Annotated in this window: 214 protein-coding genes, 1 tRNA gene and 1 riboswitch (1 of these 216 cut by a window edge); of the genes, 114 read left to right on the forward strand and 101 right to left on the reverse strand. The window is 66.6% G+C overall.

What is annotated here, in order from left to right; genetic code table 11:
* Positions 1 to 51: 51 nt before the first annotated feature.
* From ffh to xerD, 8 genes are all read left to right on the forward strand, one after another.
* Positions 52 to 1,395 carry a signal recognition particle protein gene (gene ffh, locus VA613_RS12630; RefSeq protein WP_324779369.1) on the forward strand — a complete coding sequence of 448 codons (1,344 nt, stop codon included), beginning with the start codon at positions 52 to 54 and terminating at the stop codon, positions 1,393 to 1,395.
* A gap of 142 nt (positions 1,396 to 1,537) precedes the next feature.
* Entirely contained in the window at positions 1,538 to 1,792 is a 255-nt protein-coding gene (rpsP, locus tag VA613_RS12635) for a 30S ribosomal protein S16 (RefSeq protein ID WP_324779370.1), read from the forward strand.
* Positions 1,793 to 1,828: 36 nt separating this feature from the next.
* Complete coding sequence (rimM, locus tag VA613_RS12640) at positions 1,829 to 2,329, forward strand: ribosome maturation factor RimM (protein WP_324779371.1); 501 nt, start codon at positions 1,829 to 1,831, stop codon at positions 2,327 to 2,329.
* Positions 2,329 to 3,033, forward strand: a complete 705-nt coding sequence (gene trmD / locus VA613_RS12645) for a tRNA (guanosine(37)-N1)-methyltransferase TrmD (RefSeq protein WP_324779372.1) — start codon at positions 2,329 to 2,331, stop codon at positions 3,031 to 3,033. The genes rimM and trmD overlap by 1 nt, the downstream gene beginning before the upstream one ends.
* Before the next feature lie 127 nt (positions 3,034 to 3,160).
* A complete protein-coding gene (rplS, locus tag VA613_RS12650; protein ID WP_324779373.1) occupies positions 3,161 to 3,544 on the forward strand; it encodes a 50S ribosomal protein L19 in 384 nt (127 codons plus the stop codon).
* 102 nt (positions 3,545 to 3,646) lie between these two features.
* Complete coding sequence (locus VA613_RS12655; RefSeq protein WP_324779374.1) at positions 3,647 to 3,880, forward strand: hypothetical protein; 234 nt, start codon at positions 3,647 to 3,649, stop codon at positions 3,878 to 3,880.
* A gap of 10 nt (positions 3,881 to 3,890) precedes the next feature.
* Entirely contained in the window at positions 3,891 to 4,403 is a 513-nt protein-coding gene (locus VA613_RS12660) for a methylated-DNA--[protein]-cysteine S-methyltransferase (protein ID WP_324779375.1), read from the forward strand.
* A gap of 13 nt (positions 4,404 to 4,416) precedes the next feature.
* Positions 4,417 to 5,316: a site-specific tyrosine recombinase XerD gene (xerD, locus tag VA613_RS12665; RefSeq protein ID WP_324779376.1), complete on the forward strand. Its 900-nt coding sequence runs from the start codon at positions 4,417 to 4,419 to the stop codon at positions 5,314 to 5,316.
* A 3-nt stretch (positions 5,317 to 5,319) separates the two neighbouring features.
* Here xerD and VA613_RS12670 read toward each other — a convergent pair whose 3' ends face one another.
* From VA613_RS12670 to VA613_RS12680, 3 genes are read right to left on the reverse strand one after another with little or no spacing between them, the layout of a single operon-like run.
* Positions 5,320 to 6,276 (reverse strand): succinylglutamate desuccinylase/aspartoacylase family protein, encoded by a 957-nt coding sequence (locus VA613_RS12670; protein ID WP_324779377.1) that lies wholly within the window; start codon positions 6,274 to 6,276, stop codon positions 5,320 to 5,322.
* The gene (locus tag VA613_RS12675; RefSeq protein WP_324779378.1) at positions 6,273 to 7,025 is read right to left on the reverse strand and encodes a sulfite exporter TauE/SafE family protein; all 753 of its coding nucleotides are present in this window, start codon (positions 7,023 to 7,025) and stop codon (positions 6,273 to 6,275) included. Before VA613_RS12675 ends, VA613_RS12670 begins: the two co-directional genes overlap by 4 nt.
* Positions 7,022 to 7,384: a dihydroneopterin aldolase gene (locus VA613_RS12680; RefSeq protein ID WP_324779379.1), complete on the reverse strand. Its 363-nt coding sequence runs from the start codon at positions 7,382 to 7,384 to the stop codon at positions 7,022 to 7,024. Before VA613_RS12680 ends, VA613_RS12675 begins: the two co-directional genes overlap by 4 nt.
* 65 nt (positions 7,385 to 7,449) lie before the next feature.
* Here VA613_RS12680 and plsY point away from each other — a divergent pair, with 65 nt between their 5' ends.
* On the forward strand, positions 7,450 to 8,052 hold the full coding sequence (gene plsY, locus VA613_RS12685; RefSeq protein WP_324779380.1) for a glycerol-3-phosphate 1-O-acyltransferase PlsY: 603 nt from the start codon (positions 7,450 to 7,452) through the stop codon (positions 8,050 to 8,052).
* Positions 8,053 to 8,060: 8 nt separating this feature from the next.
* Positions 8,061 to 8,861, forward strand: coding sequence for a hypothetical protein (locus VA613_RS12690; RefSeq protein WP_324779381.1), 801 nt, complete (start codon positions 8,061 to 8,063; stop codon positions 8,859 to 8,861).
* 9 nt (positions 8,862 to 8,870) lie between these two features.
* On the opposite strand, the gene tsaD is transcribed toward VA613_RS12690, so the two are convergent.
* On the reverse strand, positions 8,871 to 9,875 hold the full coding sequence (gene tsaD, locus VA613_RS12695; RefSeq protein WP_324779382.1) for a tRNA (adenosine(37)-N6)-threonylcarbamoyltransferase complex transferase subunit TsaD: 1,005 nt from the start codon (positions 9,873 to 9,875) through the stop codon (positions 8,871 to 8,873).
* An 87-nt stretch (positions 9,876 to 9,962) separates the two neighbouring features.
* Here tsaD and rpsU point away from each other — a divergent pair, with 87 nt between their 5' ends.
* From rpsU to slmA, 6 genes are all read left to right on the forward strand, one after another.
* Positions 9,963 to 10,175, forward strand: a complete 213-nt coding sequence (rpsU, locus tag VA613_RS12700) for a 30S ribosomal protein S21 (RefSeq protein ID WP_324779383.1) — start codon at positions 9,963 to 9,965, stop codon at positions 10,173 to 10,175.
* Positions 10,176 to 10,208: 33 nt separating this feature from the next.
* A complete protein-coding gene (locus VA613_RS12705) occupies positions 10,209 to 10,655 on the forward strand; it encodes a GatB/YqeY domain-containing protein (protein ID WP_324779384.1) in 447 nt (148 codons plus the stop codon).
* Between the two features lie 46 nt (positions 10,656 to 10,701).
* Positions 10,702 to 12,399 carry a DNA primase gene (gene dnaG / locus VA613_RS12710; protein ID WP_324779385.1) on the forward strand — a complete coding sequence of 566 codons (1,698 nt, stop codon included), beginning with the start codon at positions 10,702 to 10,704 and terminating at the stop codon, positions 12,397 to 12,399.
* A 157-nt stretch (positions 12,400 to 12,556) separates the two neighbouring features.
* Positions 12,557 to 14,419 carry an RNA polymerase sigma factor RpoD gene (gene rpoD / locus VA613_RS12715; RefSeq protein ID WP_324781253.1) on the forward strand — a complete coding sequence of 621 codons (1,863 nt, stop codon included), beginning with the start codon at positions 12,557 to 12,559 and terminating at the stop codon, positions 14,417 to 14,419.
* 40 nt (positions 14,420 to 14,459) lie between these two features.
* Positions 14,460 to 14,536: transfer RNA gene (locus VA613_RS12720), tRNA-Ile, on the forward strand.
* A gap of 52 nt (positions 14,537 to 14,588) precedes the next feature.
* Positions 14,589 to 15,173 (forward strand): nucleoid occlusion factor SlmA, encoded by a 585-nt coding sequence (slmA, locus tag VA613_RS12725; RefSeq protein ID WP_324779386.1) that lies wholly within the window; start codon positions 14,589 to 14,591, stop codon positions 15,171 to 15,173.
* Here the strand turns inward: slmA and VA613_RS12730 are convergent.
* The 5 genes from VA613_RS12730 to gpmI all read right to left on the reverse strand — a co-directional run bounded on the left by VA613_RS12730 (position 15,161) and on the right by gpmI (position 20,651).
* Positions 15,161 to 15,931, reverse strand: coding sequence for a HesA/MoeB/ThiF family protein (locus tag VA613_RS12730; RefSeq protein WP_324779387.1), 771 nt, complete (start codon positions 15,929 to 15,931; stop codon positions 15,161 to 15,163). The two genes, slmA and VA613_RS12730, sit on opposite strands and share 13 nt — an antisense overlap.
* 12 nt (positions 15,932 to 15,943) lie before the next feature.
* Positions 15,944 to 16,339: a hypothetical protein gene (locus VA613_RS12735; protein WP_324779388.1), complete on the reverse strand. Its 396-nt coding sequence runs from the start codon at positions 16,337 to 16,339 to the stop codon at positions 15,944 to 15,946.
* A 73-nt stretch (positions 16,340 to 16,412) separates the two neighbouring features.
* On the reverse strand, positions 16,413 to 17,828 hold the full coding sequence (locus VA613_RS12740) for a S41 family peptidase (RefSeq protein WP_324779389.1): 1,416 nt from the start codon (positions 17,826 to 17,828) through the stop codon (positions 16,413 to 16,415).
* Position 17,829: 1 nt separating this feature from the next.
* Positions 17,830 to 19,080, reverse strand: coding sequence for a murein hydrolase activator EnvC family protein (locus VA613_RS12745; protein ID WP_324779390.1), 1,251 nt, complete (start codon positions 19,078 to 19,080; stop codon positions 17,830 to 17,832).
* A gap of 29 nt (positions 19,081 to 19,109) precedes the next feature.
* On the reverse strand, positions 19,110 to 20,651 hold the full coding sequence (gpmI, locus tag VA613_RS12750) for a 2,3-bisphosphoglycerate-independent phosphoglycerate mutase (RefSeq protein WP_324779391.1): 1,542 nt from the start codon (positions 20,649 to 20,651) through the stop codon (positions 19,110 to 19,112).
* Between the two features lie 163 nt (positions 20,652 to 20,814).
* Between gpmI and VA613_RS12755 the strand changes: the two genes are divergently transcribed.
* The 11 genes from VA613_RS12755 to VA613_RS12805 all read left to right on the forward strand — a co-directional run bounded on the left by VA613_RS12755 (position 20,815) and on the right by VA613_RS12805 (position 30,706).
* Complete coding sequence (locus tag VA613_RS12755; protein WP_324779392.1) at positions 20,815 to 21,141, forward strand: ArsR/SmtB family transcription factor; 327 nt, start codon at positions 20,815 to 20,817, stop codon at positions 21,139 to 21,141.
* 352 nt (positions 21,142 to 21,493) lie between these two features.
* The gene (locus VA613_RS12760; RefSeq protein ID WP_324779393.1) at positions 21,494 to 22,855 is read left to right on the forward strand and encodes a TolC family protein; all 1,362 of its coding nucleotides are present in this window, start codon (positions 21,494 to 21,496) and stop codon (positions 22,853 to 22,855) included.
* A 19-nt stretch (positions 22,856 to 22,874) separates the two neighbouring features.
* On the forward strand, positions 22,875 to 23,969 hold the full coding sequence (locus tag VA613_RS12765; protein WP_324779394.1) for an efflux RND transporter periplasmic adaptor subunit: 1,095 nt from the start codon (positions 22,875 to 22,877) through the stop codon (positions 23,967 to 23,969).
* A complete protein-coding gene (locus VA613_RS12770; protein ID WP_324779395.1) occupies positions 23,962 to 27,246 on the forward strand; it encodes an efflux RND transporter permease subunit in 3,285 nt (1,094 codons plus the stop codon). The genes VA613_RS12765 and VA613_RS12770 overlap by 8 nt, the downstream gene beginning before the upstream one ends.
* Positions 27,247 to 27,297: 51 nt before the next feature.
* Complete coding sequence (locus VA613_RS12775; RefSeq protein ID WP_324779396.1) at positions 27,298 to 27,516, forward strand: YgaP family membrane protein; 219 nt, start codon at positions 27,298 to 27,300, stop codon at positions 27,514 to 27,516.
* A gap of 13 nt (positions 27,517 to 27,529) precedes the next feature.
* A complete protein-coding gene (locus VA613_RS12780) occupies positions 27,530 to 27,946 on the forward strand; it encodes a rhodanese-like domain-containing protein (protein ID WP_324779397.1) in 417 nt (138 codons plus the stop codon).
* A 17-nt stretch (positions 27,947 to 27,963) separates the two neighbouring features.
* Positions 27,964 to 28,227 (forward strand): glutaredoxin 3, encoded by a 264-nt coding sequence (gene grxC, locus VA613_RS12785; protein WP_324779398.1) that lies wholly within the window; start codon positions 27,964 to 27,966, stop codon positions 28,225 to 28,227.
* 75 nt (positions 28,228 to 28,302) lie between these two features.
* Positions 28,303 to 28,731 (forward strand): thioredoxin TrxC, encoded by a 429-nt coding sequence (trxC, locus tag VA613_RS12790; protein ID WP_324779399.1) that lies wholly within the window; start codon positions 28,303 to 28,305, stop codon positions 28,729 to 28,731.
* Positions 28,732 to 28,795: 64 nt separating this feature from the next.
* Positions 28,796 to 29,254 (forward strand): protein-export chaperone SecB, encoded by a 459-nt coding sequence (gene secB / locus VA613_RS12795; protein WP_324779400.1) that lies wholly within the window; start codon positions 28,796 to 28,798, stop codon positions 29,252 to 29,254.
* A 7-nt stretch (positions 29,255 to 29,261) separates the two neighbouring features.
* Positions 29,262 to 29,723, forward strand: coding sequence for an SH3 domain-containing protein (locus tag VA613_RS12800; protein ID WP_324779401.1), 462 nt, complete (start codon positions 29,262 to 29,264; stop codon positions 29,721 to 29,723).
* The gene (locus VA613_RS12805) at positions 29,720 to 30,706 is read left to right on the forward strand and encodes an NAD(P)H-dependent glycerol-3-phosphate dehydrogenase (RefSeq protein WP_324779402.1); all 987 of its coding nucleotides are present in this window, start codon (positions 29,720 to 29,722) and stop codon (positions 30,704 to 30,706) included. Before VA613_RS12800 ends, VA613_RS12805 begins: the two co-directional genes overlap by 4 nt.
* Before the next feature lie 30 nt (positions 30,707 to 30,736).
* Here VA613_RS12805 and VA613_RS12810 read toward each other — a convergent pair whose 3' ends face one another.
* Positions 30,737 to 31,744 carry a GGDEF domain-containing protein gene (locus tag VA613_RS12810; protein ID WP_324779403.1) on the reverse strand — a complete coding sequence of 336 codons (1,008 nt, stop codon included), beginning with the start codon at positions 31,742 to 31,744 and terminating at the stop codon, positions 30,737 to 30,739.
* 148 nt (positions 31,745 to 31,892) lie between these two features.
* A complete protein-coding gene (locus tag VA613_RS12815) occupies positions 31,893 to 32,357 on the reverse strand; it encodes a tRNA (cytidine(34)-2'-O)-methyltransferase (protein WP_324779404.1) in 465 nt (154 codons plus the stop codon).
* Between the two features lie 44 nt (positions 32,358 to 32,401).
* Here VA613_RS12815 and gshA point away from each other — a divergent pair, with 44 nt between their 5' ends.
* From gshA to ptsP, 6 genes are all read left to right on the forward strand, one after another.
* On the forward strand, positions 32,402 to 33,697 hold the full coding sequence (gene gshA / locus VA613_RS12820; protein WP_324779405.1) for a glutamate--cysteine ligase: 1,296 nt from the start codon (positions 32,402 to 32,404) through the stop codon (positions 33,695 to 33,697).
* Positions 33,694 to 34,626: a glutathione synthase gene (gene gshB, locus VA613_RS12825; RefSeq protein ID WP_324779406.1), complete on the forward strand. Its 933-nt coding sequence runs from the start codon at positions 33,694 to 33,696 to the stop codon at positions 34,624 to 34,626. The genes gshA and gshB overlap by 4 nt, the downstream gene beginning before the upstream one ends.
* Entirely contained in the window at positions 34,623 to 35,621 is a 999-nt protein-coding gene (locus tag VA613_RS12830; RefSeq protein WP_324779407.1) for an FAD:protein FMN transferase, read from the forward strand. Before gshB ends, VA613_RS12830 begins: the two co-directional genes overlap by 4 nt.
* A gap of 111 nt (positions 35,622 to 35,732) precedes the next feature.
* The gene (locus VA613_RS12835; RefSeq protein ID WP_324779408.1) at positions 35,733 to 36,149 is read left to right on the forward strand and encodes a PTS sugar transporter subunit IIA; all 417 of its coding nucleotides are present in this window, start codon (positions 35,733 to 35,735) and stop codon (positions 36,147 to 36,149) included.
* Positions 36,130 to 36,399: an HPr family phosphocarrier protein gene (locus tag VA613_RS12840; protein ID WP_324779409.1), complete on the forward strand. Its 270-nt coding sequence runs from the start codon at positions 36,130 to 36,132 to the stop codon at positions 36,397 to 36,399. The genes VA613_RS12835 and VA613_RS12840 overlap by 20 nt, the downstream gene beginning before the upstream one ends.
* A complete protein-coding gene (gene ptsP, locus VA613_RS12845; RefSeq protein WP_324779410.1) occupies positions 36,396 to 38,123 on the forward strand; it encodes a phosphoenolpyruvate--protein phosphotransferase in 1,728 nt (575 codons plus the stop codon). Before VA613_RS12840 ends, ptsP begins: the two co-directional genes overlap by 4 nt.
* A 25-nt stretch (positions 38,124 to 38,148) precedes the next feature.
* Here ptsP and VA613_RS12850 read toward each other — a convergent pair whose 3' ends face one another.
* The 5 genes from VA613_RS12850 to VA613_RS12870 are packed head-to-tail and all read right to left on the reverse strand — an operon-like array spanning position 38,149 to position 42,504.
* Positions 38,149 to 40,053, reverse strand: coding sequence for a dynamin family protein (locus VA613_RS12850; protein WP_324779411.1), 1,905 nt, complete (start codon positions 40,051 to 40,053; stop codon positions 38,149 to 38,151).
* Positions 40,050 to 40,361 (reverse strand): DUF167 domain-containing protein, encoded by a 312-nt coding sequence (locus tag VA613_RS12855; RefSeq protein ID WP_324779412.1) that lies wholly within the window; start codon positions 40,359 to 40,361, stop codon positions 40,050 to 40,052. Before VA613_RS12855 ends, VA613_RS12850 begins: the two co-directional genes overlap by 4 nt.
* Before the next feature lie 37 nt (positions 40,362 to 40,398).
* Positions 40,399 to 40,974 (reverse strand): YggT family protein, encoded by a 576-nt coding sequence (locus VA613_RS12860; RefSeq protein WP_324779413.1) that lies wholly within the window; start codon positions 40,972 to 40,974, stop codon positions 40,399 to 40,401.
* The gene (proC, locus tag VA613_RS12865) at positions 40,971 to 41,786 is read right to left on the reverse strand and encodes a pyrroline-5-carboxylate reductase (protein ID WP_324779414.1); all 816 of its coding nucleotides are present in this window, start codon (positions 41,784 to 41,786) and stop codon (positions 40,971 to 40,973) included. Before proC ends, VA613_RS12860 begins: the two co-directional genes overlap by 4 nt.
* Complete coding sequence (locus tag VA613_RS12870; protein WP_324779415.1) at positions 41,779 to 42,504, reverse strand: YggS family pyridoxal phosphate-dependent enzyme; 726 nt, start codon at positions 42,502 to 42,504, stop codon at positions 41,779 to 41,781. The genes proC and VA613_RS12870 overlap by 8 nt, the downstream gene beginning before the upstream one ends.
* A 66-nt stretch (positions 42,505 to 42,570) precedes the next feature.
* On the opposite strand from VA613_RS12870, the gene VA613_RS12875 reads away from it, so the two are divergent.
* Positions 42,571 to 43,614, forward strand: coding sequence for a type IV pilus twitching motility protein PilT (locus tag VA613_RS12875; RefSeq protein WP_324779416.1), 1,044 nt, complete (start codon positions 42,571 to 42,573; stop codon positions 43,612 to 43,614).
* 10 nt (positions 43,615 to 43,624) lie between these two features.
* Positions 43,625 to 44,752 carry a PilT/PilU family type 4a pilus ATPase gene (locus VA613_RS12880; RefSeq protein ID WP_324779417.1) on the forward strand — a complete coding sequence of 376 codons (1,128 nt, stop codon included), beginning with the start codon at positions 43,625 to 43,627 and terminating at the stop codon, positions 44,750 to 44,752.
* Between the two features lie 91 nt (positions 44,753 to 44,843).
* Here the strand turns inward: VA613_RS12880 and VA613_RS12885 are convergent, their stop codons facing one another.
* The 3 genes from VA613_RS12885 to VA613_RS12895 all read right to left on the reverse strand — a co-directional run bounded on the left by VA613_RS12885 (position 44,844) and on the right by VA613_RS12895 (position 46,995).
* Positions 44,844 to 45,227, reverse strand: a complete 384-nt coding sequence (locus VA613_RS12885) for a hypothetical protein (protein WP_324779418.1) — start codon at positions 45,225 to 45,227, stop codon at positions 44,844 to 44,846.
* An 84-nt stretch (positions 45,228 to 45,311) separates the two neighbouring features.
* A complete protein-coding gene (locus tag VA613_RS12890; RefSeq protein ID WP_324779419.1) occupies positions 45,312 to 46,562 on the reverse strand; it encodes a THUMP domain-containing class I SAM-dependent RNA methyltransferase in 1,251 nt (416 codons plus the stop codon).
* Positions 46,563 to 46,581: 19 nt separating this feature from the next.
* Entirely contained in the window at positions 46,582 to 46,995 is a 414-nt protein-coding gene (locus tag VA613_RS12895) for a CopD family protein (RefSeq protein WP_324779420.1), read from the reverse strand.
* On the opposite strand from VA613_RS12895, the gene VA613_RS12900 reads away from it, so the two are divergent.
* Entirely contained in the window at positions 46,994 to 47,530 is a 537-nt protein-coding gene (locus tag VA613_RS12900; RefSeq protein ID WP_324779421.1) for a TlpA family protein disulfide reductase, read from the forward strand. The two genes, VA613_RS12895 and VA613_RS12900, sit on opposite strands and share 2 nt — an antisense overlap.
* Positions 47,527 to 47,730, forward strand: coding sequence for a SlyX family protein (locus tag VA613_RS12905; RefSeq protein WP_324779422.1), 204 nt, complete (start codon positions 47,527 to 47,529; stop codon positions 47,728 to 47,730). Before VA613_RS12900 ends, VA613_RS12905 begins: the two co-directional genes overlap by 4 nt.
* On the opposite strand, the gene VA613_RS12910 is transcribed toward VA613_RS12905, so the two are convergent.
* The 6 genes from VA613_RS12910 to VA613_RS12935 all read right to left on the reverse strand — a co-directional run bounded on the left by VA613_RS12910 (position 47,724) and on the right by VA613_RS12935 (position 54,093).
* On the reverse strand, positions 47,724 to 50,567 hold the full coding sequence (locus VA613_RS12910) for an EAL domain-containing protein (RefSeq protein WP_324779423.1): 2,844 nt from the start codon (positions 50,565 to 50,567) through the stop codon (positions 47,724 to 47,726). The two genes, VA613_RS12905 and VA613_RS12910, sit on opposite strands and share 7 nt — an antisense overlap.
* Positions 50,568 to 50,644: 77 nt before the next feature.
* Positions 50,645 to 51,103, reverse strand: coding sequence for a YhcH/YjgK/YiaL family protein (locus VA613_RS12915; protein WP_324779424.1), 459 nt, complete (start codon positions 51,101 to 51,103; stop codon positions 50,645 to 50,647).
* A 7-nt stretch (positions 51,104 to 51,110) separates the two neighbouring features.
* Positions 51,111 to 52,775, reverse strand: a complete 1,665-nt coding sequence (gene ettA, locus VA613_RS12920; protein WP_324779425.1) for an energy-dependent translational throttle protein EttA — start codon at positions 52,773 to 52,775, stop codon at positions 51,111 to 51,113.
* Between the two features lie 22 nt (positions 52,776 to 52,797).
* A complete protein-coding gene (locus VA613_RS12925) occupies positions 52,798 to 53,043 on the reverse strand; it encodes a hypothetical protein (RefSeq protein ID WP_324779426.1) in 246 nt (81 codons plus the stop codon).
* Positions 53,040 to 53,534, reverse strand: a complete 495-nt coding sequence (locus tag VA613_RS12930) for a peroxiredoxin family protein (RefSeq protein ID WP_324779427.1) — start codon at positions 53,532 to 53,534, stop codon at positions 53,040 to 53,042. Before VA613_RS12930 ends, VA613_RS12925 begins: the two co-directional genes overlap by 4 nt.
* 22 nt (positions 53,535 to 53,556) lie before the next feature.
* The gene (locus VA613_RS12935) at positions 53,557 to 54,093 is read right to left on the reverse strand and encodes a gamma carbonic anhydrase family protein (RefSeq protein ID WP_324779428.1); all 537 of its coding nucleotides are present in this window, start codon (positions 54,091 to 54,093) and stop codon (positions 53,557 to 53,559) included.
* A 101-nt stretch (positions 54,094 to 54,194) separates the two neighbouring features.
* Here VA613_RS12935 and VA613_RS12940 point away from each other — a divergent pair, with 101 nt between their 5' ends.
* The 10 genes from VA613_RS12940 (at position 54,195) to VA613_RS12985 (ending at position 65,305) form a co-directional block, all read left to right on the forward strand.
* Positions 54,195 to 56,252, forward strand: coding sequence for a M3 family metallopeptidase (locus VA613_RS12940; protein ID WP_324779429.1), 2,058 nt, complete (start codon positions 54,195 to 54,197; stop codon positions 56,250 to 56,252).
* Positions 56,253 to 56,307: 55 nt separating this feature from the next.
* On the forward strand, positions 56,308 to 56,814 hold the full coding sequence (locus tag VA613_RS12945) for a glutaredoxin family protein (protein WP_324779430.1): 507 nt from the start codon (positions 56,308 to 56,310) through the stop codon (positions 56,812 to 56,814).
* 90 nt (positions 56,815 to 56,904) lie between these two features.
* A complete protein-coding gene (gene xth / locus VA613_RS12950; protein WP_324779431.1) occupies positions 56,905 to 57,678 on the forward strand; it encodes an exodeoxyribonuclease III in 774 nt (257 codons plus the stop codon).
* Between the two features lie 210 nt (positions 57,679 to 57,888).
* Positions 57,889 to 59,112: an ABC transporter substrate-binding protein gene (locus VA613_RS12955; RefSeq protein ID WP_324779432.1), complete on the forward strand. Its 1,224-nt coding sequence runs from the start codon at positions 57,889 to 57,891 to the stop codon at positions 59,110 to 59,112.
* 58 nt (positions 59,113 to 59,170) lie between these two features.
* Positions 59,171 to 60,049, forward strand: coding sequence for a branched-chain amino acid ABC transporter permease (locus VA613_RS12960; RefSeq protein WP_324779433.1), 879 nt, complete (start codon positions 59,171 to 59,173; stop codon positions 60,047 to 60,049).
* 17 nt (positions 60,050 to 60,066) lie between these two features.
* The gene (locus VA613_RS12965) at positions 60,067 to 62,010 is read left to right on the forward strand and encodes a branched-chain amino acid ABC transporter ATP-binding protein/permease (protein ID WP_324779434.1); all 1,944 of its coding nucleotides are present in this window, start codon (positions 60,067 to 60,069) and stop codon (positions 62,008 to 62,010) included.
* 15 nt (positions 62,011 to 62,025) lie between these two features.
* Positions 62,026 to 62,742: an ABC transporter ATP-binding protein gene (locus VA613_RS12970; protein ID WP_324779435.1), complete on the forward strand. Its 717-nt coding sequence runs from the start codon at positions 62,026 to 62,028 to the stop codon at positions 62,740 to 62,742.
* Positions 62,743 to 62,770: 28 nt separating this feature from the next.
* A complete protein-coding gene (locus VA613_RS12975; protein WP_324779436.1) occupies positions 62,771 to 63,535 on the forward strand; it encodes a sulfite exporter TauE/SafE family protein in 765 nt (254 codons plus the stop codon).
* A 186-nt stretch (positions 63,536 to 63,721) separates the two neighbouring features.
* A complete protein-coding gene (locus tag VA613_RS12980) occupies positions 63,722 to 63,874 on the forward strand; it encodes a PEP-CTERM sorting domain-containing protein (protein ID WP_324779437.1) in 153 nt (50 codons plus the stop codon).
* Positions 63,875 to 64,138: 264 nt separating this feature from the next.
* On the forward strand, positions 64,139 to 65,305 hold the full coding sequence (locus VA613_RS12985) for a hypothetical protein (RefSeq protein WP_324779438.1): 1,167 nt from the start codon (positions 64,139 to 64,141) through the stop codon (positions 65,303 to 65,305).
* A gap of 19 nt (positions 65,306 to 65,324) precedes the next feature.
* Here the strand turns inward: VA613_RS12985 and VA613_RS12990 are convergent, their stop codons facing one another.
* From VA613_RS12990 to leuS, 10 genes are all read right to left on the reverse strand, one after another.
* Positions 65,325 to 65,951 (reverse strand): DNA-3-methyladenine glycosylase family protein, encoded by a 627-nt coding sequence (locus VA613_RS12990; RefSeq protein WP_324779439.1) that lies wholly within the window; start codon positions 65,949 to 65,951, stop codon positions 65,325 to 65,327.
* Between the two features lie 196 nt (positions 65,952 to 66,147).
* A complete protein-coding gene (rng, locus tag VA613_RS12995; RefSeq protein WP_324779440.1) occupies positions 66,148 to 67,599 on the reverse strand; it encodes a ribonuclease G in 1,452 nt (483 codons plus the stop codon).
* Positions 67,600 to 67,606: 7 nt separating this feature from the next.
* The gene (locus VA613_RS13000; RefSeq protein ID WP_324779441.1) at positions 67,607 to 68,218 is read right to left on the reverse strand and encodes a Maf family protein; all 612 of its coding nucleotides are present in this window, start codon (positions 68,216 to 68,218) and stop codon (positions 67,607 to 67,609) included.
* Between the two features lie 16 nt (positions 68,219 to 68,234).
* Complete coding sequence (rlmH, locus tag VA613_RS13005) at positions 68,235 to 68,705, reverse strand: 23S rRNA (pseudouridine(1915)-N(3))-methyltransferase RlmH (protein WP_324779442.1); 471 nt, start codon at positions 68,703 to 68,705, stop codon at positions 68,235 to 68,237.
* Complete coding sequence (rsfS, locus tag VA613_RS13010) at positions 68,706 to 69,059, reverse strand: ribosome silencing factor (protein WP_324779443.1); 354 nt, start codon at positions 69,057 to 69,059, stop codon at positions 68,706 to 68,708.
* Positions 69,056 to 69,685 (reverse strand): nicotinate-nucleotide adenylyltransferase, encoded by a 630-nt coding sequence (nadD, locus tag VA613_RS13015; protein ID WP_407702888.1) that lies wholly within the window; start codon positions 69,683 to 69,685, stop codon positions 69,056 to 69,058. Before nadD ends, rsfS begins: the two co-directional genes overlap by 4 nt.
* Before the next feature lie 100 nt (positions 69,686 to 69,785).
* On the reverse strand, positions 69,786 to 71,063 hold the full coding sequence (locus VA613_RS13020; protein ID WP_324779445.1) for a glutamate-5-semialdehyde dehydrogenase: 1,278 nt from the start codon (positions 71,061 to 71,063) through the stop codon (positions 69,786 to 69,788).
* Positions 71,063 to 72,103: a DNA polymerase III subunit delta gene (holA, locus tag VA613_RS13025; RefSeq protein ID WP_324779446.1), complete on the reverse strand. Its 1,041-nt coding sequence runs from the start codon at positions 72,101 to 72,103 to the stop codon at positions 71,063 to 71,065. Before holA ends, VA613_RS13020 begins: the two co-directional genes overlap by 1 nt.
* Positions 72,100 to 72,597 carry an LPS-assembly lipoprotein LptE gene (locus tag VA613_RS13030; RefSeq protein WP_324779447.1) on the reverse strand — a complete coding sequence of 166 codons (498 nt, stop codon included), beginning with the start codon at positions 72,595 to 72,597 and terminating at the stop codon, positions 72,100 to 72,102. The genes holA and VA613_RS13030 overlap by 4 nt, the downstream gene beginning before the upstream one ends.
* Positions 72,594 to 75,161: a leucine--tRNA ligase gene (leuS, locus tag VA613_RS13035; RefSeq protein WP_324779448.1), complete on the reverse strand. Its 2,568-nt coding sequence runs from the start codon at positions 75,159 to 75,161 to the stop codon at positions 72,594 to 72,596. Before leuS ends, VA613_RS13030 begins: the two co-directional genes overlap by 4 nt.
* Positions 75,162 to 75,275: 114 nt before the next feature.
* Here leuS and VA613_RS13040 point away from each other — a divergent pair, with 114 nt between their 5' ends.
* Both VA613_RS13040 and VA613_RS13045 read left to right on the forward strand, forming a co-directional pair.
* Entirely contained in the window at positions 75,276 to 75,767 is a 492-nt protein-coding gene (locus VA613_RS13040) for a GlcG/HbpS family heme-binding protein (RefSeq protein WP_324779449.1), read from the forward strand.
* Between the two features lie 165 nt (positions 75,768 to 75,932).
* On the forward strand, positions 75,933 to 76,820 hold the full coding sequence (locus VA613_RS13045; RefSeq protein WP_324779450.1) for a phosphoribulokinase: 888 nt from the start codon (positions 75,933 to 75,935) through the stop codon (positions 76,818 to 76,820).
* 67 nt (positions 76,821 to 76,887) lie between these two features.
* Here the strand turns inward: VA613_RS13045 and VA613_RS13050 are convergent, their stop codons facing one another.
* The gene (locus tag VA613_RS13050; protein WP_324779451.1) at positions 76,888 to 77,139 is read right to left on the reverse strand and encodes a MoaD/ThiS family protein; all 252 of its coding nucleotides are present in this window, start codon (positions 77,137 to 77,139) and stop codon (positions 76,888 to 76,890) included.
* A gap of 47 nt (positions 77,140 to 77,186) precedes the next feature.
* Here VA613_RS13050 and VA613_RS13055 point away from each other — a divergent pair, with 47 nt between their 5' ends.
* A complete protein-coding gene (locus tag VA613_RS13055; protein ID WP_324779452.1) occupies positions 77,187 to 79,319 on the forward strand; it encodes a UvrD-helicase domain-containing protein in 2,133 nt (710 codons plus the stop codon).
* Here the strand turns inward: VA613_RS13055 and VA613_RS13060 are convergent.
* Genes VA613_RS13060 through VA613_RS13070 form a run of 3 tightly spaced genes read right to left on the reverse strand, consistent with a single transcriptional unit; the run spans position 79,295 to position 81,231 of the window.
* Positions 79,295 to 80,077: a BPSS1780 family membrane protein gene (locus VA613_RS13060; RefSeq protein WP_324779453.1), complete on the reverse strand. Its 783-nt coding sequence runs from the start codon at positions 80,075 to 80,077 to the stop codon at positions 79,295 to 79,297. The genes VA613_RS13055 and VA613_RS13060 overlap by 25 nt on opposite strands.
* A 47-nt stretch (positions 80,078 to 80,124) precedes the next feature.
* Positions 80,125 to 80,448, reverse strand: a complete 324-nt coding sequence (locus VA613_RS13065; RefSeq protein ID WP_324779454.1) for a DUF2782 domain-containing protein — start codon at positions 80,446 to 80,448, stop codon at positions 80,125 to 80,127.
* A gap of 54 nt (positions 80,449 to 80,502) precedes the next feature.
* Positions 80,503 to 81,231 (reverse strand): LOG family protein, encoded by a 729-nt coding sequence (locus tag VA613_RS13070; protein WP_324779455.1) that lies wholly within the window; start codon positions 81,229 to 81,231, stop codon positions 80,503 to 80,505.
* Between the two features lie 13 nt (positions 81,232 to 81,244).
* Between VA613_RS13070 and polA the strand changes: the two genes are divergently transcribed.
* On the forward strand, positions 81,245 to 83,971 hold the full coding sequence (gene polA, locus VA613_RS13075) for a DNA polymerase I (RefSeq protein WP_324779456.1): 2,727 nt from the start codon (positions 81,245 to 81,247) through the stop codon (positions 83,969 to 83,971).
* Positions 83,972 to 84,041: 70 nt separating this feature from the next.
* On the opposite strand, the gene mscL is transcribed toward polA, so the two are convergent.
* On the reverse strand, positions 84,042 to 84,464 hold the full coding sequence (gene mscL / locus VA613_RS13080) for a large conductance mechanosensitive channel protein MscL (RefSeq protein ID WP_324779457.1): 423 nt from the start codon (positions 84,462 to 84,464) through the stop codon (positions 84,042 to 84,044).
* Positions 84,465 to 84,598: 134 nt separating this feature from the next.
* On the opposite strand from mscL, the gene dusB reads away from it, so the two are divergent.
* From dusB to VA613_RS13125, 9 genes are all read left to right on the forward strand, one after another.
* Positions 84,599 to 85,651, forward strand: coding sequence for a tRNA dihydrouridine synthase DusB (gene dusB, locus VA613_RS13085; RefSeq protein WP_324779458.1), 1,053 nt, complete (start codon positions 84,599 to 84,601; stop codon positions 85,649 to 85,651).
* A 14-nt stretch (positions 85,652 to 85,665) separates the two neighbouring features.
* Entirely contained in the window at positions 85,666 to 85,905 is a 240-nt protein-coding gene (locus tag VA613_RS13090; RefSeq protein WP_324779459.1) for a helix-turn-helix domain-containing protein, read from the forward strand.
* Between the two features lie 20 nt (positions 85,906 to 85,925).
* Positions 85,926 to 87,485: a bifunctional phosphoribosylaminoimidazolecarboxamide formyltransferase/IMP cyclohydrolase gene (purH, locus tag VA613_RS13095; protein WP_324779460.1), complete on the forward strand. Its 1,560-nt coding sequence runs from the start codon at positions 85,926 to 85,928 to the stop codon at positions 87,483 to 87,485.
* A 97-nt stretch (positions 87,486 to 87,582) separates the two neighbouring features.
* The gene (purD, locus tag VA613_RS13100) at positions 87,583 to 88,860 is read left to right on the forward strand and encodes a phosphoribosylamine--glycine ligase (protein WP_324779461.1); all 1,278 of its coding nucleotides are present in this window, start codon (positions 87,583 to 87,585) and stop codon (positions 88,858 to 88,860) included.
* Between the two features lie 3 nt (positions 88,861 to 88,863).
* Complete coding sequence (locus VA613_RS13105; protein WP_324779462.1) at positions 88,864 to 89,433, forward strand: L-threonylcarbamoyladenylate synthase; 570 nt, start codon at positions 88,864 to 88,866, stop codon at positions 89,431 to 89,433.
* Positions 89,433 to 90,506 (forward strand): oxygen-dependent coproporphyrinogen oxidase, encoded by a 1,074-nt coding sequence (hemF, locus tag VA613_RS13110; RefSeq protein WP_324779463.1) that lies wholly within the window; start codon positions 89,433 to 89,435, stop codon positions 90,504 to 90,506. Before VA613_RS13105 ends, hemF begins: the two co-directional genes overlap by 1 nt.
* Before the next feature lies 1 nt (position 90,507).
* Positions 90,508 to 93,723 (forward strand): transglycosylase domain-containing protein, encoded by a 3,216-nt coding sequence (locus tag VA613_RS13115; RefSeq protein ID WP_324779464.1) that lies wholly within the window; start codon positions 90,508 to 90,510, stop codon positions 93,721 to 93,723.
* A 63-nt stretch (positions 93,724 to 93,786) separates the two neighbouring features.
* Complete coding sequence (locus VA613_RS13120; RefSeq protein ID WP_324779465.1) at positions 93,787 to 95,004, forward strand: GAF domain-containing sensor histidine kinase; 1,218 nt, start codon at positions 93,787 to 93,789, stop codon at positions 95,002 to 95,004.
* Entirely contained in the window at positions 95,001 to 95,663 is a 663-nt protein-coding gene (locus tag VA613_RS13125; RefSeq protein ID WP_324779466.1) for a response regulator transcription factor, read from the forward strand. Before VA613_RS13120 ends, VA613_RS13125 begins: the two co-directional genes overlap by 4 nt.
* A 43-nt stretch (positions 95,664 to 95,706) precedes the next feature.
* Here VA613_RS13125 and VA613_RS13130 read toward each other — a convergent pair whose 3' ends face one another.
* Entirely contained in the window at positions 95,707 to 97,938 is a 2,232-nt protein-coding gene (locus VA613_RS13130; RefSeq protein WP_324779467.1) for a sensor domain-containing protein, read from the reverse strand.
* Positions 97,939 to 98,297: 359 nt separating this feature from the next.
* Between VA613_RS13130 and VA613_RS13135 the strand changes: the two genes are divergently transcribed.
* Positions 98,298 to 98,864: a peroxiredoxin gene (locus tag VA613_RS13135; protein WP_324779468.1), complete on the forward strand. Its 567-nt coding sequence runs from the start codon at positions 98,298 to 98,300 to the stop codon at positions 98,862 to 98,864.
* Between the two features lie 12 nt (positions 98,865 to 98,876).
* Here VA613_RS13135 and VA613_RS13140 read toward each other — a convergent pair whose 3' ends face one another.
* The 5 genes from VA613_RS13140 to VA613_RS13160 are packed head-to-tail and all read right to left on the reverse strand — an operon-like array spanning position 98,877 to position 105,715.
* A complete protein-coding gene (locus VA613_RS13140) occupies positions 98,877 to 99,968 on the reverse strand; it encodes a class I SAM-dependent methyltransferase (protein ID WP_324779469.1) in 1,092 nt (363 codons plus the stop codon).
* Positions 99,965 to 100,990, reverse strand: a complete 1,026-nt coding sequence (locus VA613_RS13145) for a sulfotransferase (protein WP_324779470.1) — start codon at positions 100,988 to 100,990, stop codon at positions 99,965 to 99,967. Before VA613_RS13145 ends, VA613_RS13140 begins: the two co-directional genes overlap by 4 nt.
* On the reverse strand, positions 100,987 to 101,697 hold the full coding sequence (locus VA613_RS13150) for a WbqC family protein (protein WP_324779471.1): 711 nt from the start codon (positions 101,695 to 101,697) through the stop codon (positions 100,987 to 100,989). The genes VA613_RS13145 and VA613_RS13150 overlap by 4 nt, the downstream gene beginning before the upstream one ends.
* Positions 101,694 to 102,821 (reverse strand): DegT/DnrJ/EryC1/StrS family aminotransferase, encoded by a 1,128-nt coding sequence (locus VA613_RS13155; protein ID WP_324779472.1) that lies wholly within the window; start codon positions 102,819 to 102,821, stop codon positions 101,694 to 101,696. Before VA613_RS13155 ends, VA613_RS13150 begins: the two co-directional genes overlap by 4 nt.
* Positions 102,818 to 105,715 carry a tetratricopeptide repeat protein gene (locus VA613_RS13160; protein ID WP_324779473.1) on the reverse strand — a complete coding sequence of 966 codons (2,898 nt, stop codon included), beginning with the start codon at positions 105,713 to 105,715 and terminating at the stop codon, positions 102,818 to 102,820. The genes VA613_RS13155 and VA613_RS13160 overlap by 4 nt, the downstream gene beginning before the upstream one ends.
* Before the next feature lie 180 nt (positions 105,716 to 105,895).
* On the opposite strand from VA613_RS13160, the gene VA613_RS13165 reads away from it, so the two are divergent.
* Both VA613_RS13165 and VA613_RS13170 read left to right on the forward strand, forming a co-directional pair.
* A complete protein-coding gene (locus VA613_RS13165) occupies positions 105,896 to 106,540 on the forward strand; it encodes a hypothetical protein (RefSeq protein WP_324779474.1) in 645 nt (214 codons plus the stop codon).
* A gap of 155 nt (positions 106,541 to 106,695) precedes the next feature.
* Positions 106,696 to 107,199 carry a potassium channel family protein gene (locus VA613_RS13170; RefSeq protein WP_324779475.1) on the forward strand — a complete coding sequence of 168 codons (504 nt, stop codon included), beginning with the start codon at positions 106,696 to 106,698 and terminating at the stop codon, positions 107,197 to 107,199.
* Positions 107,200 to 107,206: 7 nt separating this feature from the next.
* Here VA613_RS13170 and VA613_RS13175 read toward each other — a convergent pair whose 3' ends face one another.
* From VA613_RS13175 to dsrA, 18 genes are all read right to left on the reverse strand, one after another.
* On the reverse strand, positions 107,207 to 108,220 hold the full coding sequence (locus VA613_RS13175) for a dihydroorotate dehydrogenase-like protein (RefSeq protein ID WP_324779476.1): 1,014 nt from the start codon (positions 108,218 to 108,220) through the stop codon (positions 107,207 to 107,209).
* A gap of 1 nt (position 108,221) precedes the next feature.
* Positions 108,222 to 111,797, reverse strand: a complete 3,576-nt coding sequence (gene nifJ, locus VA613_RS13180) for a pyruvate:ferredoxin (flavodoxin) oxidoreductase (protein ID WP_324779477.1) — start codon at positions 111,795 to 111,797, stop codon at positions 108,222 to 108,224.
* A 93-nt stretch (positions 111,798 to 111,890) separates the two neighbouring features.
* Positions 111,891 to 112,142, reverse strand: coding sequence for a DUF2798 domain-containing protein (locus VA613_RS13185; protein ID WP_324779478.1), 252 nt, complete (start codon positions 112,140 to 112,142; stop codon positions 111,891 to 111,893).
* Between the two features lie 16 nt (positions 112,143 to 112,158).
* The gene (cysG, locus tag VA613_RS13190) at positions 112,159 to 113,598 is read right to left on the reverse strand and encodes a siroheme synthase CysG (RefSeq protein ID WP_324779479.1); all 1,440 of its coding nucleotides are present in this window, start codon (positions 113,596 to 113,598) and stop codon (positions 112,159 to 112,161) included.
* 4 nt (positions 113,599 to 113,602) lie between these two features.
* Positions 113,603 to 113,923: a HesB/IscA family protein gene (locus VA613_RS13195; RefSeq protein ID WP_324779480.1), complete on the reverse strand. Its 321-nt coding sequence runs from the start codon at positions 113,921 to 113,923 to the stop codon at positions 113,603 to 113,605.
* 17 nt (positions 113,924 to 113,940) lie between these two features.
* Positions 113,941 to 115,347: a cobyrinate a,c-diamide synthase gene (locus VA613_RS13200; protein ID WP_324779481.1), complete on the reverse strand. Its 1,407-nt coding sequence runs from the start codon at positions 115,345 to 115,347 to the stop codon at positions 113,941 to 113,943.
* Positions 115,348 to 115,406: 59 nt separating this feature from the next.
* The gene (nrfD, locus tag VA613_RS13205) at positions 115,407 to 116,609 is read right to left on the reverse strand and encodes an NrfD/PsrC family molybdoenzyme membrane anchor subunit (protein ID WP_324779482.1); all 1,203 of its coding nucleotides are present in this window, start codon (positions 116,607 to 116,609) and stop codon (positions 115,407 to 115,409) included.
* Positions 116,610 to 116,615: 6 nt separating this feature from the next.
* Positions 116,616 to 117,383, reverse strand: a complete 768-nt coding sequence (dsrO, locus tag VA613_RS13210) for a sulfate reduction electron transfer complex DsrMKJOP subunit DsrO (RefSeq protein ID WP_324779483.1) — start codon at positions 117,381 to 117,383, stop codon at positions 116,616 to 116,618.
* A 5-nt stretch (positions 117,384 to 117,388) separates the two neighbouring features.
* Positions 117,389 to 117,886, reverse strand: coding sequence for a hypothetical protein (locus VA613_RS13215; protein WP_324779484.1), 498 nt, complete (start codon positions 117,884 to 117,886; stop codon positions 117,389 to 117,391).
* A gap of 2 nt (positions 117,887 to 117,888) precedes the next feature.
* The gene (locus VA613_RS13220; protein WP_324779485.1) at positions 117,889 to 119,850 is read right to left on the reverse strand and encodes an NAD(P)-binding protein; all 1,962 of its coding nucleotides are present in this window, start codon (positions 119,848 to 119,850) and stop codon (positions 117,889 to 117,891) included.
* 50 nt (positions 119,851 to 119,900) lie between these two features.
* On the reverse strand, positions 119,901 to 121,424 hold the full coding sequence (gene dsrK, locus VA613_RS13225) for a sulfate reduction electron transfer complex DsrMKJOP subunit DsrK (RefSeq protein WP_324779486.1): 1,524 nt from the start codon (positions 121,422 to 121,424) through the stop codon (positions 119,901 to 119,903).
* 49 nt (positions 121,425 to 121,473) lie between these two features.
* Complete coding sequence (locus tag VA613_RS13230; protein WP_324781254.1) at positions 121,474 to 122,193, reverse strand: respiratory nitrate reductase subunit gamma; 720 nt, start codon at positions 122,191 to 122,193, stop codon at positions 121,474 to 121,476.
* 190 nt (positions 122,194 to 122,383) lie between these two features.
* Entirely contained in the window at positions 122,384 to 122,719 is a 336-nt protein-coding gene (locus VA613_RS13235; protein WP_324779487.1) for a TusE/DsrC/DsvC family sulfur relay protein, read from the reverse strand.
* 22 nt (positions 122,720 to 122,741) lie between these two features.
* On the reverse strand, positions 122,742 to 123,041 hold the full coding sequence (tusB, locus tag VA613_RS13240; protein WP_324779488.1) for a sulfurtransferase complex subunit TusB: 300 nt from the start codon (positions 123,039 to 123,041) through the stop codon (positions 122,742 to 122,744).
* A 10-nt stretch (positions 123,042 to 123,051) separates the two neighbouring features.
* Entirely contained in the window at positions 123,052 to 123,447 is a 396-nt protein-coding gene (gene tusC, locus VA613_RS13245) for a sulfurtransferase complex subunit TusC (protein WP_324779489.1), read from the reverse strand.
* 11 nt (positions 123,448 to 123,458) lie between these two features.
* A complete protein-coding gene (gene tusD / locus VA613_RS13250) occupies positions 123,459 to 123,818 on the reverse strand; it encodes a sulfurtransferase complex subunit TusD (RefSeq protein ID WP_324779490.1) in 360 nt (119 codons plus the stop codon).
* Between the two features lie 92 nt (positions 123,819 to 123,910).
* Positions 123,911 to 124,981 (reverse strand): dissimilatory-type sulfite reductase subunit beta, encoded by a 1,071-nt coding sequence (gene dsrB, locus VA613_RS13255; RefSeq protein ID WP_324779491.1) that lies wholly within the window; start codon positions 124,979 to 124,981, stop codon positions 123,911 to 123,913.
* Between the two features lie 65 nt (positions 124,982 to 125,046).
* Complete coding sequence (dsrA, locus tag VA613_RS13260) at positions 125,047 to 126,351, reverse strand: dissimilatory-type sulfite reductase subunit alpha (RefSeq protein WP_324779492.1); 1,305 nt, start codon at positions 126,349 to 126,351, stop codon at positions 125,047 to 125,049.
* Between the two features lie 382 nt (positions 126,352 to 126,733).
* Here dsrA and VA613_RS13265 point away from each other — a divergent pair, with 382 nt between their 5' ends.
* From VA613_RS13265 to grxD, 14 genes are all read left to right on the forward strand, one after another.
* Positions 126,734 to 126,955: a DUF6967 family protein gene (locus VA613_RS13265; RefSeq protein ID WP_324779493.1), complete on the forward strand. Its 222-nt coding sequence runs from the start codon at positions 126,734 to 126,736 to the stop codon at positions 126,953 to 126,955.
* The gene (gene cas6, locus VA613_RS13270) at positions 126,952 to 127,608 is read left to right on the forward strand and encodes a type I-MYXAN CRISPR-associated protein Cas6/Cmx6 (RefSeq protein ID WP_324779494.1); all 657 of its coding nucleotides are present in this window, start codon (positions 126,952 to 126,954) and stop codon (positions 127,606 to 127,608) included. The genes VA613_RS13265 and cas6 overlap by 4 nt, the downstream gene beginning before the upstream one ends.
* Before the next feature lie 51 nt (positions 127,609 to 127,659).
* Positions 127,660 to 127,992, forward strand: a complete 333-nt coding sequence (locus tag VA613_RS13275; RefSeq protein WP_324779495.1) for a TusE/DsrC/DsvC family sulfur relay protein — start codon at positions 127,660 to 127,662, stop codon at positions 127,990 to 127,992.
* A 100-nt stretch (positions 127,993 to 128,092) separates the two neighbouring features.
* The gene (locus VA613_RS13280; RefSeq protein WP_324779496.1) at positions 128,093 to 128,941 is read left to right on the forward strand and encodes a sulfurtransferase; all 849 of its coding nucleotides are present in this window, start codon (positions 128,093 to 128,095) and stop codon (positions 128,939 to 128,941) included.
* Positions 128,942 to 128,943: 2 nt separating this feature from the next.
* A complete protein-coding gene (locus VA613_RS13285; RefSeq protein ID WP_324779497.1) occupies positions 128,944 to 129,564 on the forward strand; it encodes a hypothetical protein in 621 nt (206 codons plus the stop codon).
* Between the two features lie 4 nt (positions 129,565 to 129,568).
* A complete protein-coding gene (locus VA613_RS13290) occupies positions 129,569 to 130,468 on the forward strand; it encodes a TauD/TfdA family dioxygenase (RefSeq protein WP_324779498.1) in 900 nt (299 codons plus the stop codon).
* Positions 130,469 to 130,518: 50 nt separating this feature from the next.
* Complete coding sequence (gene hemA, locus VA613_RS13295) at positions 130,519 to 131,769, forward strand: glutamyl-tRNA reductase (protein WP_324779499.1); 1,251 nt, start codon at positions 130,519 to 130,521, stop codon at positions 131,767 to 131,769.
* Positions 131,766 to 132,848, forward strand: coding sequence for a peptide chain release factor 1 (gene prfA, locus VA613_RS13300; protein WP_324779500.1), 1,083 nt, complete (start codon positions 131,766 to 131,768; stop codon positions 132,846 to 132,848). The genes hemA and prfA overlap by 4 nt, the downstream gene beginning before the upstream one ends.
* Before the next feature lie 3 nt (positions 132,849 to 132,851).
* Positions 132,852 to 133,715 carry a peptide chain release factor N(5)-glutamine methyltransferase gene (gene prmC, locus VA613_RS13305; RefSeq protein WP_324779501.1) on the forward strand — a complete coding sequence of 288 codons (864 nt, stop codon included), beginning with the start codon at positions 132,852 to 132,854 and terminating at the stop codon, positions 133,713 to 133,715.
* A 137-nt stretch (positions 133,716 to 133,852) separates the two neighbouring features.
* A complete protein-coding gene (locus tag VA613_RS13310; protein ID WP_324779502.1) occupies positions 133,853 to 134,506 on the forward strand; it encodes a hypothetical protein in 654 nt (217 codons plus the stop codon).
* 4 nt (positions 134,507 to 134,510) lie between these two features.
* Positions 134,511 to 134,783, forward strand: a complete 273-nt coding sequence (locus tag VA613_RS13315) for an HPr-rel-A system PqqD family peptide chaperone (RefSeq protein WP_324779503.1) — start codon at positions 134,511 to 134,513, stop codon at positions 134,781 to 134,783.
* On the forward strand, positions 134,780 to 135,700 hold the full coding sequence (locus VA613_RS13320) for an HprK-related kinase A (protein WP_324779504.1): 921 nt from the start codon (positions 134,780 to 134,782) through the stop codon (positions 135,698 to 135,700). Before VA613_RS13315 ends, VA613_RS13320 begins: the two co-directional genes overlap by 4 nt.
* A 3-nt stretch (positions 135,701 to 135,703) precedes the next feature.
* Positions 135,704 to 136,801: a nucleotidyltransferase domain-containing protein gene (locus tag VA613_RS13325; protein ID WP_324779505.1), complete on the forward strand. Its 1,098-nt coding sequence runs from the start codon at positions 135,704 to 135,706 to the stop codon at positions 136,799 to 136,801.
* A 63-nt stretch (positions 136,802 to 136,864) separates the two neighbouring features.
* A complete protein-coding gene (grxD, locus tag VA613_RS13330) occupies positions 136,865 to 137,185 on the forward strand; it encodes a Grx4 family monothiol glutaredoxin (RefSeq protein ID WP_324779506.1) in 321 nt (106 codons plus the stop codon).
* Between the two features lie 73 nt (positions 137,186 to 137,258).
* Here the strand turns inward: grxD and ntrC are convergent, their stop codons facing one another.
* From ntrC to glnA, 4 genes are all read right to left on the reverse strand, one after another.
* The gene (ntrC, locus tag VA613_RS13335; protein WP_324779507.1) at positions 137,259 to 138,677 is read right to left on the reverse strand and encodes a nitrogen regulation protein NR(I); all 1,419 of its coding nucleotides are present in this window, start codon (positions 138,675 to 138,677) and stop codon (positions 137,259 to 137,261) included.
* 5 nt (positions 138,678 to 138,682) lie between these two features.
* Complete coding sequence (gene glnL, locus VA613_RS13340; RefSeq protein ID WP_324779508.1) at positions 138,683 to 139,768, reverse strand: nitrogen regulation protein NR(II); 1,086 nt, start codon at positions 139,766 to 139,768, stop codon at positions 138,683 to 138,685.
* 73 nt (positions 139,769 to 139,841) lie between these two features.
* Positions 139,842 to 140,312: a DUF4124 domain-containing protein gene (locus VA613_RS13345; RefSeq protein ID WP_324779509.1), complete on the reverse strand. Its 471-nt coding sequence runs from the start codon at positions 140,310 to 140,312 to the stop codon at positions 139,842 to 139,844.
* A 146-nt stretch (positions 140,313 to 140,458) separates the two neighbouring features.
* Entirely contained in the window at positions 140,459 to 141,868 is a 1,410-nt protein-coding gene (gene glnA / locus VA613_RS13350; protein ID WP_324779510.1) for a type I glutamate--ammonia ligase, read from the reverse strand.
* 264 nt (positions 141,869 to 142,132) lie between these two features.
* On the opposite strand from glnA, the gene VA613_RS13355 reads away from it, so the two are divergent.
* The 3 genes from VA613_RS13355 to mtgA are packed head-to-tail and all read left to right on the forward strand — an operon-like array spanning position 142,133 to position 144,140.
* Positions 142,133 to 142,588, forward strand: a complete 456-nt coding sequence (locus VA613_RS13355; RefSeq protein WP_324779511.1) for a rhodanese-like domain-containing protein — start codon at positions 142,133 to 142,135, stop codon at positions 142,586 to 142,588.
* A 56-nt stretch (positions 142,589 to 142,644) separates the two neighbouring features.
* A complete protein-coding gene (gene aroE, locus VA613_RS13360) occupies positions 142,645 to 143,445 on the forward strand; it encodes a shikimate dehydrogenase (RefSeq protein WP_324779512.1) in 801 nt (266 codons plus the stop codon).
* Positions 143,442 to 144,140 (forward strand): monofunctional biosynthetic peptidoglycan transglycosylase, encoded by a 699-nt coding sequence (mtgA, locus tag VA613_RS13365; protein ID WP_324779513.1) that lies wholly within the window; start codon positions 143,442 to 143,444, stop codon positions 144,138 to 144,140. The genes aroE and mtgA overlap by 4 nt, the downstream gene beginning before the upstream one ends.
* Before the next feature lie 18 nt (positions 144,141 to 144,158).
* Here mtgA and VA613_RS13370 read toward each other — a convergent pair whose 3' ends face one another.
* From VA613_RS13370 to VA613_RS13405, 8 genes are all read right to left on the reverse strand, one after another.
* A complete protein-coding gene (locus tag VA613_RS13370) occupies positions 144,159 to 145,589 on the reverse strand; it encodes an HlyD family type I secretion periplasmic adaptor subunit (protein ID WP_324779514.1) in 1,431 nt (476 codons plus the stop codon).
* Between the two features lie 9 nt (positions 145,590 to 145,598).
* The gene (locus tag VA613_RS13375; RefSeq protein WP_324779515.1) at positions 145,599 to 147,731 is read right to left on the reverse strand and encodes a type I secretion system permease/ATPase; all 2,133 of its coding nucleotides are present in this window, start codon (positions 147,729 to 147,731) and stop codon (positions 145,599 to 145,601) included.
* An 88-nt stretch (positions 147,732 to 147,819) separates the two neighbouring features.
* Positions 147,820 to 156,213 (reverse strand): calcium-binding protein, encoded by an 8,394-nt coding sequence (locus tag VA613_RS13380; RefSeq protein ID WP_324779516.1) that lies wholly within the window; start codon positions 156,211 to 156,213, stop codon positions 147,820 to 147,822.
* Between the two features lie 41 nt (positions 156,214 to 156,254).
* Complete coding sequence (locus VA613_RS13385) at positions 156,255 to 156,950, reverse strand: hypothetical protein (RefSeq protein WP_324779517.1); 696 nt, start codon at positions 156,948 to 156,950, stop codon at positions 156,255 to 156,257.
* A gap of 14 nt (positions 156,951 to 156,964) precedes the next feature.
* On the reverse strand, positions 156,965 to 158,485 hold the full coding sequence (locus VA613_RS13390; protein ID WP_324779518.1) for a lipase family protein: 1,521 nt from the start codon (positions 158,483 to 158,485) through the stop codon (positions 156,965 to 156,967).
* A 2-nt stretch (positions 158,486 to 158,487) separates the two neighbouring features.
* Positions 158,488 to 159,258, reverse strand: a complete 771-nt coding sequence (locus tag VA613_RS13395) for a hypothetical protein (protein WP_324779519.1) — start codon at positions 159,256 to 159,258, stop codon at positions 158,488 to 158,490.
* Positions 159,259 to 159,395: 137 nt separating this feature from the next.
* Entirely contained in the window at positions 159,396 to 160,010 is a 615-nt protein-coding gene (locus tag VA613_RS13400; RefSeq protein ID WP_324779520.1) for a hypothetical protein, read from the reverse strand.
* A gap of 437 nt (positions 160,011 to 160,447) precedes the next feature.
* Positions 160,448 to 161,812: a magnesium and cobalt transport protein CorA gene (locus VA613_RS13405; RefSeq protein ID WP_324779521.1), complete on the reverse strand. Its 1,365-nt coding sequence runs from the start codon at positions 161,810 to 161,812 to the stop codon at positions 160,448 to 160,450.
* A 166-nt stretch (positions 161,813 to 161,978) separates the two neighbouring features.
* On the opposite strand from VA613_RS13405, the gene msbA reads away from it, so the two are divergent.
* From msbA to VA613_RS13420, 3 genes are all read left to right on the forward strand, one after another.
* On the forward strand, positions 161,979 to 163,721 hold the full coding sequence (gene msbA / locus VA613_RS13410) for a lipid A export permease/ATP-binding protein MsbA (RefSeq protein ID WP_324779522.1): 1,743 nt from the start codon (positions 161,979 to 161,981) through the stop codon (positions 163,719 to 163,721).
* Positions 163,718 to 164,521 carry an ATP-binding protein gene (locus VA613_RS13415; RefSeq protein WP_324779523.1) on the forward strand — a complete coding sequence of 268 codons (804 nt, stop codon included), beginning with the start codon at positions 163,718 to 163,720 and terminating at the stop codon, positions 164,519 to 164,521. Before msbA ends, VA613_RS13415 begins: the two co-directional genes overlap by 4 nt.
* Before the next feature lie 74 nt (positions 164,522 to 164,595).
* Entirely contained in the window at positions 164,596 to 165,711 is a 1,116-nt protein-coding gene (locus tag VA613_RS13420; protein WP_324779524.1) for a pyridoxal-phosphate-dependent aminotransferase family protein, read from the forward strand.
* Between the two features lie 71 nt (positions 165,712 to 165,782).
* On the opposite strand, the gene metF is transcribed toward VA613_RS13420, so the two are convergent.
* The 4 genes from metF to metK all read right to left on the reverse strand — a co-directional run bounded on the left by metF (position 165,783) and on the right by metK (position 169,765).
* Positions 165,783 to 166,616 carry a methylenetetrahydrofolate reductase [NAD(P)H] gene (gene metF, locus VA613_RS13425; protein ID WP_324779525.1) on the reverse strand — a complete coding sequence of 278 codons (834 nt, stop codon included), beginning with the start codon at positions 166,614 to 166,616 and terminating at the stop codon, positions 165,783 to 165,785.
* 3 nt (positions 166,617 to 166,619) lie between these two features.
* On the reverse strand, positions 166,620 to 166,967 hold the full coding sequence (locus tag VA613_RS13430; RefSeq protein ID WP_324779526.1) for a phage holin family protein: 348 nt from the start codon (positions 166,965 to 166,967) through the stop codon (positions 166,620 to 166,622).
* Between the two features lie 26 nt (positions 166,968 to 166,993).
* Positions 166,994 to 168,412: an adenosylhomocysteinase gene (gene ahcY, locus VA613_RS13435; protein WP_324779527.1), complete on the reverse strand. Its 1,419-nt coding sequence runs from the start codon at positions 168,410 to 168,412 to the stop codon at positions 166,994 to 166,996.
* A gap of 26 nt (positions 168,413 to 168,438) precedes the next feature.
* Positions 168,439 to 168,509: riboswitch (S-adenosyl-L-homocysteine riboswitch) on the reverse strand.
* An 89-nt stretch (positions 168,510 to 168,598) separates the two neighbouring features.
* Positions 168,599 to 169,765, reverse strand: coding sequence for a methionine adenosyltransferase (gene metK, locus VA613_RS13440; protein WP_324779528.1), 1,167 nt, complete (start codon positions 169,763 to 169,765; stop codon positions 168,599 to 168,601).
* A gap of 231 nt (positions 169,766 to 169,996) precedes the next feature.
* Here metK and VA613_RS13445 point away from each other — a divergent pair, with 231 nt between their 5' ends.
* The 8 genes from VA613_RS13445 (at position 169,997) to VA613_RS13480 (ending at position 178,060) form a co-directional block, all read left to right on the forward strand.
* Positions 169,997 to 170,869: a lysophospholipid acyltransferase family protein gene (locus VA613_RS13445; protein ID WP_324779529.1), complete on the forward strand. Its 873-nt coding sequence runs from the start codon at positions 169,997 to 169,999 to the stop codon at positions 170,867 to 170,869.
* A complete protein-coding gene (locus tag VA613_RS13450; RefSeq protein WP_324779530.1) occupies positions 170,866 to 171,783 on the forward strand; it encodes an LpxL/LpxP family acyltransferase in 918 nt (305 codons plus the stop codon). Before VA613_RS13445 ends, VA613_RS13450 begins: the two co-directional genes overlap by 4 nt.
* Entirely contained in the window at positions 171,773 to 172,273 is a 501-nt protein-coding gene (locus tag VA613_RS13455; protein WP_324779531.1) for a GNAT family N-acetyltransferase, read from the forward strand. Before VA613_RS13450 ends, VA613_RS13455 begins: the two co-directional genes overlap by 11 nt.
* On the forward strand, positions 172,270 to 172,689 hold the full coding sequence (locus VA613_RS13460) for a CoA-binding protein (RefSeq protein WP_324779532.1): 420 nt from the start codon (positions 172,270 to 172,272) through the stop codon (positions 172,687 to 172,689). Before VA613_RS13455 ends, VA613_RS13460 begins: the two co-directional genes overlap by 4 nt.
* Before the next feature lie 14 nt (positions 172,690 to 172,703).
* On the forward strand, positions 172,704 to 173,537 hold the full coding sequence (dapF, locus tag VA613_RS13465) for a diaminopimelate epimerase (protein ID WP_324781255.1): 834 nt from the start codon (positions 172,704 to 172,706) through the stop codon (positions 173,535 to 173,537).
* Positions 173,534 to 174,208, forward strand: coding sequence for a DUF484 family protein (locus tag VA613_RS13470; protein WP_324779533.1), 675 nt, complete (start codon positions 173,534 to 173,536; stop codon positions 174,206 to 174,208). The genes dapF and VA613_RS13470 overlap by 4 nt, the downstream gene beginning before the upstream one ends.
* Positions 174,209 to 174,267: 59 nt before the next feature.
* Positions 174,268 to 175,161: a tyrosine recombinase XerC gene (gene xerC / locus VA613_RS13475; protein WP_324779534.1), complete on the forward strand. Its 894-nt coding sequence runs from the start codon at positions 174,268 to 174,270 to the stop codon at positions 175,159 to 175,161.
* A 91-nt stretch (positions 175,162 to 175,252) separates the two neighbouring features.
* A complete protein-coding gene (locus VA613_RS13480; RefSeq protein ID WP_324779535.1) occupies positions 175,253 to 178,060 on the forward strand; it encodes an EAL domain-containing protein in 2,808 nt (935 codons plus the stop codon).
* Between the two features lie 2 nt (positions 178,061 to 178,062).
* Here the strand turns inward: VA613_RS13480 and VA613_RS13485 are convergent, their stop codons facing one another.
* Genes VA613_RS13485 through VA613_RS13500 form a run of 4 tightly spaced genes read right to left on the reverse strand, consistent with a single transcriptional unit; the run spans position 178,063 to position 183,595 of the window.
* Positions 178,063 to 178,872: a polyphosphate kinase 2 family protein gene (locus VA613_RS13485; RefSeq protein WP_324779536.1), complete on the reverse strand. Its 810-nt coding sequence runs from the start codon at positions 178,870 to 178,872 to the stop codon at positions 178,063 to 178,065.
* Positions 178,869 to 179,426, reverse strand: coding sequence for a hypothetical protein (locus tag VA613_RS13490; protein ID WP_324779537.1), 558 nt, complete (start codon positions 179,424 to 179,426; stop codon positions 178,869 to 178,871). The genes VA613_RS13485 and VA613_RS13490 overlap by 4 nt, the downstream gene beginning before the upstream one ends.
* Positions 179,427 to 179,453: 27 nt before the next feature.
* Entirely contained in the window at positions 179,454 to 182,522 is a 3,069-nt protein-coding gene (locus tag VA613_RS13495) for an efflux RND transporter permease subunit (protein WP_324779538.1), read from the reverse strand.
* The gene (locus tag VA613_RS13500; protein ID WP_324779539.1) at positions 182,519 to 183,595 is read right to left on the reverse strand and encodes an efflux RND transporter periplasmic adaptor subunit; all 1,077 of its coding nucleotides are present in this window, start codon (positions 183,593 to 183,595) and stop codon (positions 182,519 to 182,521) included. Before VA613_RS13500 ends, VA613_RS13495 begins: the two co-directional genes overlap by 4 nt.
* Positions 183,596 to 183,781: 186 nt before the next feature.
* Between VA613_RS13500 and dksA the strand changes: the two genes are divergently transcribed.
* From dksA to VA613_RS13565, 13 genes are all read left to right on the forward strand, one after another.
* Positions 183,782 to 184,201, forward strand: a complete 420-nt coding sequence (gene dksA, locus VA613_RS13505; RefSeq protein WP_324779540.1) for an RNA polymerase-binding protein DksA — start codon at positions 183,782 to 183,784, stop codon at positions 184,199 to 184,201.
* A gap of 322 nt (positions 184,202 to 184,523) precedes the next feature.
* On the forward strand, positions 184,524 to 185,579 hold the full coding sequence (locus VA613_RS13510; protein WP_324779541.1) for a CobW family GTP-binding protein: 1,056 nt from the start codon (positions 184,524 to 184,526) through the stop codon (positions 185,577 to 185,579).
* Entirely contained in the window at positions 185,576 to 185,815 is a 240-nt protein-coding gene (gene yidD, locus VA613_RS13515; RefSeq protein WP_324779542.1) for a membrane protein insertion efficiency factor YidD, read from the forward strand. The genes VA613_RS13510 and yidD overlap by 4 nt, the downstream gene beginning before the upstream one ends.
* Positions 185,816 to 185,825: 10 nt before the next feature.
* Entirely contained in the window at positions 185,826 to 186,122 is a 297-nt protein-coding gene (locus VA613_RS13520; RefSeq protein ID WP_324779543.1) for a hypothetical protein, read from the forward strand.
* A gap of 62 nt (positions 186,123 to 186,184) precedes the next feature.
* Complete coding sequence (locus VA613_RS13525; RefSeq protein ID WP_324779544.1) at positions 186,185 to 187,543, forward strand: TonB-dependent receptor; 1,359 nt, start codon at positions 186,185 to 186,187, stop codon at positions 187,541 to 187,543.
* Positions 187,544 to 187,553: 10 nt separating this feature from the next.
* Positions 187,554 to 188,453: a metal ABC transporter substrate-binding protein gene (locus VA613_RS13530; RefSeq protein ID WP_324779545.1), complete on the forward strand. Its 900-nt coding sequence runs from the start codon at positions 187,554 to 187,556 to the stop codon at positions 188,451 to 188,453.
* A complete protein-coding gene (locus VA613_RS13535) occupies positions 188,450 to 189,292 on the forward strand; it encodes a metal ABC transporter permease (RefSeq protein ID WP_324779546.1) in 843 nt (280 codons plus the stop codon). Before VA613_RS13530 ends, VA613_RS13535 begins: the two co-directional genes overlap by 4 nt.
* Complete coding sequence (locus VA613_RS13540) at positions 189,258 to 190,367, forward strand: STAS domain-containing protein (protein WP_324779547.1); 1,110 nt, start codon at positions 189,258 to 189,260, stop codon at positions 190,365 to 190,367. Before VA613_RS13535 ends, VA613_RS13540 begins: the two co-directional genes overlap by 35 nt.
* Positions 190,368 to 190,480: 113 nt before the next feature.
* Positions 190,481 to 191,014, forward strand: a complete 534-nt coding sequence (gene hslV / locus VA613_RS13545; protein WP_324779548.1) for an ATP-dependent protease subunit HslV — start codon at positions 190,481 to 190,483, stop codon at positions 191,012 to 191,014.
* A gap of 44 nt (positions 191,015 to 191,058) precedes the next feature.
* A complete protein-coding gene (hslU, locus tag VA613_RS13550; protein ID WP_324779549.1) occupies positions 191,059 to 192,381 on the forward strand; it encodes an ATP-dependent protease ATPase subunit HslU in 1,323 nt (440 codons plus the stop codon).
* A 37-nt stretch (positions 192,382 to 192,418) separates the two neighbouring features.
* The gene (locus tag VA613_RS13555) at positions 192,419 to 192,952 is read left to right on the forward strand and encodes a TIGR00645 family protein (RefSeq protein WP_324779550.1); all 534 of its coding nucleotides are present in this window, start codon (positions 192,419 to 192,421) and stop codon (positions 192,950 to 192,952) included.
* A 133-nt stretch (positions 192,953 to 193,085) separates the two neighbouring features.
* Positions 193,086 to 194,912 carry a hypothetical protein gene (locus tag VA613_RS13560; RefSeq protein ID WP_324779551.1) on the forward strand — a complete coding sequence of 609 codons (1,827 nt, stop codon included), beginning with the start codon at positions 193,086 to 193,088 and terminating at the stop codon, positions 194,910 to 194,912.
* 162 nt (positions 194,913 to 195,074) lie between these two features.
* A complete protein-coding gene (locus VA613_RS13565) occupies positions 195,075 to 196,130 on the forward strand; it encodes an Sfum_1244 family protein (protein ID WP_324779552.1) in 1,056 nt (351 codons plus the stop codon).
* Between the two features lie 53 nt (positions 196,131 to 196,183).
* On the opposite strand, the gene VA613_RS13570 is transcribed toward VA613_RS13565, so the two are convergent.
* The 7 genes from VA613_RS13570 to VA613_RS13600 all read right to left on the reverse strand — a co-directional run bounded on the left by VA613_RS13570 (position 196,184) and on the right by VA613_RS13600 (position 207,161).
* Positions 196,184 to 202,249, reverse strand: coding sequence for a hybrid sensor histidine kinase/response regulator (locus tag VA613_RS13570; protein ID WP_324779553.1), 6,066 nt, complete (start codon positions 202,247 to 202,249; stop codon positions 196,184 to 196,186).
* Positions 202,250 to 202,293: 44 nt separating this feature from the next.
* Positions 202,294 to 204,399 carry a methyl-accepting chemotaxis protein gene (locus tag VA613_RS13575; protein ID WP_407702850.1) on the reverse strand — a complete coding sequence of 702 codons (2,106 nt, stop codon included), beginning with the start codon at positions 204,397 to 204,399 and terminating at the stop codon, positions 202,294 to 202,296.
* Between the two features lie 52 nt (positions 204,400 to 204,451).
* Positions 204,452 to 204,973, reverse strand: coding sequence for a chemotaxis protein CheW (locus tag VA613_RS13580; RefSeq protein WP_324779555.1), 522 nt, complete (start codon positions 204,971 to 204,973; stop codon positions 204,452 to 204,454).
* A gap of 10 nt (positions 204,974 to 204,983) precedes the next feature.
* Positions 204,984 to 205,349 carry a response regulator transcription factor gene (locus tag VA613_RS13585; protein ID WP_324779556.1) on the reverse strand — a complete coding sequence of 122 codons (366 nt, stop codon included), beginning with the start codon at positions 205,347 to 205,349 and terminating at the stop codon, positions 204,984 to 204,986.
* Positions 205,350 to 205,376: 27 nt separating this feature from the next.
* A complete protein-coding gene (locus VA613_RS13590; protein WP_324781256.1) occupies positions 205,377 to 205,736 on the reverse strand; it encodes a response regulator in 360 nt (119 codons plus the stop codon).
* A gap of 200 nt (positions 205,737 to 205,936) precedes the next feature.
* Positions 205,937 to 206,845 (reverse strand): hypothetical protein, encoded by a 909-nt coding sequence (locus tag VA613_RS13595; protein ID WP_324779557.1) that lies wholly within the window; start codon positions 206,843 to 206,845, stop codon positions 205,937 to 205,939.
* A gap of 133 nt (positions 206,846 to 206,978) precedes the next feature.
* Positions 206,979 to 207,161, reverse strand: a complete 183-nt coding sequence (locus VA613_RS13600) for a rubredoxin (protein WP_324779558.1) — start codon at positions 207,159 to 207,161, stop codon at positions 206,979 to 206,981.
* A gap of 53 nt (positions 207,162 to 207,214) precedes the next feature.
* Here VA613_RS13600 and thiD point away from each other — a divergent pair, with 53 nt between their 5' ends.
* From thiD to VA613_RS13620, 4 genes are read left to right on the forward strand one after another with little or no spacing between them, the layout of a single operon-like run.
* The gene (thiD, locus tag VA613_RS13605; RefSeq protein ID WP_324779559.1) at positions 207,215 to 208,057 is read left to right on the forward strand and encodes a bifunctional hydroxymethylpyrimidine kinase/phosphomethylpyrimidine kinase; all 843 of its coding nucleotides are present in this window, start codon (positions 207,215 to 207,217) and stop codon (positions 208,055 to 208,057) included.
* Between the two features lie 19 nt (positions 208,058 to 208,076).
* Entirely contained in the window at positions 208,077 to 208,712 is a 636-nt protein-coding gene (thiE, locus tag VA613_RS13610) for a thiamine phosphate synthase (protein WP_324779560.1), read from the forward strand.
* A complete protein-coding gene (gene hemL, locus VA613_RS13615; RefSeq protein ID WP_324779561.1) occupies positions 208,709 to 209,986 on the forward strand; it encodes a glutamate-1-semialdehyde 2,1-aminomutase in 1,278 nt (425 codons plus the stop codon). The genes thiE and hemL overlap by 4 nt, the downstream gene beginning before the upstream one ends.
* Positions 209,983 to 211,047 (forward strand): hypothetical protein, encoded by a 1,065-nt coding sequence (locus VA613_RS13620; RefSeq protein WP_324779562.1) that lies wholly within the window; start codon positions 209,983 to 209,985, stop codon positions 211,045 to 211,047. Before hemL ends, VA613_RS13620 begins: the two co-directional genes overlap by 4 nt.
* Before the next feature lie 13 nt (positions 211,048 to 211,060).
* Here VA613_RS13620 and VA613_RS13625 read toward each other — a convergent pair whose 3' ends face one another.
* The 4 genes from VA613_RS13625 to cutA are packed head-to-tail and all read right to left on the reverse strand — an operon-like array spanning position 211,061 to position 214,950.
* A complete protein-coding gene (locus VA613_RS13625) occupies positions 211,061 to 211,732 on the reverse strand; it encodes a DUF1345 domain-containing protein (RefSeq protein WP_324779563.1) in 672 nt (223 codons plus the stop codon).
* The gene (locus VA613_RS13630) at positions 211,729 to 212,298 is read right to left on the reverse strand and encodes a DedA family protein (protein ID WP_324779564.1); all 570 of its coding nucleotides are present in this window, start codon (positions 212,296 to 212,298) and stop codon (positions 211,729 to 211,731) included. The genes VA613_RS13625 and VA613_RS13630 overlap by 4 nt, the downstream gene beginning before the upstream one ends.
* Positions 212,299 to 212,345: 47 nt before the next feature.
* Entirely contained in the window at positions 212,346 to 214,634 is a 2,289-nt protein-coding gene (gene dsbD, locus VA613_RS13635; protein ID WP_324779565.1) for a protein-disulfide reductase DsbD, read from the reverse strand.
* Positions 214,627 to 214,950 (reverse strand): divalent-cation tolerance protein CutA, encoded by a 324-nt coding sequence (gene cutA / locus VA613_RS13640; protein ID WP_324779566.1) that lies wholly within the window; start codon positions 214,948 to 214,950, stop codon positions 214,627 to 214,629. The genes dsbD and cutA overlap by 8 nt, the downstream gene beginning before the upstream one ends.
* A 21-nt stretch (positions 214,951 to 214,971) precedes the next feature.
* Here cutA and VA613_RS13645 point away from each other — a divergent pair, with 21 nt between their 5' ends.
* Positions 214,972 to 215,418 (forward strand): FxsA family protein, encoded by a 447-nt coding sequence (locus VA613_RS13645; protein ID WP_324779567.1) that lies wholly within the window; start codon positions 214,972 to 214,974, stop codon positions 215,416 to 215,418.
* A 5-nt stretch (positions 215,419 to 215,423) separates the two neighbouring features.
* On the opposite strand, the gene VA613_RS13650 is transcribed toward VA613_RS13645, so the two are convergent.
* Positions 215,424 to 216,329 carry an SDR family oxidoreductase gene (locus VA613_RS13650; protein ID WP_324779568.1) on the reverse strand — a complete coding sequence of 302 codons (906 nt, stop codon included), beginning with the start codon at positions 216,327 to 216,329 and terminating at the stop codon, positions 215,424 to 215,426.
* A gap of 110 nt (positions 216,330 to 216,439) precedes the next feature.
* Here VA613_RS13650 and VA613_RS13655 point away from each other — a divergent pair, with 110 nt between their 5' ends.
* Positions 216,440 to 217,471 (forward strand): CDP-6-deoxy-delta-3,4-glucoseen reductase, encoded by a 1,032-nt coding sequence (locus VA613_RS13655; protein ID WP_324779569.1) that lies wholly within the window; start codon positions 216,440 to 216,442, stop codon positions 217,469 to 217,471.
* Positions 217,472 to 217,536: 65 nt separating this feature from the next.
* Here the strand turns inward: VA613_RS13655 and VA613_RS13660 are convergent, their stop codons facing one another.
* From VA613_RS13660 to hemC, 5 genes are all read right to left on the reverse strand, one after another.
* A complete protein-coding gene (locus tag VA613_RS13660) occupies positions 217,537 to 218,055 on the reverse strand; it encodes a DUF302 domain-containing protein (protein WP_324779570.1) in 519 nt (172 codons plus the stop codon).
* A 133-nt stretch (positions 218,056 to 218,188) separates the two neighbouring features.
* Entirely contained in the window at positions 218,189 to 219,361 is a 1,173-nt protein-coding gene (locus VA613_RS13665) for a heme biosynthesis protein HemY (protein ID WP_324779571.1), read from the reverse strand.
* A 1-nt stretch (position 219,362) separates the two neighbouring features.
* On the reverse strand, positions 219,363 to 220,337 hold the full coding sequence (locus VA613_RS13670; protein WP_324779572.1) for a uroporphyrinogen-III C-methyltransferase: 975 nt from the start codon (positions 220,335 to 220,337) through the stop codon (positions 219,363 to 219,365).
* A 46-nt stretch (positions 220,338 to 220,383) separates the two neighbouring features.
* The gene (locus VA613_RS13675; protein WP_324779573.1) at positions 220,384 to 221,166 is read right to left on the reverse strand and encodes a uroporphyrinogen-III synthase; all 783 of its coding nucleotides are present in this window, start codon (positions 221,164 to 221,166) and stop codon (positions 220,384 to 220,386) included.
* Positions 221,163 to 222,083, reverse strand: coding sequence for a hydroxymethylbilane synthase (hemC, locus tag VA613_RS13680; protein WP_324779574.1), 921 nt, complete (start codon positions 222,081 to 222,083; stop codon positions 221,163 to 221,165). The genes VA613_RS13675 and hemC overlap by 4 nt, the downstream gene beginning before the upstream one ends.
* Before the next feature lie 54 nt (positions 222,084 to 222,137).
* Between hemC and VA613_RS13685 the strand changes: the two genes are divergently transcribed.
* The 4 genes from VA613_RS13685 to mpl form a co-directional block, all read left to right on the forward strand.
* A complete protein-coding gene (locus VA613_RS13685) occupies positions 222,138 to 222,656 on the forward strand; it encodes a SoxW family protein (RefSeq protein WP_324779575.1) in 519 nt (172 codons plus the stop codon).
* 49 nt (positions 222,657 to 222,705) lie between these two features.
* Entirely contained in the window at positions 222,706 to 223,347 is a 642-nt protein-coding gene (locus VA613_RS13690; RefSeq protein ID WP_324779576.1) for a response regulator transcription factor, read from the forward strand.
* A 59-nt stretch (positions 223,348 to 223,406) separates the two neighbouring features.
* Entirely contained in the window at positions 223,407 to 225,260 is a 1,854-nt protein-coding gene (locus VA613_RS13695; RefSeq protein ID WP_324779577.1) for an ATP-binding response regulator, read from the forward strand.
* A 114-nt stretch (positions 225,261 to 225,374) separates the two neighbouring features.
* Positions 225,375 to 226,579 carry the 5' portion of a UDP-N-acetylmuramate:L-alanyl-gamma-D-glutamyl-meso-diaminopimelate ligase gene (mpl, locus tag VA613_RS13700; RefSeq protein ID WP_324779578.1) on the forward strand. The gene runs 196 nt beyond the window's last position, so the window shows 1,205 of its 1,401 coding nt (coding positions 1–1,205); it begins with the start codon at positions 225,375 to 225,377; its stop codon lies off the right edge, out of view.

Below are 226,579 nucleotides of genomic sequence, written 5' to 3' on the forward strand. Positions count from 1 at the left end.
GATTCAGCCAGCCTCATTATCCATGCCGCTCCTGACGGCAACAAGGAAGCCATGTTAGAAAATCTGAGCGGACGCCTCGCCGGCGTCGTCAAGACCCTGCGCGGGCAGGCCCGCATCACGGAAGCGAATGTCCAGGACACCTTGCGGCAGGTGCGCCTCGCGCTGCTCGAGGCCGACGTCGCCCTGCCGGTGGTGAAGGACTTCATCGAGGCCGTCAAGACGCGCGCGCTGGGCCAGGAGGTGCTGGCCAGCCTGTCGCCGGGCCAGGCGCTGATCGGCATCGTCCACGAGGAGCTGACGCGCCTGATGGGCGGGACCAACGCGGAACTCGATCTCGCGGCCATCCCGCCCGCCATCATCCTCATGGCCGGCCTGCAGGGCTCCGGCAAGACGACGACCAGCGGCAAGCTCGCGCTGCTGCTGAAGAACCGCAAGAAGAAGGTCCTGCTCTGTTCGGCCGACGTCTACCGTCCCGCGGCGATCGACCAGCTGCGCCAGCTGGGCAAGCAGCTCGACGTCGCCTTCTTCGAGGCCGGCGACGAGCGCGACCCGCTGAAGATCGCCCTGGCCGCGCAGGATCACGCGCGCCGCCAGTTCTACGACGTGCTCGTCGTCGACACGGCCGGCCGGCTGGCCATCGACGAGGTCATGATGAATGAGATCAAGGCCCTGCATGCCGCGATGAAGCCGGTCGAGACCCTGTTCGTGGTCGACGCCATGCAGGGCCAGGACGCCGTCAACGTCGCCCGCGCGTTCAACGAGGCCTTGCCGCTCACCGGCGTGGTGCTCACCAAGCTCGACGGCGACGCCCGCGGCGGCGCGGCGCTGTCGGTGCGCCACGTCACCGGCAAGCCGCTCAAGTTCATCGGCGTCAGCGAGAAGCCGACCGGGCTCGAGCCCTTCCACCCCGAGCGCATGGCGCAGCGCATTCTCGGCATGGGCGACGTGCTGTCGCTGATCGAGCAGGCCCAGGCCTCGGTCGACCTGGCCCAGGCGAAGAAACTCGCGGAGAAGGTCAAGAAGGGCAAGGACTTCGACCTCGAAGACTTCAAGCTGCAGATTCAGCAGATGCGCAAGATGGGCGGACTGTCTGCATTGATGGACAAGCTGCCGGGTGCCGGCCAGATGCCGGTCCCGGCCGGCGCCGACGAGAAGGCGATCAACCGCGTCGAGGGCATCATCAACAGCATGACCCCGCTCGAGCGCCGCAAGCCCGAGATCATCAAGGCAAGCCGCAAGCGTCGCATCGCGGCCGGTGCCGGGGTTCAGGTGCAGGAAGTCAACAAGCTGCTGAACCAGTTCGAGCAGGCGCAGAAGATGATGAAGATGATGGGCAAGGGCGGGCTCGGCAAGATGATGCGCGGCATGAAGGGCATGCTGCCCGGCATGCGCTGAGCCTGCACCGCAGCACGGCGTCGCGTTTGCCCTCCCCGCGCGCGGGGAAACGGTTCGGCGGGAGGGGCTGCCCAACCCACTGGCGGACTTGGGTTTTTCGAGTATAATTCGCGGTTTTCTCCGTTTACCGGTAGGTTGAACCATGGTCGTTATTCGTCTTTCGCGCGGCGGCGCCAAAAACCGTCCTTTCTACAACGTGGTCGTGGCCGATTCGCGCTGCCGTCGTGACGGTCGCTTCATCGAGCGCGTCGGCTTCTACAATCCGGTCGCTCCCGAAGGCGCCGAGGCCGTGCGCCTGGACCAGGAACGCATCGGCTACTGGGTGCAGAACGGCGCGCAACTGTCCGACACCGTCGCGCGCCTGGTCAAGCAGAACAAGCCCGCTGCCGCTGCCTGATTTGGCTGAAGCCGAAGACTGGGTCGGCCACTTGAATTGAATAACGACTGGGTCGTTATGGGGCGCATCGCCGCCCCGTTCGGTGTCAAGGGCTGGGTCAAGGTCCAGCCCTTCAGCGAGGACCCGGGCGCGCTGATGGATTTCGAATCCTGGCGCGTCGGCCGCGGCGAGCAGCAGGCGCACTACACAGTCGACGCCATCCAGGACCACGGCAAGGCCCTGGTCGCCAAACTGGCCGGCATCGACGGCCGCGACGCGGCGTATGCCCTGCGCGGACAGGAAATCTCGGTGGCGAAGAGCGATCTGCCGCCGCCGGAAGAAAACGAGTATTACTGGTCGGACCTGATCGGCCTGAAGGTGGTCAACCGCGAAGGCATCGAACTGGGTACCGTCGACAGCCTGATGGAAAGCGGCGCGAACGACTTGCTGGTGGTCAAAGGCTCGCGCGAGCACCTGATTCCGTTCGTCGCGGCCTTTGTCGGCAAGGTGGACCTGCCAGGCGGAACGATCGAGGTCGACTGGGGCGAAGACTACTGATGCGCTTCGACGCCATCACGCTCTTCCCCGAGATGTTCGATGCCGTACTGGATTACGGCATCACGCGGCGGGCGCTGGATCGCGGGCTGTACCGATTCAGGGCCTGGAATCCGCGCGATTTCACCGACGATCCGCACCGCACGGTGGACGACCGGCCCTACGGCGGCGGCCCCGGGATGCTGATGCTGGCCGAGCCGCTGGACCGCGCGCTGAACGCGGTGCAGCAGGACTTGGCGAGCGAGAATTTGACGCCGTGGGTGGTGCACTTTTCGCCGCGCGGCCGCCCGCTGAAGCAGCGGCGGGTGATGGAGTTGAAGGAAAGGCCTGCGCTGGTGCTGCTGTGCGGGCGCTACGAAGGCATCGACGAGCGCCTGTTGCAGCGCCGGGTCGACGAGGAAATCTCGCTCGGAGACTTCGTATTGTCGGGTGGCGAGCTACCGGCGCTGGCGCTGATGGACGCGATCATCCGGCAGCTGCCGGGCGCGCTGAACGACGCGGAATCGGCAGCGCAGGACTCGTTCAGCCAGGGGCTGCTCGACTGCCCGCACTACACCCGGCCCGAGGTGTGGCAGGGTATGGCGGTGCCGGAAGTGCTGAAAGGCGGCAACCATGCCGCGATCGCCAAGTGGCGACAGGAAGAAAGCCTGCGGCTCACCGCGGCACTGCGACCCGACCTGCTGGAACAGGCGCAGAAGAAGGATTGACCGGCTGGCTTCGGCAAGCCGGAAATGAGCGGCGCAGGGGTTGAATCCCCCTGGGCCAATGTGAAACGGCGTGACGTCCGTCCTGAACGGGGCGCACCTCTCCCGCCAGATGTAAGGAAACATCGTCATGAACATCATCGAGCAACTCGAACAGGAAGAAATCGCCCGTCTGGGCAAGACCGTCCCCGACTTCGCCCCGGGCGACACCGTCATCGTCCAGGTGAAGGTGAAGGAAGGCAACCGCGAGCGTCTGCAGGCCTACGAAGGCGTCGTCATCGCCAAGCGCAATCGCGGCCTCAACTCCGGCTTCACCGTGCGCAAGATCTCCGCCGGCGAAGGCGTCGAGCGCACCTTCCAGACCTACTCGCCGCTGGTCGCCAGCATCGAAGTCAAGCGTCGCGGTGACGTCCGCCGCGCCAAGCTGTACTACCTGCGCGAGCGCTCCGGCAAGTCCGCGCGCATCAAGGAAAAGCTGCCCGCCCGCAAGGGCGCAGCCGCGGCCGCCGAGTAATCGGATTTCCGCGCCAAAACAGAACGCCCGCTGCACGCGGGCGTTTTGTTTTGGCGCATGCGGATTTACACTGCTCCGACACACCGCAGTGAAAAGGCCATCATGTCCGATGCTCTCGACTCGAACGCCGCCGAGTACTGCTTCGGCTGCGTCTACTACCCGCCGAACCTGCCGCGGCATGCCTATGCGGAAGACGACTGGGCCATGCTGCAGGCGCGCAGCTGCTCGTTCGAGTACGCGCCCGGGACCCCGGAGTGCCTCGCCAGCCGCAAGACCAGCTGCAGCCTGGTCGACCTCGAGGCCATGCAAAAGTCGCGCGGCGCAGCACACGACTGAGTCCCTCCCGATGATTACCTACGACGCCGTCCTCGCCGCCCCGCCCTGCCGCCTCGGTGCCGTGTTCACCGGCGACGTGCTGACGCGGCTCGACTTCCTAGCCGTCGACACACTGGCCGCGACGTGCCTCGACAGCCGTGCCCGGCATCTGGCGCGCGAACTCGACGCCTATTGGGAAAACCCCGCCCACACCTTCGACCTGCCGTTCGCCCCGCACGGCACGCCGTTCCAGCTGCGCGTCTGGCACGCGCTGATGCGGATCCCGCCCGGCCGGCCAATGACCTACGGCGCCCTGGCAAAGCAGCTCGGCACCGCAGCGCGTGCGGTCGGCCAAGCCTGCGGTTCGAACCCGCTGCCCATTCTTATCCCCTGCCACCGCGTCCTTGCGGCGAACGGTCTCGGCGGTTTCATGCATGCGGCGTCCGGCGTCCCGCTCGACGTCAAGGCCTGGCTGCTGGCACACGAAGCGCCTCCCGCCGCCAATCCCGCTCCCGCGGGCGGGAGCACGCCCCGAAGGAAATGACGGGGCGAGCGTGATGCCCAAGACGATTGACGCGCTGATCGACCGCTTCTGCGACCACCTGTGGCTCGAAGACGGATTGGCGGAGCTGACGCTCGCCGCCTATCGCCGCGATCTCAAGGCGTTTGCCGCCTGGCTGGAGCGGGAACGCGGCAGCGAGTTGGATGCGGCCGCGCCGGGTGACATCACGGCCTATCTGGCCTGGCGCTTTGCGCAGCGCGCCCAGCCGCGCAGTGCGGCGCGCTACACGTCGACCCTGAAGCGCTTCTTCCGCTACCTGCTGCGCGAGAGGCTGATCACCGCCGACCCGACCGTGAATCTCGACAGCCCCAAGCTGCCGCGCGCATTGCCCAAGTCCCTCACCGAGGGCGACGTCGAGCGCCTGCTCGCCAGCGCCGACGCCGCCACGCCGCTCGGCCTGCGCGACCGTGCGATGCTCGAGACGCTTTACGCCACCGGCTTGCGCGTCTCGGAACTCGTCGGCCTGAAGCTCACCGCGCTGAACCTCAACGACGGCGTGCTGCGCGTGACCGGAAAGGGCAACAAGGACCGCCTGGTGCCGCTGGGCGAGGAGGCGGTGCGCTGGCTGCGGCGCTACCTGACGGACGCCCGGCCGCAACTCCTCGGCCAGCGCCTATCCGAGGTCGCGTTCGTGACGCCGCGCGGAAGCGGCATGACGCGCCAGGCGTTCTGGTATCTCATCAAACGCCGGGCGCTCGCCGCCGGGATCACGCGCACGCTGTCGCCGCATACGCTGCGCCACGCCTTCGCGACCCACCTGCTGAACCACGGCGCGGACCTGCGGGTCGTGCAGATGCTGCTCGGCCACAGCGACATTTCCACCACGCAGATCTATACGCACGTCGCGCGCGAGCGGCTGAAGCAGCTGCACGCGCAGCATCATCCGCGCGGATAGACGTCACACCCGCGTGCTCGGCCTCGCGAGATAAAACCATTCCTGCCCCGCCAGCGCGGCCGGGTTGGGGAAGACGATGTAGCCGTCGCGATCCGCCACGACCGGCGTGCCGTCGTGGCGCGTGCCGATGCACTCGCCGGCCGTCACCCGGTCGAAGCTGGCCCACTCGCGCGCGAAGCGGTCGCCCGGATCCGCACGATCGATCACCTGATACAGGCGCAGCGCCTCGGTACGGCCGACCGGGGCGGGCGCGGGTGCGCCGCTCAGGCCGAGATGCGCCAGTGCGTTGTGGATCGCGCGGTAGGCCACGTCGGGTGCCGCGGGATCGTCGTGCTGACCGCATTCGAGGGTCAATGCGATGCCGCCCTGTGCCCGCATGTATTCGGTCGTGCCGACACCGTAATGCACGTCGGCCTCGCGCGCGGAGGCTCCGCCGGCCAGACGGCGGGCCACGCCGGCGGCGTAGGTGTCGAGCCACCCGTCGACGAATCGGCGCACGCCGAGGCTGAGCGCGAGCGCCGTCTCCTCCGCTGCGCGCGCGAACGGCTCCAGTTGGCCGCTGTTGTCCTCCGGCCCCAGCATCACGAAGGGCTCGCCCGCCGTATGGAACGAGTGCAGGTCGAGCAGCGCATCGTGCCGGGCCAGCAGCGGGCACAGCCAGTTCGCCACATGATCCTCGAACTCGGCCGGCGCGTCGCTCGGCGCGAGGTTGCGGTTCAGGTTGCGGTCGCCCATGCGCTGGTGGCGCGCGTAGGCCAGCGGATTGGCCACCGGGACGAAGGTAACCTCCCCTGCCGCAACGCCGAGCGTCCCCGCTTCGACTTCGGCGATCACGCGGCGGATCGCCTGCGTTCCGCAGGTCTCGTTGCCATGGACCGCCCCCAGCACGATCAGCCGCGCACCGGGCGCTAGGCCCGCGAACGACACGCTCTGGAAATGCAGGGGTCGGTGCTGGCTCATGTATGCAGCGCCTTGACGAGCAGCGACCCGCTGGAGCCGAGCAGCAGCACGCCGACCAGACGCGTCATCTGCGCGTGGGACAGCCCGACGTGCACGCGCCCGCCGAGATAGAGCGCCCCCAGCATGAGCGGAAGCGCGACCAGGTAGGCGACCCACACCTTGGCACTCATCAGCAGCCCCGCCACCAGAAAACTGACGATGCGCGCCAGCCCGTCGCTGAAGAACAGCGCGGAGAACGTCGCGCGCAACGCGCCCTTGTCGTGGATCCGGTGGGTGAGATAGATCACGTACGGCGGCCCGCCGGTCCCGAACAGGGCCCCCACCGTGCCTCCAGTAAGCGCCGCGGGCACCGCCCAGCCGCGCGAGATCGGCTTGTCGCCGCGAATGTTGAAGAGACTGCGCACGGCAAAAATGAGCACGAACACCGCCAGTGCCGCCAGCATGGGCGCGGCGGGCAACCTGACCAAGAGGCTGGTGCCGATCACGACGCCGGCAATGCCGAGCGGAATCAGCACGCCGATCTCGCCCCACTGCACGCGCTTCAGATTGAAGCCCCCCATCACCATCGACGCGGTGAAGTCGAGCAAGAGGATGACCGGCACGACGAACTTGAGCGGCAGCAAGAGCGCCAGCAAGGGGACGGCGATCAGCCCGGAGCCGAAGCCGGTGATGCCGCGGATGAAATACGCGGTCAGCAGAATGGCCGCCGCGCTTGCGACAGGGACGGCGGCGATCTGGTCGACGCTCACGCGCGCGCGCCCCGCTCGATCGTGATCCCCAGTTCCTTGATCCCGGGCACGATGGCGAATTTGGTGACCGACACCTTCACCCAGGGCGCGCCGAACTCGTCGCGCACGATCGCCGCGACGTGCTCGGCGACCGACTCGACCAGCGTGATCGGCTGCGGGGCATTGTGCAGGAAATCCTTCACGCGCTTGGCCACGGCGCCATAGTCGATGGTGTCCGCCACGTCGTCCGTGGCCCCTGCCTTGGAGTCAGGCAGGCCGATCTCGAGGTCGAGCCGCACCGGCTGCGGCACTTTGCGTTCCCACTCGTATATGCCGATAATCAGCTCGAGCCGGAAGTCCCGCAAAAATAGAATATCCATTGCATCCTTGCCCTTGGCGCAAGCCGCCAGCGGGGTCCGCCCAAAACCCGCCATTTTACTGACTTATGACCACCCTGTTGCTGATTGCCGCCGCCTACCTGCTCGGCTCCCTCTCGTTCGCCGTGATCGTCAGCCGTGCCATGGGGTTGCCCGACCCGCGCAGCTTCGGCTCGGGCAACCCCGGCGCGACCAATGTCCTGCGCACGGGGCGCAAGGCGGCGGCCGCGCTGACGCTGCTGGGAGACGCCCTGAAGGGCTGGGTCGCGGTCGTGCTGGCACGCGCGCTGGCCCCCCAGCTTGGCCTGGCCGAAGAGGTCGTGCTCTTGTGCGCGCTGGCGGTCTTCATCGGCCATCTGTTTCCCGTATTCTTCCGCTTCCAGGGAGGCAAGGGCGTCGCCACGGCACTCGGCGTGCTGGTCGGCCTCGATCCCTGGCTCGGCCTGGCCTGTCTCGCCACCTGGCTCGCGATGGCGGGGGTGTTCCGCATCTCCTCGCTCGCCGCGCTCACCGCCGCCGTCCTCGCGCCGCTCTACTCGGGCCTCCTGACCGGCTGGGGCAACCCGACCGTCGCCGTGCTGGTGATCGCGCTGCTGCTGGTCTATCGTCACAAGAGCAATCTCGTCAAGCTGGCGACCGGCCAGGAAGCGCGCATCGGCAAACGGACCTGATCTCCTCTATGGCCCTGTTCGACAAGACCATCGACCACGCGAAGGAAAGCCTTGCCGAGGTATCGCGCGAGGCGATCGACCACGCCGGCGTGCGCCTGGCCGAAGTGGTGAAGACCGGCGTTTCGCAGGCCGGCACCGAACTGAAGGACGTGATCTGGCAGGCAAGCCAGGAAATCGACGCCAAGCTGGACAAGATTTCCGAGGAACTGCACGAACAGCGGCAGTTCACCAAGGACGACGTGCGTGAGCTGGTCGACTATGCGGCGGCGCGACTGGGCACGTTGCTCGACGAGCGGATCGTCCACGCCAAGGCGGAATTTTCGTCGCTGGTGCAGGACAAGGTCGAATATTTCAAGCGCGAGGTCGACGGCTTCTTCATCGAACGGCAGCGCGACCTCGCGCGCGAGCGGCGGCGCCTCTTCATCAACGTCGCCATTGCCGTGCTGGCGTCACTGTCGCTCGGCTTCGTGTCCTGGCTCTACCACCAGTACCTCGGCGGCGGGCTCGACATGTTCGCCGTCTTCCGCATCGTGTTTGCCTCGCTGGCAGGCGGCTACGGCGCCTACCTTGCCGTCAAGCTGCTGCGTCGCTGGCTGTCGATGTCGGAGCACAAGAAGGACACGCTTTTCCTCGTCAGCCGCTACTGGGGCGTGCTGCGCCCGGAAAGCATCTTCGGCACGTTGATCCTGGTGTGCCTGATCGCGGTGCTGGTGGGTTTCCTGCTGTTTCCCGAGCAGATTGCGCAGCTGACCGGCAGCGAAAAATGGCTCGACGCCTTGCGCAAGGCCTACCCGATGTTCGGGCGATAAGCGGGCCGCCTACACCGCCTCGAGCGCGGCAAGATCCCAGCGCGGCCGCACCGCGAAGGTCAGATCCGTCTGCGCATGCAGCATACGCTGCGCGCCCGCATAAGCGATCATCGCGCCGTTGTCGGTGCAGAATTCGAGCCGTGGATAGAAAACCGCCACGCCGGCAGCCCCCGCCTGGCGGGTGAGGCGCTCGCGCAAATGCGCATTGGCCCCCACGCCGCCGGCGACGACCAGCCGCGTTGCACCGCTGTGCGCGCAGGCCGCGAGCGCCTTGGTGACCAGCACCTCCACCGCCGCCGCCTGGAAGGCCGCCGCGATGTCCGCCGCCGCGCCGGGTCCGGCTTTTCGCACGAGCGTCAGCACCGCGGTCTTGAGGCCGGAAAAACTGAAATCGAAATCACCCGAGTTGAGCATCGGCCGCGGCAGGGTAAGGCGCACCGGATCCCCCGTCGCGGCAAGCTTCGACAGCGCGGGCCCGCCCGGGTAGCCCAGTCCCAGGAGCTGGGCCGTCTTGTCGAAGGCCTCGCCCGCGGCGTCGTCGAGCGTTTCGCCCAGCAGGGTGTAGCGCCCGACGCCGGAAACGAGCATCAGCTGGGTATGCCCGCCGGAAACCAGGAGGGCAACGAAAGGGAACGCCGGCGGCACGTCGGAAATCAGCGGCGACAGCAGGTGGCCTTCGAGGTGGTGCACCCCCACCGCCGGGACGTCGAGCGCGTAAGCCAGCGCCCGCGCCATGCCGGCGCCGACCAGCAGGGCGCCGGCCAGGCCGGGCCCCTGCGTATAGGCGATGCCGTCGATGGCCGAGAGGTCACGCCTGCTGGCGGCCAGGACCTGGCGCGTCAGCGGCAGCACCCGCCGGATGTGGTCGCGCGATGCCAGCTCGGGCACCACCCCCCCGTACGCATCGTGCATCGCGATCTGGGAATGCAGGGCATGCCCCAGCAAGCCGTGGTCGGTGTCGTACAAGGCCACACCGGTTTCATCGCAGGAGGATTCGACGCCAAGGACCAGCATAATAGGGGGAAATCAGGCAGGACTGGAAAATTGCGCGGGGGCTTGTTATTATTCTCGTTTTTCCAGTCCTCAGGAAGCCATCTTCAAATGCCCCACGTCAAAGTCAAAGAAAACGAGCCGTTTGATGTCGCCCTCCGCCGTTTCAAGCGCTCCATCGAAAAAGTCGGCCTCTTGACCGAACTGCGCGCCCGCGAGTTCTACGAGAAGCCCACCGCCGAGCGCAAGCGCAAGCTCGCCGCCGCGATCAAGCGCCAGAGCAAGCGCCTGCGCAGCCAGCAACTCCCCCCCAAGCTGTACTGATCCTGCCGCCCGTCACGATCCCGTCCGTCTCTCATGTCGCTCAAGGCCCGCATTAGCGAGGACATGAAGAGCGCCATGCGCGCCAGGGACACGGCGCGCCTCGGCACGATCCGCCTGCTGCTTGCCGCGATCAAGCAGAAGGAAGTCGACGAGCGTGCCGAGCTGGACGATGCCGCGGTCAGCGGCATCGTCGAAAAACTCATCAAGCAGCGCAAGGATTCGATCAGCCAGTTCCAGGCTGCCGGCCGCGACGACCTCGTTGCCGCGGAGCAGGCCGAACTCGCCGTGCTGCAAGCCTACCTGCCCGAGCAGTTCTCCGCCGCCGAAGTCGAGGCGGCCGTTGCCGCGGCGATCGCCGAATCCGGCGCCGCGTCGGCCCGCGACATGGGCAAGGTCATGGGCCTGCTGAAGCCCCGCCTGGCCGGCCGCGCCGACATGGCGCAGGTTTCCGCGCTGATCAAGGCCCGCCTCGCCGGCTGATCCGCCCCTGCCCGGCCGGCCGGCCCGGGTCTATGATGCAGTCATCATGATTCCGCGCGATTTCATCGACACCCTGCTCGTCCGCGTCGACATCGTCGACGTCATCGACCGCCGCGTACCGCTGAAGAAGGCCGGCCAGAACTACCAGGCCTGCTGCCCCTTCCACAGCGAGAAGACCCCCTCCTTCACCGTCAGTCCGACCAAGCAGTTCTATCACTGCTTCGGCTGCGGCGCCCATGGCACCGCGCTCGGCTTTCTGATGGAATACGAGCACATGAGCTTCCCCGACGCGGTGGCGGCACTGGCGCAGGACGTCGGGCTGGCGGTGCCGGAATCCGCGCAGGAGCCCGGGCGCCCCAAGCCGCCGCCGGCGCTGTGGGATGCGCTGGAACAGGCCGCGCAGTTCTACAAGAAGCAGCTCAAGGCGTCGCCGCGCGCGATCGACTATCTCAAGCGGCGCGGGCTGACCGGCGCCATCGCCGCGCGCTACGGCATCGGCTACGCGCCGGACGGCTCCCCGCTCAAGCAGGTGTTCAAGGACTATCAGGGCGACGCCCTGGTCGCGTGCGGCCTGGTCGTCGAGAACGAAGGCCGCCGCTACGACCGTTTCCGCGACCGCATCATGTTCCCGATCCGCAACGTCAAGGGACAGATCATCGGCTTCGGGGGCCGCGTGCTCGACAAGGGCGAGCCGAAGTACCTGAATTCGCCCGAAACGCCGCTGTTCCACAAGGGATCGGAAATCTACGGCCTGTTCGAGGCGCGTGCCGCGATCAAGGATGCCGGCCGCGCCATCGTCGTCGAAGGCTACATGGACGTGGTGGCGCTCGCCCAGCATGGCGTGGAATTCGCCGTGGCCACGCTCGGCACCGCAACGACGCCGATCCATGCACGCACCCTGTTGCGCCACACCGACCGTCTCGTCTACGCGTTCGACGGCGACAACGCCGGCCGCAAGGCGGCCTGGCGCGCACTGGAAAACTCGCTGGAAGCGCTGCAGGACGGCAAGGAGGTGAGCTTCCTGTTTCTGCCGGAAGGCGAAGACCCCGACAGCTACATCCGCACCCACGGGCGGGACGCCTTCCTGCGCCTGCTCGACGCCGAGGCCCTGCCGCTCTCGGCGTTCCTGGTACGGGAGCTCGCACGCGATCGCAAGCTCGACACCCAGGAGGGGCAGGCGGGCCTGATCAAGGAGGCGAAGCCGCTGCTCGACAGGATCGCGGCCCCGTTGCTGGCCCGCCTGATCCAGCGCCAGATCGCGGAGCTTGCCCATCTGCAGCCGGACGAGCTGGGGCGCATGGGCGTTCGTCCGGCGCCGGCAAGGCCCGTGGCGGCTCGACCGCAGCGCAGGCCGGCACCCTCGCGCCTGCGTGGTCTGGCACGTACGCTGCTGATGAACCCCGAGCGCGTTTCGGAGATCGATGCGTGCTGGATCGACGCGCGTGATCCGCTGGGCGGACGCCTGGGGGAGCTGATGTCCTGGCTTGCGAATCTCGGTCCGCGCACGCTGCCCGCACTGGCGGAAGCGGCCCGCGGCAGCTCGCTGGAGGCGCTGGTCGATGAACTGATGACTGATTTGCTCGACAAAGACGAAAGCTGGGACTGGAACGCCGAGTTCGACGGTGCGGTCAGACAGTTGCGCGACGACTGGAGGCGACGACGGCAGCAGGAGCTGGCGGCACGCCCGCTCGGCAGCCTGAGCCCAGGCGAGCGGCAGGAATTGACCGAACTGGCACGGTCCTAGCTTGCCAGATGCGACAAGACAACGCCCCTGTTTGGGGTATAATTGCCGGTTTTTGAACGATTTTTTCCTCCGCCCAAGCGGGGGAAGCCTGAGCGGAGAATAGCCTGTGGCTGTACGTGGAAGAAAACCGGGCGGCAACGCCAAGAAACCCGAGGCGCTGATCCCCCTGAAAGAGCTGACGCCGGTCGAAGCCGAAGCCCGCCGCACCCAGCTGAAGAACCTCATCATTCTCGGCAAGGAGCGGGGCTTCCTGACCTACGCCGAGATCAACGACCACCTGCCCGACGAGGTGCTGGACGCCGACCAGATCGAAGGCGTGATCAGCATGATCAACGACATGGGCATCCAGGTCTACGACGAGGCGCCGGATGCCGAAACCCTGCTGATGCAGGACTCGACCCCCGCCGTCGCCGACGAGGACGTCGTCGCCGAGGCCGAGCAGGCGCTCACCACGGTCGATTCCGAATTCGGCCGCACCACCGACCCGGTACGCATGTACATGCGCGAGATGGGCTCGGTCGACCTGCTCACCCGCGAAGGCGAAATCGAGATCGCCAAGCGCATCGAGGAAGGCCTGCGCCACATGGTGCAGGCCATTTCGTCGTGTCCGCTGACGATTCAGCAGATCCTCGACATGGCAACCCAGGTCGAGAAGGACGAACTGCGCATCGACGAATTGATCGATGGCTTCGTCGAGGTCGAGCCGGAAGCCTCCGCGGAGGAGGAGGAAGCCGAAGCCGCGGAGGAAGAAGCGGAAGAAGAGGACGAGGACGCCAGCGCCGCGGTCGCAGCAGCGAACCTCGCCCAGTTGAAGGCGGAGGCGCTCGCGCAGTTCGACTACATCCGCAAGGCGTACAAGAAGGCCCAGAATGCCCAGTCGAAGTACGGCCTCGGCAGCCCGCAGCACCTGAAGGCGCAGGCCGAGGTCACCGAGCTCCTGATGGCGATCCGCTTCTCGGTGCGTCAGGTCGACAACCTGTGCGACCAGATCCGCAACGCGGTCGAGGAAGTCCGCTCGCACGAGCGCAAGATCATGGACTTCTGCGTGACGCGTTCGGGCATGCCGCGCCCCCACTTCATCAAGGCCTTCCCCGGCAACGAAACCAACCTCGCGTGGCTCGACAAGGAGATCGCCGCCAAGAAGGCCTACTGCTCGACGCTGGCGAAGGTGCAGTACGAGGTCAAGGCGCACCAGGAGGCGCTGATTGCGCTGCAGGACCGTGTCGGCCTGCCGATCAAGAACCTGAAGGACATCAACAAGCAGATGTCCACCGGCGAGGCGAAGGCGCGCCGCGCCAAGCGCGAGATGATCGAGGCCAACCTGCGCCTGGTGATCTCGATCGCCAAGAAGTACACCAACCGCGGCCTGCAGTTCCTCGACCTGATCCAGGAAGGCAACATCGGCCTGATGAAGGCGGTCGACAAGTTCGAATACCGCCGCGGCTACAAGTTCTCGACCTACGCGACCTGGTGGATCCGCCAGGCGATCACCCGCTCGATCGCCGACCAGGCGCGCACCATCCGCATCCCGGTGCACATGATCGAGACGATCAACAAGATGAACCGGATCAGCCGCCAGATCCTGCAGGAAACCGGCATCGAGCCCGATCCCGCGACGCTGGCGATCAAGATGGAAATGCCGGAAGACAAGATCCGAAAGATCATGAAGATCGCCAAGGAGCCGATCTCCATGGAAACGCCGATCGGCGACGACGAGGACTCGCACCTGGGCGATTTCATCGAGGATGCCAGCACGCTCTCGCCCGACGATTCCGCGATCTACGCCAACCTGCGCGACGCCACCCGCGAAGTGCTGGACAGCCTGACCTCGCGCGAGGCCAAGGTGCTGCGCATGCGCTTCGGCATCGAAATGAACACCGACCACACGCTTGAAGAAGTCGGCAAGCAGTTCGACGTGACGCGCGAACGGATTCGCCAGATCGAGGCCAAGGCCCTGCGCAAGCTGCGCCATCCGACCCGCTCCGAGAAGCTGAAGAGCTTCGTCGGCGGCGGCGAGTAACGCACCCCCCGCCCCGCCTCGCGCGGGGCATTTCGCTTTCGGGCCTGTAGCTCAGCTGGTTAGAGCAGGGGACTCATAATCCCTTGGTCCACGGTTCAAGTCCGTGCAGGCCCACCAGTCCCCCCCGACATCAGCGATAATCCCGCCAACAAGACAGGGGGGGAGATCCATGGAAGGGGAAGCCAGGAAACCCGGCGAGCGCCGGCTGCAGATTCTGCAGACGCTCGCCGCGATGCTGCAGGAGCCGCAACCGGAAAAGATCACGACCGCCGCCCTGGCGGCCCGCATCGGCGTCTCGGAGGCGGCGCTCTACCGCCATTTTTCGAGCAAGGCGCAGATGTACGAAGGGCTGATCGAGTTCATCGAACAGACCCTGTTCGGGCTGATCGCGCGCATCATGGCCGACACCCCTTCGCCCACCGCGCAGGTGGAGGCCATCGTCGTCATGCTGCTGAACTTTGCTGCGAAGAATCCCGGCATGACCCGCGTGCTCATCGGCGACGCCCTGGTCCACGAGAACGAACGCCTGCAGAAGCGCATCAACCAGCTGCACGACCGCATCGAGGCACAGATGCGTCAATGCCTGCGGCTGGCGGGGGGAAAGCCGGCGGAACTGAGCGGGCCGTTGGCCAACCTGCTGCAGTGCGCGGTGGTGGGTCGCTGGCACCAGTTTGCCAAGAGCGGCTTTGCCCGCCCGCCGGGAACCGACATCGAACTCCTGCTCGCGCGCCTGCTCGAGGCTCACCCGGCCTGACGCGCCGCGGACCCGCATACCGGGCAGCCCGGATCGCGCGCCACTTTCAGCATGCGCGCCTCGCTGCGCAGGCCATCCCACAGCAGCAGCCGGCCCACGAGCGCCTCGCCTACCGCGGCCAGGCATTTCAGCGCCTCGGCCGCCTGCATCGCCCCGACCACGCCGACCAGCGGCGCGAACACGCCGTTCTCGGCGCAGCGCGCCTCCGCCTCGTGAGCCTCGTCAGGAAACAGGCAGTGATAGCAGGGGCTGTCGGCACGGCGCGAATCGAAGACAGCCAGCTGGCCGGAGAAGCCGATCGCGGCACCCGACACGAGCGGCTTGCCGGCCGCGACGCAAGCCCGGTTGACCGCATGGCGGGTGGCGAAATTGTCCGACGCGTCGACCACCAGGTCGGCCGCCGCCACGGCCTCGCGCAGGGCCGCGCCGGCGAGTGCCTCGCGCAGCGGCTGTACCGTGATTTCCGGATTGATGGCACGCACCGTGCGCGCGAGCGAGTCCGCCTTGTTCTCGCCGATCGCCGCCGTGGCGTGGCCGATCTGCCGCTGCAGGTTGGTCAGGTCGACCGTGTCGCCGTCGGCCAGATGCAGTCGCCCGACCCCGGCCGCCCCCAGGTAGAGCGCGACCGGGCAGCCCAGTCCGCCGGCGCCCACCACCAGCACCGACGCTTCAGCGATGCGCGTCTGGCCGGCAATGCCGACGTCGGGGAGGAGAATGTGCCGGCTGTAGCGCAAGAGCTGCGCGTCGTTCAACTCCATCGGGGAAGCGGCTTACTTGTAGCTCCGCCACTCTTCGGGCGTCTCGTCGCAATCGCCATGGAGGCGGCGCTCGTAGACCTTCATGAAGGCCTCCTGCGACTTGATGTCCGGCTCGTTCGCCGCGAGGTTGCGGCGCTGCACGCCTTCGCAGAAATATGCGAGCGCGCGTCTGAGCTTCGTAAGGAGGCTGTTGTCGAGGTGGAACCCCTGGTTCGCGAGCGCCGTTTCCAGGCCTTCCAGCGTGTACTCGCAGACATGGTAGGTCACCAGCAGCCTGCAATCGTCTGCGCCACGACCGACGCACAGGCCCTCGAGCCCCTCCAGCAAGGCGAGGGCACGCTCGGCCTGGCCGAGCGGCAACGCGTGAAAGACGATTTCGCGGCTTTTCTCGAGATCACACGGTCGCATGGCATCCCCGGGCGGCTAGGTTCTAGTCAGTATAACTCGCCGCGCCGCCGTCGCCAGCGCCGCCGTGCCGCCCTCAGCGCGCCTGCAGAATCTGCAGGCCCTTCAGCAGATTGAGCGCCTGGTTCACCTGGAAATCCTTCTTCGACACGACCTCGCCCGGTTCCAGCGGCGCCGGCTTCTTCTCCTTGCCGTCGGGCGGCGCGCGGTCGGCCGGCGGCGCCTTGATGACCTCGCTCGGCTTGTCCTGCGGCGCCGCGTCCCCGCCGTTCGGGTTGGCGAGATGGTGCTGGAGGTCCGCCTCGCGGATGCCCATGCCATCCTCCTCAGACGGCATGGAGGGATCCTCGACCACGATATCCGGCTCGATGCCCTTGGCCTGGATCGAACGCCCGCTCGGCGTGAAATAGCGCGCGGTCGTGAGCTTGATCGCCGTGCCGTTGCCGAGCGGCAGGATGGTCTGCACCGAGCCCTTGCCGAAGGTGCGGGTACCCATGAGGACGGCCCGCTTCTGATCCTGCAGCGCACCCGCCACGATTTCCGAGGCCGAAGCGGAACCGCCGTTGACCAGCACGACCATCGGCACCTGCTTGACGCCCTCCGGCAGGCTCTTCAGGAAGTCGCTCTGCATCGGGCGCAGATAGTTCTCGGGACTCGCGGTCAGGCGCATCTTGGCGTCCTCGGTGCGGCCGTCCGTGTAGACCACGAGGCTGTCCGGCTTGAGGAAGGCGGCGGCCACGGCGACGGCACCGTTGAGCAGGCCGCCCGGGTCGTTGCGCAGGTCGAGGATCAGGCCCTTGAGCGGCGCCTTGTTTTCCTTGTAGAGCTTGTCGAGCGCGTCGGCCAGCAATTCGCCCGTATGCTCCTGGAACTGCGTCACGCGCACATAACCGTAGCCGCTCTCGAGGAGCTTGAACTTGACGCTGCGAATCTTGATCACGGCGCGGGTCAGCGTCAGCACGATGGGCTTGTCGACGCCCTTGCGCGCGATCGTGAGCCTGATCGTCGATCCCGGCTTGCCGCGCATGCGCTTGACCGCATCGTTGAGGCTCATGCCCTTCACCGGCGTGTCGTCGAGCTTGACGATCAGGTCGCCAGGCTTGACCCCGGCCTTGAAGGCGGGCGTATCCTCGATCGGCGACACCACCTTGACGAAGCCGTCCTCCATGCCGACCTCGATGCCGAGGCCGCCGAACTCGCCCTGCGTGCCGACCTGGAGATCCTTGAAGCCTTCCGTGTCGAGGTAGGCCGAGTGCGGATCCAGCCCCGAAAGCATCCCGTTGATGGCGGAGTCGATCAGCTTCTTGTCGCCGACCGGTTCGACGTAATCGCTCTTGATGCGCGCGAACACGTCGGTGAACGCGCGCAATTCCTCGACCGGCAACGCCGTCGCCGCGTCCTTGTCGGCGATCGCCGAGAGATTGAGCGTCATCGCCGCGCCGGCCAGAACGCCAGCCAGACCGACGAGCACGAATTTAGCCTTGTGTGTCATCTCACTTCACCCAATCGAGGGGGTTTACGGGGCGGCTCTGGTGCCGCATTTCAAAGTACAGGCCCGGCTCGGGCTGGCCGCCGCTGTTGCCGACCGCGGCGATGGCGTCACCGCCCTGGACGCGGTCGCCCACCTGCTTATACAGACTTTCATTATTGCTGTATAGGCTCATGTAGCCGTCGCCATGGTCGATGATGATGAGGTTGCCGAAGCCGCGCAGCCACTCGGCAAACACCACCTGGCCGGCCGCGATCGCCTTCACCGCCGTACCCTGGGCCGCGCGGATGAACAGACCCTTCCAGTTCAGCCCGCCGCCCTCTCTCGGAGCGCCAAAGCGGTTCATCAGTTCCCCGGCGACGGGCAGATGCAGCAGACCTTTCAGGCGGGCGAAGGGCTGGTTCGAGCGGAACGGAACGGGCGTCTCGCTGTTCACCGCGACCGGGCGCCGCGCCGACGCCGACTGGCCGCGCGCGCTTTCCTGCTTCTGCTGCGCCTGCTGGGCCGCCCGGGCACGCGCGGCCTCGCGCGCCGCCTGCTGCGCCATGAGCCGGTTGAGCCGTTCGACCAGGTCGGTCAGGCTGCGCTCGTCCCGCCTGAGCGTGGCAATCTCGCGTCGCTGCCGCTGGATCTTCACCGACAGCTTCTGCAGCACGGCTTCGCGGGCCCGCTTGTCCGCCAGCAGCTTCGCCTGCTCCGCCTCGTGCGCCGCGCGCAGCCGGGCCAGTTCGCCGTTCTTCTGGCTGGCCTCCTCCTCGAGGTGCGCGAGTTGCGCGAGATCTGCGCGCAGGCTGTCGATCATCGCCTGCTGGGCGTGCGACAGGCGTGACAGGTAGCGCAGGTCGCGCGCGGTCTGGTTGGGATCGCCGCCATTGAGAATGAGCTTGAGCGCCTCGCCCTGCCCCCGGGTATAGGCGCCCCGCAGCGCCTGCGCCAGGTGGGCCTGCTGCTGGCGCACGCGCGCCGACGTCGCGTCGGCTTGTTCGCGCAGGCCCTGCAGTTCGCCCGCGGTGCGCTCGCGTTCGCCGTCCAGCTGGCGCATCTGCCGCACGCTGCTGCTGATCGCCCGCTCCGATTCCCGCAGGTCGTCGGCCGCCTCCTGGCGATGCGCCTGGGTGGCGTTGAAATCCTGCTGCAAGGTCTGCAGCCGCTGCTTGAGGGCGTCGAGTTCCGATCGCTTGCGATCGACCTGGCTGGCGCCCACGCAGAGGGGCACGCAGAGCCCGAGCAGGACGAATAGGGAGTTGGCCTTCACCCTGTCGAGCTTACCCGAAGCGGGCGGCCTTACTCAAACCGAACCAGCGCCTCGCCAGTCATCTCCGGGGGTTGTCCCACCCCCATCAGTTTCAGCAAGGTCGGGCTGATGTCCTCGAGCGCGCCGGTTTCCGCGAGGGTGATCCGGCGCGGGCCGATGCAAATCAGCGGCACCAGGTTCATGGTGTGCGCCGTGTGCGGCTGGCCGGTCTCGGCGTCGCGCATCAGCTCGGCGTTGCCATGGTCCGCAGTGACGAGCACCTCGCCGCCGCGCGCGAGCTGGGCCTCGACCACGCGGCCGAGACAGGTGTCGACGGTCTCGATTGCCTTGATCGCGGCCTGCAGGTCGCCGGTATGCCCGACCATGTCCGGGTTGGCATAGTTGCAGATGATGAGGTCGTACTGCTTGCCGTTGATCGCGGCGAGCAGCTTCTCGGTGACCTCGAACGCGCTCATTTCCGGCTTGAGGTCGTAGGTCGCCACGTCGGGCGACGGTACCAGCACGCGATCCTCGCCCGGGAACGAGATTTCCTCGCCGCCGTTGAAGAAGAAGGTGACGTGCGGGTATTTCTCCGTCTCGGCGATGCGCAGTTGGCGCATGCCCAGATTCGCGACGTATTCGCCGAGGCCGTTCTTGATCCGTTCGGGCGGAAAGGCCACCGCGACGTCGAAATCGTCGCTGTATCCGGTCAGCGTGCAATACGTCGACAGGCGAGGAGTGATTTCGCGCTCGAATTCGCTGAAGTCCGCCTCGATGAACGGACGCGACAGCTGGCGCGCGCGGTCGGAACGGAAATTCATGAACACGACGGCGTCGCCGTCTTCCATCCTCACCGGCTTGCCGTCGGCCGGCAGGATCGCCGTCGCCTTGACGAACTCGTCGGTCTCGCCGCGCGCATAGGCGGCCTCCAGCCCGGCCACCGCGTCCGGCGCCTGGAACTCCGCGCGCCCCTGGGTCAGCAGGTCGTAGGCGGCCTTGACCCGCTGCCAGCGGCGGTCGCGGTCCATCGCGTAATAGCGCCCGATCATCGACGCGACGTGGCCGACGCCGATCTCCGCGATCTTGTCGTTGAGGCGGCGCAGATAGACGTCGGCGCTCTTGGGGGGCGTGTCGCGCCCATCCAGAAACACGTGCAGGCAGACCTTGTGCAGGCCTTCGCGCCGGGCCAGTTCGAGGAGTGCGTGGAAATGCGATTCATGACTGTGCACGCCGCCGTCCGACAGCAGGCCGAGCACATGCAGCGTCTTGCCGTTGTCGCGTGCCAGATGCACCGCATTGAGAAGGGCGGGGTTGGTATAGAAATAGCCGGATTCGATGGCGCGGTCGATGCGCGTGAACTCCTGGTACACGACCCTTCCCGCGCCGATGTTGAGGTGACCCACCTCGGAATTGCCCATCTGCCCCTTGGGCAGCCCCACTTCCGATTCGGATGCATGAATCAGCGTGTGCGGATACTGCTTCCACAGCCGGTCCCAGTTCGGCTTGTTGGCCTGCGCGATCGCATTGTCCGCGCGCTCACTGCGGCAACCAAATCCGTCGAGGATGATGAGCAAAACCGGCACGGTCTTCATGAAAAAGTTTCGATAAGTTGGCTTGTTTTCGTGGAAATATTTTAATATATGCGTGATTGCTTATCTATACGCAATCTGCATTGTTTGGACGAAACGCGGCGCGTGGCGGTACCGGTGTGACACGGCGGCCACGGGCGCGGCGCTAAGGATCGAGGAACGAAATATGTCTGCAACTGACTGGGACGAAGTGGACCTGATGGACAAGGACGAGCACATCGAGCAGGCCTCGCGTGCCATGAAGGCCATGTCGCACCCGCTTCGGCTGAAGATACTCTGTGTCCTCGGCGACAAGGAAGTGAGCGTGCAGGACATCGTCGACCATGTCGGTACCTCGCAGAGCAACATCTCGCAGCACCTCGCCATCCTGCGCGACAAGGGCGTGCTGCGCACCCGCAAGGACGCCAACCGCGTCTTCTATCGCGTGGGCGACACCCGGACCCTGAAGCTGCTCGGCATGATGCGCGACGTGTTCTGCGGATTCACCAAATAGGCCACCCCCCTCCCCTGCACAGGCCCGGCGCGCGAAAGCGTGCCGGGCCTGTTCGCTTTCCACGGTCCCGGAAATGACCGAAGCACGGGCGCCCGCCCCTGGCGCGGCGGAATGCGCGACGCGTCCGTCCGCCTTTTCGTCCTATATATTCAACCAGAGCGGTCGGGTACGCTGACATGATGTTTCCACCCGAAGCCTGCGAGCGCCTGCGCCGGTGTGATCGACGCGTGGCCGGTGGAAAGTGGAATAGACATTAATATATAATTAATTGCTAATATTTATCGCGCGCGCCTATTGCGAACCCATACAACGAGGGGCATTCATGCGGCTCACAAAAACGAATCCAGGTCGGGTGAAAGCGCTGGCTCTGCTATGTCTATCGGTATTTTCCGCCGGGGCGGCAGCGGAAACGCTGGACTTCGCCCAGGCCGTGCAGCGCGCACTGGACCGGAATCCGGACATCCTCGTCGCGGGCGCACAAGTCGCGCAGGCGCAAGCGGCCGTCAGGCAGAGTGAAGGGGCGCGTCTGCCGAAGGTGACGGCTTCGTTCAACGTCACCCGCACCGACGATGCCCTTAACGCCTTCGGCCTCAAGCTGTCGCAGCGCAACGCCACGTTCAACGACTTCGGCGCGGCGGAATTCACGGGCCCGACGGCGCTGAACGTCGCGCCGCACAATCTCAACTACCCCGACCCCGTCAACAATTTCAACGCGCGCCTGGAAGCCCAGCTGCCGATCTACACCGGCGGCATGATCACCGGCTACAACGAGCAGGCCAACGCCTATCTGCGCGCAGCCCGCCAGGGCGACGCGATGGCGCGCCAGAAGGTGATTTTCGACGTGCTGCGCGCCTACGAAGGCGTGCACACCGCGCGCGCCTACGAGGATGTCGCCAGGCTGGCGCGCAGCGCCGCCGAGTCCTACGTCAAGACCATCGGCAACCTGCTCAAGGGCGGCGTGGTCGTCAAGAGCGACCTGCTCTCGGCGCAGGTCCATCTGGAGGACGTCAAGGTCCAGCAGGCCCAGGCCGAAAACGCCGTCGGGCAGGCGCTGGACCAGCTCCACCTGCTGCTCGGCACGCCGCTGACGGCACCGCTCGACGTGGCGGGCACCGTGGAAGTCAGGCCGCTTGCCGGCACGCTCGCCGACTACCAGAGCGAGGCGCTCAAGTCCAATCCCGGCCTCGCCGCATTGCGCAACCAGGTCGACGCCGCGCAGGCCGCCGTCAAGGTCGCGCGCGCCGGCCGGTATCCCCAGGCCGGCCTGCTCGCGCGTTTCGACACCAACGACAAGAACGCCGGGTTCGATGCGCACTCCTACACGCTGGGCGGCCAGGTGTCGTGGCAGCTGTTCGACGGCGGCGTGACCAGCGGCGCCATCCAGCGGGCCCAAGCCAGCCGCGAAGAGCTCGCCGCCAAGCTCCAGCAGGCCGAGAACGGCATCGCATACCAGGTGGCGGAGGCGTGGCGGCGCGCCGACGAGGCGCAACGCCGGGTCACGGCACGCGAGCTCGCGGTGAGCCAGGCCGAGGAAGCCCAGCGCCTGGTGCAGAAGCGCTACGCCAGCGGTGTCACGACCATCACCGAGCTGCTGGGCGCCCAGGCCCAGCTCGACAAGGCGCGGGCGGACCTGGTCGCCGCCCGCTACGACCTCAAGGTGCAACGCGCCAATGCCCGCCTGGTGACAGGCCGCCTGCAACCGGACCACATGTGAGCGATCCGATATGAATTCCATGGCTAACATTCCCTTCCTGCGCGTTGCCCTGCTTGGCATGGCACTGGGCTTGATCAACGGTTGCGGCAAGCACGAGGCCCCCGAAGGACGGGCCGCGGTCGCCGGCCGCACGGTCCAGGCCGAGGTGCAGACCGTGCAGAAGACGCCCCTGGCCGTCCCTATCGAAGTTCCCGGCACCGTCGTTTCGGAAGACCAGGTGCAGGTCGCCTCCCGGCTGATGGGCTACATCCGCGAGATCAAGGTCGCGGAGGGGCAAGCCGTCAAGGCCGGCCAGCTGCTTTTCGTCGTCGATCCCGCCGATGTCCAGGGGCAGGTCAGCCAGGCGCGCGCCGGTGTCGCGCAGGCCGAAGCCGCGCTCGCCGACGCCAGGCTCGACTACGAGCGCTTCGGCGCGCTGTACAAGGAAGAAGCCATCCCGAAACTGCAGTGGGACAAGGTTCGCCTGCAATACCAGGTGGCCGAGCAGCAGGCCGCAGCGGCACGCGCCGGCCTCGCCCTGGCGTCGAACCAGATGCGCTATGCGTCGGTCACGGCGCCGATCAGCGGCGTCGTCACGCAGAAGCTGGCCAATGCCGGCGACCTTGCCGCACCCGGACGGCCGGTGCTGGTTCTCGAAGGCCTGAAGAAGCTCCAGGTGCGCGCCCAGGTCAGCGGCGACGTCTACGCCAGCATCAAGACCGGCGACAAGGTCACGCTCGTGCGCGATGGCGATGCGGCGCAGGCATCGCTCGAAGGTACGATCGCGCAGCTGGTGCCCGCCGCCGATCCGGTGAGCCATACCCACCTCGTGAAGATCGACCTGCCCGCGAACAGCGGCCTCACCAGCGGTAACTTCGTGCGCGCGGGATTCGCGGTCGGCAGCCACGCCGGCATCCGCGTCCCCGCCGGCGCGGTCGCCGAACGCGCCGGCATCACCGGCGTGTTCACCGTCGACGCCCAGGGGCTCGCACGCTACCGCATGGTGCGAACCGGCGCGACCGCCCAAGGCATGACGGAAATCGTGTCCGGCCTGGTTCCCGGCGACAAGGTGGTCGTCTCGAACGTGGCGCAACTGGAGAACGGCGACAAGGTGAGCGGGGGTGCGCATGAGTGAGCGCGCCGCCCCGCTCAACATCGCCGGCAAGCTCGCCGGCATCTTCATCGAATCGAAGATCACCGCCATGATCATGCTGGCGGTGGCGCTGGCGGGCCTGATGGCGCTGTTCGTCACCCCGCGCGAATACAACCCGCAGATCGTCGTGCCGGCGGCCAACATCATCGTCGCCAAGCCCGGGGCGTCGCCCGAGGAAATCCAGAACCTGGTGGTCAAGCCGCTGGAAGCCATCATGAACGCCCAGTCCGGCGTCGATCACACCTTCGGCTACGCCGCGCCGGACTTCGGTCTGGTGACGGTGCAGTTCAAGGTCGGCGAGGACCAGGAGAAAAGCCTGGTCAAGCTCTACAACCAGCTGATGCAGAACATGGACCGCATGCCGCCCGGCGCCATGCAGCCCATGGTCAAGCCGGTCAACGTCGACGACGTGCCGATCATGACGTTGACGCTGTCCTCCGCGCGCCTCGACGACATGCAGATCCGTCAGGTCGCGAGCCGCATCCTGGAACAGCTGCGCAACGTGCCGGGGGTCTCGTTCACCCAGCTCGTCGGCGGCTCGCCGCGCGCGGTCAACGTCTGGATCTCGCCCGCCAGGCTCGCGGCGGCCGGCATCGCCCTCGACCAGGTCGACAAGATGCTGCAGGGACAGAACGTCGCGGTGCCGGCCGGCAAAGTGGTGGGCGACAACCGGGTCTCGCCGCTCCAGTTGCAGGGCTTCCTCGGCAGCGCGCGGGAAGTCGGCGACATCGTCATCGGCGCCCCCAACGGGCGGCCCGTGTTCCTGAAGGACGTGGCCACCATCGTCGACGGGCCGCAGGAAACCGACGAAAGCACCCGCTTCGCCTACGGCCCCGCGGCCGGCCAAGGTGCCGCGCGCGGCGAGGCGCCCGCGGTGACGCTGGCGATCGCCAAGAAGGCCGGCACCAACGCGGTGGTGGTCGCGGACGCCGTGCTGAAGAAGCTCGATCAGCTCAAGCGCCAGGCCATTCCCGCCGACATCCAGGTCGCCGTGACCCGCGATGACGGCGCACGCGCCAACGATGCGGTCAATACGCTCGTCGAGCATCTCGGCATCGCGATCGGCTCGGTGATCGTCATCCTGGTCTTCTTCCTCGGCTGGCGCGAGGCCGGCATCGTCACGCTGACCGTGCCGCTGATCCTGTTCGTGGTGCTGACGATCGGCCTGTTCGCCGGCCAGACCATCAACCGCATCACGCTGTTCGCGCTGATCCTGTCGCTGGGCCTGCTGGTCGACGCCGCGATCGTGGTAGTGGAGAACATCCACCGCCATCTGCATCACGGCATCGGCGACCGCGACTTCAAGGACGTCGTCATCCAGGCCACCAACGAGATCGGCAACCCGACCAACATCGCGACCATCGCGGTGATCCTGGCCTTCATTCCGATGGCCTTCGTCACCGGCATGATGGGGCCGTTCATGCGCCCCATCCCCTTCAACGTGCCGGTGGCGATGATCGCGTCGCTGCTGATCGCCTACATCGTGGTGCCGTGGGCGACCAACCTGTGGCTCAGGAAGAAGGCCGCGCAAAGCGAGCTCGCGCGCAAGGAAAGCCTGGAGGAGGCCGGCGCGCACAAGACCGACCGCCTGCATCGCGCCTACGTCAAGGTCATCACCCCCTTCATCGAACACCGCGGCCGCCGCAACCTGATGTTCCTCGCGGTGCTGGTCCTGCTGCTGCTGGCCATGCTGATGCCGGCGTGGCAGTTCATCCGTCCGGCGGGAATCAACGGCCCGCTGTCGGCGCTGGGGGTGGAACTCAAGATGCTGCCGAACGACAACACCAACACCTTCCTGGTGGAAGTCGACACGCCGGCCGGCTCCACGCTCGAGGACACCGACCGCGCCGCGCGCGCGGTGGGCGGCGTGCTGGCGCAGAACCGCTACGTCACCGATTACCAGACCTTCCTCGGCATGACCGCGCCGATCGACTTCGCCGCGCTTGTACGCGGCGACCTCATCAAGCGCGGCGACAACCTCGCGCAGATCCGCGTCAATCTGGTCGACAAGCACGATCGCTCGGTGACGTCCCACCAGATCGTCCAGGCGCTCAACGACAGCCTCAAGCCCGTGCGCGAGGCGTTTCCGCAAACCCGCGTCAAGCTCTACGAGACCCCGCCCGGCCCGCCGGTGCAGGCGCAGGTCCTGGCGGAGCTGTACGGCCCCGACTACCAGAAGATTCGCGACGCGTCTCCCGACGTGCGCCGTGCGTTCGAGTCCGTCTACGGCATGATCAACACCGACGACTCCGTTACGGCAACCATGCAATCCTTCTCGGTCCAGGTGGACCGCGAGAAGGCCGCGCTGTCCGGCGTCGTCCCCGGCCAGGTCGGCAAGCTCCTGCGCGATTACGTCTCGGGCCTGTCGATCGGCTCGGTGCACGTGGATTCGGCACGCGAGCCGATCAACATCGTGGTGCGCCTGCCGCGCGCCGAGCGCCAGTCGCCGGCGTCGCTGATGGCGATCCGGGTGACGAACATGATGGGCCAGCAGGTTCCGCTGGGCGCGATCGCCAAGGTGGCGGAGGTGCCCTACGGCAAGCCGATCTATGACCGCGACCAGCACGCCATGGTGATGGTGGGCGGCGAAATGGTGACCTCCAGCCCGGTCTACGCGGTGCTGGCGCTCGACAAGATGCTGGACAGCACGCTGCTCTCGGACGGCGTGCGCTTCAGGACCGGCAACCTGGGCTTCACCCAGGCCACGCCGGACGACGTCACCGGCTACCATCTCTTGTGGGGCGGCGAAATGCGCCTGACGCTCGACGTCTTCCGCGACCTCGGCTCGGCGTTCATCGTCGCGCTGGTGTTCATCTACCTGCTGCTGGTGGGCTACTACAAGTCCTTCGTCATGCCGATGATCGTGATGGGCGCGATCCCGCTGACGCTGGTGGGCGTCTTCCCCGGCCACTGGGCCACCAGCCAGGCGTTCACCGCGACCTCGATGATCGGCGTCATCGCGCTGGCCGGCATCGTGGTGCGCAACTCGCTGCTGCTGATCGATTTCATCGTCGACTACCGCGCGCAGGGCTACGGCCTCAAGGAGGCCGTGATCGAAGCCGGCGCGGTGCGGCTGCGGCCGATCCTGCTGACCGCGCTCGCCATCATCCTCGGATCGGCGATCATGATCACCGACCCGGTGTTCGGCGGCCTCGCGGTATCGCTGATCTTCGGCACCTTCGCCTCGACCGCGCTCACCCTGATCGTCATCCCGCTGCTCTACTACATCTGGCAGAAGCGGAGCGGGGCACCGACTTGATATTCAGCAGTACGCCCTTATCATCCGCTTTCCATTTCCTAGGAATTCATCATGACCGTTGAACGTCTGGTCCGCATCATCGCGGGGTTTTTCATCATGCTGTCGCTCGCGCTCGCGCATTTTTCGGGCAGCGCCGACATGACGCACGTATCGTGGCTGTGGTTCACCGCCTTCGTCGGCTTCAACCTGTTCCAGTCGGGCATCACGCGGTTCTGCCCGATGGACCTCATGCTGAAGAAGGCCGGGGTCAAGACCGGCTGCGGCCTCTGAGCAGGGGCAAGGCATGGACGTTCAATTCCTGCTGCACAACTGGGTGCTGGTGAGCGTGGCCGCGGTGTCGGGCGCGCTGCTCGTGTGGTCGTTCATCGGCGGCAAGCTGTCCGGCATCGACGAAGCCGACACGCTCAAGGCCACCCGCCTCTACAACGACGACGCGCTCGTGCTCGACGTGCGCGAAGACAAGGAATACGCCGCCGGTCACATCCCCCGGGCCCGGCACATTCCGCTCGGCCAGCTGGGCGGACGCCTTGCCGAACTCGACAAGTTCAAGGACAAGCCCATCCTGGTCACCTGCCGCAGCGGCAACCGCTCGGCACACGCCTGCCGGATCCTGAAGAAGGCCGGCTTCGCGAACGTCTACAACCAGGCGGGCGGCATCCTGGCGTGGGAACGCGCCAACCTGCCCGTCACGACCAAATGAACCAAGGAGCCCGTGAAATGGCCAAAGTCGTCATGTATTGCACCGCCGTGTGCCCCTATTGCGTCGCCGCCGAGCGCCTGCTGAAAAGCCGCGGCGTCACCGAGATCGAGAAGATCCGCGTCGACCTCGAACCCGCCCGGATGGACGAAATGATCGCCCGCTCCGGCGGCCGCCGCACCGTGCCGCAGGTGTTCATCGGCGACACCCACGTCGGCGGCTTCGACGACACCTCGGCGCTCGATGCCGCCGGCGAACTCGTTCCGCTGCTCAACCGCGCCTGACCGCCGCTGCGCGCTTGAATTTCCACGGCGCGCCTCCACCTTGAAGCGAGATCATCCGCTTCAAGGACGCTTCCCATGGAACTCGCCTGCCCCCACTGCCTCGCCGTCAACCGCGTGCCCGATGAGCGGCTCGCCGACCACCCCAAGTGCGGCAAGTGCGGCGCGCCGCTCCTGCCCGGCAAGCCGGTCGACCTCACCGCCGCCAGCTTCGACCGCTTCGTCGCGAAGGCCGGCCTGCCGGTGCTGGTCGACTTCTGGGCCGGCTGGTGCGGCCCCTGCAAGATGATGGCCCCGGTGTTCCAGCAGGTCGCGGCCGAGATGGCCAACCGCGTGCGCTTCGCCAAGGTCGACACCGAGGCCGAGCCGCAGGTCTCGATGCGCCATCACATCAAGGGCATCCCGAGCCTGATCCTGTTCCGCGACGGCGCCGAGGCGGCGCGCATTTCGGGCGCGATGGAAGCCCATGCCCTGAAGCGCTGGCTGGCGTCGCAAGGCGTTCAATAAAGCGCGTTAGAATATCCCCCGTTCCCGGAGCGCAGGCTCCGGTTTTCTTATTCAGGGAGACATCATGAGCGACGCGCAGCAACCCGTGTTCAACATCGAAAAGCTTTACGTCAAGGACCTGTCGGTCGAGGTGCCGAACGCCCCTGCCGTCTACCTGGAGCGCGAGGCGCCGCAGATCGACGTCAACATGTCGACCGAGAGCCGCGGGCTGGGCGAGAACCTCTACCTGTCGAGCATCACCGTCACCGCCACCGCCAAGATCGGCGACAAGACGATGTTCCTGGTCGAATGCACGCAGGCCGGCATCTTCCGCATCGAGAACGTGCCGCAGGAGCAGATCCCGATGGTGCTCGGCATTGGCTGCCCCAACATCGTCTTCCCCTACCTGCGCGAGACCGTGTCGGACGTGATCATCCGTGCCGGCTTCCCGCCCTTGCTGCTGAACCCGGTCAACTTCGAGACGCTCTATCTGCAGCAACAGCAGGGCCAGGTGCAGCAGGCTGCCGCCGCGCAAACGCATTGATTCTCGCGTGCTGACGTCGCATCGCTCCCGCACCCGCCTGCTCGCGGCCGCCGGCCTGCTGCTCGCGGCCGCGTCGCCCGCCTGGGCGCTCGACTACCGCAGCACCGCCCGCCCCGCCCTGCTGTACGACGCGCCCTCGACCGCGGCGAACAAGGTCGCCGCGGCAGGCGGCGACGTTCCGTTCGAAGTCGTGATCGACACCGAAAACTGGGTCAAGGTACGCGATTACACGGGCCGCCTCGCGTGGATCGAGAAAGCCGCCCTCGGCGGTCCGCACAGCGTGATCGTCAAGGCCGAGTCCGCGACCGTTCGCAAGCAGCCGCGCGCCGACGCCGACGCCGTGTTCCGCGCCGCGCGCGGGGTGCTCCTCGTGGTGACTGCCCCCCCGGATGCGTCCGGCTGGCTCCCGGTGAAGCACGCCGACGGCCTCGCGGGCTGGATCGCCGCGGGCGACGTATGGGGTCGATGAAGCTCGCGGTGCTCGGCGCCGGCGCGTGGGGCACGGCGCTCGCGGCCCACTGGGCGCCCCACCACGCCGTCACGCTGTGGGCACGCAACGCGGCCGACGTCGAGGCCATGCGGCGCGAACGCGTCAATGCGCGCTATCTCCCCGGATGCCTCCTGCCGGACCCCTTGCAGCTCACGACAGATTTTCAGGCCGCCGTTGCGGCCGCCGACCTGATCGTCGTCGCCGTTCCGAGCGGCGCCCTGCGCCCGACGCTGGCCGCGCTGGCGGCGCATCCCGGGCTGCCGCCCGTGCTCTGGGTATGCAAGGGCTTCGAGCCGGGCAGCCGCAAGCTGCCGCACCAACTGGTCGCCGAACTGCTGCCGAACCCGAACCACACCGGCGTGCTGTCCGGACCCAGCTTCGCCCAGGAAGTCGCGCACGGCTATCCGACGGCACTGACCCTCGCCGCCGAGGACGGCGCGCTCGCGCGCCGACTGGCGGAGGCCCTGTCGAGCCCGCGCCTGCGCATCTACGCCCACGACGACGTCATCGGCGTCGAGCTCGGCGGCGCACTGAAGAACGTGATGGCGATCGCCGCCGGCGTCTGCGACGGCCTGGCGCTCGGCCACAATGCGCGTGCCGCCCTGATCACGCGCGGGCTCGCCGAGATGACCCGTCTCGGCGTCCGCCTGGGCGGGCACTTCGAAACCTTCATGGGACTCTCGGGACTCGGCGATCTCATTCTCACCACCACCGGCGACCTGTCGCGCAACCGGCAAGTCGGCCTGCGCCTCGCGCGCGGCCAGCCGCTCGACACGATTCTCGCCGAGCTCGGCCACGTCGCCGAGGGCGTCACCACCGCGCGCGAGGTCGCCGGGCTCGCCGCCGAACTCGGCGTCGACATGCCCATCACGCGTGCCGTCTGCCAGATGCTGTTCGAGGGGCTGCCCGCCGCGCGGGCGGTCGATGCGCTGCTGAACCGGGAAATCAAGGCCGAATTCTGAGCCGGGGCGCGCGGCGCCGAAGGCCGCGCTTCAGAACAGTTCGACCGAGCCGCTGTGGCGCTCTTCCGGTTCGAGCTTGCCGCTGGACACCAAGTCGCCGTAGTCGCACACCTGGTTGCGGCCATTCTCCTTGGCGTAATACAGGGCCCTGTCCGCCTCCTCGAATACGTAGGGCGGCAACTCCTGGTCGCCGATCGCCGTATAGCCGATGCTCACCGTCACCTGGCCGACCTGGGGGAAGGCATGGTTCTGGATCCGGGTCCGGATGCGATCGAGAATCGCGACGATGGTTGCGGGCGAGACGTCCTTGATCAGCACGACGAATTCCTCGCCGCCGTAGCGGAACACCCAGTCCATGTCGCGCAGGGCATTGCGCACCAGGCCCGCGAAGACAAGCAGCACCTCGTCTCCGATCAGGTGACCGTAGTTGTCGTTGATGCGTTTGAAATGGTCGAGATCGAGCACGGCCAGATAGTCATCCGTCTCCTGGTCGCGCTTGCGGTTGCGCCCCTTGATCCGACCCGCAAGCAATTCGCCCAGCTTCTGCTCCAGCTTCTTGCGGTTGTACAGGCCGGTCAGCGTATCGCGCTCGCTGTCGAACAGCATCCGCGCGAAGTTGACGTAGATCTTGAGCATGCCCTGGGCGATACGCAGGTCCGCCGGCGCCCATTCCGCCTGCCGGAGCACGATCGCCTTGCGCCGCCCCTCCGCCAGGTCCAGTCCGCTGACCAGATAATTCCATCCGCCGTGACTGACCTGCCTGGCGGGCACGTCGGGATCCAGGCCGGCCGCCTCGGCGACCAGGCTGTCGGAAACCGGGAACATGGGTTCGGGCAGCGTGCAAGCCGCATCGAGGATCCAGTGGCCACCTTGCGGGCCCGGGACGAGGCAGACCATGCACACCTGCACGCTGGGGAGCATTTCCAGGATCGACGCCTGCAGCTTGCGCAAGAGGGTCAGTTCGTCACGCTGCTCGGTCAGTTGCGCGACCGACTCGATCACTTCATGGGTGATTTCAGACTGCCGAGGCGATTGCATGGCAACGGGGCATCGAATGCGTCAGAGCAGGATTTTCCGACATATTACTCTTCACGCGGCATTTCGGGCCGATTCTCGCCCGCGGCCGCGCGTCGTGCCGCGATCGGGCGCCGATTCGGCAGCTCCGGCCGCGACGCCGCGTGCCCGTTCACACCCCGCCGGCGAACCCGTTCTGCCGCCAGGCCTCGAACACGGTGACGCTGACCGCGTTCGACAGATTCATGCTGCGCGAGCCGGGCAGCATCGGCAGACGCAGGCGATGATCCGCGTCGAAGCCGTCGAGAATCCCCGCCGGCAGGCCGCGCGACTCCGGGCCGAACAGCAGCACGTCGCCCGCACGATAGTCGATCGTCGCGTAGCTGCGGCTGCCCTTGGTCGTCAGCGCGAACCAGCGCCGTTCCGGCAAGGCCGCCCGGACCGCCTGCCAGTCCGGATGCACGCGCACGCAGGCCATGTCGTGATAGTCGAGCCCCGCGCGCGCCACCTGCTTGTCCGACAGGTCGAATCCCAGCGGCTCGACGAGATGCAGGCGGCAGCCGGTATTGGCCGCGAGGCGGATGAGATTGCCGGTGTTGGGCGGAATCTCGGGCTGAAACAAAACGATGTCAAACATCCGGCTTGGCCTAAAATGAAACCTTCTCCGAAAGTCCCTATTCTATGGTTCCTTACCTCACCACCGCACTCACCGGCCCGCTGCTGGAACTGGAGAAGCGACTGCTCGACGCGCAACCGACGATCGAGCACTGGTTCCGCCAGCAATGGAAGGAACAGGCCGCCCCGTTCTACACCTCGGTCGACATCCGCAACGCCGGCTTCAAGCTGGCGCCGGTCGACACCAACCTGTTTCCCGGCGGCTTCAACAATCTCAATCCCGCGTTCATGTCCTTGTCGATCCACGCAGCGATGGGCGCGGTCGAGAAGATCTGCCCCGACGCGCAGCGCCTGCTGCTGATCCCCGAGAACCACACGCGCAACACCTTCTACCTGCAGAACGTCGCGGTGCTGGCGCACATCCTGCGCCAGACCGGCCTCATCGTGCGGATCGGCACGTTGATTCCCGAGATCACCCAGCCGACCACGCTCGAATTGCCGGCCGGCGGCCGCCTCACGCTGGAGCCGTTGATCCGCAAGGGAGACCGCATCGGGCTGGAAGGCTTCGACCCCTGCGCGGTGCTGCTCAACAACGACCTCTCGGCCGGCGTGCCGGAGATCCTCAAGGGCATCGAGCAGACCATCATGCCGCCGCTGCACGCAGGCTGGGCGACGCGCCGCAAGTCGCGCCATTTCGCGGCGTACCAGAACGTCGCCATCGAGTTTGCACGCCTGGTCGGCATCGACCCCTGGCTGATCGACCCCTACTTCAACCACTGCGGCAAGATCGACTTCCAGGCGCGCCAGGGCGAGGACTGCCTGGCCGAGAAGGTCGACGAGATGCTGAAGAAGATCCGCGTGAAATACGACGAGTACGGCATCGACCAGCCGCCCTTCGTCATCGTCAAGGCCGACGCCGGCACCTACGGCATGGGCATCATGACCGTGAAGTCGCCCGACGACGTACGCGAGCTCAACCGCAAGCAGCGCAACAAGATGGCGGTGGTGAAGGAGGGCCTCGAAGTGAGCGAGGTGCTGATCCAGGAAGGCGTCTACACTTTCGAGAGCATCAACGATGCGGTCGCCGAGCCGGTCGTCTACATGCTCGATCACTTCGTCGTCGGCGGCTTCTACCGCGTTCACACCGGGCGCGGGGCCGACGAGAATCTCAACAGCCCCGGCATGCACTTCGTGCCGCTGGCGTTCGACGAGACCTGCCTCACGCCCGATCGCAGCGCCAATCCCGACGCCACCCCGAACCGCTTCTACGCCTACGGCGTGATCGCGCGCCTGGCGATGCTCGCCGCCAGCATCGAACTCGACGAGTCGCTCAACGAAGCCGAAGCGGCAGCCGCCGCATGAAGCTGCTGTTCGTGGTCGACCCGCTGGCGGGACTCAAGCCCTACAAGGACAGTTCGGTGGCGATGATGCGCGCCGCGGCCGCGCGCGGCGACGCCGTGTTCGCCACCGAGGCGCGCCAGATGGGCGTGTGCGACGGCGTCGCGCGCGCAGCGTGCAGCGCGCTCGAGGTGCGCAGCCACGACGACTGGTTTCGCGTGACCGCGAACGAGACCTTGCCGCTCCGTGACTTCGATGCCGTGCTGATGCGCACCGACCCGCCCGTCGACACCGACTACCTGCTCGCCACCCACCTGCTCGGCGTCGCCGAAGCCAAGGGCGCACGGGTGCTGAACCGGCCGGCGGCGCTGCGCGACTACAACGAAAAGCTCGCGATCCTCAATTTCCCGCAGTTCGTCGCACCGACCCTCGTCGCGGCCGATGCCGACGACATCGCGCGCTTCCTCGGCGAGCACGGCGACATCATCGTCAAGCCTCTCACGGAAATGGGCGGCGCCGGCGTTTTTCGGCTGACGCAGGCCGACCCCAACCGCAACGCCATCCTCGAAACACTGACACGGCGCGGCACACGCGCCATCATGGCGCAACGCTACCTGCCCGCGATCGCCGAGGGCGACAAGCGCATCCTGCTGATCGACGGCGACGTGGTGCCGTGGGCGCTGGCGCGCATCCCGCTGGCCGGGGAGACGCGCGGCAACCTCGCGGCTGGCGGCACCGCGCGGGCGCAAGCCCTGTCCGCGCGCGACCGCGAGATCGCCGAGGCGGTCGCGCCGTGGGCGCGCGAACGCGGCATCTTCCTCGCCGGCCTCGACGTCATCGGTGACTGCCTCACCGAGATCAACGTCACCAGTCCGACGGGATTCCAGGAAATCCACGCCCAGACCGGACACGACGTCGCCGCGCAGTTCATCGCGGCGCTGGCGCGCGCATGAGGACGGCGCGGAACGCCATCGGCTTGCTGCTGCTGTGGCTGCTTGCGGCCTGCAGCGCGCCGCCGCTGGTCCAGCAGCAGTCCTACGTGTTCGGCACCCTCGTCGAAGTCAGCGTCTACGGCGCGCCCGAAGTACAGGCGCAGAAGGCAATTGCTGCCGTGCTGCAGCACTTCGACGAACTGCACCGCCGGCTGCATGCCTGGCAGCCCAGCGAACTCTCGCGGCTGAACGCCTCCTTCGCGAAGGGCGAGCATGCAGCGGTCGCGCCCGACCTCGCGGCGATGCTGCTCGACGCACAGGCGCTGGCCGCCCGCTCCGACGACCTCTTCAACCCCGCCATCGGCGGACTCATCGCGCTGTGGGGCTTCCATTCCGACGCGCCGCGGGGAACCGTGCCGGACGATGCGGCGATCGCGCGCTGGGTGCGCGCCGATCCGCGCCTGCGCGACATCCACGTCGCGAACGGCATGGCATGGAGCGACAACCCGGCCGTGCAGCTCGACCTCGGCGGCTACGCCAAGGGCCGCGCGCTCGACGACGCGGCCGCGATCCTCAAGGCGCACGGCATCGCCAACGCGCTGGTCAACATCGGCGGCAACGTGATCGCGCTCGGCCGCCACGGCGACCGCCCGTGGCGGGTGGGCATCCAGCACCCGCGCCGGGCCGGCACGCTGGCGACGCTGGACCTGCGCGACGGCGAGGCGATCGGCACCTCGGGCGACTACCAGCGCTTCTTCGAGGCGGGCGGTCGCCGCTACTGCCACCTGATCGACCCGCGCACCGGGCGGCCGGCCGCGGACATGCAGTCGGTCACGATCCTGGTGTCGGGCCCGCACGCCGGTACGCGCTCGGATGCCTTGTCCAAGCCGCTCTTCATCGATGGCCCCGCGCATCTCGCGGAGCACGCGTCCCGCCTCGGCGTCGCCGATTATCTTGCGGTCGACGCCGCCGGCAAGATGCACGTCTCCGCCGCCATGAAGGCGCGGCTGCGTTGATCGTTTTGGGCATCACGTTGCCCCCCTCCCTCGCTCGCGGGGGAGGATTGGGGAGGGGGAAAGCGCAGGTCTTGCGCGCTAGAATGCTGTTTTTGGCATGACGCATTCCCCATGATTGGCATTCTCATCGTCGCCCATGGTTCGCTCGCCGACAGCCTGGTCGAGTGCGCCACCCACGTGCTGGGGCAGCGGCCGCGCGGGCTGGCCACGCTCGACTTCATCGGCCATGCCGACCCCGACGAGCGCCAGAAGGCCCTGCAGTCGCGCCTGGCCGAACTGGACGAAGGCGACGGCATCCTGGTCCTGACCGACGTCTATGGCGCCACGCCCAGCAACACGCTGTGCCGCCTGCTGGAGCCCGCGCACATCGAAGGCGTGTCCGGCGTCAACCTGCCGATGCTGCTGAAGGCATTGAACTATCGTGACACGCTCAAGCTTGCGCAGCTCGTCGAGCGCATCGTCGAAGGCGGGCGCAACAGCATCAACCATATCTCCGAGACCATGTGCCATGCAGCAACGGGACGTTGAAGTCGTCAACAAGCTGGGCCTCCACGCGCGCCCCTCGGCCCGTCTGACGCAGCTGGCGTCCAGTTTCAAGAGCGCCGTGTTCATGTCGCGCAACGGCCGGCGCGTCAACGCCAAGAGCATCATGGGCGTGATGATGCTGGCCGCCGCCAAGGGCAGCACCATCACGCTCGAGACCGACGGCGACGACGAAGTCGAGGCCATCGACGCGCTGGCCGCGCTCATTTCGAGCGGATTCGGGGAGGAACGGTGAGCTTCTCGCTGCACGGCATCGGCGTCTCCGGCGGCATCGCCATCGGCTACGCGCACCTCACCTCCAATGCGCGCATCGAAGTGCCGCAATACATGCTCGAAAGCCGCTACATCCAGGACGAGCTGGCGCGCTTCGACGAAGCCATCCTCGCCACGCGCGCCGAGCTGGAGGTCCTGCGCAGCCACATCCCGCCCAATGCGCCCGCCGAGCTGTCGGCCTTCCTCGACATGCACCTCATGTTCCTCGGCGACTCGATGATCGCCGAGGCGCCCAAGCGGCTGATCCAGGAAACCCAGTGCAACGCCGAATGGGCGCTCGCCCAGCAGATGGAAGCCCTGGTGGCGCGCTTCGACGAGATCGACGACGCCTACCTCAGGAGCCGCCAGGAAGACGTCGTGCAGGTGGTGCAGCGCGTCCTCAAGGCGCTGATGGGCCATCCCAGCCACCTGCCGCTCGACGTCAATTTCGACGTCGAGCGCATCCTCGTCGCGCACGAGCTGTCGCCGGCCGACATGGTGATCTTCAAGAACGTGCACTTCGCCGCGTTCGTGACCGACCTCGGCGGCACCACCTCGCACACCGCGATCCTGGCGCGCAGCATGGGCATGCCGTCGGTGATGGCGCTGCACAACGCGCGCGGGCTGATCCGCGACCATGACCTGCTGATCGTCGACGGTCGCGACGGCGTGGTGATCGTCAACCCCGACGAGTCGGTGCTCGCCGAATACCGCCTGCGGCAGAACCAGTGGCGCATCGACACCGACAAGCTGAAGCGCCTGAAGACCAGCAAATCGGCCACCCTCGACGGCACGCCGGTCGAGCTGATGGCGAACATCGAACTGCTGTCGGACATCGACGCGGTGAAGGCCGCCGGCGCGCACGGCATCGGCCTGTTCCGCAGCGAATTCCTGTTCCTCAACCGCTCGGACCTGCCGACCGAGGACGAGCAGTACGCGGCCTACAAGGCGGTGGCGGAGGCGCTCGACGGCAAGCCGGTCACGATCCGCACGCTCGACCTCGGCGCCGACAAGCAGGCGCCCTGGGGCCACACGGTCGCCGACAACCCGGCACTGGGGCTGCGCGCGATCCGCCTGTGCCTCGCCGAGCCCGGCCTGTTCCACACCCAGCTGCGCGCCATCCTGCGGGCGTCGGCGCACGGCCGGGTACGCATCCTCATCCCGATGCTGGCGAGCTTCGTGGAGCTGCGGCAGACCCTGCAGCGCATCGACGAAGCCAAGGCGTCGCTGCGCAAGGACGGCCTCGCCTTCGACGAGGCCATCCCGATCGGCGGGATGATCGAGGTTCCGGCGGCTGCGCTGTCGGCGGCCTTCTTCGCCGATCAGCTCGACTTCCTGTCGATCGGCACCAACGACCTGATCCAGTACACGCTGGCGATCGACCGCGCCGACGACAGCGTCGCGCACCTCTACGACCCGCTGCACCCGGCGGTGCTGAGCCTGATCCAGCAGACGATCCGCGCCGGCGCCAAGGCCGGCAAGCCGGTCGCGGTGTGCGGGGAGATGGCGGGCGACCCGCTGCTGACGCGCCTGTTGCTGGGCCTCGGGCTGCGCACCTTCTCGATGCAGCCGGCCAGCCTGCTGCAGGTCAAGCAGCAGGTGCTGAAGTCCCACCTGGAAGAACTGGCGCCGCCGACGCAGCGGCTGCTGAAGAACACCGACCCGGACAAGACGACCGCGCTGCTGAATCGACTGAACGGCAGCTGAGGTCCGTGGGGCGCCGCGCGATCGCCTAGGCGGCGAGTTGCTCCGCGATGCGCGCGAGTTCCGCCTTGTCCTGGCGCAGCGCGTTGATTTCGTCCTTGATCTGCGCCATGCGGCTGTGCAGCATGGCCATGTTCTCGAGGATGCGCTGCAGGTTGGCCAGCCGCGTGTCGAGATACTGCTTGTGCTCGCGAATCCGGGTCATCACCGGATCGAGCGCGATGCGCAGCCAGCGCTCGGCTTCCATGCGCGCGAGGTTGAAGGCCTTGCGCGCCTCCTCGGCCAGCCCGGCGTAGAAGCGGCGGATCATGAAGCGCTTCTCCAGCATCAGGTTGGCGGGGTCCCGGCAGAAGGCCTCGGTCTCGCGCGTCAGGGCCTCGAGCCGGTTGCGATAGGCGCCGAGGTCGAGGCGCGGCACCTGCATCTTCGGCAGATGGTGCTGGCGGTGGAAGCGGATGTAGGCCTGCTCCAGCGCGTCGAGCATGTTGTCGGCCAGTTTAGTCGCCTGCACGATGCGTTCGCCCATCTGCACGCTCAGCTGACGGATGCCGCTCGTCAGGCCACGCGTCGTGAGGCTCGACTCCATCGCCTCGCGCCCGGCCTTGCAGATTTCGCCCAGCGTTTCCTCCGAGAGGAAGGACAGCAGGTGGGCGCCCTGCGCCTGCACCGCCTTGCGCGTCGACCGGAACTGGCTGGCCGTCGCGTCGTAGCTGTCCTTTTCCTTCTGCAGGCTCGCCCGCGTCTGCTCGATGATGTCGCGGTTCTTGCCCGACAGCTGGGTCAGCTGGATCAGTTCGTCGCTGCTGCGCTTGAGCCGCGCGGCGAGGTCGACGCGGCTCTCGTCGAGCATGCTGCTGACCTCACGGCTCACCGCGTGATAGAGCATGTCGCGCCGCGCGGGGATCACCTGGTGCGCCAGCAGATACTCCAGCGCCTCGATGCCGGACCGCACGCGCAGCGCCGCATCGCCCCGGATCGTCGCGGCCAGCGCCTTCTGCGCCGATACGGTGAACACGCGGCTGCGCGGCAGCTTCAGCACGCGGGCGGCCTCCTCCGCCTGGCGCTCGATGCTCGCCAGGACTTCGGCGTCGCTCTTCAGCTCGTCCCACAGCATGTCGATCTTGTTGAGCACCGCCACGTGGTAGTTGGCGTGGCGATGGACGTGCTTCTGCCAGATCTCGAGGTCCGAGCGCGTGACGCCGGTATCGGTCGCCAGCAGATACATCACCGCATGCGCGCTGGGGATGACCGACAGCGTCAGCTCCGGCTCGGTGCCCAGCGCGTTGAGCCCGGGCGTGTCGAGGATCGTCAGGCCGGCCTGCAGCAGCGGATGCGGATAGTTCACCATGGCATAGCGCCAGGCGGGCACCTCGACCGTGCCGTCGGCGCGCAGATGGTGGCGCTCGGTATCGTCCTCGCCATTCCACAAGCCGAGCTCGATGGCCTCCACCGCCGGCATCAGCTTGGTCTCGGTCAGCTTCTTCAGGCTTTCCTGCAGCTGCTTCGAATCGGTCGGATCGAGCAGTACGCGGCACCACTCGATCGGCATGTGCTTCAGTCGCGCCAGGGATTCTTCGCGCCGTCGCGTCTCGATCGGCAGCAGGCTGAGGCAGGGGGCCTCATCCGCGTTGAAGAAGAGCTCGGTCGGACACATCGTGGTGCGCCCGGCATCGGAAGGCAGCAGCCGCTGCCCGTGGTCGGCGAAGAACAGCGCATTGATGAGCTCGGTCTTGCCGCGCGAGAATTCGGCCACGAATGCCACCACCAGCTTGTCCTGGCGCAGGCTCGACGCCGTGTCCGCCAGGCGCAGGGTGCGTTCCGCATCGATGCCGTGCTGGCGGTCGAGCCAGTCCGCATAATCGGTGATCGCCGTCGCCAGCCGCATGCGCCGCGCGCTGAAGTCGGAGACTTCCTGTTCCAGATGGATGCTCATGTCTTGCTGCTGTTCTCGATATCAAGCCAGGGCGTCGCCACCCCCGAAACCGCCACGGTCTTCTGCCGCGACGTCTCCCCCCGCACCAGACGCACCGCTGCCTTCGGAATCCCCAGCCGGGCCGCCAGCCAGGACACCAGATGCGCATTCGCTTTGTTATCGACCGGCGGCGCGGCAATCTTTAGCTTGAGCCGTCCACCGTGTTCGCCGGCGGCGGCGGTCACTTTCGCCCCCGGCTGCACGTGCAGGTCGAGCAGCCAGTCGTTGCCGTCGCGGCGCGCCCAGGACGGCGGAGACGGTTCGCTCATGCCGGACCGGAAAACGGGACCAGAACGCCGGCCCGGCTCAGAGCGACCCGAGCAGCGCGCGCTCCAGCGCCAGCACCGGCAGCATCAGGACCAGCTGGCAGAGGATGAACAGCACCAGCGGGGTCAGGTCGACCTGGCCGACCATCGGCACGATGCGCCGCAAGGGGCGCAGGAAAGGCTCGGTCAGCTCGTAGACCACGGGGGTCAGCGGGGTATTCGAATGCACCCAGGACAGCACCGCGCGCACCAGCGTGAGCCCGATGACCATGTAGACGGCCAGGCTGATCAGGCGCACCACCGCCAGCCCCAGCATGACCGGCCAGACCTTGCCGCCCGCCAGGGCGAAGGGAAAACCGTCGAGCCAGTAGCTCGCCGTCACGACGGCGAACTCGACCAGCCAGGCGAGCACCACGCAGGCCCAGTCGAGTCCGAAAAATCCCGGCACGACCCGGCGCAGCGGCCTGACCGCAAAGTCGGTGACGGCGACGACGAATTGCGCGAAGGGATTGCGGAACGGCACGCGGAACAGCTGCATCAGGAAGCGCAGCAGCACCGCGACGGCAAACAGGTTGCCCAGCGTCTGGATCAGGAAGATCAGCGCACCGGCAATCATGCCAGCCGCCCCAGTTCGTCGCCCAGTTCGGCGCTGCGGCGGCTCGCCGCCTCCACCGCCTGCCCGATGCCAGCCCTGACGCCGGCCGCGTCCAGCGCCGCCAGGCCGCGTTCGGTCGTGCCGCCCTTCGAGGTGACGCGCTGGCGCAGCACGGCCGGCTCCTCACCCGACTCGAGCGCCAGCTTGGCCGCGCCGAAGAAGGTCTGCAGCGCGAGCTGGCGGGCCGTCTCGGCCGGCAGCCCCTGGGCGACGCCGGCGGCCTCGAGCGATTCGATGAAATAGAAGACGTAGGCCGGCCCGCTGCCCGACACCGCGGTCACCGCGTCGAGGCGCGTCTCGTCGTCCACCCACACGACGCCGCCGACGGCGCGCAGGATCGCCTCGGCCTGCGAGCGCGCGTCCGCGTCGACGCCGGGCGACGCGTAGAGGCCGCTGATGCCCGCCCGCACCAGCGCCGGCGTGTTGGGCATGGTACGGACGATGCGCGCGTGGCCGCCGAGCCAGCGGGCGAGGTCGGCGACCCGGATGCCGGCGGCGATCGAAACCACCAGATGGCCGGCCAGGCGGGTCGCCAGCGCCGCCGCCACCTCGGGCAGGGACTGCGGCTTCACCGCCAGCACGAGCAGCGGATGCAGGCGCGCCTGCGACAGGTCCGTGTGCGTCACCACGCCGAAGCGGGCCGAAAGCTGCGCCCGGGCGTCGGCATTGACCTCGACCACCTCGATGTCGGTCGGCTGCGTGCCGCTGGCGATCAGCCCGCCGATGATGGCCGCGGCCATGTTGCCGCCGCCGATGAAGCTTACCTTATGCATTCCTGATCCTTTTTCCAAACAGGGCCGTCCCGATCCGCACGATCGTCGCCCCTTCCTGTATCGCCGCCTCGAGATCGGCCGACATGCCCATCGACAGCGTGTCGAGGCCATGGCCACGCGCGCGCAGATCGTCGAACAGCTCGCGCACCTGCCGGAACGCCTCGCGCTGGGCGGCGGCATCCGCCGTCGGCGCCGGGATCGCCATCAAGCCGCGCAAATGCAGCCCCGGCAACTTGGCCACGGCCCCGGCCAGCGCCGGCAAGGCTGCCGGCGCCACCCCGCCCTTGCTCGCCTCGCCGCTGACGTTGACCTCGATGCAGACCTGCAGGGGCGGCAAGCCCGGCGGCCGCTGGGCCGACAGGCGCTCGGCGATCTTGAGGCGGTCGACGCTGTGCACCCAGGCGAAATTTTCCGCAATCGGCCGCGTCTTGTTGCTCTGGATCGGGCCGATGAAGTGCCATGCCAGCGGCAGATCGGCCAGTGCCGCCTGCTTGGCCTGCGCCTCCTGCAGGTAGTTCTCGCCGAACGCGAGCTGGCCGCACGCCGCCAGCTCGCGCACCGCGGCCGCGCCGAAGGTCTTGCTGACCGCCAGCAGCGTGACCCCTGCCGGATCGCGCATCGCCGCCGCCGCGGCCGCGGCGATGCGGGCCCGCACCGCCTGCAGCCGCCCCGCCGCAGCCCCGCCACAGGCCGGCCCGCGAGGCTCAAGTTCGGGCATTCCAGAACCGTTATCCATTGCGATTATTATCTGTCAAAACCCCACCCAAAACTGTACGAGGCACGCGTGGATATTTCTGAACTGCTGGCATTCGCCGTCAAGAACAAGGCATCGGACTTGCACCTCTCGGCGGGCCTGCCGCCGATGATCCGGGTCAACGGCGACATCCGCCGCATCAACCTGCCGCCGATGGACCACAAGGACGTGCACCGCATGGTGTACGACATCATGAACGACAGCCAGCGCAAGGTGTACGAGGAGACGCTGGAAATCGACTTCTCGTTCGAGATTCCCTCGCTGGCGCGCTTCCGCGTCAACGCGTTCAACCAGCAGTACGGCGCCGGCGCCGTGTTCCGGACCATTCCCTCCAAGGTGCTGACGCTCGAGGAGCTCAACGCGCCGCCCATCTTCAAGGAGATCTCGGACCAGCCGCGCGGCATCGTGCTGGTCACCGGCCCGACCGGCTCCGGCAAGTCGACCACGCTGGCGGCGATGATGGACTACGTCAACGAGAACCAGTACGCCCACATCCTCACCGTCGAGGACCCGATCGAATTCGTGCACCAGAGCAAGAAGTGCCTGATCAACCAGCGCGAGGTCGGGCCGCATACGCTGTCGTTCAACAACGCGCTGCGCTCGGCGCTGCGTGAGGACCCGGACGTCATCCTGGTCGGCGAATTGCGCGACCTCGAAACGATCCGCCTGGCGCTCACCGCCGCCGAGACCGGCCACCTCGTGTTCGGCACCCTGCACACCTCGTCGGCCGCCAAGACGATCGACCGCGTGGTCGACGTGTTCCCCGCGGCGGAAAAGGAAATGGTGCGCTCGATGCTGTCGGAATCGCTGCGCGCGGTGATCTCGCAGACGCTGTTGAAGACCAAGGACGGCGCCGGCCGCGTCGCCGCGCACGAGATCATGATCGGCACCCCGGCCATCCGCAACCTGATCCGCGAGAACAAGGTCGCGCAGATGTACTCGGCGATCCAGACCGGCGGCAACCTGGGCATGCAGACGCTCGACCAGAACCTGCAGGACCTGGTGCGGCGCAACATCGTCGCTCCGGGCGTGGCGCGCGCCGCGGCGCAGAACAAAGAAGCCTTCACGGGCTGAGGACCGAACGATGAACGCCGAAAAAACCGTCCACGACCTGCTGCGCCTGATGCTGGCGAAGAACGCCTCCGACCTCTTCATCACCGCGGGCTTCCCGCCCGCGATCAAGGTCGACGGCAAGATCACCCCGGTGTCGAACCAGAGCCTGACGCCTGCCCACACCAGCGAGCTCGCACGTTCGATCATGAACGAGCGGCAATGGAAGGATTTCGAGGCCACCAACGAATCCAACTTCGCGATCAGCCCGCCCGAGATCGGCCGCTTCCGCGTCAACGTCTTCGTGCAGCAGGGCCGCGTCGGCATCGTGATGCGGACGATCAACACCAAGATCCCGAAGATGGAGGAGCTGAACCTGCCGCCCATCCTCAAGGACGTCGCGATGATCAAGCGCGGACTGGTGATCTTCGTCGGCGGCACCGGCACCGGTAAATCGACCTCGCTGGCGGCGATGGTGGGCTACCGCAACGAGAACGACGCCGGGCACATCATCACCGTCGAGGACCCGATCGAATACGTCCACGAGCACCGGAAATCGATCATCACCCAGCGCGAGGTCGGCATCGACACCGACAACTGGTTCTCGGCGCTGAAGAACACCCTGCGCCAGGCGCCCGACGTCATCCTCATCGGCGAAATCCGCGACCGCGACACCATGGAATACGCCATCGCCTTCGCCGAAACCGGCCACCTGTGCCTGTCGACGCTGCACGCCAACAGCGCCAACCAGGCGCTCGACCGCATCATCAACTTCTTCCCCGAGGAAAAGCGCGACCAGCTGCTGATGGACCTGTCGCTCAACCTCAAGGCCTTCATCTCGCAGCGCCTCGTGCCGCGCAAGGGCACCAACGGCCGCGTCGCCGCGGTCGAGATCCTGCTCAACTCGCCGCTGATCGCCGACCTGATCTTCAAGGGCCACGTGCACGAGATCAAGGAGATCATGGCGAAGTCGCGCGAGCTCGGCATGCAGACCTTCGACCAGGCGCTATTCGACCTCTACGAGGCCGGCATGATTTCCTACGAGGACGCGCTACGCAACGCCGACAGCCTCAACGACCTGCGCCTGCAGATCAAGCTGCACGGCCAGGAAGCCAAGGGGCGCGACATGATGGCGGGACTGGATCACCTCGATATCGTGTAAGTAATTACGCGTGCAAAAAGAAACAGGGTGCGATGCACCCTGTTTCTTTTTGCTGGATTCGAATTGAACGGCTCGCCGCAATACATCAAGTCTACTTCCCATCAAGTCGTTTCAGGAACTGTTGGTCGTTTATTTTGCCGCTTCTGAAATTATCAAAATCTTCTCTCTTAAATGAGAAAATCCTGTTGTCGACAGATACTGAGACGTTTTTCCAGTTGCTGATATTGTTGTTCACTCTATTTAACGCTACAGCGGTATCTATGACGATGTCTCTTTCGTCACCAATGCCACCCTTGCTTGCAACGACCTTAATATCGCTTGCTTTTAGCTCAACCGACTTTAGGACGCCTTTGGAGCTTTGGCCGAATTTGGTTGCAATGGCGTTCTGAATGGTTTGAACGTCAGAACCAAAAGACACCGACACACAACAAAACATTAATAGTGCTCCAACAAAGTGGCCCACAGAAATTCTCATTTCGAATTCTCCATTTCATTTCTCCCCAGGGGATTTAAACAGTACCCATTAACATCTTTGTACATAAAACAGGGTCAGAAACCATTATTGATGGCCGGCAACGGTGTCTGACCTTTTCGCCTTCATCGACCCCGCAATCAGCTTGTACTGCAAAAACCGCGTCTCGATCTGCCCGTTGAACAGGGGAATGCGGCGGCTCGCCTTCAGCCCGATCGCCTTCGGCAGCAGCGGGTCGCCCGAAATGATCCACGCCTCCCAGCCGGCGAAGTTCTGCTTCAGCCAGTCGCCCAGCAGCGGGTACCACTCGGCCAGGTCCTCGGCCTCGCCGATGCGCTCGCCGTAGGGCGGGTTGGTGACGAGGGTGCCGACCGGCGTCGGGGCCTTGAGGTCGAGGACGTCGGAGACCTTGAGTTCGATGGAATCGGCGTAGCCCGCGGCGGCGAGGTTGTTGCGCGCCTTGTCGAGCACCCAGCGGTCGCGGTCCGCGCCGAAGATCGGCAGCCGCGTCAGCGGCTTTTCCTTCGCCTTCGCCTCGTTCTTGATGCGCTGCCACAGCGCCGCGTCGAAGTCGCGGTAGTGCTCGAAGGCGAAATGGCGGCTGCGCCCGGGCGCGCGGTTCAGCGCCATGTCGGCGGCTTCGAGCAGGATGGTGCCAGCGCCGCACATGGGGTCGAGGAGCGGCGTACCGGGTTCCCAGCCGGACAGCAGCAAGAGGCCGGCGGCGAGGTTTTCCTTGATCGACGCCGCGCTCGCCTCGCGCTTGAAGCCGCGCTTGAACAGCGGCTCACCCGAGGTGTCGAGGTAGAACGTCGCGGCGTCCGGCGTGAGGAAGGCATAGATCGGCACGTCGGGCGACTCGGTGTCGACGCTGGGGCGCGCGCGGGTCTCCTCGCGGAAGCGGTCGCAGATCGCGTCCTTGATTTTCAGCGTGATGAAGTTGAGGCTCTTCAGCGGCGCGTTCTGCGCACCCACTTTCACGGCAATGGTCTTGCTGACGTCGAACCAGTCCGGCCAGGGCAGGTCGAGCGCGGCGCGGTAGATGTGCTCTTCCTTGCGGTAGCGCGTGTAGCCGACCTTGCGCAGGATGCGGGTGGCGGTGCGCGAGGTGAGGTTGGCGCGCATCTCGGCGGCAGCGTCGGCGGTGAACAGCACGCCGGCGGGCAACTGGCGCACGACCCGCGCGCCGGCCGCGTTCAGCTCGGCGACCAGCAGTTCCTCCAGCCCGCGCGGGCAGGTGGCGAAATGGCTGGCGGGCGGCAGGGCCTCGCGCTCGGGGCGGATGGGGTGCGGCGCGGGTTTACGGCCGGGCTGGGATTTTTCGGGGTGGGGCTTCAAAAAATGCTTTCAGGAATGCTCAAAACGGTTTCAACACCACCAGCAGCACCACGACGAGCAGCACGATCACCGGGATTTCGTTGAACCAGCGGAACCAGACGTGCGACTTGGTGTTCTGACGGGCCTCGAAGTCGCGCAGCAGGCGCTTGCAGACATGGTGATAGCCGACCAGGCCGGCGACCAGTGCCAGTTTCAGCCACAGCCAGCCCATGGTCGGCCGCCAGTACGCGAGCCACAGCCAGGTGCCGGTGACGAGCGTGAGCAGCATGATGGGCGTGACGAACCGATACAATTTGTTCGCCATCAGCAGCAGCCGGTCGTAGGCGGCGTCGTTCGTCTCCATCGCCAGGTTGACGAAGATGCGCGGCAGGTAGAACAGGCCGGCGAACCAGCTGACCACCATCACGATATGAAACGATTTCAGCCACAGCATGGATAGACGCGCCTTCGTAAAAAAATGGACACCGAGTCCGCTGACCCTGATTTTACTGGGTTTGATCGCCTGGCTGTGGTTCCGCCCGCCCGCCGACGTCAGCGACGAGGACCGTGCGGCGGCGCCGTGGCAGGCCGTCGCGACCGACGGCCGCACGGTGGGCAGCGCGTCGCTCGAGGGCCGGGTCGTGCTGGTGAACTTCTGGGCGACGTGGTGCCCGTATTGCCGCAAGGAAATGCCGGCGATCGACCGCTTCTGGCGCGACTACCGCGACAAGGGCTTCGAGGTCGTGGCAATCAGCGTCGACGATCCGCCGGAGAAGATCGCAGCCTGGATGAAGGACAAGGGCTACACCTTCACGGCCGCGCCGACCAATGCCTCGGTCGCCGCCGCGTTCGGCGACATCCGCACGGTACCGACCTCGTTCATCGTCGACGCGGACGGCCGCATCCGCCACAAGATCAGCGGCCAGGTCTACTACGGCCGCCTCGAAGAACTCATCGCCCCCCTGCTTCCCCGGTCCCGCACGCCATGAACGAAGCCCGCCTCGTCGAACTCGAAACCAAGCTCGCCTTCGCCGAAGACCTGCTCGACACGCTGAACCAGACCGTGGTCCGCCAGCAGGCGCAGATCGACCTGCTGCAGGAGCAGCTCCGCCTGCTGCACCGGCAGCTGCAGGACATGCGGCCGGACGACGCGCGCACGCTGCGCGACGAGATTCCGCCGCACTACTGAGCCGGCGCCAGCTGCGTGCCCAGCAGGGCCAGCAGCGCGCTTTCCGGCAGCGGACGGGCGTAGTAGAACCCCTGCGCGCGCAGGCAGCCGTGCCGCAGCAGGAAGGCTTCCTGCCCGGCGTGCTCGACGCCTTCGGCAATCACGCGCAGGCCCAGCTTGGCCGACAGCGCGAGGATGGCCTGGACGATGGCGGCGTCGTCTGAATCCTCGGCGACGTCGCGGATGAAGCTGCGGTCGATCTTGAGCTCGCCGATCGGCAGCAGCTTCAGCCGGCTGAGCGAGGAATGCCCGGTGCCGAAGTCGTCGATGGCGATGCCGACGCCCAGCCGGCGCAGCGCCGCCATGCTGTCGACGCCGATCGACTCGCTCTCCAGGATGCTGCTCTCGGTCAGCTCCAGCACCAGGCGGGCGGGCGCCGCGCCGGTCTCGGCGAACACCGCGGCCAGCCGCTGCGGCAGGTCCTTCTGCAGCAGCTGCTTGCCCGACAGGTTGACGTGCAGGACGAAGTCGTCCGGCAGCATGCCCTGTGCCTCCCAGCGCTTCAGCGCACGGCAGGCCTCGCGCACGACCCACTCGCCGATCGGCACGATGAGCCCGGTGTCTTCGGCAAGCGGGATGAAATGATCGGGCGAAATCGTGCCTTCCTGTTCGTCGTGCCAGCGCAGCAGCGCCTCGACCCCGCACACGCGCCGGCTGTCGAGGCAGACCAGCGGCTGGTAGTGCAGTTCGAACGCCTGCCGCTCGACTGCGCAGCGCAGCCGCGCTTCCAGCTTGATGCGCCGCATCGCACGCTCGGTGATGCCCTGCTCGTAGAAGTGGAAGGTGTTGCGGCCGCACTCCTTCGACCGGTACATCGCGGCATCGGCGTGCTTCAGCAGCGTCTCCGCATCGCGGCCGTCCTCGGGATAGACGCTGATGCCGATGCTGGCGGAAATGTGCAGCGGATAGTTGCCGATCTGCAGCACCTTCTCCAGGGCACGGATGATCTTCTCCGCCACCGTCGCGGCGTCCCGGCCGTCGCGCACGCTCTCGAGCAGCACGACGAACTCGTCGCCGCCGAGGCGCGCCAGCGTATCCTCCTCGCGCACCAGCGACCGCAGCCGGCCGGCGGCGGCCTGCAGCACGGCGTCGCCGACCGCGTGGCCGAGGCTGTCGTTGATGGTCTTGAAGCGGTCGAGATCGATGAACAGCACGGCCATGCGGGCATCGGCGCGGTCGGCCCGGGTGGCGGCATGGCGCAGGCGATCGCGCAGCAGCGTGCGGTTCGGCAGGCCGGTCAGGGCGTCGTGGTAGGCGACGTATTCGAGATGCGCGTCCCTGTCGCGCAGCGCCTGCTCGGCCAGCCGCCAGTCGGTGACGTCCTGCACCGTGCCGATCATGCGCACCGGCGTGCCCCGCTCGTCCAGCATGATCTCGGCGCTTTCGTGCACGATCCGCACCGCGCCATCCGGCCGTACGATGCGATGGTCGAGTGCATACGGCGTACCGGTTTCGCGCGCACGGCGCACCGCCGCCTCCACCGTTGCCCGGTCGTCCGGGTGCACGCGTGCCAGGAAGGCCTCGTAGCTCGCATCGAAATCCGCGTGTGCGACGCCGAACAGGCGGTAGATGCCCTCCGACCAGAACAGCCGGTTGTCCGCGATCTGCCAGTCCCAGTTGCCCATCTGGGCGATGCGCTGGGCGCGGTCGAGGCTGTCCTTGGTTTCGCCGAGCTGCTGCGAAGTGCGCGCGATCTGCCGGTTCTTGCGCATGAACAGCAGCAGCGACGAGGCCAGGCTGACCAGCAGCAGGGCCAGGAGGCCGTACAGCGTGCCCAGGATGATCGGGCGGTTGGTCTCGTAGAAAGTCGGCACGCGATGGACCAGCCTGACCTCTCCCGCGATGTCATCGGGAAGGGAAAACCCCGCTTTCCGCAGTTCGGTCTCGTCGATGACGTACGCGTTGGGGCTGCGTTCGACCGGCGCCAGCTCGCGCACCGGGGTGCCTGCCAGATAGCGCACGAGCAACTCGCCCGCGGCGCGCCCCTGGCGCGGCCCGCTGGTGACGTAGCCCCCGAGCACGCCGGGATAGAGGTAGGCGTCCTCCATGCTGAAGACGACGAAACGGCCGGCGCCGACGATGGCGGCGATCGTCTCCGGCAGGGGCAGCGTACGCCCGTCGCGGTCGGCCATACTGCCCAGCGTGGTCAGGAACACGAAGCGCGCCTTGCGCGCCCGCAGCTGCGCGACCAGGTCGTCGACATGGCTGGCGGAAATGAAGCTGGCCCGGATCTCCGGGTGGCGCCGCAGCGTCTGCGCGATCTCGCTCTCGATCGCACGGTAGGTCTCGCTGGCGTCGCCGACGATGACGATCTCGCGGATCGCCGGATCGATCTCGCGCATCAGGTGCAGATTGGGGCCGATTTCCTTCTTCTCGAACACGCCGGTGATGCGTGCGGGGTCGATCTGCGTGCGTACCGCCATGTCGTTGACGCCGGAGAAGAACACCGGCACGCCCGGAAAGATCGTGCCGAGGTGGCTGCGCGCGAACGACAGCGCGTTGTCGTCGGTGACGTAGATCGCCGCCGGCCGGTAGCCGCGGTATTTCTGCCGCAGGTAGCCGGCCATCAGGTCCGCATATGCCGGGCCGTAGCCGACGCGCTTGGTGTCGAGGTATTCCACGCTGACCGAGTAGGCCCGCGCGCTGTTTGCCTCCAGCGCCGCGACGAAGCCCTGGTGCTGGCCGCGCGTCCACGGGTATTCCTGGCTGTAGGCGTGAAGCACGAAGACCGGTGTCGGCACGGCCGCCCACGCATGCGCGCCGCATACGATCAGGAGGAACAGCAGGACAAGGCGCATGGAAGGAACACGAACGGAAAACAAGGACTTAACGGCCACGATGGGCCGCAACTGAAGATCGTCCTCGTTGCCGTCGCTCAGGGCGTGGCCGCCAGCGCGACCTTCACCGCCACCTTGCGGATGTGCCCGTCGCCGACCAGCGGCGCGTGCGCGTCGTCGGGAAAGAACACGCAGAACGATCCGGCCGGCGTGGCGACCCAGCTGGCCGGTGCGTCGCGGAAGAAGCGGATGTCGCGCGCCGCGTCGTAGTCGGTTGCCGGATCGGCGCAGTCGGCGAGCGGACGCCAGCCCATTTCATCGACACCCTCGAGCACGAGCTGGATGTCGATGTAGCGGCGATGGCATTCCAGCTTCGCATCGTCACGATGGCGCGCCTCGCAGTGCTCGACGATCGCGAACAGCGCGTCGCCGTCGATCACATGCCGCCCGGGCGTGAGCGCGTTAAGGTCGGTGCTGCGCAGGAACGCGAAGGCGCGTGCGAACCCCGGATGCAGGGTAGCGTAGCGGTCGGCCTGGGTCAGCGTCGCGAAGATCATCGCACGCTCAGCGGCTGATCGGCTTGTAGCGGATGCGCTTCGGCTTGGCGCCTTCCTCGCCCAGGCGCTTCTTCTTGTCGGCCTCGTATTCCTGGTAGTTGCCGGGGAAGAACACCACCTGCGAGTCGCCCTCGAAGGCGAGGATGTGGGTGGCGATGCGGTCGAGGAACCAGCGGTCGTGCGAGATCACCAGCACGCAGCCGGCGAATTCGAGCAGCGCGTCCTCCAGCGCGCGCAGCGTCTCGACGTCGAGGTCGTTCGACGGTTCGTCGAGCAGCAGCACGTTGCCGCCCGCGATCAGCGTCTTCGCCAGGTGCAGCCGCCCGCGCTCGCCGCCTGAGAGCTTGCCGACGAGTTTCTGCTGGTCGGCGCCCTTGAAGTTGAAGCGGCCGAGGTAGGCGCGCGACGGCGTCTCGTAGCGGCCGACGGTGAGGATGTCGCGGCCCTCGGCGATCTCGTCGAACACGGTCTTGTCGGCGGCGAGCGCGTCGCGGCTCTGGTCGACGTAGGCGAGCTTCACCGTCTGGCCGATCTCGACTTCGCCGGAGTCGGGCTTTTCCTGGCCGGTGATCATCTTGAAGAAGGTCGACTTGCCGGCGCCGTTGGGGCCGATGATGCCGACGATGGCGCCGGGCGGCACGCTGAAGCTGAGGTTGTCGATCAGCAGGCGGTCGCCGAACGACTTCGACACGCTGTGGAAGTCGATCACCTTGTCGCCGAGGCGCTCGCCGACCGGGATGAAGATTTCCTGCGTCTCGTTGCGCTTCTGGTATTCGGCCGAGTTCAGTTCCTCGAAACGCGCCAGGCGCGCCTTCGACTTGGCCTGGCGCGCCTTGGGATTCTGCCGCACCCATTCGAGCTCGTGCTTCATCGTCTTGATGCGCGCGGCTTCCTGCTTGGCCTCAGTCTCCAGCCGCGCTTCCTTCTGCTCGAGCCAGCTGGTGTAGTTGCCTTTCCACGGGATGCCGTGGCCGCGGTCGAGCTCGAGGATCCATTCGGCGGCGTTGTCGAGGAAGTAGCGGTCGTGCGTCACCGCGACGACCGTTCCCGGGTAGCGGACAAGAAATTGTTCGAGCCAGTCGACCGACTCGGCGTCGAGGTGGTTGGTCGGCTCGTCGAGCAGCAGCATGTCGGGGTTCGAGAGCAGCAGCTGACACAGCGCGACGCGGCGCTTCTCGCCGCCCGACAGGTTGCCGATCACGGCGTCCCACGGCGGCAGCCGCAACGCATCTGCGGCGATTTCCATCTGCGTGTCGAGGTCGGCGCCGGCCGTGGCGAGGATGGCCTCGCACTTCGCCTGCTCCTCGGCCAGCTTGTCGAAGTCGGCATCGGGCTCGGCGTAGGCAGCATAGATCTCGTCGAGCCGCGCCTTGGCGGCGACGATCTCGCCGAGGCCTGCCTCGACCGCCTGACGCACCGTGTGCGTGGGATCGAGCTGCGGCTCCTGCGGCAGGTAGCCGATGCGGATGCCCGGCATCGGGATCGCCTCGCCCTCGATGTCCTTGTCCACGCCGGCCATGATCCGGATGAGCGAGGACTTGCCGGAACCGTTCAGGCCCAGGAGGCCGATCTTCGCGCCGGGAAAGAAGCTGAGGGAGATGTCCTTGAGGATCTGCCGCTTCGGCGGGACGATCTTGCCGACACGGTTGAGGGAATAAACGTATTGCGCCATGGATTGAATGAAACAAGCAGGGTTAACGGGTGGGAGTGGGGGCGGCCGCGCACGGGTCGAACTCGCATTCGTTCGCCGGATTGCGGCCGACCGAATGCCCATCGGGACACAGCCGGGTCTCGCTCGGGCAGACCAGCGGGATGTCGGGCATCGGCGGTGGGGGCGGGCCTGGCGGGGCGGGCTTCCTGTGCCCGGCCGACGGAGCCGGCGTGACGGCGCACGCCGACAGCGTCAGCAGCAGCGCGGCCGCGGCGAGTGCGCGGATCAAGACAGTTCCTTGTCGAGCAGGGTCTTCAGCTTGGCGAAGTCGAGGTCGCCCAGTTTCTGTTCCAGGATGCGGCCATCCTTGCCGATGATGAAGCTGGTCGGCGTCAGCTGGACGTTGCCGAAGGCGCGGGCGTGCTCGCCGTTGACGTCGAGCGCGACCGGAAACGGCAATTGGCGCGTCTTGGCGAAGTTGGCGACGTAGTTGGGCGGGTCGTAGCTCATCGCGACGGCGACCACCTCGAAGCCGCGGCCCTTGTACTGCTTGTAGGTGTCGACGAGGCCGGGCATTTCCTTGACGCAGCCCGGGCACGAAGTCGCCCAGAAGTTGACCAGGACCACCTTGCCGCGCAGATCCTTGAGCGCGATGGCCTTGCCCTGCAGCGTGGTGAACGTGGCCTCGGGGGCTTTCGGCTTGTCCATCAGGGCAAAGAACAGTGCGCCTGCGACGGCGAGGACGGCAACGACGGCGAGAAGCGGCTTGGCGAGTTTCATGGCGGTTCCGGAGGGAAAAGGGTTAGCGGTATGACCGCGCAAGCTTCACATAGTGCTCGGCGGAATAGGCAAAGTAGGCGATTTCCTCGTCGGTGAGCCGGCGCACCGGCTTGGCCGGGCGCCCGAGGTAGAGGTGGCCGGATTCGAGCACCTTGCCTTCGGGCACCAGCGACCCGGCGCCCAGCAGCACGTGTTTCTGCACCACGGCACGGTCGAGGATGATCGACCCCATGCCGATCAGGCATTCGTCCTCGATGGTGCAGGCGTGCAGGATCACGGCATGGCCGACGGTCACGCGCGCACCGATCACCAGCGGGCCGCCGGCCGGGTTCTCCGGCGTCCTGTGCGAGACGTGCAGCACGCTGTTGTCCTGGATGTTGGTCGTCTCGCCGACGGAAATCGAGTTGACGTCACCGCGAATCACCGCGCCCGGCCACACCGAGGCATCGCGGCCGAGGCTCACCTCGCCGATGACGGTCGCGCGCGGGTGCACCCAGGCGCCGGGCGCGCACTGCGGAGCATGCCCCTGGTAGGGTGCGAGGGAATCGTTCAAGGCCATGTCGGGTCCGGGGTTGAAAGACGACTGAACCGGGCACAAATTATAATCGTTCTGATTCACGGCATTTCCTGCGCGCCGTCGCCTCCTACGAAAGAACGTCCATGACTACCCTGAAGGAAATCAATCCCCTGCTCGACTTCTCCGGCCTGCCCCGCTTCGCCGATTTCAAGCCCGAACATGTCACCCCCGCGATCGACCAGCTGCTGGCCGATTGCCGCGCCGCGGTGAAGCGGGCCGAGGCCCCCGAGACCGCAGCCGAGTGGGACGCCTTCGTCGCCCCGCTGGAGGACGCCAACGAGCGCCTCGGCCGCGCCTGGGGCCAGGTGTCGCACCTGCACTCGGTGATGGATTCGCCCGAACTGCGCGAGGTCTACAACGCCAACCTGCCGAAGATCACCGTCTACTACGCGGAACTCGGCCAGAACGAGGCGCTGTTCGCCAAGTACAGGACGCTTGCGGCGAGCCCCGCTTTCGCCGCGCTGTCCCCCGCGCGCAAGAAGATCGTCGACAACGAACTGCGCGATTTTCGTTTGGGCGGCGCCGAGCTGCCGGCCGACAGGAAGGCGCGCTTCATGCAGGTGCAGGAGGAACTGGCGCAGCTGTCGTCCAAGTTCGAGGAGAACCTGCTCGACGCGACCAACGACTATGCCCTGATCATCGGCGACAAGGGCGAGCTCGCCGGCATTCCCGAGGACGTGCTGGAGACGGCGCGCGCCGCGGCCGAGGCCGCCGGCACCACCGGCTGGAAGTTCACCCTGCACATGCCGTCCTACCTGCCGGTGATGCAGTACGCCGACAGCCGCGAGCTGCGGCAAATCCTCTACCGCGCCTACGTCACCCGCGCGTCCGAGTTCGGCGACGCCAGGCTCGACAACACGCCGCTGATCGCGCGCATCCTGAAATTGCGCCGCGAGGCCGCCGAACTGCTGGGGTTCAGGAGCTACGCCGAGATCTCGCTCGAAGCCAAGATGGCCGAATCGCCGCGCGAGGTGCTCGACTTCCTCGACGAACTCGGCGCGCGCGCGCGCCCCTACGCTGAGAAGGACTACGCGGAAATGACGGCCTTCGCCCGCGACGAGCTGGGGTTCGACGAGCTCGAGGCCTGGGACACCGCCTACGTCTCGGAGAAGTTGCGCGTGGCCCGCTACAGCTTCTCCGACCAGGAGGTGAAGCAGTACTTCCCCGAACCGCGCGTGCTCGCCGGCCTGTTCAAGCTGGTCGAGACGCTCTACGGCCTGCAGGTGCGCGAGGACACGGCCCCCACCTGGCACCCCGACGTGAAGTTCTACACGCTGACCGACCACGCCGGACAACGCATCGGCCAGTTCTACCTCGACCTCTACGCACGCGCCTCCAAGCGCGGCGGGGCGTGGATGGACGATGTCATCACGCGCCGCCGCAAGGCCGAGGGCATCCAGACGCCCGTGGCCTATCTCAACTGCAATTTCTCTGCACCAGTCGGGGGCAAGCCCGCCCTCTTCACCCACGACGAGGTCATCACGCTGTTCCACGAAGCAGGCCACGGCCTGCACCACCTGCTGACGCAGATCGAGGAGCTGGGCGTCTCCGGCATCAACGGCGTGGAGTGGGACGCGGTCGAACTGCCGAGCCAGTTCATGGAGAACTTCTGCTGGGAATGGGACGTGCTGAAGCACATGACCGCCCACGTCGACACTGGCGCGCCGCTGCCGCGCGAACTCTTCGACAAGATGCTCGCGGCGAAGAACTTCCAGGCCGGCCTGCAGACGCTGCGCCAGATCGAATTCGCCAGCTTCGACATGCACCTGCACGACGACTTCGACCCCAACGGCGACCGCACCGCGCAGGACCTGATCGACGACATCCGCAAAAAAGTCGCGGTCATCGTCCCGCCGGCGTACAACCGCTTCCCGAACAACTTCTCGCACATCTTCGCCGGCGGCTACGCGGCAGGCTATTACAGCTACAAGTGGGCGGAAGTGCTCTCCGCCGACGCCTACGCGCTGTTCGAGGACGAGGCCGAGGGCTACGGCGGCGTGCTGAATCCGGAAGTCGGCCACCGCTTCTGGAGCGAAATCCTCGCCCAGGGCGGCGCGCGCCCGGCGATCGAATCGTTCAAGGCCTTCCGCGGCCGCGAGCCGACGATCGACGCCCTGCTGCGCCACAACGGCATGGCTTAAAGCCGGAAGCGGACCTGGCCGTTAAGCAAGGGAATTACGTCTTTCGGAGCATGGCATGAAGGCACGACGACTCTTGATGGCCGCATGGCTGGCCGCGGCGACCTTTCCCGTCGGCGCTGCCCAGCTTTACCAGTGGAAGGACGCGCAGGGGCGCACGGTATACAGCGACCAGCCCCCGCCCGCGAACGTCCGCAACGCCCAGCAAAAATCGTTCAACGCCAGCGTCATCGAAACCGGCGAATCCTATGCCACGAAGTCGGCGCGCGAGCGCTACCCGGTCACGCTCTATGCCAGCGCGTGCGGGATCCCGTGCGACCAGGCCCGGAAACTCCTGGCCGAGCGCGGCATTCCCTTCAGCAGCAAGGACCCGCAGGCCAGCCCCGAGGCGGAAGCCGACCTCAAGAAGCTGACCGGGCACAGGAGCGTGCCGGTGCTCGTCGTCGGCAGCGACAAGATCGACGGCTTCGAGGCGGAGCAGTGGCAGGCCATGCTCGATCGCGCGGGCTACCCGAAGACCGCCCCTCCGGGCGGCAAGCCGGCTGCCGCGCCGCCACGGCCCTGACGGCTCGCCTGAAGGACTCCGATCCACCGCGCGCGTCTGTTCCACAAGGGCAGCGGCCCACGTGGAATCGCATGCGCTACACTCCGCGGCATGAAACTCGCCGCCTGGAACGTCAATTCCCTCAAGGTCCGCCTGCCGCAATTGCTGGATTTCCTCGCCACCCGCCAGCCCGACGCGGTGTGCCTGCAGGAGACCAAGCTCACCGACGATGCCTTCCCCGTCGCCGAACTTGAAGCGGCCGGCTATCGCGCCGCGTTCGCCGGACAGAAGACCTACAACGGCGTCGCCATCCTCAGCCGCAGCGAACCGGCCGAGGTGCAGGTCGGCATCCCCGGCTTCGACGACGTGCAGAAGCGCGTCATCGCCGCCACCGTCGACGGCGTGCGCCTGGTGTGCCTCTACTGCCCCAACGGCCAGAGCCTCGATTCCGACAAGTATCCCTACAAGCTCGGCTGGTTCGATGCGCTGGCGGCCTGGCTGAAGGACGAGCTCGTCCGCCACCCGAAGCTCGCGGTGCTGGGCGACTACAACGTCGCGCCCGAGGACCGCGACGTCCACGACCCCAAGGCCTGGGAAGGCTCGGTCCTGGTATCGGAGCCGGAGCGCGAGAAATTCCGCGCCCTCCTGGCGCTCGGCCTCAAGGACAGCTTCCGCCTGTTCGAACAGCCTGAAAAGAGCTTTTCCTGGTGGGACTACCGCATGATGGGCTTCCGCCGCAACCATGGCCTCCGGATCGACCACATCCTCCTGTCCGAGCCGCTTGCCGCGGCCTGCACCGCCGCCGGCATCGATCGCGAGATGCGCAAGCTCGAACGCCCCTCCGATCATGCTCCGGTGCTGGCTGAGTTCGGCGCGAACAACTGAAGCCGGCACGCTGCGGGATGGCGGGGCGCCGCGATGCCGCATCTCCAGCCAGGCATTCGCCGTGCATCGCGCCATGGCCCGCCGTGCATGGCGCATCCCGCGGGGTTTCTCCGGGTTTTCTTTTTCGTTCGACTTATAATTCAGACTTCCGCAGCCCGCGGAACGGGGATTCTGTTGCATGTGTGCCACTTTGAACGGAGAAACGAGATCATGAAAAAGACGATGCTGGCCGCTCTCACGATGGGGGTGTTCTCTCTCCATGCCTACGCCGCGGACACGGTCAAGATTGCGCTGACCGGTCCCTTCACCGGCGGATCGGCGCCCATGGGCGTGTCCATGCGCGACGGTGCCAAACTGGCGATCGACGAAATCAATCGTGCCGGCGGCATCCAGGTCGGCGGTCAGAAGATGAAGATCGAGGTGATCGAGCGCGACGACGAGGCGAAGAACGAACGCGGCGCGCTGATCGCGCAGGAACTCGCCTCGATGAACGATCTCGCGGGCGTGATCGGCACCGTCAACACCGGCGTCGTGCTGGCCGGCGACAAGTACTTCCAGGAAAAGGGCATCACCAAGATCATCACGCCGGCGGCCGGCTCGGCGTCGATGACGCAGTGGAGCAAGGCGGGCGTGAAGGACCTCTCGATCTTCCGCTTCTCTGCCGACGACGGTATCCAGGCCTCGATGGTCGTCGAGGAGGCCATCAACCGCAAGCTCAAGAAGGTGGCGATCATCCACGACTCGACCAACTACGGCGTCTCCGGCCGCGACGACCTGCTGAACCAGATCAAGCTGCAGGGCAACAAGCTGCAGGTGGTGGCGACCGAGAAGTTCAACATCGGCGACAAGGACATGACCGCCCAGCTGCTGAAGTCCAAGGTCGCGGGCGCGCAGGGCATCCTGATCTGGGGCATCGGCCCCGAAATGGCCGCCGTCTCCAACGGCATGGCCAAGCTCGGCATGAAGATGCCGCTGATCGGCGGCTGGACGCTCTCGATGTCGAACTACATCGACAATGCCGGCAAGAACGGCAACGGCACGCTGATGCCGCAGACCTTCATCGAGGATCCCATCACGCCCAAGGCCAGGAGCTTCATCGACAGCTACCACAAGGCCTACGGCGTGACCCGGATCCCCTCGCCGATGTCGGCCGCCCAGGGCTACGATGCCGTGTACGTCTTCGCCGCCGCGGTCAAGCAGGCGAAGAGCACCGACACCCACAAGATCAAGGAGGCCCTCGAGGATCTCAAGGAGCCGGTGAAAGGCGTCATCGCGACCTGGAAGCACCCCTACGCCAAGTGGGATCCGGCCAACGAGCAGACGCATGAAGCCTTCCGCCGTGCGCAGGTCGTGATGGGGATGGTGCAGGACGGCCGCGTGGTGTTTGCCAACCAGGCCGACCGGCTGCGTCTGATGAAGAACGCAGGCAAGTAACTAGGCAGTGGGGAGGGCGAGCCCTCCCCCTTTACATTTCAGCCTGGGCAAACGCGCCATGTACACCCTATTGATTGTCCAGATGGCCGTCAGCGGTGCGCTGATGGGCCTCGTCTACGCGCTCATCGCGTACGGCTTCCAGCTCACCTTCGCCACCAGCAAAAGCATCAACTTCGGCCAGGGCGAACTCGTGATGCTGTCGGCGTTCTTCAGCCTGACCCTGATCGATGTCGGGCTGCCCTACTGGCTGGTCGTGCCGGGCGGCATGCTGTTCGGCGTCGCGCTGGGGCTGTTCGTCGAGCGTGCCGGCGTGCGCCTCGCGCTGGAGCAGAAGAGCGAAGGCTGGATTCTGCTCACCATCATTCTCGGGCTGCTGGGCTTCTCCGCGGCCGAAAACATCTGGGGCCGGGACGACCGCCCCTTCCCCACCCCGATCCCCTCCGATCCGCTGCACTTCTTCGGCATCGACGTGACCCCGCTCGAACTGTCGGTCGCGATCGGCGTGCTGACGGTGATGAGCCTGGTGGAGCTGTTCAAGCGCAAGACCCTGCTGGGCAAGGCCTTCGAGGCGGTCTCCGCGGACCGCGACGCCGCCCAGCTGATGGGCATCTCGGCCACCCGCACGATCCAGCTGTCCTACGGCCTGTCGGGCCTGGTCGCGGCGCTGGCCGGCATCCTGGTCGCGCCGATCACGACGGTGGGCCCGACGATGGCGTCGGCGCTGATTCTCAAGGCCTTCTCGGTGGCCGTCGTCGCGGGCCTCGACTCGGGGTTCGGGATCGTGCTGATCGGCCTGTTCCTCGGCGCGCTGGAGAGCCTCACCAGCTTCTATCTCGGCAGCGGCTGGCGCGAAGCGCCGGGCCTCATCCTGCTCATTCTCGCTTTGGCGGTGCGTCCCAACGGGGTGTTCGGCAAGGCCAGCATCCGAAAGGTGTGACCGACATGTGGAAACGCATGCTACTGATTCGCGGCGCCGAGCTGGCGGTACTGGCCGCGCTCGCCGCGATCCCGCTGCTGGTGGACAACAGCTATGTGCTGGGCCTGCTGACGCTGCTGGCGATCTACGGCATCCTGCTGATCGGCCTCGACGTCACCGTGGGCTACCTCGGGCAGGTGAACCTGGCCCAGGCCGCGTTCCTCGGCCTCGGCGCCTACGCGGCGGCACTCGGCGTCGCCCATTTCGAACTGGGCATGCTGCCGGCGCTGGGCCTCGCCCTCGTGGTCGGCTGGTTCTTCGGCACCCTGCTCGCGTTCCCGGCGCTGCGGCTGGAAGGTCCGCAGTTCGCGCTGGCGACCTTGAGCTTCTCCGCCCTCAGCGCGACCACGCTGAACGAATGGGAAAGCCTGACCGCCGGCGCGCAAGGACTGCAGGTCAGCCGCCCGCCGGTGCTCGGCATCGAACTCGACGCGCCGGGCTTCTTCTGGCTGTGCCTCGTGTTGCTGGCCCTGGTCTGGCTCGGCATGCGCAACCTGCTGTCCTCGCAGTGGGGGCGCGCGTTCGAGGCGCTGCGCGACAGCCCGATCGCCACCGACGCCATGGGCATCGGCACCTATCGCCACAAGGTCGCGGGCTTCGCGCTGGCGTCGGCGCTGGGCGGCCTGGCAGGCGGGCTGTATGCCTTCAACTTCCAGTATCTCCAGCCGCAGAGCTTCGGCTGGGACCTGATGGTGATCCTGCTGCTCGGCGTCGTGCTCGGCGGGCGCAAGAGCCTGTGGGGCGCACTCGTGGGCGCCGCGCTGATCGCCCTGCTGCCGAACCTGCTGTCCAGTCGCGGACTGTTCGAGACGATTTCCGCCGTCGGTCTCGTCATCGCCGTCGCCGCGGGAACGCGCGGCCTGCTGAAGAAGACCGCCCGGCCCTTCCAGGCGCTGGCGCCCATCGTCGCGATGGCCATCCTGACGGCGGGGAGCCTGATCGTCGAGAACACCGAGGATTGGCGCAAGGCGATCTTCGCCCTGATGCTGTTTGCGGTGGTGGTCGGGCTGCCGGAAGGGCTGATGGGCTTCGCCGCGCACTTCCTGGCGCAGCTCTTCCGCGTCGCACCGCCGCCGCTGCCCGCGCCGGCCCCGCTGGACGAGGTGCTGCCGAAGCAGAACGCCGACGGCAGCGCGCTGCTGGAACTGCGTGACGTCAAGCGCTACTTCGGCGGCGTCAAGGCCGTCGACGGCGTGTCGCTGACGGTCCGCGCAGGCGAGATCCATGGCCTGATCGGCCCCAACGGCTCGGGCAAGAGCACCGCCGTCAACGTGATTTCCGGCCTCTACGTGCCGACCGACGGCAAGCTGCTGCTGCGCAACAAGGCGCTCCCCGCGGGGAGCCTGTTCAAGGTGGCCCGCACGGGCGTGGCGCGCACCTTCCAGAACCTCCAGCTGTTCAGCGAACTGACCACGCTGGACAACGTCATGGTGGCGCTCAAGGGCCAATACCGCGCGCCCCTGCCGCTGGTGCTGCTGGGTTTCGCGCACGGCGAGGAACGCCGCGCGCAGGCGGTCGCGCTCGCCCTGCTCCAACTCGTCGGCCTGCAGGACCAGGCGCGCACCCGGGCCAAGGACCTGACCTACGGCGACCAGCGCTTCCTGGAAATCGCCCGCGCGCTTGCGCGCCGCCCCGACCTGCTGATCCTCGACGAGCCCGCCGCCGGCCTCGCGCACCCGGACGTCAACCGGCTGGTCGAAATCATCAAGCGCATCCACGAGCGCGGCGTCAGCATCATCCTGATCGAGCACCACATGGACGTGATCAGCGAACTGTGCAGCGTCGTCACGGTGCTGGACGGCGGCAGGATCATCGCCGCCGGCACGGCGGATCAGGTCAAGCGCGACCCCAAGGTGATCGAAGCGTATCTGGGCATGGCCGACGATTCGGCGGGCGCCGCGGCACCCGTCCAGGCCGGTTAAGGGAAGGATGAAGCGGTGCTGACGGTCGACAATCTGCACGCGGGATACGGCACGAGCGAAGTGCTCGTCGGCGTCTCCCTGGAAGTGAAGGCGGGCTCGGTGGTGGCCCTGATCGGTGCGAACGGCGCCGGCAAGACCACCACGATGCGCGCCATTTCGGGCATGCTGAAGCCCAGCCGCGGCCAGGTCTTGCTGGACGGCAAGCCGGTCCAGGAATACGACGCCTCGCGCATCGCGCGCCTCGGGCTCGCGCATTCGCCGGAAGGACGCAAGGTGTTCGGCCCCCTGACGGTGGAGGACAACCTGCTGCTCGGCGCCTACAGCCGCCTGCCGCGCTTCTTCGGCTTCCGCGGGCGCGCCGCCGGCGATCTCAAGGGCGTCTACGAACTGTTTCCCCGCCTCGAGGAGCGGCGCCTGCAGGCTGCCGGCACCCTGTCGGGCGGCGAACAGCAGATGCTGGCCATCGGCCGCGCGCTGATGTCGAAGCCCAAGGTCATGCTGCTGGACGAGCCCTCGATGGGCCTCGCGCCCATCATCGTGCAGGAGGTCTTCCACACCATCCGCCGCCTCAAGGAGGCGGGCATCACCCTGCTACTGGTGGAGCAGTTCGCCAAGAGCGCCCTCGAAGTCGCGGATTACGCCTACGTCATGGATCGCGGCCGCATCGCCATCGAAGGCACGCCAGCCGAACTGCACCGGGACGAACGGGTGCTCGCCGCCTACCTGGGCTGAGCGCCCGGCCAGCGCGGCCTGCCGCCTGATGGATCTCCCACACATACTGCTGCTCGCGGGCGCGGGCGTGCTCGGCGGCGCCGCGAATGCCATCGCCGGCGGCGGCACCTTTTTCACCTTCCCCGCGCTGCTGGCGGTCGGCGTGCCGCCGGTCGCCGCGAACGCCTCCAACTCCCTTGCCATCTGGCCCGGCCACGCCCTGGCGCTGTTCAGCTATGGCGAGGAGCTCGGGCGCCATCGCGCCAACCTGCCGCGCCTGATGGCCGCGGCGGTGGCGGGCGGCGCGACCGGCGGCTGGCTGATGGTCCACAGCAGCGACCGCTATTTCATGCAGGCCGTTCCGTGGCTGCTGCTGTTCGCCACGCTCGCCTTCGCCTTCAAGGACGCGATGCTGTCATGGAGCCGCCGGCGCTTCGCCGCATCGCACGGGCGCGCAGGCATGCCCGCCGTGCTGCTCACCTTCGTGCTCGGCGTCTACGGCGGCTACTTCAACGCCGGCCTCGGCATCATGCTGCTGGCCACGCTGACGCTGGCCGGCATCGACGACATCCATGAACTGAACGGCGTGAAGAATCTCCTCGCCACCGGCATCACCACGGTGTCGCTGTTCCTGCTGGTGGCCAGCGGCGTCATCGCCTGGGGCCCGGCGCTGGCCACGCTGGCCGGTGCGGTGATCGGCGGCCTTCTGGGCGGGCGCCTGGCACGCCGGATTCCGAAGCGCTGGCTGGAAGGCGTCGTGATCGGCCTCGGCGGGCTCCTCACCGCGGTCTACGCGTTCAAGGTCTATGGCTGACGCACGCGCCCGGCGGTCGCGGCGCAAGACCGTCGGTTTCCTTTACACACAGCGCCCGGCCGGAAATATTTGTTCATCCATATCAGAAGGTTGCAATCATGGAACAGGGATTGCTTGAGCCCTTCCAGGCCCTTGGCGACTCGCATCGACCGAGGCCTGCGTAGAACCCACCCCGCGGAGGTTGTCATGCGTACCCTGCTCAGCGTCACCCTGCTTTCCCTGGTCGCCACCCCGTCCTTTGCCATTGCCGTCGATGCCGTCAGCGTTCCCGAACCCGGCATCCTGGGGCTGATCGGCATCGGCGCGGCCGCCCTGCTGGTCGGCCGCCGCAAGAAATAAACCCGCCTGTTCGCCCCTCGAGCAATCGAGCGCGATGTCTGGCGCCCCGCCCTCGCCATGGCGGGGTGGCTTGCATGTGGCGCTCGCCTTGCCTCATGCGTTGAGCTGAGGCCGGGGGCCGCGGCTCCCGTTCTGGCGCAGCGTCGCCCTAAGCCGGCGGTTCAGGAGCACCGGGCCTCGCCGCGATGGCAGACGGTCGCCATCGCGCTCGCCCTGCTCATTCCTGGAACGCAGGTCAGGGCTCAGACACCCTCCTACGCAAATTTGATTCTTCCGGCCGTCGGCCAGTGGCTGTCGACCCAGAGACCCGACGGGTTTCTGCCCTACGGCTACGACTTTCTGGCAAACGAGGCGCGCGAACCGGACACGCTATCGGCCGCCAACCTCACCCGCCAGGCGGCTACGGCAGCGGCACTGGCGGACTACTTCGCGCTCACCAAAGATCCCCGGGCCCGCCCCGCCATTCAGCGATTCTTGCGGGCTTTCGGCCGCCACGCCCTGCCGATCGGCAAGAGTCGCGGACAGGTGCTTCTGGAAGCCACACGCATCCTGTCCCTGCCGGTGGGACGCTACAAGCTGCGGGCGGCGCTGGCGCGCCTCGGCCTCCTGTATGAAACGAAGGGGCCGGGCGCGATTCCGGCGCCGGGCGCGGACTACGGCAAGGCATACGCGGGTGCCGCCGCCCTCGCGCTGCTGACCGAACTGCGCTACACGCAGGCCAGCCGGGACAACCAGTTCGCGCCGCTGCGGCAAGCCTGGCTGCAAGGCCTGATTGCGCTCCGGATTCCCGGCGACGGCTTCCGCCAGTTTCCGACATCGATCGATACCAACGCCTACATGGACGGACAGGGCTGGCTGGCCCTTGCGCAGTATCACCACAGCTTTCCGAACGACCACGGCGTGACTGCGCTGCTGGCCGATCTCGACATGGCGCTGATGCGCAAGTACGGGACGGCGTTCCGCGCCGAGTTCTACCACTGGGGAACGATGGCCGCGGCCGCGCGCTACGCCGACACCCGCGACCCCCGGCTGCTCGCATTCATCGAGCAGCAGACGCGGACGTTCCTCAGCCGCGTCGCCGGTCGGCCGAGCGCCGACAACACCTGTGCGTCCGTCGAGGGCGTCGCCGACGCGCTGGGCGCGCTGCAGCGCGCGCGCGAGGATCACGGCGCGCTCGCACAAAAGGCCATGGAATGGGTCATGATCGAGATGCACAAGAACACGGCGCTCCAGATCCAGCCGGGCCAGGGCGAACTGGTGTTTGCTGGCGCGCGGATCATCGCGCCCCGGATGGCCGCCTACGCCGGCGCCTTCCGCAGCGGCGTCTACGCCGCCGACACCCAGATCGACCTCACCGCGCATTGCGTGTCGGCGATGGTGAAGCTGCGTCGCAACGGCCTTGTCCCCCGGCGGACGGACGGCGTCCGGTGAACCGCGCGCGGCGACTTTCTCAGTACTGCACGACGACCGGATCGAGGCTGCGCCACAGGTACCAGGTCGCAACGGTGCGCCAGGGCGCATGGCGCGCCCCATGCTGCCGCAGCAACGTGGGCGTCGGGCGCTCCCCCTTCAGGTAGTGCAGCGCGACCGCCTTCTGCAGGCCGATGTCGTCGACCGGCCACACGTCCGGCCGGCGCAGGTTGAAGATCAGGAACATCTCCGCGGTCCAGCGGCCGACGCCGCGCACGTCGACCAGCGCCCGGATGACGTCCTCGTCGTCCATCGTCTTCCAGCGCTCCGGGTCGAGGCGGCGATCGGCGAAATGCCCGGCGAGATCGACCAGGTACTCGGCCTTGCGGCGCGACAGGCCGCCTGCCGCAAGATTCGCCGGATCGAGCGCGGCGACCCGTTCGGGCGACACGGTGCCGGCCAGGGCGGCGAAGCGCGCCCAGATGCTGTCGGCTGCCTTGACCGAGATCTGCTGGCCGACGATGGCGCGCGCCAGCGTCTGGAACGGGTCGCCGCGGTCACCGAGCACGCAGTCGGGGTAGCGCGCGATCAGCGCTGCCATCACCGGGTCGGCGGCGGCGAGTTCGGTGCAGGCGGTACGCCAGTAGGCGGGAGCGCGGGGTTTCATGGCGCATATCTTATCCGGGGTCGACGCGTAGGAAGGCGACGCGGAAGAGATTCAAACACGCCGGCGTGGCGCGATCGCGCCAATCGGGCCCTCTCCCCCGACCCCTCCCCGCTCCCCGCTCCCCGCTCCCCGCTCCCCGCTCCCCGCTCCCCGCTCCCCGCTCCCCGCTCCCCGCTCCCCGCTCCCCGCTCCCCGCTCACAGCAGAATGATGTCGTACTGCTCCTGCGGGTAAGTCGTCTCGACCTGCAGCGACACCGGTTTGCCGATGAAATCGATGAGCTGGGCGAGGCTGCCGGACTCCTCGTCGAGGAACAGGTCGATCACGCTCTGCGCGGCGACGATGCGGTATTCGCGGGCATCGAACTGGCGTGCCTCGCGCAGGATTTCCCGCAGCACGTCGTAGCAGACGGTCTGGGCGGTCTTGATCTCGCCGCGCCCGGCGCAGGTGGGGCACGGCTCGCACAGCACGTGCGCGAGCGACTCCCGCGTCCGCTTGCGCGTCATCTCGACCAGGCCCAGCGCCGAGAAGCCGGAGACGGTGGTGCGGGTCGGATCGCGCGCCAGCGCCTTCCTCAACTCCATGAGCACCGCTTCCTGGTGCTCGGGATTGTCCATGTCGATGAAGTCGATGATGATGATGCCGCCGAGGTTGCGCAGGCGCAGCTGGCGTGCGATGGCCTGCGCGGCCTCGAGGTTGGTCTTGAAGATGGTGTCGTCGAAGTTGCGCGCGCCGACGAAGCCGCCGGTGTTGACGTCGACGGTGGTGAGCGCCTCGGTCTGGTCGATGATGAGGTAGCCGCCGGACTTGAGGTCGACGCGCCGCCCCAGCGCCTTGGCGATCTCGTCCTCGATCGCGTGCAGGTCGAACAGCGGGCGGTCGGCGCCGTAATGCTGCAGCTTGTCGAGCACGGCATGCGTGTAGTTCTGCGCGAACTCGGCCATGCGCTGGTAGGTCTCGCGCGAATCGATGAGGATGCGGCTCGTTTCGGTGTTGACGAAGTCGCGCAGCACGCGCAGCGACAGGTCGAGGTCCTGGTACATCAGACAGGGGACGACGCAGTTGCCGCGCGACTGGATGCTCTTCCACAGCCGCCGCAGGTACTCGATGTCGGCCAGCATTTCCGCATCCTCGGCGGTCTCCGCCATGGTGCGCACGATGAAGCCGCCGGTGGCATCGGCGGGCATCAGCTGGTGCAGCTTCTGGCGCAGGTGCTCGCGCTCCTCCTCGCCCTCGATCTTCTGCGAGATGCCGATGTGGGTTTCCTGCGGCAGATAGACCAGATAGCGCCCGGCAAAGCTGATCTGGGTCGACAGCCGCGCACCCTTGGTGCCGATCGGATCCTTGATCACCTGCACCATCAGCGTCTGGCCCTCGTGCAGGATCTGCTCGATCGGCCGCTCCGGGTCGCCGTTGTGGCGTTCCTCCCAGATGTCGGCGACGTGCAGGAAAGCCGCACGCTCCAGCCCGATGTCGATGAAGGCCGACTGCATTCCCGGCAGGACGCGCACCACGCGCCCCATGTAGATGTTGCTGACCAGCCCCCGGCACTTGGCCCGCTCGATATGCAGCTCCTGCACCGCGCCCAGATGCAGCACGGCGACGCGGGTTTCCTGCGGGGTGACGTTGACGAGGATTTCTTCGCTCATGGGGAAATCAGACGGCCAGTCCGAACGCTCTCAGCAACACGGCAGTGTCATATAACGGCAAGCCCATGATGCCGCTGTAGCTCCCTTCGATGTGCTCCACGAAAGCGCCGGCGCGCCCCTGGATGCCATACGCACCGGCCTTGCCGAGCTGCTCGCCCGTTTCCAGGTAGCGCCCGATGGTGGCCGCATCGAGCACGGCGAAGCGGACGCGGCTCGCCGACAATCGCTGCTCGATCCGCCCTTCGTGCTGCACGGCAACCGCGGTGAACACGTGATGCTCGCGTCCGGACAGGCGCTCGAGCATGGCCTCGGCTTCGCTGCGGTCCGCCGGCTTGCCAAGGATGTCCCCATCGATCTCGACCACCGTGTCGGCGCCGAGCACCGGAAACCGCAGCAGGCGGCGCGCGTCCACCGCCCGCCAGCCGCAGGCGGCCTTCTCGACCGCCATGCGCTGCGCGAAGTCCGGCGCCGCCTCGCCGGCGTGCGGGAGCTCGACGACATCCATGCGCCCCGGCACGGCACGCAGCGGCAGGACGTCGAATGCCACGCCGATCTGCTTCAGCAGTTCGCGACGCCGCGGCGACTGCGAGGCCAGGTAGATTCGTTTGTCGACCAGCATTTTTCTTGTCTCCCCCTCAATCCCGATGGTAGGGATGCCCCTTGATGATGCATACGGCACGATACAACTGCTCGGCCAGCATCACACGTGCCAGCGCATGCGGCAGCGTCAGCTTCGACAGCCCCATCAACCTGCCGGCACGCGCCTTGACGCCATCGTCGAGGCCGTCCGCACCGCCGATGACGAATGCCGGCGATACCCCCTCGGCCATCCAGCCGGACAGCCACGCCGCCAGCTCGCGCGTCGTCACCTGGGTGCCGCGCTCGTCGAGCACCACGGGCACGCACCCGGCCGGCAGCGCCGCCAGGATGCGCTCGGCCTCGACCTGCCGCGCCCGCGCCCCGTCCTCCCCCGCGACACGGTGCCCCGGCCTGATCTCGGCCAGCACCAGCGGCAGGTCGGGCGGCATGCGGCGCGCGTAGTCGTCGTAACCGGCCGTGATCCAGCCGGGCATCTTGTGGCCGACGGCGATCAGGTGCAGCTTCACTCAGGGCGCGGCCTTGCGCGCGCGGGCCGCGGCGCCCGCGCCCCACAGCTCTTCGAGATTGTAATGCGCGCGCACCGCCGGCAGCATCACGTGGACCACGACGTCGCCGAGATCGAGCAGCACCCAGTCGCCGCTGTCCTCGCCCTCGGTGTTGCCGACATACTCGCCCGCCTCCTTGACCTTCTCGCGCACGTTGTCGGCCAGTGCGCGGGTCTGGCGGTTGGAGTCGCCGCTGGCGATCACCATGCGCTCGAACAGCGAGGTGAGCTTGCTGGTGTCGAGCACGGTGATATCACGGCCCTTGATGTCCTCGAGCGCGGCGACGATCAGTTTGATCTTGTCTTCAATGTTCATGGCGATGCATAAAGTTGGTGTTCGTGAATATAGCCGAGCACGGCGTCGGGCAGCAGATAGCGCGCGCTGCTGCGCCCGCCGAGCGTGGCGCGGATCGCGGTGGCCGAAATGTCGAGCGGCGTCATCCGGTGCAGCCGAACCGCGCCGGCCGGGCCGACGGTGTCCCCGGTTTTCGTCAGCCGCGGCAGCACCTCGGTCTTCAGCGGCTCGGCGAGTGCGTCGGGTTGCAGCGCCCGCGCGCCCGGCCGGGTCGCGACGGCGATGTTCGACAGGCTGAAAAGCTGGCGCCATTCGTGCCAGGTCGGCAGGTCGAGAAACGCATCGGCGCCCAGCAGCAGCCAGAGCGGCTGGGCATCGCCCAGTTCGACGCGCAGGTCGCTCAGGGTATCGACGGTATAGCTCGGGCGCGAATGCGTCACTTCGCGATCATCGGCGAGGAAGCGCGGGTTGCCGGCGACCGCGCGGCGCACCATCTCCAGGCGGTGGCCGGCTGCCGTGCGCGGCGCGCCGCGGTGCGGCGGCTGCCCGGCCGGGATGAACAGCACGCGCGCGAGACCGAGCGCCTCCGCCATTTCTTCGGCCAGCCGCAGGTGACCATAGTGGATCGGGTCGAAGGTGCCCCCCAGGACGCCGACCGGCTGGTCAGCGGCAAGCGGTGAGCGGTGAGGGGAGCGCGGCTCAGCGGCGGTCTTTCCGCTCACTGTTCACTGCTCCCTGCTCACCGGTTCACCCCCGCACATGCCCGTCGCCGAGCACCACCCACTTCTGGCTGGTGAGGCCTTCCAGGCCGACCGGGCCACGCGCATGGATCTTGTCGGTTGAGATGCCGATCTCGGCGCCGAGGCCATATTCGAAGCCGTCCGCGAAGCGGGTCGAGGCATTGACCATCACGCTCGCCGAATCGACCTCGCGCAGGAAGCGGCGCGCACGGCCGTAGTCCTCGGTGACGATGGCGTCGGTGTGCTGCGAACCATGGGTGTTGATGTGCTCGATCGCGGCGTCGAGCCCGTCGACGACCTTAACCGCGATGATGGGACCGAGGTACTCCTCGTACCAGTCGGCCTCGACCGCTGCCTTCAGCTTGTTTTCGGCGACGGCCGCTCCCTTGAGGATCGCCAGCGCCTCCGGGCAGCCGCGCATCTCGACGCCCTTGCCCGCGAGCATCCTGCCGATCTCGGGCAGCACCGTCGCCGCGACGGCGCGCGCGACCAGCAGCGACTCGGTCGTGTTGCAGGTGCCGTAGCGCTGCGTCTTGGCGTTCTCGACGATCTTCACCGCCTTGGCGAGGTCGGCGCGGTCGTCGACGTAGACATGGCAGTTGCCGTGCAGGTGCTTGATCACCGGCACCCGCGCCTCGCCGGTGATGCGCTCGATCAGGCCCTTGCCGCCCCGCGGCACGATGACGTCGACGTAGTCCTTCATGGTGATGAGTTCGCCCACCGCGGCGCGGTCGGTCGTCTCGACCACCTGCACCACCGCAGCCGGAAGTCCGGCAGCCTCCAGCCCCTCGCGCACGCAGGCGGCGACGGCCTGGTTGGAATGCAGCGCCTCGGAGCCGCCGCGCAGGATCGCCGCGTTGCCCGATTTCAGGCACAGGCCGGCGGCGTCCGCGGTCACGTTGGGGCGCGCCTCGTAGATGATGCCGATGACCCCGAGCGGCACGCGCATCTTGCCGACCTGGATGCCGGACGGGCGGAACTTGAGGTCGGTCATCTCGCCGATCGGGTCGGGCAGCGCGGCGATCTGCTCCAGGCCCTCGGCCATGCCCACAACGGTCTTCTCCGTGAGCTGCAGGCGATCCAGCAGTGCGCTGTCGTAGCCGGCATTGCGTGCATGCTCCATGTCGCGCGCATTGGCTTCGAGCAGCTTCGCCGCGTCGCGGCGGATCGCCGCCGCCATCGCGAGAAGCGCACGGTTCTTCTGGTTGGTTTCCGCGCGGGCGATCGCGCGCGAGGCCTCGCGCGCCTGCTTGCCCAGCGTCTGCATGTACCGTTTCACGTCCATCATCTTGTCCTGTCTGGCGGCCGCCCCGCAGCGGACGCGGCCAGCGTCATACCCACGCGCAGGAGCGTGTCCCAGGGGTCGCCCGTACGCTCCAGCCCCTTCGCCTGGCGGTCGATCAAGGCCAGGTCGGTCAATGCCGATTCGACCTGCGCGAGGCTCAGGCGTTTCAGCGCCCGCTCGATCTGCGGGCCGCGCTGCTTGTCGCGCCCCCACAGCGTGCGCATCAGGCCGGGCAGACTGTCGCCCTGCGCCAGCGCCAATTTTAGCCTGAGCAGCAGCGCCACCGCCGAGCTGACCTGCCACTGGATCGCCGGCACCGCCTCGCCGCTATCCTTGAGATCGATCACCACCTGGGCGAAGCGCGCGCCATCGCCGGCGTAGAGGGCGTCGGCCAGCGCATCGGCCTCCAGCCGGCTGACGTCGACCACGGCGTGCTCGACATCGGCCAGCGTGACGCTGCCCGATGGCAGCAGCAGCGCGAGCTTGTCGATTTCCTGCTGGGCCGCCAGCAGATTCCCTTCGACCCGGTCGGCGAGAAACTCCAGCGCCGCGCGGTCTGCGGCGAGGCCTTGCTTTGCCAGGCGGCGTTCGATCCAGCCGGGCAGCGCCGCGCGGTCGACCGGCCTGGCCTCGACCACCACGCCGGCCGCGGCCAGCGCGGCGAACCAGCGGCTCTGCATGGTCTTCCAGTCGAGTCCCGGCAGGCTGACGAGCGTCAGCGTATCGGGAGGCAGCTTGGCGGCGTAGGTCTCCAGCGCCTTGGCGCCGTCGATGCCGGGCTTGCCGGAGGGGATGCGGATCTCCGTCAGGCGACGCTCGGCGAACAGCGAGAAATTGTCGCCGCTGGCGAAGATGCCCTGCCAGTTGTAGCGGCCCTGGACCGTGAAGACGGTGCGCTCGGTGTGGCCCGCCGCGCGCGCGGCGGCGCGAATCGCATCGCCGGCCTCCTGCGCGGCGAGCGGCTCGTCGCCGACCACCAGGTACAGCGGCGCGAGGCCGCGTGCAAGCTGGTCAGGCAGGCGATCGGCAGAAACGTTCAAGGGCTGCCCGGGCGCTTGAGCGCCTGCAGGCGGCGCACGATCTGCAGCGCGGCGTTCTCTTCCATGTCGCGGTACAGCAGCTGCTCTTCCGCCGCCTTGGCGAGGATGCGCGTATCGTCGTAGGTCATGTCGCGATACAGTTCGATCAGCGCGGGCTCCGCCAGGGTCTGCCGCGCCTGTCCAAGCACCGAATAGCTCAGCTTGATGCCGAGCCGGTACTCGGTGACGCGGCCCGCGCCGGAGAGCGAGAGGATGGATTTGCTCCGCTCCTCTCGGCCCAGCTTGAGCACGGCTTCGGCCTCATCGGGTCGCGGCGCGATCGCCGTCCTGTGGTTGGTCGCCAGCATCGCGCGCACCCGCTGCCCCACCGCATTGTCGTCCGGCGCATCGATGTACAGGCTCCCGAACGGGACGCCGTCGAATCGGCGCAGCTGGAAGCCGCAGCCGGCGGCGAGGAGCGCCGGAATGGCCGCCAGGAAGAGTCGTCGTTTCATAACACGATATTAACCAAACGCCCCGGCACCACCACGACTTTTTTCGGTGCCCTGCCTTCGAGATATTTCTGCGCGGCCTCGCTGGCCAACGCGGCCGCCTCGACCGCGGTCTTGTCGGCCGCGGCGGGCACGCGGATCTGGCCGCGCAGCTTGCCGTTGACCTGCAGCATCAGTTCGATCGCGTCCTGCACCAGCGCGGCCTCGTCGACCGACGGCCACGCCAGCGCCGCGCCCGGCCTGAGTTCGCCGTACAGCGTCTCGCAGATGTGCGGCACGATCGGCGCCAGCAGCGCCACCACGGCCTCCAGCACCTCCTGGCGCACGCTGCGCGCGACGGCGTCGTCACCCTCCAGCTTGCCGAGCGCGTTCATCAGTTCCATCACTGCGGCGATCGCGGTGTTGAACTGCTTGCGGCGCTCGATGTCGTCGCCGACCTTCTGGATCGTCTGGTGCAGCTGGCGCCGCAAACCCTTCGCCGCATCGTCCAGCTCGCCGCCCTCGAACGCCGCCACCGGGCCGCCCTGCACGTGCTCGTACGCGGTCTTCCACAGCCGCTTGAGGAAGCGATGCGCGCCCTCGACGCCGGCATCCGACCATTCCAGGCTCTGCTCGGGCGGCGCAGCGAACATGGTGAAGAGGCGCGCGGTGTCGGCACCGTACGCATCGATCAGGGCCTGCGGATCGACGCCGTTGTTCTTGGACTTGGACATCTTCTCGGTGCCGCCGACGATCACCGGCTGGCCGTCGGATTTCAGCATCGCCGCACCGTCGCGCAGCTCGACGTCGGCCGGGTTGAACCAGGTCTTCTTGCCGTCGGCCGCCTCGCGGTAATAGGTGTCGGCGATCACCATGCCCTGGGTCAGCAGATTGGCGAAAGGCTCGTCGCTGGAGACCAGCCCCTCGTCGCGCATCAGCTTGTGGAAGAAGCGCGCGTACAGGAGATGGAGGATCGCGTGCTCGATGCCGCCGATGTACTGGTCGACCGGCAGCCACCGGTCGGCGCGCTGATCCAGCATGCCGCCGGCGAAATCCGGGCAGGCGTAGCGCGCGTAGTACCAGGACGACTCGACGAAGGTGTCCATGGTGTCGGTCTCGCGGCGCGCCGGTGCGCCGCACTTCGGGCACGTGCAATTCACGAAGTCGGCACGCTTGTTGAGCGGATTGCCGGAGCCGTCGGGCACGACGTCCTCAGGCAGCACGACCGGCAATTGATCGGCGGGCACCGGCACGTCGCCGCAGCTGTCGCAGTGAATGATCGGAATCGGGCAGCCCCAGTAGCGCTGCCGCGAGATGCCCCAGTCGCGCAGACGGAACTGGGTCTTCTTTTCCCCAAGCCCCTTGGCGGCGAGGTCGGCGGCGATGGCGTCGACCGCGGCTTCGTAGCCGAGGCCGTCGTACTTGCCGGAATTCACGCAGCGGCCGCGCGTCTTGTCGCCGTACCATTCAGCCCAGGTGTCGAGCGAGAAGGTCTCGCCTTCAACCCCGATCACCTGCTTGATCGGCAGGCCGTATTTCTGCGCGAAGCCGAAGTCGCGTTCGTCGTGCGCCGGCACCGCCATCACCGCACCCTCACCGTAGCTCATCAGCACGTAGTTGCCGACCCACACCGGGACTTCTTCGCCGGTCAACGGATGGATTACCTGGAGGCCGGTGCCCATGCCCTTCTTTTCCATCGTCGCCATGTCGGCCTCCGCGACCGAGCCCTGTTTGCATTCGGCGATGAACGCGGCGAGTTCCGGGTTGTCTTCCGCCGCGCGCGCAGCGAGCGGATGCTCGGCGGCCACGGCGACGAAGGTCACGCCCATCAGGGTGTCGGCGCGGGTGGTGAACACCCACAGCAGCTCATCGCTGCCCGGAACCTTGAACGCCAGACGCACGCCGGTGCTCTTGCCGATCCAGTTGGTCTGCATGGTCTTCACGCGCTCCGGCCAGCCCGGCAGGGTGTCGAGACCGGACAGCAATTCGTCGGCGTACTGCGTGATGCGGAAGAAGTACATCGGGATGTCGCGCTTCTCGACCAGCGCACCGGAGCGCCAGCCACGGCCGTCGATGACCTGCTCGTTGGCCAGAACCGTCTGGTCGACCGGGTCCCAGTTGACGGTGGCCATCTTCTTGTAGATCACGCCCTTCTCGAACAGGCGGGTGAACAGCCACTGCTCCCAGCGGTAGTAGTCTGGCTTGCAGGTGGCGAGCTCGCGCGACCAGTCGATCGCGAAGCCGAGCGACTGCAGCTGCGTGCGCATGTGGTCGATGTTGGCGTAGGTCCATTGCGCGGGTGGCACGCCGTTGGCGATGGCGGCGTTCTCCGCCGGCAGGCCGAAGGCGTCCCAGCCCATCGGCTGCATCACGTTGAAGCCGCGCATGGCGTGGTAGCGCGCCAGCACGTCGCCGATGGTGTAGTTGCGCACGTGGCCCATGTGCAGTTTGCCCGACGGGTAGGGGAACATCGACAGGCAGTAGTACTTCGGGCGCTCCGAATCGTCGCTCGCGCGATGGGCCTGACCGGCCGACCATTTCTGCTGGACGGCGCGTTCGATATCCGCGGGGAGGTATTTTTCTTGCATTGCAGCAACCGCTTAGAATCAAGGCGGCCGATTATACCGCCCGCGCCCGGGCGCCTGCCGGGAGGCCGGGCGGGTGAGGCGGCCGACCGTTTTCCCCCGCCACAAGGAGACATCATGAAACGTCTGCTGCCGCTCGTCCTCTTTGCCGCCAGCCTGCCCGCCCACGCCGCGCCGCCCGACCTGATTCCGGTCCGGCAGATCGGCCTCGAACTCGCGCGCGACATCGCGATGGCCGCGGTCGAGGCCTGCCGCCACGACGGCTACAACGTCTCCGCCGTGGTGCTCGATCGCGCCGGCAACGTGCAGGCCGCGCTGCGCGACACCCTGGCCACCCGCCATACGCTCGAGATCGCCGAGCGCAAGGCCGGCATGAGCGTCATGTCGGGCATCGACTCGGGCGAATTCCGTGCCGCGCGCGCCGACATCCGCCCCGAACTCAACCACATCGACGGGCTCATCGTGATGGACGGCGGCCTGCCGATCCGCGCCGCCGGCAGCCTGATCGGCGCCGTCGGCGTCTCGGGCGCGCCCGGCGGCGACAAGGACCGCGCCTGCGCCGCCGCCGCGCTGAAGCAGGTCGAGGAAAGGCTCGAGTTCGCGATGTAAGCGTCCACTCCCCAAGGCCGCCGCGCCGTAAAGGACGCCCCGCCAGTCGGCGCGCAGGGGACGGACGCCCGCCGCATCCGGCGCTCCCCTACCACGCCCCCCCCCTTGCGGGTAAAATGCGGCGGTTTCGCTTTCGTTTCCAGTCATCCTTCAGGGAGTCCCAGCATGTCCAAGAAGCACCCCGTCATCGCGGTCACGGGCTCGTCCGGCGCCGGCACCACCACGGTCAAGCGCGCCTTCGAGCACATCTTCTTCCGCGAAAAGATCAACGCCGCCGTGATCGAGGGCGACAGCTTCCACAGCCTGTCGCGCGTCGAGTTCAAGGAGGCGGTGAAGAAGGCCGAAGCCGAAGGCAATTTCTCGTTCAGCCACTTCGGCCCGCAGGCCAACCATTTCGACAAGCTGGCCGAACTGTTCAAGACCTACGGCGAGACCGGCGGCGGCAAGAAGCGCTACTACATCCACAGCGACGAGGAAGCCGAGCACCACAACAAGCGCCTCAACACCAGCCTCAACCCGGGCGAGTTCACCCCCTGGGAAGACGTGCCGGCCGGCTCCGACGTGCTCTTCTATGAAGGCCTGCACGGCCTGGTGAAGACCGACGCCGTCGACGTCGCCAAGCACGTCGACCTCGGCATCGGCGTCGTGCCCATCGTCAACCTCGAGTGGATCCAGAAGATCCACCGCGACGGCGCCGAGCGCGGCTATTCGGCCGACGTCATCGTCGACACCATCCTGCGCCGCATGCCGGACTATGTGAACTACGTCACCCCGCAGTTCTCGCGCACCGACATCAACTTCCAGCGCGTGTCGACGGTCGATACCTCCAATCCCTTCATCTCGCGTGACATTCCCACGCCGGACGAGAGCTTCATCGTGATCCGCTTCCGCGATCCGAAGGGCGTCGACTTCCCGTACCTCCTGAACATGATCTCGAACTCCTTCATGTCGCGCCCCAACACCATCGTGGTGCCCGGCGGCAAGATGGGCTTCGCCATGGAACTGATCCTGGCGCCGATCATCCAGGACATGATCGCGAAGAAGGGCAAGTAATCCGCCCCGGCCGCCAAGAAAAAACGGAGCCCGATGGCTCCGTTTTTCTTTGGCCGGCGATCTCGCGTCACACGACGGCAAACCCGACGAGCGCGATCTCGTCGCCGTCCTTCACCGGCGAGGATTTCTCGGCGAACTGCTTGTTGACCGTGACGTTGAGCTTGGGATTGCCGAGCAGCATCTTCTTCCACATCTCGCCGCGCTTCGCCAGCACGAACAGCAGGCGCTCGACGTCGGTGACGTCGGCCGGCAGGGCGATCTCGTCCGACGCCATGCCCAGCGTCTCGACCAGGTCGCCGAAGAACAGGATTTTCACCATCGCTAGCCCCTTATAATTCGTCATTGATCGCCGGATTCTACCCTCGCATGTCCACCCTGCTCGATACCCTCAACCCCGAACAGCGCGCCGCGGTGACGTTGCCGCACGAGTCCGCGCTGATCCTGGCGGGGGCAGGATCGGGCAAGACGCGCGTGCTGACCACCCGCATCGCCTGGCTGATCCAGACCGGCCAGGTGTCGCCGCACGGCATCCTCGCGGTGACCTTCACCAACAAGGCGGCCAAGGAGATGCTGACGCGCATCTCGGCGATGCTGCCCCCTTCGACATCGCTCAGGGCAGGGGCCAACCCGCGCGGCATGTGGGTCGGCACCTTCCACGGGCTGGCCAACCGGCTGCTGCGCACGCACTGGCGCGAGGCCGGCCTGCCGCAGTCGTTCCAGATCCTCGATTCGGCCGACCAGTTGTCGGCGATCAAGCGCCTGATGAAGGCGCTGAACGTCGACACCGAGAAATACGAGCCGAAGAAGCTGCAGTGGTTCATCAACGGCAACAAGGAGGCCGGACGCCGTGCGCGCGACGCCGACGCCTACGACGACTACTCGATGCGGCTGGCCGAACTCTACGAGGCCTACGACGCGCAGTGCCAGCGCGAGGGCGTGGCGGATTTTCCCGAGCTGCTGCTGCGCTCCTACGAGCTCCTGTACCGCAACGAGCCGCTGCGCCAGCACTACCAGGACCGCTTCAAGCACATCCTGATCGACGAGTTCCAGGACACCAACACGCTGCAGTATCGCTGGCTCAAGCTCTTCGCCGGCCCGCACACGGTGCTGTTCGCGGTCGGCGACGACGACCAGTCGATCTACGCCTTCCGCGGCGCCAACACAGCCAACATGGCCGAGTTCGAGCGCGAATTCGCCCATGGCAACGTGATCAAGCTGGAGCAGAACTACCGCAGCCACGGCAATATCCTGACCGCCGCCAACACGCTCATTTCCCAGAACGCGCACCGCCTCGGCAAGAACCTGTGGACCGCGGAAGGCGAAGGCGAACCGATCCGCGTGTTCGAAGCCTATTCGGACCAGGACGAGGCGAGCTTCGTCGTCGACGAGGCCAAGGCGCTGAATCGCGAGGGCGTGTCGTTCTCCGACATGGCGCTACTGTACCGCTCCAACGCGCAATCCCGGGTCCTGGAGCACGCCCTGTTCTCGGCCGGCGTCGCCTACCGCGTCTACGGTGGCCTGCGCTTCTTCGAGCGCCAGGAGATCAAGCACGCGCTCGCCTACCTGCGCCTGATGACGCACCCGGAGGACGACGGCGCCTTCCTGCGCGTGGTGAACTTCCCTGCACGCGGCATCGGCGCGCGCACCCTCGAGCAGCTCGCCGACACGGCCGCGCGTTCCGGATCGAGCCTGTGGCAGGCGGCCTGCACGGGCAGTGGCAAGGTCGCCGGCTTCGCCAAGCTGATCGAGGACATCAAGCAGGCGACCACCGGCCTCACGCTCGCCGAGACGATCGACCACGCGATCGAGGCCTCCGGCCTGGCCGACTATTACCGCGCGGACAAGGACGGCGCCGACCGCCTGGAGAACCTCAACGAACTCGTCAACGCGGCGACGCTGTTCTCGGAGGAATCGGAAGACAACACGCTGGATGCCTTCCTGGCGCATGCCGCGCTGGAAGCCGGCGAGCACCAGGCCGGTGCCGGCCAGGACGCGCTGCAGCTGATGACCGTGCACGCCGCCAAAGGCCTCGAATTCCACACCGTGTTCATCACCGGGCTGGAGGAAAGCCTGTTTCCGCACGAGCAGAGCGCGCACGAGGAGAACGGACTGGAGGAAGAACGCCGCCTGATGTACGTGGCGATCACGCGCGCGCGGCGCCGCCTGTACCTGACCCACGCGCAGTCGCGCATGCTGCATGGCCAGGTGCGCTACGGCATCCCGTCGCGCTTCCTCGCGGAACTGCCGGAGCAGGTGCTGCTGCACCTCAACCGCCGCGCCGAGCCGAGCTACCGTTCGGTCAGCGAACCGGCGCCGCGCGCAACACCTGCGAACGACACCGGCTACCGCGTCGGGCAGAGCGTCGCCCACGCCAAGTTCGGCACCGGCATCATCATCGATTTCGAAGGGCGCGGCGCCGACGCGCGGGTGCAGGTGAAATTCCGCGACGCCGGCACCAAGTGGCTGGCGCTCGCCTACGCCAAGCTGTCGCCGGCCTGATCCGGCGCCGGCACCTCGTCCGACCACACCGCGAAGATCGCCTGGTATGACGCGTACAGCGAGCCGAACAGGACCGGCATCGCCACCAGCAGACCCAGCAGCAGCGGCACCAGTGCGGCGACGAGCAGGAGCAGGCCGAGCGCGATGCTGTTGGTCAGCATCGGCGCCCAGTTCCTGGCGACCGCCTTCAGGCTCACGCCCAGCGCCGTGGCGGGCCGCGCGCCGCCGAACAGGACGAGCGCCGGCGCAAACCAGGTCGCCATCAGGAGCGGCGTGAGCAGGGCCAGGCCGGTGAGTAGTGCCGGCGTGGCCTGGTTCATCATGGCCTGCATTTCCGCCTGGCTTGCCTCGCCGCCCCGGGCGGCGGCCATGACCGCCTGGGGGTCGAATCCCATCGCGAGCATGATCCGGCTGATGACCAGCATGCCCAGCAGCTGCACCGCACCGAGCGTCATCAGCGGAATGATCGGCCCGCGTACCCCCGCCAGGAAATCCGGCAGTTCGAGCTCGCGCCCCTCGTCGAGCGCCCGGTAGGCCGCCATGAAGCCCGCCACCATCAGCGGCGAGGCCAGCTCGGACAGCGAATCGCCGACCATCGGGACCAGGCCGAGTGCCATCACGACGCCGAACAGCAGGCCGAAGGCGGCGGACAGCAGCAGCGGATTCTTGCGGTAGAGGCGAAAACCGGTCGCGACCCAGCGGAAGCCCTGGCTTGCCGCGACCTTGCGGGGAATGTCTTGGTTGGAAGGCGTGTTCATGCGGGCGATTCTAACCGACGCGCACGCCAGCATTCAGGGTAGCCGGCTTACCATTCCTTGATCACCCACATCGGCGGCCGCATGCCCGAGTCGAGGCTGTCCTGGCGGGCGAACTGGCCGTCGCCCTTCTGGTCTATGAGGTAGTAGGGCTTGCCGACCTTGGGAATGACCTTGAGCATGTAGAGCTTGCCGTTGGCGCGATATTCGACGACGCGCCCCTGCCCGCTCGGCTTGATGGTCACGGCCGGCGCGTCACCCGGCCCCGGCGGGCCGTCCGGGACGGGGGCCAGTCCGGCCGGACGCTCCGAGGGGCCGGCGGCGACGGCCGCACCGCAGAGCAGCAGGGTCAACAACAGGGCGGGATAGCGCATGACGGGCTCCAGAATGCGAATGGTGCTAGCTTAAACGAGGAAGGCGCCGGCCGCTTACAGGCTGAACTGGATTTCGCGCTCGGCCGGCGAGGGAACGAATCCTCGTTTCTCGTAATGGCTGAAGATCGCATCGACGACCTCGGTGGGGTCGTCGATGATGTGCATCAGCTCGACATCCTCGGGCGCGATCATGCCCTCCTCGACGAGCCGCCCCCGGACCCAGTCCGCCAGCCCCGCCCAGAATTTCGACCCGACGAGGATGATCGGAATGCGCGCGATCTTGCCCGTCTGCACTAGCGTAAGCGCCTCGGTCAGCTCGTCGAGCGTGCCGAAGCCGCCCGGCATGACGACGTAGGCGGCGGCGAACTTGACGAACATGACCTTGCGCGCGAAGAAGTGCTGGAAGGTCTGGCTGATGTCCTGGTAGGTATTGGCACTTTGCTCGTGCGGCAACTGGATGTTGAGGCCGATGCTGGGCGACTTGCCGAAATACGCGCCCTTGTTGGCGGCTTCCATGATGCCGGGGCCGCCGCCAGAGATGACCGAGAAACCCGCGTCGGAGAGCTTGCGCGCGATGTCCTCGGTGAGCATGTAGTAGGCATGGTCGGGGGGCGTGCGCGCACTGCCGAAGATCGAGACCGCCGGACGGATCGACGCGAGGCGCTCCGTCGCCTCGACGAACTCTGCCATAATCCCCAGCATCCGCCACGACTCGCGCGCCGAGTAATTGATCTCGGCGGTACGTCCCGGATCGGCGATGGCGGGCAATTTATCCAAGTGCATTTTCGAGCGCCTCGTGAACGAATCTAATGTAAGCCAGCCCGGCAGGGTGCTGCTGCTGGTGGACGGCTCGTCCTATCTGTATCGCGCCTTTCACGCGCTCCCCGACCTGCGCAACTCGGCGGGCGAGCCGACCAGTGCGATCAAGGGCGTACTCTCGATGCTGCACCGGCTGCGCAAGGACTACGCGGCGGATTATATCGCCTGCGTGTTCGACGCGAAGGGCAAGACCTTCCGCGACGAACTCTATCCTGCGTACAAGGAACACCGGCCGCCGATGCCGGACGATCTCGCCCGCCAGATCGAGCCCCTGCATGCGGCGATCCGTGCCGAAGGCTGGCCGCTCGTCATCGTCGACGGCGTCGAGGCGGACGACGTCATCGGTACGCTGGTGCGCCATGCGACCCGGCGCAATGTGCGCAGCATCGTGTCGACCGGCGACAAGGACATGGCGCAGCTGGTGGACGGCCACGTCACGCTGGTCAACACGATGAGCCAGGAGATCCTCGACGCGGCCGGCGTCGCCGCCAAGTTCGGGGTGCCACCCGAGCGCATCGTCGACTACCTCACGCTGGTCGGCGATGCCGTCGACAACGTCCCCGGCGTCGCCAAGTGCGGCCCGAAGACCGCCGCCAAATGGCTTGCCGAATATGGTTCGCTCGACACCCTGATGGCACGTGCCAGCGAGATAAAGGGCGTGGTCGGCGACAACCTGCGCGCCGCGCGGGACTGGCTGCCTCAGGCACGCGTGCTGGTCACCATCAAGACCGACGTCGACCTGCCCTTCGATTTCGACGACCTCGTGCTGAAGCCGCGCGACACCGATGCGCTGCGCAGCCTGTTCGAGCGCTACGAATTCCGCACCTGGCTGCGCGAGCTCGATGCCGCCGGCAGCCCGGCGCCGGACGCCCCGGAAGAGGATGCGAGCGGCGCGCATCGCCATCGCTACGAGACGATCCTCAGCGAATCGCAGCTCGACGCCTGGATCGCCAAACTTCAGGCGGCGCCGGCATTCGCGCTCGACACCGAGACCACCAGCCTCAACGCGATGCAGGCCGAACTGGTCGGCATCTCCTTCGCCACGTCCCACGGCGAGGCCGCCTACCTGCCGCTGGCCCACCATTACGCCGGCGCCCCGCAGCAGCTCGACCGCGATGCCGCGCTGGCGAAGCTGAAGCCGCTGCTGGAGGCGGGCGCGGCCCGGATCGTCGGCCAGCACCTGAAGTACGACCGGCATGTCTTCGCCAACTACGGCATCCGACTCGGCGGCGTCGTCGACGACACCCTGCTGCAGTCCTACGTGCTCGAGGCACACCAGCCACACGAACTGGGCAACCTCGCATCCCGCCACCTCGGCCTCGCGACGATCAGCTACGACGACGTCACCGGCAAGGGTGCATCCCGCATCGGCTTCGAGCAGGTGGCGATCGAGCGCGCCAGCGAGTACGCGGCGGAAGATGCCGACGTCACGCTCAGGGTGCGCGATGCAATGGCGCCGCGCATAGACGCCTCGGACAAGCTGACCTTCGTCTACCGCGAGATCGAACTGCCGGTCGCGGACATCCTGTTCCGCATGGAGCGCGCCGGTGTGCTGCTCGACCGCACGCTGCTCGCCACGCAGAGCGGCGAGCTTGGCCGCAAGATGCTGGAGCTGGAACAGCGCGCCTACCAGGAGGCGGGACAGCCGTTCAACATGAGTTCGCCCAAGCAGATCGGCGACATTCTCTTTACGCAAAAGGGACTGCCGGTCGTCAAGAAGACGCCCAGCGGCGCGCCGTCCACCGACGAGGAAACGCTGGAACAGCTCGCGCTCGACCATCCGATCGCGCGGGCGATCCTCGACTACCGGGGTCTCGCCAAGCTGAAGTCGACCTACACCGACAAGCTGCCGCAGATGGTCGACGCGCGCACCGGCCGCGTCCACACCAGCTATTCGCAGGCGACCGCGGTGACCGGCCGGCTGGCGAGCGCGGACCCCAACCTGCAGAACATTCCGGCGCGCACCGCCGAGGGGCGCCGCATCCGCGAGGCCTTCATCGCGCCGCCCGGGCACGTGCTGCTCTCCGCCGACTATTCGCAGATCGAGTTGCGGATCATGGCGCACCTGTCCGGCGACGCCGGCCTCCTGAAGGCCTTCGCCGAGGACCGCGACATCCACACGGCCACCGCCGCCGAGGTGTTCGGCGTCGGCCTCGACGCAGTCAGCGCCGACCAGCGGCGCATGGCCAAGGTGATCAACTTCGGGCTGATCTACGGCATGTCGGCGTTCGGCCTGGCGAGCCAGCTCAACCTCGAGCGCGCCGCCGCGCAGGCCTACATCGACCGCTACTTCGCGCGCTACCCCGGTGTCGCCGACTACATGCAGCGCACCCGCGACGCGGCGCGCCGCCAGGGCTACGTCGAGACCGTGTTCGGCCGCCGCCTGTATCTGCCGGAGATCAACGCGAAAAACCCGGCGCGCCGCCAGGGAGCCGAGCGGGCGGCGATCAACGCACCCATGCAGGGCACGGCCGCGGATCTGATCAAGCTGGCGATGATCGCCGTGCAGCGCTGGCTCGACGAGGAAAAGCTGGGCAGCCGACTGCTGCTGCAGGTGCACGACGAACTGGTGCTGGAAGTGCCGGAGCACGAGCTCGACCGCGTGCGCGCAGAACTGCCGGCCCACATGTGCAACGTCGCCGAACTCAAGGTGCCGCTGCGTGTCGGCCTCGGGGCGGGCCGCAACTGGGAAGCGGCCCACTGACCGCGGCGCACCCGTAACAAGAAGGGCAACCCGCCGCCCGGACTGCCCTGTCGGCGCCGGACGCGGCGCCCTATTTCTTCAGGCTGTCGCGGATTTCGCGCAGCAGCACGATGTCTTCGGGCGGGGCGGCCGGCGCAGCGGGCGGCGGCGCCTTCTTCAGTCGGTTGAGCTGCTTCACCAGAACGAAGACGATAAACGCGAGAATGATGAAATTCAGCAGGATGGTGAGGAAGCTGCCGTAGGCGAACACCGGCACGCCCGCTTTCTTGACTTCGGCCAGCGTCATCGCCACGCCTTCCGGAACGGCCTTGAGCGCGATGAACTTGTTGGAAAAATCGAAGCCGCCGAATATCGCCCCGACGATCGGCATGATGAGGTCGTTGACGATCGAATCGACGATCTTGCCGAACGCGGCACCGATGATGACGCCGACGGCCAGATCCATCGCGTTGCCCTTGACTGCGAACTCCTTGAACTCCGACATGAAACTCATGTTTCCTCCTTTTGCTTATGAATGAGGCGCTGCCCAATAAAATGGTAGACGCTACGCGAGCATGCCACCAGTGCCTCAAGTAATTTCTAGCCGGCTTGGTGGGGACCCGCGGCAAGGGTAAAATGCCCCCCCTTATGCGCATCGGTCCCCACACCCTCAAGAACCGCCTCGTCGTCGCCCCCATGGCCGGGGTGACCGACCGGCCGTTCCGCCAGCTTTGCAAGAAGCTGGGCGCTGGCATGGCGGTATCGGAGATGGTGACGTCGAATTCGCTGCTGTACGGCTCGGCGAAGACGGCGCGGCGCGCCAACCACGAGGGCGAGGTCGACCCGATCAGCGTGCAGATCGCCGGTGCCGATCCGAAGATGATGGCAGACGCCGCGCGCCACAACGTCGACCGCGGCGCGCAGATCATCGACATCAACATGGGCTGCCCGGCCAAGAAGGTCTGCAACGTGATGGCGGGCTCGGCGCTGCTGCAGGACGAGGCGCTGGTCGGCCGCATCCTCGACGCCGTGGTCAAGGCCGTCCCCGACGTGCCCGTCACGCTGAAGATCCGCACCGGCTGGGACCGCGAGCATCGCAACGCGCTCAGCATCCTGAAGATCGCCGAGAACGCCGGCGTGCAGGCGCTGGCGATGCACGGCCGCACCCGCGCCTGCGGCTATACCGGCGAGGCCGAGTACGACACCATCAAGGCCGTCAAGGCCGAGGCGAAGATCCCGGTAATCGCCAACGGCGACATCACGACTCCCGAAAAGGCGAAGTACGTGCTCGACTACACGGGCGCCGACGCCGTCATGATCGGGCGCGCCGCCCAGGGCCGCCCCTGGATCTTCCGCGAGATCGAACACTTTCTGAATACCGGCGCGCATCTCCCCCAGCCTGAGGTTGCCGAGATCCACGCCGTGCTGCTCGGGCACATCCACGACCTGTACGCGTTCTACGGCGACGTCACCGGCGTGCGCGTCGCGCGCAAGCACATTTCCTGGTACACGAAGGGACTGGTCGGCAGCAGCGCTTTCCGCCACACCATGAATCAATTCGACACCGTGGCGGAGCAGCTGGCCGTGGTGGACGAGTATTTTGCCCAGGCGGCACGCGCCGACAGCCGGCTGCGGTACGACGCCGGCGACGAAGACAAGAACACGCGAGATATGGCGCCCGTGTCCCGCCTCGCGGCATAAAGGGGAACTCAAAAATGATAGAAGAAAACGAAATCGCCGCGTGCATGCGGCGGTCGCTCAACCGCTATTTCAAGGACCTCGACGGCGAAGCGCCGAGCGAGATCTACGGCATGGTGCTGAGCGCGGTCGAAAAGCCGCTGCTTGCCTACATTCTCGACCGCGCCGAGGGCAACCAGACCCGCGCGGCCGACATGCTCGGCATCAACCGCAATACGCTGCGCAAGAAGATGCGCGAATACGGCCTCTCCGACTGACCCTTCCCTACGACTGCCCCATGAAGATCCAGCGCGCCCTGCTCTCCGTCTCCGACAAGACCGGCCTCGTCGATTTCGCCCGTGCGCTTGCCGGCGCCGGCGTCGAACTGCTCTCCACCGGGGGCACCGCCAAGGCCCTGCGCGACGCCGGCCTCGCGGTGATCGACGTCAGCGAATACACCGGCTTCCCGGAGATGCTCGACGGCCGGGTCAAGACGCTGCATCCGAAAGTGCACGGCGGCATCCTCGGCCGGCGCGACCTGTCGGAGCACGTGGCGACGATGCAGCAGCACGGCATTCCCAACATCGACCTGGTGTGCGTGAACCTCTACCCCTTCCGCGAAACCGTCGCCAGGCCGCACACGCTCGACGACGCCATCGAGAACATCGATATCGGCGGCCCGGCGATGGTGCGCTCCTCGGCCAAGAACTACCGCTTCGTCGCCATCGTCACCGACCCGGCCGACTACCCTCGGCTTACCGCCGAGATGCAGGCCCACGGCGGCGCGCTGACCGACGCGACCCGCTTCGGCCTCGCGAAGAAGGCCTTCAGCCACACCGCCGAATACGACAGTGCGATCTCCAACTACCTCACCGCGCTGAACGACGCCGGCGAGAAGGAGCCATTCGGCGAACGCCTCAACCTGAACTTCAGCCGCGCGCAGACCTGCCGCTACGGCGAGAACCCGCACCAGGCCGGCGCCTTCTACGTGGAAGCGAACGCGCCCGCAGGCACGATTGCGACAGCGCGCCAGATCCAGGGCAAGGAACTCAGCTACAACAACATCGCCGACACCGACGCCGCGCTCGAATGCGTCAAGCAGTTCGACGCCGCACCCGCCTGCGTGATCGTCAAGCACGCCAACCCCTGCGGCGTCGCCTACGGCGCGAGCCTCATGGAAGCCTACGACCGCGCCTACAAGACCGATCCCGAATCGGCCTTCGGCGGCATCATCGCCTTCAACGGCCGGCTCGACGGTGCGACCGCTGCGGCCATCGTCGAGCGCCAGTTCGTCGAGGTCATCATCGCGCCGGAAGTCAGCCCGGAAGCTTCCGCGGCCGTCGCCGCGAAGAAGAACGTGCGCCTGCTCGAATGCGGCCACTGGAGCGGCGCCGCCGCCCAGCTCGACATGAAGCGCGTGGCGGGCGGCCTGCTGGTGCAGGACGCCGACGTGCTGCTCAACGCCGAGCTGAAGGTGGTGACGCAGCGCGCGCCCACTGATAAGGAGATGGACGACCTGCTGTTCGCCTGGCGCGTCGCCAAGTTCGTCAAGTCCAACGCCATCGTCTACGCCCGCGACCGCATGACCGTCGGCGTCGGCGCGGGGCAGATGAGCCGCGTCAACTCTGCGCGCATCGCCGCCATCAAGGCCGAGCACGCCGGCCTCGTCGTCCCCGGTTCGGTGATGGCCTCGGACGCCTTCTTCCCCTTCCGCGACGGCATCGACCAGGCCGCCGCCGCCGGCATCCAGGCGGTGATCCAGCCGGGCGGCTCGATGCGCGACGACGAGGTGATCGCCGCCGCCAACGAGCATGGCCTCGCGATGGTGTTCACCGGCACGCGGCATTTCCGGCATTGATTGTGGGTGAGCGGCAAGCGGTGAGCAGTGAGCGGGAACCCCCGAACTCACGTCACCCCTTCCGCTCACCGCTTACTCCTTACCGCTCACCACCCCTATGAAACTCCTCGTCATCGGATCCGGCGGACGCGAACACGCACTGGCATGGAAACTCGCGCAGTCGCCCAAGGTGTCCCACGTCTACGTCGCGCCCGGCAATGGCGGCACCGCCGTTGAAAGCGGTCTCGTCAACCTGCCGCTTTCGGAGATTGCGTCGCTGGTCGAATTCGCCCGCCGCGAGGACATCGCACTGACCGTGGTCGGCCCGGAAGCCCCGCTCGCCGCGGGCGTCGTCGACGCCTTCCGCGCCGCCGGCCTGAAGATCTTCGGGCCGACGCAGGCCGCCGCGCAGCTCGAAAGCTCCAAGGATTTCGCCAAGCAGTTCATGGCGCGGCACGGCATCCCCACGGCGGCCTTCGGCACCTTCACCGACCCCGCGGCGGCGCACGCGTATATCGATGACAAGGGCGCGCCCATCGTCGTCAAGGCGGACGGGCTGGCCGCCGGCAAGGGCGTCGTGGTCGCATCGACCGCGACCGAGGCCCACGCCGCGGTCGATGCCATGCTTGCCGGCAACAGCATGGGCGAGGCCGGCCACCGCGTCGTGATCGAGGAATGCCTCCTGGGCGAGGAAGCGAGCTTCATCGTCATGGTCGACGGCGAGCACGTGCTGCCGCTCGCCTCGAGCCAGGACCACAAGCGCCTGCTGGACAACGACCAGGGCCCCAACACCGGTGGCATGGGCGCCTATTCGCCGGCGCCGGTCGTCACCCCGGAGCTGCACGCGCGCATCATGCGCGAGGTGATCCATCCCACGGTCGAAGGCATGGCCGCCGACGGCATCCGCTACACCGGCTTCCTCTACGCCGGCATCATGGTGTCTGCGGACGGCGCGCCCAAGGTGCTGGAATTCAACTGCCGCATGGGCGACCCCGAGACGCAGCCGATCATGATGCGGCTGAAATCCGATCTCGTGGCCCTGGTCGACGCCGCCGTCGCTGGCAAGCTCGACCAGGTCGAGGCGGAATGGGACCGCCGCACCGCGCTGGCCGTGGTGCTCGCCGCCGAAGGCTATCCCGATGCACCCAGGAAAGGGGCCGTCATCGGGGCATTGCCGGCCGCGGCCGAGGACCTCCACGTCTTCCATGCCGGCACCGCGACGCAGGACGGCCGGACCGTCGTCAGCGGCGGCCGCGTGCTCGCGGTAACGGCGCTCGGCGACAGCGTGCGCATGGCGCAGAAGCGCGCCTACGAAGCCGTCGCCGCGATCCGCTTCGACGGCATGCAGTACCGCCGCGACATCGGCTGGCGGGCGCTGGATCGGAACAAGAAGTGAGTGGTGAGCGGTGAGCGGGAAACGGTGAGGGGGGATGCCGTCGCGCTACGCGCGCACCTTGCCCGCGGCGGGCTGATCGCCTACCCGACCGAGTCCTGCTACGGGCTCGGCTGCGACCCGCGCAACCTGCAGGCCCTCCGGCGCCTCATCGCCCTCAAGGGGCGCAGCGCCGCCAAGGGCATGCTGCTGATCGCCGACCGCTACCGCCGGCTCGCCCCCTACGTCGGCAGGCTTGCCGCCGCCGACCGCGCGCACATGCAGCGCAGTTGGCCCGGCCCGGTCACCTGGGTCGTGCCGGCGTCCCGCGCCTGCCCCGCGCTCCTGACCGGGGGCCGTCCGACCATCGCGGTGCGCGTCACCGCCCACCCCGGCGCCGCACGCCTGTGCCGCGAGCTCGGCATGGCGCTGGTTTCCACCAGCGCCAACAAAACCGGCAGGAAACCCGCCAAAACCGCCGCCGAATGCCGCAAAATATTCGGCGCGCGCGTACGGGTCGTTCCCGGCCGCATCGGTACGCGCAAACGCCCTTCCACCCTGATCGACCTCGCAACCGGAACCGTCCTTCGCCCCTGATGTCCGCCACCACCGCTGCCACGTTCGACACCGCCGCCGTCAAGACCTACCTGCTCGATCTGCAGGCACGCATCGTCGCCGCACTGGAAGCCGCCGACGGGCTGCCCTTCCGCACCGACGCGTGGGAGCGCTCCCCCGCCCCCGGAGCGGAAGCGGGAGACAAAGCCGGGGCGGCCACCGTCTCCCCGCCCTCTCCCCAAGGTGGAGAGGGGGACAAGGCTGGGCCGAGCGCCCTCTCCCCGCCCTCTCCCCACACGGGAGAGGGGGACAAGGCTGGGGCTGCCTTCAATGGCGGCGGCGGCATCTCGCGCCTGATCGAGGAAGGGCGCGTCCTCGAGCGCGGCGGGGTGAACTTCTCGCACGTCACGGGCAGCCGGCTGCCGCCTTCGGCAAGCGCGCACCGGCCCGAACTCGCCGGCCGGCGCTGGGAAGCGATGGGCGTCTCGCTGGTGCTGCATCCGCGCAACCCCTATGTGCCGACGGTGCACATGAACGTGCGCTGCTTCGTCGCCCTGAAGGATGGCGAGGCGCCGGTGTTCTGGTTCGGCGGCGGCATGGATCTCACGCCCTACTATGGCTTCGAGGACGATGCGCGCCATTTCCACGCCACCTGCAAGGCCGCGCTCGAGCCGTTCGGGGCCGATCTGCATCCGCGCTTCAAGGACTGGTGCGACCGCTACTTCTTCCTCAAGCACCGCAACGAGCCGCGCGGCATCGGCGGCATCTTCTACGACGACTTCGCCGAAGGCGGCTTCGAGCCTGCCTTCGCCATGACGCGCGCGGTCGGTGACGCTTTCCTCTCCGCCTACCTGCCCATCCTCGAACGCCGCCGCGACATCCCCTACGGCGAGCGCGAGCGCGATTTCCAGGCCTACCGGCGCGGCCGCTACGTCGAATTCAACCTGGTCTACGACCGCGGTACGCTGTTCGGCCTGCAGTCGGGCGGACGCACCGAATCGATCCTGATGTCGCTGCCGCCGATCGTGAAATGGCGCTACGACTGGCATCCGGAACCCGGGACCCCGGAGGCGGCGCTGTACACCGATTTCCTCGTCGCCAAAGACTGGGCCTGACATGCGCAAGCTTCCGCGCCGCATCCTCATCGGCCTCGGCCTGCTTCTGCTGCTGGTGGCCCTCGTCGGCGTCGTCGCCTACGAACTGGTGTCGTCGGCGCTCGAAGCGAAGTACCTCGTCAAGACCGCGCAGAAGATGACCTGGCAGGTCCGGCCCGGCCCCTCGACGCGCATCCGCTTTCCCGGCCCGGGGCCCTACGACGTGCGCCTCGGCTACCACGCGCTGCCCGATTTCCTGACGCGGCTCGACCAGGCCGGCTGGCAGATCGACGAGCAGGCCCGGATCAGCATCCAGATGGCCCGCGCGCACGACCTCGGCCTGTTCCTCCCCTATCGCGAGAAGGACCAGGCCGGCCTCACGCTCCTCGACAGCGACGGCAAGACGCTCTACCGGAGCGCCCATCCGATGCGCGTCTACCAGCGGTTCCAGGACATTCCGCCGGTGCTCGTGAACGCACTCCTCTACATCGAGAACCGCGAGCTGCTGGCCGAACAGTTTCCCACCCGCAACCCGGCGGTCGAGTGGGACCGCCTGGCGCAGGCGCTGATGGAAAAAGGCATCAGCCTCGTCGACACCAGCCGCAACGTGCCGGGCGGCAGCACGCTGCCGACGCAGATCGAGAAGTACCGCCACTCGACCGAAGGGCTCACCACCAGCATGAGCGAAAAGCTCCGCCAGATGGCCACCGCGAGCCTGCGGGCCTACCTCGACGGCCCCAACACCCTGCCGATGCGCCGCAACACCGTGATGGCCTATCTGAATACCGTGCCGCTTGCCGCGGCACCGCGCTTCGGCGAGGTCAACGGGATCGGCGACGGCCTGTGGGCCTGGTACGGCCTCGACTTCGCCGAGATCAACAAGACGCTGGCGAAGGAGCCGCACGCGCATGACGCCGCCTACGCCAGCGCGCTGAAGCACGCGCTCTCGCTGGTCGTCGCCGAGCGCCGGCCGTCCTACTACCTGTCGGCCAACCGCAAGGCACTGGACGCGCTGACCGACGACCACCTCGACCTCCTCGCCAGCGCCGGCGTGATATCGCGCCCCCTGGCCGAGCTCGCCAAGCGCGTCGAGCTGCGCGGCCCGCACCACCGCATCGATCCGCCCGCGCCGCGCTTCGTCGACCAGAAGGCAACCAACGCCCAGCGCATCCGGCTGGCTCAGCTGCTCGGCGAGCACCGCCTGTACGACCTCGACCGGCTGGATCTGCAGGCGCGCACCACGATCAACCAGCCGGCGCAGAAAATCGTCAGCCGTTACCTGCAGAGCCTCGCCTCGCCGGATGCCGTGGCCGCGTCGGGGCTGTTCGGCTTCCGCCTGCTGCAGCCGCAGAACACGCTCAGCCACGTCATCTACAGCTTCACGCTGTACGAAAAGACGCCGCAGGGCAACGCGCTGCGCGTGCAGGCGGACAATCTCAACCAGCCCTTCGACATCAACAGCCAGGCGCGCCTCGACCTCGGTTCCACCGCGAAGCTGCGCACGCTGGTCACCTACCTGCAGATCATCTCGCGCCTGTACGACGAGGACCGCACGCTCGATCCCGCCGCGCTGCGGCAGAAGGCGCAGCCGCAGCGCGATGTGCTGGCGCAGTGGGTCGCGGCGACGCTGCTGGCGCACCCCGACATCACGCGCAGCGCGCTGCTCGACGCGGCGATGGGACGCCAGTATTCGGCCGCGCGCGAAATGTTCTTCACCGGCGGCGGCCTGCACGACTTCGTCAACTTCGACGCCAAGGACAACACGCGCGTGATGGACGTGTGGGAGGCCACCAAGAACTCGGTGAACCTCGTCTACATCCGCATCATGCGCGACATCGTCCGCCACTACGCCACCGCTTCGCCGGGCGCCGCCGCCCGCATCCTCGACGATGCGAGCAACCCGCTGCGCCAGACCTATCTGATGCGCTTCGTCGATCAGGAAGGACGCGTCTTCACCAGCCGCTTCTACCAGCGCCACAAGGGCCAGACGGCGAACCAGATGGCAGAGGACCTGTACGCCCGGGTGCACGCCAATCCACGCCGCTTCACGTCCGTATACCGCTACCTCGAGCCGCAGGCCGGCTTCGAGGCCTATGTGCAGGCGCTGCACGCCCACGTGCCGGAGAGCGCCACGCTCAGCCCGAAGACGCTGGAAGCGCTCTACAAGACGCACGGCCCCGACGCCTACAATCTCACCGACCGCGGCTACGTGACGCAGATCCATCCGCTCGAACTGTGGGTGGTGAAGACGCTGCGCAACGCACCGCTGACCGACCTCAAGACGCTCGACACCCAGGGAGCGGACGTGCGCCGCGAGGTCTACAACTGGCTGTTCAAGACGAGCCGCAAGAACGCGCAGGACATCCGCATCCAGTCGCTCCTCGAGGTCGAGGCCTTCGACGGCCTGCTCCGCGACTGGAAGCGGCTCGGCTATCCGTTCGACAACATCACGCCTTCGTATGCAACCGCGATCGGCGCATCGGGCGACCGTCCCGCGGCGCTGGCCGAGCTGATGGGCATCCTCGTCAACGACGGCGTGCGGGCGCCGACGGCCAGCCTGACCGGACTGCACTTCGCGGCCGACACGCCTTACGACACGCGCCTGTCGCTTAAGCCGACGCAGGGCCAGCGCCTGCTGCCGATCGAAGTGGCGCAGACGGTGCGCCGCGCGCTGGCACGGGTCGTCGAGGGCGGTACCGCCGGACGCCTCGCCGGCGCGCTCAAGGACGCCGCCGGGCAGCCCATCGTCATGGGCGGCAAGACCGGCACCGGCGACCACCGCTTCGAAACCTACGGCAAGGGCGGTCAGCTGATCGAATCGCGCGTGGTCAGCCGCTCCGCCACGTTCGTGTTCTACCTCGGCGACCGCTACTTCGGCACGATGACCGCCGTGGTCGAGGGCGAAGAGGCCGGGCAGTTCGGCTTCACCAGTTCGCTCACCGCGCAGATGCTGAAAATCCTGCTGCCGCAGCTGCAGCCCCACCTGCATCTGCAGGGTGCGCCGATCCACCAGCCCGCGCCGGCAGCCGCCGCGAAACCGGCTGTCGCACCGCCGCCCGCACCGGTGAAGGAGACACCCGACGACACCACCAGCCGCGCCGACCCGGCCCTCAAGGAGCAGCCGAGCCCGGGCGGCTTCCCGGAGAAGCTCGAACCGGGCGTCGTGATACCGGTCCCCCCCGCCCCTGCCCAGGCGCCTGCCGGGCCCCCGGTGAACACCGCGCCGCCGGCCCCCTGATAAGCGGCTTGGGAACATCCGCAAATCGGAATATGCTGGTAAGTGCTCTTCCCTGATCGCACCATGAACGACAACGTCCACCCCCTGCTCCAGCACACGCCGAGCGACCCCGGAAACGTCAGCGTGCCGGCGCTCCGCGTGCTGTCGGAGATCACCACCAGCCTGTCGACCGATGCCAACGTCGAACAGCTGCTGGGGCGCTTTCTCTCGACCATGATCCGCCTGGCCGGCGCCCAGGCCGGCGCGGTGCGCGTCATCACCGACGACCGCACCCATCTGCGCCTGATCGGCTCGGTGGGCCTGCCGCCCGAACTGGTCGAACACGAGCACATCGTCAGCGTCGACTGCGGCGTATGCGGCAAGGCCGCGCGCGAAGTCACCGTGAGCAGCTGGAACAACGTCGCCTTCTGCAAGCGCCAGGCCAACGATCCCTATTTCACGAGCACCTGCAACAGCGTCGTCGCCGTGCCGCTGATGCACAAGAACCAGGTGATGGGCGTCTACAACCTGTTCATGGAAGAAGGCAAGAGCGTCCCCGAGGACGTGCGCCTGCTGTTCCGCTCGATCAGCGAGCACCTCGGCATCGCCCTGGAGAACGCGCGGCTCACCCGCGAGAACATGCGCATCTCGCTGATGAACGAGCGCCAGATGCTCGCCAACCAGATCCACGACTCGCTCGCGCAGACGCTCGCCTACGCCAAGATGCGGCTCACCGTGCTGAACGACGCGATGCGCCACGAGGACTACCCCAAGGCCAACCGCTACCTCGGCGACGTCGAGGAGGCGGTCGATCTCGCCTATGCCGACCTGCGCGACCTCATCACCCAGTACCGCGACCGCATCAACCCGCGCGGGCTGGTGCCGGCGATCCAGGAGCTCGCCAAGAGCTTCCGCAAGAAGGCCAACGCCGACGTCGACTTCCTCAACCTGGTGCAGGACGTCAACCTCTCGCCCGACGAGGAAATCCAGGTCTTCCACATCATCCAGGAATCGCTGTACAACATCGCCAAGCACGCCCGCGCGCGCCACGTCGTCATCACCTTCGACCTCGAGAACGGGCAGTACATCGTCAACGTCGCCGACGACGGCGTCGGCGTGCAGAAGAAGCACGACGAGTCGTCGACCATGGGCAAGAGCTTCGGCCTGACCATCATGCGCGAGCGCGCCGCGAAGTTGAACGGCCGGCTCAGCGTGGAATCGCGCCCGGCCGGCGGCACGGTCATCCGCCTGGTCTTCCCGCAGCGCGCCGCGTCCCACCAACACAGCGAACACCCCGCATGAGCCTCACCCGCATCATCCTCGTCGATGACCACACGCTGTTCCGCAAGGGCCTGGCGGAGCTGCTGGAGCAGAGCGGCCACATCGAGGTCACCGCCTTCACCGGGAACCCGGACGACGTCGCCATGCTGCTGCGCGCGCATCGCCCCGACGTGCTGATCCTCGACCTCAACATGCCGGGCACCGACGGAATCACGCTGATGCAGCAGCTGCGCGCCGATGATTTCGACCTGCCCATCCTCATCCTCACGCTGTCGGAGGCGGAGGACGACCTCGCGCGCGCGCTGCGCGCCGGCGCCAACGGCTATCTGCTGAAAAGCATGGAACCCGACGAGGTGGTCGACGCGATCCTGCGCGCGCAGCGCGGCGAAACCGTCGTCGCCCCGGCGATGACCGCCAAGCTCGTCAAGCTCTACGACCAGAAGGGCCAGGATGCGAGTTCCCTGCTCGACGCGCTGACGCCGCGCGAGCGCGAAATCCTCTCCCACCTGTCGCGCGGCGAATCCAACAAGGCCATCGCGCGCACCCTCGACATCAGCCACGACACCGTCAAGCTGCACGTCCGTCACATCCTCGCCAAGCTCAACCTGTCGTCGCGCGTCGAGGCGGCGGTGTTCGCGGTGGAGCACAAGGTCGCGCCGGGCGGGCGCGAGGGACGGTAGCGAATTCGCGTCCCCCTGCATCAAACGCACCGCCGCCGCTATTTCACCGCCTGCTCATCGAACGAATTGGCTCTGGTTCGTGGATGCCATAGCCTTGGCCATAGTCCACGCCGATTTCTTCCAGCAGCTTCCTGACCGTGTCGTTCTCCACATACTCTGCGACCGTCTGTATGCCCATGACACTGGCTACTCTGGCGATCGCCTCCACCATGGCCGCGTCCACCTTGTCTTCAAGTATGTGCTTGATGAAAACGCCGTCGATCTTGAGGAAATCCACCGGCAGGTATTTGAGATAACCGAAGGACGACATTCCGCTTCCAAAGTCGTCCAGTGCGAAGCGGAAGCCGTGCTGCTTGATTTCCCCGATCAGGCTGGCGGTATGCGTCAGGTTGGCGACGGCAGCCGTCTCCGTGATTTCGAAGCAGATTTGCGCAGGGTTCACGCCCGACGCCTGCGCCGTCTTGCTGATGAAGGACGCGATGTGTTCATCGTTGAGCGTGTTGCCGGAGAGATTGATCGACAGGAGCAGGGGGCGTCCGCCCGGCTTGTTCTCGTCCGCAAGATAGGCAAACGCCTTTTCGATGACGTAGCGATCGATGCTGGGCATCAGGCCGTAGCGTTCGGCAGCGGGAATGAAGGCCATGGGGGGCACCATTTCCCCTTCATCGTCCCTGAGCCTGATCAGGATTTCATGGTGCGCCACCTTCTCCGCATCGCTGGACAAGGCTTCGATCCTTTGCGCATACAGTTCGATCCGTTCTTCCTTCAGTGCGGTCCTTAGGCGTCCTACCCAGTCCATCTCGCGCCAGCGGGCGACGAGTTCGTTGTCCTCTTGCCGGTAAACCTGTACGCGATTGCGGCCTTTTTCCTTCGCCAGGAAACACGCCGAGTCGGCCGCGCTCAGCGCGTCGGCGGGGCTCGTTGCGGGGTCGCTGAAGGAAAGCAAGCCGATGCTGACGCTGCCGCCGAAGACGCGGTTCTGCCAGATGAATTCCACATCCTTGATCGCTTGTCGCAATTCCTCGGCAATATGGCATGCCGTCTCGATCGGGCAGTTCTCAAGCAGAAGGCCGAATTCGTCTCCTCCCAGACGCGCCAGAATATCGGTCGACTTTATCTTCGAATTCAAAACCATGCTGATCAGACGCAGGAACTCGTCGCCGGCCCGATGTCCGCACGTATCGTTGACCAGCTTGAATTGATCAAGGTCCAGATACATCAACGAGTGCCCGTCATGCTTGCCCGACAGGTTCTTGATTGCCCGTTCCACCTGCAACCCGAACTCACGACGGTTGAACAGCCCGGTCAGGGAATCGTGCGCAGCCTGGTGACTCAGCTTCTGCGACAGCTCATGCGCTTCGGTGACATCGTGTCCCTGTACGAAAATGCCGGAAACCGTACCATCCTGCTCGAATATCGGCTGATAGACGAAGTCGATATAGCGCTCGACCAGCGGCGAGCCGGGCTCCTGCTGAAACAGGATCGGCATGGCGCGCCCGATGAAGGGCTTGCCTGACTGGTACACCTGATCAAGAAGCTCGTAGAACCCCTGGCCTTCGAGCTCCGGCAAGGCTTCGCGCACGGGTTTGCCAAGCAGTTCACGGTGGCCGACCAGTTGGTAATAGGCTTTGTTGGCAAGCTCGAAGGTGTGCCGGTTCCCTCTCCCGACGGCCACGAAACCCGGGGCCTGCTCCATCAAGGCGCGCAGCCTTTTGCGCTCGCTGTCCATCGCGCTCAGTTCCAGCGCGAGGTTCGCGCGGCGAATATCCTGCAAATTGCTGAATCGGTTGCGCTCCGCGCCATCCTGTTGGAAGAAATGGCTTATGTCGGTGACATAGTTGAGAATCAGCGAAACCTCGCCATCCTCATCGAATAGCGGCGTATTCACCACCGTCCAGTACCTGTCCTCCCAAACCTCGCCAGTCCCGGTCCGATGCACGATCGGATAATGCAGGTGATGGATCGTGTCTTCGACTTCGTTGGCCACCACGCGGGCAAAGGACGCACGCAATTGCTGCAACTGCGCCTCTCCCGGAACCGGAAAGACATCGAACAGGTGCCTGCCGAGGACCTCTTGACGCTCGAAACCCGTCAGGCGCAGATGCGCGGCGTTGATGTCGACCAGAATCAGGTCGGGCGTAAGCAGGATATAAGCATTGGGCGAAGCGTGAAAAAGCGACTCGTAGTAATTCTTGAAGGTTCTAAGCATTCTTCTTCGCGCCCCCTTGCCCGCCGGTTGCCGGATGACCGGCCCTACCGTCATACGGTTCTGCATCCGCGGAATTTACCCTTTATAGGTCATGGAATTCGTGCCTGGGGGCGTACGCGAATCCAAGCCGATTGAACCAATATGGGGCTTCCGATGTGCACTCCGTCGAATGCCATACCCGCGGATACGGCATTGCCTCGCGCCACCGTGACAATTGAAGGGGCCAGGTTCGAATACCCTTCCAGAAGCAGGGGGCACGGGTATTTGCCGTCGCCGTCGTCGTCATCGCCTGGCAAGACCACCGTTCCATCTGTCCAATCGCTTGAGCGGGACCGGGCCGTGTCATACGCCTTGGCCGGTTCTTCACATACCGTGTTCAGATGGCTGCATCATGCAGGGCAACATGCGAACAAAATGGAAACCAAATGAATTCAAGGAATCTGCTCGTTCTACCCGACGATTTGCCTGTCCCTGAAGATGACGGCGCGTGCGCCCACCTAGAAGGGATGAACATGCCTGTCATCGCCCTGGCAGGCACTTCAGGCACCAAGGTCAATCCTGGGCTCGAAAGAGGAATATCCGTTGTTTACTTCTATCCCATGACGGGGAGACCGGACGCGCCTCCGATGGTCGGCTGGAACGAGATTCCTGGCGCACGGGGTTGCACGCCTCAATCCTGTTCATTTCGTGACCACCATGCCGACTTGCTCGATTTGGGCGCGAGGACTTATGGTGTGAGTTCGCAGACCTCGGAAGACCAGAGAGAAGCCGTCCAGCGCCTCCATTTGCCTTTCGAGTTGTTGAGCGACAGCCATTTCGAGTTGGCGACCGCATTGCGGCTGCCTACGTTCGAATACAACGGACTTCGCCTCATCAAAAGGCTCACGCTCATCATTGAAGACGGCGCAATACGCAAAGTCTTCTATCCGGTCTTCCCACCGACCGAAAACGCCGCCAATGTCATTGGCTGGCTCCAGGAAAACGCGGCCTGACTTGGCAATACACTAAGTTTCCTCAAGCCTCACGAACAGGGTATCCGCCGCCACGAAGGCGGCGCTGACCGCACGGCTTGCGAGCAACTCGTCGCCGGCTCGCCTGGGGCCGTCGCCGAAGGCCCACACGTAGTCGTCGAGCAGCACCCAGCCGCCCTCGCCGACCAGCGGCAGCCACGTTTCGAGATCGCGCTTGACCGCCTCGTAGCGGTGGTTGCCGTCGATGTGCAGCAAGGCGATCCGGCCGTCGACCGTCGTGCGGCCGAACTCCTTCGAGCTCACGCCACCCGCGGCGGCGGCCTCGCGGTAGAGGCCGACGGCATGATCGGATGGTGCGCGCAGGTAGTTCACATTGTCGAAGCCGGCGAGCGAGGCGCAGAACCCGAGAAATGCCTGCTGCCAGTCGCGGTTGCCGACGGCGCGGTTGATGAGCCGCGCGGACTCGCCCTGGTTGCGGATCGAGGCGATTTCCCACGGATCGACGCAGAGCACGCTGCCCACGCGGTGGAATCTGGCGAGCCAGGCGAGCGCGAAGGCCGACTTTCCGTACAGCGCGCCGATCTCGACGACGTCGCCGCGAGCAAGCTGGCGCGCGATCTGCGCCAGGGCGAGGAGCTTGGTGTTGTCGCTCTGGCCCGGGATCAGGTTGTAGCTTCGGTAAAGCCCGGCATAGTTCGACACGGGCAAGGCGGGGGCGGCCTCACCCGGCGCCAGCGGTTCGGCGGCATGGCACGCCTCGGCCCAGCGGTAGGCCTCGCCGTAGGGCTGCCAGTCCATCTCGTACGGCGACTCGTTGCAAAGACGGAACGCGTGCGGGAAGTCGCCGCGCTCGGCGAGCGCGCGCAGATGCCACCAGATCGCCGGGTGCGACGCGAAGACGGCGTCGATCCGCTGCCGTGCGAGCAGGTCGGCCAGCGCGACGTCGAAGGCCGCGTCGGTGACGTAGGGCAGGTACGCCGTCGCGCAGTCGGGAAACTGCGCCGGATCGAGCGGCTCGGACGACGCCGCCACCACGCGGAAGCCCAGCTGGCGGGCGGTGCGGACGAACGCCTGCGACTGCGGCAGGTCGATCGGGAACACCAGCAGCGACCGTTGGGGGTTCACCGTGCGGTGGCCTCGCTGCCGGACCAGGCGGTCAGCGCGGCTTCGATCGCGGCACGCTCGCCGATCTCGCCGCGCCGGATGTCGAAATGCGCGGGGCCGTCGTAGTGCGCCGCGGGCCGTCCGAGCTTCTCGGCGAGCCGGCGGAACACCGCCTCGGGCTGCCCGCAGAAATCCTCGTACTGCACGACGAGCTTGCGCGATTCGGCAACCCCGGCCATGCCGCGGTCGACCGCGCGGTTGATGCAATGCAGCTGCCCCGCGGCCTGGGCGATCGGCTCCAGTTCGCTGAGCTGCGGATACTCGGGAATCCTGAACGAGTACCACGCGGCGCGGCTGCCCAGCTGCCGCTCGCGCGCCTCCAGGATGGAGGCGACGTTGGCGACGGGATCGCGCCGTATCTGGACGAACACCGCCTGCTCGAACAGTGCATCGAGGAAGGGAATGTTGTAGTTGAGGATCATCGCCTTGAGCGCGAACGGCTTGTCGAACACCTGCGTCAGCGCGGTCAGCTCCGACACCAGCGTGGCGCGGTCGACGGCGCGCGACAATTCGTCGTCGGGCAGCCAGTCGAGTTCGCCGAATGGCAGGAAGCGGCGCCAGAAATACCAGAACTCGTTGGGCGCCAGCGCGCCGCGGGTCTTGCCGTTCTCCGACTCGAACGCGATGGGCGCGCCGAAATCCAGGATCTCGTCGCGGAAGTTGTAGCGCGGGTCGGTCAGCAGCAGCTGGATGTGGGCGCCGACGACCGGGGCGCCGTAGAAACGCGAAAGCAGGTTGGTCGGATAGGCGACGAGGCCCGTCTGCGCCAGCCATTGCATGAACAGCGTCGTGCCGCTTCGCAGCGGCCCCATCACGAACACCAGCGGATGAACAGGGGCGGTCCGCCGTGCCGCGCCGTCGAGCGCGGCCTGCTCGGAACACGCCAGCAGGCCGTTCAGCGACTGCAGGAGCGCTTCCAGGCGCAGGTTGCGGCGGAAGGGATCGGTGCGTTCCGCGTCGTCGCCCGGCACGCCCGCGCTCATGCGGCCTCCCTCAGGTCGTATGCCTCGAGATGCGGCCGGATGCCCGCCGCCCCGAGCGCCATGAGCGCATCGATGATCGACAGGGAGGGAACGAAGGCCGCGCTTCGTTGCGCGTAGGGAATCGGTCGCATGGCAATGAAGCGCAGATCGATGCCGGCGCCGCGGAAGGTCCCGGCGTCGTAAAGCGCCTGCCCGCCGGAGGCGTTGACGTAGGTATCCGCGCCTTCCCGCCGGCAGATGTCGACGACGCGCGCCTGGGCCGCGAGCGCGGCATTGCCGTAGGCGCGGCTGGACGGCACGAACTCGGTCCGGATCCCCAGGAAGGCCGCGATCGTCCGCAATTGATGGACCAGGTACTCGGACAGGCTGTCGGTTTCATGGCGCACGAGGTCCGCGACGAACGGATACACCTCGTCGAAGCAGGGTGCCCTGCGGTAGGCCAGTTCGATCGTCCTGACGAGTTTCTCGCGCCACGGCCGCGCCGGCGCGAGGCGCGTGTCGCAGATGCGGCGGAAGGGCGACGCGTGATCCAAAGGCACGGTGAGATAGACGACCTCGCCGTTGACGAGCACCCGGTTGCGGTTCACCCATCCTCCCTTGATGTAGTTGACGTCGTCGTAGATCACGAACCGGTCCACTGCACGGATCAGTTGCCAGTATCCGATATAGGGGAAGAAATAGGGCTGCATGATCGCCAGCCGGGTCATGCGCCCGGTCCCGCGACCAGCCCGATGACGTGGTCGATCTCTTCGTCGGCGAGCCCCGGATAGATCGGCAGGCAGATCACCCGGTCGGCCGCCCGGCGCGCCACCGGCAGGTTGGCGTGCGCGGCGGAAGGCATCCCGCGGTACATCGGGAAGTCGCTGATCAGGGGATAGAAGTAGCGCCGCGCATGCACGCCGTTGTCGCGCAGCTTCTGGTAGAGCGCGTCGCGCGCGAGCGGATAGTCGGGGCCCACCATGATCGGGAAATACGCGTAGTTCCGCGCGCCATCGGCTTTGTCGCTGAGGCAGTCGATGCCGGCGACGCCCGCCAGGCCGGCGCGGTAGCGGGCGTCGATGGCGCGCCGCTGGCGCAGCGCCGCGTCGATCCCCTTGAGCTGCAGCAGGCCGAAGGCCGCGTTGATCTCGCTCATCTTGCCGTTGATGCCGGAGGCCACGACGGTCACCTCGTTGACGAAGCCGAAGTTCTTCAGATGGTCGATGTGGCGCTTGGTCTTGGCGTCCTGGCAGACGATCGCGCCGCCTTCGAAGGTGTTGAAGACCTTGGTCGCATGGAAGCTGAGCACGGACAGATCGCCGTGGTTGAGGACGCTTTCGCCCTGCGACTGCACGCCGAAGGCGTGGGCGGCATCGTAGATGACCTTGAGGCCGTAGTTGTCGGCGATCTCCTGGATGCGCGCCACGTCGCAGGGGCGGCCGTAGCAGTGGACCGGCATGATGGCGGTGGTCTGCGGCGTGATCGCCGCCTCGATCCGTTCGGGGTCGAGGTTGAGCGTGACCGGATCGACGTCGACGAACACCGGCCTGATGCCGTTCCACAGCAGCGAATGCGCGGTCGCCACGAAGGAATACGGCGTGGTGATGACCTCGCCGGTGATGCGCAGCGACTGCAGCGCCGTCACCAGCGCGAGCGTGCCGTTGGCGAACAGCGAGATGTGCCTGACGCCGAGGTAGTCGCACAGCGCCTGTTCGAACTCCTGGTGAAAGGGGCCGTTGTTGGTCAGCCACTTGTTGTCCCAGATCTGCTGCAGATAGGGAATGAAGTCCTCCAGCGGTGGCAGCAGTGGCCGCGTGACGTAAACCGTCGACGTTTTCTCAGGTGTCGTCATGGCTTCGTTTCCCCCATCGTCGCATCCAGCTTATCCAGCGACACTTCGAAGGTGTCGGCAGGCAATCCCGCGCACCAGCGCCGCCACATTTCCCGCAAGGCAAGGTCGAGTCCGGCGGCAAGCAGTTCCGGCCTGCGCAGCGGCGACTGCGCGAGATGCTCGCGCATGCCGGCGCGCAACTCGGCCAGCCGCGGCAGGTGGTTCGCCCAGTGGACGCCGCGCGCCACGAACGCGTCGGCGTCCTCGACCACGAAATCCTGCAGCCCGACACGCGACAGGATCGCCGTCCCGACCCTGCCGGGCATGCTGTCACCCTCGATGACGAGGGTCGGCACGCCCATCCAGAGCGAATGGTGCGTGGTCGTGCCGCCGTTGTAGGGAAACGTGTCGAGGCAGATGTCGACCCCTTGGTAAAGCTTCAGATAGTCCTCCATGCCGCTGCGCGGATGGAAGTCGAGCCGCTCCGGCACGATCCCTTCCTCGGCAAACCAGCCGAGCAGCGTGTCGGAGTGCCCCCGCTCCGGCATGCCGCCGAGCAGCAGCCGGGAATCGGGCAGCGCGCGCAGCAGCCGCGACCACACGGCGATCACCGCACGGCTCAGCTTGTTCGGCCGGTTGAAGCTGCCGAAGGTGAGATGGCCGTTCTGCAGCGCGGGCAGGTCGCTCACCGCAGGCGCCGCCGCGTGCGGGAGGAACGGCGCATTGGCCGGCAGGCGGACGATCTTCTCGGTGAACTGGTCGTCGAACCGCCCCGGCGGCAGCAGGAAGCGATCGGCCAGATAGTAGTCCACCGCGCGCAGCCCCGTCGTCCCCGGGTAGCCCAGCCAGCTTGCCTGCACCGGCGCCGGCTTGCGCGCGAATGCGAGCAGGCGATTGCTGGCGGTGTGGCCGGTGAGGTCGATCAGGATGTCGATGCCGTCCGCCTGGATCGCGTCCGCCAGTTCCGCATCCGACAGGTCGGCAACCGGATGCCAGTGCGCGAAATGCCCCCGCAGGCGACGGGTGACGTCGTCATGGATGAAGCTGTTGTAGAAGGCGTGCAGCGTCAGGTGCGGATAGCCGGACAAATGGATCAGCACCGGCTCGATGAACGATGCGACCGCATGGTTATGGAAATCGGGCGAAACGAAGCCCACCCGCAGGCCGCGCTCCGGATCGCGCGTGTTCGCATGTGCCGGCCAGTGCGGCCTCAGCCCGGTCTCGAACCGCTCGCCGAAGCCGCGATGCTCGGCGGACACCGCCTGCGGATCGGCCGAGGCGCTGAGCGTCAGATAGTAGAGGAAGTTGCTGTACAGCGCCCCGTGGTCCGGGCTCGTTTGCAGCGCCTGCCGGAAGCACTCGTCCGCCTCATTCAGCCGTCCCTGGTCCAGCAGAACCTGAGCAAGGTTGCTGAGCACGCCCGCATTGTCCGGCCAGCGTTGCGAAATCGCCCGATAGCACGCCTCGGCTTCACCGAGCCGCCCAAGCGTCTGAAGCGCAAGCGCCAATCCCGTATGGGCATCGGCATGATCCGGGAGAATATCCAGCGCACGCCTGAAACTGGTCTCAGCCGCACTGGCGTGCCCCAGTTTCCGCAGCACATTTCCAAGTTTGACATGCGTGTCGACGTCCTCGGGATTTCGCTCCAACGCACGTCGGAAATTGGCTTCTGCTTCCGGCAACCGCCCCATGTGGCGAAGTAGATTGCCCCGGTTGGCCAGCGTCCGGGCATCGTCCGGGCGTATGTGCAGCGCGATCTGGAAATGCGCGTCCGCCTCCTCCAGACGGCCTTGCCGTTGATTCAGTACCGCCAGATCATTATGAATATCGGCGTCGTCTGGATTGATCTGCAATGCCTGTCGGTAACTCGCAGCGGCTTCCTCCAGATGCCCCATCTGCTGGAGACATTTGCCGAGGTTTCCCTGATACACGGCGTCGTCCGGTCTCGCTCGAAGCGCCTGCCGCAGGCTCGCCTCGGCCTCGTCGAGCCGCCCCTGTTCCCGCAGGATGCTGCCGAGATTGCCGTGCGCCTCGGCGTAGTCCGGTCTGACCTGCAATGCCTGCCGCAGGCTCGCCTCGGCCTCGTCCAGGCGGCCGAGGCGCTGGAGCGCGACGCCCAGGTTGAGATGTGCATCGGCATAGAGCGGATCGATCTGCAGCGCCTGCCGGTAGCTCGCCTCCGCTTCGTCGAGGCGTCCCAGCTCCTGCAGGGTGACGCCCAGGTTGTAGTGCGATTCGACGTCTGCCGGCGAGAGCCGCGCCGCCCGCCGCATCGGCTCGAGCGCCTCCTGGCCGCGGCCCAGCAGCTTGAGCGCGACCCCGAGGATCTTCCAGCCGAAGACATGCTGCGGGAATCGCTCGGCCAGCCGCTGCGCGCCGGCGACGACCTCGCCGTAACGGCCTGCAGCGAACAGCGTCACGAGCGCATCCATGTCCTGGCGGCCGGGGACGCCCTCGCCTGAGTGAGATGCCGCGCGCGCCCACCCGCCCTCGTCGTGCGGCCCGTCCGGCTCCGCCTGCGCGGTCGGCGCCAGCCCGATGCGCGTCGCCAGCGCATCGGTCTCGTCGCCCCCCAGCCCCTGCTGCCGCGCCAGTTCGAGCACCGCGCGCGCATCCTCCGCCTGCCCGGCCTGGAACAGGGCGTCGATATAGTGGAGCCAGTACGCGGCGCGTGTCGGGTCGGCATCGAGTGCGGCCGCGAAATACGGCAGGCCGGCGACCGGCTGCCCCGCCTCGACCGCAATCATCGCGAGATTGTGGTTCGCCTCGGGATGCACCGGCTCGCGTTGCAGGATGGCCTGGTAGAGCTGCCCCGCCTCCAGCAGCCGGCCCGAGCGATGGTGCGCGATGGCCTGCTGCAGCAGCAGGTCGATCGCTTGCGGCGCGGCATGGTCGGAGCTGGAATGGGCGCTCAATTGGGCTGATCCTGGTCGGTTGGTGGATTTTCGGGTTGCTTGCATTATGTGGTGCCCGTCGCCATGGCAAAACGCGGAAAAGCGCCGCTTTTCCCGGGCTATTCGCCCCGCGGAGCTGCGCCGCGCCCCATTTCTGTATATAACGACAGATCAATGCCCCGATTTCAGGTGAGGAACGCCATGCCCTCCGCCCTCGACACCAGAAAAGTGCGCTGCCTGGACGGCCTGTACTACTCATTCCAGATGCTCCGGCACCATTACGCGGGCCTGTGGGAGAGCTGCTGCGAGATCCCGAGCCACGAGTCGAAGCTGATCGCGGCGCTGGGGTCGGCCTGGGGCTTCATCGACGCCCTGCACCGCATCCGGGAAATCGCCCAGGCGGTGCCGGGCCTGAGCATCAAGCACCCTGAAATGCAGGCTTTCCTGCCCGCCTCGAGCCTGGCCGACGAGTATCGGCATTACATCCATCATTTGCGCAGCGAACTGGCCAACGATGCGCCCGGCAACGCCTTCCCGGTCTGGGGGACGCTGTCGTGGGTCGATCCCGTCAACCCGGTGCGGTCCCACATGGCGGTGCTCGGCACCCAGGTCGAGGGGACGCACTACGCCGGGTGCCACTTCGACCCCGTCGCCAGGCGCTGGACGAGCAAGGTCTGCCTCGGCCTGAACGGAAAATCCTTCAACTTCGACCCCGCCTTCGAGGCAGCCGCCCGATTTGAAACCTTCGTTTTGCCTTTTCTCGACGGCAGGCCCGCCGCGCCGGAAGCCGCCAAGCCCTCCCCTCCCCTCATCTCGGTCGACTTCATTCGCGGGACGCGCACCTAGAATTGCGCGAGGCACAACACGTCGGCTGCCCGCCATGAGGGGCAGGCCCGAGCGGGGAACCGCCGCGCAGGAAGACGTGGTGCGACTGAATTTCCCGCCCCCGCGACGGTCATATGCGCGTCGGGCCGCCGTGGCCCGGCGTGCCGGATGCCCAGATGATCATCGTTGCCACCTTCTGCGTCGCGCTGCTCGTCGCGACGACCCTGATTCACTATGAAGTGCTGCGTGCGCTGACGCTCAGCCTCCCCGTGCTAACGATCCCGCCGCGCAGCAAGCTCATCGCCGTCATCTTCGGCGCGTTCTTCGCGCACACGGCGGAAATCATCCTGTACGCGCTGACGACCTATGTGCTCGTCCGCTATCTGGGGCTGGGGAAGCTGGGCGAGATCCGCCATCTCAGCATGAGCGCGGCGATGTATTTCTCGGCCGAGACGTATACCTCGCTCGGCTACGGCGACGTGATTCCGAGCGGTGACCTGCGCATGCTCGCCGGCGCCGAAGCGCTCAATGGCCTGCTGCTGATCGGCTGGTCCGCGTCCTACACCTACATCGCGATGGAACGCTTCTGGAGCGGCGACGAGGGCGAAGCCGCGAAGGTACGTCGTGCGCCCGGCGCGCACCGGCGTACCCGACGCCATCCGGACGTGTTCCGACGCTGACCGGTACTCAGCACCACACGCCGGGGCGCGGCGTGTAGCTGTCGAGCACGCGCAGGTAGCTGGCGCGTGCGACCACGGAGGGATCGGGAAGATTGCGCTGGCTCATGCTGCCCTTCAGCTGCGCGATGGACGCGTACTCCTTCTCCTCCATCCAGTTCAGCATCGCTGCGAGGATCTCGGTGAGCTTGTCCGGGCCGTGCTGCAGCAGGCAGGAGGCGAGATGCACCACGTCGGCGCCGGCGAGCAATAGCTTCAGCGCCTCGCTCTCGCTGTGGACGCCGCCCGTCGCGGCAAGCGTCAGCCGCGTCCGGCCGTGCAGGATCGCGATCCAGCGGATGCGCAGCAGGGCCTCCTCGGCCGTCGACAGATGCAGCTGGTCGGTCATGCGCAGTTCGTCGAGGTCGATGTCCGGCTGGTAGAAGCGGTTGAACAGCGCGACGCCCTGCGCCCCGGCGGCTTCCAGCCGCTGCACGAGATGCGGCAGCGAGGAGAAGAACGGCGACAGCTTCATGACGATCGGCAGACTCACCACGCGACGCAGCTCGGTGAGCAGCTCGACGTAGCGCGCCTCGACCGCCGCGCCGTCCGCGTGCATGTCGGCGGCGACATGATAGACATTGAGCTCCAGCGCATCGGCCCCGGCCTGTTCGAGCGCGCGCCCAAGCTCGACCCAGCCCGACGGGGAGATGCCGTTGAGGCTCGCCACCACCGGAATCTCGAGCCGCCGCTTGAGCTGGTGCAGCTGCGACAGATAGCGGTCGAGGCCGCCATGGAAGGCGCCGGCGCCGGGCAGATAATTCTCCGCCTCGGCGTGCCCGAGTTCGCCGTGCAGCAGGAAGCGGTCGAGCATCGCGTCTTCGGCGTGCAGTTCCTCCTCGAACAGGGAATACATCACCAGCGCCGCGGCGCCGGCGTCTTCCAGCCGCAAGGCCGTATCCAGATTGCGCGACAGCGGCGAGGCGGAGGGCACCAGGGGGTTCTTCAGCCGCAGCCCGAGATAGTCGGTCGAAAGATCGGTCATGTCAGGCTCCGGGTTTGGATACGTCGGCAGGCGCCTGCGCCAGGGCCTGATAGGTCTTGAAGCGCCGCTCGGCCTCCTGCTGCGCCTGCTCCAGGAAACGCTTCGCGGCTTCCGGATGGCTGCGCGCGAGCATCGCGAAGCGGGTTTCCGATTCCATGAAGGCCTTGACCGGCTGCGACGGGGGCGCCGAGTCGAGCCGGAACGGATTGCCGCCGGTCTCCGCCACGCGCGGGTCGAAACGGAACAGCGGCCAGTGCCCGCTCTTCACCGCGAGCTCCTGCTGGCGCTGGTTGTAGAGCATGTCGTAGCCGTGGGCGATGCAGGGACTGTAGGCGACGATCAGCGAGGGCCCGGGATAGGCCTCGGCCTCGTGGAAGACGCGCAGGGTCTGCACGTCCTTCGCGCCGTATGCGACCGTCGCGACGTAGACGTGGCCATAGTCGCTGGCGAGCCTGGCGAGATCCTTCTTCGCCGTCGCCTTGCCGCCGGCGGAAAACTTGGCGACCGCGCCGATCGGCGTGGCCTTGGAGGTCTGCCCCCCGGTGTTCGAGTACACCTCGGTGTCGAGCACCAGGATGTTCACGTCGTAGGGCAAGGCCAGCACATGATCGAGGCCGCCGTAGCCGATGTCGTAGGCCCAGCCGTCGCCGCCGATGATCCATACCGAGCGCCGGACCAGCCATTCGGCGACCGCGACGAGTTCCTGCGCGCGCGCATGCCGCGACGCCGCGAGCCGATCGCGCAACAGCGCCACGCGTTCGCGCTGGGCGACGATGCCCGCCTCGTCGCGCTGGTCGGCGCTGACGAGCGCCTCGGCGAGGTCGCCGCCGATGTCCGAAGCGAGCTCGCGCACCAGCTGCTTTGCGTAGTCCATCAGGTGATCCGCAGCCAGGCGCATGCCGAGCCCGAACTCGGCGTTGTCCTCGAACAGCGAATTGCTCCACGCCGGGCCACGCCCCGCCGCGTTGACCGTGTAGGGCGTGCTCGGCAGGTTGCCGCCGTATATCGAGGAGCAGCCGGTCGCGTTGGCGATCAGCATGCGGTCGCCGAACAACTGGGTGGCGAGCCGGATGTACGGCGTCTCGCCGCAGCCGGCACAGGCACCGGAAAACTCGAACAGCGGATCGAGCAGCATCGAGCCCGGGATGGTGCCCTGCTTCAGCAGGCTGCGGTCGAACTCGGGCAGGCGCAGGAAGAAGGCGAAGTTCTCGCGCTCCTGCTCGCGCAGCGGGCCGATCGGCGCCATGTTGACGGCGCGTCGCGAGACGTTGGATTTGTCGTGGATCGGACAGGCCTCGACGCAATCGCCGCAGCCGGTGCAATCCTCCGGCGCCACCTGGTAGCTGATGTGCGTGCCGGCCGGCAGGTCCTTGCTCTTGATCGCCACGTGCTTGAATGTCGGCGGTGCGGCGACCGCCGCCTCGGCGGCGAAGGCGCGAGCGCGGATCGCGCTGTGCGGGCAGACGAACACGCACTTGCCGCACTGGGTGCACAGATCGGGATCCCACACCGGGATTTCCAGCGCGATGTTGCGCTTCTCGTACTGCGCGGTGCCGAGCGGATAAGTGCCGTCGGCCGGCATCATCGAGACCGGCAGGGCATCGCCGTGGCCGTGATAGAGCGGCAGGGTCAGGTCGCGCACGAAATCAGGCAGCTCGGCAACGGCTTCGTGCACGGCCGCCCTCGCATCGGCGCCGGCTTCGGCTGGGACAGCCGCCTGGTGCAGCGCCGCCAGCGCCATGTCGATCGCCTGGTAGTTCAGCTCGACCAGCCGCCGGCTCTTGCGCCCGTAGGTCTTGTCGACCGCGTGCTTGATCGCGACGATGGCCGCGTCCTTTTTCAGGACGCCGGATATCGCGAAGAAGCAGGTCTGCATGATCGTGTTGATGCGGCGTCCCATGCCGGCCGCGGCGGCGACGGCGTAGGCGTCGATCACCCACAGCTGCAGACGCTTGTCGACGATCTGCGCGCGCAGTCTCGCCGGCAGGGTCTCCCATACCGCATCGGGTGATGCCGGCGTGTTGAGCAGGAAGACCCCGCCCGGCGCGGCGTGCTCGAGCAGCTCGTAGCGGTCGACGAACATCGGCTGGTGGCAGGCGACGAAGCCTGCCATCCCCGGCTCGACGAGGTAGGACGACCGGATCGGCGCGGGGCCGAAGCGCAGGTGCGACACCGTCACCGCACCGGATTTCTTGGAGTCGTAGACGAAGTAGCCCTGCGCCTGCAGGGCGGTCGCCTCGCCGAGGATCTTGATCGAGTTCTTGTTGGCCGACACGGTACCGTCCGAGCCCAGTCCCCAGAACACCGCATGCTGCAGGCGGCGCGAGGCATCCGTGCGAAATGCCGCGTCCCACGGCAGCGACAGATGCGTCAGGTCGTCGTGGATGCCGATGCTGAACTGGCGCCTGGGCGCCGCGGCGGCGAGTTCGTCGAACACCGCCTTGACCATGCCCGGGGTGAACTCCTTGCTCGCCAGGCCATAGCGGCCGCCGATCACGCGCGGCATGGCGCGCACGCCATCGGCCGCCGCCTGCGCCAAGGCCGTCACGACGTCCTTGTAGAGCGGCTCGCCGTCGGCACCCGGCTCCTTGCAGCGGTCGAGCACGGCGATCGCGCGGGCGGTGGCGGGCAGGGCCGCGAGCAGCGCGTCGGCGGCGAATGGCCGGTACAGGCGCACCTTCAGCACGCCCACCCTGGCGCCGCGCGCGTTCAGATGCTCGACCGTCTCGTGCGCGGTTTCCGCGCCCGAGCCCATCAGCACGATGACGCGTTCGGCGTCGGCGTCGCCGACGTATTCGAACAGCCGGTAGGACCGGCCGGTGCGTTCGCCGAAACGGTCCATCGCCGCCTGCAGCACCCCGGGAAACGCGTCGTAGTAGGGATTGGCGCGCTCGCGCGACTGGAAGAACACGTCCGGGTTCTGCGAGGTGCCGCGCAGCACCGGGTGCTCGGGCGACAAGGCGCGCGCGCGATGCGCCGCGATGAGGTCGGCGTCGAGCATCGCGCGGACCGTCGCCTCGTCGACCGCTTCGATCTTGACGACCTCATGCGAGGTACGGAAGCCGTCGAAGAAGTGGACCACCGGCAGGCGGCCGGCGAGCGTCGCGGCGTGCGCAATCACCGCAAGGTCCTGCGCCTCCTGCGGCGAGCCGGAGGCAAGCAGCGCGCAGCCGGTCGCCCGCACCGCCATCACGTCGGACTGGTCGCCGAAGATCGACAGCGCGTGCGTGGCGATTGCGCGCGCCGCGACGTGAAGCACGAAGGGGGTCAGCTCGCCGGCGATCTTGTAGAGGTTGGGGATCATCAGGAGCAGGCCCTGGCTGGCGGTGAAGCTCGTCGCCAGTGCACCCGAGGTCAGCGCGCCATGCAGCGCGCCCGCCGCGCCGCCCTCAGACTGCATCTCGATGATTTTCGGAACCGCCCCCCACAGGTTGGTGCGCCCCTGGGAGGCCCATTCGTCGGCCCATTCGCCCATGCTGGAGGCGGGGGTGATGGGGTAGATCGCAATCACCTCGCTCGCGAGGTAGGCCATGCGGGCAACGGCTTCGTTGCCGTCGATGGTGTGCGTGCGCGTCATGATGCGGCCTTCGGACAATTCTGTCCTTTATTCTAGCCGCACGAGGGAAATGGGCCAGCCCGGCGACATGCGCTCAGGGCGGCGAAGCGGATGTCAGGTGCGGGGATGCACGCAGCTCGCGACCACCCGGCGGACCAGCGGCGCCATCACCATGACCGAGGGAAACGCCACGGCCCAGGAGCCGAGCCAGGCCGACAGCCACTTGCCGGCGAAGCCGGCGATCAGGCCGATCGTCTGCCAGGTGGCCACGCCGGATACCAGCAGCGACATCAGCCCGGACAGCAGCAGGGAAAACAGCGGGTGCGCGAAACGGGCAGGCAGCTTCATGACGCGTCGACGATGCATGAGGCGGCGCCGCGCTTCAACCCAGCTGGTCGGGTGCCTCGAGCGGCGTCCGATGGCCCTGCTCGCCGTGCAGCTGGGGCTGGTACCACCCCAGCTTCTCGCGCAGCCTGACGACATTGCCGACGATGATGAGCGTCGGCGGCTTCAGCCGGGCCTCTTCCGCCAGCGTCGGCAGGCTCCGCAGGTCGCCGGTGATCACACGCTGGGTCGGCAGCGTGCCGTGCTGGACGATCGCCGCCGGGGTGTCGGGCGTGAGCCCGTGCTTGATCAGCGCCTCGCACAACAGCGGCAATCCCTTCAGGCCCATGTAGATGACGATCGTCTGATCCTGACGGGCGATGCCTTCCCAGTTGAGATTGAAGGTGTTTTCCTTCAGGTGGCCGGTGACGAAGGCGACCGACTGCGCATAGTCGCGGTGGGTGAGCGGAATGCCCGCATACGACGCCACGCCGGCGGCGGCCGTGATGCCTGGCACGACCTGGAACGGCACGCCGTGCTCGACCAGGGTTTCGATCTCCTCGCCGCCGCGGCCGAAGATGAACGGATCACCGCCCTTCAGCCGCAGCGTGCGCTTGCCCTCCTTGGCCAGCCGCACCAGCATGAGGTTGATTTCCTCCTGCGGCACCGCGTGGTCGTCGCGCTCCTTGCCGACATAGATGCGCTCCGCGTCGCGCCGGCACATGTCGAGAATCGGTGGCGAGACGAGACGGTCATAGACGATGACGTCGGCCTGCTGCATCAGGCGCAGCGCGCGGAAGGTGAGCAGGTCCGGATTGCCCGGCCCTGCGCCGACGAGGTAGACCTCGCCGCGGCTGATGTCGTGCTGCGCTCCCTCCCGGATCATCGCGTCGAGCTGGGTCTCGGCCTCGGCGTCGCGGCCGGAGAACACCATTTCGGCCACCGGCGAGAGGAAGACCTTTTCCCAGAACGCGCGCCGCTGCTCCGGCTTGATCGCGTCCCGCACGCGGTCCTTGTAGCGCGACGCCAGCGCCGACAGCCGCCCGTAGGCGGCAGGAATCAGCGTCTCCAGGCGTGCCCGCAGCATGCGCGCGAGTACCGGCGATTCGCCGCCGCTGGACACCGCCACCATGATCGGCGAGCGGTCGATGATCGACGGCAGGATGAAGCTGCACAGCGCGGGCTTGTCGGCCACGTTCACCGGGATGTGCCGTGTGCGCGCGGCGTCGGCAACCAGTTTCGCCGCGGTGGCGTCCTCCTCGACGACGATTACGGCGTCCTTGCCTTCGAGCAGTTCGGGGCGGAAGGCGTCGGCCACGCGGGCCACGCGTTCGGCGTGCGGAAGCCGCGCGAAGCCTTCATGCAAGTCAGGGGCGGCGACATCGACGCGCGCGCCGGCGCGCAACAACAGCTCCGTCTTGCGCGCCGCGGTTTCGGAGCCGCCCACCACCAGGCAGTGACGGTCGCGCAGATCGAGGAAAATCGGCAGGTAGTTCATCGGGTCACTCGGCAGGCGCGGCTTGGTCGGCCTCCTCGGCCGAATACGGGGGGATGAAGATGAAGCGCATGTCGCCCGGGCTCATCTCGACGAAATCGAGCGTCACGCCCTGCAGGTAGGGCGTGCTTTGCGGCGCGATCAGCAGCTGAATGCCGTTGACGATCAGATGCTCGTCGGCCTCGCGTTCGGTGTCGAAGCCCATGCCGTAATTCACGCTGCCGTCTTCTTCCTGGTAGGCGGCGACCCGCAGGATCATCTCGAATACGTCGGGGTTGTTGTTGGCGACACGAATCTGCGCGGCGGCAGCGTCGGTGATCTTGATCATGGGCCTTCCCTCGAAAATTAAGCGGCGGCACGCGCCTTGTGCGTGCGCACCTGATTCAAAAACGGTCCGATCCAGCCGCGGGGGCCGGACCCGCGGCGGTGGACGTAGCCGGCGAGCAGGTTGCGATGCTGGTATCCGTCGTGCCGGCCGTCGATGCCGTGACCCCGCGTGACCTCGTAGGCGAATATGGCGTCGGCGGGGAGGTTTTCCAAGCTCGAATAGTGAAATTCATGCGCCGGAATCTCAGCCGTCTCCTGCCAGTGGTCCGCGCCCGTCGGCTGCAGCCTCGCATAGCCGCGGCCGACCGGCCGGTCGTGCATCACGGTATTTCCCGGCACTGCACCGACCATCCGGCAGGTCCTGCCCTGCCAGCTGAGCTCGCGCGACAGGTACATCAGCCCGCCGCACTCGGCGTAGGTCGGCAGGCCGGCATCGATCGCATCGCGGATCTGCCCGCGCAGCGTCGCATTTGCCTCGAGTTCGTTCATGAACATCTCGGGGAAGCCGCCGCCGATGAGCAGCCCGTCGACGTCCGGCAGCACGCGGTCGCGCAAGGTGTCGATCGCGACCAGCTCGACGCCGGCCCCGCGCAGGGTGTCGAGATCTTCGCTGTAGTAGAAGCCGAAGGCCGGATCCTGGGCGATGCCGATGCGCAGTCGCTCGGCGGACGTCGCCTGCAGGGGCGCCTGCGGCATAGGAAAGTCCGGAGCACTGTCCGCGATCGCAACGACCCGGTCGAGATCCACCTGCGCCGCGACGCGCTCGCCAACCCGCTGAATGCGCACGCGCGCGGCGTCCTGCTCGTTGGCCGGCACCAGGCCGAGATGCCGCTCGGTGATCTGCATGCCGGCATCGTGCTGGACGGCGCCGAGGACCTCGACATCGGTGTAATGCTCGATCACCGCGCGCAGCTTCGATTCGTGGCGGCTTCCGCCGAGGTTGTTCAGGATCACGCCGGCGATCCGGATGTCGCGGTCGAAGGCCTGGTAGCCGAGGATCAGGGGCGCGACGCCGCGGGTCATGCCGCGCGCGTCGATGACCAGCACGACCGGTGCACCCAGCAACTTGGCGAGGGCGGCGTTGGAGTTGCTGCCGTCGAGATCGAGGCCGTCGTAGAGTCCCTTGTTGCCCTCGATCAGGCTGACGCGGGCGCCGGCGCCCGCGCGCCCGAACAGCCCCGTGATCTCGGCGTGCTGCATCATGTGGAAATCGAGGTTGTAGCAGGGCCGCCCGGCAGCCATGCCGAGCCAGAGCGGATCGATGTAATCGGGTCCCTTCTTGAAGGGCTGCACCGCCTGGCCGCGCGCGTGCAGCGCCGCGCATAACCCCAGGGTCAGGGTCGTCTTCCCGGACGATTTGTGCGCCGCAGAAATGAAGACGCGGGGCCTGGAAGCCCCGCGCGCGTTCGAATCGTTCGTCATCATGTTGGCCGATTCATGCCTGACGCCCGCCTGCCGGCCTTCGTCCGGCAGGTCGCCGCACGTCAGTGTTCCAGCTTGGCGACGGTGGCGTCGTCCAGGCTGACCGGCAGCAGACGGAGCACCTTGACCGCGAAGGTCGTGATGAGCAGCGCGATCGCCACCCCGCCGAGCCCGAGGAACCATTCAGGCGTACTGGGCGAGTAGTCATGCACGACGCCGTCATAGAACGTGCTCTTCATCGTCATGCCCGGGAACATTTCCAGGGGATAGGCCTGGGCGCCGATGATGGTCACGTACTCCTGCGCGATGCCGCCGAGGATCACGAGCACGCAGGCCACGAGGACCCAGCTGCGCTGCTTGCCAAGGCCGGTCAGCAGGATCACGAGCGGAAGCACGCAGCCGACGACGATCTGGCCCACCCAGAACAGGGTGGTGATGTCCCCCCCATCGCGCAGGATGAAGGCTTCCGCCCCGTGCATTTTCGCGAAGTAGAGGTTGGTCAGGTGGTAGACCACCACGAAGTAGAGCACGGCGGCGACGAATACGGCCAGCAGGTAGCGCAGGCGGTTCATCACGACGTCGCCGAGCGGGCGACCGGTCCATGCGTACGACGCGGCCAGCACGAGCAGATAGATCGCGAGGCCGTAGGCAAACGACATGATGATGAACATCGGCGCCAGCATCGCACTGCCGTACAGGGCACGCGCGATCAGGAAACCGAACAGCGAACCGGTACCGGTCGTGAGAATCAGCCGCCACAGGAAGGCGGCGGTGCCGGCGACCTTCGTATACGCCTTCACGCTGCTGTCGAGCATGGTCCAGAGGTAGATCCCGACCAGCACGAAGAAACCCGAATAGAGGAACACGTTCCACGTGAACATCGACGTGAAGTTGAAGTGGGTCATCGCGACGATCAGGCGGTCCGAGCGGCCGAGATCGAGGACGAGCACCAGCAGGCCACCCGCCAGCAGGGCCAGCGCGAGAATCGCCGAAAGCGGCGCCAGCGGCTTGTACATGGGTTTGTTGAACACCGACGCGATCGACGCGACGTTCAGCGCGCCCGAGGCCGCCACGATCAGGAACACCGCAAACACGTGCGGCAGGCCCCAGACGACCTGGTTGTCCATGCCCGTCACGACGTGGCCGTGATGGTGCATGTACAGGTAGGACAGAAAGCCGAACAGCACGAAAAGGCCGATGCCGCCGAACAGCATCCAGTACTTCAGGCTGCTGCCTTCAACTTCGCGGAAAGTAATGCTTGCCATGTTGTTTTAGATTCCGTGGTAGCGGACGCCGACATTGAGATTGAGGTCGGCGCGGACCTGCTTGGTCGGCAGTTCGCGCAGCCGCTTCGAAATCTCGCTTTCGGGGTCGTTCATGTCGCCGAACACCAGGGCGTTATGACCGGCCTTGGTACAGGCCTCGACGCAGGCGGTGGTGCCGTCGCCGCGGTCGACCTTCTGCACGCAGAACGTACAGGCCTCGACACATCCAACGCCGCGGGGAACATCCGGCTTCTGCGTGTCGTTCAGCGGCTCGTGAACCAGCGAGCGAGCCTTGTACGGGCAGGCCATCATGCAGTAACGGCAACCGATGCAGGTGTGGCGGTTCACCAGGACAATGCCGTCGGCACGCTTGAACGACGCGCCCGTCGGGCAGACGTCGACGCACGGCGGCTCGGCGCAGTGCTGGCACAGCATCGGCAGGTTGGTCTCCTGCTGCGTCAGCGGATCCTGGAGTTCCAGCTTGCGGATCCACTGCGGCGCCTGCTTGGGGTGCTTGCTCTCGGCAACCGGCGTCCAGCCGTTCTCGGTGCTGCACGCGCTGACGCACTCGTCGCAGCCGCTCGCGCACTTGGTGGCGTCGACCAGCATGCCCCAGCGCACCGCGCCGCTGGCCGCCTGGTCTTCGGGGCGGCCGTGCGCCACTTCGACCAGCATCACGCCTGGAGCGAGCGTGACGCCTGCGGCGACCGTAGCGGCCCCGAGAAACCGGCGCCGCTCGGGCGACGCGGGCGAATTGTCAGTCATCGATTTCATCTCGGTCATTTGGCAACCCCGGCCATGTCTTCGGGGCTGATCTTGCGATCGGCCTGTGCCGCCAGCTGATGGGCGTAATGGGCCGACTCCGCGTTGAGCGGATGCATGGCCATCGAGCCCTGCGGCTTGGTGGAGTGGCAGTCGAAACAGTCGATCTTCACCGCGGCATAGGTGTGGCAGCTGACGCAGAAGTCGTCCTTCGAGGCCGCAACGCTGCCAGTCTTTTCGCTGGCGTGGCAGTTGATGCATTCCTTCAGGCTGTACTTCTTGGTACGAATCCCTTCGAGCACCGTCTCGTCACGATGGTGCAGCAGCACCTTCATGTGGTTGCGGCGCATGAACTCGTTGGGTTCGACGCAGTGCTCGCCCTTGGCGGCCTTCGTGATCACCGGCTTCGGGGCCCCCCCGGCCTTGGGCTGGTCTTCCGACCCGGCCCAGGCCAGGGCCGCGGTCGTCAGGACGACCGCCCCCAGAGCCAGAAGGCGTTTGAACTTGCGGGCCACGCTTAGTCACCCATGCCCATGACGATGTAGCCGGTCGGGCAGACGTCCGCACAGATGTGGCAGCCGATGCACTTGCCGTAGTCGGTGTCGACGTAACGACCCACGGTCGGGTTGTCCTTCTTCTTCACCTTGAACACCGCGGTCTGCGGGCAGTAGACGACGCAGTTGTCGCACTCGAAGCACTGGCCGCAGGACATGCAGCGCTTGGCCTCTTCCACGACCTGCTTCTCGGACAGCGCGTGCAGGCGTTCTTCGAAGTTGCCCAGGGCCTGTTCCTTGTCGAGCACGGTCACGTCACGGATGTGGCGCGCAACGTTGGGGAAATGGCCGAGGAACAGCTCGTTGTGCGGGATGATGTGACGCTGCGACCGATCTTCGAAGTTGTGCAGGATGTCCTTGCGCGCAGAAGTACCCCAGTCCTGGCCATGCACTTCGTTGTACTCGTGGCCGGATTCGAGCCACTTGCGGATCTCGTCGAAGTGGTGCACGTCGACCTTCGGACGCTTGTCGAGCTCCTTGCCGGCGAGGAAGGCGTCGATGCCGTCGACGGCGATCGAGGCGTGGCCGATCGCGGTAGTCAGCAGGTGCGGACGGATCACGTCGCCGCCGACGAAGACCTTGTCGTTGCCGGGGAAACGGTAGTTCTTGTCGGCCTTGATCAGGCCGTTGTTGTTGTTGAACTGTTCGAGGCCCGTGAAATCGACGCCCTGGCCGATCGCGGAAACGATCAGGTCGGCCGGCAGGTCACGCTCGGTGCCTTCGACAATCTTGGTTTCCTTGCCTTCCATCACGAAGTCCGCCACGCGCAGGGCGGTGGCACGGCCGTTGGCGTCAACGACCACCGCCACCGGGGTCACGCCGCCGATGATCTCGATGCCTTCCTGCTGCGCATGCTCGACTTCATGCTTGTTGGCGGCCATCTTGTCGACGGTGGCGCGGGAAACCAGCACCACGTCGGCGCCTTCGCGGGCGGAAATGGCGGCAACGTCGGACGCCATGTGCCCGGAGATCACGGCTTCCGGACGATCGTCATGGCTGCCGGACTTGGTCACATTGCCGAGACGGCGAGCAACGGTCGCGACGTCGATCGAGGTATCGCCGCCGCCGATGACGACGACGCGGTTGCCGACGTGCTGCAGGCGGCCCTCGTTGAAGGCACGCAGGAAGGCGACGGCGGTCACGCAGTTGGGCGCCTCGGCGCCGGGAACCGGGAGCGGACGGCCAGCCTGGGCACCCATGGCCATGAAGATGGCATCGTAGTTCTTGTCCAGTTCGTCGAAGCTGATGTCGCTGCCGACGCGGGTCTTGAGACGGGTCTCGACGCCCATGGCGATGATGCGGTTGATTTCGGCGTCGAGCATTTCGCGCGGGGTGCGGAAACCCGGGATGCCGTAGCGCATCATGCCGCCAAGCTCCTCGTGCTCGTCGAAGATGGTGACGGCGTGGCCGCGCAGGCGCAGCTGGTAGGCGGCGGCCAGGCCCGCCGGGCCGGCGCCGATGACGGCGACCTTCTTGCCGGTTTCGGTCGCGGCGGAGGTGAACGCCATGTTGTTGGCAATGCCCCAGTCGCCGATGAAGTGCTCGACGGAGTTGATGCCGACGTGGTCTTCGACCATGTTGCGGTTACAGCCGGATTCGCACGGCGCCGGGCAGACACGGCCCATCACGCCCGGGAAGGGGTTGGCTTCGGTGAGGCGGCGGAAGGCGTACTCCTGCCAGGTCACGCCTGCAGGCGGCTTCTCGATGCCGCGCGCGATGTTCAGATAGCCGCGAATGTCTTCACCCGCCGGGCACGAGCCCTGGCAGGGAGGCGTGGAGAGCATGTACTCGGGACACTTGTGGGTCCAGCTCGACTGGAAGATGCGATCCTGCGAAGAACGATAGTTCTTGTCGGACTCGCCATCCTTGAAGCGACGCCATGTCATGCCTTCGGTCTTTGCTGCTTTGTTCGTCGTGACAGCCATGTTGGTTCTCCTAACGCCTACACAAAATGAATGTTTGTTGAATATTTGGATCAGTCGAGCTTGACCGCCCGGCCGACCAGCTGATGCACACCGCCCACCATGCTCATGTCGAAGCCGTACTTGGGCAAGACCTTGGTGAATTGCGCCTTGCAGATGGCGCAGATCAGGGCCAGGAAGTTGACCTGGTGTTCCTTGACCACGTTGTTGAGTGCGGTCGCGCGGGGCAGCGCACCCTTGACCCGCACCTCCATGAGATCGTCCGTCAGCAGGCCGCCGCCACCGCCGCAGCAGAACGTGGCCTCACGGATCGTGCCGTCCGCCATGTCGTGGTAGTTGTTCACGACCGCCTTGATCAACTCGCGCGGAATTTCGAACTGGCCGCCCGGCTCCGTGCCCATGCGCGAAGCGCGGGCGACGTTGCACGAGTCGTGGTAGGTCACGACGAACTCGTCGTTGACCGACGGGTCGACCTGGATCTTGCCCTGCTTGATCAGGTCGTTGGTCAGTTCGCAAATGTGCTGGGGCTGCGGGTAGCTCGGGTCGAGCTGTTTCTGCAGTTCGATCGAGAACGGGTCATCGCCGCCGTAGCCGATACCGGTCAGCGTGTTCCAGAAGCTGTAGGCGACGCGCCAGGCATGGCCGCACTCGCCCACCACGATGCGCTTGGCGCCCAGTTCCAGAGCCGCGTCGCGGATGCGCATGGCGACATTGCGCATCGTCTCGTAATTGCCGTTGAAGAGGCCAAAGTTGCCGGCTTCCGACGCGTAGGACGACAGCGTCCAGCTGATGCCCGCGGCATGGAAGACCTTGGCATAGCCGATCAGCGACTCGACGTGCGGCTCCGAGAAGAAGTCGGCGGAGGGCGTGATCAGCAGCACTTCGGCACCTTTCACGTCCATCGGCAGCTTGACCGGCACGCCGGTGTCGGCTTCGATGTCCTCCTCGAGGCCGGCGAGCGTGTCTTCCAGCGCCGGTCCCGGCAGGCCGAGGTTGTTGCCGATCTTTTGCACCTTGCCGAGAATCTCGTTGGAGTACTTCTGCCCGATGCCGACGTGGTTGAGGATCTCGCGACCGGCCATCGTGATCTCGGCGGTGTCGATGCCGTATGGGCAGAAGACCGAGCAGCGACGGCATTCGGAACACTGGTGGTAATAGCTGTACCACTCGTCGAGGATGTCCTTGGTCAGGTCCTTTGCGCCGACGAGTTTGGGGAACAGCTTGCCGGCGGGGGTGAAGTAGCGACGGTAAACCTGGCGCATCAGGTCCTGCCGCGCGACCGGCATGTTCTTGGGGTCGGACGTGCCGAGGTAGTAGTGGCACTTGTCGGTACAGGCGCCGCAATGCACGCAGGCGTCGAGAAAGACCTTGAGCGAGCGGTACTTGCCCAGCAGGTCGCCCATCTTCTCGATGGCACGCTCCTTCCAGTCTTCGACGAGCTCGTGCGGATAACCCATGAAGTCCTGCACCGCCTTCGGCGCGGGGAACGTCTTGACGTGCGCCATCACGCCTTCCCGCAGCTTGGGAACCTCGATGTCGTCCTTCAGTTCTGGAATATCAAAATCTGCAGCAGCCACTTGAAAGTCCTCTGTCCGTACGTATGTGTCCGTCGTCGCTACCGACGGATCAGTTGTTCCGTTCCAGGCGCGCCGCCCAGGCCGCGACGTGGCGATGCTCACGCGGGTTGTCGACCTGGTTGCGGGTCGGGCTGAAGAACACGCCCGGAGCATGCAACAGCTTGCTGATCGGGAAAATGACCATCAGCGTCGCGACCAGCGCCAGGTGCACCAGCAGGGGAGGATCCTGGGGGAGCGGCTGGATGTCGAAATACATCAGGCCCATGAAAAATTCTTTCAGCGAGATGATGTCGGTATGGGCGACGAAGGTCATCACCATGCCCGACGCGCCGATGGCGAGAAGCAGGACCAGGATGAGGTAGTCGGAGGGCGTCGAGATGTAGCGCACGCGGTCGACAAGGAAGCGCCGCGCCAGAAGGCCCGCGAGGCCGATCACCATCATGATGCTCGCGTACTTGCCGAACGGCTGGACGATATCGACCCAGAACCAGACGGGTTGGGTGAAATAGCGGAGATGACGTGCGAGGACTAGGAACAGGCCGAAGTGGAACAGCCAGCCGAAGACCCAGATCCACTTGTTCGACTTGAAGAGCGACTCGAAGACCACGACCTCCTTGGCCATGCGGTAGACGACGCCCGGCTTCGTGGTCGGGGCGGGAGTCGTCGGGATGAGCAGCGGAGCGGGCGTCCGGCTGTAATCAAAAATCTTGTAGATCAAGCCCACCACCAGCAGCACGGTGGCGATGTAGAACAGCCCGGCGTAAATCATCGTCACAGTAGACAAATTCCATCTCCCATTGGGTCCGGACCCGTTTCACGCGAGCGCGTGGACGAATCGTTTTCCGCAGCACGTTGTGTTTACGAATCGAACGCGGTCCGAAATCTGGACGCATTCGATCGGGAAACACGACCGGGACGGACTCGCGCCGCGATGCGGGGCGAGCCGCCGGTCTTGCAGCTTAGATACAGCCAGTCGGCTTGGGCAGGCCGGCGATCTTACAGGCCTGCTTGGCGGGGCCGTAGGGGAACAACTCGTACAGGTACTTGTTGTTGCCCTTCTCGGGGCCGAGCTTCTTGCCGATCGCCTTGGTCAGAACGCGGACAGCGGGGGCGATCTGGTATTCGGCGTAGTACTCGCGCAGGAAGTTGACGACTTCCCAGTGCGCTTCGGTCAGGTCAACCTTTTCTTCGACGGCCATGTACTTGGCAATGTCTTCGTTCCACTGCGACAGATCGACCAGATAGCCTTCCTCGTCGACTTCGACTTCCTTACCGGCGATGTTCACCATAGGCATAGCAATACTCCTTTGTTAAAAGTTACAGCCAAGACTGACAGTTGCTGTGTTCTGCGACCAGATCCACAAAACCGCCGTAATCCACGACATTGACACCGTCCAGCACGCGCCCGGCCATGCCACGCGCCGCCAGATCGGGACCGAGTGCGTAAATCTTGAGGTCAGCTTGTGCTGCCTGGATTTTCGCCGCCACCGGATTGCCCTTGGTCGCAGCGTAGACCGCGTCCTCGATCAGCAAAACGGCGGAACCTTTGGTGGCCAACTTCAGGCAGCTGTCCAGCGAGCTGCGCTCAGAGGCCGATTTGTTCACGATATGCAGCATGTGTATCCCCTTAGAAGCTGATCACGACGTCTTGCTCGGCCATGAGATTCTTCATCTCGTCGTCCGATAGAACGGTCACGTCGACAATCAGGTCATCCTCGGTCAGGCCGCGCGCGTCCATCGAGGAACGGTCGACATAGAGTTTCTCGATGTCGTAGCCTTCCAGCGCACGGTAGGTCTTGGAAAAGTCCTTGACCTCGACACCCTTGGTGTCGATGCCCTTCATCAGCTGGTACACGCCGTCGTCGGTGAACACCAGGCTCACGTCCTGATCGAAAGCAGCGGTAATCAACACCACCTCCAGGCCTTCCAGCGCGTACACGGTACCGTGCGGCGCCTTGCGGTTCAGGAACATGAATTTCTTGACGATGCCGGAGCCGTCGTCTTCCATATCCATATCGCTCATCTCGTTATTCCTCAATCACCGAACGTCACGAGACGATCGTACTGAATACCCATTTCCACCAACTGACCCAGACCGGAAATGCGGAATCCCGGGGCCAGCAGTTCGTCCTTGATGCCGCGACGGAGCGCGGCGGCCACGCACACGACGAGATCGATGCCGTGATCTTCGGCCAGCTTGGACCAGCGCGCGGTGACGTTGCGGTCATCCTGCGGCGGCTCGGCCATGCGCGTCGAGTTGTTCACGCCGTCATGGTAGAAAAAGACACGGGGAATCTTGTGACCCTTCTCGATCGCCGTGCGGGCGAAGAGATAAGCGGAGTCACTGGCCTGATGGTTGTAAGGCCCCTCGTTAATCAGAATGCCGAATTGCATGGCTACTCAAACTCCGAAAAATCCAGTCATTGTTATCAAGCGACCGCCGCAGCCTGGTCGGCCGCGGCGGCGCTGACTACTCCCCGAACCGCTCAGAAGCGGATGTGCGCGGAGGCGTTCAGGTTGTAACGGCCACCACGCCAGTTATCGATGTGATACTTGGTGAAGGGCAGACCGGTCTTCTCGAAGAACGCGGGCCAACCGATACGGTCGATCCAGTCGATCATGCGCTCCCAAGGCTTGCCGTCTTCCTTGTAGGTCGCGAGGATCTTCTTGACCACTTCGGCAACTTCCGGCCAGCGCGGCGCCCTGTTCGGCAGTCCGTTCGCAACCAGCTTGTGGAAGGTCGGCTTGGAACGGGCGTTCGAGTTCTTGCCGCCCACCCAGATCGCGATCTTGGAGTGCTCGGGATCGTTGATCTGCATCGGCGGGCAGGGAGGATAGCAGGCGCCGCAGCAGATACATTTCTTCTCGTCCACTTCCAGCGAGGGCTTGCCGTTCACCAGGGCGGGACGGATCGCAGCCACCGGGCAGCGCGCCACGACGGAAGGACGCTCACACACGTTGGCCACCAGATCGTGGTTGATCTTGGGCGGCTTGGTGTGCTGGACGATGATGGCGATGTCCGCCTGGCCGCCGCAGTTGATCTCGCAGCACGAGGTCGACAGCTTGACGCGGTTAGGCATCTCGCACTTGACAAAGTCGTCGTACAGCTCGTCCATCAGCGCCTTCACCACGCCGGAGGCATCGGTACCAGGGATGTCGCAATGCAGGAAGCCCTGGGTGTGCGCAATCATGGACACCGAGTTCGCGGTGCCACCGATGGGGTAGCCCTTCTCGCTCAGCGCCTTGATCAGCGGCTCGACCTTGGAACCGTCGGCCACCATGTATTCGATGTTGGAACGCGCAGTGAAACGCACGTAACCGTCAGCGTATTGGTCGGCGATGTCAGCCAGCTCGCGGATGGTGTAATGGTCCATCTGGCGTGCCGTGCCGGCCTTGACGGTCCAGATTTCGTCGCCGGACTCGGCGCGGTGGTACAGGACACCCGGCTTCGGGTGGCTGTGGAAAGCCCACTTGCCGTAGTTCTTCACCATCACGGGGTGCATGTAGGGCATCGGATCCGGTGCGCCGGACTCGATAGGCGGACGTAGTTCTGCCATGTTTTATCTCCAACGGATTTAATGCACGGACCCCAGCTCTCGCCGAGGCCCGCGGTAAACGAAACTTAAGCGGCGGACGACTGCTTGTACTCGTTCCACTTCTCGACCTGCTCGTCCCAGTCGTCGGAACGGAAGTAGGGGTTGGAACGCGGCGCATTGATCATGTTGGGATCGACCGGGAGATCCATGCCTTCGAGGAAGTTGGCCAGACCGATGCGGTCGATCATCTCGCCGGTGCGCTCGTGCTCCAGCGCGTTCTCGGCGAAGAAGTCGATGATGTTGCGCGACAGCTCGTTCAGCCGTTCGAAATCCTCGTCCGACTCGAGCTTCATGAACGGGATCACGACCGTACCCATGGTGGCGCCGATCTTCAGCACGCCCTTGCCGCCGACCAGGATGGTCACACCCTTGTCGAGGCCAACACGCAGGCCGCCGGGGATGACGTTCAGGCAATGCATGCAACGGACGCAGTTCTTGTTGTCGATGCACATCGTGTTGCCGTCGCCCAGGTTGGCGGCAGAAATCTTATCACCACCCTTGAATTCGGCGCTGGCAACCAGGGTGATCGCCTTGGTCGGGCACTTGCTGATCACGTCGTTGACCAGACCCTTCATGCCGTGGTCCTTGTAGTAGGCCTGGACCTGCGCCTCATCGACACGGATGTTGTCGCGCCAGGTGCCGATGGTAGCCATGTCGGAGCGCTGGATGGCGTTGACGCAGTCGTTCGGGCAGCCGGAGAACTTGAACTTGAACTTGTAGGGCAGCGACGGACGGTGCATGTCGTCGATGTTGTTGTTGATGACGGTGCGCAGCGCCTTGGCTTCGTCGAAGCAGGAATGCTCGCAGCGCGCAGCGCCGACGCAGGACATCGACGTACGCAGCGCGGGGCCTGCACCACCCAGGTCAAAGCCCATTTCGTTCAGCTCGTCGAACGCCTTCTGGACGTTTTCGGTCTTGACGCCCTGGAACATGATGTCGCCGGACTGGCCATGGAACGCAATCAGGCCCGAACCGCCGGTGGCAGTCCAGACGTCGCACATCTTGCGCAGCAGGTCGGACGTGTAGTGCATGCCGGCGGGCGGCTGGATGCGGAGGGTGTGGAATTCGGCAGCCTCGGGGAACAGCGGCTGATGATTTTCGTCCTTCAGTTCGGTGAAACGGGGAATCACGCCACCACCGTAACCGAACACGCCGACCGTACCGCCCTTCCAGTAACCCTTCATGTCCTTGTAGGACGTTTCCAGCTGACCCATCAGGTCAACCATCATGTCGTTCTCCTTGGCCAGGCGCTTCAGACCCGTCACGAAGCTAGGCCACGGACCGCTCTCGAGCTCGTCCAGATTGGGCGTATCAATCATCTTCTTTGCCATAGTTTTCTCTCCTAGAACATTTCGAAATGCCCGCTCAGCCGATAGCTCAACGGTATTCGACCATCGTATTCGGTTGATGACGGCCGGGCCATCATTCTCATGGGTAAAACGGCTAGCCCATCCCGGTAGGTTCCAACCTACCCATATGGAGTAGGTCGTTTTCCCCAACGCGGTAATGCCTCAACCAGGCAAAGGGTGAGAAATTACGGGCCCGCGACAGGAATAGATAAGCGTATTAAAATATTGTTGCGAACGCAAGCCCATGTTTTTAGCATGGTTGAAATGCGGCGCGACGCCCCAATTCGATCACCACCTGGCTCACGCACGGGCCGGGAATGTTTATATACCTTTAAGACGCCGCTTCGATCAGGTTCAAGACTCCATGCCCGAGATTACCCTCCTAGACAAGATGCGCCTGCCCTTCGGCGGTCAGGAAGTCGAATTCCAGCACCTGACCCACGAAGCAGGCGGCGTTCCGTTCCTGCGCATCCGCATCCGCGAGAACAAGCGCTTCACGATCTTCGACGTCGACCCGGCCAGCGCGCAGCAATGGGCCGAGCTGATGGCGGCGTGGGCCCGCGAGCACGCCGGAGACAAGCCATGACCTGGAGCTTCCCCGAGCACAAGCCCGAGGAATACACGCCGCGCATGGTGGACCTGCAGTTCGATCTGGTGGGCACCACGATCCCCGCGGAAAACGCCCAGCTGCTGGCCGACGCCCTGCTCGGTCTGCTCCCCTGGCTGGGCGAGGATCCCGGCACGGGCATTCAGCATCTCAAGGGTGCCGAGACGAACCAGGGCGACGCCGCGCTCAACATCAACCGGCGGACCAAGCTTTTCATCCGGACGCCGAAGACTCGCGTCGCGGACATGCAGCAGGTCGTCGGCAAGACGCTCCAGCTCGGCGGGCACACGCTGACGCTCGGCGGCTTCAAGACCCGGGAATTCAGTCCGTTCGCCAATATCTACGCCCACTTCGTTGACACTGGCAGCGCCACTGAAGAACAATTCGTACAGGATGTGATGCGCGAACTGGATGGACGCTTCCAGTTGCGCTGCGGCTTCATCTGCGGCAAGCGGCAAAGCCTGCAAAGCGCATCCGGCCCCCTTTACGGCTATAGCCTGATGCTGCACGACGTGCCTCGGCACAAGTCGCTGCAATTGCAGGACGAAGGCATCGGGCGAAACCGTATGCTCGGTTGCGGGATATTCATTCCGCACAAATCCATCGCGCCGGTCGTACCGGACATTTTTTAAACCTGCCGCCGGCATGCCGGCGCATTTAATCAACCCCGAAAGGAGTATGTCATGTCCTATGTTGTGAACGGCCAAGAACTGGAAAGCGGTGAAGAGGACTTCCTGCTGGAAGCCAACTTCAGCGACGAGGTTCCGCCCGTCATCGCCGCCAACGAGAAGATCACGCTGACCGACGAGCACTGGCTGGTCATCCACTGGCTGCGCGAGAAGTACAAGGAAGACGGTCAGACCCCGAACTTCCGCAACATGGTGTCGATGCTCGAGGACGACCATCCCGGCACCGACTGGAAGAAGAAGCTGTACGACCTCTTCCCCAACCAGCCGGCCCGCCAAGGCCCGCGCATCGCCGGCCTGACCAAGCCCTACGGCAAGGGCGGTTACTGATCCAGGGATCAGGATTCAGGGGCCGGGATTCAAGCGCGGCCCCGTGCCGCCCGTCTCCGGACCCCCTGATTCGTGATTCCTGCCCTGCAATTTCGAGCCTATGTTCTCCAATACCCTCGTAACCACTGAAGACCTGGCCGCGCACCTCGACGACCCCAACTGGGTGGTCCTCGATTGCCGCTTCACCCTCACCGACACCGGGGCGGGTCGTCAGGCCTACGAGAAGGCTCACGTCCCGGGTGCACGCTACGTGCATCTGGACAACGACCTGTCGGCGCCGGTCGGAGACAAGACCGGTCGCCATCCGCTGCCCGACCCGCAGGTGCTGAACGAGAAGCTCTGCCAGTGGGGCGTCGGCGTCAACAAGCAGGTCGTCGTCTACGACGACAGCTTCGGCTCGATGGCCGTACGCCTCTGGTGGCTGATGCGCTGGCTCGGCCATCCCGGCGTGGCGCTGCTCGACGGTGGCTATCCCAAGTGGACGCGCGAGAAGCGTCCGGTGACGGCCGAAACCCCGACCGTCCACAAGGCCGCCTGCGCCTGCCTGCCGGAACCCAGCCAGGTCGTCACCGCGGAAGAAATCCTGCGCGCCTCGCAGACCGGCGAGCAGTTGATTCTCGACGCCCGCCCCGACCGCCGTTTCAGCGGCGAATTCGAGCCGCTCGACCCGGTCGCGGGCCACGTGCCCGGCGCGATCAACCGCCCGTTCGAGGACAACCTCGACCTCGACGGCACCTTCCAGCCGCCCGAGGCGCTGCGCGAGGAGTACCAGGCCCTGCTGCAGGGCCGCGCGCCCTGGCAGGTCCTGCACATGTGCGGCTCGGGCGTCACCGCCTGCCACAACGTGCTGGCGATGGAAATCGCCGGTCTTCCCGGTTCCCGCCTCTATCCCGGTTCGTGGAGCGAGTGGATCACCGATCCGTCGCACCCCGTCGCTACAGGAGAATAAGCATGGTCAAACCCGTACGTGTCCGCACCGTCTGGTTCAAGAAGGACGGCGAGCGCAGCGCCGAGGAGATCGCCACCGCGGTCGCTTCGACCGTCTGGCGCGTCGCCGACAAGGCGATCGACAACCTCGGCCGCGAGAACTACGACATCATCACGCCGGCGCGCGGCTTCAAGCTGATCGCCGAGTTCGTCGCGTTCCTGGTGCACTACTGCGACCGCATGGCCTACGCCTCGCTCACGCCTGAGCGCCGCGGCGCGGTGCTGCAGGCGATGGCGAACCGCCTCGGCGAAGTGATGGAAGAGAACATCATCAGCGTCGTCGGCCCGGACCCCAGCCGCAACTTCAAGGCGGAGTTCATCGACTTCCTCAACCGCCGCTTCGCCGACTACGCGGAGTTCGAGTTCCCCGACGACGAGAAGGCCAGCTTCCCGGCGCTGCGTTTCCTCGGCCTGCAGATCCGCGAAGAGATGGGGGACAGCGACAAGACCTGGATCATGGACCAGATCATGGAGATCGAGATGCCCGAGATGATGGGCACCGTGCGGAAGAGCTTCAAGGGCCTGCTCTCCGACGCGCCGGTCCAGCGCGGCTTCGGTTCCCCCGACATGCTGCCTCCGGAATGAATCCTTGACGGCGTCCCCCTTCGATCTCGCCAACGAATCGGGCTACCGCGCCTGGCGCGACGCCCGGCTAGCTGCCTATCCGCGCAGCGCCGATGAACTCGTCGTGCCGCTCGCCGATCCGCGCCAGCTGACCGCGGCCGAGTTCGCCGCGCTCGAAGACCGCTGCGCCCGCGCCAACATGGCGATCTACAGCGCACCGCACCTGCCGGCCGCGGACAAGTCGATCCCCAAGGAGCTCGGGCGCCAGCTCGGCCTCGTACGCCTCGAAGGCAATTACCTCGCCGACGAGGACGGCCTGTCGTCGATCACCCCGGCCGACGATGCCGGCAGCGGCGTGCGCGGCGATTTCATCCCCTACACCCACAAGCCGATCAACTGGCATACCGACGGCTACTACAACGCGCTCGACCGCCGCATCCTCGGCATGACGCTGCACTGTGCGCAGGACGCCGAATCCGGCGGCGAGAACGACCTGCTGGATCACGAGATCGCCTACATCCAGCTGCGCGACGTCAACCCCGACTATGTCGCGGCATTGATGGAGCCTGATGCGATGACGATTCCGGCACGCATGGACGAGGACAACGTCGCGCGCCCCGAACAGTCCGGCCCGGTATTCGCGGTCGACCCGGCCGAGGGCTTCCTCGTCATGCGCTACACCGCGCGCACGCGCTCGATCGTCTGGAAAGCCGACGCCGTCACCCAGGCGGCAGTCAAGACGCTCGCCGACATCCTGGCGAGCTCCGAATACCTCCTGACCGCGCGGCTCGCGCCCGGCATGGGCCTCGTCTGCAACAACGTCCTGCACACCCGCAGCGGATTCACCGATTCCCCCGGCCACCGCCGCCTGCTCTATCGCGGGCGCTACTACGACCGCCTCCGCTTTCCCGCACGCGCAGCTTAGGCGGCGGGTAAAGTAAAATAGCGGTCTTCGTTTTTCGGCCACCTGCCGTCATGCAGCTTCTTACCCTCGGGGTCAATCATCACACTGCACCGCTTGCGATCCGCGAGCGGGTGGCGTTCGGCCCCGACAAACTGGTCGAGGCGCTGCACGACCTCACCGGCAGCCAGCGCGCCTCCGAGGTCGCGATCCTGTCGACCTGCAACCGCACCGAACTCTACGTCAACACGCCTTCGCCCGACGCCGTCGCGCAATGGCTGGCCGACTTCCACCACATCGAGCGGCGCGACCTCGCCCCCTACCTCTACACGCTGCCGCGCGAGAAGGCAGCGCAGCACGCCTTCCGCGTTGCCGCCGGCCTCGACTCGATGGTGCTCGGCGAAACCCAGATCCTCGGCCAGATGAAGCAGGCGGTGCAGGCGGCGGAGGAAGCCGGCACGCTCGGCCTCCTGCTGCACAAGCTGTTCCAGCGCACCTTCTCGGTCGCCAAGGAAGTCCGCACCAGCACCGAGATCGGCGCCAACTCGGTGTCGATGGCCGCCGCCGCGGTGCGGCTCGCCGCGCGCATCTTCCCCGGCATCAAGGAGCAGGCCTGCCTGTTCATCGGCGCCGGCGAGATGATCGAGCTGTGCATGACGCACTTCGCGGCGCAGCACCCGCGGCGCATGACCGTCGCCAACCGCACGGCCGAGCGCGCCCGTCCGCTGGCCGAGCGCTTCGGCGCCGGCGTCATTCCCCTCACCGCGTTGCCGGACGAGGTCGCCTCCTACGACATCATCATCACGTCGACCGCGAGTCCGCTGCCTATCCTCGGCAAGGGCATGCTCGAACGCGCCATCAAGCAACGCCGCCATCGGCCGATCTTCATCGTCGACCTCGCCGTTCCGCGCGACGTCGAGGCCGAGGTCGCCGATATGGACGACATCTTCCTCTACAGCGTCGACGACCTCGGCCAGGTCGTGCGCGAAGGCCTCGACAACCGCGTCGCCCAGGTCGCGCAGGCCGAGGCGATCATCGAGACCAGCGTCGAAACCTTCGTGCACTGGATGGAAGGCCGTGAACTGGTGCCGATCATCCGTGGCCTGCGCGACGCAGCCGAGCGTCACCGCCGCCACGAGATCGAAAAGGCCGAGAAGGCGCTCGCGCGCGGCGACGATCCGCGCGCCGTGCTCGATGCGATGAGCCACGCGCTGTCCAACAAGCTGCTTCACGCGCCGACGCACGCGCTAAACAGCGCCACGCGCGAGGACCGCGAGCAGATCGTCCGCCTCATCAGCCAGCTGTACGGGCTGCATCAGGAATGAAGGCGTCGCTCGCCGGCAAGCTCGCTCGCGCCGACGAGCGGCTGGAGGAACTCGACGCGCTCCTGGCGCAGCCCGAGATCGCCGGGGACATGGACAGCTACCGCAAGCTGTCGCGCGAGCGCGCCGACCTCGATCCGGTGGTCACGCTGTATCGCCAGTACAAGCAGGTCGAGGCCGATCAGAAGACCGCCCGCGACCTGCTCGCCGACCCCGACATGCGCGAGCTCGCCGAAGCCGAGCTCGCCGACGGCGAGGCGAAGATCGCCCGGCTGGAAACCGAACTGCAAACGGCGCTGCTGCCCCGCGACCCCAACGACGAGCGCAACATCTTTCTCGAGATCCGCGCCGGAACGGGCGGCGACGAGTCGGCGCTGTTCGCCGGCAACCTCCTCAGGATGTACACGCGCTACGCCGAGCGCCAGGACTGGAAGGTCGAGATCGTCTCGGAAAACCCGGGCGAGGTCGGCGGCTACAAGGAGATCATCGTCCGCATCGTCGGTCACGGCGCCTACTCGCGCCTCAAGTTCGAGTCCGGCGGCCACCGTGTGCAGCGCGTCCCGGAGACGGAGTCGCAAGGCCGCATCCATACCTCGGCCTGCACCGTCGCGGTGATGCCGGAAGCCGACGAAGTCGGTGAAGTCGACATCAACCCGGCCGACCTCCGGATCGACACCTTCCGTGCCTCCGGCGCCGGCGGCCAGCACATCAACAAGACCGACTCCGCGGTGCGCATCACCCACCTGCCGACGGGCCTCGTAGTCGAGTGCCAGGACGACCGCTCGCAGCACCGCAACCGCGCGCAGGCGATGAGCGTGCTGGCGGCGCGCCTCAAGAACCGCCAGCTGCAGCAGCAGCAGGCAGCGGAAGCGAGCACGCGCAAGAGCCTGATCGGCAGCGGCGACCGCTCCGACCGCATCCGCACCTACAATTTTCCCCAGGGGCGCGTCACCGACCATCGCATCAACCTGACGCTGTACAAGATCGACGCCATGATGGACGGCGACCTCGCCGAACTGCTCGACGCGCTCGCCGCCGAGCACCAGGCCGAGCAGCTTGCAACGCTCGCCGGAGAAAGCTGAACCGTGAGGGACGGGAGTGCCACCGTCGCCCGCCTGCTCGAAGACGCCACGGCCCGCATCGGCACGACGCTTGGACTGGACAGGCGCGAAGCGCGGCTCGAGGCGCGCGTGCTTGCCGCGTTCGCCTGGGACGTGGCGCCGGCCTGGCTCGTCGCCCACGATACCGACATCGTCGAAGACGGCCCGGCTGCGCAGTTCGCCGGCCTGCTCGCGCGCCGGCTGGCCGGCGAACCCGTCGCCTACCTGACCGGCACCCGCGAATTCTTCGGGCGACCGTTCCTGGTCACGCCGGACGTGCTGATCCCCCGCCCCGACACCGAGCTGATCGTCGAGCTCGCGCTCGCGCGCATGCCACCGGAAAGGCCGGTCGACGTGCTCGATCTCGGCACCGGCAGCGGCTGCATCGCGATCACGCTCGCGCTCGAGCGCCCGCTCGCCCGGATCGCCGCGGTCGATCGCTCGCCCGCCGCGCTGACCATCGCGCGACGAAATGCGGAGAAGCTCGACGCCCCCGTCGAATTCATCAACAGCGACTGGTACGAGACGCTCGGCGACCGGCGCTTCGACCTGATCGTCAGCAACCCGCCCTACATTGCCCCGAACGACCCCCATCTTGTCCGGGGCGACGTCCGCTTCGAGCCGCGCTCCGCGCTGACGGCCGATCACGCGGGCCTGGCGGACCTGCGCCGCCTGATCGTCGGCGCGCGGAGGCACCTTCGTCCGCACGGCGCCCTGCTGCTCGAACATGGGCACGATCACGCTGCCGCCGTCCGCCGTCTATTGAGTGCAGCCGGCTTCGACCGTCCGCAAAGCTGGCGGGATCTCGCCGGAATCGAGCGCGTGAGCGGCGGCGGCGTGTCGGAATAATTTACACATCTTCTTCCCTTCGCCCCCCGGCGGTGGCGCCATCCTGCGTCAGACGGGCGTTCGGCGCGGGCACGGTGTATATTGGTGCGATTCTTGCTGCTTTTCCGGACGAATCCCAATAATGACCGAGGCACGCCATGTCTGACCGTACCCCCGATACTCCGGAGACCCCGACCGCTCCCGAACCGGACGCGATCGACCAGTCGCGCCGCAAGCTGACGGGCGCCGCGCTCGGTGCGTCGGCCATCTTCACCCTGGCGAGCCGCCCCGTCTGGGCAAACCAGTGCAGCATTTCCGGCATGGCGTCCGGCAACCTGTCCGCCCCCAAGGTCACCTGCGAAGGCTGCACGCCCGGCTACTGGAAGGTCTGCAACCACTTCGATTCGTGGGGCCCGACCGGCTTCAAGCTCACCGACACCTTCAATTCGGTTTTCGGGGTCACCCAGTACGTCGACTGCAAGGGCACGCCCTACACGCTGCTGGACGTGCTGTACCTGAACGGCAATTCCTATTCGTGCGGCCCGAACGGCAACAAGGACGCCAATCCGAGCGGCCCGCCCCCCGGCTGCACCAACGGCAGTTGCTTTCCCAAGCTCGGTGGCGACCCGATCTCGACCAACCTCGGCTTCCATGCGGTCGCCGCGCTGCTGAACTCGGCCTACCCCAACATGAATTTTGGCTACACGTCCGGCGAACTGATCGCGTTCTTCAAGGCACACTACCTGACCGACCCGGCGGGCCTGAAGAATTCTCTCGCGATGCTCAACGAGCGCCACTGCCCGCTGAACTGAGCCGATGACCCTGCCGCCGCTCTCGCCCTCCCGCCTGCTGAAAGTCTGGGGAGACGAGGCTGTCGTCTACGACACGGAGTCGGGCGATACGCACTACCTGAATCCGCTCACGCTCGCGCTCTACCGCATCTGCGGCGAGCGGGCCAGTTGCCGCGCAACCGACCTTGGCGCCGCCCTGGCGGCGCATTTCGAGGTCGAGGAAACGCCACAACTCGAGGAGCGGGCTGTCGAAGCCTTCGACAGCCTGTGCAGAATCGGCCTCCTCGCAGCGGCATGAAGTTGCTGCAGCTTCCTCGTGCCGACCTGCGTCGGCAGCTCGCCGGTGCCGGCGTGTGGCTCCGCACCGGCCCGTTCTCGCTGCGGGTGCAGTCGCGCGTACCCGCGGTAGCGGAAGGCCTGGCCGAACTCTACGGGCAGTTCGAGATACGCGGCGTGAACGAGGCGTTCGCCGATTTCCACGTGTCGGTCAACCCGCCCGCCAGCCTGCGCCGCTGGCTGCGCCCGCAGGTTCGCTTCTCCTTCGACGGCGTGCACCCGTTCAAGCCGCTGCCGCGCGACCAGGCATTTCCGATGCTCGAATGGGGATTGAACTGGTGCGTCTCGACCCAGGCGCACCATTACCTCGTCATCCACGCAGCGGTCGTCGAAAAGAACGGGCTGGCAGCCATCCTCCCCGCCCCGCCCGGCTCAGGCAAGAGCACGCTCACCGCCGGCCTGGTGCTGTCGGGCTGGCGCCTGCTGTCGGACGAATTGACCCTGATCGACCGCAGAACCGGCCTGATCCAGCCGCTGCCGCGCCCCGTCAGCCTGAAGAACCGCTCGATCGACGTGATCCGCGCCTTCGACCCGGACGCCTACATCAACCGCCCGTCGCATGACACCGTCAAGGGGACGGTCGCCCACATGCGCCCCCCGCGCGAAAGCGTGCTGCGCCAGCACGAGCCCGCGCGCCCCGGCTGGGTGATCTTCCCCAGGTGGGATGCCGGCGCGCCGACCACCCTGGCGCCCCGCTCGCAGGCGCAGACCTTCATGTTCCTGGCACAGAATGCCTTCAACTACAGCCACCTCGGCGCCGACGGCTTCCGCGTCGGCGCCGCCCTGATCGACGAGGTCCACTGCTATGATTTTCATTACAGCGACCTCGACGACGCCATTGCGACCTTCGACCGCCTCGCCGCGCGTCGCCCGTCCTGATACATGCAGCCGCTTTCGCCGATCCTGCTCGCCCGCACGCTTCGCTCGCCGGAACTGGTGAGCCGCTTCTCGCTGGGCGACTGGGATCTGCTGGTGCGGCAGGCGCGTGCCGCCGGACTGCTCGCCCGGCTGGGACACCGGCTGCGCCAGCAGGGTCAGGCGGCGGCCATTCCAGCGGCGGTCCGGTGGCATTTCGACGCTGCCGAGACGCTCGCGAACAAGCAGCGTACCGCGGTGCGCTGGGAGTTGCGGCAGATCCGCAAGGCGCTCGCCAGCGTCGACGGTCCGCTGATCGTCCTCAAGGGTGCGGCCTACGTGGCCGCCGGCCTTCCTGCCGCGGAAGGCCGGCTGTTCAGCGACATCGACATCCTGGTGCCGCGTGAATCCCTGCCGCGGGTGGAAGGCGCGCTGCGCCTGGCCGGCTGGCACGCCACCGGCCTCTCCGAATACGACCAGCGCTACTACCGGCGCTGGATGCATGAAATTCCGCCCCTGCAGCACGCCCAGCGCGACACCGTGATCGATGTGCACCACGCGATCCTGCCCGACACGGCACGCTACCACCCCGACTCCGCCCGGCTGCGCAGCCGCGCCGTCGCGGTGGAGGATTTGCCGGGCATCCTGGTGCTGGCGCCGGAAGACCGCATCCTGCATTCCGCCGCGCACCTGTTCCACGACGGCGAATTGCCGCACGGCTTGCGCGACCTCACCGACCTCGACCTGCTGCTGCGCGAAGCGGCGGCCGCACCGGAATTCTGGCCGCGTCTCGTCGCGCGCGCCGAGGAACTGCAGCTGAGCCGCTCGCTGTTCTACGCCCTGCGCTACCTGCGGCATTTTCTCGATACACCGGTGCCCGACGGCATCGCGGCGAGCCTGGCGCCGTGGGCGCCGGGCCGCCTCACGCTCGCCCTGATGGACCCGATCTTCACTCGCGCCCTGCGACCCGACCATGCGAGCTGCGCCGACACCCTCGCCCCTGCGGCCCGCCTTGCCGCCTTCGTGCGCGCGCACTGGCTGCGCATGCCCGTTCACCTGTTGATCCCGCACCTGTTCCACAAGGCATTCATCAGCCCCTGGCAACGGTCGTTGAAGCCCGCTTGACGACCGATTCTTCGTGCGTATAATTCCCGACTATTCCAGTCAGGTATTACCCAGGAGCCGACCATGACCCCTCTCGACCGCATCCGCGACCAAGTCACCAACAACGCCATCGTGCTGTACATGAAAGGCACGCCCCAGTTTCCGCAGTGCGGCTTCTCGGCGCGCGCCGCCCAGGTGCTGCAGGCCTGCGGCGTCAAGGATTTCCTGGCGGTGAACGTGCTGATGGATCCGGAAATCTTCGAAAACCTGAAGTACTACGCCAACTGGCCGACCTTCCCGCAGTTGTACGTGAAGGGCGAGCTGATCGGCGGCTCCGACATCATGATCGAGATGTACCAGAAGGGCGAAATCCAGAAGCTGCTGGAAGAGGCCCAGACGGCCTGAAGCAGGCTGCGCGCTGACAAGGAAAGCCGACCACGGGTCGGCTTTCTTGTTGGGGCGTCGCTGAAGCAGCCTGCTATTTCGTTTCGTCGCCGTCCGGCGCCGCATCCATCCCGAGCTCGTGGATCTTGCGCGTCAGCGTATTGCGCCCCCAGCCCAGAAGATGCGCGGCCTCGATGCGGCGCCCGCCGGTGTGGCGCAGCGCCACTTCGATCAATGTCTTTTCGTAGGCCTGGGTGAGTTCGTCGAGGATCGCCGCCTCCCCGCGCGCCAGGCGCGCGCCCGCCTCGGCTGCAAGCCGCTGCAGCCAGTCGCCTCCCGCCCTCCCCGCAGCGCCCTGCATCAGGTCGGCCGGCAGATCGCCGACCTCGACCACCTGTCCTGGCGCCATCACGGTCAGGTAGTGGCTGACGTTCTCGAGCTGGCGCACGTTGCCGCTCCACGGCAGATTGACCAGCGCCTTCATCGCGGCTTCCGACACGCCCTTTGCTTCCATGCCCAGTTCGCGCGCACTCTTCTGCATGAAATGCCGCACCAGCAGCGGAATGTCCTCGCGCCGCTCGCGCAAAGGCGGCAGACGCAGGCGGATGACGTTGAGGCGGTGGAACAGGTCCTCGCGAAACAGGCCTTCCCGCACGCGCGTTTCGAGATCCTGATGCGTCGCGGCGATCACCCGCACGTTCACCTTGATCGGCGTATGTCCGCCCACACGGTAGAACTGCCCGTCGGACAGCACGCGCAGCAACCGGGTTTGCAGCTCGGCAGGCATGTCGCCGATCTCGTCGAGGAACAGCGTGCCGCCGTCCGCCTGCTCGAAGCGTCCGCGCCGCTGCGCCGCCGCGCCGGTAAACGCGCCACGCTCGTGGCCGAACAGCTCGGACTCCAGCAGGTCCTTCGGTATCGCCGCGGTGTTCAGCGCGATGAACGGGCCGGCGGCGCGCGGGCTGTGGCGATGCAGCGCGCGCGCCACCAGTTCCTTGCCGCTGCCGGATTCGCCGGTGATGAGCACGGTGGCATGCGACTGCGAAAGCCGCCCGATCGCGCGAAAAACTTCCTGCATCGCCGGCGCCTGGCCGAGGATTTCCGGCGCCGGCGCCTCGCTGCCGGCCGGCACCTCGCGGCTTGCGTTTTCGGCAAGGGCACGGCGCACCAGCTCCAGCGCCTGGTCGACGTCGAACGGCTTGGGCAGGTACTCGAACGCCCCGCTCTGGAAGGCCGCGACGGCGCTATCGAGGTCGGAGTACGCCGTCATGATGATGACCGGCACCTTGGGCAGGCGCTCCTTCAGCGCCTGCAGCAGTTCGAGCCCGGACACGCCGGGCATGCGGATGTCCGACAGCACCGCGGCCGGCGTGCTGCGCTCCAGTTCGCGCAGGGCATCGCTCGCCGCGCTGAAAGTCATGCACGGAATGTCCTCGCGCAGCAGCGCCTTTTCCAGCACCCAGCGGATGGAGCGATCGTCGTCGATGATCCAGACGCAGCTTGGTTTGGACATGGGGATCAGCCTGGCAAGGGAAGGAAAATGGAAAACACGGTGTGGCCCGGCCGGCTCTCGCACTCGATGGTACCGTGGTTCTGCGCGACCAGCGTCTGTGCCACGGCGAGCCCGAGGCCGCTGCCGCCCTCGCGGCCGGACACCAGCGGAAAGAAGATCTGCTCGCGGATCGCGTCCGGGATGCCGGGGCCGTTGTCGATGATCTCGACGCGCATGCCGAGCTGATACTTGCGGCTTTCGAGCGTGATCTGGCGCGCCACGCGCGTCTTGAAGACGATCTCGCCCTGGCCATGCCCGTTTCCGTGCCCATGCCCGTTTCCGTGCATTGCCTGCACGGCGTTGCGCGCGATGTTGAGCGTGGCCTGGATCAGCTGTTCGGCGTCGGCGCGGATTTCCGGCAGGCTGAGGTCGTAATCGCGCCGCAGCGTCACGCTCGGCGTCTCGGCGAGGATCAGGCTGCGCACGCGCTCCAGCACCTCGTGGATGTTCACTGCACCAAATCGGGGCGCACGGTGCGGCGTCAACAGCCGCTCCATCAGCGACTGCAGGCGATCCGATTCCTTGATGATGACCTGGGTGTATTCGCGCAGGCTCTCGCGCGGCAGCTCGTGTTCCAGCAGCTGCGCTGCGCCGCGGATGCCGCCGAGCGGATTCTTGATTTCATGGGCGAGATTGCGCAGCAGCTCGCGGTTCGCTTCCTGCTGCAGCCGGGTCTGCTCCAGGCGCGCGATGCGCAGGTGCGGATCGACGGCGCGCATTTCGATCAGCACCGCGTGCGCGGGCCGCTCGAGCGGCGACACGCTGCAGCCTACGCGGATCGGCGGATGCCCGCTCACCACCACGTCGAGCTCGTATTCGATCACGGTTTCCTGCTGGCTGCGCGCGGTCTGGATGGCCGCCAGCAGCTCGAGGCTGCGCTCGAAAACGCTCGCCGCCGCGGCGCCCACCAGCAGCACGCCGGACACGCCGAGGAGCGTCTCCGCGGCCGGATTGACGTAGCCGATCCGATCTTCCGCGTCCAGCACCAGGGCGCCGGTGGACAGGCAGTCCAGCCCGGAAAACTCGATTGGCGAGAACGATGGCATGCTCATGCGCTTATCTCAAGCACTGATTGTGCCAGAGCACGGCCGACCTGGCGCACCCCTCTGGCCGCCCTGCGGCGGCCTACTTCAGGTTGGCGAGTTCGCGCCGGATATCGGCGATGTTCTGCTCGTGCTGCTGCAGCGTGGCGCGCAATTTGTTCACGCGGTTGGCGTAGGAGGCATCGGTCGCGCGTTCGCCCGGCTGCAGCCGTTCGCCGAGCTTGAGCTGGCGGCGCGCCTCGTCGGCGTCGCGCTGCTCGCTTGCGATCTCGTCCTGCAGCACCTGGCGCCGCACATCGTCACGCCGTTTCTGGGTGGCCGGGTCGATGCGAGGAAAGCCGGCCGGACTCGGCGCGTACGAGGCGCGCTTGGCGGCATTGCCCTTGCCCGGCACCGGACCGGGCGCACCCGGCAAGTCGACGCGCCTGGCGCCCTTGCGGTAGACATCGGTGAAGGTGACCTGGCCGTTCTCGTCGACGTACTTGTAGATTTCCGCCTGCGCGGAAGCAGACAGCAGCAATCCGAACAGCAGGAACAGGCGTGCGGTGGGCATGAGTCGGAAGAGTTTAGCGTACCCGATAGCTAACGGACAGGCGCGGGCGATCTTGATAGGCAGCGCATCCGGCACGGGAGGTCCAGACAAACGCCCCAAATAAAAAGGGGCAGCCGAAGCTGCCCCTTGTGCTGCGTGCGCCCCGCTTACAGCGAGTAGTACATCGCGAATTCGACCGGATGCGTGGTCATGCGGAACTTGGTGACCTCCTCCATCTTCAGCGTGATGTAGGCGTCGATCATGTCGTTGGTGAACACGCCGCCACGGGTCAGGAACTCGCGGTCCTTGTCGAGCTCTTCCAGCGCCATTTCCAGGCTGTGGCACACCTTCGGGATCTTCGCGTCCTCTTCCGGCGGCAGGTCGTAGAGATCCTTGTCGCCCGGATCGCCGGGGTGGATCTTGTTCTGGATGCCGTCGAGGCCGGCCATCATCAGCGCGGCGAACGCCAGGTAGGGGTTGGCGGTGGGATCCGGGAAACGCACCTCGATGCGGCGGGCCTTCTCGCTGGCGGCGATCGGAATGCGGATCGAGGCGGAGCGGTTGCGCGCCGAGTAGGCCAGCATCACCGGGGCTTCGAAGCCGGGGACCAGACGCTTGTACGAGTTGGTCGACGGGTTGGTGATCGCGTTCAGCGCCTTGGCGTGCTTGATCACGCCGCCGATGTAGTACAGCGCGGTCTCGGACAGGCCGGCGTAACCGTTGCCGGCGAACATGTTCTTGCCGTCCTTCCACAGCGACATGTGCACGTGCATGCCGGAGCCGTTGTCGCCGACGATCGGCTTGGGCATGAAGGTCGCGGTCTTGCCGTAGGCGTGGGCGACGTTGTGCACGATGTACTTGAGGATCTGGGTCCAGTCGGCGCGCTTGGTCAGCGTGTTGAACACGGTGCCGATCTCGCACTGGCCGGCGGTCGCCACTTCGTGGTGGAACACTTCGACCGGCACGCCGGCTTCTTCCAGCGCCATCACCATGGCGGCGCGGATGTCCTGCAGGCTGTCGACCGGGGGCACAGGGAAGTAGCCGCCCTTGACGCCGGGACGATGGCCCGTGTTGCCGTTCTCGAACTTCTCGGCGGACGACCAGGCGGCCTCTTCCGAGTTGATCTTCACGCCGCAGCCCGACATGTTGTCGTGCCAGGTGATCGAGTCGAAGATGAAGAACTCGGGCTCGGGGCCGAAGTAGGCGGTGTCGGCGATGCCGGTCGACTTCAGGTAGGCCTCGGCGCGCTTGGCGACCGAACGCGGATCACGCTCGTAGCCCTTGCCGTCGGACGGCTCGATGACGTCGCAGGTCAGGATCAGGGTGGGCTCGTCGAAGAACGGGTCCATGTAGGCCGAATTCGGGTCGGCCTTCAGCAGCATGTCGGAGGCCTGGATGCCCTTCCAGCCGGCGATCGAGGAGCCGTCGAAGGGGTGGCCGTCCTCGAACCAGTCTTCGGTGACGATGCGCGAGGGAATGGAGACGTGCTGCTCCTTGCCACGCGTATCGGTAAAGCGCAGATCGACGAACTTGATTTCCTCGTCCTTGATTCTCTTGATGACATCGGCCACGGCCATGCTGAATCTCCTTGATACTGAATAAATGGGATGACGAAACGATAGGTAGCGCCCAAGACGAATGCAAACTTAGCAGCAACCGTGCCATGTGTGAAAAGCGGCATCGGGCATTGTGCCACAAGGCCCGGGCGGGAAGATAGGCCGATCCGCGCGTGTCGATCCGCACCAAAACAGCGCCCCCAATTCAGACCACGCACCGTTTTGGTGCGCGTTGCATCGAACAGGCCCTTGGATATACTGAAACGAAACCACCGGAACCGCATCATGGGACGCATCACCGAGCTGCTCGACACCGCCCACAGCCGCAGCCAGGCGAATTCCTGGCCCTATGCCGGCGCGCTGCTGCCCCATGAAGCCCACGAACTGCTGCAACTCGCCCCCGGCGCCCGCCTCGTCGACGTGCGCTCGCGCGCCGAGCTCGAACTCACCGGCACCATCCCCGGCGCGCTCCATGTCGAATGGCAATCCTGGCCCGGCTGGGTGCTGAACCCGCATTTCCTCGCGCAACTCGCGCAGGCGACCGACCCCGAGTCGCTGCTCTTCTTCATCTGCCGCAGCGGACACCGCTCGCACCGCGCCGCCCAGCTCTGCGCCGAATCCGGCCGCAACCACTGCTACAACGTCCTCGAAGGTTTCGAGGGCGACCTCAACAAGACCACCGGCCACCGCAGCGAACTCAACGGCTGGAAGCGGCGCGAGCTGCCCTGGTCGCAAATCTGACCCGCACGCACGCCAACGCGCCATCCGGCGCCGGCAGCGGCTAGAATACGGCCGCCATGACCGACCGCTACGCCGTATTCGGGCACCCGATCGCCCACTCCAAGTCGCCGCTGATCCATGCCGCCTTCGCCCGCCAGACCGGGCAGGACATGACGTACGAGGCCATCCTCGCGCCGCTCGACGGCTTTGCCGCCAGCGTCGCCGCCTTCGCCGCCGCGGGCGGACGCGGCGCCAACGTCACCGTGCCGTTCAAGGAACAGGCCTACCAGCTCGCCGACCGCCTGACGCCGCGCGCCCAGCGCGCGGGGGCGGTCAACACGCTGAAGTTCGAAGCCGGTGGCACCCTCGGCGACAACACCGACGGCGCCGGCCTCGTCGCCGACCTCACGCGCAACCTCAAGCGCACGCTCGCCGGCAAGCGCATCCTGCTGCTCGGCGCCGGCGGCGCCGCGCGCGGCGCCATCGAACCGCTGCTCGACCAGAATCCCGCGGCGCTCGTCGTCGCCAACCGCACCGTCAGCCGCGCCGAGGAACTCGCCGCGCTGTTCGGGCGCGGCGTCGTCGCCAGCGGCTTCGACGGCCTCGACACGCCCTTCGACCTCGTCGTCAACGCCACCGCGGCGAGCCTCGCCGGCGAACTGCCGCCGCTCTCGCCCGCGCTGTTCACCGCCGACACCCTCGCCTACGACATGATGTACGGCCGCGACACGCCCTTCCTCGACTTCGCGCGCCGCCACGGCGCCGCCACCGCCGACGGCCTCGGCATGCTGGTCGAGCAGGCCGCCGAGGCCTTCCTGCTGTGGCGCGGCATGCGCCCCGACACCGCGCCCGTCATCGCGAGCCTGCGCGCAGCATGAGGAAACTGTTCGGCTGGATCGGCAAGGGCATCGCCGCCGCGATCGTCCTCGTGCTGCTGTACCAGGCGTGGCTGTTCGCCCATGTGCTGTGGTGGATCGACCACAACCCCGGCATGACCTCGTTCATGGAAGCCGGTCTCGCCCGCCAGCAGGAAAAGAACCCCGACGCCGGGCTGCGCCACAGGTGGGTGCCCTACGACCGCATCTCGATCCACCTGAAACGCGCCATCGTCGCCGCCGAGGACGCCAAGTTCCTCACCCACGAAGGCTTCGACGTCGAAGGCATCCAGGCCGCCGTCGAGAAGAACCTGAAGAAAGGGCGGCTGGTCGCCGGCGGCTCCACCATCAGCCAGCAGCTCGCCAAGAACCTGTTCCTTTCCGGCGAGCGCAGCTTCATTCGCAAGGGCCAGGAGGCGATCATCACCCTGATGATCGAAGCCACCTGGAGCAAGCGCCGCATCCTCGAGGTCTACCTCAACGTCATCGAATGGGGCAACGGCATCTACGGCGCCGAAGCCGCCGCCCGCCGCTACTACAAGGTCCCCGCCGCCGCCCTCGGCCCCGAGCAGGCCGCGCGCCTCGCGGCGATGGTGCCCAACCCGCGCTGGTACGAGAACCACCGCAGCTCGCGCGCGTATCAGAAGCGCGTCGTGGTCATCAGCCGGTATATGTGGAGTGCGCAGGTGCCGCGGTGAGGATTACGCACCGGCCGATCAGCGTTCCCTCAAGCTCTCACTTGTTGCCTGTATCAGCGGACTCAGGAAATACTCGATCACCCGTCGTGTACCGGTCTTGACCTCGACCGTCACGGCCATGCCCGGGGAAAGCCGCACTAATTTGTTCTCCACCCGCAACGTATCCTGGGCCAGCTTCACCCGCGTCGAATAAATCAGTCCCCGGTTTTCGTCCTGAATCGCATCGGATGACACCTGGGCAACCTTGCCATGCAGCGTGCCGTACTTGGTGAAGGGGAAGGTCTCCACTTTTATCTCGGCGTCCTGCCCAGGGTTTACGAATCCAATATCCTTGTTGGGCAGCATCGCCTCAACTTCCAGGACATTCTCTTTGGGTACGATCACCATCAAGGGCTGGGCTGGCGTGACCACCCCACCCACCGTATTGATGGCCAGTTGCTGTACGGTTCCTGCCACCGGCGCAGTCAGGTGCATCAAGCGGCTACGCTGTTCCGCCTTCACCAGCTCCTGTTCAAGCGATGCGGCTTTTTGCGTCGCTAAATTGAATTGCTCCAGAAGTTGCCGCCGGGTTTCGGCAGTGAGCGTGGCCTGCTGGCGTTGTGCTTCCATCTGCGCGGCACGGATTTCCGTAAGCTTGGCACGGCTGGCAGCCAGATCCTGCTCCTGCTCGATTCGAGCCTGCTCACGTTCGAGATAACCATACTTGGAAATGAAATTTTCTCTCGCCAATCTCTGATAGTCCTGCGCGCGCTGGCGTGCGATGGGCGCAGTTTGTTCGAGCTTGGTTACCTGCTCCTGGGTTGTGTGGAACTCTGCCTTATGACGCGCAATCTCGGACTGCAATTGCAGCTGGCGCGCCTCGTATTCCTGAAATTGGCTGGAAACCTGACCTTGCTCGGCAAGCATGCGAGCCGCATCCACACCGTCGATCGCCTTTGATTTTGATACATCAAGTTGTGGCGGCTTTCCGCTCGCCATAGCGAACAACATGGCTTGTGCACGCAGCGCTTCCAACCGCGCGCTTAAGGCTTCATTGCGAAGCCGCTCGCTGTCGGCTGTAGCGGTCGTAGCATCAAGCTCGATCAACACTTGCCCTGCCTCGACAAGCTGGCCGTCCCGCACATAAATTGCCTTGACCACGGCGGTTTCCATTGGCTGGATGACTTTGGTGCGGTCGCTGGGAATGATCTTGCCGACGGCTGTAGCCACGACATCGATGCGGCCCAACACGGCCCACATCAATGCGATCAGGGCAAACGCCATGATCATCCAAAGCGTGATGCGTGGCAGAGGATGCACAGGCGTATCTCGCAAGGATAGTGCCGCAGGCAGAAATTGAGCTTCATGGAGCCGCAGGGACGGGCTACCCATTTCCTTGCGCCGCGCCCAGGCGTGGCGAAAGACTGTGGCATAACGCGCCCAAAGATGGGCTATAGCGTGTCGCTTCATTTCGCCCCCTTAGGCATGCTGGAGGCGGTGCAATCGGGAATAATGCCCTGCTTCATGTTCAAGCAACTCGGCATGCGTTCCGGCTTCCACTATCTGGCCGTGATCCATGACCAGAATGCGATTGGCATGCCGTACTGCGGATAAGCGATGCGCAATGACGATGACTGTGCGGCCCTGACAGATGGCCTGCATATTGTTCTGAATGATGCGTTCAGATTCGTAATCGAGCGCACTGGTGGCTTCATCAAAGATCAGAATTCGCGGCTGGGACATCAGTGCGCGCGCAATCGCGATGCGCTGGCGCTGGCCACCCGACAGGCTCGAGCCATGTTCACCAACCACGGTGTCGTAGGCTTCGGGCAATTCAAGGATAAATTCATGCGCCCCCGCCAGCTTGGCGGCGCCCATGACCTGCTCCAATGGCGCGCCGGGATCAGCGAGCGCGATGTTCTCCCGCAGCGTCCGATTGAACAACACGTTCTCCTGCAACACGACGCCGATCTGGCGACGCAGGCTGGACGCATCGATCAGGGTAAGATCCAGGCCGTCGACCAGCACTCGACCACGTTCCGGTACATACAGGCGCTGGATCAGCTTGGTCAATGTGCTCTTGCCGGAACCGGAGCGCCCGACAATGCCGATGACTTCACCTGGCTGGATATCGAGACTGATGCCGTTGAGCACTTCAGGGCTGTCCGGGCGATAGCGGAAATGCACTTTATCGAACGTGATGCGGCCAGCAATCGGCGGCAGACTGCTCTTGGTGCCCGCACCTTCAGTCGGTGCGTTGAGAATATCCCCCAAGCGCTGAACCGAAATACCGGTCTGCTGGAAATCTGTCCATAGTTGCGCAAGTCGCATGATCGGCTGCGCGACCCGACCCGCCAGCATGTTGAATGCCACCAACTGGCCAACAGTGAGCCGGCCATCGATTACCAGCTTGGCGCCCAGCCATAAGGTCCCAACCGTAACAAGTTTGCCGATAAGGTTCGTACTTTCGCGTGCCAGCGTGGCAAGGGTTGCAGATTTGAACCCCGCCGAGACATAGCCCGCCAACTGGTTGTCCCAACGGCGCTGCATCTGCGGTTCCACCGCCATACTTTTCAGCGTGTCGATTCCGGACACGGCCTCGACCAGGAAAGCCTGGCTCTCGGCGCCGCGGTTGAACTTCTCGTGCAAGCGCGCGCGCAAAAGCGGGGTGACCAGCATGGCAACCACAAAATAGAGCGGCAACGAGGCCAGCACCACCAACGTTAGCCAGCCACTGTAAAACAGCATCACGCCGATGAAGACAACAGTGAACAACACATCCAGCACGACCGTGATCGAATTCCCGGTAAGGAAGGCGCGGATGTTCTCCAGTTCCCTGACACGGGCAACTGAATCGCCTACGCGCCGCGCCTGGAAGTAACCTAGTGGCAAATGAAGCAGATGACGGAACAGTCGCGCGCCCAGTTCCACGTCGATGCGGCTGGTGGTGTGGGCGAATACGTAGCTTCTGAGGCCCGACAACACCACTTCGAAGACCGACACCACGAGCAGGCCGACGGCGATGACATTCAGCGTGGTCAACCCGTGATGCACCAGCACCTTGTCCATCACAACCTGGAAAAACAGCGGCGTAACAAGGGCAAAAAGATTCAGCACAAATGACACGAGCAGTACTTCGCCCAGGAGCTTGCGGTACTTGACGACGGCTGGGATGAACCAGGAAAAGTCGAATTTTGCGATCTCGCCGACCGTGGAAGCCCGCGAGGCAAACAGGATGAGTCTACCGTTCCAACGTGCCAGCAACTCTGCACGCGACACCACCTGTGGTCGCTCCGCCTTGGGGTCGTGGATCAAGGCCTTCTCTGCATCGAAGCGCGCAAGAATGAAATAACTACCTGTGCTATCCACTGCCATGGCAGGCAGCGGTGTCCGGTCAAGGCGATCCAGGGATGTCTTGACTGCTTTGGCCTGCAAGCCAATGTGCTTGGCGGCAAGCAGTATTTCGGTCTCACCAAAGACTTCACCGGATGGCTTGAACTGATGTGCCAGTTGCTCAGGGTCACTGGCGACCTGATGAAAACGCGCCAGCATGACCAGACAAGTCAGGCCGGTATCATCCGAATGGATTGGAGATGTTGGTTCTGTCGGCATGGATATCGAGTCCGGATGTTCCCCACCTCTTCCCCTATCCTGTCTGGACAGCAGCAGGATAGGGAAGAGCCTAGAAAGGAAATAACCGTTACTGCCAGTTGGCCGCGATCAGGGGAGCCAAGCTAGCCTGGTAATCCGCAGGCAAAGTGGTTTGCCCGGCTGCCGGAGGCGCGAAGCTGGCCATGGCATTCACCAGGTTCTGCACATTGCCGTCGAGCAGCGTCTGGGCCCCATCGGTAGTCTGGAACTGCTCGACATGATGATCGGAGCCCAGATACCAATCATTGATCACCAGTTTGTCGGTCGTTCCGATGATGCCTGCCTCCAGATCGTTACCTACCTGCTGGAACCAGATCTGGTCTGCGCTTACGCCCGACATGAACTTGGCCACGTCAGTGTTGCCAAGGGTGGCGTCGTTCTCGACTACACGATCAACCCCGGAGCCACGGCCAACTGTATAGATATCGTTGCCCCGTTCCCCAATCAGAGTGTCATCACCACCCCAACCGTTCAATGTGTCATCCCCTGCGCCACCATCCAATATGTCGGCACCATAGGATCCCGAAAGCATGTTGTTCAGGTCGTTACCCATGAGGTTCCCGGCCCAGAACGTGCGGTAACCGTTCTCAACATTGGCTGCCAACGTGTACGCCACCGATCCGAAGACGTAAACCATGTCCACACCTTCGGCCGCGTTCTCCGTGACGATGTCGCCGGCATTGTCCACGTAATACCTGTCGTTCCCTTCACCACCAATCAACGAATCCGCGCCTGCGTCACCCCACAGCAAGTCATTTCCGGCCAGCCCGATCAGCGTGTCGCTGCCCCTGCTCCCGTAAAGGTAGTTGTCCGATGCGTTGCCTGTTGTCGTCCAGTTGCCATTGCCATACCGATAGGCAAATTCAATGTCAGTTCCGAGGACGTAATTCCCATCCAGATACAGTTCGACACTGTCGCTGCCTCCGGCTGCATTTTCGACAACGACGTCACCCGCGTTGTCGACAACGTAATCGTCGTCGCCGGCTCCGCCAATCATGGTGTCTGCTCCGGCACCTCCGTCCAAATAATCGTTGCCAGCTCCAGTCGAAAGGACGTTAGTCGCGCCGTTTCCTACAAGATTATTGTCGAGATCGTTGCCGGTTCCATTGATGGCGGAAATGCCCGTGAGCGTGAGGCTTTCGACGTTGGCGCCCAGCGTGTAGCTGATCGAACTCTCGACCGTATCCCAGCCTTCGTTGACGTTTTCCGAAGGGCTATCACCGGTACTATCGATAACGTAGGTGTCATTGCCTTGGCCACCATACAAGAAATCGTTTCCCGTCCCACCATCGAGTCGATCATTCCCCGCATAGCCGATCAGCGTGTCAGCCCCTGCGTCGCCATGGAGAACGTTGTTGCCGGCGTTACCCATCAGAAGATTGTTCAGGCTGTTGCCGGTGCCATCGAGCGCAGCCGTGCCAAGCAATCCCAGGTTTTCCAGGTTTTCGCCCAGGGTATAACTGATGCTGCTGCGAACGGTGTCAACGCCCTCGTTCGGCCTTTCGGTCAGGACGTCACCCAGGTTATCCACCGTATAGCTGTCGTTGCCGCTGCCGCCGGACATCTGATCCGCCCCCACCCCCCCATCGAGCATATCGTTATCGCCCAAGATGAATCGCAGGGAACCGCTGGAAGCCAGCGTTTCCTGGCCCAACCGCACATTGATGCCATCCAGGGCCAGAGAACCGCTTCCGACGTCCATGAGAACGCCGTTATCGGTGGCGTTCATGGACTGATCGTTGACCTCGATCTTCTGTACATAGAGGTTGCGGTCCTGGCCAATATCCGGGCGCCATGCGTCATTGGCAAAGACCACGTCCACCTTGCCCGCCGCCATGCCGAGTTTGGCCGGATCAACCGTATAGGCAGCATAGTCCGCAGCATCGACGCTGAACGCCTGAATCAGGATGCCATCAACGTAGACCTGCATGGCAGGGTAGACATCCAGCACGGGGGTTCCGCGGGCGTAGATCACCAAGCTGCTTATGGTCGTGCTTGTCGGCGCGCCGCTTGGGCCACCCTTGAGGATATCGTCGCCCGCACCTCCCTTGAGCGTATTGCTTGCACCGTTTCCGGTCAGAATGTTGTTCAGTTCGTTGCCTGTGCCGTCGATGACGCTGCTGTTCATCAGGGTCAGATGCTCGACGTTGGAACCCAGCGTGTAAGTGGTCAAGGCCTGGACAAGATCGATGCCCTCGCCCGCATTCTCCGTGACGATGTCGCTCCCGTTGTCGACTGTGTAGGTGTCATCACCGGTTCCGCCGATCAGAGTGTCGATGCCCTTCCCACCGTTCAGAAAGTCATTGCCGGAGCCTCCAAACAACCTGTCATTGCCTTGATTGCCAGCCAGGTTGTCACCGCCGCCATTACCGTAGACCAGGTCGTCGCCAGCACCCGCCATGACATAGTCATAGTCGTTGCCGCCAGTGATGGTGTCATTGCCGCCCTCGCCCCCGAACACCTGGTCATCACCCCAGATGACGTTCATACCAGAGCCGCCGATGATCGTGTCGTTGCCGAGCCCCCCTTCGAAGTAGCCAGAATACGAACCGCCCCACAAAATGTCGTCCCCTGCTTCGCCATACAGGGAGTTCCAGCCCGCGACATTTTCTGATATCAGGGTGTCGTTGCCCGTACCGCCATACGCCTCGTCCCCGTCGCCTGCGTAGATCGTGTCACCGCCATCCAGGCCCCACAGAACGTTGTAGCCACCGTTGCCACGCAGGACGTTGGCAAGCGCGTTGCCAGTACCCTCCAGATCCGCGGTACCGGTCAGGGTAAGGTTCTCGACGTTGAAACCCAGGGTATAGGTAATCGACGATTGAACGGTGTCGATCTCGGTCGACAGGGTAGACGTTTCGCTGACGACATCACCTTGGTCGTCCACTACGTAGGTGTCGTTGTCCAGTCCACCCACCAGCGTGTCCGCGCCCAGGCCACCATCCAGAACGTTGGCCGCACCGTTTCCTGTCAGTACGTTGGCCAGGTTATTACCCATGCCGTTAATGGCATTGTTGCCATCGAGGGTGAGGTTCTCGACGTTGGCGCTCAAAGAATATGTCACGCTGGAATGAACTGTGTCCAAACCGCCACCTTTACCAACCCAGCTATAGGAAGGCTGCTCATCCCACGCGTCGAAATAGCTGTAATAGTTGGTCAGGGACTCGATGACCTGATCGCCAGCGTCGTCAACAAAGTAAACATCGTTCCCCGCCCCGCCCTGCATGGTATCGGCACCAGCTTCACCATCCAGCACGTCTTCCTGAGCGCCCCCAAGCAGTCGGTCGCCACCTTCACCACCAAACAACTTAGTGCCGTAATTGCCGTAAGCGCTTCCCTTAGCGCCAAGTTCATTGTCGCCTGCGTCGCCGTACAGCAAGATGTTATTAGCATCCCCAGCAAGCACATAACTCTCGATGTCATGCGTGCCGAGTTCGGCGATATGAATTTCACGACCAGAATCGGATGCATCCAGATATAGATAAGCCCTGTCGTTACCCTCTCCGGCAACTTCGACAGTACGATCGTTCAAACCGATTACATACGTATCGTTTCCCGCACCCCCCGCAAGTGTGTTAGACGAAGGGTTCTGCGCGCCGACCATCAAGTTATCGATCGCGTTGCCCGTGCCGCCAATCGCGCCGGTTCCAATCAGGACCAGGCGATTTGCGACACTGTCAGCAATGTACTGGTTATTCGACGTGTAGCGTTGTGGATCGGCCAACGCATAATCAATGGCGCTTCTGATTTCATAAGGACCTTTCGAGACACTCACAATCTTGTCACCGGGATTGTCCACATAAACCGTCACCCGATCCGAGCCGTTCACTACCATTGTGTCAGCCCCTCCCCTTCCATCGAGCACATTTCCGTAGGAGCCGTTACCGGGGCTGACTAGAATATTGTCCAGATCGTTACCAATAGCCGTGCCCGGGGAATAGCTGTAGCTATAACCGATGCCGCTGTATCCGGGGGGCGTCCAGTTTGGGCCATACTTGCCCATAAACAAGTTCTCTACGTTGTCCGGGAGCGTCCCACCGCTTGGTTTGTACCAAGTATCTATCCCATCGTCGACATTCTCGACTACTTGCTCGACATTGACGTACCAATCGTTCCCGCCCCCCCCAAAAGCGGTATCCATACCGTCCTGGCCATCTAGTGTGTTGTTGCCGGAATTTCCGGTCAGCACATTGTTTAGCGCGTTCCCCACCGCATTGATGTGCAAGAAACCAGTCAAAGTCAGATTCTCAATATTGTTTGCCAGGGAGTAAGACCTGGATGCCAGTACCGTATCTATTCCGGAATCGGCCGCCTCCGTGATGGAATCCAACTCATGATCAACGATGAACGTGTCATTGCCGGCTGAGCCGGTAATGCTGTTCTGAACGCCATATTCCACTTGGCTGGCAATATCCACTGCGGTCCATACCGGCCCCATGCCTCCATCGAACTCAATACGCTCGATCTGGACATCTCCCATATCTGTCCGGAAATAATTTGCCATCCTGACTTGATCCCGGCCACCATCGATCACCAGAACCAGATCGTTAAGCGTGCGATGCAATGTGACATTTCCGGGCAGCACGCCCGCATCGAGCCTCAGCGTATCCATTCCGCCACCTGCAGCATTGGCCGTTTCGCCTATCTGATCGAATTCGTCCCCGCGACCAAACAGATAAACATCGTTGCCTTGCCCCCCAAACATGAGGTCATTCCCGGCGCCGCCATACAATACATCGTCACCCGGATCATTATTCGTGGCAGAAGTATCATCAAGCCACGCAGCGTAGCCCAGCAGACGATCATTTCCCGCCCCCCCTCGAAGCGTGTCGTTGCCTAATCCGCCCTGCACATCATCATCGCCGGCCCCTCCCTGCAAAACATCGTCGCCCGCTTTGCCATTGATGCTATCTGGCCCATCCAGGCCATCGATCACATCCGCCCCGGCAAAACCTTCCAATAGATCGTGTCCGTTGGTTGGGGCAAGCAACAGCGCCTGAATATCGGCATACGTCCACACTGTTTTATTGGAGAATTCGATTCGGTCCACTCGACGACTATCGTCCACCGACACGAAGTAATTCTTGATGTGGACATATTCAGTCTTCGGTGAGGGACCGTCTGTGTTCAGCCATTCCAGGCGCAGGCTATCCTCGACATTCCCCCAGTAATCCCATCCATACCAGCGAATCGGCTTGATATCCTCAGGCCGAATAGATTCATCGAATCGCAAAATGTCGGCATTTCCACCTTCTTCAAAGATCGTTTCCTGCCCATCGCCCCGCGAAACGAGATAAACATCATTCCCATAGCCGCCTTGAAGCGTGTCATTTCCCAAATGCCCGGTGAGGATATCGTCGCCTGAACCCCCATTGAGAATATCTGCCCCTGCGCCCCCATATAGCCGCCCTCCCTCATTACCTAGCCCAAGATAGAGGGGCGTCGCAAACTGCGTCCCAACCAGCGTTTCCAAATCCAATACGTCACCATTTGCAAACTGGATCGCTGCGCTGGTGCCATAGAAAGCATCATCAAGCTTCAACGTCTCGCCGTTGTCCAACGCAACATTGAGTTGCCTGTACTGCCCCTGGTCGCCGGTATTGACGACCGACAAACCGCCCGCCCCCAGACCGGTCGCCGTCGCCAGCACAATAGTGTCATGGCCTTCGGTATCGTTGATGACGTCTTCGCCAGTGACGTTGAGATAGGTGTCGTTGCCCGCGCCGCCGACGAGCTGGTCAACGCCCGCACCGCCATCCAGAATATCCTCGCCCAGGCCGCCATACAGTTCGTCCGCACCCGCGCCGCCTTCCAGCACGTCGTTGCCGGCTTCGCCGAACAGGCTGTCGTTCTGGTCGCCGCCCAGCAGGACGTCGTGTCCGGCTTCGCCGATCAGAATGTCGTCGCCCGTGCCGCCGCCCAACACGTCGTCGCCGTTGTTGCCTACCAGAAAATCGGCACCCGCCTCGCCAGACAGATACACGCCGCCGGCAAGTACGTAGCCCGAGGTGATTCCGTGGACCAGGCTCGTTGCAGGCGCTTCGCCGTTGGGCGCCAGGGTGGGGTGGGTGTACTTGAGCTGGAAGACGCCGCCCACGACGCTGAACTGATAGGTCCAGCCGCCGCCCAGCGCCGATGCCCCTGAAAATACGGTATTGATCGCAACGCCGCCGCCCACCTGAAAATCCAGGCTGCCGTCTGCGTTCAGCTGCTGCACGTTGTAGCCCGCGGTCCAGTGCTGGCTGACGTCGGTCCAGATGATGTCTTCGGTGATGCCGGGGATCACTCCGGATCGTAGGCCGCCGATGGTCAGGTATTCGGCGCTGGCGGCGCTGACGATGTCGTTGCCGTCGCCGCCTTTGACTTCGGCGCCATCGCCCAGGCCGGTAATGTAGTCGTTGCCGATGCCGCCTTCGATGTGATCGGCACCGAGGTTGCCCATGATCCAGTCGTCGCCGTCGCCGCCGTAAAGCTGGTCGGCGGCACTGGCGCCCCAGATCATGTCCTTGCCGGCCTGACCGTCGACTTTGCGCGAGCCGGTGTCCGTCGCATTGAGGTAGTTGCCGGTCGCGGTGCCGGTGAGTAGGGTGGGCGGGGGCGCAAAGGGCGCGCCTGCGCCCAGGGTGATTCCCAGTTCGCCATCGGCCCAGCCTTTGACGAGGACGTTGGTGTCGCCTTTGTGGATGAGGAGTCGGGTTGCGCCGTTGACGAGGCTTTTGCTGTAAACGATGTTGTTCTGGGCGTCGGCCCAGGTGTCGACGCTGAGTTGTTTCCACTTTGTGGGATCGGTCAGTCCAGCACTTCCCTTCGCTTCGACGGCGACGAACTTGATGGCGCCTACCCCGTCTCTGTCGAGTATGGTGTCGAAGCCGTCGCCGGGGTTGAGGAAGTAGGTGTCGTTGCCAGTGCCGCCGATCAGGGTGTCGTTGCCTTTGCCGCCCTTGAGCACGTCGTCGCCGGCGTTGCCGACCAGGAGGTCGCTCTTGTCGCCGCCGCTGAGGCTGTCGGCGCCTGCCCCGCCGAGCATGAAGTCGCCGCGGTTCAGGGTGTCGGCGGCGGTCATGCCGTTGACTCCAGCCTGGACGAACCAGTCGCGCAGGGAGGGCAGTTGGGACAGGATCAGCTGATCTTCTGCGGCGGTGAAGTTGACATCGTTTACGTCGAGGTTGTTGTCGAAGAAATACTTCAGGTAAAGGTCAAAGCCTTTGGCATCGGTCAGGTTGAGTGTTGCATTTCGGCTCAGGGCATCTGCAAACTTTCCAGAGACGTCGGCCATGTCGAAGCGGATGCCGCCTGAACCGCCCTCGGTGGCAAGGTCGGTGAAGAGTTCCTTTTTGTAGCCTGCGCTGGACTGGGTTTCTTCGTAATACTTTTGCATGGCGAACGCGCCCAGGGCGCGACTCACCCAGGTCGAATTCGAGTTGCCGTCTTTCAGGGTCATGCCGCTGTCCTGGGCGAGTTTCCACAGGTCGCGGGTGAGGCGGTCCACCATCTGGTCGGCGGGAAGGGTGGTAGTCCCCGTTGCCGGGTCGCGCACGCCGGCTTCGTGTTGGATAAGGCGTTCGAGGAGGTTCTCCTTGTTCGTGTTCGGATCTGTGTCAGTCGTAAACAGATTCTTGTCAAACAGCATCGCCAGCAGGTCAGTGAGTTTGTAGGTAACGTCGTTCAATGCCTTTCCTGTTGCTGCGGTCTGCTGGCTTTGCAGGAAGGCGCTCAGCAAGGCTATGGAATGAAGTTCAGTTCCGGATAGGCTGGTTGGCCCGTGTTTCAGCAATGTGGCGGGGGTGCCGATGGGACTCAAGGTGCTGAGCGGCGCTTCCGAGAGGAATTCGCCGTCGACGCGGATGTTGCTGATGAGGCCCGAATTGGGGATGCCGCCGTTGGCTTGCTGCTGGGTGATGAAATTGGTGAGGCCGGACAACTGGGCTGCAGTGTAGAGCGGCGCCCCGCTGGCGGCTTTTTCTGCGGACAGGTAATTCAGGAGGGACTGCGCTTGAAACAGGGCGGTCTGGGCGAACGGGGCCTGGTCGAAGGTGACGGCAGTCTCGCCGAAGAAGACGCCGATCAAGGCGGCAAGCCCGCCGCCGAGGCTGTGGCCGGTCAGGGTGATCTGGGCGCCAGGGTTGGCGGCCTTGACTTGCAGGTAGTAGTCGGCGGCTTGTAAAAGCTGGACGGAGCCGGTGCCCGCGCCGAGGCCGATGTCGGCCGCAATGTCTCCGGTGAGGTCTTTTTCGTAGGTGCCGGCGTAGGAGATGACGATTTCGGTGCTAGTTGCAATAGTAGTGCCGTTGCCAAAAGTGGCGGCCTCGAATCCGGATGTGTTGTCTTGAGGATTCCGAGAAACTAAATTCCACCCAGTTGGTATCGGAAAGCGATTAATAGGTAAACGGGTGTCAATATAAGAAGCGCCAGCCATCAATGCGTAATCAATTATCGTTGCCATGATTTATCCCCTGAATAATTGGATTCTGAAATGAGCGACCTTTACTTTGTCTTTCTATCAACCATGCCACGAGCTACCGGATCATTCGGCATAATCCAATACCCCTTGTATCTAATAAGTTCTTCGCAGTCGGTAATACTGATCCCGTTCTTACCTTTTATCGCCTCCCTCAGAATGCTGCGGAATTCGGGTTGGGTGAGATCGCTATTGGCATGCTGAACCATTACTGCCGTTACAAAACCCTCGCCAAGTTTTTCCACCTCGTTGTCAGGTGAAGAGAAAATCAAGTTGGGGGTTTTAATTTCGGCAGGCAGCTCTTGCAGCGGGATGCGCTGCCATGTTTTGTTGTCGTATTTGAAAACAACGTAAGGCGGATTCGGTCGTCCCCATTTGTTGTAAGACAAGCAGCCAACCGGGGCGGTAACCAGATATGCCGTTCTCCTGGATATATCGAGCAGCAACGGCTGAAAGTCGGCAAGACCAATATCTTCGCTGTACTGGCTTTTCCATGTCACGCTTTCGTTTGTACTAGGAAGAATGAAGTCCAGGTTCTGATCTTTGATCGGTGGCTGTTGTCCGATCTCGTGCCGACCGCCTCGTTCAACTGAACGCTGAACAACGATCTTGCTGCCGTCATGCAGCAGCACTTCCTCTTTCCAGCTTGTGCCGCCCATCGCGCACGCGCTCATACTACTGCCCAGGATCATCAGCAAAATCGCCATTGCCCAGCGCTTCATCGTTGTCCTCGTTTTCATGCTGCAAGCCTCCGTTCCACGTCATTGCCAACCAGCAGGTCGCTCTTGTCGCCGCCGCTGAGGCTGTCGGCGCCTGCCCCGCCGAGCATGAAGTCGCCGCGGTTCAGGGTGTCGGTGGCGGTCATGCCGCCGGTGCCCGCCTGGACGAACCAGTCGCGCAGTTGGGGCAGCAGGGATCTGATGAGCGCCTGTTCTTCGACGCTGAAGTTGTTGGTGCTGTCCAGGTAGTATTTGAAATACTGGGCATACCCCTTGACGGCATTCAGATCGGCCGAGCGCCCCGAATCAAGCGCTGTCTTCACGCTCGGCGAAACGTCGGCGAGGTCGAACTGCAGGCCACCGCCGATCGCGCTGTACAGCTCCTTCGCCGGGTCGATGGCCTTGGGGGTGTCCTGGTAGTAGAACTGCATAGCGAAAGCAGTGAGGGCCTTGCTGACTTCGTTGAGGTCGGCGTTGGAGGGGTTGTTGTCGTGCAGGGTGAGGCCGCCGTCCTGGGCGAGTTTCCAGAGGTCGCGGGTGAAGCGGTCGAGCATCTGGTCGGCTGCAAGGGTGGTTACGCCTGTTTCGGGATCGTGCACCCCGGCTTCGTGTTGGACAAGACGTTCGAGGAGGTTCACGTTCTTGTCGTTGTTTTTGTCAGTCGAATACGCAAACAGATTCTTGTCGAACATCATCTTCAGTAAATCGGGCAACTTGAAGGTCACGTCGTTCAATGCCTTTCCTGTTGTTGCGGTCTGCCGGCTTTGCAGGAAGGCAGTCAGCAGGGTCTGAGAGTGCAAATCCAGGCCGGATACGCCGGCATTGCTATCGAGTATGTCGGCTTGCGATCCGATCCGGTTGGATGACGGCACCCCAAACCATGAGGAAAGGAATTCTCCTTGCGTGTTGATGTTGGTGACTTGCCCGCTCCGGCTGGCGAGGGTGTCCGCCGGGTTCGGGTTGGCGTTGAACGGATCGGAGGCGGCGATAAAGGCATCCAGCGTCGCTAGCCCGCTGACAGGGGCGTGGTTCGCAAGATAGGCGCGCCAGTCGATGGCGACGGAACGGGGGATGATATTGCCGGTGGCGAGGTCGGTAGTAGTAAACGTCTTGGCGGAATTGAGGAAGGGGGCCTGGTCGAACGTATAGGCGCCTTCTCCGAACATGACCGCCATCAAGGAGGCCAGCCCGCCGCCAAGCGAATGGCCGGTGAAGGTGATGGCGGCATTGGAGTTGAGTGCCTTGACTTCCAGATAGTAATCCGCGGCCCGCTTGAGTTGGTCGGACAATGTCCCCGCCGCCAACACGAGGTCAGCCGCGATGTCTCCGGCTATGTCGCCTGGGTCGGTGCCGGCGAAAGAGATGACGATGTTCGCCCCTTGTTGAAAGGTAGTTGCCTCGAACCCACTATCCGGATCAGTTTTGCGTAAATCCGTTATCTCAGTCCAGCCTTGCGGGGCAGGGAATCGGTTTATTGCCGAACGGGTGGAAATGTAAGAAGCACCGGCCATCAACGCGTATTCGATCGCAGTAGTCATGATTATTTCGGTCCCTTGAATAATCTGTTGCATGGACAATTTTGTTGGTTTACATCTTTTCGATCACAGTATTTCAAGCATGCTTCGTAAGAAGCCTGGAACCTGAAGAAGCCCAAGCCCTCCCACCCATCATTCACCTTAATCATTTCGGTACACCCAGCCTCTGCCCCCTTCACCGCCTCACGCACAATGGTTTTGAATTCGGGCTGACGATATCCCTCGTTTTCTTCCCGGATGACTGCCGCCGGCACAACGCCGTCTTTTGCACTTTTTTCCGCCACGTCGTCAGGGGAAGAATGCAGCATGTTGGGCAGCTTGATTTCACCTGGAAGCGCTTGGAGCGGAATACGCTGCCATGCTTTGCCGTCGTATTTGAAGGTGACGTAAGGCGGGTTCGGCCTGCCCCACTTGTTGTAGGACAGGCACCCTGCAGGCGTAGCCAGCAAATAAGGCGTGCCTTGCACTATGTCCAGCAGCATCAGGTTGAAATTGGCACCGCTCACGTCTTCGCTGAATTCGTCTTTCCAGACAACTCGCTTATTTGTTCCGGGCATCGTGAGACTTACGCTCTGATCGCCAATGGGTGGGCGTTGCCCTATCTCATGCCGGCCATGCCGCTTGGTGGTACGTTCCACGATGATCGTGCTCCCATCATGCAAGAGCACTTCCTCTTTCCAGCTTGTGCCGCCCATCGCGCACGCGCGCGTGCCGCCTCCCAGAACCATCAGCAAAATCGCTGCTATCCATTGATCGATCGTTGATCTTTTCTTCATGCCGCGTTCCTCCATTCGTTGTCGTTGCCCGCCTCGCCCGACAGATAGACAAGCGCATAGCCCGAATAAATTTCATGGCTGAGGCTCGTTGCGGGTGCTTCGCCATTCGGCGCCAGGGTGGGCTAGTAGTACTTGAGCTAGAAGACGCCGCCGGAGACGCTGAATTGATAAGTCCAGCCGCCCCCCAGCGCCGACGCCCCCGAAAATACGGTATTGATCGCAACGCCACCGCCAACCCGAAAATCCAGACTGCCGTCCGGGTTCAACTGCTGGACGTTGTAGCCGGTCGTCCAGTGCTGGCTGACGTCGCTCCAGATGATGTCTTCGGTGATGACGTAGGGCGTACCTTTCAATACATGCAGCGCCAGTAGGTGCAAATTGCCACGGCCCACGTCCTGGCTGTATTCGCTTTCCCATTCGATGGTTTGACCGGAACCCGGCAAAGCGAATGCCAGTCGGTATTCGCTGATCGGGGTACCCTGCCCGATCTCGCCACGTCCGCCATAACTCTGCGAGCGCTCGACAACGACCGTGTTGCCGTCGTATTGCAGCGCTTCCTCTTTCCAGCGATCACGGCCGAGCAGCCCGGTCGCGCATGCACTTAGGCCCATTCCGAGCATCATCAACAAACCGCAAAGCAACCCGACCCTGATCGATGCTCTGTTCATCGCCAGCCCCCGGTCGCAATGAATCGCCGCGCCACGTGTTCCCGTGGCGCACGCGCGGCAATGACGTGGTTCGACACCATGCATTTCCTCCCCTTCTTCTTCTGTTTTTCTGTTATCCGGCCGACATTGCATCGGCTAGCTTGCTCGAACTGTGACGCTCCGGCTGAAACGCTGTCCATACGACTTTAGTCGTAGGAGTAGGCAAGCCAATGATTTATCGATGAATTTATTTTGACTGCGCCGCTATTCTGGCGAGACGAGGTAAAAGCGAGAGCGCGCATCACGCTGCGCATCCGCCTCGAACGATTAGAACGTCGATCCACTGGCAAGCGTCATCGTCGACACGCGACGGCCACGTCAAGCAGGAGCGCACTGCCATCCAACAATGGCAGGTAAACACATTGCGCGTGGAACGTCCTTCCCGCGCCGACTCAAGGAGGTATTCCCCTGCGGGCACCGCTGTCGCAGCACCGCTTGGGTCTCATCTTTAATGGGTAAGCCGGCGCCGCACGCCGGAGGCGTCAGCCTTCCCTGCGCAGCCGCGCCGCAGTCTGGGGCTTGCGCCGTTCGAAATAGCGCAGGGCGTGATAGGTGCCGAAGCCGAGCGCGGCCATGGCGAGGGTGAAGGCGCCGTAGGAGACGGGCCAGGGGATGCCGGAGGTCATCATCGAGAATTCCGACATGCCGCCGATGCCGGCGATGATGTTGATCGGCACGAACACCACCGAGATCGCGGTCAGCTTGGACACGCGCTTGTTCTGGTTGATGTTGATGAAGCCGACGGTGGCGTCCATCAGGAAGTTGATCTTGTTGAAGAGGAAGGACGTGTGTCCGTCCAGCGATTCGATGTCGCGCAGGATCTGGCGCGTGTCCTCGTGCTGGTCGGGCGTCAGCAGGCGCCCGCGCATCAAGAAGGAGAGCGCGCGGCGGGTGTCGAGCACGTTGCGGCGGATGCGGCCGTTGAGGTCTTCGCCCTTGGCGATCTCGGACAGGATCTCGGCGGCTTCGTCGTCGGTGACCTGCGGCGAAAGCACCTGGCGGCCGACGCGCTCGAGCTCGGCGTAGATGTCCTCGAGCGCGTCGGCCGAGTATTCGACGTCGGCACCGTAGAGGTCGAGCATGACATCCTTGCCGTCCGACACGTAGCCCGGCTGGGTCCGCGCACGCAGGCGCTGCAGGCGGAAGGCCGGCAGTTCCTCGTTGCGCACCGAGAACAGGATGTTGCGGTGCAGGATGAAGGACACCGCGACGTTGCGCGACTCGCCCTCCTTCGCCAGCAGGAAGTCCGAGCGCATGTGGACGGCGTCGTTGTCGTCGACGAAGAAGCGCGCGCTCTCCTCGATGTCGGTGACGTCTTCGGGGTCGGGCAGGTAGACCTGGAAGAACTCGCCCACCCAGGCGCGCACGCTGGCGGAGGGCGCGACGAGGTCGACCCAGATCGGATTGACGTGGGCAAGGTCGGCGCGGCTGCCGATGCGCACCTGCGCGAGGCGCCCGTTCTTCAGCTCGAAGGCGGACAGCATGTTGCGCGCGCTGGGCAGCGGCCGCGCTTCGACGAGCTCGGCGCGCACCGGGTCGGACACCCGTTCGAGCACCGATTCGCAGCGGCTTTCCTCGACTTCCTGCCAGGCCGCGACGCGGTCCTCCTCGGGCAGCGCCTCGAGGACGCGGGCGATCTCCGCGACCGAGAGACGCCGCAGCAGGCTGTTGAGCTCGGCCATGTGCTGGCGGTGGACGAGGTCCTCGACGAGCTCGTGGCGCGGCGTGTCCTGCTTCTGCACCAGCACCTCGACGCGCCGCTGGCGGGCGAGCAGCAGCTGCACCTCGGAGAGGTGCTGCTCGAACTGGTCCTCCGCGTGCGGGCGCTCGTCGACGGTCTCGGTCATGGGCGCGTATTCTACGCCAGCGGCTGCGTCGGGGCACGGCCGCGCGGTACAATCGCGAGGCCTTCCGACCTTTTCCCATGACCCAGAAACGCGCGATTCCGACCCGACCCGCTCCGGCCTGCGACCGGCGCACCGACGCGCCGCACCGCCACGCGGTGGCCGCGCGATGAAGCACGCCGACCCGAGCCACGCGCTCTACGTCCGCCTGCTCGGCTATGTGAAGCCGTACTGGCGCATGTTCGCGCTGTCGATCGTCGCGCTGATCCTCACCGCGGCGACCGAGCCGGCCCTGCCGGCACTGTTCAAGCCGCTGCTCGACAAGGGCTTCGTCGCCAAGGACCAGGCCTTCATCCGCTGGATCCCGATCCTGCTGCTGCTGCTGTTCCTGGCGCGCGGCCTCACCAGCTTCGTCAGCACCTACTGCATGGCCTGGGTGGGCAGCCGCCTGGTGATGGACCTGCGCGCGGCGATGTTCGACAAGCTGATGACGCTGCCGACGCGCTACTTCGACCAGAATCCGAGCGGCCAGCTGATCGCTCAGCTGGCGTTCAACGTCACCCAGGTGACGCAGTCGGCGACCAGCTCGCTCACCACGCTGGTGCGCGACACCGTCACGGTGGCCGGCCTGCTCGGCTACCTGGTCTGGCTCAACTGGCGGCTGACGCTGATCGTGTTCGCGCTGGTGCCGCTGACGCTGTGGGTCGTGCGCGTGGCAAGCCGGCGCCTGCGCGGGCTGTCGCGCAAGGCGCAGCAGAACATCGGCGACCTCACCCAGGTGGTCGACGAGGCGGTCGGCGGCCATCGCGTGGTCAAGCTCTACGGCGGCGAGGAATACGAACAGACGCGCTTCCGCGAGGCGGCCAACCTGGCGCGGCGATTCGAGATGAAGCGGGTCGCCGCCAACGCGGTGTACGAGCCGGTGATCCAGCTGATCGCCGCCGTCGCGCTGGCGATCATCGTGTTCATCGCGGCGGGGCAGGCTTCCAGCGACACGACGACGGTGGGCGGCTTCGTCGCCTTCTTCATGGCGATGCTGATGCTGTTCGCGCCGCTCAAGCGGCTCACCAGCGTCAATGACCAGCTGCAGCGCGGGCTGGCGGCGGCCGAGACGATCTTCACCATGCTCGACGAGGAGGCCGAGCGCGACAATGGCAGCCGCACGCTCGAGCGCATCGAGGGCCGCCTGGCGCTGCGCGACGTGGCGCTGACCTACCCGGGCAAGACCGCGCCGGCGCTCGCCGGCGTGTCGCTCGACATCGCGCCCGGCGAGACGGTGGCGCTGGTCGGCACCTCGGGCTCGGGCAAGACCACGCTGGCGAACCTGGTGCCGCGCTTCTACGACCCCGACCGCGGCACGATCGAACTCGACGGCATCGACATCCGCGACATCCGCCTGCAAAGCCTGCGCAGCCATATCGCGCTGGTGTCGCAGGACGTGGTGCTGTTCAACGACACGCTGGCGCACAACATCGCCTACGGCAGCAAGCGCGACGCCACCCCCGACGCGATCCGGGCGGCGTGCGTCGCCGCGCACGCGTGGGAATTCATCGAAGCGCTGCCGGAGGGCCTGGACACGCTGATCGGCGAGAACGGCATGCGCCTGTCGGGCGGGCAGCGCCAGCGAATTGCAATCGCGCGCGCGATCCTGAAGAACGCGCCGATCCTGATCCTCGACGAGGCGACCTCCGCGCTCGACAACGTCTCCGAGCGTCACGTGCAGGCCGCGCTGGAGACGCTGATGCAGAATCGCACGACGCTGGTCATCGCGCACCGGCTGTCGACCATCGAGCGCGCCGACCGCATCGTGGTGATGGAGTCCGGCCGCATCGTCGAGATCGGCACCCACGCCGACCTCCTTGCCCGCCAGGGCCGCTACGCGCAGCTGCACGCGATGCAGTTCTCCGCATGAGCGACGACCTGAACTTCAGCGCCGTTCGCCCTGAGCTCGTCGAAGGGCAAGCCTCCGGTCCGCCCGCCTGGGTCAAGCCCTCGCGCTCGCTCGTGACCGCCGCCGGCCGCGCGATCGGCGACTTCAGCATGATCCGCGACGGCGACCGCATCCTGCTCGGCCTGTCGGGCGGCAAGGATTCGCTGTCGCTGCTGCACACGCTGCATCACCTGCAGCAGAAAGCGCCGGTGAAATTCGAGCTGCTCGCGTGCACGGTCGACCCGCAGTCCGACCAGTTCGACCCGTCGCCGCTCAAGCCCTACCTGGCTGCGCTCGGCGTGCGCTACATCCTCGAGTCGCAGCCGATCGTCCAGGAAGCGCAGAAGACGCTGACCAAGGACAGCGACTCCTACTGCGCCTACTGCTCGCGGATGCGCCGCGGCATCCTCTACCGCGTCGCGCGCGAGCAGGGCTGCAACGTGATCGCGCTGGCGCAGCATCTCGACGATCTCGCCGAGACGCTGATGATGTCGATGTTCTTCGGCGGCAAGTTGAGGACGATGTCGCCGCACTATCTGAACGACGCCGGCGACCTGCGCATCATCCGCCCGTTCGCCTACGCGCGCGAGCGCCAGACCCGCGCCTTCGCCCACGATGCCGGCCTGCCGGTGATCTTCGAGAACTGCCCGGCATGCTTCGCCAAGCCGCAGCAGCGCTACGCGATGAAGCAGATGCTCGCCGAGCAGGAGAAAGTGCATCCGCGCATCTTCAACAGCCTGCTCACCGCGATGCGGCCCTTGATGGGCGAACCGCCCGCCTGATTCCTGTGCCGGGCGTTTGCCCGTAGAATCAACTGTTTGTTTTCGTTGATATTTTCCACATAGAGACCAAGGTTATGACGGCTTCCTTCATTCCCCCCAAGCGCATCCTCATGGGCCCCGGCCCCTCCGACGTGCCGCAGCGCGTGCTCGACGCGATGGCGCGCCCGACCATCGGCCACCTCGATCCGGCCTTCGTCGACCTGATGGAGCAGATCAAGTCCATGCTGCGCATGGCGTTCCAGACGCAGAACGCGCTGACCTTCCCGGTTTCGGCGCCGGGCTCGGCGGGGATGGAGATGTGCTTCGTCAACCTGGTCGAACCGGGCGACAAGGTCATCGTCTGCCGCAACGGCGTGTTCGGCGGCCGCATGCTGGAGAACGTCAAGCGCACCGGCGGCGTGCCCGTGATCGTCGACGACGCCTGGGGCGCGCCGGTCGATCCGCAGAAGGTGCGCGACGCCTTCAAGGCGAATCCCGATGCCAAGGTGCTGGCCTTCGTCCATGCGGAGACCTCGACCGGCGCGCAGTCCGGCGCCGAGGCGCTGGCGAAGATCGCGCAGGAACACGGCGCGCTGACCATCATGGACTGCGTGACCAGCCTCGGCGGCACGCCCGTCTACCTCGACAAGTGGGGCATCGACGCCGCCTACTCGGGCAGCCAGAAGTGCCTGTCGTGCACGCCCGGCCTCTCCCCGGTTTCGTTCTCCGAGCGGGCCATCGACAAGATCAAGGCGCGCAAGACGCCGGTGCAGAGCTGGTTCCTCGACCTCACCCTGGTGCTCGGCTACTGGCAGTCCGCCGGCAAGCGCACCTACCACCACACCGCGCCGATCAACCCGATGTACGGCCTGCACGAGTCGCTGGTGATGCTCGAGGAGGAAGGCCTGGAGAACTCGTGGGCGCGCCACCGCGCGATGCACGAGAAACTCAAGGCCGGCCTCGAGACCATGGGCCTGAAGTACGTGGTCGAAGAATCCGCGCGCCTGCCGCAGCTCAACTCGGTCTACGTGCCAGAAGGCGTCGACGAGGCCGCGATCCGCGCGCGCCTCCTGAACGAGTTCAATCTCGAAATCGGCGCCGGCCTCGGCGACATGGCCGGCAAGATCTGGCGCATCGGCCTGATGGGCTATTCGGCCAAGCAGGAGAACGTCGACTACTGCCTGAAGGCGCTCAAGGCCTGCCTCGCCTGAACGGCATCACGGCTAGAAAAAAGGCGCCATCACGGCGCCTTTTTTCTGCCCGGATTCTCGGCGAGGCGGAACTACGACAAGCCGAGTCGCTGCCAGATCGTGGTGCTCGGGCCCGCCTGGTTCATCGTGTAGAAGTGCAGGCCCGGCGCACCGCCGGCGAGCAGGCGCTCGCACAGGTCGGTGACGACGTCGAGGCCGAACGCGCGGATCGACGCGAGGTCGTCGCCGTAGCTCTCCAGCTTCTTCCTCAGCCAGCGCGGAATCTCCGCACCGCACGCGTCGGAGAAGCGCGCCAGCTGCACGTAGTTGCCGATCGGCATGATGCCCGGGACGACGGGAATCGCCACGCCCAGCGCACTCGCCTCGTCGACGAAGCGGAAATAGGCGTCGGCATTAAAGAAATATTGAGTGATCGCGGCGTTGGCGCCGGCGTCGACCTTGCGCTTGAAGTTGGCGAGGTCCTCGGTGTACGACCGCGCCTGCGGATGGATCTCGGGATAGGCCGCGACCTCGATCTCGAACCAGTCGCCGGTTTCCTTGCGGATGAAGGCCACCAGTTCATTGGCGTAGTGGAATTCGCCGACGTCCATCGAGCCCGACGGCAGGTCGCCGCGCAGCGCGACGAGGTGGCGGATGCCCTGGCGCTTGTACTCGTTGAGGATGTCGCGGATGTTCTCCTGCGTCGAGCCGATGCACGACAGGTGCGGTGCGGCCTCCGAGCCGCTCGCCTGGATCTCGCGCACGGTCTCCAGCGTGCGGTCGCGCGTCGAGCCGCCGGCGCCGAAGGTCACCGAGAAGAACTTGGGGTTGAGCTGCGCGAGCTGCTTCTGCGTCGCGCGCAGCTTCTCCGCGCCTTCCGCCGTCTTGGGCGGAAAGAATTCGAAGCTGAATGTGCGTTCGGTCATGAATCAACCTCTGGAAGGGGGAACGAGCGCGGAGAGCGCCCAGGCGATCACGCCGTAGAGGATCGCACCGACCATGGCCGAGACCAGGCCGTGCACCTGGAAGCCCGGCAGCAGCGCGCTGGCGAGCCAGAACAGCAGGCCGTTCAGCACCAGGTAGAAGATCCCCAGCGTGAGCACCGTGATCGGCAGCGTGAGGAGCGTCAGCACCGGCCGCACCAGCGTGTTGATGAAGCCCAGCACCAGCGCGGCGGCGAGCGCCGTGCCGAAGCCGGCGATCTCGATCGTCGGCAGCAGCCACGTCACCGCCAGCAGCGCGACGGCGTTCAGGATCCACAACAGCAGCAGGCGCATGGCACGCTCCTTTCAGGCGAGATCGATCAGTAGCGGTAGTGCTCGGCCTTGTACGGACCGGTCTTCGGCACGCCGATGTAGGACGCCTGCTGGTCGGTCAGTTCGGTGAGCTGCGCGTTGAGCTTCTTCAGCTGCAGGCGCGCGACCTTCTCGTCGAGGTGCTTGGGCAGCGTGTAGACGCCGATCGGATACTTGCCGGAATCGCGTTCCTGCCACAGCTCGATCTGCGCGATGGTCTGGTTGGCGAACGACGAGCTCATCACGTACGACGGATGGCCGGTGGCGCAGCCGAGGTTCACCAGCCGGCCCTTGGCAAGAAGAATGATCCGCTTGCCATCAGGGAAGATCACGTGGTCGACCTGCGGCTTGATCTCTTCCCACTGGTACTTCTCGATCGAGGCGACGTCGATTTCGTTGTCGAAGTGGCCGATGTTGCAGACGATGGCCTGGTCCTTCATCTTCGCCATGTGGTCGTGGTTGATGACGTGGAAGTTGCCGGTCGCGGTGACGAAGATGTCGGCCTTGTCGGCGGCGTACTCCATGGTCACGACGCGGTAGCCTTCCATCGCCGCCTGCAGCGCGCAGATCGGGTCGATCTCGGTCACCCACACCTGGGCGGAAAGGGCGCGCAGCGCCTGGGCGCTGCCCTTGCCGACGTCGCCGTATCCGCACACGACGGCGATCTTGCCGGCGACCATCACGTCGGTCGCGCGCTTGATGCCGTCGACCAGCGACTCGCGGCAGCCGTAGAGGTTGTCGAACTTCGACTTGGTGACCGAGTCGTTGACGTTGATCGCCGGGAACTTGAGCTCGCCCTTGGCATGCATCTGGTAGAGGCGGTGCACGCCGGTCGTGGTCTCCTCGGTCACGCCCTTCACCTGCGCGAGGCGCACCGAGTACCAGGTCGGATCGGTCGCGAGCTTGGCCTTGATCGCCGCATACAGCACCTGCTCTTCCTCGCTGGTCGGCTTGGCGATCACCGAGATGTCCTTCTCGGCGCGCGCGCCCAGGTGCAGCAGCAGCGTCGCGTCGCCGCCGTCGTCGAGGATCATGTTCGAATAGCCGCCGTCCGGCCATTCGAAGATGCGGTGCGTGTAGTCCCAGTAATCCTTCAGCGACTCGCCCTTGACCGCGAACACCGGGATGCCGTCCTTGGCGATGGCGGCGGCGGCGTGGTCCTGGGTCGAGAAGATGTTGCACGAGGCCCAGCGGACCTGCGCGCCGAGCGCGGTCAGCGTCTCGATCAGCACGGCGGTCTGGATGGTCATGTGCAGCGAACCGGTGATGCGCGCGCCCTTGAGCGGCTGGCTCCTGGCGAACTCCTCGCGGATCGCCATCAGGCCCGGCATTTCGGTTTCGGCGATGCGGATTTCCTTGCGGCCCCAGTCGGCAAGCGCAAGGTCGGCAATAACGTAATCGGCGGGGGAATTGAGTGCGGCGTTCATCACGCCCTCCTTTCGTTCAGAAAAAGAAAACGTGAGCGCCGTTGAAAGGAAGCGTCCCGAGCCTGGCGGGTGAACCGTCGCAGCGCTCCTCGGAACCAAGGCGGCATTCTACCCCGGAAGCGCCAAACGAAGAAAAAGAGCCGGACAATCCGGCTCTTTTTTACTTCTGCTAAACAGTTTTTTGGCTTACAAGCCCGCCGCCGCCTTCAACGCAGCCGCCTTGTCGGTGACCTCCCAGGTGAAATCCGGCTCCTCGCGGCCGAAGTGACCGTAGCTCGCGGTGCGCGTGTAGATCGGCCGCATCAGGTCGAGCATCTGGATGATGCCCTTGGGACGCAGGTCGAAGTGGCTGTGGATCAGTTCGACGATCTTGGCTTCGGGGATCTTGCCGGTGCCGAAGGTGTCGACCATCAGCGAGGTGGGCTTGGCGACGCCGATGGCGTAGCTGACCTGCACCATGCAGCGTTCGGCGAGGCCCGCGGCGACGATGTTCTTCGCCACGTAGCGGCCGGCGTAGGCGGCCGAGCGGTCGACCTTGGACGGGTCCTTGCCCGAGAACGCGCCGCCGCCGTGCGGGGCCGCACCGCCGTAGGTGTCGACGATGATCTTGCGGCCGGTGAGGCCGGCGTCGCCCATCGGGCCGCCGACGACGAAGCGGCCGGTCGGGTTGACGAGGTAACGCGTCTCGGCGGTCAGCATGTCCTTCGGCAGCACCGGCTTGATCACTTCCTCGATCACCGCCTCGGTCAGTACGGCGTGCGAGACCTCGGGATGGTGCTGGGTCGAGAGCACGACGGTGTCGATCGAATGCGGCTTGCCGTCGACGTAGCGGATCGACACCTGCGACTTGGCGTCCGGGCGCAGCCACGGCAGGCGGCCGTCCTTGCGCAGCTCGGACTGGCGTTCGGTGAGGCGGTGCGCGAGATAGATCGGCATCGGCATCAGCGTGGGCGTCTCGGTGCAGGCGTAGCCGAACATCAGGCCCTGGTCGCCGGCGCCCTGGTCGAGGAACAGGCCCTCGCCCTCGTTGACGCCCTGGGCGATATCGGGCGACTGCTTGCCGACCGCGACCATCACGGCGCAGGTGTTGTAGTCGAAGCCCTTTTCCGAGGAATCGTAGCCGATGCGCTTGACCGTCTGGCGCGCGACCGAGCTGAAGTCAATGACGGCGGAGGTCGTGATCTCGCCGGCGATGACGACGAGGCCCGTCGTCAGCAGCGTCTCGCATGCGACGCGGGCGTGTTTGTCCTGGGTTAGAATCGCGTCCAGCACCGCATCCGAGATTTGGTCAGCCATCTTGTCGGGATGACCCTCAGACACCGATTCCGAAGTAAAAATGAAATCCTTCTGCATGACAGCTCCTGTAGTCCCGGTTACCGACTGCGTAACCGGCTCTCGGGACCCACGGAGCGGCGACGCTTTAGCTGTATTTGTATCCCGCCCGCAAGTTGTCAAGATTAACGCGGCGGCAGCGGCATTGTGCCCTGCCCGCTCCGTCAGCGTCAATTCCCCCGCGAGGACGGCGTTCCACGCCGAGTGCGTCCGCCCGTCCGGGCAGGCGCCCGGACGGGGCCGCCTCGCGGCATGATGTTCCTGCTCAAGCTGCTGGCCCGCCTGCCGCTGCCGCTGCTGCATGGCCTCGGCATCGCGCTCGGCTGGGTGATCTACTGGGCGCCCGGGCGCCACTCGGCGCGCATGCGCGACAACGTCTTCCAGAGCAGCGTGTGCCAGCCGGGCGCCGATTGCCGGCGCCTGCTGCGCCGGGTCATCGGCGAATCCGGCAAGGCCATCGTCGAGCTGCTGCCGGTGTGGCTTCGTCCCTACGATCAAGTCGTGAAGCTGGTCAAGGGCACCAGCGGCTGGGAGCACCTCGACGCGGCACGCGCGGCCGGCCAGGGCATCATCCTGATCGGCCCGCACGTCGGCTGTTTCGAGATCATCAACCTGTATTACGCCGCGAGCCATCCGTTCACCGCGATGTACAAGCCGCCGCGCAAGGCGGTGCTGGCCGGCCTCATGCTGGCGGGCCGCCAGCGCGGCCAGGCGACGCTCGTCCCCACCGACCTGTCCGGCGTGCGGGCCCAGCTTGCCGCGCTGAAGCGGCGCGAGGCGATCGGCATCCTGCCCGACCAGGTCGCGAGCAGCGGCGACGGCGTGTGGGCGCCGTTCCTCGGGCGCCCGGCGTATACGCCGACGCTCGTCGCCAGCCTGCAGCGCAAGACCGGTGCGGCCGCCTTCTTCGCGGCGGCCGAGCGGCTCAGCTGGGGGCGCGGCTACCACATCCACATCTTCCCGCTCGCGGCGCCGCTGCCCGAGGACAAGGTCGCCGCCGCGACGGCGATCAACCAGGGCGTGGAGGACGTCGTGCGGCGCTTCCCGGCGCAATACCTGTGGAGCTACAACCGCCACAAGCGCCCCGGCGGCGTGCCGCCGCCCGACGAGTCGCAGGACGCATGAGCGCACGCCGCTCCGCCCGGATGCTGCGCCTTTCGCTGCTCCCGCTTTGGCTCGGGATGGGCGTGCTGTGGCTGCTGCACTGGCTGCCACTGCCCCTGCAGGCGGCGCTGGGCAACGCCCTCGGCGCGATGTTCGCGCGGCTGCCGGGGAAGCGCCGCCACGTCGTCGCCACCAATCTCGCCCTGTGTTTCCCGGACGTGCCGGCGGCCCGGCGCGCACGCTGGCTGCGGCAGACCTTCCAGGCGTCGATGCGCGCCGCGCTCGAGCATGGCGTGCTGTGGTGGGGCTCCGAGGCGCGGCTGCGGCACCTGATCCGCCTCGACAATCCGGAGGCGGTGCTCGGCGACGGGGTGCGGCCGGTGATCTGGCTCGCGCCGCATTTCGTCGGCCTCGACATGGGCGGCGTGCGGCTCAGCATGGACCGCCAGGTGGCGTCGATGTACGCGCCGTCGAAAAACCCGGCCTCCGACTGGCTGATGCTGCGCGGGCGCTCGCGCTTCCACGCGCCGGTGCTGGTCGCCAAGTCGGACGGCATCAAGCCGGTCCTGAAGGCGCTCAAGCAGCGCCTGCCGTTCTACTACCTGCCCGACCAGGACCAGGGGCGGCTCAACGCGGTGTTCGTGCCGTTCTTCGGCATCCAGACCGCAACCCTCTCGGCGCTGCCGCGGCTGGCGAAGCTGACGGGCGCCCAGGTCGTGCCGGTCATCACCCGCCAGCTGCCGGGTGGACAGGGCTACGCCGTGCGCTTCTACCCACCGTGGGACGATTATCCGAGCGACGATCTCGACGCCGACGTCGCGCGCATGAACGCCTTCATCGAAGAGCGTATCCGCGAGCTGCCCGCGCAATACCTGTGGCTGCACCGCCGCTTCAAGACGCGCCCGGAAGGCGAAGCCAGCGTCTATGAAAAGTGAGGCCGTGGTCGAGCGGCTGACGCCGCAGGACGTCGACGCCGTCAGTGCGCTCGCGCGCATCGTATGGCAGGCCACCTACCCGGCGCTGATCTCACAGTCGCAGATCGACGCGATGCTGGCCGACCGCTACGCCGCCGGCCGCGTCCGCGCGCAGCTCGACGATCCCGCCCATGCCTGGTGGGTCGCCCGGCGCGATGCCGGCCTCGTCGGCTTCGCACACGCCACGCGCGACGGCGCCGACTGCAAGCTCGACAAGCTCTACATCCACCCTGCGCAGCAGCGGCAGGGAATCGGCGCCGCGCTGCTGGACGCCGCATGCGACTGGGCGCGCGCGCAGCAGGCCCGGCACCTGCGGCTGCGGGTCAATCGCGGCAACGCGCAGGCGATCGCCGCCTACCGCAAATACGGCTTCCGCATCGTCGAATCGCGCGTATTCGACATCGGCGGGGGCTTCGTGATGGACGACCACGTGATGGAGCTTGCGCTATGAACTTCGCCAACCCCGACGACGCGACGCTTGGCGCGCTGCTCGACCGCGTTCGCACCATCGCGGTGGTCGGCCTCTCGCCGCAGCCCGCGCGCCCAAGCTACCGCGTGGCGCAGGCGATGCAGCACTATGGCTACCGCATCGTGCCGGTGCGCCCGCTGGTCGACCGCGTGCTGGGCGAGAAGGCCTACGCGAGCCTCGCCGACATCCCGTTCGCGGTCGACCTGGTCGACGTCTTCCGCGCGGCCGAACACGTACCCGCTATCGTCGAGCAGTGCCTGGCGCTACACTTGCCGGCAATCTGGATCCAGGAAGGCATCGTGCACGAGGCCGCTGCGCAGCGGGCGCTGGCCGGCGGCATGACGACGGTCATGGACCGCTGCCTTCTCAAGGATTACATCAGGCTCAAGACCGCATGAACGCACCGACAGGCATGAAGCTCCATTTCACCAAGATGCACGGTCTCGGCAACGACTTCGTCGTCTTCGACGGCGTCCGCCAGGCGATCGCGCTCACCCCCGAGCAGTGCCGCCGCATCGCCGACCGCCACTTCGGCGTCGGCTGCGACCAGATCCTGCTGGTCGAGAAATCCACCCGCGACGACGTCGACTTCCGCTACCGCATCTTCAACGCAGACGGCGGCGAGGTCGAGCAGTGCGGCAACGGCGCCCGCTGCTTCGTGCGCTTCGTGCACGACAAGGGGCTCACCGACAAGCCGGCCATCCGCGTGGAAACGGCCTCGGGCGTGATCGAGCCGCGGCTGCTCGACAGCGGCCTCGTCAAGGTCAACATGGGCGTGCCGCGCTTCGCGCCGGGCGAAATCCCCTTCGTCGCCAATGCCGAGGCGCTTACCTACCCGCTCGAGGTCGGCCAGCACCGGATCGAGATCGCCGTGGTGTCGATGGGCAACCCGCACGCCGTACTGCGGGTGAACGACCTCGACAGCGCACCCGTCGACATCCTCGGCGCCGCGATCGAATCGCACCGGCGCTTCCCGCAGCGGGTCAACGCCGGCTTCATGCAGGTGCTCACCCCGCACGACATCCGCCTGCGCGTCTACGAGCGCGGTGCCGGCGAGACGCTCGCCTGCGGCACCGGCGCCTGCGCCGCGGCGGTCGCCGGCATCCGCCAGGACTGGCTGCAAAGCCCGGTCAGCGTGCACACCCGCGGCGGCGACCTCGTCATCGAATGGGCCGGCCCCGGCCACGCGGTGCTGATGACCGGCCCGGCCGAAACCGTATTTGAAGGAGAGCTCGAACTCACATGAATGCCCCCAGCGACATGCAACCCGAACAGATCGCCGAGTACCTGACGCGGCATCCGAATTTCTTCAACGACTTTCCCACGCTGCTGGCGGACCTGCACATCCCGCACCCGCACGGCACCCACGCGGTGTCGATGAGCGAGCGCCAGCTGATCGCGATGCGCGACAAGGTCCGCATGCTCGAAAACAAGCTGGCCGAGCTGATCCAGTTCGGCGAAGAGAACGACGGCATTTCCGAGAAGCTGCACGCACTGACGCTGGCGCTCGTCACCGCCAGCCAGCCGCAGGACATTGCCGCCGCGCTGGCGATCCATCTGCGCGACGGTTTTGCCGTGCCGCACCATGCACTGCGGATCTGGACCCTGACCGGCGAACCGGTGCCGGGCCCGGAGCAGCCGGCGTCGCAGGCCGCGCGCGACACGGTGGCGGCGATGCCCCATCCGGCATGCGGGCCGCTCGCGATCCCGGAAGCAAGCAACTGGTTCGGCGAAATCGCGCCGCACCTGCGCGCGTTCGCCTGCATTCCGCTGCGCCCGGCGCCGGCCGCGGCACCGCTCGGCGTGCTGGTGCTGGCTTCGGAAGAAGCCAAGCGCTTCTATCCCGGCATGGGCACGCTCTACCTCGATCGCCTGAGCCAGCTGGTCGGCGCCGCGCTGGTGCGGATGCAGGGTTGAAGCCGGAAGCCGACCCTGTCCCCGCCGCTCTGCCGCGAACGGCCGAGGGGGCAGACGTCGTGCCTGCCGCAATCGAGGACTATCTGCGTCACCTCGCCGCCGAGCGGCGGCTGTCGCCGCACACGGTCGAAGCCTACCGGCGCGATCTCGCGAGCCTGAGCACGCTCACCAGCGCCACGCCGCTGGCTGAACTGACCGTCAGCGACATCCGCGGCGCCATCGTCCGGCTGCGCGCGCAGGGCCTTTCCCCCACCAGCGTGGCACGCCACCTGTCGAGCTGGCGCGGCTTCTACACCTTCGCATGCCGCCGCCTCGGCTATGCCGGCAATCCCTGCACCGGCCTGCGGCCGCCCAAGGCCGCCAAGGCCCTGCCCGATGTCCTCTCCCCCGATGCCTGCGCCCAGCTGCTCGACGGTCCCCCGGAAACCACGGGCGACCCCGCCCTGCAGGCGCGCGACCGCGCAATGTTCGAGCTGTTCTATTCGTCCGGCCTGCGCCTGTCCGAGCTCGTCGGCCTCGATCTGCCCGATCTCAACGTGCACGTGGGCGAAGCGCAGGTCACCGGCAAGGGGCGCAAGACGCGCATCGTCCCGGTCGGCACGCAGGCCCTGGCGGCGATCGCCGCGTGGCTGCCGGTTCGCACGAAACTGGCGCGCGACGACGTCGCCGCGCTCTTCGTCAATCGGCGCGGCGAGCGCCTGACGCCGCGCAGCGTGCAGCTGCGCCTCGCGCGCTGGGCACGGCAGGCCGGCCTCGGCCAGCACGTCCATCCGCACATGCTGCGCCACGCGTTCGCAACGCACGTGCTGCAGTCGTCGGGCGACCTGCGGGCGGTGCAGGACATGCTCGGCCACGCCAGCATCAGCACGACCCAGGTCTACACCCACCTCGACTGGCAGCATCTGGCCAAGGTCTACGACCAGGCCCACCCGCGGGCACGCAAGAAGGGCTGATCGCACGCCGCCTCGGCGTGAGCGTTCACTTCGCCTGACCGCGGCGTTTTCCAGCTATTCAGAATCCCGGCAGGCCGCCGATTCCTCCGTCATGCGCCTTCCGTTCCCGTCTCCGTTCGCCCGCCTCGCGCACGCGCTGCGCCCGGCGCATCTCAGTACGCACGACCGCGTCATGGGCGCGGTCCTGCTCGTCCTGGCCGTCGTGCTCGGCCTCGCGGGCCAGCAGGCGCTGCGAATCGCCCGCCAGGACGCCGACGCGGCCCTGCACGTGCAGGCAGCCGCGCAGCTCGCCGCGCTGTCGCAGACGGTGGCCGATGCGGCGGTCCGGCGCGACTACGCAGGCGTGCGTGCGCAGCTGCGGACGCCGATCGAGCAGGGCAATCTGCGCTACGTCGAGTACGTGGCGCCCGACGGCCGCAGCCTGCGCGAGCGGGGCCCGGCACCCGTCGCGGACCGCCCCGCCTGGTTCGCGCGGATGGCGAACGTCGCGATGCCGGTCCTGCAGGACGATCTGATCGTCCGCGGGACCTATGGCGGCCGCCTTCTGATCCAGCCCTCTTCCCATTCCTACGAGGACTTCCTGTGGCATCTGGGCATCCGGCTGGCGGCGCTGGTCGGCTTCGCCTTCGCGCTGCTGGCCTGGCTGACCCATGTCCTGCTGCGCCACAATCTGAAGGATCTTGACCGGCTGAGCGGCACGGCGCGCCAGATCGAGGCCGGCGACTACGGCGTGCGCATTCCTGTCCGCCCGGGCAGCCCGCCCGAACTCCAGGAAGCGGCGCGCGCGTTCAACACCATGAGCGCATCGCTCGAGCGCCTGCTCACCGACCTGGGCGAACAGCAGAATGCGCTCGACAGCGCGGCCAGCGTGACCGAGGCGGATCTCGCCGGCAACATCACCTTCGCCAACGATCTCTTCTGCATCCTCAGCGGCTACACGCGCGAGGAACTGGTCGGACGGACGCACCGCATCGTCGATTCGGGCCACCACGACGTCGCCTTCTTCGACGACCTGTGGCACACCATCTCCAGCGGGCGGACCTGGCACGGCGAGATCTGCAGCCGGGCCAAGGACGGGCGCCTGTTCTGGACGGCAGCCACCATCATCCCGATCAAGGACGACGACGGCCTGCCGCTGAAATACCTGTCGATCCACTTCGACATCACCCAGCGCAAGCTCGACGAGGTCGCGCTCAACAACGAGAAGGAACGCTGGCAGGTCACGCTGCAGTCGATCAACGACGCGGTGGTCGTCACCAATACCCACAACCAGGTGATCTACCTCAACCCGGCCGCCGAGACGCTGCTCGGCATCGCACTCGAGGATGCCCTGCTGAACTCGCTCGGCGACGTGATGCGCCTGGACCAGATGACCGGCGACGAGGATGCGCCGGCGTGCTTCCTGTCGCCGCTCCCCGGCGTGCACGGGCAGACCGGATCGGCCCAGCTGCATACCCGCCTGGGCCAGCACCTCGCCATCAGCTACAGCTGCGCCCCGCTCTCGGGGCACGGCGGCCTCGGTGCGGTCTACGTGCTGCGCGACGAGACGGAAAAAAAGGAACTATTCGACAGCCTGCGCGAAATGGCCTTCCACGACACCCTGACGGCGCTGCCGAACCGCCGCGCGGTCGAGGGGCGCCTCGCCCGTGCGCTGCGCACCGCGCGCGACCTCGCGCAGCAGCATGCGTTCTGCTACATCGACCTCGACCAGTTCAAGCTGGTGAACGACACCTGCGGCCATTCGGTCGGCGACGCGCTGCTGGCGGACATCGCGCAGACCATGAAGGCCGCGCTCCCCGAGCAGGCCTACCTCGGCCGCCTCGGGGGCGACGAGTTCGGCCTCATCCTGTTCGACACCCGCCCCGAGGAGGCGAACCGCGTGTGCCGCGAGCTGGTGCAGCGCATCCGCAACTTCCGCTTCGAGCACAAGGGGCGGCGCTTCACGCTCGGCGCCTGCGCCGGCATCGCCCCCATCACCGAGTCCGCCACGACGGCCGGCGACATCATGATCCAGGCCGACATGGCGTGCTATCGGGCGAAGTCCGAGGGCAGCGGCCGGGTCATGCTGTACGAGGCCGACGAGGTCGGCTTCCGTCGCCTGGAGGCGGAAATGGGTTGGGCCGCCGACTTTGCGCAAGCGCTCGATGCCAACCAGTTCCTGCCGTATCGCCAGCTGATCCAGCCCGCCTCGCGTGACGGCCAGCCGCACTACGAAGTGCTGATCCGCTGGCAGCGCGACGGCACGGTCGAAGGCCCGGCCAAGCTGCTGCCGGCGCTGGAGCGCTACGGCCAGGCGCCGATCCTCGACCGCTGGATGGTCGAGTCGGTGATTTCCTATCTGGCCCGGCAGCCGGACGACAACGCCGTGTACTTCATCAACCTCTCGGGCAAGACCGTCGCCGACGAATCCTTCCTCGGCACCGTGTGCTACCTGCTCGACCACTACGGCGTCGACGGCGCGCGCCTCGGCTTCGAGGTCACCGAGACCGCAGCCGTCGTCAACCTGACGGACGCCCAGCGCCTGATCGAAGGACTGCGCGAACGCGGCTGCCAGTTCGCGCTCGACGACTTCGGCCGCGACGCCTCCTCGTTCTTCTATCTGAAGCATCTGCCGGCCGATTTCCTGAAGATCGACGGCGCGTTCGTGCGCGGCATGCTGAACGACCGGCGCGACCAGGCCATCGTCCGTTCGATCGCGCAGCTGGCGCGCGACTTCGGCATGCATTCGGTGGCCGAGCAGGTGGAGGACCAGGAGATGGCCGCGCTGCTCGAGGACATGGGGGTCGACTACCTGCAGGGCTACCACATCCATCGCCCCGAGGCTTTCCCGTTCTGGCAGCCGCTCGGCGAGTTGCAGGCGCCCGCGACGCGCGCGGCGCACCTGAAGCTCGTCCGCTAGCGTCAGTCGATCACGGTCTGCGCCGCGCCCGCGACCGGATCGGGATAGCGCATGTCGAGGCCTTCCAGCGCATCGATCAGCAGGCTCGACACCATCAGGTTGCGCGCCAGCTTGCTGTTGGCGGGAATCACGTGCCAAGGCGCATGCGGCGTGCTGGTCGCGGACAGCGCCGCCTCGTAGGCGTCCATGTAGTCATCCCAGCGGGCGCGCACGGCAAGATCGCCGGGCTGGAACTTCCACTGCTTCTCGGGATCGTCGCGCCGTTCCTCCAGGCGTTTCTTCTGCTCGTCCTTCGAGATGTGCAGATAGAACTTCAGGATCGTCGTGCCGGTCTCGGCGAGCATGCCCTCGAAGTCGTTGATCTGGCGGTAGCGCCGCTTGCACTCGTCCGCGTCGATCCAGCCGTTGACCCGCGTGACCAGCACGTCCTCGTAGTGCGAGCGGTTGAAGATGGCGATCTCGCCGGCACCCGGCACGTGCGGATGGACGCGCCAGAGGAAGTCGTGCGCGAGTTCCGCCGGCGTCGGCACCTTGAAGCAGGCCACCTTGACGCCGAGCGGGTCGACGCCCTGGAAGACGTGGCGGATGGTCGAGTCCTTGCCCGCCGTGTCCATCGCCTGCAGGACCACCAGCAGCCTGTGGCGGCCCTCCGCGTAGAGCAGCTCCTGCAGGGTCTCGAGCCGGCTCCGGTGCGCGTCGAGGAGCGCGTGCGCGTCGGCCTTGTGCTTGCCGACGATGGCGTCGTCGTCGGGATCCCAGTGCGACAGCCTGACCTTGCTGCCGGGCTTGATGCGCGTGGCGGCCGGCTTCATGTCGGTTCCCCCGGCGGCGTCAGGGTCATCCAGCCTCCCAGCGCGCCGCGGATCTCGCCCAGCGTGAGGTGGCGCATGAACGCGCGGTTGCCCGGCGCCATCTGGTTCCACGCGCAGGTCATGCCGCGCAGATTCGGCTGCGCCGGGTCGCGCAGGCGGAAGGCGGTGATGTAGTAGAGAAACGAGGGCTCGCCGTCGTCGAACCCCCAGTGCGCCTTCACGAACGGCGATCCCGCGGCGCCGGCGAAGACGGTGCTGATGCTGCGCGTCACCCGCAGTACCTCGAAGCGGCCGGGCTGCAGGATCTGCGGCGCGTCGCTCACGGTATCCAGCTCGACCATGCAGAACGGATCCTGCTCCTGCACGCCATTGCGCGGCACGACGTGGCCGTACTGCAGGCGCACCGTCGCGGCGCCGGCCGGAATCGTCAGCGGCCGGTGCAGGTGCGCCGTCCAGCCGGTCGTATAGGCGTAATAGGGCGAAGCCGGGTCGGTCGACTGCAAGCCCGCGCACGACCCCAGCAGCAACGCCAATCCCCATCCGATCGCTCGCATTTCCACCCCCGTCTCTCGCTTCGTCCGTTATTCCGGTTTAATCCGGAACCACGCCGCATACAAGGCCGGCAGGAAAAACAGCGTGAGGAGCGTGGCCGCGATCAACCCGCCCATCACCGCGACCGCCATCGGCCCCCAGAAGATCGAGCGCGACAGCGGGATCATCGCCAGCACGGCGGCGGCGGCGGTGAGGCTGATCGGCCGCATGCGCCGGACCGTCGACTCGATCACGGCGTCCCACTGCGACAGCCCGCGCGCGATGTCCTGGCGGATCTGGTCGACCAGGATCACCGAGTTGCGCATGATCATGCCGGCCAGCGAGATGATGCCCAGCAGCGCGACGAAGCCCATCGGCCGCCCGCTCGCGAGCAGCGCGATCGCCACCCCGATCAAGCCCAGCGGCGCCGTCAGCACCACCAGCATGACGCGCGAGAAGCTGCCGAGCTGGAGCATCAGCAGCGACAGCGTGCTGATCACGATCAGCGGCCACGAAGCGGCAATCGCGGCATTCGCCTTGGCGCTGCTCTCGACCGGCCCGCCGACCTCGAGGCGGAAGCCGGGCGGCAGCTGCGCCTGGAAGGCGGCCACCCGGGGCGCGAGCGACTCGATGATCGTGGCCGGCTGGGTGTCGCCGACCGGGTCCCCGCGCACCGTGATCGTCGGCAGGCGATCGCGCCGCCAGATCACGCCGTCCTCGAACACCGGCGCGAGGTGGGCGACCTGCCCGAGCGTCACGCTGCGGCCGCCGAAGCTGCCGATCGGCAGGGTCTTCAGCGCGTCGACGTCGCGATGTTCCTGGCGCGGAATGCGCAGGACGACATCGATGAGCTGATCGTCCTCGCGGAACTGGGTCACGGTCGCGCCGGACAGCTCGAGCGCCAGCAGACGGCCGACGGCATCCGAGCTCAACCCGAGCGCCTTGATCTTGTCCTGGTCGAGCTGCGCCCGGATCGCGAGCGACTGCTCGTTCCAGTCGAGATTCACGGCCGTCACCTGCGGCTGCGCGGCGAGGATGCGGCGCAGCTTCTCCGCTTCGAACTTGAGGCGCGGGATGTCGTTGCCGGACAGCCGGTACTGCACCGGATAGCCGGCGGGCGGGCCGTATTCGAAGCGCACGGCGCGTCCGCGCACGTTCGGGAACTGCGTGTCGAACAGCGCGCGAATGCGGGCAAGCTCGCGCTCGCGCGCAGGGATGTCCCGGGCGATGACGACGAGCTGCGCGAAGTTGCGATTGGCCAGCCGCTGGTCCAGCGCGAGCACGAAGCGCGGCGCGCCCTGGCCGATGTAGGTGACGACGTGCGCGACGTCGCGGTCGTGCCGCAGCAGGCCCTCGAGCCGCACCGCCTCCGCGCGCGTGGCCTCGATCGAGGCGCCTTCCGGCAGCCACATCTCGACGAGGATCTCGAGGCGGTCGGATTGCGGGAAGAACTGCTTCTCGACCCGCTGCATCGCGGCCAGCCCGACGAGCAGCGCCGCGACCGTCAGGGCGATCACGGTACGCCGATGCGCCAGGCACCAGGTCACCATCGCACGGAAGCGCCGGTAGAACGGCGTCAGGTAGGCCGCATCCTCGTCGGCCACCTGGTGCGCCGGCTTCAGCAGCACATGGCCCAGGTAGGGCGTCACCACGACCGCGACGGCCCACGACGCCAGCAGCGCGATCGTCGTCACGGCAAAGATGGCGAAGGTGTATTCGCCCACCGCCGACTTGGCGAGCGCGATCGGCAGGAACGCGGTCGCGGTCAGCAGCGTGCCGGTCAGCATCGGGAAGGCGGTCGACTGGAAGGCGTAGGTCGCCGCCTCGAAGCGCCCCCAGCCGGATTCGAGCTTGTGCGCGATCATCTCCACCGCGATGATCGCGTCGTCGACCAGGAGGCCGAGCGCGATGATCAGCGCGCCGGTGGAAATGCGGTGCAGGCCGATATCGAACAGCCACATGGCGGTGAACGTGATCGCCAGCACGACCGGGATCGACAGCGTCACCACCAGGCCCGCGCGCCACTTGAGCGCGAGGAAGGTGACCGCCAGCACGATCGCGACCGCCTCGAAGAAGCTTTCCATGAACAGCTTGACCGCGCGGCGGACGATGCTGGGCTGGTCGTGGACCTGCTGGATCTCCACGCCGACCGGCAGCGTCCGCTGCAGGCGCGCCATCGTCGCCGCCACGTCGCGTCCCATCGCGACGACGTCGCCGCCGTCCGCCAGCGACACGCCGAGCAGCACCGCCGGCTCGCCCTGGGAACGGACTTCGGTGGCGGGCGGATCCTCGTAGCGGCGCGTCACCTCGGCGATGTCGCCCAGGCGCAGGGTGCGCGCCCCGACGCGGATCGGCGTTTCGCGCAGCCGCTCGACGTCGGTGTAGCTTCCGCTGATGCGCAGCGGGATCGACAATTGGCCGTTCTCGATCCGGCCATTGGCGACGACGCCGTTCTGCTCCTGCACCGCCTGCGTGATCTGCTGCGGCGTGAGGTCGAGCGTCGCCAGCTTCTGCGCAGGCACTTCGAGGTAGATCTTCTCCGGCACGATGCCGAACAGTTCGACCTTGCCGACGTTGGGCAGGCGCCTCACCTCGCGCTGCGCCTCTTCCGCCGCGCGCCGCAGGTCGGCGCGGCTGAAGCCGTCGCCGGTGAAGGCGTAGATCGAACCGAAGGTGTCGCCGAACTCGTCGTTGAAAAACGGGCCTTCCACGCCGGCCGGCAATTCCCCCTTGAGATCGCCGATCTTCTTGCGCACGCGGTACCACGCATCGGCCACGTCGCGCCCGCGCACGGTTTCCTTGAGCGTCACGAAGAGCGCGGTTTCGCCGGCCTTGGCGTAGCTCTGCACGAAGTCGAGTTCGGGCATCTCCTGCAGGCGCTTCTCGATGCGCTCGGTCAGCTGCTCCGACACTTCCTGCGCCGTCGCGCCGGGCCACCGCGCCTGGACCAGCATCGTCTTGAAGGTGAACGGCGGATCCTCGGCCTGGCCCAGATGGAAGTAGGCGCGCACGCCGACCAGCAGGATCAGCACGATGAAGAAGCGCACCAGCGCCGGGTGCTCGATCGCCCAGCGCGACAGGTTCCCGCGCCCGGGGACGAAGGGCGGGCCGGCGCTCATGAACGCTCGGGCGCGACCAGACGCACCTCCTGCCCGGGCGCGATCTTGTGGACTCCCGCCGTCACCACCCACTCACCCGCGGCCAGTCCCGAGACGATGACCGCGCGCGTGCCGTCGAGCCCGCCGATCTGCACGCTGCGCGCCGCGACCTTGTGCGTCCGCGGGTCGACCACCCAGACCTGCGGCTTGCCGTCGACCCGGAACAGCGCCGTCTGGGCGACCGACAGGCGGGGCGCTGCCGCCGTGCCGATTTCGACCGTGGCCGTCATGCCCAGCTTCACGTCGGCATCGGGATCGAGCAGGCTCACGCGCGCGCTGTAGGTGCGGGTCGCCGGGTCGGCCATCGGCGACACCTCGCGCAGCCGCCCGGCATACGCCTTCTGCGGCGCCGCCCACAGCCGGATGCGCGGCGCACGTTCCGCGCGCAAGGCCTGCAGGGCATTTTCCGGAACGTCGATGCGCACCTCGCGCTCGCCGCGCTGCGCCACTCGCGCGACCGGCTGCCCGGCCGCCACGACCTGCCCCGCCTCGAATGCCACCGCCGTCACCACGCCGGCATGCGGTGCCGCCAGCCGCGTGTATGCCTGCTGGTTGTCCTGGCGCGCGGCCTCGGCGCGCAGCGCGCGCACCCGCGCGGCGGCCGCATCGGCCGTGGCGCGGCGACGATCGAGTTCGGCGGCGGAAATGAAGTTGCGCGCATGCAGTTCGGCAAAGCGCTGCAGGTCCTGCTGCGCCAGCCTGGCGTCCGTCTCGGCGGCCGCCAGCTGCGCACGCGCGGCGCGCGCCGCGAGCGCGTAATCCTGCGGATCGAGCGTGGCGATGAGCTGTCCGGCCCGGACTTCGCTGCCCACCTCGACCGCGCGGGTCCGGACCCGCCCGCCGACGCGGAACGCGAGGTCGGTCTCGTAGCGCGCGCGCACCTCCCCCGCGTAACGGCTGCCCTGCACGGCCGCCTCCACACCCACCCGCTCGGCGCGGACCGGCCGGATGTCGGGCGGCGGCGCCTGCGGCGCGTCACGCCCGCAGCTGGCCAGAACGAGCACGAGGAGGGTCGGCAGGAATCGGGGGCGCATCGGCAGATTATCGCCCAAGGACGCCGATTCCGGCCGCATCGGTCGCCGGCCCGGCGCCCGGCTGGCCCCCGCGGCCGTGGCAGGGGTATCATGCGCGACGCATCCTGGCTGCAACCGGATCGACCTCGGCCATGCGGGCGTCACGCCCGGCCACGCTTTTTCACCCCCCAACGCCTGGAGCACCCCATGCCTGCCTCGCCCCCTCCCCTTACCGAAGCCGCGTTGCTGAAAATGCCTGCCTCCGCCTACATGAACGCGGACCAGCTCGCCTTCTTCCGCCGCCGCCTCGAAGCGCTGCGCGACGAGATGCTGAGCAATGCCGCCGAGACCGGCGTGCATCTCAAGGAAAACGAGACCTTCGCCGACCCCAACGACCGCGCCACGGTCGAAGAGGAACACATGCTCGAGCAGCGCGTGCGCGACCGCGAACGCAAGCTGCTGAAGAAGATCTCTTCCGCGATCGCGCGCATCGACTCGGGCGAATACGGCTGGTGCCTCGAGACCGGCGACCCCATCGGCCTGCCGCGCCTGCTGGCCCGGCCCACGGCGGAATACTCGATCGAGGCGCAGGAGCGCCACGAGAAGCAGGAAAAGCTGCACGCCTGAGCCGCACCATCGCAGGCAACCGCACCGAAGACTTCCCTCGCGCGCCTGATGCACGACAATCCGCTTCCCGTCACGCTGCTGACCGGTTTTGGTTCCGGCCGCCGCTGCGCGGCTTCACGTCGGCCTTGCCGACACGAGCCTGCACCGAAACCTGCCGCCACGCCTTCGCAACGCCCCGCGCAATGGTGACCTCCGATTCTCCGCTCCCCGTCACGCTGCTGACCGGTTTTGGTTCCGGCCGCCGCTGCGCGGCTTCACGTCGGCCTTGCCGACATGAGCCTGCACCGAAACCTGCCGCCACGCCTTCGCAACGCCCCGCGCAATGGTGACATCCGATTCCCCGCTCCCCGTCACGCTGCTGACCGGTTTTCTCGGCAGCGGCAAGACCACGGTGCTGAACCACCTGGTGCGCACGCTGCCGCGCACGGCGATCCTGATGAACGAGTTCGGCGAAGTCGCGCTCGATCATCAGCTGCTGCAGAAGATGGAGGGGCCGATGGCGCTGCTGTCGGGCGGCTGCGTGTGCTGCACGATTTCGGGCAGCCTGTCGCCGACGCTGAAGAACCTCTGGATGGCGCGCCAGAAGGGCGACATTCCGGCGTTCGAACGCGTCATTATCGAGACCACCGGGATCGCCGATCCGGCACCCGTACTCGACAACCTGCTGCACGACAACTGGGTGCGCGCGCGCTTCCGCCTTGACGGCGTGGTGACGACGGTCGACGCCGTCTTCGGCATGGGCCAGCTCGACGCGCACTTCGAGGCGGTCAAGCAGGTCGCGGTCGCCGACCGGCTGCTGCTGACCAAGACGGACATCGCCACGGCCGAAGCCGTCGCCGCGCTGCAGGAACGGCTCGCTGCGCTCAACCCGGCCGCCGACATCGTGACCGTGACGCACGGCGAGCTCGACCCGGCCGCGGTCCAGAACCTGGGATTATGGAATGCCGAAACGCGGACGCTCGAGGCTGCCCGCTGGCTCAAGCCGCAGCGTTATCGGCCGGCCAGCGCGGGGCCGCTGGGCGGAGCGCCCCACCACGACCGCCGCATCCAGGCGTTTTCGGTGACGATCGACGATCCGCTCGACCGCTACGGGCTGCAGTCGGCCCTGTCCATGCTGCTGTCCTTCCGTGCCGAGAACCTGCTGCGCTTCAAGGCCATCGTCAACCTGCGGGGCGAGCCGCAGCCGGTCGTGCTGCACGGCGTGCAGCACGTGCTCTACCCGGAAGCGCGGCTCGACGCCTGGCCCGATGACGACCATCGCAGCCGCTTCGTCTTCATCGTGCGCGACCTCGAGCCGGCCTTCGTCGCCAAGCTGCTCGCCGATTTCTCCGGCGCCGCGGGCCTCCGTGCCGACGACAGCATGAGGCACGCGCCATGAACCTCGCGCAGCGCTTCCTGATCGGCGCGATTCGCGTCTACCAGCTCGCGCTCTCGCCCTGGCTCGGCCGGCAGTGCCGCTTCCTGCCGACCTGCTCGGAATACGGCAAGGAGGCGATCGAAAAGCACGGCGCCCTCAAGGGAAGCTGGCTCGCCGCGAAGCGCATCGGCCGCTGCCGCCCCGGCTGCGCCCACGGCCACGACCCGGTGCCGCCGGTCGACCCGCCGCGGCGTTAAAATGCCGTTCATGCCGTCGCGCCGCCTGCTTTCCTGGCTCTTCGCCCTGACCCTGCTGTTCGGTCAGGCGGCGGCGTTCGCCCATGCGCTGACGCACCTGCGCCCGCACGATGCCGGCCTTCCCGACAAGGTGTGCGAAGTCTGCGTCGCCCATGCCCAGCTCGGCGCCGCGCTGCCGCCCAGCCCGGTCGTCGTGGCGACCGCGCCGATCATCCCCGTCTACACGCCGGGCGCAACGCCCGCCTGGGCCGACCTCGCCCCCCGTCCCGCCTGCGCCCGCGCGCCGCCCGCTCCGCTCGACGCCTGAGTTGCCCGCCACCGCGCCTTTGGCGCGCGCGGGCGTCTGCCTCACGTTTGACGGAGTCAACCATGTTACGTCCCGCTCTCCTGGCGGCCGCGCTTGCGGCCGCCTTTCCGGCGCACGCCGATGACCAGGCCGACCTCGCCGCGCTGCGCGCCGAGGTCCAGGCCATGAAGACCGGCTACGAAGCACGCATCCAGGCCCTCGAGGCGCGGCTTGCGAAAGCCGAGGCCGCTGCGGCAGCGCCGAGCGCGGCCCCGGCAGCAAGCGCTGCGCCCGTGGAAGCGGCCAGCTCGGCGCCGGCCAATCCCGGCGCCTTCAACCCCGCGATCTCGCTCATCCTGCAGGGCGGCTACGCCAACCTGAAGGACATCCCCGCTCGCCAGATCGCCGGCTTCCTGACGAACGACGCCGCTTCCACGCCGGCGCGCGGCTTCTCGGTCGACGACAGCGAACTCGTGCTGGCCTCCAACATCGATCCGTATTTCCGCGGCTATTTCAACGCCACGCTGAACGACGGCAGCGTCGGCGTCGAGGAGGCGTGGTTCCAGACCATCGCGCTGGGACATGGCCTGACCGTCAAGGGCGGGCGCTTCCGTTCCGGCATCGGCTACCAGAACGAGCAGCATCCGCACGCGTGGGATTTCGCCACCAACAACCTGATGTACCAGACGCTGTTCGGTGAAGGCTATGGCAACGACGGCTTGCAGCTACGCTGGGTCGCGCCGACCGACCTGTTCACCGAGCTTGGGGCCGAGATCGGCCGCGGCGCCCAGTTCCCCGGCACCGACCGCAACCGGAACGGCGCGGGCAGCTACGCGCTCTACGGCCACATCGGTGGCGACGTCGGCGAGTCGAACAGCTGGCGCGGCGGCGTCTCCTACCTGTCGACGCGCGCCGACGCGCGCACGGGCACGCTGACCGACAGCAACGGCACCCTTGTCGACACCGCCTTCAGCGGCGACAGCAGGACCTGGATGGCGGATTTCGTCTGGAAGTGGGCGCCGCTGGGCAATCCGACGGTCCGCAATTTCAAGTTCGCGGCCGAGCTGTTCCGCCGCGAGGAAAGCGGCGGCCTCAGCTGCAGCGGCGGCTTGCTTTGCACCGGAAGTGCGGGAGCGTACCAGGCCACGCAATACGGCGGCTACGCGCAGGCGGCCTACCAGTTCATGCCGCGCTGGCGCGTCGGCTATCGCTACGACGTGCTCGACCCCGGCTCGCGCGAGTACGGCCTCAACGACACCGCCCTGCCGCGCACCGACTACCGCCCGACCCGGCATTCGCTGATGGTCGACTATTCGCCGTCCGAGTTCTCGCGCCTGCGCCTGCAGGTCACGCAGGACCGCGCGAACGTCGGCCAGGACGAGAACCAGTGGTACCTGCGATACATCTACAGCCTCGGCACGCACGGCGCGCACACGTTCTAAGGAGACCCCGATGAAGCCTTTCCGCCTGTTCTCCTTCCTCTTCGCGGCGTGGCCTGTCTTTGCCCATGCCGCCCTCAACGTCTTCGCCTGCGAGCCCGAGTGGGGCGCGCTCGCCACCGAACTCGGCGGCGACGCGGTCAAGGTCTACACCGCCACCACGGCGATGCAGGACCCCCACCACATCGAGGCACGCCCCAGCCTGATCGCCCAGATGCGGCGCGCCAACCTCGCCGTGTGCACCGGCGCCGAACTCGAGATCGGCTGGCTGCCAGTGCTGCTGCAGCAGTCCGGCAACGCTGCGATCCAGCCCGGCCAGCCCGGCTACTTCGAGGCAGCGCGCCAGGTCGCGCTGCTGGAGAAGCCGATGGTGCTCGATCGCGCCCAGGGCGACATCCACGCCGCGGGCAATCCGCACGTCCAGACCGACCCGCGCAACATCGCGCGCGTGGCGCAGGCGCTCGCCGCCCGCATGGCCGAACTCGATCCCGCCCGCGCGGCGCTCTACCGCGCCCGGCTCGCCGGGTTCAACACGCGCTGGAACGCCGCGATCGCGCGCTGGCAGGCCGAGGCCGCACCCTTGCGCGGCATGCCCATCGCGGTGCAGCACCTGGGCTTTCCCTACCTCGAGAACTGGCTGGGGCTGAAGCAGGTCGCGGTGCTGGAGCCGAAGCCGGGGGTGGCGCCGTCGGTCGGCCAGCTCGCCGACGTCGCGGCGCGGCTCAAGGCGACGCCGGCGCGCGCCGTGATCCGCGCCGCCTACCAGGACCCGCGTCCATCGGAATGGCTGGCCGCGCATGCCGGCATCCCGGCGATCGCGCTGCCCTTCACCGTCGGCGGCTCGGCGCGCGCCGGCGACCTGTTCGGGCTGTTCGACGACACGGTCGACCAGTTACTGAGGGCCGCCCGATGAACTGGGCCGCGCTCGACCCCGGCCTGCTCGGCTGGCCGTTCGCCGCCGGCCTGCTGGTCCTCGCCACCCACGTCCCGCTGGGGCGGCGGGTGCTGGCGCGCGGGATCATCTTTCTCGACCTCGCCATCGCGCAGATCGCCGTCCTCGGCGTGATCGCGGCGCACGCCCTCGGCTGGGAAACCCAGGGCTGGCAGACCCAGCTCGCGGCGGCGGCCGCGGCGCTGGCGGGCGCGGCCTTCCTCGCGCGCTGCGAGGAACGCTGGCCCGAGATCCAGGAAGCGCTGATCGGCTCGTCGTTCGCGGTCGCCGCGAGCCTCGCCGTACTGCTGCTCGCGGGCGATCCCCAAGGCGGCGAGCACCTCAACGCGCTGCTGGCAGGGCAGATCCTCTGGGTCGGGCCGCCGCAGCTGGCGCAGATCGCGGCCGTCTACGCGCTCCTGCTCGGCTTCTGGCGGCTGCGCGGCGAACGCCTCGGCCGGCTCGGCTTCTACCTGATCTTCGCGCTCGCCATCACCGCCTCGGTGCAGCTCGTCGGCGTCTACCTGGTGTTCGCCAGCCTGATCCTGCCGGCGCTGGCGGTGCGCGGACGGCCGCCCCGCGCGGGCCTCGTGGCCGGGTGGAGCATCGGCGCCCTCGCCTACGCAGCCGGCCTGACGGCGTCCGCCCTGCTGGACTGGCCGGCCGGCCCCGCGATCGTCATCGCGCTCGCCGCGCTCGCGCTCGCGGGCGGCCGCTTATTGCGGTTGCCGCAGCGGGGCGACAGCGCTAGTATCCCCACTGATTCCGTCAACCGCACGCACATCCGTGGCTCTTCCGTTTTTCAAAAAAGGCAAGGATAAACCCGCGGCGCCGGCCCGCCAGCCCGCACCCGCGCCTGCCACCGCGTCGCCGCCCACCGAAACGCTGCTCACGATGGACATGAGCGCGAGCGGCATCGTGGTGGAGGAGTCCAGCGGCGGCCCGCAGTCGCCGGTCGACGAAGCGGCAATCCTCTACGCCAGCGGCCAGGCCGAGATGGCCGAGCGCATGCTCCGGGACATGCTGGGCGGCGGCGACCGGCGCGCCTGGCACATGCTGTTCGACCTCTACAGCATCCAGAACCGCGAGAAGGACTTCGAGCAGCTGGCCCTCGACTACGCCATGCGCTTCGAGACCTCGCCCCCCGTCTGGCAGAAACTCGGAGGCAACGCCGCCTCCGCCAAGCCGGCGCAGGCGGCCACCCTGGAACTGCCGGGCCTGCTCGACAAGAACGCGACCGCCGCGCTGCGCGAGGGCATCGCCGCGACCGACAAGAAGGCCGTACTGCGGATCGATTTTTCCCGCATCGAGATGGTCGACGAAGCCGGCGCCGACGAGTGCGCGACCATTCTCGGCGCCGCGCGCAAGGCCAAGCGCAAGCTGCAGGTCAGCGGCGTCGACCGCCTGACCGCGCTGCTGCAGGATCTGACCCGTGCGACCCACAGCCGCGCCCCGCACTGGCTGCTGCTGCTCGAGCTTTACCAGACGCTCGGACGGCAGGAAAACTTCGAGGACCTGGCGGTCGACTACGCGGTGCGCTTCGAGGTCTCGCCGCCGTCCTGGACCGAGGTCCAGGCGGCCGAAGTGGTGCAAACCAAGCCCGCCGAGCCCGCCGACGATGCGCTGCGCCTTTCCGGCGAAATCACGCCCGCCAACGACAGCGCGCTGCAGCAGTTCGGCGGCTACGCCGCCACGCACGCCGAGGTGCTGGTCGACCTGAGCCAGGTGACCCGAGTCGACTACGGCAGCGTCAGCCAGTTCATCAGCGTGCTGATGCAGTGCCTGGGCAGCGGCAAGAGCATCACGCTGCGCGGCCACAACGCGCTGATCCACGAACTTTTCCGCGTCATGGGCATCGATCAGCTCGCGCAGCTGGTTCCGCGGCACCCCGCCTGACGGCGCGCCGGACCCCGACCGGCCCCTCCGACCGATCCCACCCTCCCGGCCCCGCAGCGGCGCCCGAGCAAGACATCCCCAGACGTTCCCCCATCCCAAGGACCTTCCCGCACATGGAACAATATCGCGGCACCACCATTCTTTCCGTCCGCCGGGGCAGCGAAGTCGCCCTCGGCGGCGACGGCCAGGTCACCCTCGGCAACATCGTCATCAAGTCCACCGCGCGCAAGGTCCGCCGCCTCTACCAGGAAAAGGTGCTGGCCGGCTTCGCCGGCGGCACGGCCGACGCCTTCACCCTGTTCGAGCGCTTCGAGGCCAAGCTCGACAAGCATTCCGGGCACCTCATGCGCAGCGCCGTCGAACTCGCCAAGGACTGGCGCACGGACCGCATGCTGCGCCGGCTCGAGGCCATGCTGGCGGTGGCCGACCGCGAGCACTCGCTCATCATCACCGGCAACGGCGACGTGCTGGAACCCGAGCTCGGCATCGCCGCCATCGGCTCCGGCGGCGCCTTCGCCCAGTCGGCCGCACGCGCGCTGCTGGAGAACACCGACCTGCCCCCGCTTGAAATCGTGAAAAAGAGCCTCACCATTGCGGGAGACATCTGCATCTATTCGAACCAGAACCACGTGATCGAAACCCTGTGAGCGGCCCCCTCCGCTCACCGCCTGCCGCTTACCGCTCGCCCGTCATGACCCCCAAAGAAATCGTCCACGAACTCGACAAGCACATCGTCGGCCAGGCGGCCGCCAAGCGCGCGGTCGCCGTCGCGCTGCGCAACCGCTGGCGGCGCCAGCAGGTCGGCGAGCCGCTGCGCCAGGAAATCACGCCGAAGAACATCCTCATGATCGGCCCGACCGGCGTCGGCAAGACCGAAATCGCCCGCCGCCTGGCACGGCTCGCCAACGCGCCCTTCATCAAGATCGAGGCGACCAAGTTCACCGAGGTCGGCTACGTCGGCCGCGACGTCGACACCATCATCCGCGACCTGATGGAGACCGCGATCAAGGATCTGCGCGCGCAGGCCACGCAGAAGGTGAAATTCCGCGCCGAGGAAGCGGCCGAGGAGCGCATCCTCGACGCGCTGCTGCCGCCGCCGCGCAGCGTCGGCTTCGGCGAGCCCGAGCCCCCGCGCGAGGACGGCACGGCGCGCCAGCGCTTCCGCAAGATGCTGCGCGAGGGCCAGCTCGACGACAAGGAAATCGAGGTCGATCTCGCCGCGGTCAGCCCCAGCATGGAAATCTTCACCCCGCCGGGCATGGAAGACCTGTCGCAGCAGCTGCAGGGCATGTTCCAGAATCTCGGCCAGAGCCGCCGCCAGCACCGCAAGCTGAAAGTGCGCGAGGCGATGAAGCTCCTGACCGAAGAGGAAGCGGGACGCCTGATCAACGACGAGGAAACCAAGCAGCAGGCGCTCGACGCCGTCGAGCAGAACGGCATCGTGTTCCTCGACGAGATCGACAAGATCGCCACCCGCAGCGACGCCCACGGCAGCGACGTTTCGCGCCAGGGCGTGCAGCGCGACCTCTTGCCGTTGATCGAAGGCACCACCGTGTCGACCAAGTACGGCATGGTGAAGACCGACCACATCCTGTTCATCGCCAGCGGCGCCTTCCATCTGTCGAAGCCGTCCGACCTGATCCCCGAACTGCAGGGCCGGCTGCCGATTCGCGTCGAGCTGCAGGCGCTGTCGGTGGAGGACTTCGAGCGCATCCTCACCGCCACCGACGCCTGCCTCACGCGCCAGTACGAGGCGCTCCTGGCGACCGAAGGCGTCACGCTCCGATTCACCGACGACGGCATCCGCCGCATCGCCGAGATCGCCTTCGAGGTCAACGAGCGCACCGAGAACATCGGCGCGCGCCGCCTGCACACCGTGATGGAAAAGCTGCTCGAGGACATCTCCTTCGACGCCGGCAGCGTCACCGGCGAATACGTGGTCGACGCCGACGCCGTCACCAGCCGCCTGGCCGCACTCGCTGCCCGCGAGGACCTCGCCCGCTACGTCCTCTAAACCACTCACCGCTCACCGCTCACCGCTCACGCAACGCATGAAACCCGAAACCAACCAGCCCCTCGAAACCCGCGGCAAGTTTCTTTCGACCCTCCTGTTCGGCAGCCGCTGGCTGCAGGTCCCGCTCTATCTCGGGCTGATCGCGGCCCAGCTCGTCTACGTCGTGCATTTCATGGTCGAGCTCGAGCATCTCATCGTCGGCACGCTCACCCTCACCGAAGAGAAGATCATGCTCATCGTGCTGGGCCTGATCGACGTGGTGATGATCTCCAACCTGCTCATCATGGTCATCGTCGGCGGCTATGAGACCTTCGTCTCGCGCCTCAATCTCGAAGGCCATCCCGACGAGCCGGAGTGGCTGTCGCACGTCAACGCCAACGTGCTGAAGGTCAAGCTCGCCACCGCGATCATCGGCATCTCGTCGATCCACCTGCTCAAGACCTTCATCAACGCGCCCAACCTCGAGGACAAGGTCATGCTGTGGCAGACCGTGATCCATCTGGCCTTCATCCTGTCGGCGGTCTCGATCGCCTACATCGACCGGTTGATGCCGCAAAGCGTGCGCCATTGATCGCGCCCGGGAAGCGACTTCCGGCCGCCGCACACGGCCACTAATGCCGCCATCGACATAACTTATTTGGCGGGTTGCGGCCGGAGGCGGAAAATCACCCGGTTTGTTTGATCAAATTGACCGGGAGACACGAATGGCCACGCGCGACACCCTCACCCCCAAAGAAGCCCAGTGCAGCAGCGGCGCCGATTACGCGGCGCTGGCGCTGGAGGCGCTGCAGGAACCCGCCGACGCCGCCTACGCCAAGGAACTGATGGACCGCGTGGCGGACGACTGCCAGTTCACCAAGGACCTCGCCGCCTGCGCCATCGTCTACAAGGCGCTGGGCGAGCAGGGCCGCGCCGAGGAACTGCTGCAGACGGCCGAGGACTACTGCATGAGCGGCGAGGAGCAGATCGCGCTGGCGGAGGCCAAGTTCAAGGTGCTGGGCGACAAGGCGGCGGCGGTCGGCGCGTACGAGAAGGCGCTGAAGGAAACCGGCAACCTCGACCCGCTGATCGACCTGGCGAAGAACGTGATGAGCGTGATCGCCGACAGCGCCTTCGCGAAGAAGGTGCTGGAAAAGGCCGAGGCGAAGATCTCGCGCGCGGTGGAATACGGCAAGCTCGCCGCGGCGGCCGCCGAGCACGTGCTCGACAAGGACTACGCGGCAGCGATCTTCAGCAAGGCGGGCGAGAAGCTCTCCAGCGTGCCGGATCTGCTGTCGCTGGCGAGCGAGGTCACGAAGACGCTCGGCGACCCTGCCAAGGCCAAGGCGCTGTATGAGCGCGCGCTGGCCGGCGCCACCGACTTCACCGCCGCCAAGACGCTGATCGAGTCGGCCCGGCAGGCGGGCGACGCGGCGTTCATGCAGGCCGCACTGAAGAAGGCGGGCGATCTCGCCAGCGCCACCGGCGAATACATCGAGCTCGCCGAAGGCCTGGCCAGCGTGGGCGACAAGCCCGCCGCAGCCGCGCTGCTCGACAAGGCGGAAGACGCGGTGGCGGGGCTCGACGAAATGCAGAAGCTGGTCGCCGCGGTGGAAACCCACCTCGCCGACGACGCCGAGCGCCTGGCCCGCGTCAAGGCCAAGCTCGAAAAGCGCCAGGCCAACCATGCGCGCTACCTCGAATTCCAGCAGCTCGAAAAGGACGCCACCAGCGTCAAGCAGTTGCTCGCGCTGGCGGAACGCGTGCGCGTCGAGCTGGAGGATCCCTTCTATGCCGCCAAGCTGATCGAATCGGCGGAAAAGCTGCTCGACGGGACCGGCTATCAGTTTTCCCGCTACAAGCCCATCCTGCTCGCGGTGGACAAGAACCTCGACGACACGGCCTGGCTCGGCCGGCTGCTCGACCGCGCTTCGGAAAATGCCGCCGACTTCATCGCCTTCAAGGATCTGGTCGTCACGGCCGCCCACCTGCATCACCGCGAGCTCGGCGTCGCCAGGGCGCGGGCCTACCTCGCCGCGCGTGAGGCGGCGCTGGCCGGGGACGCCCGTGCCACCGTGTACGACCTCGCCAAGCTTGCCGAGGCCAGCTTTGCCGCCACCCAGGACGCCACGGAGGCGGGGCGCCTGCTGGAAGCCGCACGGGCCCAGGCCAAGGACCACTTCGCGCTGACGCACATCGCCCGCCTGTATGCCGCGATGGGCAACGGCACCCGCGCCGACGAACTGTATGCCGAGGCGGCGGCCGCCTGCCCGAACGGCGACGCATGCATCCAGTTCATCGATCGCCTGAAGGGCTTTGCCCTGCCGGCCGCAGCCTTGAAGAAGTGGTATGCCGCGTGCGGCGCGCATCTCAGCAGCCCGGCGGACAAGCTGCGCTGGGCCGAAGGCATCGCCGACGCCCTCAACGACAAGGCCTGGGCAGCCGAGGTGTACGGCCAGCTCGCCGGGCAGTTCGCGGGCGATGCGCGCTTCGAGCTCAGCCGCCATTCGCACGCGGACCTCAGCTATTTCGGCGCCCAGCGCCGCCATTGATCGGTTCGGGCGCGCGCAGCGCCCGTTCGCCCCCTCTGCCGCACGCAGCGGAGGGTCGGGGAGACGGATGTCGCTTCCTCGAAATATCCCCAGAAACAGCCCGGTTGTCCGGGCTGTTTTTATTTGTACACTCTAGATAAAGCTGTTCCCCAGGAGTGTCCCATGGTCGAAAACCTGTCTGCTCTCATCGACACGGTTCAGAAGAACTGCATGATCGCCGATGCACGCCACGCACGCGACATGACGATGTGCACCTTCCTGCTGGAGATGCGCGAGTATTACCGGTGGGAAATGGAAATTCCCTACGGGGCCCGCTTGCCCAAGGACGAGCTCGGCGACTGGCTGAACGCGCGCGAAAGCCTGTGGGATACCGTCGAGGAGGAAGAGTTTGCCCGGCTGCCGCTCACCGCTGACGGCATCGATCCGTTCGAGGCCGACGACATCAACCGCGCGCTCGTGCCCCAGGGCCTCGTCTACAGCAGCGGGCTCGGGCGCTTCCGCAAGCCGCACTTCGTCCTCGCCGAGCTCAAGCGCGCCGAGGTGCGCGAGGGCGTGCAGGTGCTGGTGGCCGGATGCGAATACGCGCGCGACCTGATCGCGCCGCCCGCGGCGATGCGTGACGGCGCGATCTTCCTGCGCATGGACGCGGTGCGGCGCCTGCTGTGGAACAAGTACGAGGAATGGCAGTGGAAGGAAAAGGACACGGCGCTCGGCCGCGCGTTCGCCCACTACGATTTCGAGCGCGACATCGAGCGCGGCCTCGATCGCATGGCCGATGCCGAAAGCGAGGCGATGATCCTCCACGAGATCGGCGAGGCGCGCGCCGAATCGCTGCTGGGGGACGGCTGGAACGCGATGCTCGGCCAGTTGACCTCCAAGCATGCCGAACTGCTGGTGCGCGCGGTGCGCGACCATCTGGCCGACTGCCTGGTCACGCTGCCGACCCTGCTCGAGCGCGAGGCGGTCGGATCGCTGCATTTCTACCTGGCGAACCTGTCCGGGCTGCGACGCGCCCTCTTTCCGGCGCTGCCGCAGGCCTACGAGGCGTGGCTCGACAGCTGCGACACCGGCCGCCTCGCCACGCTCGTCCGGACGGCGGAGGGCCATTGGCTCGATGTCGCGCGGATGCTGGCGTCCACCTACCACCGCGACCCGGCACGCGGCGACGCTCAGCTCAATGCGCTGGCCGGAGGCGATCTCGCCAGCCTCCGGCTCTAGGCAAAAAAAACGGGCGGTGTCACCCGCCCGTCGCTTGCTCGCCGGAACGCCCTTCAGGCCGGCAGACTGGCTTCCTGCCCAAGCTGCTCGGCGATGGCGTCGAGCAGCTGCTGTTCCTGATAGGGCTTGCCCAGATACACGTTGACGCCGATTTCCATCGCGTGATTGCGGTGCTTGTCCGCCGTCCGCGACGTGATCATGATGATCGGGACCGCCTTCATGCGGGGGTCGCCGCGCATCACGCGCGCCAGTTCGAAGCCGTCCATGCGCGGCATCTCGACGTCGAGCAGCACGACATCCGGAATCAGGTCGTGCATCTTTTCCAGGGCGTCGACACCGTCCTTGGCGCTGTCGACACGGAAGCCCTCGCGGGTGAGCAGGCGGGTCGTGATCTTGCGCACGGTGAGCGAATCGTCGACGACGAGGACGAGCGGCGGCTGCAGCGCTGCGCTCACCTCCACCGTCTCGGCCGGGGCCGCACGTTCCACGACGTTGCGCGGCATGCTGGCCCAGCGCAGGGCGAGCGGAACCGGGTTGAGGATGAGGATGACGCGCCCGTCGCCGCGCACCGTCGCACCGGCGACACCGGTGATCCGGGCCATCTGGGGGCCGATGTTCTTGACCACGATTTCGCGCGTGCCTTCGATCGTGTCGAGCAGCACCGCGGCATGGCTGGAGCCGCTTTGCAGCAGCACCACCGGGTTGTAGCGCTGCACTTCGTGGACCGCCTCGGCATCCCCCAGCAGATGGGGCAGATAGGACAGCGGGTAGCGGGTGCCGCGCCAGCTGAGTTCGCCGGCCGCCATCGCCTGTTCGAGCTCGTGCGGTTTCAGTTCGAGCACCTGCTGGACCAGCGGGGCCGGCAGCGCGTAGTCGTGCTTGGCGGCCTGGATCATCACGGCCTGCGTCATCGCCAGCGTCAGGGGCAGGTAGATGTTGAAGGTCGTGCCGGCCCCCGGCGTCGACGTCAGGTCGATGCGGCCGCCCAGCGCCGAGATCTCGCTCTTCACCACGTCCATGCCGACGCCGCGGCCCGCGACCTGGCTGACGGCCTCGGCGGTCGAGAAGCCGGCTGCGAAGATCATCTGTCCCAGCAGCGTTTCGGTCGGCTCGACGCCCGGCAGCAGGAGGCCGTTGGCCTCGGCCTTCTCGCGGATGCGCGCATAGTTGAGGCCGCCGCCGTCATCCTTCACGGTGATCAGCATCTCGTTGCCGGTCTGGCGCGCCGACAGCACGATTTCGCCGAACTCGGCCTTGCCCGCGGCGCGGCGCGCTTCCGGCGTTTCGATGCCGTGCGCCAGCGCGTTGCGCAACAGGTGCTCGATCGGGGCCGTGACCTTCTCCAGCACGGAACGGTCGATTTCGAGGTCGCCGCCCTGGATGTCGAGCTGGGCGCGCTTGCCGACGTCGCGCGCCGTCTGGCGCACGGTGCGATAGAGCCGCTCGGCGACGGAGTACAGCGGCACCATGCGTACCCGCAGCAGGTCCTGCTGCAGCTCGCGGTTGAGGCGGGTCTGCTGGATCAGCGCCGCATCGGCTTCGCCGAGTCGGGCCATCAGGATGTGCTGCACCGTCGAGATGTCGTTGACGCTCTCGGCGAGGAAGCGCGTGACCTCCTGGAAGCGGGTGAAGCGGTCGAATTCGAGCGGGTCGAATTGCTCGGCGGCGCCCTGCGTCTGGAAGGTGGCCTGCATCTGCGACTCGGCCTGGATCTCCACCTCGCGGATGTGGGCACGCAGGCGCACCAGCGCTTCCGACAGTTCGCTGACGTGGCGCTTGAAGGCGAAGACCTCGCTTTCGATGCGCGAGCGTGCGATCGCCACTTCGCCCGCCTGGTTCACCATGCGGTCGATCCAGTCGGCGCGCACCCGCAGGGTGAGGGCATTGCTGTCGCGCGCGACCGGCTGCGCCGGCGCTAGCGGATCGGTCGCCGGAGCCGCCGTTGCGGCCGCCGGGCCGGCCTGGGCAAGCACCGGCTCGACCGGCGCCTCCAGCGGCGCCGGGGCCTCTTCGATCGCCGGCGCGAGATCGCCCTGCTTCAGGCGCTCGACGGCGTCCGCCAGGCGGTCGAGTTGCGCCTCCAGGGTGTCGAACACCTCCGCTCCGGCGTTCAGCTGGCCCTCGATGACCGCGATCACGCGCGACTCCATGACGTGCGTCAACTCGCCCAGCCGCATGGCGCCGACCATCCGTGCGCTGCCCTTGATGGTGTGCAGGTTGCGGCGCAGCGCATCGCGCGGCTTGGCGTCGGCGGGGGCATCCTTCCACGCGCGCAGATGCGCGCTGGTCTCGGGTACCAGCGTCTCGGCTTCCTCGAGGAAGATCGGCAGCAGCTGCGCGTCGATGTCGTCGGCCACCTCGCGCCGTTCGAATACCGGCGCGGCTGCGGCGGGCCGATGCTCGGGAATCAGCGCGCTGACATCCGGCAGTGCCGGTGAGTCCGCCGCCGGCCCCGCCGGTTCGGCCACGCTCGCCTGCACGGGCTCGGCAGCGTCGAGCGTCGCCTCCGGCACCGCATCGGCGGATACCTCGACGGTTTCCGCTTCGGCAGACGAAACATCGGCCGCAGCGGGTTCTTCGACGACAGTCATAGCGGCAGGCGGCATCGCCGCCTCGGCAAGGATTTCGTCTGCCGCGAGCGGCTGCTCGGCCACCGCCGGCAGCTGCTCGTCCTCGAGCTCGCCCAGCGCTGCGACCAGGTCGTCCGCTGCTTCGGGCAGGTGCCCGCTCTCGATGCCCGCAATCATGTCGCGCAGGCGCGCGACGGCGTCCTGAACCAGCGGCAGGTGCGCGGCCGGCAGGGGCGCGTAGGCGAAGCGGTTCCAGTATTGCTCGAGTGCGTGCGACAGCTCGGCCAGCGCCGTGACGCCGGCCGTGCCTGCGATGCCGCCCAGCGTATGGACCGCACGGCGGGCATGCTCGCTAACGACGCCCTGGGTGGCGTCGACGTGGCGTTCGGCTTCCTCCTGCAGGACGGCCAGACGCTGGTGCGCTTCGGTCATGAAGATTTCGTAGAGCCCGGTCGAGAGGCACACCGTGCCGATGCAGATCTCGTCCGCTGGCGCGGGCGTCTCGACAACGGCCGGCGCAACGGCATACTCGACGATGGCGCCCACGGCCGGTCGCGCCGCTTCCGTTTCGGTGAATTCAGGCTCGATGTCCCTGGCTGGCGGCGCCGGCGGATGCGCATATTCGATCACTGCGGCGACGGCGAGCGGCGGCGCCGCCTGGAACTGCTCGGGCTCCGCTTCGGCAAACGCAAGGGGCGCCTCCTCGGCCACTTGAACCGCCGGCTCGAGGTCGGTGAACGACGCGAGGGGCGGCTCGGCGGCAGGCGCGACCGGCGGCGCCGCCTCGATTGCCGGGGCGGCTTCCGGTACGGTGTCGGCCTCGGCGAGCGCGCTCAGAGGCTCGAGCGTCGGCTCCGCTTCGCCGGAGGTTTCGAGGGCCATGGGCTCGGACACGGGCTCGACAGCCACAGCCGCCGCATCCAGCGGCTGCCCCTGGGCCACCCGATCGAGCGCGGCAAGCAGGGCAGGCACCGGCAGGTGCGCAGGTTCGTTGGCCTGCAGGGCGTTCACCCATTCCTGGAAGACACCGCGCGCGCGCGTCACCAGGCGCAGCAGGTCGCTGCTGGCCGCCTTCTTCTCGGCCAGCCAGCCGTTCATCAGCTGTTCGTGGCGCCAGGCGGTTTCGCCGAGTTCTTCGAGCCCCACCATGCGGCCGCTGCCCTTCAGCGTATGGAAGCCGCGGCGGATCACCGTGAGCGATGCCTGATCGTCCGGATTGCTCTGGCAGGCCTCGCTCGCCTCGCCCATGGTGGCGAGCACCTCGTTGGCCTCTTCCAGGAAGATGTCGAGCAGTTCGGGCTCCGAGCCTTCCGGGATCGTCGCCAGCACCGTTTCCTCGGCGGGTACGCCCGCACCGGCTTCGGAAACCGCCTGCGGCGTTTCCGGCTCCACGGCGGCCTCGGCCTTCGCGACGTTCGCCTCGTCCGCCGCCACGGTGATCGGCTCGAACGGCTCGGCCGTCGCGGCGACGTGCGGATCGGCGGTCGGGTTGGCGTCTTCGATGGAAACGGGGGCCGCCTCGGCGACCGGCTCGACGATCTCTTCGATCGGGGCCGGTGCCTCGATGGCCAGCCGTTCGGGAACCGCCAGGCCCGTCAGGACGGCGATCTCCGCATCCATCGCCAGCGGCGCGGAGAAGGCGCCCTGGCAGGCGTCGAGCGCGCTGCGCGTCTGGTTCTTCAGGGCCGCGTCGTCGATCAGCTCGGCGTCGCGGTTCAGTTCGGTCAGCGAATCAAGGAATTTTTTTTTTGTGGCGTCGTCGGGTTGATCGCGCCACGCCACATAGTCTTCCTGCACCCCGGCCTTGCGGGCGGGCAGGCCCGACTCGACCGTCTCGTCGAATGCACCGTCGTCGTCGGCGCCGGCATCGACCACCCCGAACTCGATCAGCACCGGGCGCAGGATCCGGCCGGCGTCGGCGCGGCCGGCGCAGTATGCCTCGATGTAGAGGCCGAGACTGGAGAAGGCGTCGGCGAGGCGCCGCTGCGTCGCCTCGTCGGGATGCCCCTCCGCGGCGAACGTCTGCGCGGTCGCGGTGGCCGCGCTCAGCAGGCTGGCTGCGTCGGGCAGCTCGAGCATGGTCAGCGCACCCTGCGCCTGCTGCGCCAGCGCCGGCAGGCCGGCGAGCGCTTCACGCTCGGCGGGGTCGCGGAAGAAGGCGTCGAGCGCCTCCTCCATCTGCTTCAGGTTCTGCCCGACTTCCTGGGCCATGTGCACCAGCATGTCGCGCTCGGCCTCGCGCTGGCTGGACGCCTCGACGACGCTGGCAGGCAGCTCGCGGCCCTCGATCAGGGCCTGCAGCCGCGCCTGCTGCGCTTCTGCGCGGGCGGCGAAATCGTTGTGCAGGACGTCCTCGCGTTCGACGGCGTTCTGCATGAAGAGCAGCGCGGCCGCGACTTCCAGGTTCACCTGCTCGCGCGCCTCGCCTTCGCGGGCGATCGCCAGCACGGCAGCCGCGGAAAGCTCGTCCAGGAGGGGCTTGAGTCCGCTTTCTCCGAGCATCTGCGCCTGCGGATGCATGCGCTCCAGATGGGTCTGGAACTGCGCCAGCTGCTCCGCGTCACCCTCGACGAAGGCGTGCCAGCTGTCGCGCGCGGCCTTCAGGCTGGCCTGCAGGGCTTCGAGCACCGGGCGCATGCGCGCCAGCGCCTCGGGATCCAGCATGCCGCGGCCCGGCAGGTAACGGTCGAGCCCGAAGGTCGCCCGCACTTCGGCCGCACGGCCGTCCAGCGCCTGGCTCTTCGCGACGAAGAACAGGGCATCGCGCAGCAGTCGCTCGGCGACCTGCGGCGACCCTTCCATCAGCCGGCGCATCTGCAGGTCGATGCGGGCGAGCAGCTGCTTGACGTGGAAATCGGCCTCGACGCCGCGGGCAATCAGGCTGTCGACGAAGCCGACGCAGGCCCACCAGAAGGTTTGCGCCGCTTGCGAGGGCGCAATGCGTTCGATCGTGGCGAGCGCATCGCGCATCCGCTTGAGGCCCTGCTCGGCGTCGACGTTGCGCAGGAAGGCCAGCAGGCCGCGCTGGAACAGGCCGCGCGCCAGCTTCACCTCGGCCGCCAAGGCCTCCTGCGTCAGGCTGTCATTGGCCGCCTTGCCGTGCGCCCGCGTACGCAGGTCCGGAAAGAAGAGCTCGCCCTCGAACACGCGCTCGGCGCCTTGCAGTTCACGCAGCCGCTTGTAGAGCGGAAACAGCGCCAGCTCGCCGCTGCCGCGCCCGTCGGCCAGGTCCTTGACCCAGCGCTGCAGCCCCTCGATCGCGTTGCGGAGGGCACGCAGCACGGCGTCGTCGGCCTGCAGGCGGTTCGCATTGATATCGCCCAGCGTGGCCTCGAGCGTTCCGGCCAGGGTCGCCGCGCCTTCGAGGCCGACCATGCGCAGCGCGCCGGTCACCTGGTGCGCGTCGTCGGCGGCCAGGCGCAGGGCATTGGTCAGGTCGGCGTCCACGCTGAATGCCTGCACGCGCCCGAGGGCGGCCTGCAGGGCGGCATCGATGTCGCCACGGACCCAGTTCAGGGGGCCGGTATCGTAATCGAGTAAGGCGCTCATGGTGTGTATTCCCGAATTCGTTTGCTGGGCCGCGGTCGAGGCGATCAGGCGAGCTTGAAGCCGGCGACGGAGTTCTTCAGATCCTGCGCGAGCTGCTTCATGCCGCCGATCGATTCGGCGGTCTGCTGCGTGCCGCTGGCGGTCTGCGCGGAAATCGCCTTGATGTCCTGCATCGTCTCCGCCACCTTGGCGGTCGATTCGGCCTGGGTCTGGGTCGCGGCGGAGATGTCCGCGATCAGGGTCGCCAGCTTCTTCGACACGTCGCCGATCTCGGCCAGGGTCTGGCCGGCCGCGTCGGACAGCTTGGCGCCCTCGACCACGCCCTGGGTCGAGACCTCCATCGCCGCCACCGTGTCGTGCGTGTCGGACTGAATGGTCTTCACGATCGCCGCGATCTGCTTCGTCGCGTCGGCGGAGCGTTCCGCCAGACGCTGCACTTCTTCCGCAACCACCGAGAAGCCGCGTCCCGCTTCACCGGCGGACGCCGCCTGGATCGCCGCGTTCAGCGCCAGCACGTTGGTCTGCTCGGTAATATCCGAAATCAGTTCGACGATCTCGCCGATCTCCTGCGAGGATTCGCCGAGGCGCTTGATTCGCTTCGAGGTCTCCTGGATCTGTTCGCGCAGGGTGTTCATGCTGCCGATCGCGTTCGCCACCGCCTGCTGTCCCTTTTCGGCGGCTGCCAGTGACTGTTCTGCCACGCGGGCGGATTCGGCCGCGTTGCCCGACACCTGCTGCACCGACTGCGCGAGGTTCACCACCGCGGCGGAGGTTTCCTCGATGCCCGCGGTCTGGCGGCGCGCCGCCTGCTGCAGCGAGTCGGACACCTGGCTCGCCTCGCTGGCGGCCTGGTCCATCTGCTGGGCGGCGTTGTTGATGCCGCGCACCAGGCTGCGCAGCTCTTCCACCGTGTAGTTGATCGAGTCGGCCACCGCGCCGGTGATGTCCTCGGTCACGCTCGCATTGATGGTGAGGTTGCCTTCGGCCAGTTCGCCGAGTTCGTCCATCAGCCGCAGGATCGCCTCCTGGTTGCGGCTGTTTTCCTCCTCGCTCTTGCGCGCACGCGACTTGGTCTCGTTGATGTTCACGAGCCCCAGCATCACGAGGGAGGCGATCGCCAGGACGCCGAACACGGCGGCCAGCAGATAGCCGGTTCCCCCCACGGACTGGTAGTCCTTGGACAGCCGGTCGGTATTGGCGAGCAGCCCGTCGCTGCCGCCGAACAGGTTCTTCGCCGCCACCTTGGCTTTCAGCAGCGGCTGGGTGTCGGCCAACACCGAGCCGACCACCTCGACCATGTCGCCCATGTTGCTGCCGAGGTCCTCGAGGGTGGCCATGCTGTTCTCGTTGCGCGCCGCCGGGCCTTCCATCAGCGCCTGTACCGTGTCGCGGAACGAGGTGGTGTCCTTCTCCAGCTGGCTCACGACCGCCGGGTCGATCAGGTCGGACGACAGCAGCAGGTTCGCGTTCTTCGGTAGGCGCTGGCTCAGCATCACCAGGTGGTCGGCACGCGAAACCTCCCGCACGCCGGCATCGGACAACTGGCTGGCCAGCCGCTCGGCGACCTTCTGCAGGTCGACGCTCAGCTCGTTGATGCGTCTGATGTTCTTGCTCAGTGCGACGAGGTTCTTCTGCTGCGACAGGATCTGGGCGATCTGCGGATTGAACTTCTTCCACTGCGCATCGATCTTGCCGAGGGTCTCGCGCGCCGCGCCGCCGGATGCCGGCACCGTGTCGTCACCTTCCATCAAGCCCTTCAGGGTCGCATCGAAGCTGACCTTGCCGTCCGCCAGCTTCTTGAAGGCCGCGGCGTCACCCAGCACCGACTGCTGGGCAGTCAACGGCAGGCGCTGCGACAGCACCTTGAGTTCGCCGGCCCGGGTCTCGTAGCCGGTGCGGTTGTCGAGCTGGATCGAGCTGTAGATGATGAAGCCAGCGGCGAGAAGCAGGGAAACGATCAGGGTGCCGCCGGTGTAGAGATATTGCTTCTCGACGGGCAGGCTGCCGATCAGGGGAACCTTGCCCGGCTCCTTGTCGGCCAGCTTGCGCACGGTCTGCATGATCAGGGTGGTTTGCTCGCTGCCCCGGCCCTTTCCGGTCATGCGGCCAGCCAGCCCTTTGAGCCCGTTCATCGTGATTGCCATGTTCATCGCTCCAGTCCTTCTTCAGCGGCGCCGATGCGCCCGGTTATTTTGAATTCGATCAGCTGCCGGCCTGCGCCTCGGCCATGAGGAAATCGGCATTGCCGAGGAGTTGCCCGAAATCCATGTCGCACCATTCGACGCCCGCCTCGTCCGCATACTGGCGGGCGACCCAGGGATGTGCGGCGCTCTCGCTGCGCAGCTCGTAACGGTTGATGTTCTTCAGGCCCAGGGTGCCGCGCACCAGCAGCGCCGCGTTGACGCCGAATTCGTGATGCGGGATCAGCAGACGGCACTCGGCATGGTCGGGCGTCACGCCCTGTCCCATGAAATCGGCGAAATCGCTGACCGCAAAAAGATTGCCGCGGATGTTCGCCACGCCGCGGAACCAGCGTCGCGCGCCGGGTACCTTGACGATAGGCGGCACCGGGATCACCTCCTCGGTGTCCGAGAGGCTCACCAGCCAGTTGGCGTCCCCCACGCGGAAGCCGAGCCGCGATCCGGAATTGTCACGGCTGGCCGCGGCCTGCAACTGCTGCGAAAGCGACGTCTGGAATTCGCGCAGATTGAATTTCTTGGCCATGGCGGTCCGCTCAGCCCAGCGCCTTGATCTGCGACAGCAGGTCTTCCGGCTTGACGGGCTTCACCAGGTAGGCTTTCGCGCCCTGGCGCATGCCCCACACCTTGTCGGTCTCCTGCCCCTTGGTCGTGCACATGATCACCGGGATGTGCTTGGTCGCCTCTTCCTTGGTGATCATGCGGGTCGCCTGGTAGCCGTTCATGCCCGGCATGACGACGTCCATCACGATCAGGTCGGGAAGCGTCTGCTTGGCCTGGGCGATCGCCTCTTCGCCGCTCTCGGCCATGCTGACCAGATAGCCGTTCTTGACCAGCAGTTCGGACAGGAAGAAGCGCTCGGTCGGGGAATCGTCCACTACCAGGATTCGGCTGATCGCCATGATGTGTTCTCCTTCTGAGTAATTCGGTTATGCGCCCGCGCACGCATGCTCGCGCACGGCGGTCAGCAGCGTGTCCTTGGTAAACGGCTTGGTCAGGTATTCGTCCGACCCGACCATACGGCCGCGGGCCCGGTCGAACAGACCGTCCTTGGACGACAGCATGATCACCGGCGTGGTGCGGTACTTGGCGTTGCGCTTGATCAGCGAGCAGGTCTGATAGCCGTCCAGGCGCGGCATCATGATGTCGACGAAGACGACATGGGGTTCATGGTCGGCGATCTTGGCCAGCGCATCGAAGCCATCCTGCGCCAGAATGACCTCGCAGCCCGCCTGGTTGAGGAAGATCTCCGCGCTGCGGCGTATGGTGTTGCTGTCGTCGATGACCATCACCTTCACGCCTTTCAAAGCTTCGTTATCCACACGTTTCTCCAGCAGGGTTCCGGGCAGGCGGCACCTGCCACCCACCTGTGTGGTAAACATTACGGCAGCACTCCCGGCTTCTTTAGTGCGCCAGGCCGCGGGGCTGGCCCCGGAAAACAAAAAGGGCGCCGCATTGCGGCGCCCTTCCGGCGAGACCTGCCGGCGTGTCATTGCTGCTGCCAGGCGTCCCCGCTCGACTTCTTCTCGGCCCCGGCCACCGCGCTCATCGTCTCGATGATGCTGTTGGGCAGCGAGGAAATCCGCATGAACTGGCCCATGCCGACGTCCGGGAAAGCCAGCGCGATGCGGAAGCGGCCGTGCGGCGACTCGACCTCCTTGTCGACCACGTAGATCTCGTAGGGCAGGCCTGCGATGCTGTTCTGCATGTCGATTCTCTTGATCCAGTTGCCGTCGCTGTTTTCGCCCTCGTTCATCGCCACGCCGAACACCGCGAGCTTCTGCCCCGGCATCACGATCTCGTAGACCTTCGAGGTGCGCGCCGCGCCCTTGGCGAGGTTGTCGCGCACGGTTTTCACCGCCTCGGCGAAACTGCCGTATTCGGCCAGCTTGTTCTTCGGCGAATCCAGGCGCTCCATGCCGATCATGTAGCGGTAATTGGCAAGGCTGCCGGCCGTTTCGTCGCCGCCCATGCCCTTGCCGGCGCCGAGCGTCTCCTGCAGGCGCCCCTGCAGGGCCTTGACGGCCTCCTCCTTCCTCGCGAAGGCCTTGCGGAAATAGGCGCGATACCAGTAGTCCGGATTGGTGTAGGTCACCGTGCCGTCGGCCTTCACGCCCACGCGAATCGCGGCACCGAGCACCGCGTTGCCACCGACCGAGGCGACTTCGCCGAGCATCGCGTCGTCGGTCGCGACAACCACGCCATAGCCCGCCAGGTTCTGGGGAAAATACTTGCCGACGACCTTGAAGCCGCCGCGCTTGAGCTTGGCCTCGACGGCGCCGGCGGCCGCCTGGACGCTGCCCCCCGTTACCGAATCGCCCTGGATGTAAGGGGAAATCGCCCACACGGCTGTCGAAAAAGCCAGCAGGACCCATGTCGAAATCCACCGCAGTATCATTGTCGTCTCCTGATCAAGTTGTTTTTACAGCCGCTTCGCCGTCGGCAGCCGGCATGCGCGCCCATGGCCTGCACGCCTTCTGCCCAGATAACGACGCTCCGGGCGATTTCTTGAAAAGAATCAAGAAAATGTCCTAGATCACCACCATCTCGAAATCGTCCTTGCGGGCGCCGCAATCCGGACACGTCCAGTTGATCGGCACGTCTTCCCAGCGCGTCCCCGGCGGAATGCCATCCTCGGGCGCGCCGGTCTCCTCGTGGTAGATGTAGCCGCAGATCAGGCACATCCAGCTCCGGTATTCGGGGGTGTCAGGCATGGGAAGAAGGGGATTCGGCTAAAATTGGGGCTTGATTCTAAAGCAGTGACGCCATGCCGCCTATTTTCTCCCCCAAGCCCACGCCGCCGCTGGTGCTCAGCTTCGCCGCGTCCGACCCGACCGGCGGCGCCGGCATCCAGGCCGACCTGCTGACGCTCGCCAGCATGGGCTGCCATCCGCTGTCGGTGATCACCGCGATCACCGTGCAGGATACGGCCGGCGTCGAGGAAGTGCTGGCGATCGACGCCGAATGGGTCGCGGACCAGGCGCGCATGCTGCTGGAAGACGTGCCGGTGGCCGCGTTCAAGCTGGGCATGCTGGGCGGCGCCGAATCCATCGCCGTGATCGCCGAGATCCTCGCCGACTACCCCGACATCCCGGTCGTGCTCGACCCGGTGCTGGCGTCCGGGCGCGGCGACGAGCTCGCCACCGACGACATGATCGCCGCGATGCGCGACCTGCTGATCCCGCAGACCACCGTGCTCACCCCGAACAGCCACGAGGCGCGGCGGCTCGCGCTGTTCGAGTCGGACGAGGACGACCTCGATCTCGCCGCCTGCGCCCGCCACCTGACCGACCTCGGCTGCGAATACGTGCTCATCACCGGCACCCACGAAGCCACGCCGCGCGTGCTGAACAGCCTGTACGATGCCCGCGGTCACGTCCAGACCGACGCCTGGGACCGCCTGCCCGGCAGCTATCACGGCTCCGGCTGCACGCTCGCCTCGGCCATTGCCGCCACCCTGGCTTTCGGCCAGGACGTGCCGCAGGCGGTGCGCGACGCGCAGAACTTCACCTACGAAACGCTCAAGGCGGCGTTCCGCCCGGGAATGGGGCAGTACATTCCCGAGCGCTTCTTCTGGGCGCAGGACGCCCAGGCGGAAGGCAACGCCTGACGCGCTTCACGGATCCGCCATGCCCGATTTTCCCGGTGGCGTCTACGCCATCACGCCCGAGACCGCCGACACCGAAAACCTGCTGGCCCAGGTGGAGGCCGCGCTCGCCGGCGGCGTCGCCGCCGTGCAGTACCGCGACAAATCGGCCGACGTCGCGCGCCGCCACGAGCAGGCCAGCGAGCTCGCCGCGCTGTGCCGCCGGTACGGTGCGCCGCTGATCGTCAACGACGACCTCCGGCTCGCCGATCTCACCGGCGCCGACGGCGTCCACCTGGGGCGCGACGACGGCAGCCTGCGGGAGGCGCGCATCATCCTCGGGCCGGGCAAGTTCATCGGTGCCTCGTGCTACCAGAGCCTCGACCTGGCCCTGGCCGCGCAGGCGGCCGGCGCCGACTACGTCGCCTTCGGCAGCTTCTTCGCCTCACCGACCAAGCCCGCGGCACCGCGCGCCAGCCTCGATCTGCTGCGCGCAGCCGGCCCGGCCCTGCGCGTGCCGATCGTGGCGATCGGCGGCATCACGCTCGCCAATGCGCCGTCGCTGCTCGACGCCGGCGCCGACTGCCTCGCCGTCCTGTCGGCGCTGTTCGACGCCGCCGACATCCGTGCCGCCGCGCACGACCTGAATCAACTCTTCGCAACGGAACCCGAACAATGACCCGCAACGAACAGCTCTTCGAACAATCGCAGAAAGTCATACCCGGCGGCGTGAATTCGCCGGTGCGCGCCTTCCGCAGCGTCGGCGGCACACCCGTCTTCTTCAGCCGCGCCAAGGGCTCGCGCGTGTGGGACGCCGACGGCCGTGAATACATCGACTACGTCGGCTCCTGGGGTCCGGCCATCCTCGGCCACGCCCACCCCGGCACGGTCAAGGCGGTGCAGGACGCCGCAGCCAACGGCCTGTCGTTCGGCGCACCGTCCGAGGCGGAACTGACGATCGCGACCCGCATCACGCAGCTCCTGCCGAGCATCGAGAAGGTGCGCCTGGTCTCGTCCGGCACCGAGGCAACCATGAGCGCGATCCGCCTGGCGCGCGGCTTCACCGGCCGTTCCAAGTTCATCAAGTTCGAGGGTTGCTACCACGGCCACGCCGACTTCCTGCTGGTGAAGGCGGGCTCCGGCGCGCTCACCTTCGGCAACCCGACCTCGGCCGGCGTGCCCCCCGAGGTCGCGGCGCAGACCCTCGTGCTCGACTACAACGACGTCGCCGGGCTCGAGCGCACCTTCGCCGAGATCGGCAACGAGATCGCCTGCATCATCGTCGAGCCCTTCGCCGGCAACATGAACCTGGTCAAGCCGACCGCCGAATTCATGGCGGCGATGCGCCGGCTGTGCGATGCGCACGGTGCGCTCCTGATCTTCGACGAGGTCATGACGGGCTTCCGCGTCGACCTTGGCTGCGCGCAGAAGCTGCTCGGCATCAAACCGGACCTGACCACGCTCGGCAAGGTCATCGGCGGCGGCATGCCGGTCGGCGCCTTCGGCGGCCGCGCCGACGTCATGGACGCGCTCGCGCCCGTCGGCCCCGTCTACCAGGCCGGCACGCTGTCGGGCAACCCGGTCGCGGTGGCCGCCGGTCTGGCGACGCTGGCCGCCGTCTCCGAGCCGGGCTTCTACGAGGGACTGGCCGCACGCACCGCGAAACTGGTGAACGGTCTCTCCGCCGCGGCGAAGGACGCCGGCGTCACCTTCTGCGCCGATTCGGTCGGCGGCATGTTCGGCCTCTACTTCGCTGCCAAGCCGCCGGCGAGCTTCGCCGAGGTGATGCAGTGCGACCGCGAGAAATTCAACCGCTTCTTCCACGCCATGCTCGACCGCGGCTTCTATCTTGCGCCGTCGGCGTTCGAGGCCGGCTTCGTCTCGGCGGCGCACACCGACGCCGACATCGACGCGACGATCGGCGCCGCGCGCGAAGTCTTCAAGACCCTATGAACGACGAACTCTCCCCTGAAGACGAACTGCGCCTCAACGTTCTCTTCAACACCGACCTCAAGGCCGTCCGCATCGACGAGTCGGCGATGACGCTGTGGGCGCTCACCCCGCAAGGCGAGGCGAGCGTGCCGCTGAAGCCCACCGAGCGGTCCGATCGCTACCTGAAGCGGGTGCGCGAGATGCTGTCCGGCCACGTGCTCGGCTCGCCCGGCGGCTATCCGGTGCATCTCACGCGCTGGACGCGGCAGTCGCAGGCCGGCCTCTCCGAGCAGCATCTGGCCCAGCTCCTGCTGATTGCGGAAGAGGAGGCGGTCGTCGCAGTGGTGCATTCGCCCGCGCTCACCGACGAGCTCGCACGCTATGCCTGGTGGTGCATGCCGACGATCGAGAACGCACGGCTGATGCTGATGCGCGACGTCGTGTGCCGGGGCGGCATGGGCCGCACGCTGGCGGAATTCCTGGTCGAGCACCTCGCCTTCCTGCACGAGGACGACGTCGGCATCCTCGACACCGTGGCGGTCATGCTCGTCTCGGGCGTGCTCACCGACGCCGAGCGGCTGGCGATCTGGAAGCGGGGCACCAGCCGGAATTCCTACTACGTGCCCTTCCTCGAGCTGCAGCCGGACGAACTGCCCAGTCCGCGTGCCGCGCGCGCCGACCATGCGAATGTGCCCGCACTTGCCGGCAACCCTTACAGCACGATGCTCGCCAAGGCCCTGTCCGGCCAGGGGCAGACCTTCCTCGCGACCATTGCGACGATTCTCGAACGCCCCGAAATCCAGGAAGTGGTGAACCATACGCTCAATGCGCTGGCGAACTGGTGCGCGCCGCTGCGCCAGGTCGACGCGGCCGCGCACGACGCAGCCCGCGCGGCGCTTCTGGCCATCGCACCGCAGTTCGAAGCGGACTGCAATGCGCTCGACGCCCTGGCGGCGGTGGACGCCGACACCGTGCGGCCGATCTTCCTCAAGACCACCGCCATCGGCTCGCTGATGCGGCGCAAGATCCAGCCGGTCGTCACCCCGCTGCTCGACGGCATCGCGGTGCTGCGTCGCGGCTGACCGCCGGTGCGGCTCAGCCGAGTGCGCTGGCAACGAGGTTGAGCGTCAGCGCCAGCACCATCAGGTTGAAGCCGAACGACACCAGGCCGTGCAGCAGCGCCAGCCGGCGCATGGCCGCGCTGGCGATGGCGACGTCGGACACCTGTGAGGTCATGCCGATGACCGCGGAGAAATAGGCGAAGTCGAGATAGGACGGCGCCGCCTCGCCCGGGAACAGCAGGCCGTGCGCGTCCTCGCGGTAATAGCGGCGCGCATAGCGCAGGGCGAACACCGTCTGCATCAGCAGCCATGTCGCCGCGAGCGTCGCCAGCGCCAGTCCGATGTGGGTCCAGCGCGCCGGCCCGGACAGGGTGCGGGCGGCGTCGGTCACCAGCAGCACGCCGCCCAGGCTGACCCAGGATATCGCGACGATCAGGGCATAAAGGGCGGCGGAGCCCGGGTCGAAGCTGGATGCCCGCAGACGGGTCCGCGCGGCGTCGAGCCGCCCCATGCCCCACCAGACGACCACCAGATAACCCAGCGTGCCGGCCAGCCATCCGGCCAGCAGGCGCGCCTCCCACAGCGCCAGTGGCAGGACCGCGGCGGCCAGCACGCCCGCGAGCGCCGCGAGCAGCACGCGATGCCAGGCCCGCAGGCGCGCCAGCGGGTGCAGATTGGCGTGAGGCAGGGGCAGCAGCAGTTTCATCGTTTCGGCTCCGGGTGTCGCCGGCGGCGGCGCACCGCGGCACGAAGCAGCAGCGCCGCGACGGCGAGGGCCGCCATCACCCAATGCTCGTAATGATGCAGCATCGCCTCCTGGCCCGCCAGCAAGGCGCCGAAGCTCCAGCCGAGGCCGGCGACGAGCGGCGCCCACAGCGCCGCGGACAGCGCATTGAGCTCCGCGAAGCGCCGCCACGGCACGCGGCCAAGGCCGATCGCGATGGGCAGCGCCATGCGCAGGCCCCACAGGAAGCGCATGGTCAGGATGATCGCGACCGGGTGACGCTCGATCAGGGCGAAGGCCTCTGCGACCCGGCCGCGCAGCACGGGCCGGCGCTCGAGCAGGCGCTGCCCGTGGCGGCGGCCGAGCCAGAAGAAGAACTGGTCGCCGGCAACCGCCCCCAGCCAGGCGAGGCCCGTGACGGCGGCAAAGTCGAGATAGCCCCGGTGCGCCGCATAGCCCGCCAGCAGGAGCACGGTCTCGCCCTCGAACACCGCCCCGACGAGAACCGCGGCGTAGCCGTAGTGCGCGATCAGTGTGGGCAGGTCCATCGCCGCACGCCCCGCTTCAGCGCATGCGCACGCCGCTCACGCCGCCCTCAGGAGCCGAGGGCGGCGTCGATGCTGGCGAGGAACTTGTCCGGCTTCTCGAAGCCGATCACCTTGTAGTCCGACTGCTGACCCGCGCCGTTCCAGAAGATCAGCCCGGGCGGCCCGAACAGCCCGAAGCGCTTGAGCAGCGCCTTGTCGGCGTCGCTGTTGGCGGTGACGTCGGCCTGCAGCAGCACCATCTTGCGCAGCCGCGCCTGCACCTTGGGATCACTGAAGGTGAAGCGCTCCATCTCCTTGCACGACACGCACCAGTCGGCGAAGAAATCCAGCATGACCGGCTGCCCGTCTGCCTTGGCCGCCGCCAGCCGCGCCTCCAGCTCGGCGACGCTCTTCACCTTCTCGAACGCGGGGCCGTGCGGCTCGGCCGCCTGCGCGCCGCCGCCGGTGGCCGCGATCCCGCCCTTGAACACGTCGAGCGGCTGCAGGAGATCGCGGCTGCCGGCCAGCAGGCCGAGAATGATCGCCAGGCCGCCGATCAGCAGCACGACGCCGAGGCCCTTCCACAGGCGCGCCCAGCCGGACGCGTGGGTCGGCAGCGGGTCGAGGGCGTGCAGGTAGATCGCCGAAGCGATCAGCAGCACGGCCCACAGCGCCATGTTGAGCCACGCCGGGATGATCGGCGAGATCAGGTAGATCGCGATCGCCAGCATCAATACGCCGAAGAAATACTTCACCGCGTTCATCCAGCCACCCGCCCGGGGCAGCAGGGCGCCGGCCGACAGCCCGACCAGCAGCAGCGGCACGCCCATGCCGAGCGCCAGCACGAACAGCGCGACGCCGCCCAGGGTCGTGTTGCCGGTCTGCGCGATGAAGGCGAGCGCGGCCGCCAGCGGCGGCGCGACGCAGGGACCGACGATCACCGCAGACAGCGCGCCCATGACGAAGACGCCGGCGAAGTTGCCGCCCTTCATCTTGTTGGAGGCGTCCGAGAACTTGCTCTGCAGCGCGCTCGGCAGCTGGATCTCGAAGAAGCCGAACATCGACAGGGCCAGCAGCACGAAAAGCCCGGCGCCGACGCCGAGCGCCCACGGGTTCTGCAGCGCGTTCGAGATGAGCGTGCCGGACAGCGCCGCGGCAACGCCCGCGACGGCGTAGGTGATGGCCATTCCGAGCACGTAGGCGAGCGACAGCAGGAAGCCGCTGGTCTTGGTGAGCTGCTGGTTCTGGCCGGCGATGATGCCCGACAGGATCGGGATCATCGGGAACACGCATGGCGTCAGCGCCAGCAGCAGCCCGAAACCGAAGAAGGTGGCGACGACGGCCCAGAAACTCCCGCCCTTCAGCACGCGCTCGATGCGCGAGGTGTCGGACTCGGCTGCCGCGGGCTCGGCGGGGGCAGCCGCCGCGCTGGCGACGGCCGGCGCGGCGCCGCCCGCGGCGGTCAGCGTGAAGTCGTGCTGGATCGGCGGGTAGCAGATGCCGACCGCCTCGTTGCAGCCCTGCCAGGTCGCGGCCAGCACCAGCTTCTCGTTCGCGGCGAGCGCGCGCGACAGCGTGAGGCGGGCGGAAAAATCGCGATGATAGACCTCGGTGCGGCCGAAGCTCGGATCGTCCTTGACGTCGCCGGCCGGGGTATCGGCCTGCGTCACCTTGAGGTCCGCCGGCGCCTTGACGGCGAACGCGAGCTTGTTGCGGTAGAGATAGGTCGACGGCGTCAGCGCGTAATCCAGCTTGACCGTCTGCGCGTCAGCCATCGCGGCCGCCACCTTGAAAGCCTGCTCGGGGGGCAGTACCTGCGGCATCCCCTCATCGCCGGCGAGGCTGCGCAGGCGGTCGAGTGCGGAGGGGGATGCCGGCGAAGCGGCGGCGGGCGGCGGCGCAAGCGGCGCCGGGGCGGCGACCGCGGCGGGCAGCTTGAGCGTGACGCGCTCGGTCTGCGGCGTGTAGCAGAGACCGGCATCGGCGCAGCCCTGCGCGACCGTCTTCAGCGTGACCGACGTCACGCCTGCGTCGTGCGCGATCGGCAGCGCGATGCGGATCTCCTTGCGATAGGTCTCGACCTTGCCGAAATTCTCGTCTTCCTTGACCTTGCCGGCCGGCATCCGCGGGGCGCCCAGCTTCGCGCCCTCCACCTCGAAGCGGAACTTGTCGCGATACATGTAGTAGCCGTCGGCGATCTGCCAGCGCGCTTCCAGCGTGTCGGCGTCGACGGCGCGCGCGGAGAACTTGAACGCGGCCTCGGGCTCGAGAAATTCCTCGGCGCCCGCCACTGGAAAATAGGCCGATGCGCCCCCAATTAAGAACAGGGCGGCGAGCGAACGGATCCACTTAGTCATGCTTTTCGGTCTCCTTGGCGAGCCACGCGAGGTACGCGGGCAGGCCATGTGTCATCGGTACGGCAACGAGTTCGGGTACCTCGTAGGGATGGTGGGCGCGGACGATCGCCTCGACCTGCGGCCACGACGCCGCGGTCGTCTTGATCAGCATCGGGATTTCATCCGCCGTCTCCACCGCTCCCCGCCAGCGGTAGATGGAGCGGCACGCCGCCAAAACGTTCACGCACGCCGCCGCGCGGGATTCGATCAGCGCGTGCGCCAGCTTATCGGCGACCGCCACATCGGGTACATTCGTCAAGACTAACAAAGGTTCCATGTCATGCGCTTTGGTTGGATTGTGCTACTGCTCCTGTCGTTTCCGGTGCTCGAGGCCATCGGCATCTTCTGGGTCGCCCACGTCATCGGCGGCTGGGTCTGGCTATGGCTGATGCTCGCTGCCGTCGCCGGCATCCTGCTGATCCGCCTCGAGCGCGCCACGTGGGGGCCGCGCCTGCTGTTTTCGGTCCAGGCCGGCGGCAATCCGCTGGCTGCCCTGTTCGCCAGCGGCCGCATCCTCCTCGCCGGCGGGCTGCTCATATTTCCGGGCTTCATCAGCGATCTGCTGGCGCTCGTCCTGCTGCTGACGCCAGGCACCTGGTCCGGGCGCCGCGCGAATCCTCTGCAGTCCGCCAACGACGACGGGCCCTCGCCCCAACCCTCCCCCGCGTGGAGAGAGGGGGCGAACGCCACGCCCAAAACGATAGACGGCGAGTTCCGGCGGGAACCCGACGACCTGCTGCGCTGAGCGCCTCAGAACAGGGCCCCCTGCCCGGTTTCCGCGCCGTCGACGCGCGTCTGCCGGATTTCGCGCAACAGGTCGTCCGACGCCGGATAGCGGTACTTCACCCGCAGTTCGCGCAGGGTGCGCGCATTCGACAGCTGGCGCGACTCGCGCAGGAAGGACAGCAGCGCTTCCGACAGCACGGTTTCCGCCTCGGCGCGATTCACGCGCGGCGGGCGCGGCAGGCCGAAGGCATCGGCGCAGCTGTCGAACCAGTCGCCCATCTTGAGCGGGTGCGCATCGACCGCGTGATAGACGCGCTGCGCGCGGCCGCGGAACAGCGCCGCCCACGCCAGCCGCGCCAGATCGTCGGCATGGATGTGGTTGGTGTAGCTGTCGTCCCTGGCAATCAAGGCCGGGGTGCCGCGCTTGATGCGCTCGAGCGGCAGGCGGTCGGCGGCGTAGATGCCGGGCGCGCGCAGGATGCTCACCTGCACCCCGAGCGCCTCGCCCCAGGCGCGCAGCTGGCGCTCGGCGTCGACCCGCCGCACCGCGCGGCCGTTGACCGGCGCGACCGGGCGCGTTTCCGCCACCCACTGGCCGCCGCAGTCGCCATAGACGCCGCTGGTGCTGATGTAGACCAGCGCCGCCGGCCTGCTGCGCCGCCCCAGCGCGCGCAGCAGGCGCGCGGTGCGCGGATCCGAGCGCCCCGCGTTGGGCGGCGGCGCGAAATGGAAGACGCCGTCGACGCGCGGCAACCGGTTCAGCGTGGCGGGGGCGTCGAGGTCGCCGACGTAGGGCGTGACCCCCAGCGCCCGCAACGCGGCGGCGCGCTCGGGCCGCCGCACGAGCCCGATGAAATCGGCCTGGCGCGCGTAGCGCCTCACCAGCCGCTCGGCGATGTCGCCGAATCCCACGATCAAGATCTTCTTCATTGCCCTGCCTGCCATCGCATCCTGCCTGTAACCCTTCCGGAGCAGGGGTGAAAACCCCCTCCAGTCGGGCGATAATTGCGCGGTTTATCACCGCATTCTAAGCGCACATCATGCCGTATCAGGTCACCATCCAGCCCAGCGGGCACCGATTCACCGTCGACGATGACGAAACGATACTCGAAGCCGCCCTGCGGGAAGGCTTCGCCCTGCCCTACGGCTGCCGCAACGGCGCCTGCGGCGCCTGCAAGGGCAAGATCCTGTCCGGCCAGGTGGACTACGGGACGCATTCGGCCACCGCGCTGAAGGACGAGGAGAAGGTCCAGGGCCGTGCCTTGTTCTGCCGCGCGAAGCCGCTGTCGGAGCTGGTCATCGAAGCGAAGGAGATCGGCGCCGCCAAGGACATCGTCGTGAAGACCCTGCCGTGCCGCGTCGAGAAGCTGGAAAAGCGCGCCGACGACGTGATGCTGGTCAAGATCAAGCTGCCCGCCAACGAGCGCCTGCAGTTCCTGGCCGGACAGTACATCGATTTCCAGCTCAAGGACGGCAAGTCGCGCAGCTATTCGCTCGCCAATCCGCCGCACGACGACGCGCTGCTGGAACTCCATATCCGCCACGTGGCGGGCGGCCTGTTCACCGACCAGGTGTTCTCCACGCTGAAGGAGCGCGACATCCTGCGCCTGAAGGGCCCGCTCGGGTCGTTCTACATCCGCGAGGATTCGGACAAGCCGATGATCTTCATCGCCGGCGGCACCGGCTTCGCGCCGATCAAGGGCATGCTGCAGCACGCCTTCGCCGAGCACGCCGACCGCGAGATGGTGCTGTACTGGGGCGTGCGCTCGCTGAAGGATCTCTACATGGCCGAGCTGCCGCAGCAATGGCAGGCGGAACACCCGAATTTCACCTTCATTCCGGTGCTGTCGGATCCGCAGCCCGGCGATCACTGGCAGGGCCGCACCGGCTTCGTGCACGAGGCCGTGCTGGCGGATTTCGCCGACCTCTCGGGCTACCAGGTCTACGCCTGCGGCGCGCCCGTGATGGTCGACCATGCGCGCGACAGCTTCGTGCAGACCCGCAAGCTGCCCGAAGACCAGTTCTTCGCCGATTCCTTCGTCTACGCGGCCGACGCCGAAGTCGCCGCCTGACGATGCGCCGGCGGCACCCGTAAAAAAGCCCGGGCCAGGGCCCGGGCTGGCTGGGCGAGGAAGCCTTACAGCTCGCCCTTGGCCCCCGCCTGCATGATGTCGATCAGCGACTGGCGCACCGTGTTGATGCGATCCTTCAGGACTTGCGGCACGCGCTTTTCCTTCGCGATCGCATCGACATTCACGTCCATCATCACCAGCCAGCCCTGGCCCTTGGCGTCCTCGATCAGCGCAATGCGGCAAGGCATGTAGACCGCGAAGTCGATGTTGACGTCGATCAGGTCCTTGGCCGTGAGGGCATCGCAGAACTGGAAGATGGTGACGGTGCGCTGCGGCTGGCTGGTGATCGATTCCACCTGCTTCGACAGCGGCAGTTCGGCGACCAGCTTGAGATTGAGCGCATTGGCGCGCAGGCGCATCGACTCGGCCGCGTCGGCGAGGCTGACGCCGGGATCGATCGCCACCTTGTAGACCCCGGCGGACTGCGCAGCCTGCGGCTTCGCCTTCGGCGCGGCGGCGGCGGGAACGGACATGACCAGCGCGCTCAACGCGACGCCCACGACGGCAAGAAATTGGCGGCGCATGGCGGCCCTCCTTTCGAACATTAGAAAACTCTAATGATATACGGAGCCTGCGGCAGCGACCCCTGTACAAACGTGCCAGCCCACGGCGGCAGGTTCGTCCCGGACCGGCGCGCGAAGGCCGGGCCGGCGACCCCTAGTCCGCACGGCAGAGCGCCAGCGCCTTCTGGTAATGCTGGCACGCCTCGCCCGGCTGGCCGCTCTGGGTCTTGAGCTCGGCCATGCGGATATGGCCTTCGGCGGTGGCGGCGATCGCGAGGCTGGCTTCCAGGTAGCTCTGCGCCTTGCCCCACAACTGCTGCGCGCTGCACAGCTGCGCCAGGGCCAGCAGCAGCTGCGCGTCGCGCGGATGGGCGTGCAGCCACTTTTCGGCCTGTTCGATCTGGCGCGTCGGGCTGCTGCCGCGCAGGTCGCCATAGAGCGGCACCAGGTCCTCGTTCCATTCGCGGCCGAGCGCCGCCTCGATCACGTCGAGCGCGGTGTCGTGGCCGCCGCGGTGCATGAAGGCACGGGCGGCGGCGCGCGCCACCCACGGATCGGTCTTGAATTCGGACGGGATCTTCTTCCAGTATTCGAGCAGGCCGCGATCGTCGTCGGCACGGCGCCTGAGGTTCTCCGCATAGGCCAGGCGCCGGGTCTGCGCGGCGATCCCCGGCTCGAGCGCGTTGCTGCGCGTCAGCGCATCGAGCAGCCGGTCGACCTCGTCCCATTGCCCCGTCATCTGCCGCGCCTTGAGCTCGAGCCGCAGCAGCGCCGTGTGCTGCGGCGCGATCTCCTTGGCGCGGTTGATCGCGACCAGCGCGGCCGCGGCGTCCTTGGTGTCGAGGCGCGCTTCCGCCTCGAACAGCTGCGCCGCCAGCTCGGCGTCGTGTTCGGACGCCTCCCGGATGTATCGCTCGCGCTGGGACGCCGCGCGCATTTCCTGGGCGGCTCGCGCCGCCAGCACGCGCGCCAGCCCGATGCGGGCCGCGTCGCCCTGCCATTGCCCGAGCGACTGTTCGGCATCCTGAAAGCGGTATTCGGCAAGGGCCCGCAGCCCGCCGACGAAATTCTCGTCGCGCTTGCGGGCGGCGCGGGCGGCACGCTGCTCGCGCACGATGCTCGGCAGATTGAGCGTCAGGACGGCGAGCCGCAGCAGCACGATGCCGCCGACGATCATGCCGATGACGGCCAGCACGAAGCCGATGAAGGAGATTTCGACGCGCCACGGCGGATACACCAGCACGACGTAGCCGGGGTCGTAGCGTCCCGCCATGGCCAGCGCGACCGCCAGCACGGCGATGATCAGGAGGGAGATCAGCCAGCGCACGTCAGTGGTCTCCCTTGTAGGCATCGAGCGCGGCGAGGCTGGCATCGATGCCCGGCAGCTTGACCGCGATCTGCAGGCTCGCCAGGCGCTTGACTTCGGCGATGGCGTCGGCGACGCCGGCGTCGCGCGTGTTGAAGTAGTCCTGCAGCATCTGCTGCACCGCGCGCAGGTCGGCGCGGAACGCAGCCTGGTCCTGCGACATCAGGGCCAGCCGCGCCGACAGCAGGCGCAGGCGCACGTTCTCGCGCAGGAAATACGCCTGATCGGGCGGCAGGAGGATCGCCTCGTTGCCCTCGATGCGGCGGATCTGCACCAGGTGCTTCAGCTCCGACCACAGCTCCTGGCCGAGGTTGACGGCCTTCAGCGCGCGCGGCGCGGGCGCCGCCTCGGATGCTTGCGCGCTCGCGAGCGGCCAGCTGGCATGGTGCGCCACCAGCGCCTCGAGCCGCGCGCTCACGCCAACCTCGTCGATCGAGGGCACCGCGCGCAGGTTCGCCAGATCGGACGCGATGGCCCGGCGCAGCGCGGTGAACTGGGGCTTGTTGAGGCGCTGCAGTCGCGTGTCGGCGCCCTCCAGCGCGATGATCGCCGCCTTCACGTTACCCGCCAGCTGCAGCTGCTGCGCGGCCGTCAGCAGCACCTGCTCGATCTCGGACAGCGTCCATTGGTCGCGCCCCTGCGCGAGCTCCTTGTACAGGGTCTCGAGCGCGAGCTGCTGCTGCTGCGACGTCGCCATCTGGCTTTCGATATGCGCCACGCGTTCCCCCAGCTGCCGCATCGCGTCGTCGGCGTTGCGCGCGAGCAGGCGGGACTCGCTGACATCCTTGCCCGACTCGGCCAGGCGCCGCCCCAGCTCCGTCTTCAGGTCGCGGATGCGCTCGCGGCTGTCGGACCACGACCAGGCCGCCGCCGCCAGCGCAAGCACCGCGACCAGCATGGCGACGATGGGAACCAGTTGGATGCGGACCGGCGGCATCGCCGGGGACGAGGCGATGGGAGGCGCTGGGGGCGTTACGGGAGCGTCATTCATGTTCTGGGCTTGTCTCATTGCGGAACCAGTTGATCAGGCCTTCCAGCAGGCCTGCGTCGCCGCCGGGGGTGGCGATGGCGTGGACGATGCCGGCGCGGCGGGCCGCTGCGGCGATTTTCTCATGCGGCGCAAAAAGCGGCGTGGCCGCGAGCAAGGGCGCGCCGACGTCGCCCAGCAGCATGGCCAGATTGTCGAGCGTTTCCGCGCTCGCGATCGTCACCGCGTCGACCCCGCCCGCCCGCCAGCGCGCCAGCAGCGGCGCGGCGTCGGCATCCGGGCGGGTGCGCCGGTAGCATTCCAGAAACTGCACCTCGGCCCCGCGCGCGCGCAAGGTATCGGCCAGCAGCGGGCGGCCGCCCACGCCGCGCACGATCACCACCCGCCGGCCGGCGACCGCCTGCAGCTGCGGCAAGGCCAGCAGCGCCTCGCTGTCCTGGCCGGCCGGCGTCACGACGCCGGCCACGCCCGCGGCCGCCAGGCCGCGCGCGGTGCCCGGCCCGACCGCCAATACCTGGATCCCCGCGGGCAGCCCGCCGTGGGCACGGATCGCGTCCATGCCGAACTGCGCCGCGTTGGGGCTGATGAAGATCGCGATGTCGGCGCCAGCGAGGCGACCGAGCGCATCGCCCAGCTGCTCGACCGGGACCGGTTCGATGGCCAGCGCGGGAAAGGCGATCGCCTCCCCGCCCGCAGCCCGGATCGCCTGCATCAGCGGCGCCGCCTGATGGACAGGCCGCGTCACCAGCACCGCGCGTCCGGCGAGCGGCTGCGTCATGCAGGCAGATTGTCGAGGATGGCGCGCGCGCCCTGCGCCAGCAGGCGGTCGGCCAGGGCCTGGCCGACCGCCTCGGGATCGGCGGCGTCGCCTGTCGCCGTGTCGTGGATGAAGCCGCTGCCGTCCGGATGGGCGACGAACCCGTTCAGCAGCAGACGACCGTCCTGCAGGACCGCGTGCGCCCCCAGCGGCACCTGGCAGCTGCCGCCGAGCACGCGGCTGACCTGCCGCTCCGCGCGCACGCAGGCGGCGGTTTCGGGATGATTGAGCGCGGTCAACATGGCGGCGACGGCCGCGTTGCCACTGCGGATCTCGATGCCGAGCGCACCCTGGCCGGCGGCGGGGATGCTGTCCTCGACCGACAGCAGGCTCCTGATGCGCCCGCCGAGGCCGAGCCGCTTGAGGCCGGCGGCAGCGAGCAGGATGGCGTCGAACTGCCCTTCGTCGAGCTTCTTCAGGCGGGTGCCGACGTTGCCGCGCAGGGGCTTCACGACGAGGTGCGGGTAGCGGGCGCGCAGCTGCGCCTCGCGGCGCAGGCTGGACGTGCCGACGACCGCGCCGGGCGGCAGCTCGGACAGCCGCGCGTAGCGGTTCGACACGAAGGCGTCGCGCGGATCCTCGCGCTCGCCGATCACCGCCAGCTCGAATCCCGGCGGCAGCTCCATCGGCACGTCCTTCATCGAATGCACCGCCAGATCCGCCTCGCCGGCCTCCAGCGCGACCTCGAGTTCCTTGACGAACAGGCCCTTGCCGCCGATCTTGGACAGCGTGACGTCGAGGATCTGGTCGCCACGCGTCGTCATGCCCAGGATGTTGACCGTGCAGCCCGGGTGCAGCGCACGCAGTCGGTCGCGAATGTGCTCGGCCTGCCACATGGCAAGCGCACTTTCACGGGAGGCAATGGTCAGGGTCTGCATGGCGGTAGGAATCAACTCTTTGAATTGGCAAATGATGGCGCGATACTGGCAAACATGAAGTATGCGAAACCATCCAGGGGACAGGCTGCGATCGCGCAGCTGATCGCAGCCGGGGCCGTGATTTTAGCATGGGGTCTGGCGCTGCCCGGCGTTGCCGGCGCGGCCGACAGCCTCGTTCACGCCAGGGATTTCCAGGCCGACGCGCGTGCGGCGGCCAAGCGCCAAGTGCCCATCCTGGTCGTCTTCACCAGCCCCGGCTGCGGCTATTGCGAACGGGTCAAGCAGGACTATCTGATCCCGATGCAGAAAGACCCGGCCTCCCGCAAGCGGGTCCTCATCCGCGAGGTCACGCTCGGCGCCAGCACCCCGCTGACCGGCTTCGACGGCGCGCCGACCACCGAGGGCGCCTTCGCCGCCGAGCACAAGGTCTACATGGTGCCCACCGTGCAGGTCTTCGACACCCGCGGCAACGCCACCGGCGACGCCATCGTCGGCCTGCTGATCCCCGACTATTACTACGGCTACCTGCAAAGCGCCATCGACGCCGGCGCCAACAAGGTGCGCGGCAAATAGCCAGGCCCGCGGCAGGGCGATAGAATGCGCCGATGCAGGAAGCGCGCCCATGAAAACCGTTCTGGCCGACGATCATCCGCTGATGCGCGAAGGCGTGCGGCAGGTCCTGTCCCAGTTGGACCCGCCGGTCGAAATCCTCGACGCCCACGATTATCCCAGCCTGTTCGCCCAGACCGCCCAGCACCCGGACCTCGACCTCGCCGTGGTCGACCTCAACATGCCGGGCTTCGTCGGCATGCAGGGGATTGCGCAATTCCGCAGCCGCTTCCCCGACGTTCCGCTGGTCGTGCTGTCCGCCTCGGAATCCCCGCATGACATCCGCAGCGCGCTGGAAGCCGGCGCGCTGGGCTACATTCCCAAGGCCGCCTCCAGCGCGGCGATGCTGGCTGCCCTGCAGCAGGTGCTGGCCGGCGACATCTACGTGCCGAGCTGCCTCGGCGACGGCACCGGCGGTCCGCACCGCGAGGCGCCGGCCATCGCCGAAGCGCTGCAGCACAGCGGTCTGACCACGCGGCAACTCGAGGTCGCGCGCCTGCTGGCGCAGGGCTGCGCCAACAAGGCAATCGCCGGCATGCTGTCGATGTCGGAAAGCACGGTAAAGGTGCACATCGCGGCGATCTTCCGCACCCTCGGCGTCAGCAACCGTACCGAAGCGGTGCTGGCCATCCGGCGGCTGACCCACGGTTCGTGACGCGCCTGCGCACCCTCCTCGCACGCCTGTCGCCGTCAAGCATTCGCAGCCGGATGCTCATGATCGCCTTGCTGCCTGCGCTGCTGGCGGAATTCGGCACGGTTGCCTACTTCACCACGCAGTCGCTCGCCAGCGCCGAACGCGCGCTGCACGCGCGCGCGGTCAACGCGGCCACCCACCTCGCCGGCGTCCTCCCCTATCCGCTGATCAGCGGCGACACCGGCCTCGTCCTCAGCCTGCTCGAGAGCGAAGCGCGCAACAGCCAGCTGGCCTTCGCGCGCGTCTCCGACCCCGAGGGGCGGCTCGTCGCGAGCACCGGCGACACACTCAGCGCCGCGCTGCTCGACCGCCATCACCGGCATCGCCTCGACATCCGGCTGCCTGCCGCGGAAACGCCTGGCCGTGCGCGGCTGCCGGCCAGCACCGTGCCGCACGCGGATTTCCTGGGGCAGGTCGAAGTCGGCGTCAGGCTCGACCAGATCAGCGCCTTCAAGCGCGATACGCTGCTGCACGGCGCACTGCTGATGCTGTTCGCACTGGGCCTCACGGGCGCGCTTGCCTGGCGGCTGTCCAACCGTCTCGCGAGCCAGCTGCGCCATGTCGGCCAGGTCGTCGGGCGCCTCGCCTGCGACGACCTGACGGTCCGCACCCAGCTTCCCCCGGAAGGCGAAGTCGGTGCGCTCGCAGCCGGCATCAACGAGATGGCCGAGGCGCTGCAGGCGCACCGCGGCGAATTGGAGCGCCGCATCCGCGAAGCCACCGCCGACCTGGCGGCGAAGAAGGACATGGCGGAGCGCGCCAATCACGCGAAATCGCGCTTCTTCGCCGCCGCCAGCCATGACCTGCGGCAGCCGCTGCACGCGCTGTCGCTGTTCGTCGCGGCGCTGAAGGCGCGCAGCCAGCAGCCGGAAACGCAGACGCTGATCGACAACATCGAGGCGTCGATCGCGGCGATGGAACTGCTGTTCAACGCGCTGCTCGACATTTCGCGCCTCGACGCCGGCGCCATCGAAGTGCACCCGGTCCACTTTCCGCTGCAGCGGATGCTCGACGAGCTGGCCAAGCAGTTCGGCGCCCTCGCCGCGGAAAAGCAGCTGCGGCTGCGCTTCCGGCCGTGCGACGCGACGCTGTACAGCGACCCGCTGCTGATCGAGCGCATCCTCGCCAACCTGATCGCCAACGCGATCCGCTACACCGACGACGGCGGCGTGCTGGTGGCCTGCCGGCGCCGCGGGCGTGCGGTACGCATCAGCGTGATCGACACCGGGCGCGGCATTCCGGCCGACCAGCAGGAAAGCGTGTTCCAGGAATTCGTGCAGTTGCACAACCCGGCGCGCGACCGCAGCAAGGGGCTCGGCCTGGGACTCGCCATCGTGTCGCGCCTGGGACGGCTGCTCGGCCACCGGATCGATCTGCGGTCGCGTCCCGGCCACGGGTCGACCTTCAGCATCGACGTGCCCTGCGGCGACGCCCGGCTGATCCAGCCTGCGGGCGGCGCCAGCATCGCGGTCCAGATCCCCGCCGACGCGCTGGTGCTGCTGGTCGACGACGAGAACGCGATCCTGCGCGGCATGGCGGAGCTGTTCGACAACTGGCAGCTCGACCTCGTGACCGCGCACAGCACCGCCGAAGCCGAGCAGTGGCTGGACAGCATCGGCCGCACGCCCGACGTCATCGTGTCCGACTATCGGCTGCCCGACGACCGCGACGGCCTCGAAGTGATCGACCGGCTGCGGCAGAAGTTCGGGCGCGAGATCCCGGCCATCGTCATCACCGGCGACACCGCGCCCGACACCATCCAGCGCATCGCCCGCGCCGGCTTCCCCCTGCTCCACAAGCCGCTGCGCCCGGCCAAGCTGCGCGCACTGCTCACCCACCTGATCCAGCAGGCGCGCAGCGCCGCCATGGGATAATCCTCCCCGCACCGCTCACCGCTCACCGCTCACCGCTCACCACTCACCGCTCACCGCTCACCGCTCACCACTCACCACTCACCACTCACCACTCACCGCTTACCGCTCACCACCATGCACATCCACATCCTCGGCATCTGCGGCACCTTCATGGGCGGCATCGCTGCGATTGCCCGCGCTGCCGGCCACACCGTCACCGGCTGCGACGCCAACGTCTATCCGCCCATGTCCGACCAGCTGCGCGCCCTCGGCATCGAGTTGATCGAGGGCTACGACGCAAAGCAGGCCGAGCTCAAGGCCGACGTCTTCGTCGTCGGCAACGTCGTCACCCGCGGCAACCCGCTGATGGAAGCGATCCTCGAGCGCGGCCTGCCCTATACCTCCGGCCCGCAGTGGCTCGCCGACAACGTGCTGAGGGACAAGTGGGTGCTCGCCGTCGCGGGCACCCACGGCAAGACCACGACCTCGGCCATGCTGGCGTGGATCCTCGACGACGCGCGCATGCGGCCGGGCTTCCTCGTCGGCGGCATCCCGCAGAACTTCGGCATCTCGGCGCGCCTCACCGACACCCCCTTCTTCGTCATCGAGGCCGACGAATACGACACCGCGTTCTTCGACAAGCGCTCCAAGTTCGTCCACTACCGCCCGCGCACGGTCATCCTCAACAACCTCGAATTCGACCACGCCGACATCTTCCCCGACCTCGCCGCCATCGAGACCCAGTTCCACCACCTGGTGCGTACCGTCCCCGGCAACGGCCTCATCGTCGCCAACGGCGCCGACGCCAACCTCGACCGCGTGCTCGCGCGCGGCTGCTGGACCCTGGTGGAGCGCTTCGGCGGCACGGACGGCTGGACCGCCGGCGAACCCGACGCCGACGGCAGCTTCGACGTCTTGTTCAACGGCGTGCGGCAGGGGCGGGTGAACTGGGACCTGATCGGCGAACACAACCGCATGAACGCGCTCGCCGCCATCGCCGCCGCGCGCCACGCCGGCGTGCCCGCCGCCACCGCGATCGACGCCTTGAGCCGCTTCGAGAACGTCAAGCGCCGCATGGAAGTGCGCGGCAGCGTGCACGGCATCACCGTCTACGACGACTTCGCCCACCACCCCACGGCCATCGCCACCACCGTCGAAGGCCTGCGCCGCAAGGTCGGCCAGGCACGCATCCTCGCGGTGCTCGAGCCGCGCTCCAACACCATGAAGCTCGGCGTGATGAAGTCGCAGCTGCCGGACAGCCTCGCCGGCGCCGACCTCGTCTACTGCTACGGCGCCAACCTCGGCTGGGACGCGCAAGAGGCGCTCGCCCCGCTCGGCGA

Source organism: Thiobacillus sp. SCUT-2, from assembly GCF_035621355.1.
Taxonomy (GTDB): domain Bacteria; phylum Pseudomonadota; class Gammaproteobacteria; order Burkholderiales; family Thiobacillaceae; genus Thiobacillus; species Thiobacillus sedimenti.

Coding starts and splice junctions, on each gene's coding strand:
- VA613_RS13395 (WP_324779519.1), bottom strand. CDS start 159,258: ATGAAGAAAAGATCAACGATCGATCAATGGATAGCAGCGATTTTGCTG.
- VA613_RS13445 (WP_324779529.1), top strand. CDS start 169,997: ATGATGTTCCTGCTCAAGCTGCTGGCCCGCCTGCCGCTGCCGCTGCTG.
- VA613_RS13030 (WP_324779447.1), bottom strand. CDS start 72,597: ATGAAACGACGACTCTTCCTGGCGGCCATTCCGGCGCTCCTCGCCGCC.
- VA613_RS12780 (WP_324779397.1), top strand. CDS start 27,530: ATGGACGTTCAATTCCTGCTGCACAACTGGGTGCTGGTGAGCGTGGCC.
- VA613_RS12775 (WP_324779396.1), top strand. CDS start 27,298: ATGACCGTTGAACGTCTGGTCCGCATCATCGCGGGGTTTTTCATCATG.
- ntrC (WP_324779507.1), bottom strand. CDS start 138,677: ATGTCCAAACCAAGCTGCGTCTGGATCATCGACGACGATCGCTCCATC.
- VA613_RS12980 (WP_324779437.1), top strand. CDS start 63,722: ATGCGTACCCTGCTCAGCGTCACCCTGCTTTCCCTGGTCGCCACCCCG.
- VA613_RS13495 (WP_324779538.1), bottom strand. CDS start 182,522: ATGAGCGCCGGCCCGCCCTTCGTCCCCGGGCGCGGGAACCTGTCGCGC.
- VA613_RS12670 (WP_324779377.1), bottom strand. CDS start 6,276: ATGAGCCAGCACCGACCCCTGCATTTCCAGAGCGTGTCGTTCGCGGGC.
- VA613_RS13585 (WP_324779556.1), bottom strand. CDS start 205,349: ATGGCGATCAGCCGAATCCTGGTAGTGGACGATTCCCCGACCGAGCGC.
- dsrB (WP_324779491.1), bottom strand. CDS start 124,981: ATGGCAGAACTACGTCCGCCTATCGAGTCCGGCGCACCGGATCCGATG.
- xth (WP_324779431.1), top strand. CDS start 56,905: ATGAAACTCGCCGCCTGGAACGTCAATTCCCTCAAGGTCCGCCTGCCG.
- VA613_RS13185 (WP_324779478.1), bottom strand. CDS start 112,142: ATGCATCGTCGACGCGTCATGAAGCTGCCTGCCCGTTTCGCGCACCCG.
- gpmI (WP_324779391.1), bottom strand. CDS start 20,651: ATGAAGACCGTGCCGGTTTTGCTCATCATCCTCGACGGATTTGGTTGC.
- ffh (WP_324779369.1), top strand. CDS start 52: ATGTTAGAAAATCTGAGCGGACGCCTCGCCGGCGTCGTCAAGACCCTG.
- purD (WP_324779461.1), top strand. CDS start 87,583: ATGAAACTCCTCGTCATCGGATCCGGCGGACGCGAACACGCACTGGCA.
- VA613_RS13315 (WP_324779503.1), top strand. CDS start 134,511: ATGACCCTGCCGCCGCTCTCGCCCTCCCGCCTGCTGAAAGTCTGGGGA.
- mscL (WP_324779457.1), bottom strand. CDS start 84,464: ATGAGTTTCATGTCGGAGTTCAAGGAGTTCGCAGTCAAGGGCAACGCG.
- VA613_RS13675 (WP_324779573.1), bottom strand. CDS start 221,166: ATGACGCAGCCGCTCGCCGGACGCGCGGTGCTGGTGACGCGGCCTGTC.
- VA613_RS13405 (WP_324779521.1), bottom strand. CDS start 161,812: ATGACCGAGACCGTCGACGAGCGCCCGCACGCGGAGGACCAGTTCGAG.
- VA613_RS13670 (WP_324779572.1), bottom strand. CDS start 220,337: ATGCCGCCGGTCCGCATCCAACTGGTTCCCATCGTCGCCATGCTGGTC.
- rng (WP_324779440.1), bottom strand. CDS start 67,599: ATGAGCGAAGAAATCCTCGTCAACGTCACCCCGCAGGAAACCCGCGTC.
- VA613_RS13345 (WP_324779509.1), bottom strand. CDS start 140,312: ATGCCCACCGCACGCCTGTTCCTGCTGTTCGGATTGCTGCTGTCTGCT.
- VA613_RS12990 (WP_324779439.1), bottom strand. CDS start 65,951: ATGAAACCCCGCGCTCCCGCCTACTGGCGTACCGCCTGCACCGAACTC.
- metK (WP_324779528.1), bottom strand. CDS start 169,765: ATGCAGAAGGATTTCATTTTTACTTCGGAATCGGTGTCTGAGGGTCAT.
- nrfD (WP_324779482.1), bottom strand. CDS start 116,609: ATGGCAAGCATTACTTTCCGCGAAGTTGAAGGCAGCAGCCTGAAGTAC.
- VA613_RS12860 (WP_324779413.1), bottom strand. CDS start 40,974: ATGATTGCCGGTGCGCTGATCTTCCTGATCCAGACGCTGGGCAACCTG.
- VA613_RS12880 (WP_324779417.1), top strand. CDS start 43,625: ATGAACGCCGAAAAAACCGTCCACGACCTGCTGCGCCTGATGCTGGCG.
- VA613_RS12655 (WP_324779374.1), top strand. CDS start 3,647: ATGTCCGATGCTCTCGACTCGAACGCCGCCGAGTACTGCTTCGGCTGC.
- VA613_RS12705 (WP_324779384.1), top strand. CDS start 10,209: ATGTCGCTCAAGGCCCGCATTAGCGAGGACATGAAGAGCGCCATGCGC.
- VA613_RS13045 (WP_324779450.1), top strand. CDS start 75,933: ATGTCCAAGAAGCACCCCGTCATCGCGGTCACGGGCTCGTCCGGCGCC.
- VA613_RS12850 (WP_324779411.1), bottom strand. CDS start 40,053: ATGAGCATCCATCTGGAACAGGAAGTCTCCGACTTCAGCGCGCGGCGC.
- VA613_RS13320 (WP_324779504.1), top strand. CDS start 134,780: ATGAAGTTGCTGCAGCTTCCTCGTGCCGACCTGCGTCGGCAGCTCGCC.
- VA613_RS12765 (WP_324779394.1), top strand. CDS start 22,875: ATGGCTAACATTCCCTTCCTGCGCGTTGCCCTGCTTGGCATGGCACTG.
- gshA (WP_324779405.1), top strand. CDS start 32,402: ATGGTTCCTTACCTCACCACCGCACTCACCGGCCCGCTGCTGGAACTG.
- VA613_RS13170 (WP_324779475.1), top strand. CDS start 106,696: ATGATCATCGTTGCCACCTTCTGCGTCGCGCTGCTCGTCGCGACGACC.
- VA613_RS13590 (WP_324781256.1), bottom strand. CDS start 205,736: ATGGTCATCGACGACAGCAACACCATACGCCGCAGCGCGGAGATCTTC.
- VA613_RS13630 (WP_324779564.1), bottom strand. CDS start 212,298: ATGGACCTGCCCACACTGATCGCGCACTACGGCTACGCCGCGGTTCTC.
- VA613_RS13470 (WP_324779533.1), top strand. CDS start 173,534: ATGAATGCCCCCAGCGACATGCAACCCGAACAGATCGCCGAGTACCTG.
- VA613_RS13175 (WP_324779476.1), bottom strand. CDS start 108,220: ATGACCGATCTTTCGACCGACTATCTCGGGCTGCGGCTGAAGAACCCC.
- VA613_RS13660 (WP_324779570.1), bottom strand. CDS start 218,055: ATGCGCCGCCAATTTCTTGCCGTCGTGGGCGTCGCGTTGAGCGCGCTG.
- tsaD (WP_324779382.1), bottom strand. CDS start 9,875: ATGCTGGTCCTTGGCGTCGAATCCTCCTGCGATGAAACCGGTGTGGCC.
- VA613_RS13400 (WP_324779520.1), bottom strand. CDS start 160,010: ATGCATGGTGTCGAACCACGTCATTGCCGCGCGTGCGCCACGGGAACA.
- slmA (WP_324779386.1), top strand. CDS start 14,589: ATGGAAGGGGAAGCCAGGAAACCCGGCGAGCGCCGGCTGCAGATTCTG.
- plsY (WP_324779380.1), top strand. CDS start 7,450: ATGACCACCCTGTTGCTGATTGCCGCCGCCTACCTGCTCGGCTCCCTC.
- VA613_RS13130 (WP_324779467.1), bottom strand. CDS start 97,938: ATGCAGAACCGTATGACGGTAGGGCCGGTCATCCGGCAACCGGCGGGC.
- VA613_RS13650 (WP_324779568.1), bottom strand. CDS start 216,329: ATGAAGAAGATCTTGATCGTGGGATTCGGCGACATCGCCGAGCGGCTG.
- VA613_RS13600 (WP_324779558.1), bottom strand. CDS start 207,161: ATGCCTGACACCCCCGAATACCGGAGCTGGATGTGCCTGATCTGCGGC.
- VA613_RS13195 (WP_324779480.1), bottom strand. CDS start 113,923: ATGATCAAGATCACCGACGCTGCCGCCGCGCAGATTCGTGTCGCCAAC.
- VA613_RS13060 (WP_324779453.1), bottom strand. CDS start 80,077: ATGAACACGCCTTCCAACCAAGACATTCCCCGCAAGGTCGCGGCAAGC.
- dksA (WP_324779540.1), top strand. CDS start 183,782: ATGCCTGCCTCGCCCCCTCCCCTTACCGAAGCCGCGTTGCTGAAAATG.
- VA613_RS12895 (WP_324779420.1), bottom strand. CDS start 46,995: ATGCTGTGGCTGAAATCGTTTCATATCGTGATGGTGGTCAGCTGGTTC.
- VA613_RS13500 (WP_324779539.1), bottom strand. CDS start 183,595: ATGCGCCCCCGATTCCTGCCGACCCTCCTCGTGCTCGTTCTGGCCAGC.
- VA613_RS13520 (WP_324779543.1), top strand. CDS start 185,826: ATGCCGTCGCGCCGCCTGCTTTCCTGGCTCTTCGCCCTGACCCTGCTG.
- VA613_RS13385 (WP_324779517.1), bottom strand. CDS start 156,950: ATGAAGCGCTGGGCAATGGCGATTTTGCTGATGATCCTGGGCAGTAGT.
- nifJ (WP_324779477.1), bottom strand. CDS start 111,797: ATGACGCGCACGCACACCATCGACGGCAACGAAGCCGTTGCCCGCATG.
- VA613_RS12955 (WP_324779432.1), top strand. CDS start 57,889: ATGAAAAAGACGATGCTGGCCGCTCTCACGATGGGGGTGTTCTCTCTC.
- dsrO (WP_324779483.1), bottom strand. CDS start 117,383: ATGAAATCGATGACTGACAATTCGCCCGCGTCGCCCGAGCGGCGCCGG.
- VA613_RS13380 (WP_324779516.1), bottom strand. CDS start 156,213: ATGGCAACGATAATTGATTACGCATTGATGGCTGGCGCTTCTTATATT.
- gshB (WP_324779406.1), top strand. CDS start 33,694: ATGAAGCTGCTGTTCGTGGTCGACCCGCTGGCGGGACTCAAGCCCTAC.
- thiE (WP_324779560.1), top strand. CDS start 208,077: ATGCCCGATTTTCCCGGTGGCGTCTACGCCATCACGCCCGAGACCGCC.
- tusB (WP_324779488.1), bottom strand. CDS start 123,041: ATGCTGCATATCGTGAACAAATCGGCCTCTGAGCGCAGCTCGCTGGAC.
- dsbD (WP_324779565.1), bottom strand. CDS start 214,634: ATGACTAAGTGGATCCGTTCGCTCGCCGCCCTGTTCTTAATTGGGGGC.
- VA613_RS12735 (WP_324779388.1), bottom strand. CDS start 16,339: ATGCGACCGTGTGATCTCGAGAAAAGCCGCGAAATCGTCTTTCACGCG.
- dusB (WP_324779458.1), top strand. CDS start 84,599: ATGCGCATCGGTCCCCACACCCTCAAGAACCGCCTCGTCGTCGCCCCC.
- VA613_RS13310 (WP_324779502.1), top strand. CDS start 133,853: ATGTCTGACCGTACCCCCGATACTCCGGAGACCCCGACCGCTCCCGAA.
- trmD (WP_324779372.1), top strand. CDS start 2,329: ATGCGCTTCGACGCCATCACGCTCTTCCCCGAGATGTTCGATGCCGTA.
- VA613_RS12905 (WP_324779422.1), top strand. CDS start 47,527: ATGAACGAAGCCCGCCTCGTCGAACTCGAAACCAAGCTCGCCTTCGCC.
- VA613_RS12900 (WP_324779421.1), top strand. CDS start 46,994: ATGGATAGACGCGCCTTCGTAAAAAAATGGACACCGAGTCCGCTGACC.
- grxD (WP_324779506.1), top strand. CDS start 136,865: ATGACCCCTCTCGACCGCATCCGCGACCAAGTCACCAACAACGCCATC.
- rpsU (WP_324779383.1), top strand. CDS start 9,963: ATGCCCCACGTCAAAGTCAAAGAAAACGAGCCGTTTGATGTCGCCCTC.
- VA613_RS13230 (WP_324781254.1), bottom strand. CDS start 122,193: ATGATTTACGCCGGGCTGTTCTACATCGCCACCGTGCTGCTGGTGGTG.
- aroE (WP_324779512.1), top strand. CDS start 142,645: ATGACCGACCGCTACGCCGTATTCGGGCACCCGATCGCCCACTCCAAG.
- cutA (WP_324779566.1), bottom strand. CDS start 214,950: ATGGAACCTTTGTTAGTCTTGACGAATGTACCCGATGTGGCGGTCGCC.
- VA613_RS13275 (WP_324779495.1), top strand. CDS start 127,660: ATGTCCTATGTTGTGAACGGCCAAGAACTGGAAAGCGGTGAAGAGGAC.
- yidD (WP_324779542.1), top strand. CDS start 185,576: ATGAACCTCGCGCAGCGCTTCCTGATCGGCGCGATTCGCGTCTACCAG.
- rpsP (WP_324779370.1), top strand. CDS start 1,538: ATGGTCGTTATTCGTCTTTCGCGCGGCGGCGCCAAAAACCGTCCTTTC.
- tusC (WP_324779489.1), bottom strand. CDS start 123,447: ATGAGCGATATGGATATGGAAGACGACGGCTCCGGCATCGTCAAGAAA.
- VA613_RS13235 (WP_324779487.1), bottom strand. CDS start 122,719: ATGCCTATGGTGAACATCGCCGGTAAGGAAGTCGAAGTCGACGAGGAA.
- VA613_RS12690 (WP_324779381.1), top strand. CDS start 8,061: ATGGCCCTGTTCGACAAGACCATCGACCACGCGAAGGAAAGCCTTGCC.
- VA613_RS12810 (WP_324779403.1), bottom strand. CDS start 31,744: ATGCAATCGCCTCGGCAGTCTGAAATCACCCATGAAGTGATCGAGTCG.
- VA613_RS12870 (WP_324779415.1), bottom strand. CDS start 42,504: ATGCCCGAACTTGAGCCTCGCGGGCCGGCCTGTGGCGGGGCTGCGGCG.
- VA613_RS13535 (WP_324779546.1), top strand. CDS start 188,450: ATGAACTGGGCCGCGCTCGACCCCGGCCTGCTCGGCTGGCCGTTCGCC.
- VA613_RS13570 (WP_324779553.1), bottom strand. CDS start 202,249: ATGAGCGCCTTACTCGATTACGATACCGGCCCCCTGAACTGGGTCCGT.
- VA613_RS13050 (WP_324779451.1), bottom strand. CDS start 77,139: ATGGTGAAAATCCTGTTCTTCGGCGACCTGGTCGAGACGCTGGGCATG.
- glnL (WP_324779508.1), bottom strand. CDS start 139,768: ATGAGCATGCCATCGTTCTCGCCAATCGAGTTTTCCGGGCTGGACTGC.
- VA613_RS12835 (WP_324779408.1), top strand. CDS start 35,733: ATGATTGGCATTCTCATCGTCGCCCATGGTTCGCTCGCCGACAGCCTG.
- VA613_RS13000 (WP_324779441.1), bottom strand. CDS start 68,218: ATGCTGGTCGACAAACGAATCTACCTGGCCTCGCAGTCGCCGCGGCGT.
- VA613_RS13220 (WP_324779485.1), bottom strand. CDS start 119,850: ATGGCTGTCACGACGAACAAAGCAGCAAAGACCGAAGGCATGACATGG.
- VA613_RS13450 (WP_324779530.1), top strand. CDS start 170,866: ATGAGCGCACGCCGCTCCGCCCGGATGCTGCGCCTTTCGCTGCTCCCG.
- VA613_RS13285 (WP_324779497.1), top strand. CDS start 128,944: ATGGTCAAACCCGTACGTGTCCGCACCGTCTGGTTCAAGAAGGACGGC.
- VA613_RS12935 (WP_324779428.1), bottom strand. CDS start 54,093: ATGGCCTTGAACGATTCCCTCGCACCCTACCAGGGGCATGCTCCGCAG.
- VA613_RS12965 (WP_324779434.1), top strand. CDS start 60,067: ATGCTACTGATTCGCGGCGCCGAGCTGGCGGTACTGGCCGCGCTCGCC.
- dsrA (WP_324779492.1), bottom strand. CDS start 126,351: ATGGCAAAGAAGATGATTGATACGCCCAATCTGGACGAGCTCGAGAGC.
- VA613_RS12660 (WP_324779375.1), top strand. CDS start 3,891: ATGATTACCTACGACGCCGTCCTCGCCGCCCCGCCCTGCCGCCTCGGT.
- VA613_RS13460 (WP_324779532.1), top strand. CDS start 172,270: ATGAACTTCGCCAACCCCGACGACGCGACGCTTGGCGCGCTGCTCGAC.
- VA613_RS13055 (WP_324779452.1), top strand. CDS start 77,187: ATGTCCACCCTGCTCGATACCCTCAACCCCGAACAGCGCGCCGCGGTG.
- VA613_RS12830 (WP_324779407.1), top strand. CDS start 34,623: ATGAGGACGGCGCGGAACGCCATCGGCTTGCTGCTGCTGTGGCTGCTT.
- cysG (WP_324779479.1), bottom strand. CDS start 113,598: ATGAACTACCTGCCGATTTTCCTCGATCTGCGCGACCGTCACTGCCTG.
- rsfS (WP_324779443.1), bottom strand. CDS start 69,059: ATGAACATTGAAGACAAGATCAAACTGATCGTCGCCGCGCTCGAGGAC.
- VA613_RS13200 (WP_324779481.1), bottom strand. CDS start 115,347: ATGATGACGAACGATTCGAACGCGCGCGGGGCTTCCAGGCCCCGCGTC.
- VA613_RS13490 (WP_324779537.1), bottom strand. CDS start 179,426: ATGCGAGCGATCGGATGGGGATTGGCGTTGCTGCTGGGGTCGTGCGCG.
- VA613_RS12680 (WP_324779379.1), bottom strand. CDS start 7,384: ATGGATATTCTATTTTTGCGGGACTTCCGGCTCGAGCTGATTATCGGC.
- VA613_RS12945 (WP_324779430.1), top strand. CDS start 56,308: ATGAAGGCACGACGACTCTTGATGGCCGCATGGCTGGCCGCGGCGACC.
- VA613_RS12805 (WP_324779402.1), top strand. CDS start 29,720: ATGAAGCTCGCGGTGCTCGGCGCCGGCGCGTGGGGCACGGCGCTCGCG.
- VA613_RS12940 (WP_324779429.1), top strand. CDS start 54,195: ATGACTACCCTGAAGGAAATCAATCCCCTGCTCGACTTCTCCGGCCTG.
- VA613_RS13325 (WP_324779505.1), top strand. CDS start 135,704: ATGCAGCCGCTTTCGCCGATCCTGCTCGCCCGCACGCTTCGCTCGCCG.
- dnaG (WP_324779385.1), top strand. CDS start 10,702: ATGATTCCGCGCGATTTCATCGACACCCTGCTCGTCCGCGTCGACATC.
- VA613_RS12855 (WP_324779412.1), bottom strand. CDS start 40,361: ATGAGCGAACCGTCTCCGCCGTCCTGGGCGCGCCGCGACGGCAACGAC.
- VA613_RS12885 (WP_324779418.1), bottom strand. CDS start 45,227: ATGAGAATTTCTGTGGGCCACTTTGTTGGAGCACTATTAATGTTTTGT.
- hslU (WP_324779549.1), top strand. CDS start 191,059: ATGACCCCCAAAGAAATCGTCCACGAACTCGACAAGCACATCGTCGGC.
- VA613_RS12910 (WP_324779423.1), bottom strand. CDS start 50,567: ATGCGCCTTGTCCTGCTGTTCCTCCTGATCGTATGCGGCGCGCATGCG.
- VA613_RS13415 (WP_324779523.1), top strand. CDS start 163,718: ATGAGCGACGACCTGAACTTCAGCGCCGTTCGCCCTGAGCTCGTCGAA.
- VA613_RS12730 (WP_324779387.1), bottom strand. CDS start 15,931: ATGGAGTTGAACGACGCGCAGCTCTTGCGCTACAGCCGGCACATTCTC.
- VA613_RS13485 (WP_324779536.1), bottom strand. CDS start 178,872: ATGAAGCCGGCCGCCACGCGCATCAAGCCCGGCAGCAAGGTCAGGCTG.
- VA613_RS13390 (WP_324779518.1), bottom strand. CDS start 158,485: ATGACTACTGCGATCGAATACGCGTTGATGGCCGGTGCTTCTTACATT.
- purH (WP_324779460.1), top strand. CDS start 85,926: ATGAAGATCCAGCGCGCCCTGCTCTCCGTCTCCGACAAGACCGGCCTC.
- grxC (WP_324779398.1), top strand. CDS start 27,964: ATGGCCAAAGTCGTCATGTATTGCACCGCCGTGTGCCCCTATTGCGTC.
- VA613_RS13090 (WP_324779459.1), top strand. CDS start 85,666: ATGATAGAAGAAAACGAAATCGCCGCGTGCATGCGGCGGTCGCTCAAC.
- VA613_RS12975 (WP_324779436.1), top strand. CDS start 62,771: ATGGATCTCCCACACATACTGCTGCTCGCGGGCGCGGGCGTGCTCGGC.
- VA613_RS13065 (WP_324779454.1), bottom strand. CDS start 80,448: ATGCGCTATCCCGCCCTGTTGTTGACCCTGCTGCTCTGCGGTGCGGCC.
- VA613_RS13695 (WP_324779577.1), top strand. CDS start 223,407: ATGATCGCCTTGCTGCCTGCGCTGCTGGCGGAATTCGGCACGGTTGCC.
- VA613_RS12770 (WP_324779395.1), top strand. CDS start 23,962: ATGAGTGAGCGCGCCGCCCCGCTCAACATCGCCGGCAAGCTCGCCGGC.
- VA613_RS12840 (WP_324779409.1), top strand. CDS start 36,130: ATGCAGCAACGGGACGTTGAAGTCGTCAACAAGCTGGGCCTCCACGCG.
- VA613_RS13165 (WP_324779474.1), top strand. CDS start 105,896: ATGCCCTCCGCCCTCGACACCAGAAAAGTGCGCTGCCTGGACGGCCTG.
- hslV (WP_324779548.1), top strand. CDS start 190,481: ATGGAACAATATCGCGGCACCACCATTCTTTCCGTCCGCCGGGGCAGC.
- VA613_RS13530 (WP_324779545.1), top strand. CDS start 187,554: ATGAAGCCTTTCCGCCTGTTCTCCTTCCTCTTCGCGGCGTGGCCTGTC.
- hemL (WP_324779561.1), top strand. CDS start 208,709: ATGACCCGCAACGAACAGCTCTTCGAACAATCGCAGAAAGTCATACCC.
- secB (WP_324779400.1), top strand. CDS start 28,796: ATGAGCGACGCGCAGCAACCCGTGTTCAACATCGAAAAGCTTTACGTC.
- hemA (WP_324779499.1), top strand. CDS start 130,519: ATGCAGCTTCTTACCCTCGGGGTCAATCATCACACTGCACCGCTTGCG.
- ahcY (WP_324779527.1), bottom strand. CDS start 168,412: ATGAACGCCGCACTCAATTCCCCCGCCGATTACGTTATTGCCGACCTT.
- VA613_RS13655 (WP_324779569.1), top strand. CDS start 216,440: ATGCCGTATCAGGTCACCATCCAGCCCAGCGGGCACCGATTCACCGTC.
- VA613_RS13595 (WP_324779557.1), bottom strand. CDS start 206,845: ATGATACTGCGGTGGATTTCGACATGGGTCCTGCTGGCTTTTTCGACA.
- VA613_RS13155 (WP_324779472.1), bottom strand. CDS start 102,821: ATGACGACACCTGAGAAAACGTCGACGGTTTACGTCACGCGGCCACTG.
- VA613_RS13510 (WP_324779541.1), top strand. CDS start 184,524: ATGGTGACATCCGATTCCCCGCTCCCCGTCACGCTGCTGACCGGTTTT.
- VA613_RS12755 (WP_324779392.1), top strand. CDS start 20,815: ATGTCTGCAACTGACTGGGACGAAGTGGACCTGATGGACAAGGACGAG.
- VA613_RS13135 (WP_324779468.1), top strand. CDS start 98,298: ATGAATTCAAGGAATCTGCTCGTTCTACCCGACGATTTGCCTGTCCCT.
- VA613_RS13525 (WP_324779544.1), top strand. CDS start 186,185: ATGTTACGTCCCGCTCTCCTGGCGGCCGCGCTTGCGGCCGCCTTTCCG.
- VA613_RS12930 (WP_324779427.1), bottom strand. CDS start 53,534: ATGAAACTCGCCAAGCCGCTTCTCGCCGTCGTTGCCGTCCTCGCCGTC.
- VA613_RS13280 (WP_324779496.1), top strand. CDS start 128,093: ATGTTCTCCAATACCCTCGTAACCACTGAAGACCTGGCCGCGCACCTC.
- VA613_RS13455 (WP_324779531.1), top strand. CDS start 171,773: ATGAAAAGTGAGGCCGTGGTCGAGCGGCTGACGCCGCAGGACGTCGAC.
- VA613_RS13625 (WP_324779563.1), bottom strand. CDS start 211,732: ATGAAACTGCTGCTGCCCCTGCCTCACGCCAATCTGCACCCGCTGGCG.
- thiD (WP_324779559.1), top strand. CDS start 207,215: ATGCCGCCTATTTTCTCCCCCAAGCCCACGCCGCCGCTGGTGCTCAGC.
- metF (WP_324779525.1), bottom strand. CDS start 166,616: ATGACCGAACGCACATTCAGCTTCGAATTCTTTCCGCCCAAGACGGCG.
- VA613_RS13145 (WP_324779470.1), bottom strand. CDS start 100,990: ATGAGCGCGGGCGTGCCGGGCGACGACGCGGAACGCACCGATCCCTTC.
- dapF (WP_324781255.1), top strand. CDS start 172,704: ATGAAGCTCCATTTCACCAAGATGCACGGTCTCGGCAACGACTTCGTC.
- cas6 (WP_324779494.1), top strand. CDS start 126,952: ATGACCTGGAGCTTCCCCGAGCACAAGCCCGAGGAATACACGCCGCGC.
- VA613_RS13420 (WP_324779524.1), top strand. CDS start 164,596: ATGACGGCTTCCTTCATTCCCCCCAAGCGCATCCTCATGGGCCCCGGC.
- VA613_RS13580 (WP_324779555.1), bottom strand. CDS start 204,973: ATGGCCAAGAAATTCAATCTGCGCGAATTCCAGACGTCGCTTTCGCAG.
- VA613_RS13115 (WP_324779464.1), top strand. CDS start 90,508: ATGCGCAAGCTTCCGCGCCGCATCCTCATCGGCCTCGGCCTGCTTCTG.
- VA613_RS13020 (WP_324779445.1), bottom strand. CDS start 71,063: ATGGACGTGAAACGGTACATGCAGACGCTGGGCAAGCAGGCGCGCGAG.
- VA613_RS13620 (WP_324779562.1), top strand. CDS start 209,983: ATGAACGACGAACTCTCCCCTGAAGACGAACTGCGCCTCAACGTTCTC.
- hemF (WP_324779463.1), top strand. CDS start 89,433: ATGTCCGCCACCACCGCTGCCACGTTCGACACCGCCGCCGTCAAGACC.
- VA613_RS13265 (WP_324779493.1), top strand. CDS start 126,734: ATGCCCGAGATTACCCTCCTAGACAAGATGCGCCTGCCCTTCGGCGGT.
- VA613_RS13565 (WP_324779552.1), top strand. CDS start 195,075: ATGGTCGAAAACCTGTCTGCTCTCATCGACACGGTTCAGAAGAACTGC.
- trxC (WP_324779399.1), top strand. CDS start 28,303: ATGGAACTCGCCTGCCCCCACTGCCTCGCCGTCAACCGCGTGCCCGAT.
- msbA (WP_324779522.1), top strand. CDS start 161,979: ATGAAGCACGCCGACCCGAGCCACGCGCTCTACGTCCGCCTGCTCGGC.
- leuS (WP_324779448.1), bottom strand. CDS start 75,161: ATGCAAGAAAAATACCTCCCCGCGGATATCGAACGCGCCGTCCAGCAG.
- glnA (WP_324779510.1), bottom strand. CDS start 141,868: ATGGCCGTGGCCGATGTCATCAAGAGAATCAAGGACGAGGAAATCAAG.
- VA613_RS13040 (WP_324779449.1), top strand. CDS start 75,276: ATGAAACGTCTGCTGCCGCTCGTCCTCTTTGCCGCCAGCCTGCCCGCC.
- VA613_RS13430 (WP_324779526.1), bottom strand. CDS start 166,967: ATGCGCCTGCTGCTGTTGTGGATCCTGAACGCCGTCGCGCTGCTGGCG.
- VA613_RS13125 (WP_324779466.1), top strand. CDS start 95,001: ATGAGCCTCACCCGCATCATCCTCGTCGATGACCACACGCTGTTCCGC.
- VA613_RS13370 (WP_324779514.1), bottom strand. CDS start 145,589: ATGAAGCGACACGCTATAGCCCATCTTTGGGCGCGTTATGCCACAGTC.
- hemC (WP_324779574.1), bottom strand. CDS start 222,083: ATGCAGACCCTGACCATTGCCTCCCGTGAAAGTGCGCTTGCCATGTGG.
- prfA (WP_324779500.1), top strand. CDS start 131,766: ATGAAGGCGTCGCTCGCCGGCAAGCTCGCTCGCGCCGACGAGCGGCTG.
- VA613_RS13555 (WP_324779550.1), top strand. CDS start 192,419: ATGAAACCCGAAACCAACCAGCCCCTCGAAACCCGCGGCAAGTTTCTT.
- VA613_RS12740 (WP_324779389.1), bottom strand. CDS start 17,828: ATGACACACAAGGCTAAATTCGTGCTCGTCGGTCTGGCTGGCGTTCTG.
- VA613_RS12960 (WP_324779433.1), top strand. CDS start 59,171: ATGTACACCCTATTGATTGTCCAGATGGCCGTCAGCGGTGCGCTGATG.
- VA613_RS13120 (WP_324779465.1), top strand. CDS start 93,787: ATGAACGACAACGTCCACCCCCTGCTCCAGCACACGCCGAGCGACCCC.
- proC (WP_324779414.1), bottom strand. CDS start 41,786: ATGCATAAGGTAAGCTTCATCGGCGGCGGCAACATGGCCGCGGCCATC.
- rplS (WP_324779373.1), top strand. CDS start 3,161: ATGAACATCATCGAGCAACTCGAACAGGAAGAAATCGCCCGTCTGGGC.
- VA613_RS13575 (WP_407702850.1), bottom strand. CDS start 204,399: ATGAACATGGCAATCACGATGAACGGGCTCAAAGGGCTGGCTGGCCGC.
- tusD (WP_324779490.1), bottom strand. CDS start 123,818: ATGCAATTCGGCATTCTGATTAACGAGGGGCCTTACAACCATCAGGCC.
- VA613_RS12815 (WP_324779404.1), bottom strand. CDS start 32,357: ATGTTTGACATCGTTTTGTTTCAGCCCGAGATTCCGCCCAACACCGGC.
- xerD (WP_324779376.1), top strand. CDS start 4,417: ATGCCCAAGACGATTGACGCGCTGATCGACCGCTTCTGCGACCACCTG.
- VA613_RS13150 (WP_324779471.1), bottom strand. CDS start 101,697: ATGACCCGGCTGGCGATCATGCAGCCCTATTTCTTCCCCTATATCGGA.
- VA613_RS13355 (WP_324779511.1), top strand. CDS start 142,133: ATGGGACGCATCACCGAGCTGCTCGACACCGCCCACAGCCGCAGCCAG.
- VA613_RS13685 (WP_324779575.1), top strand. CDS start 222,138: ATGAAGTATGCGAAACCATCCAGGGGACAGGCTGCGATCGCGCAGCTG.
- mtgA (WP_324779513.1), top strand. CDS start 143,442: ATGAGGAAACTGTTCGGCTGGATCGGCAAGGGCATCGCCGCCGCGATC.
- VA613_RS13375 (WP_324779515.1), bottom strand. CDS start 147,731: ATGCCGACAGAACCAACATCTCCAATCCATTCGGATGATACCGGCCTG.
- VA613_RS13070 (WP_324779455.1), bottom strand. CDS start 81,231: ATGCACTTGGATAAATTGCCCGCCATCGCCGATCCGGGACGTACCGCC.
- VA613_RS12915 (WP_324779424.1), bottom strand. CDS start 51,103: ATGATCTTCGCGACGCTGACCCAGGCCGACCGCTACGCTACCCTGCAT.
- ettA (WP_324779425.1), bottom strand. CDS start 52,775: ATGGCGCAATACGTTTATTCCCTCAACCGTGTCGGCAAGATCGTCCCG.
- VA613_RS13480 (WP_324779535.1), top strand. CDS start 175,253: ATGCGCCTTCCGTTCCCGTCTCCGTTCGCCCGCCTCGCGCACGCGCTG.
- VA613_RS13690 (WP_324779576.1), top strand. CDS start 222,706: ATGAAAACCGTTCTGGCCGACGATCATCCGCTGATGCGCGAAGGCGTG.
- VA613_RS13560 (WP_324779551.1), top strand. CDS start 193,086: ATGGCCACGCGCGACACCCTCACCCCCAAAGAAGCCCAGTGCAGCAGC.